The 221,540-nt window shown below is 70.0% G+C and carries 225 protein-coding genes, 7 tRNA genes and 2 pseudogenes (2 of these 234 running past the window's edge); 119 read left to right on the top strand and 115 right to left on the bottom strand.

The annotated features are described in order from the left end of the window. A protein-coding gene (locus OHS58_RS39780; RefSeq protein WP_326956189.1) for a DoxX family protein crosses the window boundary here: on the bottom strand, nt 1-108 show its beginning. Its footprint begins 249 nt before the window's first position; 108 of the gene's 357 nt are visible here — the first part of the coding sequence; the start codon lies at nt 106-108; its stop codon lies beyond the left edge, outside the window. 250 nt (nt 109-358) lie between these two features. Between OHS58_RS39780 and OHS58_RS39775 the strand changes: the two genes are divergently transcribed. Beyond that, nucleotides 359-1,582: an IS110 family transposase gene (locus OHS58_RS39775; protein ID WP_442875495.1), complete on the top strand. Its 1,224-nt coding sequence runs from the start codon at nt 359-361 to the stop codon at nt 1,580-1,582. A gap of 47 nt (nt 1,583-1,629) precedes the next feature. Here the strand turns inward: OHS58_RS39775 and OHS58_RS39770 are convergent, their stop codons facing one another. Both OHS58_RS39770 and OHS58_RS39765 read right to left on the bottom strand, forming a co-directional pair. Further along, on the bottom strand, nt 1,630-2,295 hold the full coding sequence (locus OHS58_RS39770) for an NAD(P)-dependent oxidoreductase (protein ID WP_326945852.1): 666 nt from the start codon (nt 2,293-2,295) through the stop codon (nt 1,630-1,632). Continuing rightward, complete coding sequence (locus OHS58_RS39765; RefSeq protein WP_328645806.1) at nt 2,292-3,149, bottom strand: NAD(P)H-binding protein; 858 nt, start codon at nt 3,147-3,149, stop codon at nt 2,292-2,294. Before OHS58_RS39765 ends, OHS58_RS39770 begins: the two co-directional genes overlap by 4 nt. 64 nt (nt 3,150-3,213) lie before the next feature. Here OHS58_RS39765 and OHS58_RS39760 point away from each other — a divergent pair, with 64 nt between their 5' ends. Both OHS58_RS39760 and OHS58_RS39755 read left to right on the top strand, forming a co-directional pair. Next, nucleotides 3,214-3,711 (top strand): MarR family transcriptional regulator, encoded by a 498-nt coding sequence (locus tag OHS58_RS39760; RefSeq protein WP_328645805.1) that lies wholly within the window; start codon nt 3,214-3,216, stop codon nt 3,709-3,711. Between the two features lie 29 nt (nt 3,712-3,740). Then, entirely contained in the window at nt 3,741-4,526 is a 786-nt protein-coding gene (locus tag OHS58_RS39755) for a class I SAM-dependent methyltransferase (RefSeq protein WP_328645804.1), read from the top strand. Nucleotides 4,527-4,565: 39 nt separating this feature from the next. Here the strand turns inward: OHS58_RS39755 and OHS58_RS39750 are convergent, their stop codons facing one another. Continuing rightward, a complete protein-coding gene (locus tag OHS58_RS39750) occupies nt 4,566-5,489 on the bottom strand; it encodes an ABC transporter substrate-binding protein (protein ID WP_326956193.1) in 924 nt (307 codons plus the stop codon). Nucleotides 5,490-5,627: 138 nt separating this feature from the next. Between OHS58_RS39750 and OHS58_RS39745 the strand changes: the two genes are divergently transcribed. Together OHS58_RS39745 and OHS58_RS39740 are read left to right on the top strand one after the other, a co-directional pair. Continuing rightward, nucleotides 5,628-6,326: an ABC transporter permease gene (locus OHS58_RS39745; protein ID WP_326956194.1), complete on the top strand. Its 699-nt coding sequence runs from the start codon at nt 5,628-5,630 to the stop codon at nt 6,324-6,326. Beyond that, a complete protein-coding gene (locus OHS58_RS39740) occupies nt 6,323-7,033 on the top strand; it encodes an ABC transporter permease (protein ID WP_247060229.1) in 711 nt (236 codons plus the stop codon). The genes OHS58_RS39745 and OHS58_RS39740 overlap by 4 nt, the downstream gene beginning before the upstream one ends. A gap of 462 nt (nt 7,034-7,495) precedes the next feature. Here the strand turns inward: OHS58_RS39740 and OHS58_RS39735 are convergent, their stop codons facing one another. Further along, complete coding sequence (locus tag OHS58_RS39735) at nt 7,496-8,059, bottom strand: cadmium resistance transporter (protein ID WP_328645803.1); 564 nt, start codon at nt 8,057-8,059, stop codon at nt 7,496-7,498. Nucleotides 8,060-8,118: 59 nt separating this feature from the next. Between OHS58_RS39735 and OHS58_RS39730 the strand changes: the two genes are divergently transcribed. After that, nucleotides 8,119-8,748 (top strand): hypothetical protein, encoded by a 630-nt coding sequence (locus tag OHS58_RS39730; RefSeq protein ID WP_328645802.1) that lies wholly within the window; start codon nt 8,119-8,121, stop codon nt 8,746-8,748. Next, complete coding sequence (locus tag OHS58_RS48845; protein ID WP_442875494.1) at nt 8,709-9,053, top strand: GNAT family N-acetyltransferase; 345 nt, start codon at nt 8,709-8,711, stop codon at nt 9,051-9,053. Before OHS58_RS39730 ends, OHS58_RS48845 begins: the two co-directional genes overlap by 40 nt. A 389-nt stretch (nt 9,054-9,442) precedes the next feature. Here OHS58_RS48845 and OHS58_RS39725 read toward each other — a convergent pair whose 3' ends face one another. From OHS58_RS39725 to OHS58_RS39700, 6 genes are all read right to left on the bottom strand, one after another. Beyond that, nucleotides 9,443-10,864 (bottom strand): aromatic amino acid lyase, encoded by a 1,422-nt coding sequence (locus OHS58_RS39725; protein ID WP_328645801.1) that lies wholly within the window; start codon nt 10,862-10,864, stop codon nt 9,443-9,445. Further along, nucleotides 10,861-11,868, bottom strand: coding sequence for an ornithine cyclodeaminase family protein (locus tag OHS58_RS39720; RefSeq protein ID WP_328645800.1), 1,008 nt, complete (start codon nt 11,866-11,868; stop codon nt 10,861-10,863). The genes OHS58_RS39725 and OHS58_RS39720 overlap by 4 nt, the downstream gene beginning before the upstream one ends. Continuing rightward, nucleotides 11,865-12,407, bottom strand: a complete 543-nt coding sequence (locus OHS58_RS39715; RefSeq protein WP_328645799.1) for a YbaK/EbsC family protein — start codon at nt 12,405-12,407, stop codon at nt 11,865-11,867. The genes OHS58_RS39720 and OHS58_RS39715 overlap by 4 nt, the downstream gene beginning before the upstream one ends. Nucleotides 12,408-12,457: 50 nt before the next feature. Continuing rightward, nucleotides 12,458-12,751 carry a DUF2516 family protein gene (locus OHS58_RS39710; RefSeq protein ID WP_247060222.1) on the bottom strand — a complete coding sequence of 98 codons (294 nt, stop codon included), beginning with the start codon at nt 12,749-12,751 and terminating at the stop codon, nt 12,458-12,460. 84 nt (nt 12,752-12,835) lie between these two features. Further along, nucleotides 12,836-13,522, bottom strand: a complete 687-nt coding sequence (locus OHS58_RS39705; RefSeq protein WP_328645798.1) for a hypothetical protein — start codon at nt 13,520-13,522, stop codon at nt 12,836-12,838. After that, nucleotides 13,519-13,944 (bottom strand): helix-turn-helix domain-containing protein, encoded by a 426-nt coding sequence (locus OHS58_RS39700; RefSeq protein ID WP_328645797.1) that lies wholly within the window; start codon nt 13,942-13,944, stop codon nt 13,519-13,521. The genes OHS58_RS39705 and OHS58_RS39700 overlap by 4 nt, the downstream gene beginning before the upstream one ends. A gap of 148 nt (nt 13,945-14,092) precedes the next feature. On the opposite strand from OHS58_RS39700, the gene OHS58_RS39695 reads away from it, so the two are divergent. Then, entirely contained in the window at nt 14,093-15,265 is a 1,173-nt protein-coding gene (locus tag OHS58_RS39695) for a methyltransferase domain-containing protein (protein WP_328645796.1), read from the top strand. A 455-nt stretch (nt 15,266-15,720) separates the two neighbouring features. Here the strand turns inward: OHS58_RS39695 and OHS58_RS39690 are convergent, their stop codons facing one another. From OHS58_RS39690 to OHS58_RS39680, 3 genes are read right to left on the bottom strand one after another with little or no spacing between them, the layout of a single operon-like run. After that, nucleotides 15,721-16,335, bottom strand: a complete 615-nt coding sequence (locus OHS58_RS39690) for a nucleoside kinase (protein ID WP_328645795.1) — start codon at nt 16,333-16,335, stop codon at nt 15,721-15,723. Between the two features lies 1 nt (nt 16,336). Then, the gene (locus OHS58_RS39685) at nt 16,337-16,702 is read right to left on the bottom strand and encodes a TFIIB-type zinc ribbon-containing protein (RefSeq protein WP_326945838.1); all 366 of its coding nucleotides are present in this window, start codon (nt 16,700-16,702) and stop codon (nt 16,337-16,339) included. A gap of 25 nt (nt 16,703-16,727) precedes the next feature. Then, nucleotides 16,728-17,096: a VOC family protein gene (locus OHS58_RS39680; protein WP_328645794.1), complete on the bottom strand. Its 369-nt coding sequence runs from the start codon at nt 17,094-17,096 to the stop codon at nt 16,728-16,730. A gap of 90 nt (nt 17,097-17,186) precedes the next feature. Between OHS58_RS39680 and OHS58_RS39675 the strand changes: the two genes are divergently transcribed. Beyond that, nucleotides 17,187-17,648 carry a CGNR zinc finger domain-containing protein gene (locus OHS58_RS39675; RefSeq protein WP_326945836.1) on the top strand — a complete coding sequence of 154 codons (462 nt, stop codon included), beginning with the start codon at nt 17,187-17,189 and terminating at the stop codon, nt 17,646-17,648. A gap of 120 nt (nt 17,649-17,768) precedes the next feature. Further along, a pseudogene (locus OHS58_RS39670) lies at nt 17,769-17,864 on the top strand (CGNR zinc finger domain-containing protein); the annotation flags it as partial. Between the two features lie 283 nt (nt 17,865-18,147). On the opposite strand, the gene OHS58_RS39665 reads toward OHS58_RS39670, so the two are convergent. Continuing rightward, the gene (locus tag OHS58_RS39665; protein WP_247060214.1) at nt 18,148-19,446 is read right to left on the bottom strand and encodes a DUF445 domain-containing protein; all 1,299 of its coding nucleotides are present in this window, start codon (nt 19,444-19,446) and stop codon (nt 18,148-18,150) included. A 29-nt stretch (nt 19,447-19,475) separates the two neighbouring features. Between OHS58_RS39665 and OHS58_RS39660 the strand changes: the two genes are divergently transcribed. Together OHS58_RS39660 and OHS58_RS39655 are read left to right on the top strand one after the other, a co-directional pair. Beyond that, the gene (locus tag OHS58_RS39660) at nt 19,476-20,642 is read left to right on the top strand and encodes a pyridoxal phosphate-dependent aminotransferase (protein ID WP_328645793.1); all 1,167 of its coding nucleotides are present in this window, start codon (nt 19,476-19,478) and stop codon (nt 20,640-20,642) included. A 598-nt stretch (nt 20,643-21,240) separates the two neighbouring features. Further along, on the top strand, nt 21,241-22,404 hold the full coding sequence (locus OHS58_RS39655; protein ID WP_328645792.1) for a hypothetical protein: 1,164 nt from the start codon (nt 21,241-21,243) through the stop codon (nt 22,402-22,404). A gap of 494 nt (nt 22,405-22,898) precedes the next feature. Here OHS58_RS39655 and yczR read toward each other — a convergent pair whose 3' ends face one another. Then, entirely contained in the window at nt 22,899-24,350 is a 1,452-nt protein-coding gene (gene yczR, locus OHS58_RS39650) for a MocR-like transcription factor YczR (protein WP_328645791.1), read from the bottom strand. A gap of 61 nt (nt 24,351-24,411) precedes the next feature. Here yczR and yczE point away from each other — a divergent pair, with 61 nt between their 5' ends. Further along, nucleotides 24,412-25,059, top strand: a complete 648-nt coding sequence (gene yczE, locus OHS58_RS39645) for a membrane protein YczE (RefSeq protein ID WP_326945831.1) — start codon at nt 24,412-24,414, stop codon at nt 25,057-25,059. On the opposite strand, the gene OHS58_RS39640 is transcribed toward yczE, so the two are convergent. Together OHS58_RS39640 and OHS58_RS39635 are read right to left on the bottom strand one after the other, a co-directional pair. Further along, a complete protein-coding gene (locus tag OHS58_RS39640) occupies nt 25,056-25,583 on the bottom strand; it encodes a Clp protease N-terminal domain-containing protein (RefSeq protein ID WP_328645790.1) in 528 nt (175 codons plus the stop codon). The two genes, yczE and OHS58_RS39640, sit on opposite strands and share 4 nt — an antisense overlap. Then, nucleotides 25,583-25,792 carry an ECF-type sigma factor gene (locus OHS58_RS39635; protein ID WP_326945829.1) on the bottom strand — a complete coding sequence of 70 codons (210 nt, stop codon included), beginning with the start codon at nt 25,790-25,792 and terminating at the stop codon, nt 25,583-25,585. The genes OHS58_RS39640 and OHS58_RS39635 overlap by 1 nt, the downstream gene beginning before the upstream one ends. A 90-nt stretch (nt 25,793-25,882) precedes the next feature. On the opposite strand from OHS58_RS39635, the gene OHS58_RS39630 reads away from it, so the two are divergent. Together OHS58_RS39630 and OHS58_RS39625 are read left to right on the top strand one after the other, a co-directional pair. Beyond that, nucleotides 25,883-26,677 (top strand): hypothetical protein, encoded by a 795-nt coding sequence (locus tag OHS58_RS39630; RefSeq protein WP_326956207.1) that lies wholly within the window; start codon nt 25,883-25,885, stop codon nt 26,675-26,677. A 128-nt stretch (nt 26,678-26,805) separates the two neighbouring features. Beyond that, nucleotides 26,806-27,369: pseudogene (locus tag OHS58_RS39625) on the top strand (DUF998 domain-containing protein); the annotation flags it as partial. A gap of 81 nt (nt 27,370-27,450) precedes the next feature. Here OHS58_RS39625 and OHS58_RS39620 read toward each other — a convergent pair. Next, nucleotides 27,451-28,479, bottom strand: a complete 1,029-nt coding sequence (locus OHS58_RS39620) for a D-cysteine desulfhydrase family protein (protein ID WP_328645789.1) — start codon at nt 28,477-28,479, stop codon at nt 27,451-27,453. 105 nt (nt 28,480-28,584) lie between these two features. Here OHS58_RS39620 and OHS58_RS39615 point away from each other — a divergent pair, with 105 nt between their 5' ends. The 3 genes from OHS58_RS39615 to OHS58_RS39605 are packed head-to-tail and all read left to right on the top strand — an operon-like array spanning nt 28,585 to nt 31,384. Beyond that, nucleotides 28,585-29,970 carry an amidase gene (locus OHS58_RS39615; protein WP_328645788.1) on the top strand — a complete coding sequence of 462 codons (1,386 nt, stop codon included), beginning with the start codon at nt 28,585-28,587 and terminating at the stop codon, nt 29,968-29,970. Continuing rightward, nucleotides 29,937-30,512, top strand: coding sequence for a TetR/AcrR family transcriptional regulator (locus OHS58_RS39610; protein WP_247060203.1), 576 nt, complete (start codon nt 29,937-29,939; stop codon nt 30,510-30,512). The genes OHS58_RS39615 and OHS58_RS39610 overlap by 34 nt, the downstream gene beginning before the upstream one ends. Next, nucleotides 30,512-31,384 carry an oxygenase MpaB family protein gene (locus OHS58_RS39605; RefSeq protein ID WP_328645787.1) on the top strand — a complete coding sequence of 291 codons (873 nt, stop codon included), beginning with the start codon at nt 30,512-30,514 and terminating at the stop codon, nt 31,382-31,384. The genes OHS58_RS39610 and OHS58_RS39605 overlap by 1 nt, the downstream gene beginning before the upstream one ends. Before the next feature lie 21 nt (nt 31,385-31,405). On the opposite strand, the gene OHS58_RS39600 is transcribed toward OHS58_RS39605, so the two are convergent. Next, the gene (locus OHS58_RS39600; protein ID WP_326956212.1) at nt 31,406-31,948 is read right to left on the bottom strand and encodes a CGNR zinc finger domain-containing protein; all 543 of its coding nucleotides are present in this window, start codon (nt 31,946-31,948) and stop codon (nt 31,406-31,408) included. 53 nt (nt 31,949-32,001) lie between these two features. On the opposite strand from OHS58_RS39600, the gene OHS58_RS39595 reads away from it, so the two are divergent. The 5 genes from OHS58_RS39595 (at nt 32,002) to OHS58_RS39575 (ending at nt 36,437) form a co-directional block, all read left to right on the top strand. Beyond that, the gene (locus OHS58_RS39595; RefSeq protein ID WP_328645786.1) at nt 32,002-32,856 is read left to right on the top strand and encodes an alpha/beta fold hydrolase; all 855 of its coding nucleotides are present in this window, start codon (nt 32,002-32,004) and stop codon (nt 32,854-32,856) included. A 95-nt stretch (nt 32,857-32,951) separates the two neighbouring features. Further along, nucleotides 32,952-34,352: a hypothetical protein gene (locus OHS58_RS39590; protein WP_328645785.1), complete on the top strand. Its 1,401-nt coding sequence runs from the start codon at nt 32,952-32,954 to the stop codon at nt 34,350-34,352. Then, a complete protein-coding gene (locus OHS58_RS39585) occupies nt 34,349-34,741 on the top strand; it encodes a FixH family protein (RefSeq protein ID WP_326945820.1) in 393 nt (130 codons plus the stop codon). The genes OHS58_RS39590 and OHS58_RS39585 overlap by 4 nt, the downstream gene beginning before the upstream one ends. Before the next feature lie 15 nt (nt 34,742-34,756). Then, a complete protein-coding gene (locus OHS58_RS39580; RefSeq protein WP_328645784.1) occupies nt 34,757-35,899 on the top strand; it encodes a hypothetical protein in 1,143 nt (380 codons plus the stop codon). Then, on the top strand, nt 35,892-36,437 hold the full coding sequence (locus tag OHS58_RS39575; protein ID WP_326945818.1) for a hypothetical protein: 546 nt from the start codon (nt 35,892-35,894) through the stop codon (nt 36,435-36,437). The genes OHS58_RS39580 and OHS58_RS39575 overlap by 8 nt, the downstream gene beginning before the upstream one ends. Before the next feature lie 131 nt (nt 36,438-36,568). On the opposite strand, the gene OHS58_RS39570 is transcribed toward OHS58_RS39575, so the two are convergent. Further along, nucleotides 36,569-36,823: a DUF397 domain-containing protein gene (locus OHS58_RS39570; protein WP_247060194.1), complete on the bottom strand. Its 255-nt coding sequence runs from the start codon at nt 36,821-36,823 to the stop codon at nt 36,569-36,571. A gap of 284 nt (nt 36,824-37,107) precedes the next feature. Here OHS58_RS39570 and OHS58_RS39565 point away from each other — a divergent pair, with 284 nt between their 5' ends. Next, on the top strand, nt 37,108-37,377 hold the full coding sequence (locus OHS58_RS39565) for a hypothetical protein (RefSeq protein ID WP_326956217.1): 270 nt from the start codon (nt 37,108-37,110) through the stop codon (nt 37,375-37,377). A gap of 3 nt (nt 37,378-37,380) precedes the next feature. Beyond that, nucleotides 37,381-37,632 carry a hypothetical protein gene (locus OHS58_RS39560; protein ID WP_326956218.1) on the top strand — a complete coding sequence of 84 codons (252 nt, stop codon included), beginning with the start codon at nt 37,381-37,383 and terminating at the stop codon, nt 37,630-37,632. 146 nt (nt 37,633-37,778) lie between these two features. Here OHS58_RS39560 and OHS58_RS39555 read toward each other — a convergent pair whose 3' ends face one another. The 4 genes from OHS58_RS39555 to OHS58_RS39540 all read right to left on the bottom strand — a co-directional run bounded on the left by OHS58_RS39555 (nt 37,779) and on the right by OHS58_RS39540 (nt 41,028). Beyond that, nucleotides 37,779-38,384 carry a class I SAM-dependent DNA methyltransferase gene (locus tag OHS58_RS39555; protein ID WP_328649931.1) on the bottom strand — a complete coding sequence of 202 codons (606 nt, stop codon included), beginning with the start codon at nt 38,382-38,384 and terminating at the stop codon, nt 37,779-37,781. A 2-nt stretch (nt 38,385-38,386) separates the two neighbouring features. Continuing rightward, a complete protein-coding gene (locus OHS58_RS39550) occupies nt 38,387-39,235 on the bottom strand; it encodes an SAM-dependent methyltransferase (protein ID WP_371827616.1) in 849 nt (282 codons plus the stop codon). Then, nucleotides 39,232-40,062, bottom strand: coding sequence for an SAM-dependent methyltransferase (locus OHS58_RS39545; RefSeq protein ID WP_442875493.1), 831 nt, complete (start codon nt 40,060-40,062; stop codon nt 39,232-39,234). The genes OHS58_RS39550 and OHS58_RS39545 overlap by 4 nt, the downstream gene beginning before the upstream one ends. Nucleotides 40,063-40,164: 102 nt before the next feature. Continuing rightward, nucleotides 40,165-41,028 (bottom strand): helix-turn-helix domain-containing protein, encoded by an 864-nt coding sequence (locus OHS58_RS39540; RefSeq protein ID WP_247060191.1) that lies wholly within the window; start codon nt 41,026-41,028, stop codon nt 40,165-40,167. A gap of 241 nt (nt 41,029-41,269) precedes the next feature. Here OHS58_RS39540 and OHS58_RS39535 point away from each other — a divergent pair, with 241 nt between their 5' ends. Next, on the top strand, nt 41,270-42,190 hold the full coding sequence (locus OHS58_RS39535) for an MBL fold metallo-hydrolase (RefSeq protein ID WP_328645783.1): 921 nt from the start codon (nt 41,270-41,272) through the stop codon (nt 42,188-42,190). An 85-nt stretch (nt 42,191-42,275) separates the two neighbouring features. Continuing rightward, a complete protein-coding gene (gene gndA, locus OHS58_RS39530) occupies nt 42,276-43,715 on the top strand; it encodes an NADP-dependent phosphogluconate dehydrogenase (RefSeq protein ID WP_247060189.1) in 1,440 nt (479 codons plus the stop codon). A 116-nt stretch (nt 43,716-43,831) separates the two neighbouring features. On the opposite strand, the gene OHS58_RS39525 is transcribed toward gndA, so the two are convergent. The 5 genes from OHS58_RS39525 to OHS58_RS39505 all read right to left on the bottom strand — a co-directional run bounded on the left by OHS58_RS39525 (nt 43,832) and on the right by OHS58_RS39505 (nt 48,348). Next, complete coding sequence (locus OHS58_RS39525; protein WP_326945811.1) at nt 43,832-44,572, bottom strand: Clp protease N-terminal domain-containing protein; 741 nt, start codon at nt 44,570-44,572, stop codon at nt 43,832-43,834. A gap of 52 nt (nt 44,573-44,624) precedes the next feature. Further along, the gene (locus tag OHS58_RS39520; protein WP_328649930.1) at nt 44,625-45,839 is read right to left on the bottom strand and encodes an NAD(P)/FAD-dependent oxidoreductase; all 1,215 of its coding nucleotides are present in this window, start codon (nt 45,837-45,839) and stop codon (nt 44,625-44,627) included. A gap of 58 nt (nt 45,840-45,897) precedes the next feature. Then, nucleotides 45,898-46,683 carry an IclR family transcriptional regulator gene (locus OHS58_RS39515; protein WP_328645782.1) on the bottom strand — a complete coding sequence of 262 codons (786 nt, stop codon included), beginning with the start codon at nt 46,681-46,683 and terminating at the stop codon, nt 45,898-45,900. A gap of 208 nt (nt 46,684-46,891) precedes the next feature. Then, nucleotides 46,892-47,209 (bottom strand): NIPSNAP family protein, encoded by a 318-nt coding sequence (locus OHS58_RS39510; protein ID WP_328645781.1) that lies wholly within the window; start codon nt 47,207-47,209, stop codon nt 46,892-46,894. After that, on the bottom strand, nt 47,209-48,348 hold the full coding sequence (locus tag OHS58_RS39505) for a 5-methyltetrahydropteroyltriglutamate--homocysteine S-methyltransferase (protein ID WP_326945809.1): 1,140 nt from the start codon (nt 48,346-48,348) through the stop codon (nt 47,209-47,211). Before OHS58_RS39505 ends, OHS58_RS39510 begins: the two co-directional genes overlap by 1 nt. A gap of 119 nt (nt 48,349-48,467) precedes the next feature. Between OHS58_RS39505 and OHS58_RS39500 the strand changes: the two genes are divergently transcribed. Genes OHS58_RS39500 through OHS58_RS39490 form a run of 3 tightly spaced genes read left to right on the top strand, consistent with a single transcriptional unit; the run spans nt 48,468 to nt 50,837 of the window. Beyond that, nucleotides 48,468-49,802, top strand: coding sequence for a nucleobase:cation symporter-2 family protein (locus tag OHS58_RS39500; RefSeq protein WP_326945808.1), 1,335 nt, complete (start codon nt 48,468-48,470; stop codon nt 49,800-49,802). A 25-nt stretch (nt 49,803-49,827) separates the two neighbouring features. Beyond that, nucleotides 49,828-50,211, top strand: coding sequence for a hypothetical protein (locus OHS58_RS39495; RefSeq protein ID WP_328645780.1), 384 nt, complete (start codon nt 49,828-49,830; stop codon nt 50,209-50,211). After that, complete coding sequence (locus OHS58_RS39490; protein ID WP_328645779.1) at nt 50,211-50,837, top strand: DUF3558 domain-containing protein; 627 nt, start codon at nt 50,211-50,213, stop codon at nt 50,835-50,837. The genes OHS58_RS39495 and OHS58_RS39490 overlap by 1 nt, the downstream gene beginning before the upstream one ends. A 7-nt stretch (nt 50,838-50,844) precedes the next feature. Here OHS58_RS39490 and OHS58_RS39485 read toward each other — a convergent pair whose 3' ends face one another. Further along, on the bottom strand, nt 50,845-51,384 hold the full coding sequence (locus OHS58_RS39485; RefSeq protein ID WP_326956222.1) for a TetR/AcrR family transcriptional regulator: 540 nt from the start codon (nt 51,382-51,384) through the stop codon (nt 50,845-50,847). An 88-nt stretch (nt 51,385-51,472) separates the two neighbouring features. Between OHS58_RS39485 and OHS58_RS39480 the strand changes: the two genes are divergently transcribed. Next, nucleotides 51,473-51,919 carry a pyridoxamine 5'-phosphate oxidase family protein gene (locus tag OHS58_RS39480; RefSeq protein ID WP_328645778.1) on the top strand — a complete coding sequence of 149 codons (447 nt, stop codon included), beginning with the start codon at nt 51,473-51,475 and terminating at the stop codon, nt 51,917-51,919. Here OHS58_RS39480 and OHS58_RS39475 read toward each other — a convergent pair whose 3' ends face one another. After that, a complete protein-coding gene (locus tag OHS58_RS39475; RefSeq protein ID WP_328645777.1) occupies nt 51,920-52,447 on the bottom strand; it encodes a hypothetical protein in 528 nt (175 codons plus the stop codon). A gap of 130 nt (nt 52,448-52,577) precedes the next feature. On the opposite strand from OHS58_RS39475, the gene OHS58_RS39470 reads away from it, so the two are divergent. Beyond that, on the top strand, nt 52,578-53,330 hold the full coding sequence (locus OHS58_RS39470) for a rhomboid-like protein (protein WP_328645776.1): 753 nt from the start codon (nt 52,578-52,580) through the stop codon (nt 53,328-53,330). A 40-nt stretch (nt 53,331-53,370) separates the two neighbouring features. Then, the gene (locus OHS58_RS39465) at nt 53,371-55,686 is read left to right on the top strand and encodes a sensor domain-containing protein (protein ID WP_328645775.1); all 2,316 of its coding nucleotides are present in this window, start codon (nt 53,371-53,373) and stop codon (nt 55,684-55,686) included. A gap of 10 nt (nt 55,687-55,696) precedes the next feature. Here the strand turns inward: OHS58_RS39465 and OHS58_RS39460 are convergent, their stop codons facing one another. Beyond that, nucleotides 55,697-56,047, bottom strand: coding sequence for a YciI family protein (locus OHS58_RS39460; RefSeq protein ID WP_328645774.1), 351 nt, complete (start codon nt 56,045-56,047; stop codon nt 55,697-55,699). Between the two features lie 379 nt (nt 56,048-56,426). Here OHS58_RS39460 and OHS58_RS39455 point away from each other — a divergent pair, with 379 nt between their 5' ends. Further along, nucleotides 56,427-56,741 (top strand): hypothetical protein, encoded by a 315-nt coding sequence (locus OHS58_RS39455; RefSeq protein WP_326945798.1) that lies wholly within the window; start codon nt 56,427-56,429, stop codon nt 56,739-56,741. A gap of 44 nt (nt 56,742-56,785) precedes the next feature. Here OHS58_RS39455 and OHS58_RS39450 read toward each other — a convergent pair. The 5 genes from OHS58_RS39450 to OHS58_RS39430 form a co-directional block, all read right to left on the bottom strand. Further along, nucleotides 56,786-56,859: transfer RNA gene (locus tag OHS58_RS39450), tRNA-Phe, on the bottom strand. Nucleotides 56,860-56,890: 31 nt separating this feature from the next. Beyond that, nucleotides 56,891-56,964: transfer RNA gene (locus tag OHS58_RS39445), tRNA-Asp, on the bottom strand. Between the two features lie 37 nt (nt 56,965-57,001). After that, nucleotides 57,002-57,074: transfer RNA gene (locus tag OHS58_RS39440), tRNA-Glu, on the bottom strand. 101 nt (nt 57,075-57,175) lie between these two features. Further along, nucleotides 57,176-57,970: an SCO6745 family protein gene (locus OHS58_RS39435; protein WP_328645773.1), complete on the bottom strand. Its 795-nt coding sequence runs from the start codon at nt 57,968-57,970 to the stop codon at nt 57,176-57,178. A 163-nt stretch (nt 57,971-58,133) separates the two neighbouring features. Then, entirely contained in the window at nt 58,134-58,388 is a 255-nt protein-coding gene (locus tag OHS58_RS39430; protein ID WP_247060133.1) for a hypothetical protein, read from the bottom strand. 613 nt (nt 58,389-59,001) lie between these two features. Here OHS58_RS39430 and OHS58_RS39425 point away from each other — a divergent pair. Beyond that, the gene (locus tag OHS58_RS39425) at nt 59,002-59,439 is read left to right on the top strand and encodes a hypothetical protein (RefSeq protein WP_326945766.1); all 438 of its coding nucleotides are present in this window, start codon (nt 59,002-59,004) and stop codon (nt 59,437-59,439) included. Between the two features lie 180 nt (nt 59,440-59,619). Here the strand turns inward: OHS58_RS39425 and OHS58_RS39420 are convergent, their stop codons facing one another. Next, complete coding sequence (locus tag OHS58_RS39420; protein ID WP_003097368.1) at nt 59,620-59,823, bottom strand: cold-shock protein; 204 nt, start codon at nt 59,821-59,823, stop codon at nt 59,620-59,622. Nucleotides 59,824-60,293: 470 nt separating this feature from the next. Between OHS58_RS39420 and OHS58_RS39415 the strand changes: the two genes are divergently transcribed. From OHS58_RS39415 to OHS58_RS39400, 4 genes are all read left to right on the top strand, one after another. Next, a complete protein-coding gene (locus OHS58_RS39415; protein ID WP_328645772.1) occupies nt 60,294-61,493 on the top strand; it encodes a L,D-transpeptidase in 1,200 nt (399 codons plus the stop codon). Between the two features lie 173 nt (nt 61,494-61,666). After that, complete coding sequence (locus OHS58_RS39410; protein ID WP_328645771.1) at nt 61,667-61,969, top strand: hypothetical protein; 303 nt, start codon at nt 61,667-61,669, stop codon at nt 61,967-61,969. Between the two features lie 7 nt (nt 61,970-61,976). After that, the gene (locus tag OHS58_RS39405) at nt 61,977-62,525 is read left to right on the top strand and encodes a SigE family RNA polymerase sigma factor (protein WP_442875575.1); all 549 of its coding nucleotides are present in this window, start codon (nt 61,977-61,979) and stop codon (nt 62,523-62,525) included. Further along, nucleotides 62,522-63,016, top strand: a complete 495-nt coding sequence (locus OHS58_RS39400) for a hypothetical protein (protein WP_326945764.1) — start codon at nt 62,522-62,524, stop codon at nt 63,014-63,016. The genes OHS58_RS39405 and OHS58_RS39400 overlap by 4 nt, the downstream gene beginning before the upstream one ends. Before the next feature lie 68 nt (nt 63,017-63,084). Here the strand turns inward: OHS58_RS39400 and OHS58_RS39395 are convergent, their stop codons facing one another. Continuing rightward, entirely contained in the window at nt 63,085-64,461 is a 1,377-nt protein-coding gene (locus OHS58_RS39395) for an MFS transporter (protein ID WP_371827614.1), read from the bottom strand. 201 nt (nt 64,462-64,662) lie between these two features. Between OHS58_RS39395 and OHS58_RS39390 the strand changes: the two genes are divergently transcribed. Next, nucleotides 64,663-65,250 carry a PaaI family thioesterase gene (locus tag OHS58_RS39390; RefSeq protein WP_326945763.1) on the top strand — a complete coding sequence of 196 codons (588 nt, stop codon included), beginning with the start codon at nt 64,663-64,665 and terminating at the stop codon, nt 65,248-65,250. A gap of 58 nt (nt 65,251-65,308) precedes the next feature. Here the strand turns inward: OHS58_RS39390 and OHS58_RS39385 are convergent, their stop codons facing one another. The 14 genes from OHS58_RS39385 to OHS58_RS39320 form a co-directional block, all read right to left on the bottom strand. Further along, nucleotides 65,309-68,017, bottom strand: a complete 2,709-nt coding sequence (locus tag OHS58_RS39385) for a serine/threonine-protein kinase (RefSeq protein ID WP_328645769.1) — start codon at nt 68,015-68,017, stop codon at nt 65,309-65,311. A 55-nt stretch (nt 68,018-68,072) separates the two neighbouring features. Continuing rightward, entirely contained in the window at nt 68,073-68,993 is a 921-nt protein-coding gene (locus OHS58_RS39380; RefSeq protein WP_326951739.1) for a glutamate ABC transporter substrate-binding protein, read from the bottom strand. A 47-nt stretch (nt 68,994-69,040) separates the two neighbouring features. After that, a complete protein-coding gene (locus OHS58_RS39375) occupies nt 69,041-70,471 on the bottom strand; it encodes a hypothetical protein (RefSeq protein WP_326945761.1) in 1,431 nt (476 codons plus the stop codon). Between the two features lie 95 nt (nt 70,472-70,566). Beyond that, complete coding sequence (locus tag OHS58_RS39370; RefSeq protein ID WP_328645768.1) at nt 70,567-71,205, bottom strand: response regulator transcription factor; 639 nt, start codon at nt 71,203-71,205, stop codon at nt 70,567-70,569. Beyond that, on the bottom strand, nt 71,202-72,323 hold the full coding sequence (locus OHS58_RS39365; protein WP_328645767.1) for a sensor histidine kinase: 1,122 nt from the start codon (nt 72,321-72,323) through the stop codon (nt 71,202-71,204). Before OHS58_RS39365 ends, OHS58_RS39370 begins: the two co-directional genes overlap by 4 nt. A gap of 11 nt (nt 72,324-72,334) precedes the next feature. Continuing rightward, nucleotides 72,335-72,514: a hypothetical protein gene (locus OHS58_RS39360; protein WP_328645766.1), complete on the bottom strand. Its 180-nt coding sequence runs from the start codon at nt 72,512-72,514 to the stop codon at nt 72,335-72,337. Nucleotides 72,515-72,580: 66 nt separating this feature from the next. Further along, nucleotides 72,581-73,849, bottom strand: coding sequence for a GAF domain-containing protein (locus tag OHS58_RS39355; RefSeq protein WP_328645765.1), 1,269 nt, complete (start codon nt 73,847-73,849; stop codon nt 72,581-72,583). A gap of 112 nt (nt 73,850-73,961) precedes the next feature. Further along, nucleotides 73,962-74,960, bottom strand: coding sequence for an alpha-ketoacid dehydrogenase subunit beta (locus tag OHS58_RS39350; protein WP_328645764.1), 999 nt, complete (start codon nt 74,958-74,960; stop codon nt 73,962-73,964). Nucleotides 74,961-74,965: 5 nt separating this feature from the next. Next, on the bottom strand, nt 74,966-75,835 hold the full coding sequence (locus tag OHS58_RS39345) for a thiamine pyrophosphate-dependent dehydrogenase E1 component subunit alpha (RefSeq protein WP_328645763.1): 870 nt from the start codon (nt 75,833-75,835) through the stop codon (nt 74,966-74,968). 16 nt (nt 75,836-75,851) lie between these two features. Beyond that, nucleotides 75,852-76,865, bottom strand: a complete 1,014-nt coding sequence (locus OHS58_RS39340) for an ATP-NAD kinase family protein (RefSeq protein ID WP_326945754.1) — start codon at nt 76,863-76,865, stop codon at nt 75,852-75,854. A gap of 340 nt (nt 76,866-77,205) precedes the next feature. Next, the gene (locus tag OHS58_RS39335; RefSeq protein ID WP_328645762.1) at nt 77,206-77,430 is read right to left on the bottom strand and encodes a heavy-metal-associated domain-containing protein; all 225 of its coding nucleotides are present in this window, start codon (nt 77,428-77,430) and stop codon (nt 77,206-77,208) included. Between the two features lie 64 nt (nt 77,431-77,494). Further along, nucleotides 77,495-77,698 carry a cold-shock protein gene (locus OHS58_RS39330; protein WP_247060113.1) on the bottom strand — a complete coding sequence of 68 codons (204 nt, stop codon included), beginning with the start codon at nt 77,696-77,698 and terminating at the stop codon, nt 77,495-77,497. A gap of 204 nt (nt 77,699-77,902) precedes the next feature. Then, nucleotides 77,903-78,073, bottom strand: coding sequence for a hypothetical protein (locus OHS58_RS39325; RefSeq protein ID WP_247060111.1), 171 nt, complete (start codon nt 78,071-78,073; stop codon nt 77,903-77,905). Nucleotides 78,074-78,287: 214 nt separating this feature from the next. After that, nucleotides 78,288-79,946, bottom strand: coding sequence for a thiamine pyrophosphate-dependent enzyme (locus tag OHS58_RS39320; protein WP_247063879.1), 1,659 nt, complete (start codon nt 79,944-79,946; stop codon nt 78,288-78,290). Between the two features lie 183 nt (nt 79,947-80,129). On the opposite strand from OHS58_RS39320, the gene OHS58_RS39315 reads away from it, so the two are divergent. Both OHS58_RS39315 and OHS58_RS39310 read left to right on the top strand, forming a co-directional pair. Continuing rightward, a complete protein-coding gene (locus OHS58_RS39315; protein WP_442875492.1) occupies nt 80,130-81,362 on the top strand; it encodes a hydroxyacid-oxoacid transhydrogenase in 1,233 nt (410 codons plus the stop codon). Then, nucleotides 81,356-81,769, top strand: a complete 414-nt coding sequence (locus OHS58_RS39310; protein WP_328645760.1) for an acyl-CoA thioesterase — start codon at nt 81,356-81,358, stop codon at nt 81,767-81,769. The genes OHS58_RS39315 and OHS58_RS39310 overlap by 7 nt, the downstream gene beginning before the upstream one ends. A gap of 240 nt (nt 81,770-82,009) precedes the next feature. On the opposite strand, the gene OHS58_RS39305 is transcribed toward OHS58_RS39310, so the two are convergent. From OHS58_RS39305 to lanKC, 4 genes are all read right to left on the bottom strand, one after another. After that, nucleotides 82,010-84,505, bottom strand: a complete 2,496-nt coding sequence (locus OHS58_RS39305) for an ABC transporter ATP-binding protein (protein ID WP_328645759.1) — start codon at nt 84,503-84,505, stop codon at nt 82,010-82,012. Beyond that, the gene (locus OHS58_RS39300; protein WP_328645758.1) at nt 84,502-86,169 is read right to left on the bottom strand and encodes an ABC transporter ATP-binding protein; all 1,668 of its coding nucleotides are present in this window, start codon (nt 86,167-86,169) and stop codon (nt 84,502-84,504) included. Before OHS58_RS39300 ends, OHS58_RS39305 begins: the two co-directional genes overlap by 4 nt. A gap of 128 nt (nt 86,170-86,297) precedes the next feature. After that, a complete protein-coding gene (locus OHS58_RS39295) occupies nt 86,298-86,441 on the bottom strand; it encodes a SapB/AmfS family lanthipeptide (protein ID WP_155548626.1) in 144 nt (47 codons plus the stop codon). Between the two features lie 37 nt (nt 86,442-86,478). Continuing rightward, complete coding sequence (gene lanKC, locus OHS58_RS39290; RefSeq protein WP_247060101.1) at nt 86,479-89,043, bottom strand: class III lanthionine synthetase LanKC; 2,565 nt, start codon at nt 89,041-89,043, stop codon at nt 86,479-86,481. Nucleotides 89,044-89,488: 445 nt separating this feature from the next. Here lanKC and OHS58_RS39285 point away from each other — a divergent pair, with 445 nt between their 5' ends. The 3 genes from OHS58_RS39285 to OHS58_RS39275 all read left to right on the top strand — a co-directional run bounded on the left by OHS58_RS39285 (nt 89,489) and on the right by OHS58_RS39275 (nt 91,122). Then, entirely contained in the window at nt 89,489-89,854 is a 366-nt protein-coding gene (locus tag OHS58_RS39285) for a hypothetical protein (protein WP_328645757.1), read from the top strand. A 22-nt stretch (nt 89,855-89,876) separates the two neighbouring features. Further along, nucleotides 89,877-90,248: a hypothetical protein gene (locus OHS58_RS39280; RefSeq protein WP_247063877.1), complete on the top strand. Its 372-nt coding sequence runs from the start codon at nt 89,877-89,879 to the stop codon at nt 90,246-90,248. Nucleotides 90,249-90,417: 169 nt separating this feature from the next. Continuing rightward, entirely contained in the window at nt 90,418-91,122 is a 705-nt protein-coding gene (locus OHS58_RS39275) for a S1 family peptidase (protein ID WP_328645756.1), read from the top strand. On the opposite strand, the gene OHS58_RS39270 is transcribed toward OHS58_RS39275, so the two are convergent. Beyond that, on the bottom strand, nt 91,119-91,607 hold the full coding sequence (locus OHS58_RS39270; RefSeq protein ID WP_328645755.1) for a SixA phosphatase family protein: 489 nt from the start codon (nt 91,605-91,607) through the stop codon (nt 91,119-91,121). The genes OHS58_RS39275 and OHS58_RS39270 overlap by 4 nt on opposite strands. 1,015 nt (nt 91,608-92,622) lie before the next feature. On the opposite strand from OHS58_RS39270, the gene OHS58_RS39265 reads away from it, so the two are divergent. From OHS58_RS39265 to OHS58_RS39255, 3 genes are all read left to right on the top strand, one after another. After that, the gene (locus OHS58_RS39265) at nt 92,623-93,678 is read left to right on the top strand and encodes a DUF262 domain-containing protein (protein WP_328645754.1); all 1,056 of its coding nucleotides are present in this window, start codon (nt 92,623-92,625) and stop codon (nt 93,676-93,678) included. Further along, the gene (locus OHS58_RS39260) at nt 93,675-94,364 is read left to right on the top strand and encodes a hypothetical protein (protein ID WP_328645753.1); all 690 of its coding nucleotides are present in this window, start codon (nt 93,675-93,677) and stop codon (nt 94,362-94,364) included. Before OHS58_RS39265 ends, OHS58_RS39260 begins: the two co-directional genes overlap by 4 nt. Nucleotides 94,365-94,495: 131 nt before the next feature. Further along, a complete protein-coding gene (locus OHS58_RS39255; protein ID WP_328645752.1) occupies nt 94,496-95,731 on the top strand; it encodes a hypothetical protein in 1,236 nt (411 codons plus the stop codon). Between the two features lie 11 nt (nt 95,732-95,742). Here OHS58_RS39255 and OHS58_RS39250 read toward each other — a convergent pair whose 3' ends face one another. After that, on the bottom strand, nt 95,743-96,408 hold the full coding sequence (locus OHS58_RS39250; protein WP_328645751.1) for an HAD family hydrolase: 666 nt from the start codon (nt 96,406-96,408) through the stop codon (nt 95,743-95,745). Beyond that, complete coding sequence (locus OHS58_RS39245) at nt 96,405-97,247, bottom strand: GntR family transcriptional regulator (RefSeq protein WP_328645750.1); 843 nt, start codon at nt 97,245-97,247, stop codon at nt 96,405-96,407. Before OHS58_RS39245 ends, OHS58_RS39250 begins: the two co-directional genes overlap by 4 nt. 245 nt (nt 97,248-97,492) lie before the next feature. Between OHS58_RS39245 and OHS58_RS39240 the strand changes: the two genes are divergently transcribed. The 10 genes from OHS58_RS39240 (at nt 97,493) to OHS58_RS39195 (ending at nt 105,311) form a co-directional block, all read left to right on the top strand. Beyond that, nucleotides 97,493-97,966: a hypothetical protein gene (locus OHS58_RS39240; RefSeq protein ID WP_328446074.1), complete on the top strand. Its 474-nt coding sequence runs from the start codon at nt 97,493-97,495 to the stop codon at nt 97,964-97,966. A 512-nt stretch (nt 97,967-98,478) separates the two neighbouring features. Continuing rightward, nucleotides 98,479-98,757, top strand: coding sequence for a hypothetical protein (locus OHS58_RS39235; protein ID WP_328645749.1), 279 nt, complete (start codon nt 98,479-98,481; stop codon nt 98,755-98,757). Then, entirely contained in the window at nt 98,741-98,989 is a 249-nt protein-coding gene (locus tag OHS58_RS39230; RefSeq protein ID WP_328645748.1) for an AMED_5909 family protein, read from the top strand. The genes OHS58_RS39235 and OHS58_RS39230 overlap by 17 nt, the downstream gene beginning before the upstream one ends. 351 nt (nt 98,990-99,340) lie before the next feature. After that, complete coding sequence (locus OHS58_RS39225; protein WP_442875491.1) at nt 99,341-100,873, top strand: FtsK/SpoIIIE domain-containing protein; 1,533 nt, start codon at nt 99,341-99,343, stop codon at nt 100,871-100,873. Then, nucleotides 100,870-101,256 (top strand): hypothetical protein, encoded by a 387-nt coding sequence (locus tag OHS58_RS39220; protein WP_328645746.1) that lies wholly within the window; start codon nt 100,870-100,872, stop codon nt 101,254-101,256. The genes OHS58_RS39225 and OHS58_RS39220 overlap by 4 nt, the downstream gene beginning before the upstream one ends. Then, nucleotides 101,256-102,884 carry a replication initiator gene (locus OHS58_RS39215; RefSeq protein ID WP_328645745.1) on the top strand — a complete coding sequence of 543 codons (1,629 nt, stop codon included), beginning with the start codon at nt 101,256-101,258 and terminating at the stop codon, nt 102,882-102,884. The genes OHS58_RS39220 and OHS58_RS39215 overlap by 1 nt, the downstream gene beginning before the upstream one ends. Before the next feature lie 15 nt (nt 102,885-102,899). Then, nucleotides 102,900-103,097, top strand: coding sequence for a helix-turn-helix transcriptional regulator (locus OHS58_RS39210; RefSeq protein ID WP_328645744.1), 198 nt, complete (start codon nt 102,900-102,902; stop codon nt 103,095-103,097). Further along, complete coding sequence (locus OHS58_RS39205; RefSeq protein ID WP_328645743.1) at nt 103,097-104,149, top strand: site-specific integrase; 1,053 nt, start codon at nt 103,097-103,099, stop codon at nt 104,147-104,149. The genes OHS58_RS39210 and OHS58_RS39205 overlap by 1 nt, the downstream gene beginning before the upstream one ends. After that, nucleotides 104,046-104,285, top strand: a complete 240-nt coding sequence (locus tag OHS58_RS39200) for a tyrosine-type recombinase/integrase (protein ID WP_328649929.1) — start codon at nt 104,046-104,048, stop codon at nt 104,283-104,285. The genes OHS58_RS39205 and OHS58_RS39200 overlap by 104 nt, the downstream gene beginning before the upstream one ends. 681 nt (nt 104,286-104,966) lie before the next feature. Continuing rightward, nucleotides 104,967-105,311 carry a hypothetical protein gene (locus OHS58_RS39195; RefSeq protein WP_328645742.1) on the top strand — a complete coding sequence of 115 codons (345 nt, stop codon included), beginning with the start codon at nt 104,967-104,969 and terminating at the stop codon, nt 105,309-105,311. 404 nt (nt 105,312-105,715) lie between these two features. Here the strand turns inward: OHS58_RS39195 and OHS58_RS39190 are convergent. After that, nucleotides 105,716-105,788 (bottom strand) — tRNA-Lys (locus OHS58_RS39190). Between the two features lie 108 nt (nt 105,789-105,896). Between OHS58_RS39190 and OHS58_RS39185 the strand changes: the two genes are divergently transcribed. Beyond that, complete coding sequence (locus OHS58_RS39185; protein WP_328645741.1) at nt 105,897-106,442, top strand: AAA family ATPase; 546 nt, start codon at nt 105,897-105,899, stop codon at nt 106,440-106,442. An 18-nt stretch (nt 106,443-106,460) separates the two neighbouring features. Here OHS58_RS39185 and OHS58_RS39180 read toward each other — a convergent pair whose 3' ends face one another. Next, the gene (locus OHS58_RS39180; RefSeq protein WP_328645740.1) at nt 106,461-107,309 is read right to left on the bottom strand and encodes a hypothetical protein; all 849 of its coding nucleotides are present in this window, start codon (nt 107,307-107,309) and stop codon (nt 106,461-106,463) included. Between the two features lie 210 nt (nt 107,310-107,519). Between OHS58_RS39180 and OHS58_RS39175 the strand changes: the two genes are divergently transcribed. Next, a complete protein-coding gene (locus OHS58_RS39175) occupies nt 107,520-108,053 on the top strand; it encodes a DinB family protein (protein WP_328645739.1) in 534 nt (177 codons plus the stop codon). Here the strand turns inward: OHS58_RS39175 and OHS58_RS39170 are convergent, their stop codons facing one another. Then, nucleotides 108,054-108,686 carry a TMEM175 family protein gene (locus OHS58_RS39170; RefSeq protein WP_328645738.1) on the bottom strand — a complete coding sequence of 211 codons (633 nt, stop codon included), beginning with the start codon at nt 108,684-108,686 and terminating at the stop codon, nt 108,054-108,056. It abuts the gene before it with no gap. 551 nt (nt 108,687-109,237) lie between these two features. Between OHS58_RS39170 and OHS58_RS39165 the strand changes: the two genes are divergently transcribed. Both OHS58_RS39165 and OHS58_RS39160 read left to right on the top strand, forming a co-directional pair. Beyond that, on the top strand, nt 109,238-110,887 hold the full coding sequence (locus OHS58_RS39165) for a class-II fumarase/aspartase family protein (RefSeq protein ID WP_328645737.1): 1,650 nt from the start codon (nt 109,238-109,240) through the stop codon (nt 110,885-110,887). Between the two features lie 161 nt (nt 110,888-111,048). Next, nucleotides 111,049-112,038, top strand: a complete 990-nt coding sequence (locus OHS58_RS39160; RefSeq protein ID WP_328645736.1) for an SCO0930 family lipoprotein — start codon at nt 111,049-111,051, stop codon at nt 112,036-112,038. An 18-nt stretch (nt 112,039-112,056) separates the two neighbouring features. Here the strand turns inward: OHS58_RS39160 and OHS58_RS39155 are convergent, their stop codons facing one another. From OHS58_RS39155 to OHS58_RS39145, 3 genes are all read right to left on the bottom strand, one after another. After that, the gene (locus OHS58_RS39155; RefSeq protein ID WP_326956248.1) at nt 112,057-112,749 is read right to left on the bottom strand and encodes a DUF4383 domain-containing protein; all 693 of its coding nucleotides are present in this window, start codon (nt 112,747-112,749) and stop codon (nt 112,057-112,059) included. A 167-nt stretch (nt 112,750-112,916) separates the two neighbouring features. Then, a complete protein-coding gene (locus tag OHS58_RS39150) occupies nt 112,917-114,125 on the bottom strand; it encodes an alpha/beta hydrolase (RefSeq protein ID WP_326945717.1) in 1,209 nt (402 codons plus the stop codon). A gap of 147 nt (nt 114,126-114,272) precedes the next feature. Then, a complete protein-coding gene (locus OHS58_RS39145) occupies nt 114,273-115,235 on the bottom strand; it encodes an alpha/beta hydrolase (protein ID WP_328645735.1) in 963 nt (320 codons plus the stop codon). 159 nt (nt 115,236-115,394) lie between these two features. Here OHS58_RS39145 and OHS58_RS39140 point away from each other — a divergent pair, with 159 nt between their 5' ends. The 3 genes from OHS58_RS39140 (at nt 115,395) to OHS58_RS39130 (ending at nt 117,300) form a co-directional block, all read left to right on the top strand. Continuing rightward, nucleotides 115,395-115,853 carry a MarR family winged helix-turn-helix transcriptional regulator gene (locus OHS58_RS39140; RefSeq protein ID WP_328645734.1) on the top strand — a complete coding sequence of 153 codons (459 nt, stop codon included), beginning with the start codon at nt 115,395-115,397 and terminating at the stop codon, nt 115,851-115,853. A gap of 55 nt (nt 115,854-115,908) precedes the next feature. Next, nucleotides 115,909-116,751 (top strand): SAM-dependent methyltransferase, encoded by an 843-nt coding sequence (locus OHS58_RS39135; protein WP_328645733.1) that lies wholly within the window; start codon nt 115,909-115,911, stop codon nt 116,749-116,751. Between the two features lie 84 nt (nt 116,752-116,835). After that, the gene (locus OHS58_RS39130) at nt 116,836-117,300 is read left to right on the top strand and encodes a hypothetical protein (protein ID WP_326945713.1); all 465 of its coding nucleotides are present in this window, start codon (nt 116,836-116,838) and stop codon (nt 117,298-117,300) included. Here OHS58_RS39130 and OHS58_RS39125 read toward each other — a convergent pair. Further along, nucleotides 117,297-118,235 carry a patatin-like phospholipase family protein gene (locus OHS58_RS39125; RefSeq protein WP_328645732.1) on the bottom strand — a complete coding sequence of 313 codons (939 nt, stop codon included), beginning with the start codon at nt 118,233-118,235 and terminating at the stop codon, nt 117,297-117,299. The two genes, OHS58_RS39130 and OHS58_RS39125, sit on opposite strands and share 4 nt — an antisense overlap. Nucleotides 118,236-118,339: 104 nt before the next feature. Here OHS58_RS39125 and OHS58_RS39120 point away from each other — a divergent pair, with 104 nt between their 5' ends. From OHS58_RS39120 to OHS58_RS39110, 3 genes are read left to right on the top strand one after another with little or no spacing between them, the layout of a single operon-like run. Then, nucleotides 118,340-118,882, top strand: coding sequence for a PadR family transcriptional regulator (locus OHS58_RS39120; protein WP_328645731.1), 543 nt, complete (start codon nt 118,340-118,342; stop codon nt 118,880-118,882). Beyond that, nucleotides 118,882-120,894, top strand: a complete 2,013-nt coding sequence (locus tag OHS58_RS39115; RefSeq protein WP_328645730.1) for an NADPH-dependent 2,4-dienoyl-CoA reductase — start codon at nt 118,882-118,884, stop codon at nt 120,892-120,894. Before OHS58_RS39120 ends, OHS58_RS39115 begins: the two co-directional genes overlap by 1 nt. A 26-nt stretch (nt 120,895-120,920) precedes the next feature. Further along, nucleotides 120,921-121,898: a prephenate dehydrogenase gene (locus OHS58_RS39110; RefSeq protein ID WP_326945709.1), complete on the top strand. Its 978-nt coding sequence runs from the start codon at nt 120,921-120,923 to the stop codon at nt 121,896-121,898. 97 nt (nt 121,899-121,995) lie between these two features. On the opposite strand, the gene OHS58_RS39105 is transcribed toward OHS58_RS39110, so the two are convergent. Beyond that, the gene (locus tag OHS58_RS39105) at nt 121,996-122,229 is read right to left on the bottom strand and encodes an antitoxin (RefSeq protein ID WP_328645729.1); all 234 of its coding nucleotides are present in this window, start codon (nt 122,227-122,229) and stop codon (nt 121,996-121,998) included. Nucleotides 122,230-122,252: 23 nt separating this feature from the next. Then, nucleotides 122,253-124,220 (bottom strand): FUSC family protein, encoded by a 1,968-nt coding sequence (locus OHS58_RS39100; RefSeq protein ID WP_328645728.1) that lies wholly within the window; start codon nt 124,218-124,220, stop codon nt 122,253-122,255. Between the two features lie 68 nt (nt 124,221-124,288). Here OHS58_RS39100 and OHS58_RS39095 point away from each other — a divergent pair, with 68 nt between their 5' ends. Both OHS58_RS39095 and OHS58_RS39090 read left to right on the top strand, forming a co-directional pair. Beyond that, nucleotides 124,289-124,738 (top strand): SRPBCC family protein, encoded by a 450-nt coding sequence (locus OHS58_RS39095; protein ID WP_247060074.1) that lies wholly within the window; start codon nt 124,289-124,291, stop codon nt 124,736-124,738. 143 nt (nt 124,739-124,881) lie between these two features. Further along, nucleotides 124,882-125,622, top strand: a complete 741-nt coding sequence (locus OHS58_RS39090) for a polysaccharide deacetylase family protein (RefSeq protein ID WP_328649928.1) — start codon at nt 124,882-124,884, stop codon at nt 125,620-125,622. On the opposite strand, the gene OHS58_RS39085 is transcribed toward OHS58_RS39090, so the two are convergent. From OHS58_RS39085 to OHS58_RS39070, 4 genes are all read right to left on the bottom strand, one after another. Next, complete coding sequence (locus OHS58_RS39085) at nt 125,619-126,092, bottom strand: carboxypeptidase regulatory-like domain-containing protein (protein ID WP_328645727.1); 474 nt, start codon at nt 126,090-126,092, stop codon at nt 125,619-125,621. The two genes, OHS58_RS39090 and OHS58_RS39085, sit on opposite strands and share 4 nt — an antisense overlap. Further along, a complete protein-coding gene (locus OHS58_RS39080; protein WP_247060070.1) occupies nt 126,089-126,694 on the bottom strand; it encodes an RNA polymerase sigma factor in 606 nt (201 codons plus the stop codon). Before OHS58_RS39080 ends, OHS58_RS39085 begins: the two co-directional genes overlap by 4 nt. Nucleotides 126,695-127,116: 422 nt before the next feature. Beyond that, nucleotides 127,117-127,794: an SGNH/GDSL hydrolase family protein gene (locus OHS58_RS39075; RefSeq protein ID WP_326945705.1), complete on the bottom strand. Its 678-nt coding sequence runs from the start codon at nt 127,792-127,794 to the stop codon at nt 127,117-127,119. A 9-nt stretch (nt 127,795-127,803) separates the two neighbouring features. Then, complete coding sequence (locus OHS58_RS39070; protein ID WP_326945704.1) at nt 127,804-128,298, bottom strand: GbsR/MarR family transcriptional regulator; 495 nt, start codon at nt 128,296-128,298, stop codon at nt 127,804-127,806. Between the two features lie 93 nt (nt 128,299-128,391). Here OHS58_RS39070 and OHS58_RS39065 point away from each other — a divergent pair, with 93 nt between their 5' ends. Both OHS58_RS39065 and OHS58_RS39060 read left to right on the top strand, forming a co-directional pair. After that, a complete protein-coding gene (locus OHS58_RS39065; RefSeq protein WP_328645726.1) occupies nt 128,392-129,288 on the top strand; it encodes an ABC transporter ATP-binding protein in 897 nt (298 codons plus the stop codon). Beyond that, a complete protein-coding gene (locus tag OHS58_RS39060; RefSeq protein ID WP_328645725.1) occupies nt 129,285-130,919 on the top strand; it encodes an ABC transporter permease in 1,635 nt (544 codons plus the stop codon). Before OHS58_RS39065 ends, OHS58_RS39060 begins: the two co-directional genes overlap by 4 nt. A gap of 3 nt (nt 130,920-130,922) precedes the next feature. Here the strand turns inward: OHS58_RS39060 and OHS58_RS39055 are convergent, their stop codons facing one another. After that, nucleotides 130,923-131,249 carry a hypothetical protein gene (locus OHS58_RS39055; protein ID WP_328645724.1) on the bottom strand — a complete coding sequence of 109 codons (327 nt, stop codon included), beginning with the start codon at nt 131,247-131,249 and terminating at the stop codon, nt 130,923-130,925. Nucleotides 131,250-131,364: 115 nt separating this feature from the next. Further along, nucleotides 131,365-131,910, bottom strand: coding sequence for a TetR/AcrR family transcriptional regulator (locus tag OHS58_RS39050; RefSeq protein WP_328645723.1), 546 nt, complete (start codon nt 131,908-131,910; stop codon nt 131,365-131,367). A gap of 98 nt (nt 131,911-132,008) precedes the next feature. Between OHS58_RS39050 and OHS58_RS39045 the strand changes: the two genes are divergently transcribed. Next, nucleotides 132,009-132,791 carry a nuclear transport factor 2 family protein gene (locus OHS58_RS39045; protein ID WP_328645722.1) on the top strand — a complete coding sequence of 261 codons (783 nt, stop codon included), beginning with the start codon at nt 132,009-132,011 and terminating at the stop codon, nt 132,789-132,791. On the opposite strand, the gene OHS58_RS39040 is transcribed toward OHS58_RS39045, so the two are convergent. The 3 genes from OHS58_RS39040 to OHS58_RS39030 all read right to left on the bottom strand — a co-directional run bounded on the left by OHS58_RS39040 (nt 132,754) and on the right by OHS58_RS39030 (nt 134,492). Next, nucleotides 132,754-133,542 carry a metal-dependent hydrolase gene (locus tag OHS58_RS39040; RefSeq protein ID WP_326945698.1) on the bottom strand — a complete coding sequence of 263 codons (789 nt, stop codon included), beginning with the start codon at nt 133,540-133,542 and terminating at the stop codon, nt 132,754-132,756. The genes OHS58_RS39045 and OHS58_RS39040 overlap by 38 nt on opposite strands. Nucleotides 133,543-133,600: 58 nt before the next feature. Further along, nucleotides 133,601-133,954 (bottom strand): STAS domain-containing protein, encoded by a 354-nt coding sequence (locus OHS58_RS39035; RefSeq protein ID WP_247060053.1) that lies wholly within the window; start codon nt 133,952-133,954, stop codon nt 133,601-133,603. A gap of 229 nt (nt 133,955-134,183) precedes the next feature. Continuing rightward, nucleotides 134,184-134,492 (bottom strand): WhiB family transcriptional regulator, encoded by a 309-nt coding sequence (locus tag OHS58_RS39030; RefSeq protein ID WP_247060052.1) that lies wholly within the window; start codon nt 134,490-134,492, stop codon nt 134,184-134,186. A 162-nt stretch (nt 134,493-134,654) separates the two neighbouring features. Here OHS58_RS39030 and OHS58_RS39025 point away from each other — a divergent pair, with 162 nt between their 5' ends. The 3 genes from OHS58_RS39025 (at nt 134,655) to OHS58_RS39015 (ending at nt 136,330) form a co-directional block, all read left to right on the top strand. Beyond that, the gene (locus OHS58_RS39025) at nt 134,655-135,071 is read left to right on the top strand and encodes an anti-sigma factor (protein WP_247060051.1); all 417 of its coding nucleotides are present in this window, start codon (nt 134,655-134,657) and stop codon (nt 135,069-135,071) included. Continuing rightward, nucleotides 135,068-135,847: a SigB/SigF/SigG family RNA polymerase sigma factor gene (locus OHS58_RS39020; protein ID WP_326945697.1), complete on the top strand. Its 780-nt coding sequence runs from the start codon at nt 135,068-135,070 to the stop codon at nt 135,845-135,847. The genes OHS58_RS39025 and OHS58_RS39020 overlap by 4 nt, the downstream gene beginning before the upstream one ends. A gap of 63 nt (nt 135,848-135,910) precedes the next feature. Next, entirely contained in the window at nt 135,911-136,330 is a 420-nt protein-coding gene (locus tag OHS58_RS39015) for an ATP-binding protein (RefSeq protein WP_326945696.1), read from the top strand. Here OHS58_RS39015 and OHS58_RS39010 read toward each other — a convergent pair whose 3' ends face one another. Then, entirely contained in the window at nt 136,331-136,816 is a 486-nt protein-coding gene (locus tag OHS58_RS39010; RefSeq protein WP_247060048.1) for a MarR family winged helix-turn-helix transcriptional regulator, read from the bottom strand. A gap of 33 nt (nt 136,817-136,849) precedes the next feature. Between OHS58_RS39010 and OHS58_RS39005 the strand changes: the two genes are divergently transcribed. From OHS58_RS39005 to OHS58_RS38995, 3 genes are read left to right on the top strand one after another with little or no spacing between them, the layout of a single operon-like run. Further along, nucleotides 136,850-137,827 carry an aldo/keto reductase gene (locus OHS58_RS39005; protein ID WP_328645721.1) on the top strand — a complete coding sequence of 326 codons (978 nt, stop codon included), beginning with the start codon at nt 136,850-136,852 and terminating at the stop codon, nt 137,825-137,827. Between the two features lie 18 nt (nt 137,828-137,845). Beyond that, on the top strand, nt 137,846-138,484 hold the full coding sequence (locus OHS58_RS39000) for a nitroreductase family protein (RefSeq protein ID WP_326945693.1): 639 nt from the start codon (nt 137,846-137,848) through the stop codon (nt 138,482-138,484). Then, a complete protein-coding gene (locus tag OHS58_RS38995) occupies nt 138,481-139,035 on the top strand; it encodes an SMI1/KNR4 family protein (RefSeq protein ID WP_328645720.1) in 555 nt (184 codons plus the stop codon). Before OHS58_RS39000 ends, OHS58_RS38995 begins: the two co-directional genes overlap by 4 nt. A gap of 71 nt (nt 139,036-139,106) precedes the next feature. On the opposite strand, the gene OHS58_RS38990 is transcribed toward OHS58_RS38995, so the two are convergent. The 3 genes from OHS58_RS38990 to OHS58_RS38980 form a co-directional block, all read right to left on the bottom strand. Next, nucleotides 139,107-139,856: a 3D domain-containing protein gene (locus OHS58_RS38990; RefSeq protein ID WP_328645719.1), complete on the bottom strand. Its 750-nt coding sequence runs from the start codon at nt 139,854-139,856 to the stop codon at nt 139,107-139,109. Between the two features lie 133 nt (nt 139,857-139,989). Then, nucleotides 139,990-140,628: an alpha/beta fold hydrolase gene (locus OHS58_RS38985; protein ID WP_326956270.1), complete on the bottom strand. Its 639-nt coding sequence runs from the start codon at nt 140,626-140,628 to the stop codon at nt 139,990-139,992. A gap of 10 nt (nt 140,629-140,638) precedes the next feature. Continuing rightward, nucleotides 140,639-141,331 carry an HNH endonuclease family protein gene (locus tag OHS58_RS38980; protein ID WP_326945689.1) on the bottom strand — a complete coding sequence of 231 codons (693 nt, stop codon included), beginning with the start codon at nt 141,329-141,331 and terminating at the stop codon, nt 140,639-140,641. 179 nt (nt 141,332-141,510) lie between these two features. Here OHS58_RS38980 and OHS58_RS38975 point away from each other — a divergent pair, with 179 nt between their 5' ends. After that, nucleotides 141,511-142,566 (top strand): SEL1-like repeat protein, encoded by a 1,056-nt coding sequence (locus OHS58_RS38975; RefSeq protein WP_247060041.1) that lies wholly within the window; start codon nt 141,511-141,513, stop codon nt 142,564-142,566. A gap of 7 nt (nt 142,567-142,573) precedes the next feature. Here OHS58_RS38975 and OHS58_RS38970 read toward each other — a convergent pair whose 3' ends face one another. Together OHS58_RS38970 and OHS58_RS38965 are read right to left on the bottom strand one after the other, a co-directional pair. Continuing rightward, nucleotides 142,574-142,972, bottom strand: coding sequence for an Imm1 family immunity protein (locus tag OHS58_RS38970; protein WP_328645718.1), 399 nt, complete (start codon nt 142,970-142,972; stop codon nt 142,574-142,576). Then, nucleotides 142,969-143,706, bottom strand: coding sequence for a DddA-like double-stranded DNA deaminase toxin (locus OHS58_RS38965; RefSeq protein ID WP_328645717.1), 738 nt, complete (start codon nt 143,704-143,706; stop codon nt 142,969-142,971). Before OHS58_RS38965 ends, OHS58_RS38970 begins: the two co-directional genes overlap by 4 nt. 204 nt (nt 143,707-143,910) lie before the next feature. On the opposite strand from OHS58_RS38965, the gene OHS58_RS38960 reads away from it, so the two are divergent. From OHS58_RS38960 to hypB, 16 genes are read left to right on the top strand one after another with little or no spacing between them, the layout of a single operon-like run. Continuing rightward, the gene (locus OHS58_RS38960) at nt 143,911-144,531 is read left to right on the top strand and encodes a D-sedoheptulose-7-phosphate isomerase (protein WP_326945688.1); all 621 of its coding nucleotides are present in this window, start codon (nt 143,911-143,913) and stop codon (nt 144,529-144,531) included. Beyond that, nucleotides 144,528-144,764 (top strand): HypC/HybG/HupF family hydrogenase formation chaperone, encoded by a 237-nt coding sequence (locus OHS58_RS38955; protein WP_326945687.1) that lies wholly within the window; start codon nt 144,528-144,530, stop codon nt 144,762-144,764. The genes OHS58_RS38960 and OHS58_RS38955 overlap by 4 nt, the downstream gene beginning before the upstream one ends. An 18-nt stretch (nt 144,765-144,782) precedes the next feature. Further along, the gene (locus OHS58_RS38950) at nt 144,783-145,472 is read left to right on the top strand and encodes a D-sedoheptulose-7-phosphate isomerase (RefSeq protein ID WP_326956275.1); all 690 of its coding nucleotides are present in this window, start codon (nt 144,783-144,785) and stop codon (nt 145,470-145,472) included. Continuing rightward, entirely contained in the window at nt 145,469-146,518 is a 1,050-nt protein-coding gene (locus tag OHS58_RS38945) for a hydrogenase expression protein HypE (protein WP_326945685.1), read from the top strand. Before OHS58_RS38950 ends, OHS58_RS38945 begins: the two co-directional genes overlap by 4 nt. A gap of 13 nt (nt 146,519-146,531) precedes the next feature. Continuing rightward, nucleotides 146,532-148,316, top strand: a complete 1,785-nt coding sequence (locus OHS58_RS38940) for a nickel-dependent hydrogenase large subunit (RefSeq protein ID WP_328645716.1) — start codon at nt 146,532-146,534, stop codon at nt 148,314-148,316. Beyond that, nucleotides 148,316-148,849 (top strand): NifU family protein, encoded by a 534-nt coding sequence (locus tag OHS58_RS38935; RefSeq protein ID WP_326956276.1) that lies wholly within the window; start codon nt 148,316-148,318, stop codon nt 148,847-148,849. Before OHS58_RS38940 ends, OHS58_RS38935 begins: the two co-directional genes overlap by 1 nt. Further along, complete coding sequence (locus tag OHS58_RS38930; RefSeq protein WP_326945682.1) at nt 148,846-149,463, top strand: DUF5947 family protein; 618 nt, start codon at nt 148,846-148,848, stop codon at nt 149,461-149,463. The genes OHS58_RS38935 and OHS58_RS38930 overlap by 4 nt, the downstream gene beginning before the upstream one ends. Then, nucleotides 149,456-150,085, top strand: coding sequence for a DUF6084 family protein (locus OHS58_RS38925; RefSeq protein WP_326956277.1), 630 nt, complete (start codon nt 149,456-149,458; stop codon nt 150,083-150,085). Before OHS58_RS38930 ends, OHS58_RS38925 begins: the two co-directional genes overlap by 8 nt. Beyond that, nucleotides 150,082-151,257, top strand: a complete 1,176-nt coding sequence (locus tag OHS58_RS38920; protein WP_328645715.1) for a hypothetical protein — start codon at nt 150,082-150,084, stop codon at nt 151,255-151,257. Before OHS58_RS38925 ends, OHS58_RS38920 begins: the two co-directional genes overlap by 4 nt. Beyond that, nucleotides 151,254-151,766 (top strand): hydrogenase maturation protease, encoded by a 513-nt coding sequence (locus OHS58_RS38915; protein WP_326956279.1) that lies wholly within the window; start codon nt 151,254-151,256, stop codon nt 151,764-151,766. The genes OHS58_RS38920 and OHS58_RS38915 overlap by 4 nt, the downstream gene beginning before the upstream one ends. A gap of 3 nt (nt 151,767-151,769) precedes the next feature. Then, on the top strand, nt 151,770-151,874 hold the full coding sequence (locus tag OHS58_RS48840) for a DUF6893 family small protein (protein WP_410619149.1): 105 nt from the start codon (nt 151,770-151,772) through the stop codon (nt 151,872-151,874). 4 nt (nt 151,875-151,878) lie between these two features. Further along, the gene (locus OHS58_RS38910) at nt 151,879-152,151 is read left to right on the top strand and encodes a HypC/HybG/HupF family hydrogenase formation chaperone (RefSeq protein ID WP_323329030.1); all 273 of its coding nucleotides are present in this window, start codon (nt 151,879-151,881) and stop codon (nt 152,149-152,151) included. A gap of 8 nt (nt 152,152-152,159) precedes the next feature. Continuing rightward, a complete protein-coding gene (gene hypD, locus OHS58_RS38905; protein WP_326945678.1) occupies nt 152,160-153,296 on the top strand; it encodes a hydrogenase formation protein HypD in 1,137 nt (378 codons plus the stop codon). 25 nt (nt 153,297-153,321) lie between these two features. Continuing rightward, nucleotides 153,322-154,398, top strand: coding sequence for a hydrogenase expression/formation protein HypE (gene hypE / locus OHS58_RS38900; RefSeq protein ID WP_328649927.1), 1,077 nt, complete (start codon nt 153,322-153,324; stop codon nt 154,396-154,398). Next, the gene (locus OHS58_RS38895) at nt 154,399-154,728 is read left to right on the top strand and encodes a hydrogenase maturation nickel metallochaperone HypA/HybF (protein ID WP_326956281.1); all 330 of its coding nucleotides are present in this window, start codon (nt 154,399-154,401) and stop codon (nt 154,726-154,728) included. A 1-nt stretch (nt 154,729) separates the two neighbouring features. Beyond that, entirely contained in the window at nt 154,730-155,428 is a 699-nt protein-coding gene (hypB, locus tag OHS58_RS38890) for a hydrogenase nickel incorporation protein HypB (RefSeq protein ID WP_328645714.1), read from the top strand. On the opposite strand, the gene hypF is transcribed toward hypB, so the two are convergent. Both hypF and OHS58_RS38880 read right to left on the bottom strand, forming a co-directional pair. Beyond that, the gene (hypF, locus tag OHS58_RS38885; protein ID WP_328645713.1) at nt 155,385-157,535 is read right to left on the bottom strand and encodes a carbamoyltransferase HypF; all 2,151 of its coding nucleotides are present in this window, start codon (nt 157,533-157,535) and stop codon (nt 155,385-155,387) included. The two genes, hypB and hypF, sit on opposite strands and share 44 nt — an antisense overlap. 4 nt (nt 157,536-157,539) lie before the next feature. Continuing rightward, nucleotides 157,540-158,451, bottom strand: coding sequence for a LysR family transcriptional regulator (locus tag OHS58_RS38880; RefSeq protein WP_326956284.1), 912 nt, complete (start codon nt 158,449-158,451; stop codon nt 157,540-157,542). 87 nt (nt 158,452-158,538) lie between these two features. On the opposite strand from OHS58_RS38880, the gene OHS58_RS38875 reads away from it, so the two are divergent. Further along, entirely contained in the window at nt 158,539-159,867 is a 1,329-nt protein-coding gene (locus tag OHS58_RS38875) for an aspartate aminotransferase family protein (RefSeq protein WP_328645712.1), read from the top strand. On the opposite strand, the gene OHS58_RS38870 is transcribed toward OHS58_RS38875, so the two are convergent. The 3 genes from OHS58_RS38870 to OHS58_RS38860 form a co-directional block, all read right to left on the bottom strand. Beyond that, on the bottom strand, nt 159,854-160,237 hold the full coding sequence (locus OHS58_RS38870; protein ID WP_247060037.1) for a VOC family protein: 384 nt from the start codon (nt 160,235-160,237) through the stop codon (nt 159,854-159,856). The two genes, OHS58_RS38875 and OHS58_RS38870, sit on opposite strands and share 14 nt — an antisense overlap. A gap of 114 nt (nt 160,238-160,351) precedes the next feature. Next, a complete protein-coding gene (locus OHS58_RS38865; protein ID WP_247060034.1) occupies nt 160,352-161,707 on the bottom strand; it encodes a cellulose binding domain-containing protein in 1,356 nt (451 codons plus the stop codon). Next, nucleotides 161,704-163,371, bottom strand: a complete 1,668-nt coding sequence (locus OHS58_RS38860; protein ID WP_328645711.1) for a glycosyl hydrolase family 18 protein — start codon at nt 163,369-163,371, stop codon at nt 161,704-161,706. Before OHS58_RS38860 ends, OHS58_RS38865 begins: the two co-directional genes overlap by 4 nt. 403 nt (nt 163,372-163,774) lie before the next feature. On the opposite strand from OHS58_RS38860, the gene OHS58_RS38855 reads away from it, so the two are divergent. The 3 genes from OHS58_RS38855 to OHS58_RS38845 are packed head-to-tail and all read left to right on the top strand — an operon-like array spanning nt 163,775 to nt 169,274. Continuing rightward, nucleotides 163,775-164,401, top strand: coding sequence for a hypothetical protein (locus tag OHS58_RS38855; protein WP_328645710.1), 627 nt, complete (start codon nt 163,775-163,777; stop codon nt 164,399-164,401). Between the two features lie 6 nt (nt 164,402-164,407). Next, complete coding sequence (locus OHS58_RS38850; RefSeq protein WP_328645709.1) at nt 164,408-167,542, top strand: AAA family ATPase; 3,135 nt, start codon at nt 164,408-164,410, stop codon at nt 167,540-167,542. Between the two features lie 10 nt (nt 167,543-167,552). Then, complete coding sequence (locus OHS58_RS38845) at nt 167,553-169,274, top strand: AIPR family protein (protein ID WP_328645708.1); 1,722 nt, start codon at nt 167,553-167,555, stop codon at nt 169,272-169,274. 397 nt (nt 169,275-169,671) lie between these two features. Here the strand turns inward: OHS58_RS38845 and OHS58_RS38840 are convergent. The 5 genes from OHS58_RS38840 to OHS58_RS38820 all read right to left on the bottom strand — a co-directional run bounded on the left by OHS58_RS38840 (nt 169,672) and on the right by OHS58_RS38820 (nt 174,390). Then, nucleotides 169,672-169,745: transfer RNA gene (locus OHS58_RS38840), tRNA-Arg, on the bottom strand. 41 nt (nt 169,746-169,786) lie between these two features. Further along, a tRNA-Ser gene (locus OHS58_RS38835) sits at nt 169,787-169,876 on the bottom strand. A 66-nt stretch (nt 169,877-169,942) separates the two neighbouring features. Continuing rightward, nucleotides 169,943-171,658: a phosphatidylglycerol lysyltransferase domain-containing protein gene (locus OHS58_RS38830; protein WP_328645707.1), complete on the bottom strand. Its 1,716-nt coding sequence runs from the start codon at nt 171,656-171,658 to the stop codon at nt 169,943-169,945. A gap of 37 nt (nt 171,659-171,695) precedes the next feature. After that, nucleotides 171,696-173,675 (bottom strand): acetoacetate--CoA ligase, encoded by a 1,980-nt coding sequence (locus tag OHS58_RS38825; RefSeq protein WP_328645706.1) that lies wholly within the window; start codon nt 173,673-173,675, stop codon nt 171,696-171,698. 85 nt (nt 173,676-173,760) lie between these two features. Then, nucleotides 173,761-174,390 (bottom strand): dienelactone hydrolase family protein, encoded by a 630-nt coding sequence (locus OHS58_RS38820; protein ID WP_326945669.1) that lies wholly within the window; start codon nt 174,388-174,390, stop codon nt 173,761-173,763. Between the two features lie 127 nt (nt 174,391-174,517). On the opposite strand from OHS58_RS38820, the gene hisC reads away from it, so the two are divergent. Next, nucleotides 174,518-175,573, top strand: coding sequence for a histidinol-phosphate transaminase (hisC, locus tag OHS58_RS38815; protein ID WP_328645705.1), 1,056 nt, complete (start codon nt 174,518-174,520; stop codon nt 175,571-175,573). Here the strand turns inward: hisC and OHS58_RS38810 are convergent. From OHS58_RS38810 to OHS58_RS38800, 3 genes are all read right to left on the bottom strand, one after another. After that, complete coding sequence (locus tag OHS58_RS38810; RefSeq protein WP_326945667.1) at nt 175,563-176,336, bottom strand: sulfite exporter TauE/SafE family protein; 774 nt, start codon at nt 176,334-176,336, stop codon at nt 175,563-175,565. The two genes, hisC and OHS58_RS38810, sit on opposite strands and share 11 nt — an antisense overlap. Nucleotides 176,337-176,416: 80 nt before the next feature. After that, nucleotides 176,417-176,764: a VOC family protein gene (locus OHS58_RS38805; RefSeq protein WP_328645704.1), complete on the bottom strand. Its 348-nt coding sequence runs from the start codon at nt 176,762-176,764 to the stop codon at nt 176,417-176,419. Next, the gene (locus tag OHS58_RS38800) at nt 176,761-176,922 is read right to left on the bottom strand and encodes a hypothetical protein (RefSeq protein WP_328645703.1); all 162 of its coding nucleotides are present in this window, start codon (nt 176,920-176,922) and stop codon (nt 176,761-176,763) included. Before OHS58_RS38800 ends, OHS58_RS38805 begins: the two co-directional genes overlap by 4 nt. Nucleotides 176,923-176,966: 44 nt before the next feature. Between OHS58_RS38800 and OHS58_RS38795 the strand changes: the two genes are divergently transcribed. Then, entirely contained in the window at nt 176,967-177,662 is a 696-nt protein-coding gene (locus OHS58_RS38795) for a FadR/GntR family transcriptional regulator (RefSeq protein WP_328645702.1), read from the top strand. Between the two features lie 15 nt (nt 177,663-177,677). Beyond that, entirely contained in the window at nt 177,678-178,511 is an 834-nt protein-coding gene (locus OHS58_RS38790) for a class I SAM-dependent methyltransferase (RefSeq protein ID WP_328645701.1), read from the top strand. Here OHS58_RS38790 and OHS58_RS38785 read toward each other — a convergent pair. Beyond that, a complete protein-coding gene (locus OHS58_RS38785) occupies nt 178,508-178,993 on the bottom strand; it encodes an FBP domain-containing protein (protein WP_328645700.1) in 486 nt (161 codons plus the stop codon). The two genes, OHS58_RS38790 and OHS58_RS38785, sit on opposite strands and share 4 nt — an antisense overlap. Before the next feature lie 17 nt (nt 178,994-179,010). On the opposite strand from OHS58_RS38785, the gene OHS58_RS38780 reads away from it, so the two are divergent. Continuing rightward, on the top strand, nt 179,011-180,507 hold the full coding sequence (locus OHS58_RS38780) for an adenylate/guanylate cyclase domain-containing protein (protein WP_326945661.1): 1,497 nt from the start codon (nt 179,011-179,013) through the stop codon (nt 180,505-180,507). Here OHS58_RS38780 and OHS58_RS38775 read toward each other — a convergent pair. Beyond that, the gene (locus OHS58_RS38775; protein WP_326945660.1) at nt 180,495-181,490 is read right to left on the bottom strand and encodes a beta-ketoacyl-ACP synthase III; all 996 of its coding nucleotides are present in this window, start codon (nt 181,488-181,490) and stop codon (nt 180,495-180,497) included. The two genes, OHS58_RS38780 and OHS58_RS38775, sit on opposite strands and share 13 nt — an antisense overlap. A 213-nt stretch (nt 181,491-181,703) precedes the next feature. Here OHS58_RS38775 and OHS58_RS38770 point away from each other — a divergent pair, with 213 nt between their 5' ends. The 3 genes from OHS58_RS38770 (at nt 181,704) to OHS58_RS38760 (ending at nt 184,016) form a co-directional block, all read left to right on the top strand. Then, entirely contained in the window at nt 181,704-182,177 is a 474-nt protein-coding gene (locus tag OHS58_RS38770) for an Lrp/AsnC family transcriptional regulator (RefSeq protein ID WP_328645699.1), read from the top strand. A 50-nt stretch (nt 182,178-182,227) separates the two neighbouring features. Beyond that, nucleotides 182,228-183,457, top strand: coding sequence for an MFS transporter (locus OHS58_RS38765; protein WP_328645698.1), 1,230 nt, complete (start codon nt 182,228-182,230; stop codon nt 183,455-183,457). Between the two features lie 154 nt (nt 183,458-183,611). Then, nucleotides 183,612-184,016 carry an SsgA family sporulation/cell division regulator gene (locus tag OHS58_RS38760; RefSeq protein WP_247060013.1) on the top strand — a complete coding sequence of 135 codons (405 nt, stop codon included), beginning with the start codon at nt 183,612-183,614 and terminating at the stop codon, nt 184,014-184,016. Nucleotides 184,017-184,115: 99 nt separating this feature from the next. Here the strand turns inward: OHS58_RS38760 and OHS58_RS38755 are convergent, their stop codons facing one another. After that, the gene (locus OHS58_RS38755) at nt 184,116-185,219 is read right to left on the bottom strand and encodes a S1 family peptidase (protein ID WP_326945656.1); all 1,104 of its coding nucleotides are present in this window, start codon (nt 185,217-185,219) and stop codon (nt 184,116-184,118) included. A gap of 449 nt (nt 185,220-185,668) precedes the next feature. Between OHS58_RS38755 and OHS58_RS38750 the strand changes: the two genes are divergently transcribed. After that, complete coding sequence (locus OHS58_RS38750) at nt 185,669-188,569, top strand: ATP-binding protein (RefSeq protein ID WP_328645697.1); 2,901 nt, start codon at nt 185,669-185,671, stop codon at nt 188,567-188,569. 87 nt (nt 188,570-188,656) lie between these two features. Next, nucleotides 188,657-189,265 carry a hypothetical protein gene (locus OHS58_RS38745; protein ID WP_328649926.1) on the top strand — a complete coding sequence of 203 codons (609 nt, stop codon included), beginning with the start codon at nt 188,657-188,659 and terminating at the stop codon, nt 189,263-189,265. Between the two features lie 15 nt (nt 189,266-189,280). On the opposite strand, the gene OHS58_RS38740 is transcribed toward OHS58_RS38745, so the two are convergent. The 4 genes from OHS58_RS38740 to OHS58_RS38725 form a co-directional block, all read right to left on the bottom strand. Then, on the bottom strand, nt 189,281-189,991 hold the full coding sequence (locus OHS58_RS38740; protein WP_247060007.1) for a G1 family glutamic endopeptidase: 711 nt from the start codon (nt 189,989-189,991) through the stop codon (nt 189,281-189,283). 232 nt (nt 189,992-190,223) lie between these two features. Continuing rightward, the gene (locus OHS58_RS38735) at nt 190,224-191,279 is read right to left on the bottom strand and encodes an ABC transporter substrate-binding protein (protein WP_326945654.1); all 1,056 of its coding nucleotides are present in this window, start codon (nt 191,277-191,279) and stop codon (nt 190,224-190,226) included. A 1-nt stretch (nt 191,280) separates the two neighbouring features. Continuing rightward, nucleotides 191,281-192,189, bottom strand: coding sequence for an ABC transporter permease (locus tag OHS58_RS38730; RefSeq protein ID WP_442875490.1), 909 nt, complete (start codon nt 192,187-192,189; stop codon nt 191,281-191,283). Next, a complete protein-coding gene (locus OHS58_RS38725; RefSeq protein WP_326945652.1) occupies nt 192,179-192,985 on the bottom strand; it encodes an ABC transporter ATP-binding protein in 807 nt (268 codons plus the stop codon). Before OHS58_RS38725 ends, OHS58_RS38730 begins: the two co-directional genes overlap by 11 nt. Nucleotides 192,986-193,174: 189 nt before the next feature. Here OHS58_RS38725 and OHS58_RS38720 point away from each other — a divergent pair, with 189 nt between their 5' ends. Together OHS58_RS38720 and OHS58_RS38715 are read left to right on the top strand one after the other, a co-directional pair. Next, nucleotides 193,175-194,752, top strand: a complete 1,578-nt coding sequence (locus tag OHS58_RS38720; protein WP_326951734.1) for a sensor histidine kinase — start codon at nt 193,175-193,177, stop codon at nt 194,750-194,752. Further along, complete coding sequence (locus OHS58_RS38715; RefSeq protein ID WP_247059999.1) at nt 194,749-195,408, top strand: response regulator; 660 nt, start codon at nt 194,749-194,751, stop codon at nt 195,406-195,408. The genes OHS58_RS38720 and OHS58_RS38715 overlap by 4 nt, the downstream gene beginning before the upstream one ends. 1 nt (nt 195,409) lies before the next feature. On the opposite strand, the gene OHS58_RS38710 is transcribed toward OHS58_RS38715, so the two are convergent. After that, nucleotides 195,410-196,000 (bottom strand): hypothetical protein, encoded by a 591-nt coding sequence (locus tag OHS58_RS38710; protein ID WP_328645696.1) that lies wholly within the window; start codon nt 195,998-196,000, stop codon nt 195,410-195,412. Nucleotides 196,001-196,245: 245 nt separating this feature from the next. Then, the gene (locus OHS58_RS38705; RefSeq protein WP_328645695.1) at nt 196,246-197,064 is read right to left on the bottom strand and encodes an SDR family oxidoreductase; all 819 of its coding nucleotides are present in this window, start codon (nt 197,062-197,064) and stop codon (nt 196,246-196,248) included. Nucleotides 197,065-197,200: 136 nt separating this feature from the next. Here OHS58_RS38705 and OHS58_RS38700 point away from each other — a divergent pair, with 136 nt between their 5' ends. Together OHS58_RS38700 and OHS58_RS38695 are read left to right on the top strand one after the other, a co-directional pair. Further along, nucleotides 197,201-197,998: a trypsin-like serine peptidase gene (locus tag OHS58_RS38700; RefSeq protein WP_328649924.1), complete on the top strand. Its 798-nt coding sequence runs from the start codon at nt 197,201-197,203 to the stop codon at nt 197,996-197,998. Nucleotides 197,999-198,015: 17 nt separating this feature from the next. Next, complete coding sequence (locus OHS58_RS38695) at nt 198,016-198,240, top strand: RNA-binding S4 domain-containing protein (RefSeq protein ID WP_247059994.1); 225 nt, start codon at nt 198,016-198,018, stop codon at nt 198,238-198,240. On the opposite strand, the gene OHS58_RS38690 is transcribed toward OHS58_RS38695, so the two are convergent. Beyond that, nucleotides 198,237-199,178: an Ldh family oxidoreductase gene (locus OHS58_RS38690; protein ID WP_247059992.1), complete on the bottom strand. Its 942-nt coding sequence runs from the start codon at nt 199,176-199,178 to the stop codon at nt 198,237-198,239. The genes OHS58_RS38695 and OHS58_RS38690 overlap by 4 nt on opposite strands. A 102-nt stretch (nt 199,179-199,280) precedes the next feature. Between OHS58_RS38690 and OHS58_RS38685 the strand changes: the two genes are divergently transcribed. From OHS58_RS38685 to OHS58_RS38675, 3 genes are all read left to right on the top strand, one after another. Continuing rightward, entirely contained in the window at nt 199,281-199,562 is a 282-nt protein-coding gene (locus tag OHS58_RS38685; RefSeq protein WP_326945647.1) for a DUF2277 domain-containing protein, read from the top strand. A 41-nt stretch (nt 199,563-199,603) separates the two neighbouring features. Continuing rightward, the gene (locus tag OHS58_RS38680) at nt 199,604-200,443 is read left to right on the top strand and encodes a patatin-like phospholipase family protein (RefSeq protein ID WP_328645694.1); all 840 of its coding nucleotides are present in this window, start codon (nt 199,604-199,606) and stop codon (nt 200,441-200,443) included. Between the two features lie 93 nt (nt 200,444-200,536). After that, nucleotides 200,537-200,623 (top strand) — tRNA-Ser (locus OHS58_RS38675). Between the two features lie 36 nt (nt 200,624-200,659). Here OHS58_RS38675 and OHS58_RS38670 read toward each other — a convergent pair. Further along, nucleotides 200,660-201,133 carry a MarR family winged helix-turn-helix transcriptional regulator gene (locus tag OHS58_RS38670; RefSeq protein WP_328645693.1) on the bottom strand — a complete coding sequence of 158 codons (474 nt, stop codon included), beginning with the start codon at nt 201,131-201,133 and terminating at the stop codon, nt 200,660-200,662. A gap of 525 nt (nt 201,134-201,658) precedes the next feature. Between OHS58_RS38670 and ypfJ the strand changes: the two genes are divergently transcribed. Then, on the top strand, nt 201,659-202,591 hold the full coding sequence (gene ypfJ, locus OHS58_RS38665) for a KPN_02809 family neutral zinc metallopeptidase (protein WP_326945644.1): 933 nt from the start codon (nt 201,659-201,661) through the stop codon (nt 202,589-202,591). 51 nt (nt 202,592-202,642) lie between these two features. Here the strand turns inward: ypfJ and OHS58_RS38660 are convergent, their stop codons facing one another. Beyond that, nucleotides 202,643-204,184, bottom strand: a complete 1,542-nt coding sequence (locus tag OHS58_RS38660; RefSeq protein WP_326945643.1) for a M28 family metallopeptidase — start codon at nt 204,182-204,184, stop codon at nt 202,643-202,645. An 82-nt stretch (nt 204,185-204,266) separates the two neighbouring features. Here OHS58_RS38660 and OHS58_RS38655 point away from each other — a divergent pair, with 82 nt between their 5' ends. Then, on the top strand, nt 204,267-205,244 hold the full coding sequence (locus tag OHS58_RS38655; protein ID WP_328645692.1) for an NAD(P)H-quinone oxidoreductase: 978 nt from the start codon (nt 204,267-204,269) through the stop codon (nt 205,242-205,244). Here the strand turns inward: OHS58_RS38655 and OHS58_RS38650 are convergent. Further along, a complete protein-coding gene (locus OHS58_RS38650) occupies nt 205,241-206,440 on the bottom strand; it encodes a cysteine desulfurase-like protein (protein WP_326945641.1) in 1,200 nt (399 codons plus the stop codon). The genes OHS58_RS38655 and OHS58_RS38650 overlap by 4 nt on opposite strands. A gap of 134 nt (nt 206,441-206,574) precedes the next feature. Here OHS58_RS38650 and OHS58_RS38645 point away from each other — a divergent pair, with 134 nt between their 5' ends. Continuing rightward, a complete protein-coding gene (locus OHS58_RS38645; protein WP_326945640.1) occupies nt 206,575-207,156 on the top strand; it encodes a bacterial proteasome activator family protein in 582 nt (193 codons plus the stop codon). A 58-nt stretch (nt 207,157-207,214) separates the two neighbouring features. Here OHS58_RS38645 and OHS58_RS38640 read toward each other — a convergent pair whose 3' ends face one another. From OHS58_RS38640 to OHS58_RS38625, 4 genes are all read right to left on the bottom strand, one after another. Then, nucleotides 207,215-208,360, bottom strand: a complete 1,146-nt coding sequence (locus tag OHS58_RS38640; RefSeq protein ID WP_328645691.1) for an epoxide hydrolase family protein — start codon at nt 208,358-208,360, stop codon at nt 207,215-207,217. A gap of 61 nt (nt 208,361-208,421) precedes the next feature. Next, on the bottom strand, nt 208,422-212,735 hold the full coding sequence (locus tag OHS58_RS38635) for a ricin-type beta-trefoil lectin domain protein (RefSeq protein ID WP_328645690.1): 4,314 nt from the start codon (nt 212,733-212,735) through the stop codon (nt 208,422-208,424). 138 nt (nt 212,736-212,873) lie between these two features. After that, the gene (locus tag OHS58_RS38630) at nt 212,874-213,437 is read right to left on the bottom strand and encodes a hypothetical protein (protein WP_326945637.1); all 564 of its coding nucleotides are present in this window, start codon (nt 213,435-213,437) and stop codon (nt 212,874-212,876) included. Continuing rightward, nucleotides 213,415-221,540 carry the 3' portion of a LamG-like jellyroll fold domain-containing protein gene (locus tag OHS58_RS38625; protein ID WP_328645689.1) on the bottom strand. The gene runs 652 nt beyond the window's last position, so the window shows 8,126 of its 8,778 coding nt (coding positions 653-8,778); its start codon lies off the right edge, out of view; the stop codon is at nt 213,415-213,417. Before OHS58_RS38625 ends, OHS58_RS38630 begins: the two co-directional genes overlap by 23 nt.

The following is a 221,540-nucleotide window of genomic DNA, read 5'->3' as shown; positions in this document are numbered from 1 at the left end:
GGCGGCCATGCCCGGCAGGATCGGCTTGAAGTGCACCAGAGCCGCGACACCGGAGAAGCCGTTAAGCACCACGGCGACCAGCGAGACGACCAGGAACGCAGTGGTCATCGAACTCCTAATCAGTCTGGGAGCGAGCCATACGGCAAACTCCTGGTCGGTAGCCGACCGGCAGGTGAGCACTCAGGATTCCTGGACGACCGAGTCCTGCTGAAAGATCGTGCCCCTGCCGGTTGGACGGGAGAATTGATCGCTGCTGGGATGTCGTGCCCCGCGCGCTGGTCGCGCGTGAGCACTGCTTGATTAGGTCGCTGATAGTTCTCCCGCCGGCTGCTCACGGTGACCGAGATCGGGAGGACAATTGAGGCTGTTCGCAGGAGACGACTGGGCTGAAGACCACCACGACGTGGAGGTGATGGACGGCTCCGGTCGCAGGCTGGCCAAGGCCCGGCTGCCCGAAGGCGTCGCCGGGATGGCCAGGCTGCACGCAATGATCGGCGAGCTGACCGGGGACGAGACCGACGAGGCCGAGGTGCTGGTCGGGATCGAGACCGACCGAGGCCCCTGGGTCGCGGCGCTGGTCGCGGCCGGATACACGGTGCTGGCGGTCAACCCGTTGCAGTCCGCGAGGTTCCGTGACCGGCTGGGGGTCTCGGGCGCCAAAAGCGACCCCGGCGACGCCCACGTGCTGGCTGACATGGTCCGCACCCACAGCCACGAGCTGCGGCCGGTCGCCGGGGATTCCGCGCGGGCCGAGGCGGTCAAGGTCGTGACCCGCACCCATAAAACCCTGATCTGGGAACGAACCCGTCACACCCAGCGGTTGCGGCACGCGCTGCGGGACTACTTCCCCGCCGCGCTGGTCGCGTTCGACGACCTCGACGCCGCCGACACCCTGGAGTTGCTGGCCAAGGCCCCCACCCCGGCCCAGGCCGCCCGGTTGACCCTCGCCCAGATCAACGGCGCGCTGAAGCGGGCGCGCCGCAAGAACATCGCCGGGAAGGCGACGGTGATCCAGGCCGCGCTGCGCGCCGAGCATCTCGGCCAACCGGATGTCGTGGCTGCCGCCTACGCCGCCTCGGTCCAGGCGCTGATCGCTGTCCTGACCGTCTTGGACGCGCAGGTCAAAACTTTGCAGGGGCAGGTGGAGGCCTATTTTGGCCAGCACCCGGCCGCTGAGATCGTCCTGTCCCAGCCTGGTCTGGGGCCGGTTCTCGGCGCCCGGGTGCTCGCAGAGTTCGGTGACGACCCCGACCGCTACGCCACCGCCAAGGCCCGCAAGAACTACGCCGGGACCTCGCCGATCACCCGAGCCTCCGGCCGGAAAAGGGTCGCCCTGGCCCGGTTCGTGCACAACGACCGGCTCATCGACGCGCTTCTGACCCAGGCGTTCAGCGCGCTCAGTCGCTCGCCTGGCACCCGCGCCTGCTACGACCGGCAACGCGCTCGCGGCGTCAGCCACAACGCCGCGCTTCGCCAGGTCGCCAACCGACTCGTCGGCATCCTCCACGGCTGCCTCAAAACCGGCACCCTCTACGACGAGACGACCGCCTGGTCGCATCACGCCGAGAACGTTGCTGCTTGACATCTACGCTCCTGGGATGTCTTTCAGTAGGCGAATCAGTAGGCGAATCAGTAGGCGACCGCAACGGAGTGCCGCACGGTTTCGGGCATCCCGAGCGCACGAAGCGTGAAGTGCGCCGCATCCGCCCGCGCGATCCTGAAGCCACCGCGGACGCTCTGTTCGTACGCGATCCGGTAGTGCCCGGTGGGCGGCTTGTCGGTCAGCAGCGGGAGCTGCACCGACGTCCAGTCGAGACCGCTCACCCGCAGCTCGTGCTCCATCAGGGCGACGTCCTCGTAGTGCTTCCGCAACCGCAGGTTCGCCAGCGGCGAGAGCACGGTCCGCGTGAAGAACCCGATTCCCGGGTCCCGCTTCGGCGGGTCCGGCCGGCTCGGCGTCGGGATCGTCGAGATGCCGGCGACGCTCACGACGACCAGGCGCCGCACCCCCGCCGCACCCATCGCCTCGACGATGGCGCGGGTCCCGCTCGACACGACGCCGTACTCATCGTGGTGTCGCGGTCCCAAAGCCGAGACCACGGCGTCGCGACCGTCCACTGCGGACTTGAGCGCCACCGGATCCGGCGCGGTCAGGTCCGCCTGGACGATGCGGACGGGCGCGGTGACGGCGTCCGGATTCCGCACCACGGCCGTGACCTCGTGCCCGGCGGCGAGCGCCTGGCCGAGTACGTGCGCACCGGTCCGCCCGGACGCGGCGAAGAGCGTCAGCCTCATCTCGGCGCCCCGAAGTCGGTGGCGTGATCGGCCGCCCACTCGGCGAAGGTGCGCGCCGGGCGGCCCAGGATCTTCTCGACCTCCGGCGTCGGCGGGAACTGCGGCCGCGCGGCGTGGGCGGCGTAGCGGGCCATCATCGCCGTGACGAACGGTTCCGGCAATCCGTTGGCCAGCATGCCTTTCGCCGCATCAGGAGCCGGAATCTCCTGGAACCGCAAGGGTCTTCCGAGCACCACGCCGATCTGCCGGACCATTTCCCCGTGGGACAGCGATTCCGGGCCGGTGAGGTCAACGCGTCGGCCGAGCAGCTCGTCACCCAGGAGCGCTTGACTGAGGACGTCGACCAGGTCGCGTTCGTGGAGCGGCGATTCCTCGAAGCCGGCGTAGACGTAGCGGACGTCGTCACCGGCGCGGATCTGGCCGCCCCACGCGGTGAGGGCGTTGAGCGCGAAGGAGCTGGGCCGCAGGCTGACCCACTCCAGGCCGCTCGCCGCGGCCGCGTCGTCGACCTCCTTGTTGCGGTCACCGCGGAACCGCGACGGTTGCGCGTCGGGCCGGTCGTCCACATTGGCCGCGGCAAGTGCGACGACCCGGCGGACACCCAGCTCCCGAGCCAGCGCGACGACGTCGTACGCGGCGTCGCCGACCGCGCGCGAGTGCAGGAAGAGCGCATCGGCGCCGCGCAGCGCGTTCTCGAGGGTCGCCGGCTGTTGCGGGTCGCCTTCGACGACCTCGACGCCCGCGGGGAACCCCGCGTTGTGCGGCGTGCGCGTGACGACGCGGACGCCGTGGTCCTCGAGTTCGGTGGCGAGCAGGCGGCCGACCAGCCCGGTCGCCCCGGTGAGCACGATCATGGTGAATCCCTTCCCCCGGGTTACGCTTGTGCCTGAAGTCCAGATGATACGAGGAGCATATCATATGAGTTCCGTACCCGGTGACGGGGTCGACGCCGCCCGCCGTCGGCGGCGGTCGACCACGGCGGTGAAAGAGGCGCTACGCGAGCTTCGAAACCAGCTTTCGCTGCTGAACCACCAGGTCAGCGGCCGCCTGGCGATCAAGGACGTCGACCTGGACTGCCTCGAGCTGATCTCCCGCAACGGCCCGCTGAGCCCGAGCTCGCTCGCCCGCAGCGCGGGCCTGCACCCGGCGACGATGACCGGCATCCTCGACCGCCTCCAGAAGGGCGGCTGGATCGTCCGGGAACGCGACCCGGAGGCGACCGACCGGCGCGCGATCGCCGTGCGCGCTGTCCGCGGGCGCAACGTCGAGCTGTTCCGGCTGTATTCGGGCATGAACGGCGCGCTCGACGAGATCTGCGACGAGTACAGCGAAGCCGAACTGGACCTGATCAGCGATTTCCTCCGCCGCGCGAGGGCGGCGGGCAGCGCCGCGACGGATGATTTGTCCCACAGCTGACCTGGGCTTTTGTGTGTTCTACTCACACGGTGGCGGGAGACATGTGGGTGGCCGGGGACGCGTACGAGGCCTACATCGGACGCTGGAGCCGGCGGATCGCGGAGACGTTCGTCCGGCGGCTCGACGCCCCGGCGAGCGGCCGCTGGCTCGACGTGGGCTGCGGCACCGGCGCGCTGACGGCGGCCGTGCTGGCCGCGGCCGACCCCGCGGAAGTCGTCGGCGTCGATCCCTCCGAGCCGTTCCTGGAGACCGCCCGCGCCGGCGTCACCGACCCGCGCGCGACGTTCCAGATCGCCGACGCGGGTTCGCTGCCGTTCGAAGACGACCGCTTCGACGTCGTCGTGACCGGACTGGTCCTCAACTTCGTCCCCGAGCCGGCGCGGGCCGCCGCGGAGATCGCGCGGGTGACGGCGCCGGGCGGCGTGGCCGCCGCGTACGTCTGGGACCTCGCCGAGGGCATGCAGCTGATCCGGCACTTCTGGGAGGCCGCCGCCGAGCTCGACCCGGCGGTGCCCGACGAGGGCCGCCGCTTCCCGCTGTGCCGCCCGGAACCGCTCGGCCGCCTGTGGACCGAGGCGGGCTTCGACGCGGTGTCCGTCGAGGAGATCAAGGTCCCGACGGTGTTCACCGGCTTCGACGACTACTGGACGCCGTTCCTGGGCGCCCAGGGGCCGGCGCCGACGTACCTCATGACGTTGCCCGAAGCGCGCCGCTCGCAGGTCCGCGAGCTGCTGCGCAGCCGCCTGCCGACGAACCCGGACGGCTCGATCCCGCTGTCGGCCCGCGCCTGGGTCGTCAGCGGAGTCCCCGCATGACGAAGGCCGCCCCTTCCGGGACGGCCTTCGTGCGGTGGGTCAGAGACCGGCCTGTGACAGCCAGTCCTTCGCGACATCTTCGGCCTTCTCGCCGTCGGAGTCGACGCGCTTGTTCAGGTCCCGCATGACATCGGTCGTCAGCTTCGCGCTCACCGCGTTGACGGCGGTGGCGAAGTCGGCACCGCGCTCGTCGAGCACCTTCTTGTTCACCGCGGGCACGACGTTCTCGGTCGGCACGATGTTCAGGTCGTCCTTGAGCACGGTGTAGTTCGAGTCACCGGTCAGCGGGCTGACCGAGTCGACCGGGATCACCGTGACGGCCCCGGACTTGAGCTGCTCGACCCGCGGCCCGGCTTCCTGGATCGTCTGGAAGGTCGAGTTCGTCAGCTTGTAGACGTCCTTGAAGCCCTGGTAGCAAGGCAGGCGCTTCTCGCACTCGGGCGGGCCCGCCATGACGACCTTGTCCAGCTTCTTCAGGTCGCTGATCGAGGCGATGCCCTTTTCCTTGGCCAGGTCGGACTTGATGATGTAGGTGTTCTTGTCCTCGGCCGGGGCGAAGTTCAGCAGCGAGACGCCGCTGGGCTCGAACAGCTTCGCCAGCTGGTCGTGCTCCTCCTGCGCCGTCTTCCCGGCGTCCTTGCCGAAGCCGGTCGTGATCGCCGCGCCCTGGTACTCCGGGATGAACTGCAGCTCACCGGACTTCAGGGACGGGTAGATCAGCTCGCGCGAGCCCAGGTTCAGCTTGCGCGTCACCGGGTAGCCCTTGGCCTCCAGCGCCTGCGCGTAGATCTCGGCCAGGATCTGGCTGTCGGTGAAGTTGAAGGACGCGACGACGATCGGCGCCCCACCCTTGCCCGGCGCGGCGGGCTTGTCACTGCTGTCGCTGCCACCCCCACAGGCGGCCAAACCGAGCGTCGCCGCGACGGCCACCGCCATCACGGACGCGTTCCGGAACCAGCGCACGAATCCCCACTCCCTCGTCACTCGAACAGACGAAAGGACCCTAGCCCTGTCCACCGACAAGGATCCACATGTTGGGAGAAAAGCGCCAGAATTCCCAGCCTGCGGAATTTCACTGCCCGATCGGGGTAGGGTTGGCCGGTGCACGTGACCGCGGTGACCCCGTTGGCCGCCGACAGCGGACCGCCGATCTTCCAGTGGCGCTGGGTCGATCGCAACGCCGACGACATCGCCCAGCGCTTCGTCGAGCACATCTCGCTCACGGGCGCCGCGCTCGGCATCGGCCTGGTCGTCTCGATCGGGCTGGCGGTGCTGTCCTTGCGGTTCCGCTGGTCGTACGGCGTCATCCTGAGCACCGCGGGCGCGTTGTACGTGATCCCGAGCCTGGGCGCGTTCGCCGTGCTGGTGCCGTTCTTCGGGCTGACGTTCGTGACCGCGATGATCCCGCTCGCGACGTACACGCTGCTCATCCTGATCAGGAACATCGTCACCGGCGTCGACCAGGTGCCCAACGAGGTCCGCGAGGCCGCGATCGGCATGGGCTACACACGCGGCCGGCTGTTGTGGCAGATCGAGCTGCCGCTGGCGCTCCCGGTGGTGATCGCCGGCCTGCGCGTCGCCGCCGTGACGACCATCGGCCTGGTCACGGTCACCTCGATGCTCGGACTGGGTGGTCTGGGCTACTTCATCCGCGCGGGCATCCAGACGGCGACCCCCAACCCGACGGAGATCATCGTCGGCGTCGGGCTGTCGGTGGTCCTCGCGGTGGTCGTGGATCTGCTGCTGTGGTTCAGCGAACGCCTGCTGGCACCCTGGACCCGGAAGGTGCGGGCGCGATGAGCTTCCTCGACCAGGTGAACGCCTGGCTGTCCGACCCGAACCGCTGGAGCTGGACGGACAAGGCGGGCATCCCCTACCGGACGCTCGAGCACCTCAGGTTCTCCCTCCTCGCGCTGGTGATCGCGGCGGTGCTGACGATCCCCGCGGCCCTGTGGCTGGCCCACTACCGCCGGGGCGCGTTCCTCGCGAGCAGCGCGGTCAACATCGGCCGCGCGATCCCGAGCTTCGGCTTGATCATCCTGTTCTGGTTCCTGGCCAGCCGCTGGGAGCTGGACACGACGTTCTGGCCACTGCTGCTGGCCCTGGTCGCCCTGGCGATGCCGCCGTTGTTCACCAACACGTACGCGGGCGTGGTGTCCCTAGAGCAGGAGACGGTCGACGCGGCCCGTGGCACGGGCTACCGCGAGTGGCAGATCATGCTCAAGCTGGAGCTCCCGCTGGCGTCCCCGGTGATCCTGGCGGGCGCCCGAGTGTCGTTCCTCCAGCTGATCGCCACGGTCGCAATCGGCGCCATCGTCAACGACGGCGGCGGCCTGGGCCGCTACATAGTCGACGGCTTCGCACTGGGAGCGCAGGGCTACGGCGAGATCTTCGCCGGCGGCCTGGCCGCGGTGGTCCTGGCCCTGGTGTGCGACGGCGTGTTCGCGTTGCTCACCCGCTTGGCGACACCGCGAGGCTTGGCCCTGCAGAACGCCCGCCGCGACTAGCACTCGGCCCGCCGGGGCACCCCTGCCGCCAGGTTGGTCCGCCCATGGCCGGTTTGACTCCCGTCTGGGCTGCAGGCCTTCCGCTGTGCGACACCCCTTCCGCCGTACGGCACCCTCTTCCGCTGTGCGGCAACCCCGCCGTACCCGGCTCCCGGCTCCCGGCCGCCGGGCGCCAACTCCGCCGTCGGGTGGCCCTCCTGCCAGCTGGTCCCCAACCGCCGAGTGCCGCCACCTCCCACCCGGGTGGCCCCTTTCCCGACAGCCTCTCCTTCGTCCTACTGACTTTCTCTTCAGCCAGGTGACGACCCCTTCGCCCGATCGGCTCCCTCGGCCGAGTGACAGTCCTTCTTCCGACCGCTCATCGTCCGCCGGGTGGCGCTCCTCCCAGCCGAGTGGGGCCCTCCCCCTCCCCTCCCACCAACGCCTGTGCCGGAAGCAGACCTCGCCCTGGCGTCGCGTCGGCTAGAACGCGCCGGTCAGGATCAGCACGCCGAGCGCGATCAGCACCGCCGGCAGCACCACGTGCCCCCAGCGGGCGAGGGCTCGGGCGACGGTCGGCCGGGTCGCGAGGAAGCGGCCGATCACGCACCACACCGCCACTCCCGCCAGGAACACCGCGCCGTAGCCGGCCAGGCCCGCGGGGCCGGTCGCCGCGAATGCGGGGACGTACACGCCGATGTTGTCGCCGCCGTTGGCGAAGCACACCGCCGCGACCGCGAGCACGCCACTCGCCGGTACCGGTTCGTCGTCGTCCCGGCGCCACGCCTGCCAAGCCGCGCGGATCCCGAGCAGCACCGGCAGCACGCCCAGCCACCGGACGGCACCGTCGGGCAGCAGCCCCGCCCCGAGCGCGCCCGCGACCGACGCGGCCAAGATCGCCGCGAAGCCGAGGAACTGCCCGGCCACGACCTTGAGCTCACCGCGACGTCCGGCCGCCTGGCCGAAGAACACCGCGAGCAGCACCAAGTCGTCGACGTTCGTCACGGCGAACATCGCGACCGCGCGCCCGATCAACCCGACGTCCACTCCGACCCCTCCGGAAATCCGCTTGGCAGGAGCCGCCGCGGCACAGGACGATTCTGCCCATGCCCGCCGTCACGCGCCGCGACTACACCGGTCCGGAGGACCTGCGGGCCATGCAGAGCCTGGCCCAGCGGATCTGGTCGCGGTCGAGTTCGGTGCACGTCGGGGATCTCGCGTGGCAGCGGTTCCAGCACGTGGGCCGCGAAGCCGAGTGGCCGACCGTACTGTGGGAAGCGGGTCGCGAAGTCGTCGCCTGGGGCTGGGTTTCGCTACCCGGTGGGCTGGCGCTGCTCGTCGATCCGGCGCGCCCCGAACTCGCGTCCGAGGTGCTCGGCTGGTTCGAGGACACCGCCACCGCCGCCGAGCTCACTGTCACGGTGCTCGACGCCGAGAAGCATGTCATCGCCGCGTTGAAGCGAAGCGGTTACGTGCTTCCGAAGAGTTCCGTTCACCAGTCGTATATGTCTCGCCTCCTCGAAGATCTGCCGGAACCGGTGGTGCCCGGCGGGTTCACCGTCCGCCCGGTCGGTGCGGACGATCTGGCCCGGCGCGTGGCCGTGCATCGTGCGGTGTGGCACCCGTCGCGGGTGACCGAACCGAGCTACCGCAACGTCATGCGAGCCTGGCCGTACGCGACCGGCTGGACTGGGTCGTGGAAGCACCCGACGGCCGGTTCGCCGCCCAGTGCCTGATCTGGCTCGACGACCGCAACGCCGTCGGCGAGCTGGAGCCCGTCGGAACTTTGCCGGAGTTCCGACGGCTGGGTCTGGCCCGCGCGGTGTGCCTCGCCGCGCTGCACGCGACGCGTGACGCCGGCGCTCGCGAAGCCGTGGTGTATCCCGTGATCGGTGTTCCGAAGTTCCCAGCTGCCCTCCCGTTGTATCGCGATCTCGGCTTCCGCCCTTATGCGCGCACCCTCACCTGCACCCGGACCCGCTGTCGTATCCCTCCTTCCTCGGGGCCCGCGTCCCCGGAGGGCGCACACCAACGAACGTAGCGGCCGCGATGCGCGGCCTGTCCGATTCGGGGCCGGATTCGGGGCGGTTATCCACATCGGGATCAACCTGTGGACAACTCGGTGGATTTCCCTTGCGCGGCCCGAAAACGTCGGCGCTGGCCGATAGAGTTGAGACCGGGGGCGTCCCCACGCGCGGGGAGCAGAAGAGGACAAGCCTTGTGTGGCAAGGATGTTCGGCGCGTTGAAACGGGGCGAGCAGCGGCAATCGACGGGATTGCGTCCGGCCGATTAACCGGCAGGACAGGCCCGCCTTCTCGTCCGGACGATCAATCGGTCCACAGGGCTGACCCACGGACGGGCGACCAGCCGCTGCGGCAAGGTGACCTCCGGCAGCGCGACCAACGCAAGCCCGGCAACCAGCCGGATGATCAGCTAGCCCGGCAGGCGGCGATCAGGCGCTCGACCTCGGGCCCGAGCGGACGATCCTCGTCCAGCGGTGGCACCACCGATCGCACCCATTCGTACGACTCGCAGAGCCCGGCGGCCCCCTCGCCCTCAGTCAGATACCGCGCCTGGGAGCCCGTGATCAGCTCGCACGCCGTGATCGCGAACAGGTGCGCCGCGGCCGAACGCAGCTGCTCACCCGCCGCCCACGCAAACGCTTGCACGTCCTCTTGGCCGGCCGAGGTGTCGATCGAGCCGAGGGTCGCGGGAGTCGCGAGGCGGCGCAGCGCGTGCAGCTCACCGACCGCGCGCTTGTGCAGCGGCACCAGTCCCGCTCGCGGGCCCGGATCGGCCGTGAGCTGCGCCGGGAGACCGCTGAAGCGCTCGTCCAGCAGCCGGTGCATCCGCTGCACCGACACCTCGCCGACGTGCACCAGCGCCGCCGTCAGCGCGTCCATCCGCAGTCCGAGGTCCACCGCGTGGTAGCCGGTGCCCGGCACGAACTCGCCGTCGACGAACGACGGTGAATCCCCTGGCATCGACTCCCAGCGCAGCCACGTCTCGCGCAGGTCCGTGGCGACGCGGTCCGCGTGCGCCAGGGCCCGCGGCGCGACCCGCACCGAGAGCGGCGACTGGACGACGTCCGAACGCACAAAACCGCCGCTGACCAGGTCGTTCAGTTCTTCCAGCAGACGCCGCAGGTGGTCGTCGCCGCCGGCCATGACCGGTGCGAACACCGCGCGGGGCGCGCCGAGGACGTCGATCGCGAAGGCCGCTGTCAGCGTCTGCAGGCGGATCAGTCGCCGCGCCTCCGCCCAGCCGCGCTGGGCGTGCGTCACGGCCAGCGGAGATCCCTGGATCAGCGACGCGCCTTCCTTAGGGCCAAGGACATAAGGCGTGGCGCCACGCGCGGCGAGCGCCTCGGCCGCGGGCGTCTCGACGCCGTCTTCGAGGACCGTGCCGATGCCGAGGAATGTCTGGAAAGCGTGCGACAGCGGGATGATCTCGCCCGAACTGCCGAGTCCGGTACGCGGCACCGCCGGGGTGAAACCGTCGTTCAGGCGGTCGACCAGGAACTGCACCAGGTCCGGGCTCACGCCCGACCACGGGCGCAGGAAGTCGCGCAGCCGCACCACAAGCAGCGCGCGGACGTCTTCCGGCGGCAACCACGGCGGGCCTCCGACGGCGCGACCGATCAGCAGGTTGCGCTGGTGTTCGGCCTGTTGCCGCGCGTCGAGCGCGACGCCCGCGAGGCGGCCCATCCCGGTGTTGACGCCGTACACCGGGTTTTCACCCTTTCGGAGGGCCGCCAAGACCTCGTCCCGACGCGCTTTCAGGGCTTCTACCAGCGGTTTGGTCAGAACCAACCGTTCACCGTCGGCGAAATCGCTTCCGGTGACGATCATCGGTACGGCAGCATGGTGCCGACGCCGGAAGCCTCGGCACGGGCCAGGATCATGTTCGCCACCGCGACGTCCGTTGTGGACAGTCCGCGGTGCCAGAACAGGATCCGCTCAGCGTCGTGCTCGCGGCCGGGCTTCTTGCCCGCCACGATGTCGCCGATCTCGGCGTGGACCCCGTCCGCGGTGAGGAGGCCGGCGTTGAGCTGCGGGCGCAGGGCGCCGAATCGCGGGTTGCCGGACTGCGATTCGCGCCAGTCGTCGACGACGACCTTGTCGATGTCGTCGAGCAGCGTGAGCTCCAGCGCGCTGATCGTGCCGTAGGGCACCAGGAAGGTGCCCGGCCGGAGGTACTCGCGGCGCACCAGCGCCTCGGGTTCGACCAGCCGGGAGGCCTCGACCTGGATGTCTGCGCCGTCCAGGGTCTCCTCGGCCGTGGCGCAGACGCGGACGTCCTTGCCGAGCCGCTCGGACAGCCGGCGGCCGAAGTCCTCACGTGACTCCGGGCGCTTGCTGGTCACGCGGATCTCGGCGAAGTCGAACAACGAGTCGAGGAGCACGACGTTCCACCAAGCGGTACCGCGGGCGCCGATGTGCCCGAGCACCCGCGAGTCCGGGCGGGCGAGGTACTTCGCGCCGACGGCGGTCATCGCGCCGGTGCGGGCTTCGGTGATCATCGTGCCGTCGACGATCGCCCGCGGCATGCCGGTGTCCGGGTCCAGCAGCAGGATCAACGCCATTTCCGAAGGGAGGCCCCGTTCGAAGTTCCCCACGAAGTCACCGACGACCTTGACGCCACTGACCTGCTTCGCCGACAGGTGGCCACGAAGGATGTTGAAGTGGCCCTTGCCGCCGTTGTCCGGCACGAGGTGCATACGCGGCTCGAAGACGACCTGGCCGCGGCCGTGGTCGGCGAGCACGTCCTCGACCGCGCCGACGATGTCCGCGTCCGTGACACCGAGCGAATCGATGTCGGCGCCGGTCAGGTACCGGAGCCAGACCGACGTCACTGCGCGAGACCCTCGATGACCTCGGCCCCGGGCAGCGCGGCCAGCGCGGCGCCGGAGATCAGCAGCTTGCTGCCGCGGATCCCGCTGCCGATGACCAGCTCGGGCGCGTCGGCGACGGCCTTGTCGATCAGGATCGGCCACTCGGCGGGCAGGCCGACGGGCGTGATGCCGCCGTACTCCATCCCGGTGAGTGAGACGGCTTCGTCCATCGGCGCGAACGACGCCTTGCGGACGTCGAGGCGGCGCTTGATCACGCCGTTGACGTCGGCGCGGGTCGTCGCGAGCACGAGCGCGGCAGCGAAGCGGACTTCGCCGGAGCGCCTGCCTGCGACGACGACGCAGTTCGCGGACGCCGTCAGCGGCGAGCCGTAGACCTCGCAGAAGGCGGCCGTGTCGGCCAGCGACGGGTCGATTTCCGTGACGCCGATGGCATCCGGCTCGGCTAGCGCGGCCAGCGCCTTGGCGACGGGCTCGGCGAGGAGGTCAGTACGCGTGGGGGCGGGAACGACAGTCAAGCTCCCGGCGATGGTCCAGGTCACGACCCCATTAAACAGCGCCCCCGCCGAGTGCGACGGGGGCGGGAAGGAGCTCACCAGTTGGAGCCACCGCGCTGGACCTCGATGAGCTTGGGGCGGACGTCCACGATGTAGACGAGCGCCGCGGCCATCGCGGGCACCCAGAAGATCATCCCCGGGCCCATCACGCTGAACAGCGCCATGGCGAGCGTCGAGCCGCCGGTGATCAGCATCCAGATGGGCTTGGTCTTGCGGTCGGCGGCCGAATAGGCGTCGGCACGCTGCAGCAACGCGTGCACGAAGGCGAAGAGCCCGACCAGCGCGCTGCCCCAGTGGATGACTTCGAGGATCCAGTAGGCAACTAGCACAGCCACAGCTTACGGCAAACCGCCCGAACGACCCCGGCCCCGCCACCGGAGGTCCGATGGCGGGGCCGGGTGTTCACGGCGTTTTTACTTGTCGGTCTTCGGCGCGACCGGCTTCTTCGCGGCGGTGCCGGTGGTCGTCGTGGTGGTCCGGCGGGCCGGGGCGGCGGTCTTCGGGGCCGTCTTGTTCGCGACCTTGCGGGACACCGAGCGGGTCTCGTGGGCGACGTCGTCACCCAGCTCCTCGACGGCCTCGGCGGCTTCGCCGGCGACCTCGGTCACCTTGCGCGCGGTCTTCTCGCCGACCGAGCGGGTGCGCTTGGTGAAGGTCGACAGCACACCGTCGACGCGCTCGCGGACGTCGGTGGTGACGTCCTCGACCTGGCCCTGCGCGGTGGTGAGGGCCTCTTCGAGCTGCTCGATGGCCTTCTTGACCTGCGGCTGCGCGGAGAACTTGTCCCACGCCTGCTCGCCCGACTCGGCCAGCTTGTTGTACAGCTTCAGCGCGGCCTCGGTGTACTCGTCGATGACCTTGCGCAGCTCGGCCGGGTCCAGCTTCTCGCGGAGGCTCTCGACGTCGGTCGGCAGCTCCTGCAGGTTTTTGCGGGCGCTCTCGCTGCTCTTGGCCACGTTCTCGCGGGCCTTGGCCACGGCGTCGGTGACGGCCTGGCCGGCCAGGTTGCCGGCGCCGAGCGCGGCGAGCAGCGGGGTGCGGACCTGGTCAAGGGCGGTGTTGACGGCCTTCTTGACGTCTTCGGTCTTGGGGGTGGTCATGCTGACTCCTTCTTGGTGTCTGCGGCTGGCGAGGTGTCTGTGGTGTCTGCGGTGGGGGATTCGGCGGCCGGCCGTGCCGCGGAGTTCTCCCGTCGGAAGGACTCGAAGACGTCGAGCAGGACCTGCTTCTGCCGCTCGGTCAGCTCGGCGTCGGCGCGAATCGCGTCGCCCACCGGACCGCCCGTCGGCAGATCGAGGATCCCGGCCTGCACATACAGCGCTTCAGCTGAAATGCGCAGTCCCTTGGCGATCTGCTGCAGGATCTCGGCGCTGGGCTTGCGCACCCCGCGCTCGATCTGACTCAGGTACGGGTTGGACACTCCGGCGAGCTTCGACAGCTGGCGCAACGAGATCTTCGCGGTGTTGCGCTGCTGGCGGATGTACTCGCCGATGTCGGAAGCGAGGTCCGCGACCTTCTCCATGGGGCTGCCGGATCCTGGCTGCGTCCCACCGGTTTCTGTCATCCGGTCACCTCCTTGCGACACCAACGACGCTACACGCGCGTGCTAGCTATTGCAAGCACTCTGCTTGCACATCGGGTGTGGTGGTGCTCACCGCTAACGTGGTCGCATGACGAGCTCGGGCCGGCTGCGGCGACGGCTCGTCGAGCTGCTGCTCGACGAGGACGTCCTGCACGCCCCGGAATGGATCGCCGCGTTCCGCGCGGTGCCCCGCCACGTCTTCCTGCCGCGGTTCTTCACGCGGGCGGGCGGGCTGTGGGCGGCGGTCGACCGGGGCGACCCAGGGTGGCTGGAGGCCGTCTACTCACGCGACGTGCTGGTCACGCAGCTGGACGACGACCCCGGCCGCTGGGAGCTCGCCCGGACCACCGGCCCGGTGACGGGCACGCCCACGAGCTCGTCGAGCATGCCCGCGATCATGGCGATCATGCTCGAAGAGCTGCGAGTGCGAGACGGGCAGCGCGTGCTCGAGATCGGCACCGGCACCGGGTACAACGCCGCACTGCTCAGCCACCGCTGCGGTGCCGGACAGGTGTCCACAGTGGACATCGACCCGATGCTCGCCGCCGACGCGCGCGTGCGGCTGGCCGAGGCGGGCTACCGACCGTCCTGCGCGGTCGGCGACGGCGCGCTCGGTTTCCCGGCGGGGACCGTCTTCGACCGGGTGCTGTGCACGGCGTCGGTGACGTCGATCCCGCCGGCGTGGCTGGAGCAGACGGTGCCGGGCGGGCTGATCGTGACGACGCTGAACCGGCCGATCGGCGCCGGGCTGGTCCGGCTCGTCGTGGGTGAGGACGGCACCGGGCAGGGCCCGGTCCTCGCGCGCGATGGCCGTTTCATGCCGCTTCGCGCGCACCGACTGCCGGAGGCGGACCCGCTGCCGATGCCGTCGCGCGACGACTGGGAGCAGACGCGGCTGCCGATGTCGATGGTGCTCCAGCCGCGCAAGCAGTTCGAGTTCTTCGCCGGGCTGTCGCTGCCGGGCGTCCGGGCGGTGCGCGAGCACGACGGCCTCGACCCGAACACCGCGGGCGGCCCGGGCGAGGCCGGCCTCGCGCTGGTGCACCCGGACGGCTCCTGGGTCCGCCACCGCAAACGCGCCGGCGCGAACGAAGTCGCCCAAGGCGGCCCGCGAGCGCTGTGGGAGGTCGCCGAAGCGGCGTACGTGGAGTGGTGCGAGCTGGACAAGCCCGACCGCGACCGCTTCGGGGTCACGGTGACCAGCGAGCGCCAAGAGTTCTGGCTCGACGCCCCGGACGGCCCCACCTGGCCGCTGGCCTGACGCGCCACGCCGAAACCGCGGCTCACGCTGACGCAGGCCGCGCTCTCGACGGCCGCAGTTCACGCCAGCAGCAGTTCGCCCCGACCGGAGCAGCCCACCTCAAAGCCGCAGCCGGGCCGACCCGGCCGGCGGGGGTTCACGAGGCCGGGGCCAGCGGCGGGAACCGGCCGCGCCGGGCGTGGCGACGAGCCCGCGACCTCCACCGGCCCTAGCCCTGCTCACGCCAAAGCCCGATGGCCGCAGCCCGCCATCTGACGTTTCCCGCTCAGGCCGCACGAGAAAGAGCGACCCGCCGCAGGGCGGCCCCCACCCATCCCAGGGGGGCGTCCCCGATCCCAGCGTATCGCTACTGACCTGCGAAAACGGGGGGCGCGGGAATCTGTGGACAACTTTCGGCCTGTGGATGGCGGACTTGACAGTCGCGCTCAGTCGCGCTCAGTCGCGCTCAATCCGGCTTAACCCGGCAGGTGGAACCGGATCCACTTCTCCGCGTGGTCCGCCGTTGCTTCCGGTGGGACGTCTGTGGTGTCGAAGATGTCCACGCCCAGCTCCGGTGCCGACTTCTGGAGCCAGTTGTTGAACTCCAGCATCTCCTCGATCCGTGGCTCGTCCCACTCGCGCCATGCCGGGCGGGCGCGCAGCCTGCGGCGTAGGGACTCCGCCGAACCGACCAGGGCCAGGTAGTGGATCTCGCTGAAGAACACGCGTTCCGGCAGCGGCTCCAGCTCCGGTGGCGCGACCGTGCCGCACAGGACCACCGGGCGGCCGTTCTGGTGCAGCATCGCCGCCATCCGGAGCCAGGCCGCGCGGAACGCTCGGATGTCGCCGCGCAGGGCGTCCGCCCATAAGACGTCTTGCTCCAGCACCACCACTTCGCCCGCGAAGCGTGACGTCAGCAGCGGCCCTACCGTCGACTTGCCGGCGCCGCTGGGGCCCGTCAGCGCGAACAGCGGCAGCCTGCGAAACGGCCACTGGTGTCCGCACCGGACGCACGAAAGTTCCGCGCCGACGGCGACCGGGCGGTCTGCCCGGTCGCCGCACGACGGGCAGATCCGCAGGTCGAGCGCCACTTCAGTCGAAGAGGTTCTCGAGGAAGCCGCGCTTGCGGTGGCCGTGGCCGTGGGGCCTCGGCGAATCCGAATACCCGCCGCGGTGCGGCCGCGGCGAATCCGAGTAACCGCCGCCGCGGTACCCCTTCGGCGAGTCCGGGTAGCCGCCGCCCCGGTACGGGCGCGGCGAGTCGGACCGGCCGTACTGCGGGGCCGCCCCGCCGTACGGCGGTGGCTGCTGGCCGCCGTAGAAGGAGGTTTCCGCACCGGCGATGGCTTCGAGCTCACCGCGGTCCAGGAAGATCCCGCGGCAGCCCTCGCACTGGTCGATGTGGACGCCGTTCTTGTCCACGGTTCGCATCTGGTTCTGACACTTCGGACAAATCACTCATCCGAGACTACGCATATTCGGCTCAGCAGGCGCAGAGGCAGAACGGGTGGCCCACCGGATCGGCGTAGACGCGGAAACCCTTCGGCTTGTCGTCCAGGAGCTTCGCGCCCAGGTCCAGCACGCGCGCGTGCGCCGCTTCCATGTCCGTGACCTCGAGATCGAGGTGCATCTGCTGCGGGTTGTCCGCGGACGGCCACGCCGGCGGCCGGTAGTCGGGCACCCGCTGGAACGCGATGCCCGCGCCGCCGGCCGGGTTGGGCAGCGTCACCCAGTGCCCGTCGTCGGAGACGTCGGGTGCGCCCCAGTCCAGCACTGCCCGGTAGAACTCGGCCAGGGCCACCGGGTCGGGGCAGTCGATGGCCACCACACCCAGCGTCGGTACCGCACCCATCGTCGCTCCCTTCGATCACGGATAACCAGTGAACGAATTATGTGGGTTAGCGCACGAGGGTGCAACCACCTTCCGCCGTACACTGGTTCGGTGCACACCGACGCTTCCCTCGTGGTGGAGTTCCTCAACACGGTCAACGTCGAAGAGGGCGCGGACCTGCTCGAACATCCCGGGCCGTGGCGCGAGTGGGCGGCCGGGCACGCGCTGACGGCCAACCCGGCCGCCGAGGCCCGTGCGGCGCGGGACGCGCTGCGGGCCTCGATCGGCGATCCGCGGCTGCCCGGCGGCAGCGTCGACGTGGGCACCCGGATCTCCCTCACCGACGCCGGCCCGGCGCTGATGGCGGACGACGTCGTCGGCGCGGTGTTCGCCGCCTGCACCCGCTTGGTCGTGCGCGGGGACTGGATCCGGTTGAAGATCTGCCCCGCCGACACGTGCCTGTGGGCGTTCTACGACGAGTCGCGCAACCGGTCGCGGACCTGGTGCTCGATGCGCGTTTGCGGCAACCGCGAGAAGGCGCGCGGCTGGCGGGCGCGCGCGGCCACCGGCTGACGGCTGACGGCTGACGGCGGAACGATCCGCCTACACCACCGGCGGTGCGCGCAGGCAACCCTCGAAACCGGTATGAGCGGCCAACGACGACCTCAGCCGGCCGGGCCCGACCAACCGCCCGAGTCGCACAACCGGTCGCAGACGTGGTGCTCGATGCGCGTCTGCGGCAACCGCGAGAAGGCGCGTGGCCGGCGGGCCCGCGCGGCCACCGGCTGACGGCGGCTGCGCCTCGGCGGACGACACCGCGTACTCAGGTGGACGACATCGGCCCGCGCGGCCACTGGTTGAGACTCTCATCCGAGCGGTCGACACCCGACCAGCTGTGGACAACTCGCCACACCAGCACCACATATCCACGGCCCGGGCGGGGTTGCCCCCACACGTTGTGGACAGCCGTTAGGCCATCACCGTGAAAAGTTGTGGATAACCCGGGGGATAACTCAGCTTCCTGTGGACAACTGGTTTGAACCTCTCTCGGGTGTGGTATACGGAACGGCCGTCAGAACAGCAGCTCCGCCACGGCGTAGATGACGAGGCCGGCGAGCGCACCCACGACCGTGCCGTTGATGCGGATGAACTGCAGGTCACGGCCCACCTGGAGCTCGATCTTGCGGGACGTCTCCTCGGCGTCCCAGCGCTCCACCGTGTCCGTGATGATCGTGGTGATCTCCTGGGAGTAGTTCTTCACCAGGTACACCGCGCCGCCTTCGACCCAGCCGTCCACCTTGCCGCGCATCTGGTCGTCCTCGACCAGGCGCGTGCCCAGGGACATCAGGCCCAGGCGGACGCGCCGGCGCAGTTCGCTCGACGGGTCCTCCGCCGCGTTGAGGAGCATCTCCTTGGCCGTGCTCCAGGCCGAGCCGATCAGCCGCTGCACCTCTTCGTGGTGCACGATCTGGCCCTTGACCTGCTCGGCGCGGGCCATCACGTCCGGGTTGGTCTGCAGGTCCTGTGCGAACTCGCCGAGGAACTTGTCCAGCGCCAAGCGCATCGGGTGGTTGACGTCGGTCTTGACCGCCCACGCGAACGAGAGCACCTCGCCGTAGACCTTGTCCGCGAGCATCTCGTCGACGAACTTCGGCGACCAGCTCGGCGCCCGGTCGGACACCACGCGCAGCATCGTCGTGTGGTTCTCGCGCACCCACTCGTAGGCCTGGTCGCACATCAGGTCCACGAGCTTGTGGTGCGCGCCGTCGGCGAAGACGCCCTGCAGGATCTTGCCCAGCGGCGGGCCCCACGGCTTGTCGATGATCCGCCGCGCGACGGCCTGCTCCATGATCGCCTGGACGTCTTCGTCGCGGAGGACCCGGACCGCGGCCCGGACCATCGTGGCCAGCTCGGACGTCACGCGCTCGGCGTTGTCCTCCTGCGCGACCCACGCGCCCAGGCGGCGGGCGATCTCGACGCGCTTGAGCTTGTCGCGGATGACCTCCTCGGAGAGGAAGTTGGACCCGACGAACTCGCCGAGGCTGTTGCCCAGCGCGTCCTTCTTGTTCGGGATGATCGCCGTGTGCGGGATCTTCAGGCCGAGCGGGTGCCGGAAGAGCGCCGTGACGGCGAACCAGTCCGCCAGCGCGCCGACCATGCCGGCCTCGGCCGCGGCCCGCACGTAGCCGACCCAGCCCGCCCAGCCGCTGGACTGCGCCCAGCTCGCCAGCAGGAACACGACGGTGGCGCCGATCAGGAACGACAGCGCGACCAGCTTCATCTTGCGCAGCGCGCGCCGCTTTTCCGCTTCACCGGCTGCGCCGCCCGGCGGATCGGCCGGGGTCACCTTGGCGGGGGTCAGTTGCTCCACACCACCATTGTCCGCGAGGATCGCTGATCGTGCGCGAACCTGCTCTCGTCCCCCGGCTGCGGCCCTTCACGTCGACCATCTTCGCCGAGATGACGGCGCTGGCCGTCAAGCACGACGCGGTCAACCTCGGCCAGGGCTTCCCGGACACCGACGGACCCGCCGGCATGCTCGACGCGGCCAAGAACGCCCTGTTCGGCGGCGCGAACCAGTACCCGCCGGGGCCCGGCCGGCCCGAGCTGCGCGCGGCCATCGCGCGGCACCGGCTTCGCTACGGCACCGAGTACGACCCGGACACGGAGATCCTGGTCACCGCGGGCGCCACCGAGGCCATTGCGGCAGCGTTGATGGCGCTGACCGAGGCCGGCGACGAGGTCGTCGTCATCGAGCCGTACTACGACTCCTACGCCGCCGCGGTCGCGATGGCCGGCGCCCAGCGCCGGGTCGTCGGGCTGGTCGAGCGCGAGGACGGCCGGTTCGGCCTCGACGTCGACGGGCTGCGGGCCGCCGTCACGCCGCGGACCCGGGCGATCCTGGTCAACTCGCCGCACAACCCGACGGGCACGGTGTTCACCCGCGCCGAGCTCGAGGCGCTGGCCGCGCTCTGCGTCGAGCACGACCTGATCGCGATCACGGACGAGGTCTACGAGCACCTGGTGTTCGACGACGCGGAACACGTCCCGCTGGCCACGCTGCCCGGCATGCGGGAGCGGACCGTGAGCATCTCCAGTGCCGGCAAGACGTTCAACTGCACCGGCTGGAAGATCGGCTGGGTCTGCTCGACGCCCGAGCTGGTCGCCGCCGTCAAGGCGGCGAAGCAGTTCATCACCTTCGTCTCCGGCGGGCCGCTGCAGCCGGCCGTCGCGCACGCGCTCGACCACGAACTGCCGTGGGTCGACGGCCTGCGCGCGAGCCTGCAGGAGAAGCGCGACCGGCTTTCGGCCGGGCTCGACGACGCCGGGTTCACCGTGCGGCCGACGGCGGGCACCTACTTCGTCTGCGTCGACGTCCGGCCGCTCGGTTTCACCGACGCGGCCGATCTGGCGTGGGAGCTGCCCGGCCGGGTCGGGGTCGCCGCGGTGCCCGTCAAGGTGTTCACCGATCACCCGGACGAGTGGAAACATCTTTTGCGTTTCGCGTTCTGCAAGCGCAACGACGTCATCGACGAGGCCATCACCCGGTTGCGCAAACTGGTCTGACGTCCGACGGCGGCGCGTTCGCGGCGCTGCGGACGCGAGTCCCTCACATGCCGCAGCGCTTCGTGACGCTCTGCCACCGCCGGGAGCGCGCGAACGCCGCCGTCCGGCCGCCGATGGTCACGGACCGCAGCCTGCCGTCTCACAATTCGGAAACATGCTGATCGGTTCGTCGAAATCGGCGAACACGCACCCAGCGCGACCGCTCGGGCACGGTCCGCGACCCGGTCCGCGAAAACATCAGGTCAACGCCGAATGGGCCCCACTCCGGCACTCGTCCGAATGGCCGCAGAGAGGCGTCCGAACGGCACTGAGAGTGATCAACTCGTCGGCCGTAGATACCTTGCCCGGTAGGGCCGTTCCGCCTTACGGGCTGGATAGAACGCGGGAGAGATGAAAGACTCCCGAGCGGTGCTAGAAAGAGTGCAGCCCCGGGGGATCTGCGACCTGGCCGGAGAAAGACCCCAGCAAGATCAGACTCGAGCGGGCATCGCGAGAGCCTCAGGCGCGGATGGTGGTGGTGGCGGTGAGTGGCACGGTATTCGTGCACCCCGGCGCCCCGGCGCGGCCCGCGTTCACAGCCGGTGAAACCCCTTCGCGGATGCGCGCTCCGCGCCCGTGGGCGGCGGCGCTGCCCCGGCCCGCGGCCCGGATCCTGCTCGCCGGCGGGCTGACACTGGCCGGCTGGCTGCTCGGCGCCGCACTGGCCGGCAACACCGCTTCCGCCGCCGAGACGACGACGTCGTCCTGCCCGCACTCCTCGGTGTCCCGCTCTTCGGAGTCCACTGTGGAGTACGGCAAGCACGGCCACCACCGCACGAGCCACCGGGACAACGGCGCCGCCACCTGCGCGCAGCAGCCGAAGTCCGATGACGGCACGAAGACCGACGACACAACGCAGACGGACGAAACGCCGGCCGCGGAGACGAAGACCGTCGAGAAGCAGCCGGTTCAGCAGCAGTCGGTCGAGAAGCAGAGCCTGGCGAAGGTCAGCGCGAAGCAACAGTCCACGAAGGACGTCCAGACCGACGAAGCGCCTTCGGCCAAGAAGACCACGACGGCCACGTCGTCCGGTGGCCTGCTCGGCGGGCTCGTCGGCGGAGTCCTCAACGTCGTCGGCGGGACGCTCACCACCGTCACGGACACCGTCGGCGCGGTCACGCACACCGTCGCGGCCGTCACCGACACGCTCAGCCACACGGTGCTCGCGCCGCTCACCCAGCCGCCCGCGGACAACCCGGACGCGCCGGTGCTGCTCCCGCTCGACGACATCCTGGCCCCGGTCCTCAACGGCGGGTCGAACTCGGGTGGCGTCACGGCGACGGTGCCCGACGCCGTGAGCAGCGTCGTCACGCAGGTGACGACCCCTGTCACCGAGGCCACGTCCGTCGCGACGCCGACGTCGACGCCGGTCGCCGCGACGGAAGAAACCCAGACCCGCACCGCCGTGGTGCACCTGGTCGAGGTGCAGAACACGCTGCCCGCCGTCCACCAGGAGCAGCCGCGCGACTCCGGCGTCCACGCCACGGGCGGCGGCGACTCCACCCCCGGTCTTCCCGGCCTCCCCGGCGGGACGTCGGCGCCGAGCGCGCCGGCCAGCAGCGCCGCCCCGGGCCACGACGGCCCCGGCGGCGCCCGCCCGCAGTTCGCGGTGCACTCCGACGACGTGACCACCACGCAGCTGAAGCTCATCGGAGCCAGCCGCGACCACGACGTCGACGGCGCGGGGCGCGAAGCCGCCCTGCCCACCACCTCCCCCGACTGACCCGACCGGGTAACCGGGGAGAACTGCGTCCAAAACAAGATCATCTTGCCGGACGTCCACGCCGATAAAGCGTAGTGTTTTCCCTGCTCAAGTACGTAATCCGTGACTCTTTCACGTCTCGTGACGCTTAACCGCGTCCGACGTACCCCAGGGGCCTTCCATGCGCACCACCCACAGTCTTTCCGACCGGCCGACCGCGCCCGGCCGGGTCGGATCCCGGTCCCGGCGTCGCACTGCCCCTGCGACGCCGGGACCCACACCGGGCGTGCTCCGGGAGTTCCTGCTCACCGCGCCGAGCAGGGACTCGCTTTACCGAGAGCCCGCCTGAGCCGCCGGCTTCCCGGCACGTCGAGGGGCTGTGCCGGGAAGCCGCGGTACCCGCAGCGGAGTCACGTACCGCTGCGGGTGGTGGAAACAGACCGGTGCGCCGGATGCACACGAACGCCGCCCATCCCTGGGAGCAGGCTCGCATCCGGCGCACCGGTTTGTTCTTTCTAGGAGATCGGGACGTCCAGGGAACGCGGGGTGCCCTGGACCGCGGCCGCCGCGGCGCTCAGCCGCCGGACGGCTTCGCCGATCCGCTCCGGCGGCAGTGAGAACGGCAGCCGGATCCAGCGCTCCAGGCCGCCGTGGACGCCGAAGCGCGAGCCCGGCGCGATCTGGATGCCGTGCCCCGCGGCCGCCACCGCCAGCCGGGAGCTCACCGGCTCCGGCATCCGGCACCACAGCGAAAGTCCGCCCTCGGGCAGGCTGAACGTCCACTCCGGCAGGTGCGTGTGCACCGCCGAAACCAGGGCGTCGCGGTTGCCGCGCAGCTCCGTGCGACGGCGGCCCAGCGCGGCCCAGCCCTCGTCGCCCAGCAGCTCCGTGAACACCACCTGCTCGAACACCGGCGATCCCAGGTCCACCGCGTAGCGCGCCGAAACCAGGCGGCCGAGCAGGTCCTCCGACGCGCGGATCCAGCCGATCCGCAGCCCGCCCCAGTGCGACTTCGACGCCGAGCCGACGCAGATCGCCAGGTCGCCGGCGAACGCGCCCAGCGGCGGCGGGCCGTCCAGCGGATCACCCTCGAGGTCCAGTTCCACCAGCGTCTCGTCCACCACCACCGGCGTCCGCGCGCGGGTGAGGACGGCGCCGAGCCGTTCGCGCCCTTCGGCGTCCAGGCGCAGGCCGGTCGGGTTCTGGAAGTCGACGACGAGGTAGGCGAACCGCGGGGCCGCCTGGCGCAGCGCCGCGTCGACGCCGGCGATGTCCCAGCCGCGCGCGCCGGTCGGGTCGAGCGCCACCGGCACCGGGATCGCGTGCGCGGCGCGGATCGCCTCCAGCGCGTTCGGGTACGTCGGCTGCTCGACCAGCACCCGGTCGCCCGGGCCCGCGAGCATGCGCAGGGCCAGCACGAACGCGTGGTGCGCGCCGTTGGTGACCATGACCTGCGCGGCCGTCGTCGGCAGCCCGCGCTCGGTGTAGCGCTGGGCGATCTTCTCGCGCAGGCCGAGCAGGCCGCGCTCCTGGTAGCCGTGGTCCCCGAGGTGGCCGAGGAGCTCGCGGCGGGCCACGTCGACCGCGCCGATCATGCCCGGGATGGCCGGCGAGGACGCGTGGGTGAAGTCGATCAGGTCGTCGCCGGCCGCGGCGAGCGGCTCGCGGCGCCGCCGCCCCGGCGCGGCGATCCACGACCCCGCGCCCCGGCGGCTGGCGACGAACCCATTGTCCCGCAACCGGTCCAGCGCGCCGCCGATGAGCGTCCGGCTGGCGCCGAGCGCGTCGGCCAGCTCGCGCTCGGCTGGCAGCCGGGTGCCGAGCGGGAGCTGACCGTCGAGCACCTGCAGCTCGATGGCCGCGGCGAGGTCGGCCGCGCCCTGCCGGGAGCCTTGCCGCCACGAGCCCAGCATGACGGCCAGTCGCGGACCGGAGATGCGTCCACCCAGTGGGAGCGTGGGTTCCATCAGACCAATATCCTGGAATTGGCTATGGTTTACAAGGCCACTTGACGTCGATAGTGGTGACGTGGCTCAGATCGATCTCCGGCCCGTCCGGATCTCCCGTGACCCCGCCCGCCGCAGCTTCCAGCTGTTCGCGGGCCTCGCCCTCTACGGCGCCAGCGTCGCCCTGGTCACCCGGGCCCGCCTGGGCCTCGAACCGTGGAGCGTGCTGGCCGAAGGCGTCATGAAACGCACCGGTCTCACGTTCGGCACCGTGACCGGCGTGGTCTCGGTGGCCGTGCTCCTGCTGTGGATCCCGCTGCGCCAGCGGCCCGGGATCGGCACCATCGCGAACGTCGTGGTCATCTCGGTGGTGGTCGACCTGGTCCGGGCGGTGCTCCCGGACCAGCACGACCTCGGCTGGCAGATCGCGCTCCTGGTCGGCGGGGTCCTGCTGAACGCCGTCGCGACCGCCACCTACGTCGGCGCCCGGCTCGGCCCGGGCCCCCGCGACGGCCTGATGACCGGGCTCGCCGGGCGCACCGGCTGGTCGGTCCGGCTGGTCCGGACCGGCATCGAGATCACCGTGGTCGGCGCGGGGTTCCTGCTCGGCGGGACCGTCGGGGTCGGCACCGTGCTCTACGCCCTCGCGATCGGTCCGCTGACCCAGGTCCTGCTGCCCCTGGTCGTGTGGCGCGAACCGCAACGCGAAGAGCAGGAGCCCGTTCACTAGGCGCTCTTGCGCTGCTGCACGGTCCGCCGCAGCGTGATGTAGTCGGCGCCGCGGCGGGCGAGGACGTCGTCGGTGCCGCGCTGCTGGGCCAGCGCCAGCAGGATGTGCTCCTGCCCCAGGTGCTTGTCCCCCAGCCGGACGGCTTCCTTGAGACTCAGCTCGAGCGTCTTCTTCGACTGGGCGGTGAACGGGATGTGCCCGCGCCTGGCCTTGCCGAGCCGGCCGGCGAGGGCGCCCGCGCCGTGGGTCTGCTCGACGCGTTCCACGATCTGCTCGACGTCGATGCCGAACTCGGTGAGCGCTTCGGCGTCGGTGTCGCTGACCCCGCCGCGGCGCCGGGTGCGCTCCAGTTCCGCGGTGACGTCTTCGGTGGAGACGCCCAGCTCGGCGAGCAACGGGACGTCGGCCTTCAGCAGCCCGGCGAGCAGGTGCGGTGGCGCGATCTCCACCGACCCGGACTCCCGCGCCACGATCTGCGCCTCGATGACCGCCATCCGCGCGTCTTCGGTGAACCTCTCGAACATCAGTGCCTCCCGTACTTCTTGTGCACGGCCTGCCGGCTGACCCCCAGCTCGGCGGCGATCTCCTGCCACGACCAGCCGTGCATCCGCGCACTGCGGACCTGCACGGTCTCCAGTTGTTCCACCAGCCGCCGGAGCGCGGCGACCGCTCGCAGTCCCACTCGGGGATCGCGGTCGCCGGCCCGGGCGGCCAGGTCCGTCGCTTCCGTCATGATGTCAACCTACGTTGACGTCTCGACCTTGTCAACCTGAGTTGACGTCGTCAGCGCGAGGAACCCGCCCGGGAGCCGTACAGTCGGGTGATGCCCGAGATCGTGATCGCCGAGCGGGCCGGGGTGGGCGCCGACGGCCACCCCCGCCCGACCGAAGACCACGTCGTCGTGCTGGACAACGCGGTTCTGCTCCTCGACGGCGCCACCTCGTCGGACCCCTCGCTGCCCCCGGGCGGCTGGTACGCGGAACGGCTGGCCCGGCGGCTCGCCGACGACCTGCGCACGACCCCCGAAGCCGACCTCACCGACGTCCTGACCACCGCGATCGCCGTCGTCACGGCGGAGAACGAGCTGCGCCCCCAGCGCTCGCCGTCGAGCACCGTCGCGGCCGTGCGCTGGCTCGACGACCGCGTCGACGCGCTGGTACTGGCCGACAGCCCGGTGATCGGCTTCGGCGACTCCGAGGACTTCGGCACCCAGGGCGTCGACGTCGTCTCGGACGACCGGCTCGCGGGCCTGCGGCGACGCGGGATGCTGCAGACCGGCGCCGACGTCCGGCGCCGGCGCAACGCGCACGACGGCTTCTGGGTCGCCGAAGCCGATCCGGGCGCCGCCGCGCACTCGGTCCGGCGCAGCTGGCCGCGGGCCGACGTCGACGCCGTCCTGCTCGCGAGCGACGGCGTGTCCATCGGCGTCGACCAGTACACGCTGTTCGACTGGCGCGAAGTCCTGGCGACCACCCGCGCCAAGGGGCCGGACGCGGTCCTCGACGCCGTCCGCACAGCGGAGAAGCAGGACCCGGACGGCGACCGCTGGCCGCGCCCGAAACGCCACGACGACCAGGCGCTCGTCCTCGTCGACTTCGCGGCCTGTTCCAGAGTCTGATTCCGGGGTCTGATTCCGGGGTCTGATTCCGGGGTCTGATCCAGGGGTCTGATCCAGGGGTCTGATCCAGGGGTTATTCAGGGTCTTCCCGGATCACCGCCGTCCGGTTCTTCGGGACCCTGGACGGCATGGGGACGGAACAGGGGAAACGCACACGTCCGTGGCGGCTCGTCGCGGTGTGCGCGATCGGCTGGGGGCTGTTCACGGCCGTGGTGCTGCACATCATCAGCTCGCACGACCCGGTGTACGACACGCTGTCGAGCTACACCGTCACGGACCGGGGTGAGGGCATGCTCGCGGCGAGCGTGCTGTCGCTGGCCGTCGGCTCGCTGGCGGTGCTCGGCGCGCTGCACGTCGCGGGTGTGCCGCTGTCGCGGACGACGCGGCTGCTGCTCGCGCTCTGGTCGCTCGGGATGGCCGCCGCCGCGGTGTTCCCGGCGAGCTACCCGGAGGCGCCGAACCCGCTGAGCGGCGAGGTCCACCTCTACGCGTGCCTGGTCGCGTTCTGCAGCCTCCCGGGGGCGGCGTTCACGTTGCTGGAGCCGCTGAAAGGGCGGCCGGAGCGCGTCTTCGTCGTCCGCGCGCTCCGGCTGAGCGCGGTCGCGTTCGGCCTCTTCGCCCTGAGCTTCGTGTTCGTGCGGCTGAGCGAAGCCGGCGTCGAACCGTTCCACGCGGTTTCGGACGTGGTGCCGATCGGCGTCACGCAGCGGGTGTTGCTGCTCGCGGACGTCGTGCTGCTGTTCACCTTGCTACGGGTGGCGACCCGGCTGGAGTCAGCGTTCGACGGCCGCCGCGAATTCGGGCGCGTAGCCGTACAGGCCGGGCATGCCGCCGGTGTGCAGGAACACCACGTGGTCGTCCGGGGCGAAGTGCCCCGCCCACTCGATCAGCGCGGCGGCCACCTTGCCGGTGTAGACCGGGTCGAGCACGACGCCTTCCGTGCGCCCGAACAGCCTTAGCGCGTCCCAGACCGCGTCGGTCGGGATGCCGTAGCCGGGGCCGAGCGTGGAGTCGCCCAGCCGGACGTGGTCGAGCGACGGCGGATCGACGCCGAGCAGCTTCGCCGCACCGGCGGTGAGTTCGCGCAGGTTCTCGGTCGCCTCGTCGAGCGGGTGGCTGACGCAGGCGACGCCGACGCCGAGGCCGCCGAGCAGCCCGGCGGCCAGGGCCACCCCGGCCGCCGTGCCGCCGCTGGCGTGCGGGACGACGAGGTGAGCGCGCTCGATACCGCGTTCGGCGAGCTGGGTCGCGAGTTCGTGGGTGGCGCGGACGTAGCCGAGCGCGCCGAGGTCGTTCGAGCCGCCGACCGGGACCATGGCGATCTTCCGGCCTTCCTGCGCGGCTTCGGCGACGAGCCGGTCGTACGTCCGGCCGGTCTCCTCGCCGTCGGCGCAGACGTGGACGGTCGCGCCGAAGAGCCAGTCGAGCGGGATGTTGCCGGAGTGCTCGTACGCGTCGCCGTCGCGCGGGACCTTCGCGGTGAGGACGAGTTCGCAGCGCAGGCCGAGCTTCGCGCAGGCCGCGGCGGTCTGGCGGCCGTGGTTGGTCTGCAGGGCGCCGAAGGTGATGACGGTGTCCGCGCCGGCCTCGAGGGCCGCGCCGAGGTGGTACTCCAGCTTGCGGAGTTTGTTGCCGCCCGCGCCGAGCGGGTGGACGTCGTCGCGCTTGAGCAGGAGGTTCGGCAGGCCGAGGGCTTCGCCGAGCCGGGGCGCTTCGTGCAGCGGCGTCGGCCAACCACCCAGGTCGACGCGGGGCACGGCGTCCAGCGCGGCGGTCGGGAATCGGTCGAAGTCGAACGTCATCGGCCCTCCAGGCTCGGTTGTCCGCCAACAGTAAAGCGGGAGTGGCCGGAGACCGTCGGTATCCGGTAACGTTCGTTCGAACGAACGAGAACCCCGGGGGCAGCCATGACCGCGACACCGAAGACCGGGCTCGACTTCACCGGGCTCGCCGCGCAGGCCGCCCAGCTCGCCGCGGGCGAGGTCACCGCGGCGGAACTGACCGCGGCCGCGCTCGGCCGGGCGCACGCGAGCCAGCCCACGCTCAACGCCTTCCGCTACCTCCGCGACGACGACGCCCGGGCCGACGCCGCCGCGGCCGACCGGCGGCTCGCGGCCGGTGAACGCGGGCCGCTGCTCGGGGTGCCCGTCGCGATCAAGGACGACGTCGACCTCACCGGGCTGCCCACCGCGTTCGGCTGTCCCGGCACCTTTCCCGCCGCCACCCGGGACGCGCCCGCCGTCGCGCTCCTGCGCGAAGCCGGCGCCGTGATCATCGGCAAGACGAACACGCCCGAGCTGGGCCAATGGCCGTTCACCGAAGGGCCGGCCTTCGGGACCACACGCAACCCCTGGGACCTCGGGCACACGCCCGGCGGTTCCTCGGGCGGGAGCGCGGCCGCGGTGGCGTCGGGGGTCATCGCGGCCGCGCTCGGCTCGGACGGCGCCGGCTCGGTGCGGATCCCCGCCGCGTGGACCGGGCTCGTCGGCATCAAGCCCCAGCGCGGCCGCATCCCCACCGACGGCGAGCTGTTCCACGGCCTGACCGTGCTCGGCCCGCTCGCCCGCACCGTCGAAGACGCCGCCCTGCTGCTCGACACCACCGCGGGCACCGGGCGGACGTTCCAGGCGGCCGCGGCCCGCGAGCCCGGGCGGCTGCGGATCGGCCTGTCGACGCGGATCCCGTTCACCGCCACCAGGACCCGGCTCGACCCGGTCGTCGAAGCCGCCGTGCGCCGCCTCGCCGAATCGCTCGCCGGGCTGGGTCACGGGATCGTCGAGATCGAGCCGGACTACGGGCTGATCGGCCTGACGTTCCTGCCGCGCTCGCTCACCGGCGTCCGCGACTGGACGCTGCGGGTGCCCGACCGCGCCGGGCTCGACCCGCGCACCCGCAGCAACGCCGGTCAGGGCCGGCTGCTCGCCGGGCCCGCGCTGCGGCTCGCCCGCGCGCTCGAGCCGGGGCTGCACCGCCGGATCGGCTCGGTCTTCGGCCGCGTCGACGTCCTGCTGACGCCGACGACCGCCACCCCGCCACCGCCGATCGGCACCTTCGACGGCCTCTCCGCCTGGGAGACCGACCAGGCCATGATCGCCGCCTGCCCGTACGCTTGGCCGTGGAACGTGCTGGGCTGGCCGGGGGTCGGCGTCCCGGCCGGGCGCACGGCAGGCGGGCTCCCGCTCGGGGCCCAGCTGCTCGGCCCGTCGCACGCCGAGGAGCGGCTGATTTCGCTTGCCGCGCAACTGGAAGAGGTCGAGCGGTGGCCGGAGCGGCATCCCGAGACAAGCTGGTAAGCACCCGGGAAGCCATCCTGCGCGGCGCGCTGACCGTCGTCGGCGAACACGGCGTCGGCGGCCTCACGAACCGCCGGATCGTCGCCGCGGCCGGGGTTTCGCTCGGCACGCTCACCTACCACTTCCCCAGCCAGACGGCGCTCCTGCGCGAGGCGATGCTGCTGTTCGTCGAAGAGGAGACCACCAAGCTCGGCGCGATCGTCGACGGCCACCGCTCGGACGGCCTCAGCCTCGAGCAGGCGGCGACGATCGTCGAGCACGTGATCGCGCAGCTGCCGTTCGGCGCCGACGAGCTCGGCGCGCACGAGCTGTACCTCCAGTCCGCGCGCGACCCGGAGCTGCGCGAAGCGTCTTCGCGCTGCTTCGCGGCGTACGACGAACTCGCCGTGACGATTCTCGAAGCGTTGGCCGTGCCGGAGCCGCGCCGGCTGGCCGGGCCGGTCGTCGCGCTGATCGCCGGACTGCAGCTGCGCCGGCTGGCCACCGGCGACACCGCGACGCCGATCGCCGAGCCGTTGATGATGCTGATCCGCGGCGCTTGATGGCCCGGCCGATCGTGCGCGGGACAGCCGCGTGGAAGTACTTCGGCGACTTCCGCGACGGGCTGCTGGCCGGGCAGGTCCTGGTGCTGCAGGTGGCGCACCCGGTCGTCGCGGCCGGCGTGCGCGACCACTCGAACTACACAGAAGACCCGTGGACGCGGCTGATGCGCACCGTCGCGTCGCTCGCGATCTACGTCTACGGCGGCGACGCGGGCGCGCGCGTGGAAGCCGAGCGGTTGCGTTCCCTGCACCGCGGCTTCACCGGCGTCTCCGACGGACATCGGTACAGCGCGCTGAACCCGGCCGCGTACGCCTGGGTGCACGCCACGCTCGTGAAGGCTCCCGTTGACGCGCAACGGTTCTTCGGCCGTCCACTGTCCACTTCGGAGCTGGACGAGTACTACGCGCAGATGTGCGACATCGGCCGGCTGCTGGGCGTACGCGAGCAGGACCTGCCGCCGGACTGGGCCGCGTTCGAGCGTTACTACGACGGGATGGTCGCGGGTTTCGAGCCGAACGCGACGCTCGAGACGCTCTTCGAGACGTTCCGGACGGTCCGGAAGCCGGTCTCGTGGCTGCCGGACTCGTGGTGGCGGCGGCACGTCCGGGGCCAGCTGTTCCTGATCAGCGCGACGCTGCCGCCGGCGGTCCGGGCCCACCTCGGTCTACAGTGGACAGACCGCGACCAGCGACGGTTCACGTGGTTCGCAGGCCTCGTGCGGCTGGTCTGCACGCCGATCCCGGCCTGGCTGCGAACGGCGCCGATGCGCTGGGTCGGGAAGCTGAACGTCTGGTTCCGCGCCCACCCCCGCGCCTACCGGCTGCTGGTGCGCCACGACGACGGCCCCGGCGCGGTCGTGAGTGGTAATTAGGGTTCTAACCCTCTTTACCACTCACGACCCCTTGGTGACCCGGGCGTAGTGGGCGCGGGCTTTCGCGCGGTTGCCGCAGCGGGACATCGAGCACCACTGGCGGTTGCGTCGCGGCGAGGCGTCGCTGAAGCGCAGGCCGCAGTCGTCGGCCGCGCAGACGCGGACCGCGGCGTCGCCGGTCGCCAGGTCGATCGCGTCCGCCGCCAGTGCCGCGAACGCCGTGGCCACCGGGTCCTTCGGCGGCGGGACCTCGCGCCGCGCGCGACCGTCGACGAAAGCCAGCCGCGGCGGGGGCGCCGGAGCCGCGGCAGCCGCGTTGTTCACCAGGTCGACGTCCATCTCCGCGGGCACCTCGGCGAGCAGCACGCGGTCGATCGCCTCGCGCAACGCCTTCGCCGCCAGGACGTTCCCGGCCGTGACCGCGCCCGCTGTGAAGCCGGCCAGGCCGAGCCACTCGGCCAGCGCGTCCGGACCGGTCAGCAGCTCGACGCCCTCGGTGTGCCGGGAGCGTCGCGTGTTGACCAGGTCGAGGCACGCGCGGCCGCCGTCGAAGACCCATTCCATGCCGCCATCCTAACCCTTGAATGCGGTTAGAACCCCGCGTAGTCTCTAACCCCATGAACCGGTTAGAGAGCATGGCGACGGTGAACGACCTGCGGATGCACTACCTGCGCGCCGGCGACGGTCCGCCGCTGTTCCTGCTGCACGGCTGGCCGCAGACGTCGCACTGCTGGCACCAGGTCATGGCACCGCTGGCCGAGACGCACACCGTGATCGCCCCCGACCTGCGTGGTTACGGCCGCACCGACAAGCCGAAGTCGGGCTACGACAAGCGCACCATGGCCGCCGACGTCGCCGCGCTGGCCGAGCACCTCGGCTACGAGCGGGTAGCCGTCGCCGGGCACGACCGCGGCGGGCGCGTCGCGCACCGCTGGGCCCTCGACCGCCCGGACCAGGTCGAACGCCTCGCCGTGCTCGACATCGCGCCGACCCGCGCGATGTGGCAGCGCCTCGACACCGGCGTCGCGAAGGCCTACTGGCACTGGCTCTTCCACCTCCAGCCCGACCTGCCGGAGCTGCTGGCCGGCCAGAACATCGCCGGCTACCTCGGCTACTTCTACGAACGCTGGACCTACCAGCGCCACACCCTCGACCCGGACGCCGTCGCCGAGTACGTCCGCGCGTTCTCCCAGCCCGGCGCGCTGCGGGCCGGCTTCGACGACTACCGCGCGTCCTTCCCGGATGACGCCGGGCTCGACGACGCCGACTTCGCCGCCGGAAAGCGGCTCACCCAGCCGGTTCTCGCGCTGTGGGGCGCGAACGGCCTGCTCGGCACGCTGCCGACGCTGGAGATCTGGCGGGAGTACGCGACCGACGTCACCGGCGTCGCGCTCGCGGAGTGCGGCCACTTCCTGCCCGAGGAGCAGCCCGGCGAAGTCGTCTCCCACCTGCGGAAATTCCTGAACCCCTGAGACCCCCGGGGGTCCGGGTCCCCCGGGGAGGGGACCGGGGTTCCCTCGCCGCCGTGACGCCCGCCACCCCGCGGCGTCGCTAGGTTCAGACCACGATGGGGACCACACCTAAAGCGACTTTGCTGCTCCTGCTGGCCTTGCTGGGGATCACGCTCGGCACGGGGACCGCGCACGCCGACGGCGCGCCGACCGGCGCCGACGTCCAGGTGGCGCAGACGCTCGGCGCGCGCGAGCTGACCGTGATCATCCGGCGGGTCGACACGACGCCGTCGCCGCTGCGGGTCGACGTCGTGACGCACCGGGGCACCGCGCCCGGCACGCTGCACCTGGCCGTCGCGGCCGACGGCGTCGTGACGTCGCGGGGTGACGTCGTCCTCGGCGCCGAGCCGGGCGTGTACCCGGGGACGCTGCAGGTCGGCAAGCCCGGGCCGTGGCTGCTTTCGCTGAGCGACGGCACCGGGCCGGCCGCGACGATCCCGTTCCTCGTGCCCGCGCGCGTCGTGCCGCCGTGGGAGAGGGCGACCTACGGCGGGTTCGTCGCGGCGGGGGTGTTCCTGCTGCTCGCGCTGGTCGTCGGGGTCCGGGCGCGGCGGACGGCGTTCGCGCTGATCCCGGCCGGCGGCATGGTCGCCGCCCTCGCCGTCGCGGTCACCGGCGCGCTGCTGTCGGCGAGCACTCCCCCGCCACCCGCGCCCGGCAGCCAGCTCGACCCGACGTTCGACAACGTCACCGACCCGTACGCGAACGCCCAGTTGTCCACAGTGGACTACTCACGGCCGCCGGTGAACCTCGCGGTGCGCGTCGAAGCCGGTGACCTGCGGCTGGCCTTCACCGACGGCGCCACCGGGCTGCCGGTCGACGACCTGCTCGTCCACGACAACGCGCTGGTGCACCTGGTCGTCGTCTCGCCGTCGGGGCGGATGAGCCACCTGCACCCGGTGCGCGTCGGCCCCGGCGACTACCGCGTCCGGCTGGACGATCCGGAAGCGGGCACGTACGCCGTGGCCGCGGAACTCGTCCGGCGCGGCGGCGGTGTCCAGCTGGCCCGGTCCACAGTGGACGTTCGGGGCACCGCCGCGCCCACGCCCGAACCACCCGGCGCCGGCCCGCGCACGGTCGACGGCACCCCGGTCGACCTCACGATCTCCCCCGGCACGCCGACCACCGTGACCGCGCACTTCCCCACCGGCGACCTCCAGCCGTGGCTGGGCATGCTCGGCCACCTCATCGTCGCCGGGCCGATCACCGGGCCGGACGTCGCCGCGGCCGCCGCGAAAGCCCCGACGTGGGCACACGTCCACGCCATGATCCCGCCGGTCGCGGGCCGGCTCGACCGGCCCGACGAGACGGTCGCGGCGTACGGCCCGGACGTCAGCTTCACCTACACCTTCGCCACGCCGGGCCGGTACCGGATCTGGCTGCAGGCCGAACGCGGCTACCGCGTGCTCACCATCCCCGCGGTGGTCGACGTCCCGACGACAGGAGCCGCCCGATGAAACGCCCGACGTTGCTGATCACCGTGGTCGCACTGGTCGTCGCGGCCGGGGCCGCCTGGCTGCTGTGGGGTGGCAGCGGCGCGAAACCCACGACGCAGCAAGCGACTTCCGGCCCGTACACCGTGCAGTTCTCCGCGGACCAGCCGCGCATCGGCGGCAACACGTTCGCGGTGGCGGTGACCGGGCCGGCGCCCGAAGCCGTCACCGTCGCGCCGGTCATGGCGCAGATGGGGCACGCGCTCGCGCCCGTGGCCGCCGGGCCGGACGGGCCCGGCCGCTTCCGCGCCGCGGACGTCGGGCTGCCGATGTCCGGGCAGTGGGAGATCACCGTTTCGCTGCGCGGCCCCGGCGGGCCCGCGCAGGTCGTCTTTCCGTTGCTGGTCAAATAAGAAAGGTCGGGGGAAATGGATCTCACCGCATCCGGCGTGCACACCACGTCGGTGGCGAAACAGGCGCGAACGGGGTTGCTGCCGGCGAACGTCGTGCTCGGCGGTTCGCTGTTGTCGCTGGTCGGGCTGACCTGGGACATCCAGTGGCACAGCGACGTCGGGCCGGACACGTTCTTCACGCTGCCGCACCTGTTCCTGTACGCGGGCAGCGCGGTCGTCGGCCTGGCGAGCCTCGCCGTCGTGCTGCTGACGACGGCGGCCCGGCGCGCGGGCCGGCCGGTCGACCCGCGGGTCGGCGGGCGCGTGGTCAACGTGTTCGGCAGGACCTTCGCGGCCCCGATCGGCTACCTGGTCTCGGGCGTCGGCGCCGCGACGTTCCTGGTGTACGGCCTCTGGGACCAGTGGTGGCACGGCCTCTACGGCTTCGACGCGGTGATCGACTCGCCGCCGCACATCGGCCTGCTGCTGTCGATCACGGTCTCGCTGATCGGCACGACCGCGGTGTTCGCCGCGGCCCGCGAACACCGCTGGGGCCGGGTCGGCACGCTGGCGTCGCTCACCGTGCTGCTCACCTTCGGGCCGGTGCTGGCGCTCGGGTTGCAGCAGGTGCCGGACGACTACGCCGACGCCGTCTCGATCGGCTGCTCGATGATGACGGTGCTGCTGGTCGCCGTCGGCGCCGGATTCCTGCGGCGCCCGGGTGGGGCGCTCGGCACCGCGGCGATGGTCGCGGTCGTGCAGGCGGTCTTCTGGTGGTTTTCGCCGTGGGCGGCGCAGGCTTACGCCGACCTCGTCGGCCTGCCGATGCGGGACGCGATCTCCGGCGTGCCGGAGATGCCGGCGCTGACGCCGATGGCGTTGCTGCCGGTCGCCGCGCTGATGGAGCTGGGTTACCTGCTCGGCCGGCGTCGCGGCTGGCCCGTGGGCCGCGTTTCGGTGGTCGTCGGCGGGGTCGCCGGGCTGCTGATCGGCCTGAGCCTGCCGCTGCAGCGCGCGATGCTCTACACCGGCGCGCACGTGCCGCCGGTCTGGTACCTGACGACGACCGCCGTGCTCAGCGCGGCACTGGGGCTGCTCGGCGGGTTCGCCGGGTGGCGGTTCGGCGGGATGCTCTGCCTGCTGGCGCCCGCGAAGAAGGGGGAAACCGCTGATGCGTAAGGCACTTCTGGCGCTGGCCGCGGTCGCCGGCCTGCTGTTCGCCACCGAGGCGCCGGCGAACGCGTACGAGCCCGTCAACATCGTGCACACCGAGCACGTGCAGGCCGGCCCGTACGGGATGACGATCGGCTTCAGCACCTGGCCGCTGCGCGCGGAGCAGTCGCTGGACTTCACCTTCATCCCCGACGGCGGGATCGCGGACAAGTCCGGCACGCTCACGATGATCAACCCGGAGGGCGGGAAGAACCGGATCCAGGCGCTGGTCCGGCACCCGCGCAAGCGCGAGGTCTGGGGGCTCGACGTCCGCTCGATGCCGCGGCCGGGCGACTGGACGTTCCGCTTCGTGGTGAACGGGCCGGCCGGGCCCGGCACCGGCGACCTGCGCGCGCTGCCGGTGCTCGAACAGCCGGGGCCGCCGATGGGCCTGAGCTGGGCGATCAGCACGCTCCCGCTGATCGGGCTCGTGGTGATCGTCGTGCTGGCGTGGCGCCGGACCCGTGGCCGGTTGCGGGGAGGGGAACTCCCGGCAATCGGGTGAGATATCGGTCACATACGGCAGTCACCCGTATCCACGCCGTCGCGAAGGCCTCCTTCTCCGTAGAGGGGAAGGGGGCCTTCGTCACTTTCTTACACGGTCGGGTGATCATCATCACCCAGTCAAGGGATACGTCAGGCGGGCAGGTCGAACTGCCCCGCCTTCACGGCGACGAGGAACGCTTCCCACTCGGCGGAGTCGAACACGAAGACCGGACTGGTCGAGAGCTTGGTGTCCCGGACCCCGATCAGGCCTTCCCGACCCAGGTTGACCTCGACACAGCTGCCGCCGTTGGGCTCGCTGGCGAACGACTTCTCCCACGCGGCCTCTTCGAACAGGGACACGGCCGTGCTCGGATCGTAATCCGCGAACGACGGATAATCCGCCATGGGTCGTACCTCCGTGGATCGATGGGGGGCGCGGCCGCAACCTGGTCGAAGGTACCCGCTCCCGGCTACTCAGTGTCTCAATGGAGCAGAGTGCAGGGCCAAGCGGGTGATCAACTAGCTCCGGCCTCGACATGAAGATTATTCCAGGAGTAGGATTAATCGCATCGGCCGGGGGCGGCGCTGTCGGTGAACGACAACCCGCATGCGGCGGGCGGCACGATCGCCGCGCCGGCCGCGCACAGCACACCATCCACCAACGCAGTACCTCATGGGGGAGGACCAGCGTGATCGTCGAGGACAGTGCGCCACCAGGCGTCGTCGTCGTGGGCAGGCTCGCCAAGGGAACCGCCGGTGAAGCCCGCCGGGTGGTCCACGTCTTCGGCGTGGAGGCCACCGCGGCCACGAGTGCGCTGATCCGTACCAAGTGCGGGGAAGCGCTTTCCCGCACCGATGTCGAATGGCTGACCCCCGGGGTCGGCATGCCTTGTGAACCCTGTCTCGGACTGACCACCGGCGAACCCGCCAGGTCACCGCGACGAGAGCTGGGGGTGTAGACGATGGCCGTCCGGTTGAACTCGCTCTTACGACGTGAAGAAGAACACCGCGGCCGCCGCGGGATCGCGGCCGAACTGCGGAACCGCTTCGGTTTCAGCCTGATCCAGGCGCCGCTGCGCAAGACCACCACCTGGGCCACGGACCTCGACGTCCCGGCCCGGCACTCCGACGGCGTGCGCACGACGCGCCCGCTGGAGACCGCGATCGACCTGGCCCCGCTGCTGCGCGGCGGCCGGATCGGCTCGCGCGCCTGACTGCGTTCCACCACCACATCATGAAGGAGCCCCGGTTCACGACGAACCGGGGCTCTCGCCGTTCCCGGGTCTGAAAGCCGTGAAGGCCTCCTTCCCGGCCATAAGAGCCGGTAAGGAGGCCTTCACGGCTTTTCGCCGTTGCGGGCCTACGGTTTCCGCAGCAGAAGGGCGCCGCGGCGGAACCGCTCCCCCTCGCCGGGCACGCGGTAGACGCGACCCGTCTCGACGAGGCCCGCGTCCCGGGCCAGCCCGGCCAGCTCGTCGAGCGGCCAGCGGTAGGCCGGGGTGACCGCGTGGTCGAACACCGTCAGCGGCTCGCCGTCGGATTCGAAGCAGCCCAACAGAACGTGACCACCCGGCGCCAACGTCCGGGTGAATTCGGCGAAGTACCCCGGCACCTCTTCGGGCGGCGTGTGGATCATCGAGTACCACGTCAGGATCCCGGCGAGCGAGGCGTCCGAGACGTCCAGCGCCGCCATCGACCCGACCTCGAACCGCAGATCGGGCGCGGCCGCCCGGGCCAGCTCGATCATCGCCGGCGACAGGTCGACGCCGAAGACGTCCACGCCGCGGTCCCGGAGGTGCGCCGTGAGGTGGCCGGGCCCGCAGCCGAGGTCGGCGACGAGCCCGGCGCCCCGCACGTGGTCGGCGAACGCGGCCAGGGCGGCGTTGTCCAACGGCGAAGCGTCCCAGACCTCACGGACGAACTCGGCGTACCGGACGGCCATCGCGTCGTAGGCGGCGGCCGTCACGCTCACGGCTTGCGGCCGAGGCCGCAGATGTGACCGCTGAACGCCGGGTCGTTCGCGAGCTTCTTCGTCGCCCGGGACTCGATCTCCTCCGGGTGCCACTCCGGCAGGTAGACGATGCCCGGCTCGACGAGCTCCAAGCCGTCGAAGAACGTCGTGAACTCCGCCTTGCTGCGCAGGTACAGCGGGGTGCTCGACTTGTTGTACTGCTCCACGATCGACGCCCGGCTGTCCGAGTCGGCCAGCGCGTCGAGGCCTTCGGTGGTCAGGTGCGAGGACAGGAAGTACGAGCCGGACGGCAGCAGCGACAGGTACTTCTGGATGGTCTCGGCCACCGGCTCGTCCTTGCCGAGGAAGTACAGGACGCCGACGATGATCAGCCCGATCGGCCGGTTCGGGTCGAGGACGCCGGTGTCGAGCGCGCGCTTCCAGATGTCGGCCGGGTCGCGCAGGTCGCCCTGCAGCACCGCGTGCCGGCTCGCGACGCCTTCCTTCTCCAGCAGGATCTGCGAGTGGGCGACGGCGACCGGCTCGTTGTCGACGTACACGCACCGCGCGTCCGGGTTCACCTCGGCCGCGACCTCGTGCACGTTGCCGACCGTCGGGACGCCGGAGCCGAGGTCGAGGAACTGGTCGATCCCGTTGCGCGCCAGGTAGCGCACGCCGCGGCCGAGGAAGTCCCGGCCGACGCGGGCGACCGTCCGGATCATCGGGAAGGTCTTGACCGCCTGCTCACCGAACTGCCGGTCGATGGCCCAGTTGGCGTCGCCGCCGAGGAACCAGTCGTAGATCCGGGCCGCGTTCGGCCGGTCGAGGTCGACGCCTTCGGGGGCTTCGGGATCCTGCGTCGTCATGCGTTCCGTCCTCCAGGCTTGCGGCCGACACCGCCGACCACGCTCGCGAGGGGGACCGTGGCGGCGCCGGGGTCAGGGCGCCACTCTCCCACAGGCACGATTCCCGGCTCGACCACGTCGAAGGTACCGAAGAACGCGGCGATCTCGTCGAGCGAGCGGGAAACCGCGGGCGAGCTCGACCGCTCCGACAGCTTCACGAGCCGCCTGATCTGTTCCAGCTCCGTGCCGCCGACGCCGGATTCGGTCGCGTGCGACAGCACGTACGCCGATCCCGGCGCGAGCAGCTTCCGGTAGTCGCGGATCGCCTCGCGCACGCCGCCGGCGTCGGGCAGGAAGTGCAGCACGGCCACGCTGAGCAGGCAGATCGGCTCGTCCGGGTCGAGCACGCCGGTGGCCAGCGCGGCCGCCCAGACGTCCTGCGCGTCCCGCAGGTCGGCGTGCAGGACCGCGTGGCGGCCGACGTCACCGGCCTCCTCCAGCAGGATCCGCCCGTGCGCGACGGCCACCGGCTCGTTGTCGACGTACACGCACCGGCTGTCGTCGACGTGGTCGTCGGCCACCTCGTGCACGTTGCCCGCGGTCGGGATGCCGGAGCCGAGGTCCAGGAACTGCGTGATGCCCTGGGAAAGGCAGTAGCGGACGGCGCGGCCGAGGAAGTCGCGGTTGCCCCGCGCGAGGGCGCGCGCCAGCGGGAACGCCTGCAGGGCCAGCTCGCCGTACTGCCGGTCGACCGCCCAGTTCGCGGTGCCGCCGAGCGCCCAGTCGTAGATCCTCGCCACGTTCGGCCGTTCCAGGTCGACGGCGTCGGGGAGGAAGTCGGGGTCCACGATGTCCCCTTCGGATGACGCAGCCGGTGGTGGGTTCGGGCGCAACAGCAGCACTCTACCGAAAGTTGTTCACCACTTGGCCGCCTCGCGGGGCCGTTCGCCCTATTGGCTCTGCTGCATCTGCGCGCGGTAACCCTCAGCGAGCTCCTTGAGGAACTGCCGGGTCTCCTGCCGCTCCAGCGCGGCTCCGCGCAGCCTGTCCCACGAGTCGACGAAGATGTTGAAGTCCTTGACGTCGTCGAGGTACAGCCCGCCCGCGGAGTGCTCGATGTAGACGAAGTCCCGGGTGCGGTCCGGGAAGCGCATGATCGTGAAGTCGTTGGGCACCGCGGCCAGCCGCGCACCGAAGGGCAGCACGTGCACGTAGACCCGCGGGTGCCGCTCGAGCGAGAGCAGGTGCTCGACCTGGTCCAGCATCACCGCGGGCGCGGACCCGCCGGGCGCCCGGCGCAGCGCGCCCTCGCTGATGATGAACCGGTAGTACGGCGGCTGCTGCTGTTCGAACACGGCTTTGCGGTCGAGCCGGTTGCGCACCAGCGACGTCACGTCGGTGGCGCCGAACTCGGTGAACTGCTTGAGCATGTAGTGCTCGGACTGCAGCGGGCCGGGGATGCGCTCGCCGTGCCAGGTGAGGATCTCCGCGGCGGCGGGTTCCAGGTCCGTGAAGGTGCGGAACCAGTGCGGCACCACGGAGCGGTAGCCGGACCAGTGGCCGCGCTGCCCGGCGGCCGCACGCGCCAGGTTCATCAGCGTGTCGGCCTCTTCGCCGTTGATCCCGAACGCGTTCAGCATCGATCGCACATCCCCGAGCTTGACCCCGACGGCACCGGACTCGATCTTGTTGACCTTGCCCTGGGTGCAGCCGAGAACCTCGGCAACCTGCTGCTGTGTCATCCGCGCCGCGGTGCGGGCGTGCCGGAGCTCGTTCCCGAGCTGCTTCCGGCGCGAGGTGACGGTGCTGGCCATCGCCCTGCTCTCCCGGACCACTATCAAGCGATGACGGCCCGTATCCGGAGCCGTCATCACACGCGAACTATCGAACCCACCCAGGTTAGTGCTTGCCCTGCGGATCTCGATGATGACATCGCGCAGCGTTCCAGGAAATGTCGCGGAACGCCAGCCACCTGGGTTGTCACTCGCCTGGACCAGTGAAATTCCGAATTATTCCGCCAACCGGCGGAGCCGGGTCTCGGGCAGACTGGTGCGCGTGACCGATCGTTCTCCCGCCGCTGCCGCCGTCACCCGGCTGGCCGACCAGGTCCACGGGTACGTCCAGCCGGACGGCTCCTGGTACATCAACAACTGCGGGTTCGTCGCGGCCGGTGACCACACCGTGCTGATCGACACCTGCTCGACCGAACGCCGCACGCGCGCGCTGCTCGCCGCCGTCGAAGGCGCCACCGGCCGCCCGGTGACGACGCTGGTGAACACCCACCACCACGGCGACCACACCAACGGCAACTACCTGGTCGAGGGCGCCACGGTCATCGGGCACCGCAAGACCCGCGAGCTGATGGTCGCCGAGGGCATCCAGACGTTCGACGGCATCTTCACCGGCAACGACTGGGGTGAGCTGCGGTCGCGCCCGCCTGAGGTCGTCTTCGACGACCGGCTGACCGTCCACGCCGGCGACGTCACGATCGAGCTGATCCACCCCGGCCACGCGGCCCACACGACCAACGACGTGCTCGTCTGGCTGCCCGAGCAGCGTGTGCTCTACGCCGGTGACCTGGTGTTCAACGGCGGCAGCCCGTTCGCGCTGATGGGCTCGGTGGCCGGCTGGCGCAAGGCCCTCGACGTCATCCGCGAGCTGGAACCCGAAGTGATCCTGCCCGGCCACGGCCCGGCGTGCGGCCTGGACGTCGTGGACACAGTGGACGGCTACCTGGCCTTCGTCCAGCGGACGGCCGAGCGCGGGAAGGCCGCCGGGCTGGGGCCGCTGGAGCTGGCCAAGGACACCGACCTCGGCGAGTTCGCGTCGCTGACCGAGCAGGAGCGGCTGCCGGGCAACCTGCACCGGGCGTACGCCGAGCTGGACGGCGCCGAGTGGGGCGCGCAGATCGACCTGGTCGCGGCCGTGATGGACATGGTCGCGTTCAACGGCGAGCCGATCCGGTGTTTTTCCTGAACTGAGTGAGCTGCTCCTCCGTGGCCTTCCTTGAGCGCACGTTCGGACTAGGGTCTGAATCGAGAGAGTCTTCGGAAGGATGCGGATGAGCAAGAAGGCGAGCATCGGGGTCACCGGCCTGGCGGTCATGGGCCGCAACCTGGCCCGGAACCTGGCGCGGCACGGCCACACGGTGGCCCTGCACAACCGGTCCGAGGAGCGGACCCGCACGCTGGTGGACCAGTTCGGCGACGAAGGCGACTTCATCCCGGCGTACTCCGCGCAGGAGTTCGTCGACGCGCTGGAGCGGCCCCGGCAGGTCGTGATCATGGTCAAGGCGGGCGGCCCGACCGACGCCGTCATCGACGAGTTCGCGCCGCTACTGGAAGACGGCGACGTGATCATCGACGCCGGCAACGCGCACTTCGCCGACACCCGACGTCGTGAGAAGGCCCTGCGCGAGCGCGGGCTGCACTTCGTCGGCAGCGGCGTCTCCGGCGGCGAGGAAGGCGCGCTGCACGGGCCGAGCATCATGCCCGGCGGCTCGAAGGAGTCCTACGAGTCCCTCGGCCCGCTGTTCGAGGACATCTCGGCGAAGGTCGACGGCGAGCCGTGCTGCACGCACATCGGTGCCGACGGCGCCGGCCACTTCGTGAAGATGGTGCACAACGGCATCGAGTACGCCGACATGCAGCTCATCGCGGAGTCGTTCGACCTGCTGCGCGGCGCGGGCGGCTACTCCCCCGCGGAGATCGCCGACGTGTTCCGGACCTGGAACACCGGCCGGCTCGACTCGTACCTGATCGAGATCACCGCCCAGGTGCTGGCGCACGTCGACAAGTCGTCCGGCAAGCCGTTCGTGGACGTCGTCGCGGACGCCGCCGAGCAGAAGGGCACCGGCCGCTGGACCGTGCAGATCGGCCTCGACCTGGGCGTCCCGATCTCGGGCATCGCCGAAGCCGTCTTCGCGCGTTCGCTGTCCGGCTCGACGTCGCTGCGCTCGGCCGCTCGCGGCCTGGGCGGCCCGGCGCGGTCGCCGCTGACCGGCTCGTCGCTGGAGCGCTTCGCCGACGACGTCGAGCAGGCGCTGTACGCGTCGAAGGTCGTCGCGTACGCGCAGGGCTTCAACCAGATCCAGGCCGGCGCGACCGAGTACGGCTGGGACATCGACCTCGGCAAGGTCGCCTCGATCTGGCGCGGCGGCTGCATCATCCGCGCGAAGTTCCTCAACGACATCACCGCGGCCTACGCCGAAGAGCCGGGCCTGCCGACCCTGCTGACCTCCGGCGGCTTCCGCAAGGCCGTCGAGGACGCGCAGGACTCGTGGCGCTCGGTGATCTCGACGGCGGTCAAGCTGGGTATCCCGACGCCGGGCTTCTCGACGGCGCTGGCGTACTACGACGGCCTGCGCGCCGACCGCCTCCCGGCGGCCCTGGTGCAGGGCCAGCGCGACTTCTTCGGGGCGCACACGTACCGCCGCGTCGACCGCGACGGCTCGTTCCACACGGCGTGGGCTGAGGACGGCCGCCCGGAGTCCGACGCCTGACCGTCCAAAGCCGTGAAGGCCTCCTTACCGGCCATAAGAGCCGGTAAGGAGGCCTTCACGGCTTTCCGGGGTGCCTGAGCGGGAAGACCCCCTGGTCCATCCCGATCAGAGCAGCGTCACTGGCCTCGCGCGGCGAGGATCTCCGTCAGGACCGCGACGATCTTCGCCTCCGCCTTGTCCTTCTTGATCCCCAGGCCGTCGAGCACCTGGAAGCCGACGCCTTCGCCCTGCTCCAGCAGCGCCAGCAGGATGTGCTCGGTGCCGATGTAGTTGTGCCCCAGCCGCAGCCCCTCGCGCAGGGTCAGTTCCAGGGCCTTCTTCCCCCCGGGGCTGAACGGCATCGGGCTGGGCACCTCGCCGGCCGGCTCGGGCAGCTGGGCTTCGGCCGTCTCCTGGACGGTCTCCAGCGTGACGCCCTGGGCGAGGATCGCACCCGCCGCGAGCGCCGCGGGCTCGGTGAGCAGGCCCAGCACGAGGTGCACGGTGTCGATCGCCGGGCTGCGGTGGTCGATGGCCGCCTTCTGCGCGGCGACGATCACGTGCCGCGCGCGGTCGGTGTAGCGGCCGTAGACGCGTTCGATCGCGCCGGAGACGTCACCACCCGGGTCCACCTTCGGCACGAACCGCTTCTGCGCGGCCTGCTTGGTGACGCCCATGCTCTTGCCGATCTCGGTCCAGGACGCGCCGGAGCGGCGGGCCTGGTCGACGAAGTGGCCGATGAGGTGGTCGGCGACGTCGCCGAGGTGCTCGCCCATGTAGACGGCGTCGGAGAGCTGGGCGAGGGCGTCCTGGTCGTTGTTGCTCTTGATGGCGGTGATGAGGTCGTCGAGTTTGACCGAGTAGTCAGGCAGGTTCATATCGTCAACTGTAGGTTGACGCACTGAGTGCGTCAACCTACAGTTGACGATCTCAGGCGACGCGGGTCTTCAGGTGCGCCTTCAGGTCGAACCCGCTCGCTTCGAGGTCCGCGTACGCCGGGTGCGGGTCGGCGGTGAACAGCCGTCGCGCGGCGATGTGGTCGGCCGGGCGGTTCACCGACTCGACCGCGATGAGGACGTCGTCGCGGAACGACAGCACCGAGAACTTGCCCGCCTCGCGATCACCCGCGACCACCGTCCGGTCGGCGCGGTCGAGGATCCCGGCGATCTGCAGCTTCGCGCCCGACTGGTCGGTCCAGAACCACGGCAGGCTCGCGTACGGCTCGTCGGCGCCGGTCAGCGCCGCGGCCACGCACCGGGCCTGGTCGACGGCGTTCTGCACCGACTCCAGCCGGGTCGCCGCGCCCGCCTGCACGCACGGGAAGTTCGCGCAGTCGCCGATCGCGAAGATCCGCGGGTCGGACGTGCGCAGGTGCGCGTCGACGACCACGCCGTTCGCGATGTCCAGCCCGGCGGCCTCGGCGAGCGCGGTTTCCGGCACGACTCCGACGGCGATCACGACGAGGTCGGCGGGCAGCCGCGTGCCGTCGGACAGCTCGACCTCACGCACCCGCGAGTCGCCGTGCAGCGCGGAAACCCCTTGGCCGAGCAGGACCGTGTGCCCGGCCTCGCGGTGCAGTTCGGCGAAGTACCCGGAGATCTCGGACGACGCGACGCGGTTGAGCAGCCGGTCCTGCGCCTCGACGACCGTCACCGAACGGCCGGCGTGGGACGCGAACTCGAGCCCGATGAAGCCACCGCCGACCACGACGACGTCCCGCGCGTCGGACAGCGACGCGCGGAGCCGGTCGGCGTCGTCGCGCGTGCGCAAGGCCAGCACGCCCGGCAGGTCCGCGCCGGGCACCGGCAAGGCCCGGTTGCGCGCGCCGGTGGCCAGGACGAGGTGGTCGTAGGCCAGCTCCTCGTCGTCGTCGAAGTGGACGCGGTTCGCGGCCCGGTCGATCGACTTGACGCGCGCGTCGACGAGTTCGATGCCCTTCTCGGCGAAGAAGTCCTCGCCGCGCAGGTGCAGCTGCTCGAGCCCGGCGGTCCCGGCCAGGTAGGCCTTCGACAGCGGCGGCCGCTGGTACGGCACGCCGGGTTCGTCCCCGACCAGCACGACCCGGCCGTCGAAGCCCCGGTCGCGCAGCGACGCCGCGGCCTGGAACCCGCTCTGCCCGGCGCCGACGACCAGAACCGTGCCCACTCCCTGCTCACCCATGGTTTCATCTGAGCACAACCCGCTCGGCTCGTCGAGGAGTCGATCAGTGGGGTTCGCCGCTGGTCCGCAGCGCGCGGGGGGCGCCGAGGACCCGCGAGATCCCCCGCGCCGCCGCGCGCACCGCCGGGACCAGCGTTCTCGGGTCGGTGCCCTCCGCCGGCACGACCACCGAAATCGCCGCCGCCACCTCGTCGTCGGCGCCGAAGACCGGCGCTGCCACCGAGAGGGCGATCAGCTCGATCTGGCCGTCGCTGATGGCGTACCCGTTGCGCCGGACGTCCGCGAGCACGCGACGCAGCTCACCTTCCGAGCTGATCGTCTTGGGCGTGAACACCTTCAGCGGTCTCTCGACGACCTCCGCCTGGACGTCGGCCGGCGCGTGCGCGAGCAGCACCTGGCCGACGCCGGTCGCGTGCGCCGGCAGCCGCCCGCCGACCCGGGTCAGGACGTTGACCGCACCGCGGCCGGAGATGCGTTCGACGTAGACGACCTCCGGCCCGTCGAGCACCGCGAGCTGCACGTTCTGGTGCGTGGCCTCGTAAAGGTCCTCCAGGAACGGCATCGCACTCTCGCGGAGTTCGGCCCCGTGCGGCGCGAGGGAGGCGACCTCCCACAGCCAGAGCCCGACGCGGTACGCACCGGCGTCATCCCGGACGAGCGCACCACGCCGGGTCAGCTCACCGGCCAGCCGATGCGTGGTGGACAACGGCAGTCCGACGCGGCGGCTCAGCTCGGACAGCGTGAGTTGCGGCCGCTCGGCGGAGAACGCGCCGAGCAGATCGAGAACACGATCAACCACCGACGGCGGCCGCTGCGCGCTGTGTCGCATGGGGATCAGTCTTCGCACCGGAGCCAGGACCCGCAACCCGCGGCCAAACCGCCCAGGGTCCGGGGCGTGTGGGCGGTGCGGCCTGCGCCAACGACTTCGGCGGCAGTTGGCGACGCCGACCACGACCTTGGCGCAGGGTTCCCGCCACAGCTGGGGTAACTGCGGCTGATCCAGCGGTCGCCCCGGGACGAACCCGGGGCGACCCACCTCAGAGGTCGTCGTCCGGGAGCAGCGGTCGCATGAACGACCGGCGGTACCGGATCACGCAACCGCTTTCCTCGCGGATCTTGTCCGCCTCGATGAAGTCCGGGTCGACGCCGAACAAGGTCCGGTACTGCTCGTACGCGGCGAAGCTCTCGAAGCTGAACAACGCGCGCGCTTCGTCGCTCGCGCCTTCCGACGGCAGGAAGTAGCCGTGGTGGACGCCGCCTTCTCGCTGTACCAACCGCATCCAGGCGGCGGCGAACCGTTCGAAGTCGGGCAGCTTCGCGGGGTCGATGACGTAGTCGACGACGCAGGTGATCATCAGTGGCCACCCCAGACGCGGTCGGCCGTCTTCACGATCAGCTCCAGCTTCCGCAGCTGGTCGTCCACGGTGAGGTCGTTGCCTTCCTCCGTCGAAGAGAACCCGCACTGTCCCGACAGGCAGAGCCGGTCGACGTCGACGTACCGCGACGCCTCCTCGATCCGCCGCACCAGGACGTCCGGGTCCTCCAGCTCCGGCCGTTTGGTGGTGACCAGGCCGAGCACGACCTTCTTGTCCTTCGGCACGAACCGCAGCGGCTCGAAACCACCGGAGCGTTCGTCGTCGTACTCCAGGAAGAACCCGTCGACGGCCAGCTCGCCGAACACGGCTTCCGCGACGAACTCGTAGCTCCCGGAAGCGGCCCACGACGAGCGGAAGTTCCCGCGGCACAAGTGAGTCGTCACCGCCAGGTCGTCCGGCCGGCCCTCCAGCGCCGCGTTGATCGTCGCGATGTTGCGCAGGTGCTGGGTGTCCGGGTCGCCGCCCATCCGCTGGACGAGCTCGCGCTGCGCCGGGTCGTTCAGGTACGCGAGGCTCGTGTCGTCGAGCTGCAGGTAGCGGCAGCCGAGGCCGGCCATCGCGGTGACCTGCGCGGAGTACGCCGCGCTGAGGTCGGTGAAGAACTCTTCCAGCTCCGGGTAGACGGTCTCGCTGACCGCCGCCCGGCCGCCGCGGTAGTAGACCATGCTCGGCGACGGGATGGTCAGCTTCGGCGTCACGCCGGCGTCCACATGGGACTGCAGGAACCGGAAGTGGTCGGCGAAGATCGGCTCCTCGAGCCGGACCTTGCCGTCGACCTGCAGGCCCGGCGGGCTGAACTCGAGGTCGCCCGCCAGGTTGTGGAACTTGACGTGCAGCCGTTCGTCGCTCTTGGAGATGCCGCCGAGTGCGTAGATGAAGTCCATGTGCCACGAGGCCCGCCGGAACTCGCCGTCGGTGGCCGAGCTCAGCCCGGCCGCTCGCTGCATCTTGATCACGTCACGGATCGCGTCGTCTTCGACCGCGCGGAGCTGCTCCGCACCGATCTCACCGCTTTCGTGCCGCCGTCGCGCGTCGCGCAGCACCGGGGGCCGCAGGAGGCTCCCGACGTGATCGGCGCGAAACGGCGGGCCCACCTGGGAAATACCGCCCGATGTCATGCACCGATGGTCACACATCGCGGCCCGATCCGCCGCACCCCGGAAACACGATCATCACGGCGGCGTCTTGCTACCGTCATCCGCACGGCGTTGGCTGGCACGGCAAAAGGGGGCTGTTCATGACGAAACCCGAGGTCCACCCGGTAGACCAGGGCCTGCCCGCCGGCCGCTTGGCGCTGCTCGGCCTGCAGCACATGTCGATCATGTACGCCGGCGCCGTCGCGGTGCCGCTGATCGTCGGCAGCGCGCTCAAGCTCGACGCGGCGACGATCGGGCTGCTGGTGAACGCCGACCTCCTGGTCGCGGGCATCGCCACGCTGATCCAGTCGATCGGCATCGGGAAGCTCCTCGGCATCCGGCTGCCGGTGGTGGCGGGCGCGACGTTCAGCGTCGTCAACCCGATGATCCTCATCGCGTCGCAGTACGGCCTGCCCGCGGTCTACGGCGCGATGATGGCGTCCGGCGTGTTCGGACTGCTCATCGCGAAGCCGTTCGCGAAGCTGATCCGGTTCTTCCCGCCGCTGGTCACCGGGACGCTGCTGCTCGTCATCGGCGTCTCGCTGCTCGGCCCGGGCGCCGGGCTGATCGCGGGCAACGACCCGACCGCGCCGGACTACGCGGCCCTGTCGCACATCCTGCTCGCGTTCGGCGTGCTCGCGCTGCTCGTGCTGTTCACGCGCGTGCTGCGCGGCTTCGCCAACCAGATCGGGCCGCTGCTGGCCCTGGCGATCGGGCTGGTCGTCGCGATCCCGCTGGGGCTGGTGCACTGGGACGGGCTGAGCGCGGCCGGCTGGTTCGGGCTCGCGGCGCCGTTCCACTTCGGCGCGCCGACGTTCCCGGTCGCCGCGGTCCTGTCGATGTGCGTGGTCATGCTGGTGACGTTCACCGAGTCGACGGCCGACATGATCGCCGTCGGCGAGATCACCGGGCGCCCGCCGACGGACTCCGACCTCGCGCGCGGCCTGGCCACCGACGGCTTCTCGGCCGTGCTCGGCGGCGTGATGAACTCCTTCCCCGACACGGCTTTCGCGCAGAACGTCGGGCTGGTGCGGATGACCGGCGTGCGCAGCCGCTGGGTGGTCGCGGTGACCGGCGGGATCCTGGTGCTGATGGGCCTGGTCCCGAAGATCGGCGCGTTCATCGCGGCGATCCCGCAGCCGGTGGTCGGCGGGGTCGCGGTGGTGATGTTCGCGATGGTCGCCGCGGTCGGCGCGCAGAACCTCCGCACGGTGGAGTTCTCCGGCAACCACAACACTTTCGTCGTGGCGGTGGCGCTGGGCGTCGGCCTGCTGCCGGCGTTCGCGCCGAAGATCTTCCAGCACTTCCCGGCCTGGCTGCAGACGATCGGCGGCAGCTCGATCACGGTGACGGCGGTGCTGGCCTTCGTGTTGAACCTGCTCTTCAACCACCTCGGCCGGCGCGAGGAACCTGGTAACCTCCCCGACGTCGGATAACCCAGAGTGCCCGGTCGGAGACACTGTGAAGTCAGAGGAGCCTGACGCGGTCACGTACGGCGGCTTGCTCGAGGACCTCAACCCGCTCGGCACCGGCGGCGGGTTCGAGTACTCCGTCGAAACTCTTCATGAACTGGCCGGACAGTGGCGGCAGCTGGCCCAGGACTACCGGGACGACCGGCTCGACGCGGAGCGCATCGCGCAGACCGAGGGACCCGGGCTCGAATACGCGAGCCAGGGCAACGCCGAGCTGATCCAAGCGTCCGGCCAGGCTTTGATGCAGTCGCTTTCAGCGCGCGCGGACCACTGTGACGCGATGGCCGACAAGTTCCTCGCGGCTCTCGGCAAATACGCCACAACCGAAGAACAACATGCTGCAGAGCTCGAGAAACCGGAAGGCCTCGCCTGATGCGCCGCGTTCTGCCCATCGCCGGTGTCGCGGCACTCATCCTCACCGGATGCACCGGTACCACTCGCGGCAACCCGCGGCCGTCGAGCGAATCACCAGGTCAGACCGCGACCCCGGATACCGCGGATCAGGTGCCCGGTCCCGGAGTACCGAAGGTCGAGACGCCGGTCGACCTCACGCGATTCCGCCAGTCTCCCTGCGACGCACTCTCGGAGAGTCAAGCGGGAGAACTGATCGGACCCGAAGTGCAGACAAGGCCGGACCTCGAATCGCCGGCCGGGCCCGCTTGCTCGTGGAATCCGCCCGATGCCAGCCGTCCGCTGGTCCGCGTGATTTTCGACAGGGCCGCTACGGCCGGCCTGACCAGCTTCTACAAGGACAAAGGCGCCAGGTACGCGCTGTTCACGCCGCTGGAGCCCATCAACGGCTACCCCGTTGTCGCGTATGGCGTCTACGACGCGAGGGACACCGAAGGCGTTTGTTCTGTCGCCGTCGGAACCAGTGATCAGGAGGTGTTCGACGTCGGCTTGACGCTGTCGCAAGCCAATGTCGGCAAGAAAGACCCGTGCGATGTAGCTCGCGAAGGGGCGATCAGAGCGCTGACCACCATCCGAGGCACCAGCTGAGGCCTGCTCAAAGGGTCTTGAGCAACCGTTCGACGAATTCGGCGCCGACGCCCGGTTCGACCGGGAGCCGGAACAGGACGCGCAGGTACAGCGGGGCCAGGACGTGGTCGAGGACGTCCTGCACCGACGGCACCGCCTCGCCGCGTGCGGCGGCCGCGTCGAGGGCCTGCTGCAGGTCGTCGCCGCGGGCCCGGAGGTACTCGATCGGCTCGCGTTCCGGGGCCATCGTCGCGACGAGCGCGCGCAGCAGGATCTGGCCGTGCCGGTCGCGCATCGCGCGTTCGACCCCGGCCGCCCAGCCCGTCAGGTCGCCGCGCAGCGAGCCGGTGTCCGGGATCGGCGACGTCTCGCGCAGGCGCGTCACGGCGGCGTCGAGGAGCAGGTTGTCGAGGTTGCCCCAGCGGCGGTAGATGCTGGTCGGGTTGACGCCCGCCCGCTCGGCGATCTTCGGGACCGTGGCGTCGGTCTCCCCCGCGGCGAGCAGCTCGACGACGGCGTCGTGCACCGCGTCGCGGACGCGGGCGCTGCGGCCGCCGGGTCGGGTCATGAGGTGATCCTAAAGCAAAGGTACTTGCTTTAGCGAGTCGCGTCTGCGTACCTTTAAGGCAAATCGAATTGCCTTAAGGAGCGAGACCATGGCCCGCAAGATGACCCGTGAAGAGCGGGAAGCGTTCCTCGCCGAGCCGCGCGTCGGCGTGCTGAGCGTCGCCGCCGAACCCGGACGCGCGCCGCTGACCACGCCGATCTGGTACCGCTACGAGCCGGGCGGGGACGTCATGGTGATGACGTCGCCCGGGCTGCGCAAGACCCGGCTGATCGAGGAAGCCGGCCGGTTCGCGCTGTGCGTGCAGGAGCAGGACGGCGTCTACAAGTACGTCTCGGTCGAGGGCCCGGTCGTCAAGACGTGGCCGATGACCAAGGCGGAACGGCACGAAGTGGCGGCCCGCTACCTGCCGCCGGGCGTCAGCGAGGCCTACACCGACGCGACCGATGCCAGCCACGGCAACAACATCGCCATCGTGATGCGCCCGGAACGCTGGAACACGTCCGACTTCAGCGACCTCGGCGAGCAGCTCGCCTGATCACCAGCAGATGATCAAGATGCACGTGACCTGGTGCGGCGGCGAAGTCGACGTCGTGGGCGGTGGCGGCGGCTGCTGACCACCGGCCGGGGTCGTCGTCGTGGCCGGGGCGGTCGTGGAGCCCGGCGCGCCGGCGGTCGGCGCGGTGGTCGCCGTCGCGGATTCGGTGCTGCTCTCGGTGTCCGACGGCCGGCCCGGCACCTCGGTGACGGTGCCCTCGTGCGTGCCGGGGACGACGACGTCGCCGCCGGTGCCGCCGCCGACCCCGCCGTCGTTCGGCGAGTCCGTCGCCTGGCCCGCGCCGCCGAGGCCGGTGGTGCGCTGCGGCATCGGGACGACCTGGATCTGGTCGACCGGCGCGGCGTCCTGGCGCACCTGACCGCTGCTGAACGCGACCAGCACCGCGGCGGCCCCGCAGCCGATGACGACGGCGAGCATCACCGCGACCACCCGCCACCGAGACTGCACCGGCCGGTCGCCCCAGCCCTCGCGCACGAGCAGCTCGGCGACCGATACCTCGTCGTTCACGGCCGTATTTTTACCGCACAAAGCACCCGAACGGGTGAGGTACCGGCAAAAATTCGTTACGTGCTGTGTGATCTGACGGTCAGTGACTATCCACAGGGGTTTCACAGCTGCGGTTGGGGAGAATCCCAGCATGCCCGGCGAAGCTGAAACCATGCTGCTGAAAGCCGAACCGCGGGTCCTCGACCTCGCTGGTCCGGCACGGCGCAACTGGCGACAGTTCGTCCGGTTCATCCCGAACCCGCGAGCGACGCCGTTCACCTTCGGCTATCTCGTCCTCCTGCTCGGCACGACCCTGCTGCTGCGGTTCGCCGACACGGACCTGACCGACCGGCTCCTCCGGCTGTCCAGCACCGACGCACACAACCTGTGGCGGCGACCGCTGACCTCGCTGCTGACCAGCGCGCTCTGGCTGGCGGACGAAGGCTGGCTCGTCTACGTCCTCATCTTCGCGATCGCCGTCGCGCCACTGGAACGCCGGTTCGGCATCCGCCGCGTGGCCACCGTGTTCTTCTCCGGCCACGTGCTCGCCACGCTCGTCACCGAGCTGCCGGTGATGGCTTTGATCAGCGCGCACGTCCTGCCGAGCTCGGCCGGGCACTGGCTCGACATCGGCGTCAGCTACGGCTTCTTCACCACGGCCGGCGCCCTGGTGCTCCTGCTCCGCGGCCGCACCCGGCTCCTCGCGCTGGCCGCGATGGAGACGTTCGTCGCGGTGATCTACCTCAGCGACGACCCCACGACCCTCGACTCGGTCGTCACGCTGCTCGGCCACGCCGTCGCCGCGCACTTCGGGCTGCTGTTCTGGGGCCCGCGGTTACGCCGCGCATCCGCAGGCCGGACGCGTATTCCGGCGGGTATGCACGGGCCGGAGTCGGTGGTGTAATCGACGGGCCACAGCCGAGCAGCATGGGGGACGGACGCACATGGAGGCAGACTCCCTCGCCGAGCTGGTCGAGCTGAGTCCGGACGCGATCTGCGTCCATGAGAACGGAGTCGTCACCTACGCCAACCGTGCCGCCTTGGACGCGTTCGCCGCCTGCTCCGCCGCCGAGGTCGTCGGCCGCCCGTTCACGGACTTCGTCGCCGAGGACTCCCGGCCCGCGCTGCTGGAGAAACTCGCGCTGCTGGCCGGGCCCGGCGCCGCCACCGAGCCCGTCGAAGCCTTGATGTCCCGGCTGGACGGCAGCAAGTTCGCCGTCGAGGCGCAGACCGTGCGCACGGCCGGGCCCGGCTACCAGGTCGTCATGCGTGACATCACCGCGAAGAAGGCGGCCGCCGACGCCCTCCGCTACCAGGCCGCGCTCGTGTCGCACGTCAGCGACGCCTTGATCGCGACCACCGGCGAAGGTGTCGTGACCAGCTGGAACCCGGCCGCGGAAACGGTGTACGGGTGGACCGCGGCCGAAGCCGTCGGACGCCGGGCGAGCGAGCTGGTCGGCGCGCCGCTGGAGCTGCGCCGCGGTGGCGTCGCCGAAGCCGTCCACCGGCGACGGGACGGGGCACCGCTGACGGTCCGCGTTTCGGCAGCTGAGATGAACGACGGCTGGGTGCTCGTCTGTGCCGACGAAACCGCGCGGCGGCGGGCCGAGCAGAACTACCGCACGGTCGTCGCGTCGCTCGACGAAGGCGTGCTGCTCATGGGGCCGACCGGGCTCGTCGAAGCGGCGAACCCGGCGGCGTGCCGGATCCTCGGCGCCGCCGAAGCCGACCTCATCGGCGTCCCGTGCCACTCGCTGGTGCTGTTCACTGAATCCGGGCAGTGGATCCCGCCGGACGAGATGCCGTCGGTGCGGACCCGGCGGACCGGGGTCAGCTACAACGGCCTCGTCGTGCGCCTGCGCCGGCCGGACGGCCGCGACGTCTGGGTGTCGCTGACCTCCCGGCTGCTCGACCCGGACGACCCGACGGTGGCCGCGGTCGTCACGTCGTTCACCGACATCAGCGAGACCCGCGCGATCAGCGCCCGGCTCGCGCACGACGCCACCCACGACCCGCTGACCCGGCTGGCGAACCGGACGCTGGTGCTCGACCGCCTCGACGTCCGGGGCCGCCGCGGCCCGGCGACCGTGCTGTTCCTCGACCTGGACAAGTTCAAGGTCATCAACGACTCCCTCGGGCACTCGGTCGGCGACCAGGTGCTGCGGATCGTCGGCGAGCGGCTGCGGCGCTCGTCGGGCCGCGCCGACCTGGTCGGGCGGCTCGGCGGCGACGAGTTCGTCATCGTGACCGACGAGGTCACCGAACCCGGCGAGGTCCGCGCACTGGCCGAGCACCTGCGGGCCGCGCTGGCCGAGCCGATCGGCGTGCTCGGCCGGCAGCTGCACCTCGACGCCAGCATCGGCGTCGTGCTCGTCGACGGCGCCGACCAGCGCAGCGCCGAAGACCTGCTGCGCGACGCGGATGTCGCGATGTACCAAGCGAAAACGCTCGGACGGGGGCGGCACCACTTCTTCGACGTCGGCCTGCGCGAACGGATGCAGCGCCGGCTGCGGATGGAACAGGACCTGCGCGACGCGGTCCACGAAGGTCAGCTCTGGCCCGCTTATCAGCCGGTGGTCGACCTGAAGACCGGCGAAATGGTGGCGGTAGAAGCGTTGCTGCGCTGGACACATCCCCGGCTCGGCCCGATCTCCCCGGCGGAGTTCATCCCGCTGGCCGAGGAGAGCGACCTGATCAACGTGATCGGCAAGGAGATGCTGCGCGCCACCACCCGCGAGCTCGCCTGGCGCCGCGACAACCAGGGCTTGGACCTGACGCTGAAGGTGAACCTTTCGACGCGGCAGCTCGACGACCCGCACCTGGTGCCCGCGGTCCAGGACGCGCTCGCGAGCACCGGGCTGCCCGCGGGCGCGCTCTGCCTGGAGGTCACCGAAAGCGCGTTGATGCGCGACCAGGAAGCGGCCGGGGAAGTGTTGGCAGCACTGCGATCCCTGGGCGTGCTGCTGGCGATCGACGACTTCGGCACGGGCTATTCGTCGCTCGCGCAGCTGCGCCGGCTGACGCTGGACACGCTCAAGATCGACCGCTCGTTCATCACCGGCATCGCCGAGTCACACGACGCCGAAGCGATCGTCACGAGCATCATCGCGATGGCCCACGCGGTAGACCTGACCGTGATCGCCGAAGGCGTCGAGACGGCGGAGCAGCTGGAACTGCTCCGCCGGCTCGGCTGCGACCAGGCGCAGGGATTCCACCTGGGCCGGCCGATCCCGGCGGACGAACTGTTCGGCAGCCGGTAGCCACTCGAGATCAAGCCTCGTGGATCACCTCGCGCACCTCGACGGCGGTGTACTGCGCGTCCGGGATCTTCCCGGCCAGCTCGACGGCCCGCTCCTCACTCTCGACGTCGACGACGTAGTAGCCGCAGAGGAAGGAGGCGGACTCGACGAAGGTGCCGTTCTCGACGCGCGGCACACCGTTCTCGACCCGGACGGTCCTGGTACCGGCGGGATCGACGAGCGCCTTGGTCTCGACCATCTCGCCGGAGTCGGTGACGAGCTTGATGAAGTCGCCGTGGCCTGCGTAGACGCCGTTCTTCTGGTCGTCGGTCAGGGTGCCCCAGAGGGCGGGGTTCATGTGCAGCGTGAGCAGGTATCGCATATCGGCTCCCCGTAGTGGGCGGCGGCCCGTTCTCGGGCTGCCTTCGCCGATGGGTCGACGCCGTTTGCCGCGTCCGGACATGGCCGTCCGGGGTTCACTCGTTCGGCCTAACGGGCACACTGCTGGGGTGGCGTACATCAGGTTCCAGAGCGCAGAGCCCAACTCCGAAGGCCGCCATCCCGGGTTCTTCGGCTTGATCAACGACCTGAGCCGGCCCGGCAACTGGTCGATCGGGCCGCCGGCTACCTCGAAATCCTCGACACCCACGGCGTCCGGTGCGAACGACTGGTTTCCCGGCAACCGCCGGGGCGGATCGTCTACGAGGACGCTGATCAGATCGTGGTCGTGCCGCGCTGATCGTCTCCGGCAGAATCGGGCCGTGGACACTGCTCCGTTCCCGTTCCGCGGCCGCGTCGTGTGGCTGACGCCCGAGCAAGGCGGGCGCACCTCCGGCCCGCCGCGCGCCGATGGCCGGTACGCCGCGAACGCCTTCGTGCCGCCGGAAACCGCTGACACCGGGCTCGCGTCGTTCGTGGTGCGAGGCGTCCCCACCGGCGAACTGACCTGGGCGGCCGAGGGACGCTGGCTGATCGTCGAGAACACCGGGCCCCAGCGGATCCGGCCGGGCACGGTGGTCGTGATCACCGAAGGACCCAAGCCCGTCGGGTACTTCCACGTCGAGGAAGCCGGGTAACGAAAAAACCGCCTCGACTGAGTCGAGACGGTCTTCGTGAGCGGTGGCCAGGGCCGGGGTCGAACCGGCGACCTTCCGCTTTTCAGGCGGACGCTCGTACCAACTGAGCTACCTGGCCGGGAACGCCGGCCTGGAGCCGAACGATCTTGCGACCCTGACGGGACTCGAACCCGCGACCTTCGCCGTGACAGGGCGACGCGCTAACCAACTGCGCCACAGGGCCTTGCGTACTGCTTTCGTTCCTTTACTACTGTACTGCGTACTCCCAACGGGATTCGAACCCGCGTTGCCGCCTTGAAAGGGCGGAGTCCTAGGCCGCTGGACGATGGGAGCCCGATCAGTTTCGGCTAACCGACCGACCGCGCTCTCAGGTTGTCCCCCGGGAGCGATTACAAGCATAGGGCACGCCACCACCCCTTTGCACCGGGGGTTCCTTAACCCCTCGACAAAGCCGGGACCTGCGCAAACTCCGCCAGCTCCGCCAGGCGACGGCCGAACTCGGCGCGCTCGGGCTCCGTCAGTGCCGACGTCAGCAGCTCGCCGACGCGCTCGTCGGTCAACGCCTCGGCTCGGTGCCAGCGATCACGCAGGTCCGGCTTGCGTGCCGCGGACGCCACGAGCTCGTCGGCCGCCTCCGCGGGCCACGCCGTGCGCAGCAGGCGCTCGCGGCCGCCCTCGGGGTCGGCCACCACCGCTTCCGGCACCGACAGGCCCACGGCCCGCAGCGCCGCGAAGTGCAGGCCGCCGCGCAGCTCGCGGAAGACCATCAGGGCGAAGCCCAGCCGTTCCGCGTCGCCCTCCGGGCGCGAGGCGTTCTTCCAGCCGGCGAAGAGCGCGAGGCCGCTCGCGTCCGCCGTGTCGACCACGCGGAACAACAGCTCCGCCAGGCGACCCGGCTCCGGTGCGGCCGAAAGGCTGACGCGGGACCAGCGCGCCGATGACTCCGCGTAGGCGCGGACCGCGGCGGGTGCGTCCAGGGCCGCCGTCGCCGGCGGCAGGACGAAGTCGAACAGCCAGTGCGGGAAGATGCCGAACAGCTCCGCGGCCACCTTCGGCGGGACGTCGCCGAGCACCGCCGAGCGGCCTCGCACGTACAGCGAACGCGGCGGCAGGCCCACCTCGGCTTCGACCGCCGCCAGCTCCGGCGACGTCATGAACCTGCCGCCCAGCACCTGCACCACCGGGCGGATCCGGTTCGCCAACCCGGCCGCTCCCTCGATCGCCAGCATGTCCGGCCCCTTTCGACGCAGCAAACGTAACACTGTTACGAAACCAGCGTCAAGGAACCTGCGAAGACCTGGGAATCATTGCCCAAAACGGGCGGCAACCTGCACGAACATCACCGGAAAGGCCCGGCGGCGACCACCTGGGCCGCCGGACCCGCCGACCACCTCACCGCTGGACCGGCGCCTGCCCGTCCTCGTCCAAGTTCAAGCCGAGCATCTCCAGCAGCTGGACGCAGTCGTCGACCCCCAGCGCACCGTTCGCCACGGCCAGCCGCGCCCGCCGGACCTGGTCGTCCGACACCCGCTGCGTATCAGCGGCACCACTGCGCTGCGCCGGCAAACCCCCGGCGAGCGCGGCACCACCCCCATCGGCACCTTCGTACCGAAGGAGGAACTCCCGCACTTCGACAGACCCGCTCATAGCCCCTCCACACGGCTCACAACAACTTGGCCGCGAGGCTAACCAGCGCCGGGCGCCACACACAGCCCCCCGGAGAGTGAACCTGAGGCCACGCTCCGCTCAACGCAGCGCAATCAGCACGCCCGAAGAACAACACCACCCGAACGAACGTCACCCCAGCGCAAAGTGACACCCCACGCGGAAATTTCCCGCTGCGCACTCGCCCAACCACGCAACTCGTGCAACAATCGAGGTGCTGACACACCCCCGGTCAGCGCCTGTGGAGATCCCCTCCGACCCCCGCGTTCCTCCCCCTGGCGCGGGGGTCCTCCATTTCTCGGGGGGCTTCGGGCTTCGCCCTTCGCCCCCGATCATTTCGGCGTATCTCCCGGGGGCCGAGCCCCCGGACCCCCACGGTGCGGTCGCCAGACTTCCAGCGTTTACCCGGTCACCTTTGCCGTCTTTGTTGCGTTGTTTCTTTGGGTGATCGACTCGTACTGTTAGTGACTGGTTGCTTTGCGTTTAGCTTGCTTTGGGCTGTTCAGGTGGGGGTTGGGCTGATCGGGTAAATAAAGGGGCGTGTCGTGGCTCACAGTGGTTTGTGTGGTGAGACCCAACCGTTATCGTGTGGCTCGTGCCCCTTCCCTCACTCGGCCGCTTAGGCAGCCGCACGAACCTCAAGGCAGTGTCCTCCGGGCGTCACCGCGGTGCCGCCAAGACCGCCGACGACGGTGTTGTCGAGGACAAGGAACTCACGAGCTACCTGGCCGCCCTGGCGCCTGATGCGGACAATGAGAGCACCGGGACCGGCAAGCGCTTCGGTGAGGCGCAGGTGTTCCAGCTGCGCATGAGCCTCATCGCCAGCAAGCAGCTCACCGACGTCGCCGAGGCCCGCGGCATCTCGCCCCAGGCCCTCGCTCAGGAGTGGATCCTCGAGCGGCTCAACTGGGAGGGGCAGGCCGCCTCCCTCCAGGACCAGCGGCAGGTCGGGGCCGAAGAGGTCACCGACCTCACCGACGAGTTCCACTTCCCCGCCGACGCGTTCGACGCGCCGGCCGTCGGACGGCGCTGACCAGCCCCGCGGCTCATGAGAAAGGGCCCCCAGCGGAAGCCGGGGGCCCTTCACTCAGGCCTTGAGAGACGCAAAGGGCCTGCGAGACTTGTTCAGCCGTCGCCCGCCGCAAAGGGCGTGCGCACGAACCAGCGGGTCTGTGTGCGGGGCGCGGTGGGCTGACCGGAACAAGCCTCGGTCTCAGATCGCGCGGACCTTCTGGGCCTGCGGGCCCTTCTGGCCCTGGCCGACCTCGAACTCCACTCGCTGGTTCTCCTCGAGGGTGCGGAAGCCGCGGCCCTCGATCTCCGAGTAGTGCACGAACACGTCGCCTTCTCCGCCGTCCTGCGCGATGAAGCCGAAGCCCTTCTCCGCGTTGAACCACTTCACAGTGCCTTGCGCCACCGCTGTTCTCCTCGTTGCACAGATCCGCTTCGAATGCCACCGAAGCGGCACCCCGGCCGTCCCGGGCGGTTCCAACGAGTCGAGTCAAGAGCGTGTCGGCTCCATGGCTCGCGTCAGAAGTTCCGCGAGTGTGAAGCCACGAACACGCAAAACGACGGCCTCCGAGCAGAGTACCGGGATCTGGCCAAAGTTGAACCCCGTGATCGAGGCGAAAAACGCCTGCACGGGCCAAGGTCACCGGAACGTCGTAGGGCTCCGCACCCGGTTCTGTCGGACCCACCGGTTAGTCTTGCGCGGCACATCGGCTCCGTGATCACCGGATACGGCTCGGAGTCGGTCGTGCCCCCTCTGTATAAGCCTCTCCGGGCGACTGTGACGCTCGTCACTCGAACACCGCTCAACGTTCGAGGTCCGCGAGGCGTCTCGTAAGAGGGGAAGCACCAAAGGGGCAAAGGGGATTGGCAGTGACGGTGAAGACTTCCACGCGGCGTCGGGGCGCGGCTGTGGTACTGGGCTTGGTCGCCGTGCTGGCGCTGGGGGCGTGCAGCAGTGAACCCACGGTGTCGGCGAGCGGGACGTCGGGCGGGGGCCCGACACCGGCGCCGGCGCCCGCCGCGCAGCCCGCGAAGCTGGCGGTGACACCGGCCGCGGGCGCGCAGGACGTCGCGCCCGGCGAGCCGGTCGGCGTCAAGGTCGACAGCGGCACGATCCTGTCGGTCACGCTGACCAACCCGGAGGGCAAGCAGGTCCAGGGGCAGACGTCGGCGGACAAGAAGACCTGGAACACCACCGAGCAGCTCGGCTACGGCAAGACCTACACCTGGTCCGGCCAGGCCGCGGGCGCCGACGGCAAGAACGTGCCCATCGGCGGCACGTTCACCACCGTCAAGCCGAAGCGGCAGACCCAGGCCAGCCTGAACGTCGGTGACGGCCAGACGTACGGCATCGCGATGCCGATCGCCCTGAGCTTCCCGAGCCGCGTCACCGACAAGGCCTCCGTCGAGAAGGCGCTTTCCGTCGAGACGACGCCGAAGACCGAGGGCTCCTGGGCCTGGCTGGACGGCGACACCTCGGTGCACTGGCGGCCGAAGGAGTACTTCAAGCCCAACACGCAGGTGAAGGTCAACGCCAAGATCTACGGCGTCAAGATCGGCGAAGGCGTGTACGGCAAGCAGGACGTGTCGGCCAGCTTCGCGATCGGGCGCTCGCAGATCGTCAAGGGCAACACCACGCAGCACACCATGCAGGTCATCCGGGACGGCCAGCAGATCGCGGACTACCCGGTGAGCTACGGCCTCGACTCCGACCCGGGCCGCGTCACCCACAGCGGCACGCACGTCGTGATGGGCAAGCAGTCCACCTACGCGATGAGCAACCCGAAGTACCACTACGAAAACGTCGTGGTGCCGTGGGCGGTCCGGATCTCCAACAACGGAGAGTTCATCCACGGCCTGGCCGCGTCGGTCTGGGCCCAGGGCAAGAAGAACATCTCGCACGGCTGCCTGAACCTGTCGCCCGCGCGCGCCAAGGAGTACTACGACGGCGTGCTCACCGGCGACCCGGTGGAGATCACCGGCAGCACCCAGACGCTGTCCGCCAAGGACGGCGACTACAGCGACTGGACCTACGACTGGGCGAGCTGGCAGAAGCTGTCGGCGCTCGCCGGCTGAGAAAGACCTTCGAGGAACACCGGGCGGCCGGGAAGTCCAGTGCGGACTTCCCGGCCGTTCGTGCTTTCCGCGAAACCCGGGAAATCCGATGCAACCCCGGCGAGCACCCACCGCATGACTACGGGCAGAGGCGCGGCGATCGACAGCCGCGTCCGCGAGAATGAGGAGCTGTCTTGCGTATCCGCATCGCCCTGTCCCTCGGCGCGCTCGTGCTCGCCGGTGGCGCCCTGACCGGTGGCATCGCCATGGCCGCCCCGTCGCCGACGGCACCGCCCCAGGCGACGACCCGGCCGGCCGAGCCGCCGACCCAGGCTCCGGTCCCGCCCCAGTCCACCCGCAAGCCCCTGCCGGCGCCGAGCGCCGTCCCGGCGACGACTAAGGCCCCGCGCGCCGAGCAGGCTCCGCGCGTCCCCCGCGCCGTCCCGGCCGGCCCGACCGGTGATCTGCACCTGCCGGCCATCGGGGTGACCCGGTAGTCAGGTGATCACCCGCTCCCGTCCGTCGACCGGGCCGGGCTCGCCGTGGGACGGCGAGTTCGCCCGGTACTTCGGCGAGCGCGCGCACAGCCTCCGGTCCACGGCGTACCTGCTCTGCGGTGACTGGCACCAAGCCGAAGACCTCACGCAGGCGGCCCTGATCAAGCTGTACCTCGCCTGGCCGAGGCTGTCGCGCCACGACACCCTGGACGCCTACGCCCGCAAGGTCGTGCTGCGCACGTTCCTCGCCGAGCACCGGCGCAGCAGGTGGAAACGGGAGCGGCTCACCGACACCCTGCCGGAGCTCCCGGCGGAAGCCGGGAGCGAGCAGGACACGCTGGTCCGGCAGGCTTTGGCCGTGCTGGCCCCCAAGCAACGCGCCGTGCTGGTGCTGCGGTACTTCGAGGACCTGAGCGTCGAGGAGACGGCGAAGGCGCTCGGCTGCAGCACCGGCACGGTGAAGAGCCAGTCCTCCCGGGGCCTGGCCACCCTGCGCAACCGGCTCGGCCCGCACTACACCGCGCTGACGTTCAGCGCACCCACGGAGGGGAGGTGACGAACGTGGACCCCGAAGACGACGTCCGCGTGATCCTGACCGGCGCGACCGGTGACACGCCGCCGATGCGGCTGGAAGCCGCCGACGTGATCGAACGCGGCGGCCGGATCCGGCAGCGGCGCAAGCGCCTGGCGGTCGTGGGCACTTCGACCGCGACGGCGGTGATCCTCGCGGTGGCCGGTTTCCTGGCCGGCCACCGCCTCGGGCCGCCGGACCCGGTGCAGCCCGCCGACCCCGGCCTGTCCACGATCGGCACCACCGCTCCCCCGTCGCCGCGGCCGATACCGTCCCAGGAGGAGGTGCCGGCGACGTCCATCGCGCCGCCGGAGGCCCAGCCGGGCCGCTCGGTGCCGAGCACGCAGCGGCCGTCGAGCCCGCCGGTCGCCGCGACCACCCGGAAGTCGAAGCAGCCCTCGTCGGTCTCGCTGCCGCCGCCGTCCGCGAACCCGACCGAGACGGCCCCGGAAGCACCGCGGACGACGTCTCGCTGACCCACTACGCACGTGTGCCCCGCCCGGTGATCCGGACGGGGCACACGTATTTCGAGGCGCGGGACCGCTCAACGCTGAGCGGACGCGCCGGTCAGGGACTTGCCGCCCCCGCTGTCCTCGGTGTCGATCTGCTCGATCGGCACCTGTGACGTCTCCGGGATCTTGATGATCGGGATGATCGCGATCAGGGCCGCCGCCATCAGGTAGTACGCCGGCCAGTCCGGGTTGCCGGTGCTCTGGATCAACGCCGTCACGATGACACCGCAGGTACCACCGAACAGCGACGTCGAGATGTTGTAGCCGATCGCGAACGAGCCGTACCGGACGCGGGTCGGGAACATCGCCGGGAACGTCGAGCCGATCACCGCGAGCATCAGCACCAGCAGGATCGCCACGATCAGGAACCCGACGAAGAGCCACAGGATGCTGCCGGACTGCATCAGCTTGAGCGACGGCCAGCTCAGCACCAGGAACCCGATGGCCGCGGTGAGCAGCAGCGGCTTCCGGCCTATCTTGTCGGACAGCGCGCCGAGCGGCACGATGATCGCCATCTGCAGGACCTCGACCGCGATGATGATCAGCGTCGACGTGTTGTCGTTGATCTTCAGCGTTTCCGTGAAGTACGTCGGCATCGTGGTCAGCAGCAGGTAGTCCGCGACGTTCAGCAGCAGCACGATGCCGATCAGGTTGAGGATCATCCGCCAGTTGCGGGTGAAGATCTCCTTGAGCGGCGCCTTGCGCGGCTTCTCGCCCGAGGCCTCCAGCCGGCGGAACTCGGGGGTGTCCTCGAGCTTGTTCCGCAGGTAGAGCCCGACCAGGCCCAGCGGCAGCGCGACGAAGAACGGGATCCGCCAGCCCCAGGCGTCGACCTGGTCGGCCGACAGCGAGAGCGTCACGGCGAGCACCACGAGGTTGCCGAGCACGTACCCGGCGAGCGTCCCCAGTTCGAGGAAGCTGCCGAAGAAGCCCCGGCGTTTCGTCGGCGAGTACTCGGCGATGAACGTCGCCGCGCCGCCGTACTCACCGCCGGTGGAGAAGCCCTGGATGATGCGCAGGAGCAGGATGGCGATCGGGGCCGCGATGCCCATGCTGTAGCCGCCGGAGTACGTCGGCAGGACGCCCACCAGGAACGTGCAGCCCGACATCAGCAGGATCGTGATGGCCAGGACCTTCTGGCGGCCGATCTTGTCCCCGAGCGGGCCGAAGAACGCCCCGCCGAACGGCCGCACGATGAACCCGACCGCCAGCAGGGCCAGTGACTTGAGCACGGCGTTGCCGTCGCCGGGGAAGAACTCCGAGCCGATGCTGACGGCGATCGCGCCCGAGGTGAAGACGCCGTAGTCGTACCACTCGGTGGCGTTGCCCATCGCGGACGCCCACACGGCGCGCTTGACGGTTCTCTCGTCCACTTCCGGTTTGCCCGTCGTAGCTGCTGGTTCGCTCATGCCGGCGACGACCTCCTCCGTAGCGTGCCCGTTGGGCCGTTCGAGCTCATCCAGCCAGTCTCGACCGGTTGCCGCAGGTCGGCAGTCTGAGCCGGGGAATCTCTACAGTGGGGAACTTTCCGGCTACTGAGAGGTGTAGGTTGCCCGGTCACGTCGCGGGCCGGACGAAGCGGACGACTACCCGCGAGTTAACGTCAGCGCATGAGTCGTGTTTCTCAACCCTGGCCGCCGGTACCGGTGGAGCCGGCGGTCCCGCACCCCAAGGCGCCGGAACCCGGCACCGAGCTGGGCGTGCACTTCGGCGAGTGCTTCGGCTGCGGTGACGAGGCCGACGCCGGGCTGCACCTGCGCTCGACCGTCGGTGAGGGCCAGGTCGTGCACTCGCGGTTCACCGTCACCGCGGCCCACCAGGGCGCGCCCGGGCTCGCCCACGGCGGCCTCCTGGCCTGCGCGTTCGACGAGGCGCTCGGCTCGACGGTGGGCAACCTGATGCGCCGCCCGGCGGTCACCGGGAAGCTGGAGACGGACTTCCGCCGCCCGGTGCCGGTCGGCTCGACGCTGTTCATCACCGCGCACCTCGACGGCATCGCCGGCCGCAAGATCTACGTCAGCGCGGACGGCCGCCTCGACGCCGAGGACGGCCCGATCGCGGTGAGCGCCCGCGCGCTGTTCATCGTGGTGGGCTTCGACCACTTCTCCAACCACGGCGACCCGCAGGCGCTGGAGAAGCTGGCCGCGCAGCACGAGAAGAACCAGCGCGAACGCGGCGACTGGGAGATCAACCCCTGACGCGTCACTCTCCCGGAGAAAGTGCCCCGTACGTATCTTTCCCGGCGAAAGTGACGCGTCAGGTGAGGGTGCGGGGGCGGATGGCGTTCGCCTTGTCCACCAGCTCCACGCGCTGCTCGACCGTCGCCGCCAGGCGGGCCAGGGCCCGGTAGCAGCGCTCCAGGCCGAAGCGCAGCTCGCGCTCTTCCAGCGGGCAGCCCAGCACTCGCGCTCCCGGCGTCGGCGGGCCCTGGCGAGGGCCGCGAAGCCACTCGTACGCGGCTTCGAGCACGCCGGCCGAGAGGCTCGTGCGGCGCTCGGCGTCCAGGCGGAGGCGCTCCAGCCGGGCCGACGCGTCGAGCAGGTCGTGCTCGGCGACCAGCGCCTCCTTGCCCGCCGCCCGGGTCGCGGTCGTCTTGATCTTGATCGCCGCGACCTGCGCGTCGACGTAGTGCGTCGACGACGACGGCACCATCTCGAGCACCTCGACCGCGCTGGTCCGCGCGCCCTGCGCGAGGTACACCCGGGCCAGGCCGAACGCGGCGCTGACGTAGCTGCGGTCCGTGCGCCAGACCAGTTCGTAGAACCGCGCGGCCGCGAAGTAGTCGCCGACGCCTTCGGCGCTGACGCCCAGCGCCAGCTTCGGCGCGATCTCGCCCGGCAGGTCGTCGTACACCGCTTCGAACGCGACGTGCGCGACGCGCGAGCGGCCGCCCGCCAGCTCGATCAGGCCGCGGTACCAGTCGATCCGCCAGTCGTGCGGGAAACCGTTCTTGATGGCCAGGTACTGCGCCGCCTGCAGCTGCCGCTGCGCCTCCGACAGCTCGCCCAGCTCGATCCGGGCGCGGACGATCCGCAGGCGCACCTCGATCGACTCCCGGGGCGCGCCGGCCAGCGCTTCGATCGCGCCACGCGGCTCGAGCGACGTCGTCGTGGCGAGCACACCCGCCGCCGGGTCGTCCGTGTCGACCTGTGGGATCGGCAGGCCGGCGACGACCTCGGCCGCGCCGGGCAGCGGCACGCTCCCGCCGGCCTCCGGCACCACCAGCTGCACGCCGAACGTGCGGCTCTCCGGGCCGAACACCGTGGACGCGCCGGGTCGCGGCTTGCCGGTGCCGAGCGCCATGATCTCGCGCAGCACGCCGGTGAGCTGGTCGGCCATCTCCTCGGCGGAGAGGAACCGCCGGTCCGGGTCGGCGTGCGTCGCGCGCTTCAGGAACCGGTGGTACGAGCCGAACAACGCGAACAGCGGGACCGCGTCCGACCCGGGCAGCGTCGTCTTGAACTTGCTGGTGTAGCCGGTGAACTCGAAGCTCAGCACGGCGAGCGTGCGCCCGACGGTGAACAGGTCCGACGCGATCGACGCGCCCTGCGTCGCCAGTTCCGGTGCGCTGTAACCGGTCGTGAAGAACAGCGGGCTCTCGTAGTCGTCGAGCCGCCGGACCGCGCCCAGGTCGATCAGCTTCAGCTGCTCGTTGGTCTGGATCACGTTGTCCGGCTTGAGGTCGCAGTAGAGCAGGCCCTGGCTGTGCAGATAACCCATGGCGGGCAGGATCTCCAGCCCGTACGCCAGCACCTGGCCGATCGGCAGCGGCTCCGGGCGCCGGCTTTCCCGGTGGTGCGCCAGCGCGAGCTGCCGCAGCGACTGGCCGCCGATGTACTCCATCACGATGTAGCCGACGGTCGTGCCGCTCTGGCGGTCCGGGTGCTGCACGAAGTTGTGGATCTTGACGATGTTCGGGTGCTCGACCTCGGCCAGGAAGCGCTGTTCGTTGGCCGCGGCCGCCATCGCCGTCGCGTCGCCGGTGTCGATCAGTCCTTTGAGGACGACCCAGCGGTCGGACACGTTGTGGTCCTGTGCCAGGTAGATCCAGCCCAGGCCGCCGTACGCGATCGCGCCGAGGACCTCGTACTGCCCACCGACCAGCTCGTTCGGCTGCAGCTTCGGCACGAACGAGAACGACGTGCCGCAGTTCTCGCACTTTCCTTCCGCGGCACCGGGTTTGCCGTCCTTGCCGCGGCCGACCTTCGCGCTGCAGCTGCCGCAGAAGCGCTTTTCCTCCGACACCATCGGGTTCGTCAGCACGGCGGACGCCGGGTCGCGCGCCGGGACCGGCGGGACCTCGACCAGGCCGGCGCCGAGCCGGCCGCGGCGCGAACGGGACGTGCGCGACGACGTCCGCCGCGAAGTGCCGGGGAACGGCCCGGAGCCGGAAACCGCGGCGCTGCCACTGCCGGTACCCGTGCCCGTTCCGGTGCCCGTGTGCCGGCCGTCGCTGCTGCGCTCGGGCAGCACGCTCTCGGTGCCCGGGTCCGGCAGCGCGCCCGGTCCGGGCTCCGGCCGCGGGGCCGGCGGCATGATGCTCTGGGTCTCCGGGGTCGGCACCGCGAGCACGCTCGTCGGCTGCGGCGCGTTCGGATCCACCCGGACGGCCTGCGTCGGCTCCACCGAAGGCGCGACCGGCGGGAGCGGCGGCGTGCCGGGCGGCGGGGTCACCGGGCTCATCCGGCCCGGCGGCCGGGTCGGGTCGTCCGCGCCCGGGATCTGCCCGCGCACGAAGGAGGACGACTGGCCACGCGGCGGCGTCGGCGCTGTCGGCGGACGCCGGACCGGGGCGCGGAAGACGGTGCGCTCGGCGGCGGGCGGTTCGGTGTCGTCGAGGCGGCCGGAGATCGACGGCTCCGGCGTCTCCCACCGCACCGGTGGCGGCGGCTGCCAGCTCGGCGCGGCCACCTGCGGCTCGTCGTCCGGCGCGGCGTGCCGAGGACGGCGCGGCTCCTCAGACACTGCTACCTCCCAGATCCCCGACGACGTACGAGGACCGATCCTAGCCGCGAGCGGCTCACTGGTACTGCGGCGACGGCGGCGACGCCGGCCCCAGCGAGGGCTCCACCCATTTGCGGTAGCTGTCCTGCCAAGCGCCGCTGTTGCGGATGTTGTCGAGCACGGCGTTGACGTACTTGACCATGTCCGTGTTGTCCTTCGGCACGCCGATGCCGTAGTCCTCTTCGGTGAACTGGTCGCCCACGACCTGCAGCGTCGGGTCCTGCGCGGCCATCCCGGCGAGGATGGTGTCGTCGGTCGAGACGGCTTCGACCTGGCCCTGCTGGAGCATCACCAGGCAGTCCGACCAGTTGTCCACCGACACCGGCACCGGCTTCGCGGGGTCCGTCGCGATCTTCGCCAGCGACGTCGACTTCTTCGTCGCGCACACCCTCTTGCCACTCAGGTCGGCCAGCTTGGTCACCTTCGACTCCTTGGTGACGAGGATCCGCTGACCGGCCTTGTAGTACACGGAGGAGAACTGCACCTTCGCCTTGCGCGCGCAGGTGATGCTGTAGGTCCGAACCACGATGTCGACCTGGCCCTGCGTCAGGACGTCTTCGCGCTGCGACGACGGGATCGCGCGGAACTGCACGCGCCCTTCCGGCGCGCCGAAGATCGCCCGGGCGATCTCGTTGACCATGTCGATGTCGAAGCCCTCGATGTTGCCCGTGGTCGGGTTGCGGAACCCGAACAGGTACGTCGTCTGGTCGACGCCGGCGATCAGCTTCCCGCGTTCCTTGATCTTCGCCATGGTCGAGCCGTCGGCGATGGACGTCCCGCTCGGCGCGAGGCTGGCCTGCGGGTTGCAGCTGGTGTCGGTGCCGCCGCCGGCCGTCGAGTCCGGGCCGCCGACGTGCGCGGGCTGCGGCCAGGCCGCGTTGCTCACCGGCGCCGGGTCGACCGGTTTCCCGGGGCTCCCGCAGGCCGCCGTCAGCATCGCGACGACCGCCAGCGCGCCGATCCGGACCGTGTAACCCCGCCTGCTCACCGGTACTCCCTCAGTCGCTCCCGGATTCCCATGGTGGCCCCCGCCGCGGCGACGATCGCCAGCACGGCCAGGCCCGGCGCGAGGAGCGTCAGCGCGCTGTCGCCGCCGTGGGTGCTGTCGAGGAACTCCTGCCGCCCGACGTCGATCGCGTCCTGGAGGGCGTCGTCGAGCCGCCGGAACGCCGGGGCCGAGCCGTCGGTCTTGTCCTCCAGCACAGCGAAGTCGACGGCTTCCTGGTACTGCCCGGAGTCGTCCTGGGACCGGACCGTCTTGTGCGCCTTGAACCAGTCGTTCGCGGCCTTCGTCGCGTCGACGACCTTCGCGGCGCCGTCGCCGTCGGAGATCAGGCTGCGGGCTTCGCCGAGCAGGCCGCCTTGGCCGTCGGTCCCGGCCAGCTGGACGGCGTTGGTGCCGAAGTCCTTTTCGTAGGCCGCGCCGTCGCCGCGGGCGACCAGCGTCAGCGTCTCGTCCGCGCGGGCCTGCAGCGCGGCGATCCGCGCGCGCACGAGGACGTCGACGCGGTGCGAGCCGTCGTCCTGCCCGGCGCCGACCAGGCTGCCCTGCACGACCAGCGCGACCGCGCCCCACAGCAGCGACAGCACGACCGCGACCGTCGCGACGACGAGCCCGACGTTGAGCAGCCGGTTCGTCCGCCGCGTCAGGTAGATCTGGGCGACGACGAGCGCGGCGAGCAGCGCGACGACCAGGATCGTGGCGAGCCACGGGAAGCCGGTGGCGCTGTCCTGCTCCTCGATCAGCTTCTCGGTGTCGACGCGGTAGAGGTCCTGGGCGGCGGGCAGGATCTTCGCCCGCATCAGCTCGGACGCCTCGCGCAGGTAGGACGCGCCGACCGGGTAGCCGAGCCGGTTGTTCGACCGCGCCGTCTCGACCAGGCCGGTGTAGACGGGCAGCTGCTGGTTCAGGACGTCGACCGGACCGGCGGCGTCGGCGACGTCACCGGAGTCCGAAGCGGCCTTCGCGAGCGCCGCGCCGGCCTCGGCGATGTCACGCTCGTAGCGCTGGCGGAGTTCGGGCGGCTCGGTGCCGATGGAGAGGAACGCGCTCGCCGCGGTCGCGTCCGCGTCGGACAGCGAGCGGTAGACCTGCTGGGACGCGGCGGCGAGGGGTTCGCGGTGGTCGATGACGCCGGTGATCGTGTCGTCGCGGTTCTGCACCGACAGCGTCGCGACGAGCCCGGCGACCAGGGCCAGCAGCACCAGCCCGACGGCGATGACGGTGAGCCGGCCGGGTGTGGTCGCGGCGGACCGGATGATCGCGCGTATCCCCTGGCCAGGCAGGTCCAGCAGGCCCAGGAAGCCGCTGCGGCCCCCGGCCCGGTCGCGGCCCTCCGGCGCCGGCGGTGGCTTCGGCGGCGCGGGTCCGGACGCGGGCGCCGGGGGACCCGGCGCCGTCGCAGTGCTGGTCATCCCCGATTCCTCCCCATGAGCCGTACCCGCAGAAAGGTAGCCGAGTCGCCGTGCGCGCAGCCACCGGCACCGCCCGCTGTCATCAGCACGTGATCTCAGAGGTGATGGGCGAGCGCATAGCGGACGGCCTCCGCGCGGTGCCGGGCGCCGATCTTCGCGAAGGCGTTGTTGATGTGGGTTTTGACGGTCGTCTCGCCGATGAACAGCTCGCCCGCGATCTCCGCGTTCGTCAGGCCCCGCGCGATCAGCCCGAGGACTTCGCCTTCGCGGGCGGTCAGGCCGTCCGGCAGCTCGGCTTTGGCACGCGACGCGGGCCGGCCGTCGAGCGCGGCGACGAGCCGGTCGGAGACCGCCGCGGTGAAGATCGCCTGCCCGGCGGCCGCGGAGCGCAGCGCGGCGGCGATCTCGGTGCGGCCGGCGTCCTTGGTCAGGTAGCCGCGGGCCCCGGCACGCAGCGCGTCCGCGATCGACGTGTCGTCGGCGTAGGTCGTCAGCACGACGACGGCGGTGCCGGGGTGGTCGCGCCGGATCAGCCGGGTCGCGGCGACGCCGTCCAGCTCCGGCATCCGCAGGTCCATCAGCACGACGTCGGCGGGGTGCGTGGCCAGCGTTTCGACGGCTTCGCGGCCGTTGCCCGCCGAGGCCACGACCGTGATGTCGTCGAGCAGGCCGAGCAGCGCGACCAGGCCTTCGCGGACGGCTTGCTGGTCGTCCGCCACGACCACCCTGATCAACTCCGCACCTCCGCGAGCACACGCCACCGGCCGGCTTCCGGGCCCGACGCCAGGCTGCCACCGGCGAGCGCGAGCCGCTCGCGCATCCCGGCCAGCCCGAAACCTTCACCTGTTCGAGTGAAGTCGCTCGTCGTGTTGACGACGTCCAGCCGCACGACGTCTGGTTCGTACGTCAACCGCATCCGGACGTCCGCACCGGGCGCGTGCTTGCCCGCGTTCGTCAGCGCTTCGCGCGCGGTGCCGACCAGCGCGACGACGGCCGCCGACGGCAGCGGCCGGGAGGCGCCTTCGGCGGCGAAAGCCACGGAAACCCCGTGGTCACGGGCGTGCGCGGCCGCCACCGCGGCGAGCGCGTCGGCCAGCGGCAGGACGTCCCGGCGCAGCGCGGCGACGGCGTCGCGGGCCTCGGCCAGGCCGTCGTTGGCGAGCCGCCGGGACCGCCGGACGGTCGCGAGCGCACCGTCCACATCGGACTTCTCGGCCAGCAGCACCTCGGCCAGCTCGAGCTGGACACCCAGCGCCCCCAGCGAATGCGCGAGGACGTCGTGCAGCTCGCGCGCGATCCGGGTGCGTTCGTCGAGCGCGGCGGCGCGGGAGTGCTCGGCCTGCGCGAGCCGCGTCTGCTCCAGCAGCGCTTCCGCCTGTTTCGCCTGCACTTCGTACTGCCGCCGGTTGAGGCCGAGCAGCACGAGCAGGAGCATCACGCCCAGGTCGACGAGCCCGAGGCTCCTCCCGGCGACGGCGTACGACGTCACCGCCAGCGCGACGTCGGCCACGCCGACGGCGACGATCGCCGCGACACCCACCGTGACCAGCGTCGCGAGCCGGCCCAGCGCCACGACGGACAGGACGATCGCGGACGAGTCCCCCGCCCACCCGAGCACGGCCGCCGGCACCGCACTGGCCACCGCGAGCAGCACCGCCGCCGTCCGCGGCAGCCGGTACGCCAGGACGACGAACCCGAGCCAGCACGCGGCGGAGACGCCGTAACCGGCCCAGATCCGCGGGTCCGGCTCGCGCGCGGTCAGCAGGATCGCCGCGACGAAGAGCGTGCCGAGCGTCTGCACCACCAGCCAGCTGGGCGCGATGGTGTCCGGCAGCAGCGGCCGCTTCGGCAACGCTCCCCCCTCTACTTGTGGGACAGGCTGGTGATCAGCTCGACGAGGATCAGCCGGTAGGCGATGAACGCCACCAGCACGACGATGCCGATCACGGCCAGTGCGAGCACGGTCTTCCCGGTCATCTTTCCCCCACGGTTGTGTTCCGTCGCCTTGGCCAGCGCCAGGCGGATGAGATCCGACTTGTTCATGGCGCTGACGCTACGAACGAACCGGGGTGGACCGGGACCGTCGGCGGGTGGAGCCGGGGGTGGAGTTCAGCCGCGGATGGCCGGGGCGAGCGAGTGCGGCAGCACGGCTTCGGCGTTGTCCGGCCGCCGGACCAGCACCTCGACGTCGTCGGCGAAGCGGTAGGGCTTCGCGCCGAGGATGCCGCCGAAGTGCCGGCGCAACCGGGACATCTCGGCGCGGACGGTGACCGTGCGGCCGGCGTCGCCGAACAGGTCCAGCGACAGCTCGGACGCCGAGCGGCCGGCACGGCGGCTGGCCAGCACGTACAGCATCTCGGCGTGGCGCGGGCTGAGCCGGTGCGTCCAGGTCCCGGCGCCGCCCGAGACGGTCAGCTCGGGCTCGCGCGCCGACCGCACGTCCAGGACGACGCGGGTGGCCGGCGCGGTCTCGGCGTCGGACTCGGTGAGCCGGATCAGCCAGCCGCCCGGCACCGGTTCGACCGCGACGGTGCCGTAGGCAGGGAGCCACGCCCGGCCCGGCGCGAGGCCGGCCGGCAGGGCGATCCGGTCGACCGGCGCGAGCCCGGCGGCCGCGGCGACCCAGCCGTGCTCGTCGGCCACGACGGCCGGCTCGCCGACCTTCGCGAGCACCGGGACGGCGAAGCCGCGAAGCCGTTCCAGCTCGGTGAGGTGGGTGGTGCGCAGCTGCGTCTCCGCCAGCCGCGTCACGGCGTCGACCAGCGCCAACGTCGACGCGTGGACGGTCGGAGCCGGGCCGGAGAGGTCGACGACGCCGAGCAGCCGGCCGTCACGCGGGTCGTGCAGCGGCGCGGCGGCGCACGTCCAGAAGTGCTGGGACCGGACGTAGTGCTCGGCGGAGTACACCTGCATCGCGCGGCGCGCGACCAGCGCGGTGCCGATCGCGTTGGTGCCGACGGCCTCTTCCCGCCAGTCGGCGCCTTCGACGAACCCGAGCCGGTCGGCGTGGCGGCTGACCGCGGTGCTGCCGTCGCGCCAGAGCACCGCGCCGTCCGCGTCGACGATGACCATGATGTGCGCGGCCTGCTCGGCGAGGCTGATCAGCCCACCCCGCAGCGTCGGCATGGCCTGGACCAGGCCACTCGTGCGGCGACGGGCTTCGAGCTGCTCGAACGTCAGCACGGGCGCGGCGGCCCGGCCCTCCGGGTCGACGCCGAGCTTGCGCATCCGTTGCCAGGACGCGTGGATCACCGGCCGCAGCCGCGCGGGCAGCGCCCGGCCGGCCACCGCCGCTTCGTGCACCTGGGCGAGGGCGCGTGCGTGCTGCCGGGGGTCGGCCCCGGCCGGCAACGCTGCCTCGAGGTCCCGTTGACCCAAACCGCCGCTCCTCGCGCTCGACCGGCCCCAGTGTGCCGTTTCGATCCCGTGATCGGTAGGTGGGGACGATCTCGCCCTTCAGGTCTTGCTCTCGGCGGCCGTTGCCTCCCGGCTACCCCGCGCCCCCGCCGTCGAGTCCACTGTGGACGGCAGGCGAGCTGCGGCGGTACTCCACAACCGCCTTCGCGGCGTTGAGGACCTTCTGCGCGTCCGGGATGTAGAGGTCCTCGAGGGCGTCGGAGAACGGCACCGGTGTGTGCGGCGGCGTCACCATCTCGATCGGCGCCCGCAGCGCGCCGAACGCCTCCTTCGCGACCAGCGCGGAGATGTCCGTCGCGAGGTTGCAGCGCGGCGAGGCCTCGTCGACGACGACCAGCCGGCCGGTCTTCCGGACGCTCGCCAGGATCGTTCCGGTGTCGAGCGGGCTGGTGGTGCGCGGGTCGATGACCTCGGCTTCGATGCCGGTCGCGGCCAGCTCGCCCGCGGCCTGCCGGGCCATCGCGACCATCCGGCCGATCGCCACGATCGTCACGTCGCCGCCTTCGCGGACGACGTTCGCCCGGCCGAACGGGATCGTGTAGCTGTCCTCCGGCACCTCGCCGCTGGTCTCGTAGAGCGCCCGGTGCTCGCAGAAGACCACCGGGTCGTCGTCCCGGATCGACCGGATGAGCAGGCCTTTCGCCTCGTACGGGCTCGACGGCACGACGACCTTGAGGCCGGGGATGTGCGTGAAGATCGGGTACAGGCACTGGGAATGCTGGGCCGCGGCCCGCAGCCCGGCGCCGTACGCCGTGCGGATCACCACCGGCGTGCGCGCGTTGCCGCCGAACATGTACCGGAACTTCGCCGCCTGGTTGAAGATCTGGTCGATGCCGGCGCCCATGAAATCGATGGACACGAGCTCCGCGACCGGCCGCTGCCCGCGCGTCGCGGCACCGATGGCCGCGCCGACGAACGCCGACTCGGAGGCCGGTGTGTCCAGGACACGCCCCGGGAAGAGCCCCTGGACGGCACCGGGAGCGCCACCGAGCACGATGACCGACTCGTCGCGGGCCATCTCCTGCGCGAGCGCCTCGTCGATCGCCTCGCGGTAGCTGATCGTGCGGGCCACGGCGGTCAGTACGACGCGTAGACGTCGGTTTCGAGGTCCGCCCGGGTCGGTTTGGGCGCGGCCTTCGCCTCGGCGACGGCGTCTTCGACGAGCTTCGCGACTTCGGCGTCGATGTCGTCCAGGACGATTCCGGGCAGCTCGCCGCTCTCGGTGACGCGGGCGCGGAACCACGCGAGGCAGTCGAGTCCCCGCTGGTAGCGGGTGAACTTGACCTCGATCAGCGTCGGCCCGCCGCCTTCGCGGGCACGCTCGATCGCCTCGCCGGCGGCTTCGTGCACGGCGAAGAAGTCGAAGCCGTCCACGATCACGCCCGGCACGCCGAAGCCGGCGGCCCGGTCGGCGATGTTGTCCGACGCGACGGACCAGCTGCTCGACGTCACCTCGGCGTACCCGTTGTTCTCCGCGACGAAGATCGCCGGCAGGTTCCAGGCCGCCGCGAGGTTCAGCGCCTCCAGCGTCGTCCCCTGGTTGCTTTCACTGGAGAAGGACACTCCGACACCGCCGGTGTCCTGCTGTTTCGCGGCGAGCGCGGTGCCGCAGATGAGGGGCGGGCCGGCGCCGAGCACGCCCTTCGAGAGGTCGGCGATGTGCGTCGAACCGCCCTTGCCGTGGCAGGAGCCGGTCCGGCGGCCGTAGATCTCGGCCATCATGCCCTTGACGTCGACGCCCTTGGCGATGCTGTGCCCGCGGTGGCTGCCGGCGATCGCGTCGCGGTCCCCGAGGTGGGCGCAGACCCCGGCGACCGAGGCCTCCTCACCGGCGTGGAGCTGCATGGACCCGGGGATCTCGCCGGTCGCGAACTCCGCGCGCACCCGCTCTTCGAAGGCCCGGATGGTGCGCATCGTGCGATACGCCGCCCGCAGGGTGTCCGTCATCGTCGGAGCTCCTTCGCTAGTTCGGTTCGCTGCGCAACAGCCCTTTTCGTGCCGCTTCGGCCATCGTGGCCCGGACGTCGACGCACCACGGCCCGTCCGGCTTGAGCTCGACGAACGCGCTCTCCCCGAGCTTCAGTTCGAGTTCGCGCTCGCCGTCGAGCGCGATCACCCCACCCGCCGCGGCCAGCTCGACCCGCATGCCCGGCTGCAGGACGCCCCAGCCCCGCACCCCGACCGGGCGCACCAGCCCGGGCGCGATCGGCGCGTGCACGACGTACGGCGTCTCCCCGACCGGCCCGAGCTGCAGCGCGACGCCGTCCGGGCTCGAGCGCGGGCTCGGGCAGAGCTGGCCGGCCACGCTGGAGAGGCCGATGCCGTCGGGTTCGGCGAAGGTGCAGTACAGCTCGGTGAGCGACGCCGGATCCCACAGCGCCCGCGCGCCGATGTGCCTGCTCAGGGACACGCAGACGTCGACGAGCGCGATCTCGCGGCGGGCCTTGGTGACGACTTCGAGCACGCTGACCCGGTGCGTGACCAGGTCGGGGTCGATCTGCCCGGTGGCGATCAGCCCGGCGGCGAGCCCGGCGACGGTCGCCTCCCGCGTCTGCGGGAAGGCGTTGTTGGTGCCGGTCGAGAGGGCGAGCAGCGGGACGTCTTCGCAGGCCGCGGCCGCGACGCGCGCGGTCCCGTCACCTCCGAGCACGACGATGACCCCGGCACCGGCTTCGACCATCCGGCGCACGGCGTTGCTGGTGTCCTTGGCGGTGCCGCTGAGCGGGTCCTCGTCGAGGAAGTCGACGTGCGGCCAGGTCCCACCCCGCCCGAGCGCGCGCAGCACCGCGGCGGAGATGCCCCCGAGATCGGTCGAGACCATGGCCCGATCGACCCCGGCCACGGCGAACGCGGCCAGCAGCCGCTGGACCATGTTCGCCTTCTCCGCGGTGGGGAACACGGAAGCCTGCGCGACCAGCCGGCGGATGTCCCGCCCCGACGCCGGGTTCGCGACGATCCCCGCCACCGACTCGCCCAACCTGACCTCCCGATTCCCGCGTCGGGTACCAGGAGACTCCTTCGGGTGTGCCGGAGGGAAGGGTTGCAGGGCGTTGCATGTTGCGGGCTGCGTGTAACAAGGCGCGGCGAAGATCACAAAGTGAGCCGCGGGCCCGGGCGTGGCGGGGTGTGCCGAGGTCGTGCTTGATCGGCCGCGTGCCGGTCAGCGGGGCCGTGACCACGGGCCGCCGCCGTCCTCAGGCTCGACAGATCAGTGGATGCGGCCGATCAGCCCAACGGACGTCTGAAGTGAGCAGTGTGGACAGTCCAACCTGGAGCCACACCGCCGGAGAAGAACCAACCGGCCCTCGGCGTCGTGCTCACGACACCAGACTGGCCACACCGACGTAGGTGAAACCCGCTTCTTCGACCGCGGTCCGGACGTCGCCCTCCGCCAGCGCGGCGTCGGCGCGCACCACGACCCGGCCGGCCGGGACGTCGACGTCCACTTCGGTCACTCCGGGCAGAGCGGCGATTTCCTCGGTGACCGACTGCGCGCAGTGCCCGCAGCTCATCCCGGAGACGGTGTACCCGTGCTCGATCATGGGGCGGAGCATACGAAAAGGGCCGCCACCCCGAACGGGTGACGACCCTTTCCCAAGATCAAAGTCAGATCAGGTTGACCGACGTGGCCTGCGGGCCCTTCTGGCCCTGGCCGATCTCGAACTCGACGCGAGCGTTCTCTTCAAGGGTCTTGAAGCCGTTACCCTGGATCTCGCTGTAGTGAACGAAGACGTCGCCGCCACCGTTGTCGGGGGTGATGAAGCCGAACCCCTTCTCGGAGTTGAACCACTTCACAGTGCCCTGAGTCATAAAAAAGTCTCCATGTGTAACACAAAACAGGAAGCCACTTCGGCGACCCGGGTCAGCACCCGGACGGTTTGCTTCCTCGGCGAGGAGACACTACGCCCGCGGAATTCTGCGAGCGTGAGCTAACACGAACACAAAAATCGACCATCTGAAGTAAAGCACAAGTCGACCTGCGCGGACAACCCGTCTTCACCCGGGAGAGGTGAGCTATTCGCCACTCGCCGGGCGCAGGCCCTCGGCCGAGAACGGCGAACGCCAGGCCGTCTCGTGCTCGGCGACGACGACCGCGTCGTCGTGCGCCTCCGCGCTGGCGCTGAACAGCACCGGTACGACGCCGGACTTCCGCGCTGCTTCGGTCGCGTGCTGCTGATCGGCCACGTCGAAACTCCCCTCGTTCCCTGCCCGCTGCAATGCGGGTCATGACCGTGATGGTGCCATGCGGCACCGACAGAAACCGGTTGTCTCCCGCCGGGACCCGGCCGGGAAGGTTCAGCGGCGAACCACCACCGGAACACCGCCAGATTACCTCAGCCAGGGGCCTGCTACCACTGAACATTCCCGGCGTTTCCCGGAATGAAACAGTCCGAAACCGTTACTGGGCGGGAGGTTGCGGGCGCGCTTGACCCAGGAGCGCCGACAACCGCACGTCGGGCGTCACCACATCGGGGTCCGTCCGCACGTCGATGACGCACGGACGCTGCCGCACCAGCGCGCTGGCGATGATCGGCTCGAGCTCCTCACGATCGTCCACCGTGTACCCGGCCGCGCCCAGTCCACGCGCCCACGAAGCGAAGTCCGTCAACGGGATCGACACCCCGGACAACCGACCGTGGGTACGGGCCTGGTGCATGGCGAGCCCGCCGTGCAGGCCGTTCTGGAACACCACCACCATCACCGGCGCCCGGTAGCGGACGGCCGTCTCGATCTCCTGGCCGGTCATCAGGGTCCCGGCGTCCCCCACCATGGCTACCACGGTCCGCCGCGGTTCGGCCAGTTTCGCCGCCACGGCCGCCGGCACGGCGTAGCCCATCGCGGCGTTGGACGGGCCGAGCTGGCTGCGCGGCGCCGTGAAGCACCAGTACCGGTGCATGAACTGGGCGAAGTTGCCCGCGTCGCTGGTCACGATGGTGTCTTCCGGCGCCAGTTTACGCAGGGCCCGCACGACGTCCACTGGGTGGACGCGGGTGTTGCCGCTGGTGTCGGGCGGGGTCATGAAGGTGTGCACCGCGGCGTTGGCCGCCGAGGCCCGCCGCGTCCGGGGTGACGCCACGGCCCGCAGCTCCCGCAGGAACGGCTCGACCTCGGAGTCCACTCGGAACGTCAGCCCGCGCCGCCGCATGCTGACCTCGATGCCGGTGCCGACCATGACCAGCGTCTGCTGGGCCGTCGGGTAGCGGTAGGCCTGCGTCGTGACCTCGTCGAGCTGGGTGCCGAGCGCGAGCACCAAGTCAGCACGTTCCAAGGCGTCGAGCTGCCGGGCCGGGATGCCGAGCCCGAGGTGCCCGGCGTAGCGCGCGTGGTTCTCGGGGAAGGCGTCCTGCCGCCGGAAGGCGTTGTAGACGGGCAGCGCGAGCTCGTCGGCGACCGCGATCAGCTCGTCGCGCGCCGACCGCGCCCGCCCGCCGACGATGACGACCGGGTACTTCGCCTCGTCCACCAGCTGCGCCACGGCGTCCGCCGAACGGCCCAGCGTGCCGGACGCCGGCGGCCGCACCCGCGCCATCGGCTTCGCCGCGTCGTAGGGCATGCCCCAGATGTCGCAGGGCACGCCGAGCACGACCGGCCCCGGCCGCCCTTCCTGCGACGTCGTCAGCGCGTGCGCCAGCAGGCTGGGCAGGCTGTCCGGGTCGGTCACGCTCAGGGTCGACTTGGCGATCGACTCGAACATGGCCGTCAGGTCCGATGTCGGCAGCTCACCGGAGCTCCACACGGTCGGATCGGTCGCCGGCGTCTCCAGCAGCACGACCATCGGCGTCTCGTCCTGGTAGGCCGTCTGGACACCGATCGCCAGGCTCGCCGCGCTCGGCCCCCGGCTCGCCAGGAGCACGGCGGGCCGTTCGGTGAGCTTGCCCTCCGCCTCCGCCATGAACGCCGCGCCGGCGTCGTGGCGCGCCGAGACGAGCGTGATCTCCCGCTCGCGTTGCAGCGCGTCGAGCAGTTCCAGGAAGGACTCACCGACCACCGCGTAGACACGGCGGACACGCGCCTCGGTCAGGATCCGTACGGCCGTCTGGGCGACGGTCGCTCCCAGTTGGTATCTAATGAGGAGAGCTTATGCGGGCACCGTTCAGTGCAGTCAAGTGATCTTCGCCGAAACCCGGCAAGGTTGGACCTGAATGTCCGCTTTGACCGACTGGATCCGATCAAGGGAGCGAGGACCCCAGCCTTGGCCGCGACCGAACATGAATCCGTTTTTACTTACGGCGCACCGGCATTGAAGTACGGAACCGGCGCCAGCGACGAGATCGGCTACGACCTGACGCAGTACGGCGCCCGCCGGGTCCTGGTCGTGACCGACCCACAGGTCGCCGCGACCGGCTGGCCGCGCCGCATCGCCGACGGCATCACCGGTTACGGCATCGAGACCGAGGTCTTCGACGGCGTACACGTCGAACCCACCGATGTCAGCATGCAGAAGGCGGTTGACTTCGCCCGCGGAACCGGTCCGTACGACGCCTTCGTGGCCGTCGGCGGCGGCTCCTCGATCGACACCGCGAAGGCCGCGAACCTGCTGACCAGCAACGACGGCGACCTGATGGACTACGTCAACGCGCCGGTCGGCGGCGGCCGCGCGCCCGACCGCCCGCTGAAGCCGCTCGTCGCCGTGCCGACGACCACCGGCACCGGTTCGGAGAGCACCACCGTCTGCGTCCTGGACGTGCTGTCCCTGCGCGTCAAGAGCGGGATCAGCCACCTGCGGCTGCGCCCGACCCTCGCCGTCGTCGACCCGCGGCTCACCGTCAGCCAGCCCGCCGGCGTGACCGCCGCGAGTGGCATGGACATCCTGTGCCACGCCGCGGAGAGCTACACCGCCAAGCCGTACACCGAGTTCGACCGCAAGCGCCCGGAGCAGCGCGTGCCGTACTGCGGCGCGAACCCGCTGGCCGACATGTTCGCCGAGCAGTCGCTGCGGCTGCTGTCGTGGGCCCTGCCCGCCGCGGTGCGCGACGGCTCGGACCTCAAGGCACGCGAGGCCATGGCACTGGCCGCGACGTTCGCGGGCCTCGGGTTCGGCAACGCCGGCGTGCACATCCCGCACGCGAACGCGTACCCGATCGCCGGGCAGGTCAGGGATTTCCACCCGGACGGCTACCCGGGTGACGAACCCATGGTGCCGCACGGGATGGCCGTCTCGCTGACCGCGCCCGCCGCGTTCCGCTTCACCTTCGACGCGGCGCCGGACCGCCACCGGCAGGTCGCCCGCCTGCTGGCGCCCGACTTCGAGTGGTCCGGCGACGCCGCCGGCCACCTGCCCGCGGTGCTGATCGACCTGATGCGGAAGATCGGCATCCCGGACGGCATCGGTGCCGTCGGCTACACGGAGTCCGATGTGGACTCACTGGTCGAGGGAACCCTGAAGCAGCAGCGCTTGCTGGCCACCGCACCCCGCGAGGCGTCCGAGGAGGACCTCGCCGGCATCCTGCGCGACTCGGTGTCCCTGTGGTGAACGGCTACCCGCACTGGCAGACGATTCCGTTGCGCTGGAGGGACAACGACGTCTACGGGCACGTCAACAACGTGGTGCACTACTCGCTGATGGACACGGTGATCAACACGTGGCTGATCGAGCAGGGTGGTCTCGACATCGAGACCGGGGAGGTGATCGGGCTGTGCGTCGAGTCGCACTGCGGGTATCACTCATCGGTGTCCTTTCCTGGTTCGCTGCGGGTCGGTTTGCGCGTGGCACACCTGGGGAAGTCGAGCGTGCGCTACGAAATCGGGATGTACGCCGCGGATGAATCACTGGTCGCGGAGGGCCACTTCGTGCACGTGTTCGTGGACCGCGAGTCCCGCCGGCCGGTTCCGGTGTCCGGCAAGCTGCGTGGAGCGTTGGAAGCACTGCAACCCCAATGACGTGCCCCGCCGGCTGATCACCTCCCTTCTGGCGACGCGGTAGTCGGAGTCGCGTTTCTTCCGTGCTTCCGATCATGCACGACGACGCCGACAAGAGTCGGCGATCGGCGCGAGTTATCCACATGTGGTGACAAGACGGCGAAGTTATCCACAGATTCGCGGCGACGGGTTCCGCGGCGCTTCGTCGGCGGTAGCGTGGACGGCATTGAATATGTCCACAGTGGACGGGCGAGCAGGTGGTCAGCCGGCCCGTGCGGTACGCGGAACCGGCGACGGCCGCCACGGCGTTTCGGAACTGGCGGTTGCTTCGGAGGGTGCGCTCGCGGCAGCTGCCGCGCTACCACCGGCGAATTCTCCGGCGGTTGTCGCGGCACCCACGGCGGCAGCGGCAGTCGTGGCACCACGGACCGGGTTATCCGCAGCAGCTGGCGCGGCACCACTGATAGGGCCATCCGAGACAGCTGACGCGGCACCATCGGCGAGGTCACCGGTGAAAGCAGCGGCAGTCGCGGGACTACTGGCCGAACCACGGGCGGAAGCGGCAACCGCGTCTCCACCGGCGGCAGCTGGCGCAGCACCAACGGCGAGGTCACCCGTGAAAGCACCGGAAGTCGCGGAACTACTGCCCGAACCACGGGCAGAAGCGGCGATCGCGTTGCCACGGACGTGGCCACCTGCGGCGGCTGGCGCGGCACCACTGGCGAAGTCACCGGTGAAAGCAGCGGCAGTCGCAGGGCTACTGGCTGAACCACAGGTGGAAGCGGCAACCGTGCTGCTACCTGCGGCAGCTGATGCGGTGCCACTGGCTGAACCGCCAGCAACAGCTGTCGCGGCATCACGGGCGACGCCACCTGCGGCAACTGTCGCGGCACCACCGGCGAAGCCACCCGCGACAACAGCCGTCGCGACACCGCCAGCAGAACCGGCGGCGGTCACGGCAGCACCGGCCGGACCACCCGCGGCTGCAGCCGCGGGATCCGTGCCGGCGACCCGAACCGCCGCGGGCCCAGTGCCTCCGGTGGCTGCTCCCCCGGCCACCGGCGTCGCCCAGGCCTGCATCAGTTCCGCGTAGCGCGGCGACCTGGCCAGCAGGTCGGCGTGCTTGCCCACCGCGGTCTCGCGGCCGTCCATGACCAGGACGCGGTTCGCGCGCAGCGCGGACGACAACCGGTGCGCGATCACCACCAGCACACCACCCCGCGCGGCGAAGGCCCGCTCCGCGCGGGCTTCCGACACCGGGTCGAGATGGGAGGTTGCTTCATCGAGGATCACGAACCGCGCCGAACCGGCGTACACCCTGGCCAGCGCGAGCAACTGCGCTTCGCCCGCGGAGATGCCTTCGCCACCGTGGCCGATCTCGGCGTCGAGACCGCCCAGGCGCTTCAGCAGCGCGCCCGCGCCCACCGCGGTCGCGGCGGCGGCGAGCGCGTCGTCCGAGGCTGACGGTGCGAACAGGGCGACGTTGTCGCGGACCGTTCCCGCGAAGACGTACGCCTCCTGCGGGATCAGCGCGACGAGCTCGTGGCGCAGCGCCCTGGGCACGTCCCGGACCGGGACGCCACCGAGCAGGACCCGGCCTTCCTGCGGCGTGAGCATGCCGGTCAGCAAGCCGGCCAGTGTCGACTTGCCGATCCCGCTCGGGCCGACCACGGCGAGGTGCTCCCCCGGCTGCAGCCCCAGGTCGAGCCCGCGGACCACGGGTTCGGCCGTCGCGCCCCAGCCGAACGTCAGGGCGCGGACGCGGACCTCGATGCTGCGTGGGGTCGCCGTGCCGTCCGGACGTTCCGGCAGCTCGGCCGTCTCCGCGAGCCGGCGGAGTGCGACCAGCAGGCGGAGCACGACGGTGCCGGCCGTGGCCGCCAGGCCGCGCAGGGCCGGTTGCATCGTCGTGGCCAGGTAGACGAGCGCGCCCAGGGCCGCGCCCGCGGTCAGCTCACCGGTGGCCACCAAGCCCGGGGCCAACCACAAGGCGAGCAGCAGCGGCGCGAACCCGCCGAGCGAGATCACCAGCGACCGGAGGGCACTCGACCGCGCCACCCTTATCGCGGCCGTGGCCTGGGCGTCGACCGCGTGGTACATCGCCAGCGCGGCGATCGGCTCGGCGCCGCAGGCGACGACGTCGCGCATCCCGGCCAGGGATGCGCCGGCCGTCGCGGCCGTGTGCTCGTCGGCCAGGGCCAGCGCGCGCTGACGACGAGCCAGCGAAGGAAGGAGACAACCGAACACGACCAGGGAGGCGATCACCGGCACCGCGACCGGGAGCACCAGCGCGCCGGCGACGGTGACCAGGCCGGCGAGCGCCGAGGCCGTCGTCACCAGCATGGCCCGGGCCTGCACCAACAGGCCCGCGGTCGCGTCGCGGACCACCTCGACGTGCTGCGTGATCCGGGCGACGCCGCTCGAGTCGGGCTGGTTGCGCGGCGGGGACTCGTCGTGCAGCACGCCACGCACGACGGCCGTCACGAGCGCGTCGCGCAGGGGTTCCACGACCTTGCCGAGCTGGTGCCAGACCATCCGCGAGCCGAACGCGCCCAGCACCGCGGCCAGGCCGAACAGCGCCAGCCAGCCGAGCCCGGTGCGCGGGTCGCCGACGGCGAAGCCGCGGTCCACGGACAGCTCGACCAACCGACCCGAAAAGAAAGCAGGGAGCCCTTCGAGCACCGAACACACGAGCAGCACGACGCCGCCACGCCACTGCCCGGTGAGCGCGGACCAGTACAACCGGCGCAGGCTCACCCGTCGTCCTCCGTGAAGACGCCGCGGTACCCCGGCTCCTGCCAGAGGGCCGCGTGCGGGGCGACCGCGCGGACCCGGCCCTCCTCCAGCCAGACCACGAGGTCGGCGCGGGCGGCGGTGCCGGCCCGGTGGGTCACGACGACGCGCGTCCGGCCGGGCAGCGCGCTCGCGAGCGCGCGCTCGACCGCGGCCTCGGTGACGGTGTCGAGGCTGGCCGTCGCGTCGTCGAAGATCAGCACGCGCGGCTGGTGCACGATGGCCCGGGCCAGCCCGAGGCGCTGGGCTTCGCCGCCGGACAACGGCGTCTCCGCCAGCGGGGTGCGGTAGCCGTCGGGCAGGCGGACGACGACCTCGTCGACCTGCGCGGTCTCGCAGGCGTCGCGGATCGCGGACTCGCCGGCCCACGTGCCGTAGCCGACGGCGTCGGCGACCGTCGCGCCGAGCAGCGCGGGGCGTTCGAACGCGTAGCCGATCACCGCGCGCAGCTCCTCGCGGCGGACACGGGCGAGCGGACGTCCGTCGAGCAGGACCTGGCCCTCGTCGGGCGTGACCAGCCCGCCGAGCACGCCGGCGAGCACGGACTTCCCCGCGCCCGACCGGCCGACGACGGCGAGGCACGTCCCGCCGGCGATGGTCAGGTCGACCTCGGCCAGTGCGCCCGTGACGCCGACGTGGCGCAGGTCGAGGGTGCCGTCGCCGGGCAGCAGCGGGAGCTTGCCGTGCGCGGGTTCGGGCTCGTCGAGGACTTCGGCGAGCCGTTCGGCGCAGCCGCGCGCCCGCGACAGCATCGTGAGCAGCGGGATCTGGGTGACCAGGCCGAGGGCGAGCGCGACGTAGCCGAGCACCGCGACGACGTCGCCGACGCTGAGCCGGCCGGCGAGCACGCCGAACCCGGCGGCGGCCAGCACGGCCAGCTCGACCGCCGGCGTGAGCAGCCCGGCGCGCCAGACCATGCGGGCCTGCGTGCGCCAGATGCCCATCCCGGCCAGGGTCAGCTTCGGCAGCGGGCGCAGCACGCGTTCGGCTTCGCGGTCGGCGGTGCCGGACGCGGCGATCGTGCGCAGCCCGGCGACGGCGTCGACCATCCGGGCCGCGAGCTCGCCGGAAACCTGTTGGTAGGCAAGAACATCGTCGGCCGTGTGCTTGAGATGACTGCGAGCGAGCAGCAACGCGAACGGGATGCTGCCGAGGAACACGAGCGCGAGCCGCCAGTCCAGGAACGCGAGCAACACCACCGCGCCCGAGGAGATGACCAGCATCGAGCCGCACTGGACGACGATCGTGACGATGCCGCCGGCGCCGACGCAGTCGCCGGTGAGCCTGCTGATCGCGTCGCCCTCGGCGAACTTCGATCGCGTGCCGAGCGCGAAGAGCTTGTCCGACAGCGTGCGGCGCAGCCACGCGGACGCGGTCGCCGTCACGCGGGTGGTCAGGATCCCGCCGACGACGTCCGCGGCGATTTCCGCGCCGCCGACCAGCAACAACCAGGAGACTTCAGGCCAGCTGGGACGGCCCGCGACGACGGCGTCCACCGCGGCCGCGAGCGCACTGGGCAGGAGCAGCCCGGCCGCGGTGGCGACCAGGGCCGTGACGACGATGGCGGCCAATCTCGGTCGATCGAGGCCGGCCACCCGGGCCAGCAGCCGATCGGCGGAGCCGCGCATCTCACTCCTTCGGACGAGGTTCCGCGAAGGCGGAACCGGGGCCACAATGAACGTGCGGGAGCGGCGCACTTGGCCTGTGCCGCTCCCGCACTGTTCACCTAGGCACTACTTGCGTGCGATCCGCCAGGTCAGTGGCAGGTCAGCAGCGAGAGCGTGCTGTTGGTGCAGGAGGCCAGCAGGCTCAGGTTCGACGGCGCGCCGCCGCCGCCACCGTGACCACCGTTGAGCACCTCGGGGGTCTCCAGGGCCTGCAGCTCCAGAACGAGTTCCATGGTGTTCCTTTCGATTGTTCTTCGATTCCGCCGGTCCTCAGCGACCGGAGGTGTGGGGGGACGGCGTGCTGCCCAGGAAGGGCAGCACCTCCTTGCCGTCCAGGAGGCCGGCGAGCGAGAGGAGGATCCCCGCGCCGCCGGTGGTGACGTCCATCGACAACCGCAGCAGCTGGTTGCCGGGGAAGGCGAGCCCGCCGCGGAACGGCACCGCGTACCAGGCCAGCCGGGCCAGGTGCAGGTCGATCGCGTCGCGAACGCGTTGCTCGGGTTCGGCGCCCATGCCGAGCGCGACCGCGAGCCCGGACCGGCCGTAGAGCAGGCCGGGGTGGATGACGAACTCGCCGCGGCACGACTGGCGCAGCTCGGGCAGGCTCTCGCATGCGTCGGCTTCGGGCCGGTGCCGCGCCAGCTGCTCGGCGACCATCAGGATCCCCGCGCTGCCGATGCCGGCGTACGGGAGCGTGCGCGTGGCGCCGTCACGGACCTGCAGTGACGCGTCGTCGGCGAGCACGCATTCTTCGAGGTCACGGCTGAGTGCCTGGTCCGCGAACGCCAGCCAGGCGGGCTCGCCGGTGCGCTCGAACAGCCGGATGAACAACAGCGCCGGCCCGGACCAGCCGGACAGCAGGCCCGCACGGGCGAACTTCCCGGGCGGCGCCGCGGTTTCGAGCGCCTCGGCCAGCCGGACGGCGGTGGTGAGCGCCTGCCGGCCGAACTCGTTGTCCTGCCGGGCCGCGGCGAAGTGCAGCAGGGTCAGCCCGATGCCGGCCAGCCCGCCCTCGAGCGCGTGGTCGGTGGTCTGCTCGACGAGCCGCGCCGACGACGCCAGCAGCCGGCTCGCCTCGTCGTGGTGCCCGAGGTTCTCCAGCACGTAGGCGATGCCGTAGCTGCCGTCGTAGAACCCGGGCCGGGTCGGCGGGTCGCGGCGGACCGACTCGATCAGCCAGTGCTCGTGCTCGGGGAACCGTCCGACGCCGGTGACGTCGAGGGCGTGCAGCACGCCCGCGGCGCCGACGCCGAAGCAGGCGCCGCCGACCCGGAACTGCTCGATGTCGCCGGGGAAGAGCCGGTCCTGGCGCTGCGGTGTCGCGCTCGCGAGGATCGCCTCGGCGATCTGCTTGCGGACCAGCGGCCAGTCGGGTTTCTCCTGGTCGAGCTCGGTGTGGACCGGTGCCGGCTCCGTGGATTTCGCACGCGGAGCCAGCACCGCGACTGCGGCGTCGGCGTAGCCCTCGGGCAGGCCGAACCGGCGTTCGACGAAGTCGGCGATGCCGCGCAGCTTCGCCGGCGCCAGCTCCAGCAGCGCGGACAGCGGCAGGAAGAGCCACAGCCGCAGCGCCGCGAGGGCGTGCTCGTCGATCTCGAAACCGACCCGGTCGGCCGGCGCGCGGAAGCCCGGCGCGCCGAGCGCGGGACGTTCGCCGGACTCGACGTCGGCGGCCATCTCGAAGTCGATCAGTGAGACGCGGCTCTCGTCGTCTTCGTCGATCAGGATGTTCAACGCGTGCAGGTCACCGAAGACGAAGCCGCGGGCGTGGATCGCCTCGACTGTCTCCTCGACCTTCGCCAGCACGGCCAGCGCGCGTTCGGCGTAGGCGGTGAGGTCGGCTTCGGTGGTGTCGCGCCTGGTCAGCGGGTAGTTGCGAGCCAGCCAGTTGCCGAGCGACGTGCCGGGCATGTACTCCATGGCGAGGTAGTGGTGCTCCCAGACGGTGAACTGTTCGATGGTGCGGGGCACCCCGGGGATGCCGGTGAGCTTGTCGAGCACGTCGTGCTCGCGCCGCAGCCGTTCGACGGCGTCGATCTGGGCTCGGTCCAGCCCGGCGTGGGGCCGCGCCTCCTTGAGGACGACCTGGTCGCCGCCCGCTTTCGGGTCCGCCAGGTAGACGCCGCCACCGTTGGAGAAGTGCAGGGAACTCGTCACCTGGTACGGGAACTGGGACGGGTCGCCGGCCTTGCGCGCCGTGATGCTGCTCTGCAGACAGGCCGGAATCTTCACCCAGTCGGGGACCGAGAACGTGGGTTCCCGTTTGTCCGGGACGAGCCTGCCGTCCGGCTTGCGGATCGCCAGGACGCGGTTGCCGTCGTGTTCGACCCACTGCTCGGCGAATCCACCGTAGCGGACGTACAGCGGACCCGCACCGTAACGCAAGTCGCTCAGGATATAGGCCCCGTGCTCGCCTTCAAGGCGCACCGAAAGATCGTCGAGCACCCGCTTGAGCTCGTCTTCATTCGCGGGATAAATCGTGATCAGTTTCCCGCTGCCGTCACGGGGCGCGTATTTCGAGTTCCGGGCGAGCAGGATCAACGGGGAGCGCAAGTGCTTGTAGGCGACCCGGTACTCCAGACAGTACTCGTGCACCCGCAGGAGCACCCGCCGAGCGTTCCCCAGGCCGGCCGAAACGTGGATTTTCCAGCCCTGACCGGGAAGTTCCCGGCCTTCGGGGTGGAGGACCCGCCACACGCCGCGCTGGGCCTCGATCCAACCGGCGTCCGGTGCGGGCAGGGCCGTGGCGTACTCGTCGACCGACGCACCGATTTCCTGTTGTTCGTCGTAGAACAACGGATCGGCGAAGCAAAATGCTTCGTAGCGCAGGTCCATCGAGATTGCCCCTCTGTGCGTTCCCCGGTGCGGCGTGGCCCGGGACGAGGAATATTCCCCCATGCCGAGCGGTCCCGCGCCAATCCGCCAACCCGGGGGTTCAACTGGGCTATCCGAGGTAGGCAAAAGAGACACTTACCACGCAGTAGCTGAACACTGCGTGATTTCCACCAGGCAACCAACCACCCTGTCGGGGTGTAACACGAAGGTTTTTTCGTCATTCCTGCAGGTCCGAACAAGGGGCCGCCGGAATAAACCACCGAATTGGCAGAATGCCATCAAGGACACCTGGTGATCAATTTTCCCGGTATCGCGAGGTTAGGTTGGTTGTCCGGTCCACTGTGGATCACCCGGACGTGGCCCGCGCCACGCCCGCGGCCCTCGCTCGGCGGGCCGGCCGGTACCCCGGAGTAAGTTGACGCCCGCGGACCGGAAGGAGGAACTGGTGATCTTCGGATTCGCCGTGACGGTCGCCGTGGCGGCCACGCTCGTCGCGCTCTGGAGCTTCGTCCAGTCGGCCCGCAACCGGGAGCCGGACAACGCGCTCCTGATCGCGCTCGCGGTCATCGAGGTGCTGCTGGTCGTCCAGCTGGTGATCGGGATCGTGCTGCTCGCCGGCGGTGAGCGCCCCGGCAGCCTGGCGACGTTCCTCGCCTACCTGGTCGGCTGCCTGGTCGTGCTGCCCGCCGGCGCCGCCTGGGCACTGGCCGAGCGGAGCCGGTCGAGCACGGTCGTGCTCGGCATCGCCTGCCTGGCCATCCCGGTGATGGTGCTGCGACTGAACGAGGTGTGGAGTGGAGCAACAGCGTAGGACGGCCACCGGCCCCGGACGGGTGCTCGTCGCCGTGTACGCGATCTTCGCGCTGGCGGCGACGTCGCGAGCGGGCGTCCAGATCAGCACGAAGTTCCACGAAGCGCCGCTCGCGTACATCCTCTCGGCGTTCGCCGCGGTCGTCTACATCGTCGCGACGATCGCCCTGGCCCGCCGCGGTGACGGCTGGTGGCGCGTGGCCCTGACGGCCTGCTCGATCGAACTGCTGGGCGTCCTGACCATCGGCACGCTGAGCATCGTCGACGCGGCCGCGTTCCGGCACCCGACCGTCTGGTCGGTCTACGGCGAGGGTTACCTCTTCATCCCGCTGGTCCTGCCGGTCATCGGCCTGTACTGGCTGCGGAAGACGGCGCCGACGCGCGTCACGGCCTGACGACGCGGTCGAGCACGGGAACAATAGGTAGCCCTCCTCCCGGAAATAAATGAGGGTTCGCCGGACGACTTTCGTCGGTTCCGGAAATTACCCGAACAATCGGACAATCCTCACGTTCGGTCCCCACCGGCCTTTCCGTGCGGGTCTCCCGCACCCATGAGGAGTGAGCGTGAAAGTACGCTTCGGCAAATTGGTCCTGCTCGCCGCCAGTACGGCATTGGCGGTGGTCGGTCTCACCGGCCCCGCGACGGCCCAGACGTCGATCATCGGCGGCAGCAACGCGTCGAGCGGCCCCTGGGCGGCGCGGCTGTTCGTGAACGGCCAGCAGAACTGCACCGCGACGATCATCGCGCCGCAGTACATCCTGACGGCGAAGCACTGTGTCAGCAGCGCCGGCACGTACACGTTCCGGATCGGCAGCCTGGACCAGTCCAGCGGCGGCGCGACGGCCACCGGGTCGACGATCACCCGCTACAACGGCCCCGCTGACCTGGCGATCGTCCGCCTGACGACGTCGGTGAGCGCGACGTACTCGCCACTCGGCAACGTCGGCGACGTCTCGGTCGGCCAGAACGTCTCGGTCTACGGCTGGGGCGCGACGAGCCAGTGCGGCTCCGAGATCAACTGCCAGTCGCGGTACCTGAAGGTCGCGACGGTCCGGGTGAACTCCATCGGCTGCAGCGACTACACGGGCGGCGTGGCGGTGTGCGCCAACCGCGTCAACGGCATCACAGCAGGCGGCGATTCGGGCGGTCCGATGTTCGCTTCGGGCCGTCAGGTCGGCGTCGCCTCGACCAGTGACAGGTCGAACAACACGGCGTACACGAACATCACGCGTTACCGCAGCTGGATTTCCCAGGTGGCCGGAGTTTAGTTTCCCGGCAAATCCCGCGGCCGGAAGAATGCGGTCAGCTGGGCCCGGTCGAGCCGGGCCCAGCTTTCCGCGACTTCGAATACCGCGACGGCACCGGTCGGGAACGCGTCGATCGCAGTTCTTCCGGCGAGCTGGAAAGTCACTTCGCTGACACTGGGCTCGTGCCCGACGAGGGCGAGCCTGGTGACGTCGTCGGGTGTTCGACGCGCGATGTCCAGGTAGTCACCGCCGTAGAGCTCATCGTCGTACTCGACCGGCGGCTGCTGTTCGAACTCCCCGGAGACGAGCTGCCAGGTCTCACGCGCCCGGCGGGCGGTGGAGCAGCGGACGCGCTCTGGCAGGTAGCCGTGTTCTCTCAGCCAGCGCCCGGCCTTGGGAGCGTCCTTGAGCCCCCGCGGCCCGAGAGGACGTTCGTGGTCGTCGACACCTTCCGGCCAGGCCGACTTGGCGTGCCGGAGGACGAGAAGCAACCGGGTCTGATCCACGTCACGACCCTCCCACAGGCACCGGCCGCGCTCGACGGCTCGCGTAGAGACACCAGTGACGGACGGCGGAGACGCTGAGCAACCCGGCCCACAGCCATGAAGTCCACGCGCTGGTGAGCAGGCCGAGGGCGAGGAACATGATGGTCCCGGCCGTGGTCACGATCGCGGTGGCGAGAATCCACCCGCGCTGCCGCGAAGTCAGCTGAGCAGGCGAGTCGGCCACCAATCGATTCCGGTCCACGCGCGAAGCCTCCCACGCAACCGTGCCCGCCGGCGACGGGATAGCCGCCGACCAGGGAACTCGAGTGGGCCGCCTGGGGCTCGAACCCAGAACCTACGGAGAATAAGCCCAGGTCAGCGGCTAGTTCTCGTCATCTGTCGATACCAGTCTTCACCTGCGGGAGCGTCCGCGCCAAACGATCATGCTCGGTCGCTGGTTCTCGTCGTTCTGCGTCGTTTCCCGGGGGAAAACCGGGGAGATGATCATGCCCTCTTCGCGGCTCTTGCTGCCAGCTCGCGCGTCCCCACTCTACCGCCCACAGCTCCCCCGCCATCCCGATACGAAGCCAGCACACGGCCGGTGGCGTCGGGTCAAGGCACGCTTTCCAGCCTTGACGCGGCGTCACCGGCCGTTGTCACGATCAAGCTTCGGGATGGTGCTTACCGCCGAACGGGCGTAACACGGTGGCGTCTGACGGCGACCCGGGTTGTACGACTCATCGGCGAGGGAGGGCTCGACGTTGACTGGATGCTCAGACGCGCCGTCGGCGGGCGGCGCCGCGCAACTGCACCGAAGGCGGCCACGCCGCCCGGCCGGTCGGCAGAGCGGAGCGGAGTCGGCCGTGCCGGGCACGGGCGTGGTCGCCAGCGTGAGCAGCTATGCCGGGCGACTGACGCGCCGCCCAAGGGCGGCGCGCTTGATCCCATAGAGCTGAATTCGGCAACGCCCACCCACATTGCCGACTGGTAGTCTGAAACCCCAACTCAACGAACGACCGAGAGAGTATACGCTCAAATGCCGGATAATGAGCTAGATCTGCGGGATGAGCTCGACTCGCATCGACGGGCCGTCGATACCGAGTATTTCGACTTATCCATTCGCGAAATCGTACGAATGGTCGAAGATCTAGAAATCAACGTAGTTCCGAGTTACCAGCGTCAGTTTCGATGGGATGACGACACTCAGTCAGAACTGATCGAGTCACTGCTGCTCGGCCTTCCTATCCCGGCCATCTTCGTCGCAACGAACAGAGACGGAACTTGGGACGTTGTAGATGGCCTGCAACGGATCTCCACCATCCTGCGATTTCGCGGCGTCGACGTACCCGCTTCCAACATTAACCTCCAGTTCTCCCAAAGAAAGCTGTCACTGACAAATCTTAGCCAACTTAGTGGATTCATCGGCGTCACTTACGACGACCTACCTAAGTCGATCCAATTGATGCTCGACCGCCGCTACCTGCGAGTTCAAGTACTCAGCGACAAGTCGGACGTCGACGTAAGGTTTGAACTTTTTCGACGACTGAATGCTGGCGCGGTTGAACTGACACCCCAGGAGATCCGCACGGCCGTCTTCATGGGACCGTTCATGTACCTAATAGAAGAACTTTCACAAATGAAGCAGTACCAGTCACTACTAAAACTCAAAAAGGGCAACCTTTTCGACGGAACAGCCGCAGAGATAGTTCTCAAGTTCTTTGCCTACTTAGACCGCATGGATAACTTCGACGGCAAAGTCACTCGGTTCCTGAACGATTACATGAAGCATCGACTAGCAGATACCGACTTGGCGGCCGACCGGAATCTGTTTGTAGAAGTTACCGAATTTCTAAGCGAAGTAGTGGGGGGACCTTTCCTGCGCAATCGCGTGACCGTTACTCCGATCAACCAGCTTGAAGCAGTCTTAATTGGAATTGGTCGAGTTATTCGATCAGGCAAGAAGCTGGTCAAGCCCCCGAATGGATGGGAGAACGACGAGGTTCTCGTCGAGGCAAGCACCAAGGGAACCAACAGTCGCTCAATGCTCTTCAGGCGCATTGAGCGCGCAGAAGAATTGTTCTCCAAGAAATGAACCGCACTATCGATGAGGTATTCGATGATGCAGTAAGCCAGCTTGAAAGAGAAAATCGGCGACTTGAGTCCTTCGACAAGTCGGGGGAAGCCGGCAAATTTGATCACGACGGATTCGCTGCGACTAGCCGCGCCTTGTCATATGTCGTCATGGGGGGCGTACTCGAGGCACTTATGAGAGATCTTCCGACTGCGATCGCAGATGCAGTCGATGCGATGCAGATCGAGAGACGACATCTGCCAGTCTCATTTATCTCGATCATAGATTCGCGCGGTTTTAGACGCAGTGGAACTGACAACGTCGCATCTCTGATTGCTCGCGCAGAGATAGTCACTCAAGTAGGTCTCCACGAAATTGACTCGAGACCAGTTGATCGATTCGCCGACTTCTTCAAACTTGCCGACGGTACCACCATTGGTGAAAAGCATTTTAAGGCCCTATGGTTACTACTCGGCCTTCCCGACGACTGGAAGAATAGGCCGACAGACTCAATGCTGATAAGCGAGATTCAAGAGAAGAGAAACGACGTAGCTCACTGGAAAAAGGATCCGGTAGCAGTTGGTCGCAGTAAAGGAAATCGTGACCTTGGGGACATGCTCAGCAAGTTGATCGACCTACTGCAACACATCCAGTTGCACGTGATGGATTGGCTAGATGGCCGACAGACAGCTCGTGCTCAGGCCTGAGGTCGATAAGCAGCAGACCGGTTGCATCAGGTGGGCAGCTAGGCGTTATGATGACTTACGCGACCGACCTAGAGAGAGAAGTGCCAGTGGATCCCGTCAGGCCTGCAAGCGGCCCTGGGGAGACTCAGGGCATGTTGCCGTTGCAGGTTGACGCGCGGCGTCACGGTAAAGGCGCAATTTCACCGAAACGACCTCCAGTTGAGACCGCAGGGCTGGCCGATATATTTCCTTACTATGCTGGCTTTTCCTTTGACTGGGCTTGCTCGGAGCTTAAGCGCCATGCAGGTGAAGATAGACGAGTAGTTTTGGACCCATGGAATGGAAGCGGAACAACGACGCTTGCCGCCCAACACGACGGTCATGTTTCCGTGGGAGTAGACCTCAATCCAGTCGCTAATGTAATCGCACAAGCGCGGTGTCAGCTGAACGGAAGAGTGCTACCTTCCGTTCCTCCGGTAAAATTCTCGAGGAAAATAGTACGTTCTGACGACCCGCTTTTCAACTGGTTTGACCAGGACACTACGTCGCGTTTTCGCGACTGGACCAAGTCTCTTGGTCGCGCACCAAAGAGTCGATCAATACCTGGAATCTTGGCCATCTTTCGTGTGACACGTCGGCTCACAAAGACGTTCGAAGGCTCTAATCCAACTTGGATAAAAAGAGCCAAAGACGATGATTCGCGGCTAAGTATTCCGTTCGATATTCTAGACGAGCAGATTGTCCGCGAGATCGAGATCCTACTTCCTCGGCTTAGAAGTCTTCGCAAAGACTTGCCAGAAGCGTCTATTTTGACTGCTTCGGCGTCACAGTTGCCACTGGCTGACTCTTCTATCGATTTGATCCTGACATCTCCTCCATACCTAACCAGAATCGATTATGGCGTTGCTTATGCGCGCGAACTAGCCGTCCTTGGCATTGATGTATTCCGTGATCGAACCTTGCGATCCGGCCTGATGGGCACCACCCTGATTAGGCCCACCAGAGAATATGGACCAGGATTCGGGCGCGTTGCCAGCGATTTACTCGATGGAATTTCTAAGCATGAGAGTAAGGCATCCAGCGGGTACTATCTGAAGCAAGCGAAGCAGTACATGCTTGATCTCACCGCCGGATTTGACGAGCTAAGCCGTGTCGCGAAGATTGACGCATATGCCTGCTTAGTAGTACAAGATTCGTACTACAAAGATATCCCCGTCCCGCTAGCTGATATCTGCATCGACGAGGCTACGCGTCGTGGCTGGTCCCTGAAGACATTGGAACCATTTCCAGTCATTCGATCTCTGATGACAATGAACCGGTCAGCACGCGAGTACACCAAGGGTGAAGTGGCGGAGAGCGTAATCACCCTTCAAAGGGTCCGCGACTGACGCGTCGTTGACTACAACATCGACCGCAAACTCGTCATTTCTTCAATTAAAGCGTCCGCGGACGCGAGCTCGCTAACTTTCCTCGCCTTGTTGACGTAGGCGATAGAATAAACTCCTGCAGACCGCGCAGCGTCGATATCAGAGATCGAGTCGCCGATAAAGGAACACTCCTGCGGAGTAACCGCCAGAGTTCTGATTGCCTCATAAAGCAGGTGAGGATTAGGCTTCAGTAGGGTAACGTCCGCATTTCTGCGACCAGATACAAAGTCAACAGACGGCCGGAGTTCATACAAGTCGAGGTAACTCTCGATAGCCAATACGCTGTTGTTGCTGACAATTGCAATTGGTCGACTCAACTCATGCCAGTATTTTATCAGCTCATGAGCGCCCAAAGTCGGCCTCGCTGTCGATATAGCCTCCACTTCATGTGCCACAAAGGCCACCTCCACATCACGGCCCGCACTGCCTCCCAATGTCGACGCGTAGAAGAGTACATCGAATGGATCAGGGCTCGAGAGCACTCTATCTGGAAGGTCGATGTGACCGCTGTCAGTAAGCACGAGTCTTAACTGCGCAGCAACCACTGCCGCGGGAATACCTGCGAAGACATCACAAACCGGACCGTCAAAGTCAATTAGTAGCGCATGAGTTCGGTTAATGGAAGCTGCTAATTTCACCGCTGATAATCCTTGGCCACGCTGTTCCACAAGCTGTCGAACCAGATTTTCGCTTGGTCGACGTACTGAGAACCTGTAGACGTGTCGTCGTCGTTGATCGAGTGGTGGAAGAGGATCGCGTCCTTGCCCATCAGGTCGTACATCGCCTGGGTCTCGCCGCCGAAGTTGATGACGTGCTCGCGGACCGGGTAGAAGCCGAAGAACGTCTCCTCACTGTTGATCAAGTAAAGCTTGAACATCGGAGGCGAGGGATGCACGCGGACCTGCGCGGTCGCCTTGTTGACCAAACCCAGCTCGGCGAGTTCGGTCACCGAGTCGACGATGGCCAGGGTGTGTCGGCGCATGATCTCTTCAGCGCGCTTGCGAAACAGCGGGCTATCAGCGTGCTCGTCGACTGTGACTGGCAGGGACCACGGTTGCGTCGGGTCCGGGACCAACAGACGGACTGTGATCGACTCGGGCCGGAGCCGGCCGATTCGGATCTTGTCCAGCGGCTCAGCTATGACCCCGTGCAGAGTCTCACCGGAGAAGCCGGCGAAGTCGATCGTGACATCCTCGGCCTCGAAGGCGCGTTCGATGTGCGGGCGGAGACCCACCGGGCGCTCGGTGCGCTCGCGGACAAAGACACCGCTCCCCTGCCGCGACACAATCAGGCCCTCGTCGCGTAGCTCGCGCAGGGCGTTCTGAACGGTCATCGGCGCAACGTTGTAGTTCTTCGCCAGCTCGTTTCGCGACGGAAGCTTGTCGCCTGGCGAGAACTTCCGAGTCAGGATCGCGGCTCGCAGAGCGTTCGCCACCTGCACGTAAGGCGGCCTCGGATCATCGGGGTCCAGAGGCACGGCGCTTCCTCCATATCGCGGCTCGGGCTTGGTGCTGATATGTCGACATGTGTTCACATGTGTCGACCACGCGTCACATGTGACACATGTCGGCCAGTGTCCCGAGGTGCGCGCTTCTTGTCTAGACGGCCTAGCGGCCTAGACGGGTTCCCGCTTGGTTGACTTGTCTAGCCAACCTGGCTAAGCTGATCAAGTCAGCCAAGTTAGGCAGCGCCGAATGAGGCGCCTGACCAGGAGGTACCGACATGGCAGTAGCGCGCGGGACACGCTTCGAGATCGAGCACGACGTCGTGTTTCCGGCCGGAGCCGCGATCGTCGGTCCGGTCACACCGGACATGGAGTACGTCTCCAACGAAGACAAGGCCCGGGGCAAGCAGCCCAAGCAGAAGATCGACGAGCAGACCGGCCTGCCGCAGTGGAAGGTCACCGTCACCGACCCGTCGGCGGAGAAGGATCGCGACAAGTCGGCCACGGTCACGCTGCTCGACCGGGTCCAGCCCGTTCCGCCTCCGGCGGCGATGCAGGGGTTCGACTTCCGGCCGGTCGTGTTCGAGGGCCTGATGGTCGAGGCCCGGGTGATGGGCGAGAAGTTCAAGTACCAGGGCTGGGTCCTGCGGGCGACCGGTATGCGTGAGCCGGGGCGTGGTGCTGGCTCGAAGCAGGCTGCCGCGAAGACGCCGGCCGGTGAGGGCTCGGGCAGTCAGCAGAAGGCAGCGTGATGGCGGGGCGGCCGTCGCGTGAGGCGGTCGCTCGGTGGAACGAGGCATACGCGGAGCAGACGGCCGCACTGTTCGCCGCTATGAGATCGACTTCGGGTGATCTGGCGGCAGTGCGGCGTCTTGCTCTCGCCTACCACGCTGTGGCTGTGGCCTGGCGTGCCTTGTCCGCCGATCTGGCTGTGCCGCTCTGGGCGCGTCACGCGTCGGCGGTGGCGGCGGAGGAGTTCATGCGGCGCGCGCAGGTGGAGTTCAGTCGTGCCGATTCGGATCGTCGACCAGGGGAGCTGACATGAGCCGGTGGGAGCTAGTGAGGGCCTGGGAACTGGCCTATGCCCGGTACCCGGCCGCGTCTGAAGCTGAGCTGTCGTCGGTGTCGCGGGCAGTAGCAGCTGCTTGGCGTCATCTGGCGGCCGAGTTCGAGCTTCCCGCGTGGGCGCATACGGCGGTCATTTCTGCGGCCGAGGCGTTCGAGATCCAGGCCGACAAGTACAGCGTTCGAGGTGAGGAAGGGCATGTCGACCACCGGATGGGACGGGTTCGGCGTGACGTGGGTCGTCGGCCCGCACGCGGAACTGACGGTCGAGGAGACTGGTTCGGAGCCGACGAATCCGCCGATGCTGGTGCTCGCGGGGGCGCCGTGCGTGGTGACAGTCCGGCCGCCGGACGATCCGGCGATGTGGCCAGCGTGCGTGACGTTCCTTCGCCAGCTCCGCGACGGCGCGGAGGATCTGGCTGCGCTTCTCGAAGCCCGCGCGACGGCTCGGCTGGTGCGTGATGAAGACGCCGGATAAGCCGCGCACCCTGCGGGACGCGCACGAGATCGCGATGGATCGACGGCCTGCGCCGGACGCCAACCCGTCGGTCTGGTTGGCCTACCGCCAGGCGAACGCCCGGATGTACGAGTGGGTCGCCGACGTCGATCGGGGCCACCACCACGAATCCCTGTACTGGGCGGACTACGAACGACGTCAAGCCGGGGAGGTGTCAACGAAGATCCAGGGCTCAAACACCAAGCCTGAATAGTCCTATGTAGATACACGATAAGTGAATCACAGCAACAAAACCGTGCGCTATGACGTGCGGTGCTGAAACGCGTCCTCTTCCGGTGACGCGGAACCGTAAGGCGCAGAAGCGGAAACTCGGCTACCAACCACGCCGCTCCTGCGCTGTCCACAACCGCGAGGTGTGAACAATGCAGACGCTAGACGATGACAAGCAACCATCGCCAGTGGGGGTCACCCGCTCGCGATGCTCCGACTGCAAGCGCTTCGCTCGGCTGCTGCCTGGCGAAACCAAATGCGCCCCCTGCTTGGGCGCGTTGCCGCTGGATCTCTCGGCTGTGCTGGGTGGTGGTCGGCGATGACCTCTCCCGGAATGCTCGTGATCGCCCTGGCCGGCCTCGGACTCGGCGTATGGGTTCTGGCCAAGATCGGCCGCGCGCTGGCGTCCATGGCTGAGCTGCTGACCGCCATGGTTGTCGTGTTCGTGGCCCTGTGGTGGGCATGCAAGGTCGTGTTCTGGCTGTTCTCCCAGGTTGTGATCCACTGGCGCACCTCGTTGACCGTGATCGCGGTCTATCTGTGGTGCGTGTGGGTCGGCTGGGTCTGGCTCGTGGTCAACCTCGTCGGCCTGGCGCTGCTGCTCGGGGTGTGGCGGCTGTTCGACGTGACCTCGTTCGACCAGTGGTGCGGCCGGCCGTTGCGGTCGTGGTGGCTGCGCTGGGCCGTCTATCACCTCAAGCTCCCGGGCTGGTTGCACGCCTGTGGCCTGAGCGTCCGGGACGCGGCGCTGCCGGTTGAGGTCACCGTGAACCTGGTCGGTCGTCGCAAGGCGTCTCGTGCGACAGCTCGGCAGTCCGGGGTGCAGGTGCCCAAGGTTCTCGGCGTTCGCTCCGGGCCGTCCTGGGATGAGGTCCGGGTGCAGCTCGTGCCCGGCCAGAAGCCCGAGGACTTCGACGAGGCTGCCCGTGCCCTGGCCTCGGCGCGGAACGTCGCACGCTGCCAGGTACGGGAGCTGAAGCCGAACGTGGTCTCTGTCGACTTCCAACGCCGGGACCAGCTGGCAGCGCTCGTGCACTCCCCCGCGCTGTCTGAGGGGCAATCCGCGGTGGACCTCCGCAAGGTGTGGGCCGGTAGGACCGAGTACGGCCACGACTGGCGAGTCCCGCTGCTCGGCTCGGGCGCGCACTGCCTGACGGCCGGTGCATCTGGTGCGGGCAAGAACTCCGTGATGTGGTGCCCGCTCGTGTCGGTGGCCCCGGCGATCCGCTCCGGTCTGGTGCGCATGTCCGGGATCGACCCCAAGGGGATGGAGCTGGCTTACGGACGGGGGATCTTCGCTCGCTATGCGGTGTCGGGGAAGGACGCGCTCGAGGTGCTTGACGGGCTGGTGGAGGAGATGGAATCTCGCAAGCGTGAGTTCGCCGGCCGCGTCCGCACGATCCCGCTCTCGACCGAGTACCCTTTGGAGCTGCTGGAGTTCGACGAGATCGGTGCCCTGACCAAGTACACCGATCGCAAGACCCGTGAACAGATCGTCGAGCGCGTGGCGCTGCTCAACACGCAGGGCCGCGCGCTGAACATCTCGGTACGCGGGTACGTCCAGGAGCCGACCAAGGACACCGTCCCAGTCCGGGAGCTGTTCACCCGCCGCGTCTGCCTGCGGGTGACCTCGAAGACGCACGTCGGCATGGTCCTCGGCGACGGCGCGTACGAACGTGGCGCGTGGGCCAACCGCATCGGCGACTCCGAAGCCGGGGTCGGGTTCGTGTGGGGCGAAGGCATCCGCGAACCGCTGCGTATCCGCGCCGGGTGGGTGTCGGACGAGACCGTGAAGGCGCTGGAGCAGTACGTCACCAACGGCGGCGTCGCTCGGCCCGTCCTCGGCGGCGAGGGGGCGGCGGCGTGAACCGGCTGATGGTCTTCCTCGACACGATCCGCGATCACCTCGACCTGCACCAGCTCCCGCCCGTGGCGGCGCTGACTGTGCGGACCTGGTCCGATCCACTCACGGTCCAGCTCGACACTCATCGACTGCCTGACGTTGCCGGGGCTCTGTTGACCTGGGCGAACACGCTCGATGACGTGTCGGCCTCGCTCTGGCGGGTTCATGACGGCGACTCGGTGCATCTGTCGGTCGTCGGTCGGACGCCGTGCGGCATTCCGGTGCACGTCTACGGCGGCGTTGCGTACGACTCGGCGGTGTTCCCGGACCTGCCCGCAGGCCAGCGGCAGGACATGCCTGTGTTCCAGCTTCGGCAATGGACCCGCCCCGGGGAGGTGGCTGCCTGATGACGGACCAGGTACAGACCCAGCCGGCCGGGACCCGGGCCGAACGGATGCGGTCACCGCTGGCTGCCGACGTGATCCGGGCGACGGCGGAGAAGCACGGCGTCTGCGTCCGGCCCTTCACGATGGAGGTCGGCGACACCGAGACCGGCGAACTCCGGTATGTCCCCGTGCCCTGCGGCTCCACAGTGGAATCGGTCTGCCTACCCTGCGCCCGGAAAGCGAAAGCGCTTCGGCAGGCGCAGTGCCGCGAGGGCTGGCACATGACCGAAGAACCCAGCCTCGCCGCCGAGCCGCCGTCGGAGGATCACAAGGAGTTGCTGACCTACCGCGCCGACCTGGTCGCGGCCTATCGGGAGGTGGTCGAGCACGACCAGGCGGAGGCGGAGGAGCTGCGGGAGGAGGTCGCCGGGGTTGATGCGGAACTTCGGCAACTCGGGATGCGGGGCCGGCTGCCCGCCCTCGACGTCCCGACCAAGCGGGCGGTGAAGCGGTCGACCAAGCGGCGGCAGGACGCTCCGAACCTGCCTCGGCAGAAGGTCGCGAAGACGACGGTCGGACGGGAGTACGCGGGGAAGTTCCGACCGTCGATGTTCGTCACGCTGACCTGTGACACCTACGGCCCGGTCCGTGATGGGGCACCGGTCGACCCGGCCCGGTACGACTACCGGCGGGCCGCTCGGGACGCGGTGCACTTCTCGGCGCTGGTGGACCGGTGGTGGCAGAACCTCCGCCGGGTCGTGGGTTGGGATGCGCAGTACTTCGCGACGGTCGAGCCGCAGAAGCGGACGGCTCCGCACCTGCACGCGGCGATCCGCGGGGCGATCCCGCACGACGTCATCCGCCAGGTCACCGAAGCCACCTATCACCAGGTCTGGTGGCCCAACCACGACCAGGTCGTCTACGTCGACCGGCTGCCCGTGTGGGACGGGGACACGCGGATGTTCCTCGACCCGGACACCCGCGAGCCGCTGACCGCCTGGGATGACGCGGTGGACCAGGTCGAGGACCCGGCGCATGTCGTCACGTTCGGGCGGCAGGTGCATTCGAAGGGCATCCTCGGCGGCACGGAAGAGGCTGGCCGTCACATTGGCTACCTGACCAAGTACCTCACCAAGTCCACCGGCGAGGTCGTCGAGGCGGACACGGCCCGGCTGCGTGATCACCACGACCGGCTGCATGCCGAGCTGTCGGTGACGCCGTGCTCGCCGCGCTGTGCGGTCTGGCTGCTTTACGGGGTGCAGCCCAAGGGTGCGAGCGGCAAGACCACGCCGGGGCACTGCAAGGGACGGGCTCATCGGCGGACCACGCTCGGGCTGCCCGGGCGTCGGGTGCTGGTGTCGCGGAAGTGGTCGGGCAAGACCCTCGACGACCACAAAGCCGACCGCAAGGCGTTCGTGCAGCAGGCGTTGGCCGCGATCGGGATCGAGAAGCCACAACCCGACCAGGCCCGGCTGGTGTGGCGGAAGGTCGAGCCCGGAGACCCGCAGGTACCGCCCCGGCCGCATCTGGTCATGCGTGCGATCGCCGAGCGGATCACGTGGAAGGCCGAGTACGACCGCGCACTACTCGCCGCCGCCGGACCGCCAGGGGACGGTCCGGAAACTTCGGCAACTCAGCTCGCGGCTTGATCTGGAGGGGGAGACATGAACGACTACGTGGGGTTCAGTCGGTTGTGGACGGTCGAGGACGTCTCGAACTACCTCGGTGTACCGGTGTCGACGCTGTACCAGTGGCGGACCAAGGGCTACGGTCCGGCCGGCCGTCGGATCGGCAAGTACGTCCGGTACCGGCCGGAGGACGTCAGTTCGTGGGTGGACCAGCTGTCGGATGAGGTGGCGTGATGCCTCGTCCTCAGTTGGAGATCGGGACGTACGGGGAGATCCGCTATTCGGCAACTGCGAAGGGCTGGCGGGCTCGGGCGCTCTTCCGCGACTTCGACGGTCAGACGCGAGAGGTCGAGCGCTCGGGAAAGACGAAAGGTAAGGCGGCACAACGACTTCGAGACGCGTTCCTCGACTGGACGGGCTCGACGACCGGTGAGATCACCCGCGAGACCCGCCTCAAGGATCTCGCCGACGTGTGGATGGAACAGGTCCGGCAGGACGTCAGGGAGGGCATCAAGTCGCCGACGACCATCAACACGTACGAGTCCGTTCTCAAGCGGCACGTGATCCCGGGGACGGGTGAGCTGCGGGTGCGGGAGGCGACCGTGATGCGGCTGGATCGGTTCCTCGGCGCCCTTCAACGGACCGTCGGGGCGTCGACCGCCAAGACCGCGAGGACGGCGCTGTCGGGGATGCTCGGCCTGGCCGCGCGGTACGACGCGATCGACAGCAACCCGACGCGGGACACCCGGCGCATCCCGAAGAGCAAGAAGAAGCCTCGGGCCCTGGACGCGGAGGAGCGCACGAAGTGGTTGGCCCGCGTCGAGGCCAGCGAGAAGGCTCAGCGCTGGGACCTGCCGGACTTGTCGCGGTTCATGATGGCGGCGGGCGTCCGGGTCGGTGAGGCGCTGGCAACGTTCTGGGAGGACGTCGACTTCGTCGAGGGCACGATCGACATCACGCACACGGTGGTGCGGGTCAAGGGTGAGGGCCTGCTCCGCAAGCCTCGGCCGAAGACGGAGTCGAGCATGCGAGCGCTCCCCCTGCCCTCCTGGGCGCTGGCTCTGCTGGAGCGGCGGTGGGCTGAGGCGAAGGCGGACGGCCGGCCACTGTCTAGCCCGATCTTCGCCAGCACGACCGGCACCCTGCGGGACCCGAACAATGTCCTGCGGGTGCTCCGGGAAAATCCGGGGATCCGGCGACTTCCTGTGGCTGACGTCGCACAACTTCCGGAAGACCACGGCGACTGCCCTCGACGACGCGGGCGTCCCGACGCGGCTGATCGCTGATCACCTCGGCCACTCGCGGGTGTCGATGACACAGGACACCTACCTGGGCCGGAAGACGGTCGACCCGATCACGGCGCAGGCCCTCGAAGGGCTCCTAGATAACCCGTCTGACGCCAACCCTGGAACTCGATCTTGATCGGTGACGATTGATAGGCCGCCGACATGGGGAGTTGAGCGGGTCCCACCTGAGCTGGACACGTCTTCATGTCAACAGCCAGTCGAGCTGGTCGACACTTTGCCGCTGCTTGTTGATGAATTCCTGGGCACCTACACACCTACATGAGTGGGAGGTCGTCAAGAGTCAACACAAAATGTGAGACAAGTCACTCGAACGGGTGCACTTGCTTCTCCGTACTAGCCCATAGGGCTTCGAGTGCTAGTGGTCGATCTTCGTGACAACTAGACTACCGAGGGTAAGTTTCACAGCGCGACCGACAAGGGGAGGCAGTGTACCGCCAATGAGTCCAATCTCAAAGAGTGGACACATGCCTCGAATGAGTGAAGTTGTGCAACTGATACGTCCCTTTGGGTGATCTCAGGCATAATCGAAACAAGCCCTGTGCGTCCAGCGACCTGTCTGTCAACACCGAAGGGATGGCAGCTCGTTGGGTGGCATCAAGGACGAGATCAACAAACTCCTTGACGATCTACGAAGTCAAGGCTGGCGGACGACGAAGGGGAAGAAGTACTGGAAGTGCAGGTGTCCGTGCGAGAAAGAGCACTGGAAGACCGTGCATCTCAGCCCTTCCGACCCTAGATATATGAAGAACCTTCGGGGACAGTTGAAGCGAACGACCTGCTGGAAGGAGGGTGGAAGATGACGCGGTACTACGTTGAGATAGGATGCACGGTTCGAAGTGCGTCGGGGGACCTTGAAGATCACTTCAGTGAAGTGATGGATGCGCTCCTTGAGGAGCCAGGCGCGGTTGACCCCGACATCTCCGCTGAGCTAGCCACAGGAAATATCGCGCTGGCCATGAGCGTGGACGCAGAGACTGACCGTGACGCACTGAGCAGGGCTCTTGTCGTAGCACGGTCTGCAATCCACAAGGCTGGTGGTTTCACTCCAGACTGGACTGATCGCCCCCACGAGGGCAAGTTCTTCGTTACCGCCGACGGCTTCGATGCGCGAGTTCGACCGGTCGGCGCCAACGCTTGCTAAGGCCTGCAACGAACCCGCACCACCTTGGAACTGAGGTTGGGTGCGGGTTTGTTTGTATTGGGGAGGTTCTGGCCCCAAGTGCGAACCTTTGGCATCTCGGACGCAGTCTGTGCACTCAGTCAGCCATCCCGGAGAACCTATCGTCCGGCAAGGACATCCCTTGGTCGGCATGACATTCGCCCTGCCGGCGGGGTTGCTGGGTCGACCGCGGGCGACCGCGGGACCGGGCGCCTGCTCGCATGCCCCGAGCTGGCCCTCGACCACGGGTCAAGCGCCGTGCACGGCGGCCTGAGGCCGCCTTGAATGCACCTCTCGGATAAACCGTCCGCCCCAAGACCGGGGATAACCCGGGGAGCCGATCTTGACCGGCTGCGACCGATGGGCCGCTGACCAGGGAGTTTGAGTGGGCCGCCTGGGGCTCGAACCCAGAACCTACGGATTAAAAGTCCGCAGCTCTACCAATTGAGCTAACGGCCCGTGCTCCCAGCTTAGCCGGGGCCCGCTCAGCGCCCCTCCGCGGGTGGATCAGGCCGCCTGGAAGGTCAAGACTGGTCTTGGCCGGCGGTGGTGCTCATGATGGCGTCCATGCCTGACAACGCCGGTTCGCTGCTGATCCTCACCGGGCCGCCCGGGGCCGGGAAGTCCACCGTTGCCCAGTTCGTCGCCGCGGGGGCGGCGCGGGCGACCGTCCACCTGCACACCGACAGCTTCTACGTCTGGATCCGGACCGGGTTCGTGCCGCCGTACTTGCCCGAAGCCGCGCGGCAGAACGAGGTCGTGCTCGGTGTGCTCGCCGACGCCGCCTGTGGTTATGCCCGCGGGGGTTATGACGTCGTCCTCGATGGCATCGTCGGGCCGTGGGCTCTTCAGCCGTTCCGCGACGCCGTCGAGCGGGACGGTCTGGACCTGTTCTACGTCGTGCTGCGGCCGAGTCTGGAAGTGACCCTCGCGCGCGGGACCGCTCGTGAAGGCCGGGAGCTCACCGAGGTCGAGCCCATCAAGGGGATGCACGGCGCGTTCGTCGCGCTGGGTGAGCTCGAGCGGTTCGTGCTGGACACCTCCGGACAGAGCGTCGAGGAGACCGCGTCCGCCGTGCGGCACCGGGGCCGCACGGCGGACTTCGCGCTCTGACGCTCCCTTATGGACGGATCAGCACGTCACGTACAGGCCCGTGTACGCCGTGCACTTCTTCGCCGCCGTGTCGTTGGCCGTGTTCGGGTCGGCCGGGGTGCTCGCCGCGCGCTGGGCCGTGGCCGTGAACGCGCCCCAGGCGAGGATGCCGCCCTCCGACGTGAACTTGGCCGTCGCCGAGGCGCCCGGGGCGAGGGTGCCGATCGTGCAGCTCAGCGTCGCGCCGGTCTTGGTGCAGCCGGTCGTCGAGATGACCGAGCGGTTCGCACCCGGGTTGACCGTCACGCGGACGCCGGTCGCCGAGGCCGGGCCGGTGTTCGAGGCCGTGACCACGTAGTCGACGCGGGCGAACACGCCGATGCGCGGGGTGGCCGTCAGCGCGACCTTGACGTCGGCCTTCGGCGCCGCCGTGATCGTGACGGCCGGGCCGTCCTCGACGCCGAACGCGTAGTTGTCGCCCGCGAACTGGTGCTGCAGCGTGAACTGGCCGCCGGTGGCGTCGTCCTTGACCTTGAAGGTGAACGTCACCGACCCGCTCTCGCCCGGGCCCAGGTCGCCGACACCGCCGCGGTAGCTGCTGAAGTACGGCCCGCACGGCGCGATCGAACCGGTGCACGACACCAGGTCCACCAGGTCGACGATCGGCGTTTCCTTGGTGTAGACCGCCGCTTTCGCTCCGGTGACCGTGAAGTCGGTCGGGTTGTAGAGCTGCTCCGTGACCGTGAACGTGTCGCCGGCGTGGAGGCTCGTGTCGCTGACGTCGATCGCGCTGGCGGGCGGGGCCGCGGACGCGACCGCGGGTGCCGCCAGCATGACCGCCGCGGCCAGCGCGGCCAGAACGGCGGCTCTTCGACCGGTTCGCTCCATAGTTTGTTCTCCTGTTTCCGAACCGAAGGGTGCCGCTCCGACCGGTGGGGACTGGTACCGCGCAGCAGGTGACGAAGATCAGATCGCCGCTCCCGAAGATTCGTTACCGGGTCCGCGAAACCGTGTCTGAACTGGGCTTATCGGCCGTTGCCCGGTCACCGGCCGCCGCCGCGAACCGAAATTGTCGTACCCCTCTGGCACGCTCCGCACATGACCGAACACATCGTCTACGGGCCGCGGCTCACCGGTGAGCGCACCGAGCTGACCCAGGTCGCGGGCGAGCTGCAGGCTCTGACCGAGACCGTCGACTACTACCGGCGCACGTTCGAGCTGAAGTGCGCCGGCCTGGCTCCGGCGCAGCTGTCGGAGCGCTCGGTATCACCGTCGACGCTGTCGCTGCACGGGCTGCTGAGGCACCTCACCGGCGTCGAACGGTGGTGGTTCCGGATCCAGTTCGCGGGCGAGGACGTCCCGAACCTCTACACCTCCGATGACGACCCGGACTTCGAGTTCACCGTGCTGGATGGCGACGTCGAAGAGGCGTTCGCCCTGTGGCACGCCGAATGCGAGCGGTCACGGGCGATCGTCGCGGCGAGCACAGTGGACTCGACCGGCACCCGGATCAGCACCGGCACGCCGTTCACCTTGCGCTGGCTGATGTTGCGGATGGTCGGCGAGTACGCGCGCCACTGTGGACAAGCCGACTTGATCCGCGAACGGGTCGACGGCGTGACGGGCGAGTGATCAGGCTTTGCGAGACCGAAGGAGGAGACCGGACACGAGCGGAACGACGATCCAGCAGGCGTAGGCCCACTGCGTGAAGAAGGCGACCGGGATCGACACGGCGAAGGCGGCGATCATCACGCCGGACCCGCGGTAAGTCCTGCCGAAGAGCTCCGGCGGGGTGTCCGTGCGGTACAGGTGGTGACGCTGGATCTGCCAGACCATCAGGAGGAACGCGGACATAGCGATGACCTGCACGATGGCGTAGAAGACGAAGCGGAATTCGAACGCGCCGTCTCCGCCGATCACCTTCGTGGCGAAGGGCATGATCACCTGCATCAGCAGCCAGCTGAAGCTGATCCTGATCAGGCCGGCGTTCACCGTGGTGACGTGCTCGAACAGGCGGTGGTGGGCACGCCAGTGGCCGCCGATGACGGCGAAACTGATCAGGAAGGAGACGTATTCGGACTTGTGATCGCCGAGTGAGCGCAGCAGCTCGGTGCCGGTGATGCCCTCCGGCAGCGGCAGCTCGAGCGCGAGCAGGGTGATGGCGATGGCCACGACGGCGTCGGAGAAGAAGACGAGCCGCTCGGCGGCGAACAACCGTTCCTCGGATGCGGCGGCGGTGTCTTCGCCGGGTGTGGCGTCACTCATGGACGGAGAGCGTGCCAGACGCGACCGGACGACAGCGGCGGAGGTCGACTGACGCGGTCGGTAAGCCACCGTCGCGTCACCGGACGACCTGCCTGGGTGAGGCATGCCCACGCTCTTCGGCTGGGCCGCCTCGGTGAGCCCACTCGCCTCCGGCTGGGCCGCCTCGGTGAGCCCACTCGCCTCCGGCTGACGCGGCTCGGTGGCCCACGCTGACGGCGACTCGCCTTGGTGAGGCGCGCCCGCGGCTTCGGCTGGCTTTGCCCGGCGAGGCACGCTCCCGCCGACGGCTCACCGGCTGGCGAGGCACGCTCTGGCTCTCGGCTCACCGGCTTGGCGAGACATGGCCGCGCTCTCGGCGTACTGGCCTGGCGAGGCACGGCCGTGCCTCGGGCTTACCGGCTTGGCGAGCGACGCTCGCGTCTCGGCTGACCGGCTGGCGAGGCGAGGCACGCTCGCGTCTCGGCTGACCTGCCCAGCGAGGCGAGGCACGGTCGCGCCTTCGGGTGACTGCCCTGCCGGGCGGGAGGTCGGATGCGTGCGATGCTGGCGTTATGACCGTCGACCCCGATTCTGGGCTGTTGTCTCCGGTGCGGGCCGGGACTCCGGCTGAGACGTCGACCGGTGATGAAGCCTGGCTGCGCGCCATGCTCGACGCCGAAGCGGCGCTGGCGAGGGCGCAGGCTCGGCTCGGCACCGTGCCCTCGGCGGCCGCGGATGCGATCACCGAGGCTGCGGGCAACGCTCGGATCGACGTCGTCGAGCTGGCGCGGGGGTCGCGGGCGACTGCGAACCCGGTCGTCGGGCTGGTCAAGGCGCTGACGTCGGCTGTCGGCGCGATCGCGCCCGACGCCGCCGAGTACGTGCATCGCGGCTCGACCAGCCAGGACATCTTCGACACCGCGATGATGCTGGTCGCCGACCGGACGCTGCGTCCCCTCGCCGACGACCTCGACGCCACGGCTGAGGCACTGGCCGACCTGGCCCGTGCGCACCGGGACACGGTCATGGCCGGGCGGACGCTGACGGCGCACGCCGTGCCGACGACGTTCGGGCTCAAGGCCGCGGGCTGGCGCCGGCTGGTGCTGGATGCGGCGGCCCGAGTCCGGCGCGTGCTGGACGGTGGGCTGCCGGTCTCGCTGGGTGGCGCGGCCGGAACGCTGGCGGCGTACGTCGAGTACGCGCGTCTCGCCGACGCCGAGCGTGCTGACGGAGGGCTCGGCAACGGCGGGCATGCCGCTGACGTGCCCGCCGACGATGGACCTGCCGGTACCGGGACTGCCGCCGGTGCGGTGCCGGCCGCTGGCGTGCCTGCCGACGACGGACTCACTGACGCGAGCGTGGCCGGCGCCGGGACTGCAGGCACCAAGCCTGCGGGCGTCGGCGCGGCCGATGGTGGGTATGCGGAGCGGCTGACCGCCGCCTTCGCCGAGGAGACCGGGTTGGCCGCACCGTTGCTGCCGTGGCACTCGCTGCGGACGCCCGTCGTGGACCTTGCCGGTGCGCTGGCCTTCACGGCCGGTGCACTGGGGAAGCTGGCGGTCGACGTCGAGACGCTTACCCGGACCGAGCTGGGGGAAGTCGCTGAGCCGACCGCGGCTGGGCGGGGTGGATCTTCCGCGATGCCGCACAAGCGCAACCCGGTGCTGGCGACGTTGATCCGCTCTGCCGCGCTGCAGGTGCCCGTGCTCGCTGCTGGGGTCACGCAGTCAATGCTGGCTGAGGATGAGCGTTCGGCCGGGGTTTGGCATGCCGAGTGGCAGCTCGTCCGGGAGTGTCTGCGGCTGACCGGGGGTGCTGCTTACACGGCCGTCGAGTTGGCGCGGGGGTTGACCGTGCTGCCTGAGCGGATGCGGGACAACTTGGCGTCGACGCATGGGCTGATCGTTTCCGAGCGGTTGTCGGCTGTGCTCTCGCCGCTACTTGGGAAGGCGGCGGCCAAGGAGTTGCTCGGTGAGGCGTCCCTGCGCGCGGTTCGTGAGGACCGGCCGTTGCGTGAGGTGCTGGACGAGCTGCCCGCGATCACCGGTGTGCTCACCCCGGCGGCGCTCGACGGCCTTCTCGACCCGGCCGGCTACACCGGCGCGGCAGCCACGCTGGTCGACCGGGCAATGGGCGACGGCGAACCGGCGGGCGACGCAGCGGACGCGGGCGGCAAAGCTGCAGCCACGACGGCCGACAAAGCCGCGGGCAGCGACGCGTAATAGCGGACCGCACCTGGTCGCGCAGGCGGGCTCAGGGGCCCGACCTGCGTCGGAAGGTTCGTGAAAATACTTTGAACCGCCTCCGTGGAGTGTCCGTGTAGTGGGTATCAGGCAGCCGCACCGAGCGGCGGACAATCCCAACGGACACAAGGAGAACTTCCATGCTTCGCACGCGCATCGCCGTCTCCGTCGCCGCTGCGGCAGCCGGGCTGGCAGTGCTCACCGCTTGCTCGGGCGCCGAAACCGCACAGCCCGTCATCGCTCCGGCGGCGGCTGGTGGCACCGGCGGCGGCCAGCTGGGCAATGCGGCCCCGGCGTCGAACGAGTCGAAACTCGTCGTCGCCGATGTCGCCGCTGTGGGACAGGTACTGACCGACCAGAACGGCATGACCCTCTACCGCTTCGACAAGGACACGGCCAAGCCGCCGAAGTCCAATTGCGACGGTGACTGCGCCAAGGCCTGGCCGCCGATGCTGGCCACCGGGGACGTGCAGGTTCAAGGCGTCGACAAGAGCCTCGTCGGGAAGGTGACCCGGACCGACGGGACCGAGCAGATCACCGTCGGCGGGTGGGCGCTCTACCGCTACGCCAAGGATGCCAAGGCCGGCGACGCGACCGGCCAGGGTGTCGGTGGCGCCTGGTACGCCTCGAACGCCAAGGGTGGCAAGGCCGGCCAGCAGGCCGCGACCGGGACCGAAGCCGGCGTCGTGAAGCTCAGCGCCACCAAGATCGACGGCCTCGGCGACGCGATCACCGACCAGAACGGCATGACCCTCTACCTGTTCACCAAGGACACCAAGAAGGCCAAGACCTCCGCCTGCAACGGCGACTGCCAGAAGACCTGGCCGCCGGTGCTCTCCAACGGCAAGGTCGAACTGCAGGGCATCGACTCGAAGCTGCTCGGCAGCATCAAGCGCGCGGACGGCACCGAGCAGGTCACCATCGGCGGCTGGCCCGTCTACACCTTCTCGAAGGACCTGAAGCCGGGCGACGCGAACGGCATGGGCGTCAACGGCACCTGGTTCGTCATCGAGCCCGCCGGCTGCAAGCTCGGCACCAACCCCGCGACCGCCGCCACCAGCCAGGCTCCGGCCAGCAGCGGCGGTACGGGGAGCAGCAGCTCCAGCGACTCGGGTGGCTACAGCTACTGACCACCCGAACCCACTGATCTAGTGCGCGAGGCCCGGCGGACGCTCTTCACGAGCGACTTCCGGGCCTTGCTCGTTGCGGTCACGACGCAGGAACGGCCGGCGACGACGGGGCGCCTCGGTGTCCGCGACGGCGACGCGGTCGCGGTCGGCGGCGGAACCCTCGACGACCGGGACGCGTTCGGTCACGCGGTCGTTGTCGGCAACACGGTCGGTGCGCTGCTCGACGACGGTCGGCTCGTCGGCCACCTCGTCTTCCTCGGGCACGAGAATGGTGCGGCGGGCCGGCAGGACGGCGATCAGCAGACCGAGCGCGGCGACACCGAGGTGCAGCCAGGTGTCGGCGGGGCCGAGGTCCATCGGGTTGCCGGCGTTGGCGAAGGGGTTGTTCGAGATGAGGCCGTCGATCATCAGGCCCCACACGAACAGGGCGCCGTAACCGATGAACAGCAGCCAGCCGAACGTCCGGGCGCGGCCCGAACCGAACGCGAGCAGCAGGCCGACCACGCCGGTGACGACGCGGACGAGGCTGGTCAGGGGATTGCCGGAGAACCGCCACAACCCGGCGTCGTGGTGACCGGCGAAGTTCCCGACGCCCGTCCTGGTGAATCCGATGATGCCGACGATGATGAACGCGATCCCGGCCAGTCCGGCCAGTACCTGCGCCGGCTGCAGGCCGCGAACCCGGATGCGTGCGCCTTTCGCGTGAGCCATGACTCCAGTCCTTCCCAGCATGTGGTGACGACTGTCACCGCACCCAGGTACCCCGCGACCACTGTGCGCGAAACGAGGCGAAAACCCCCAGACGTCCGATCACTGGCACCACACCGATGACAACGATGTCGGAAATCGCCGGACCGTCCTCAGTGGACGGTGAACGGCTACTGGTCGGTGTCGGCCAGCGCGCCGCGCGCGCCCGAACGCGGCAACGGCCAGGGCTGCACGCCGCCGGTGGTCTCGACCTGTCGGCCGACCGGGCCGGGAGCCGTGCTGTGCGCGCCGATCCACGCGAGGACGTCGGGGATCTGCGACTTGAAGGTGTTCATGTTGTGGCCGGCATCCGGGATCTTCCACGACGAAAACCGCAGTGGCGGCCGGGCCGCGTTGCGGATCTGGTCGATCGCAAAGCTTTCGTAGCTCTCTTTGTCGCCCGCGATGGCCAGGATGTCCACCGGCGACGGGTGCAGGCGCACGTTCAGCCGGACGTTGTTGGCGTCGTTGATGTCCTGCCGGCCGTGGAAGAGGTCCTCGGTCTCGGAATCGACCTGCGCCTTGTCGTAGCCGCTGACACTGACCGCCTGTCCGTACCACTGCGGGTGCCGGGTCACGAGGTTCATCGCGCAGTACCCGCCGGACGACCAGCCCGCGATCGTCCAGGCCCGGCGGTCGGGCGCCGCGCCGAGCTTCTGCAGCGCCCAGTCCCGCAGGTCCGCGGTCAGGTAGGTGTCGTTCGCGGTGCCATTGACCTCGTCGACGCATTCGGTGTCGTGGCCGACCTTCGGGACGCCGGTCGGGTCCGGCACGATCACCACGGTCGGGGGCAGCACGCGCTTGCCGATCGCCGCGTCCAGCTGCTCCGGCAGGTGGTAGCCGGCGGTGACGACCTCGGGGCCGGACGGGTAGTTCGGGATCCACTCGACCACCGGGAACTTGAGCTCCTTGAAGCCCGCGTCGAAGTACTGCGGCGGCAGGTAGACGGTGACGTCGCGGGTGATCTTGGTCCGGCGCCCGGTCACCTTCATGTGGACGACCGTGCCCTTGCCCTCACGGGCGTGCGCCACCGCGGTGTCCCGCAGCTTCTCGAGGTCCTCGCCGTTCTGCGCCGCCTCGGCGTCGGTGCCCGGCGCGGAGTAGACGCCGGTGCCGAGCAACGAGCCGACCGTCGGGAAGAACCCGCCGATCATGTTGCCCGCCATGCCGGTCGAGACGACCAGGAGGACGACCGCGAGCAGGATCGTCGCGCTGCGCCAGAGCCGTTTGCGCTTCCAGCGGTCCCAGAACCACGGCACCGCGATGATCGCGAGCAGCGTCAGCACGACCACGATGATCATGTTGACCGGCGAGTCCAGCCGGATGCTGCTCAGGTGCATGGGACGGGTCCTTCCAGGCGGGCAAAACGCGCGCCCGGACAACGGGACTCGCGTATATAGCACGTTTGACCCACCACCTGCGTTGCGGCCCTGTGAGTTCCGTCATAGGGCCGCAACGCCTCGCGCACTCAGCGCTCTCTCAGGAATTCACTTCGCGAAAGCCCGCGACAGCACGGAGATCGCCTGCGTGATCGCACCTTCGGCGGCGTGCGTCTCGCGCATCGAGTTCACCATCACGAAGTCGTGGATGATCCCCTGGTACCGCACGGCCGTGACGGGCACGCCGGCCTGACGCAGCTTCGCCGCGTACGCCTCGCCTTCGTCGCGAAGGACGTCCGCCTCGCCGGTGATCACGAGGGCCGGCGGCAGCCCGGCGAGCTCCTCGATGGACGCGCGCAGCGGCGACGCGGTGATCTCCGCGCGCTGGGCCGGGTCCGTCGTGTACTGGTCCCAGAACCACTTCATGCCCTCGCGGGCGAGGAAGTAGCCCTCGGCGAACTCCGTGTACGACGCGGTGTCGAAGTTCGCGTCGGTGACCGGGTAGAAGAGCACCTGCTGCCGGAAGGTGACGTCACCGCGCTGCTTGGCGAGGATGGTGAGCGCCGCGGTCATGTTCCCGCCGACCGAGTCGCCGGCGACGGCGATGCGCGTGGTGTCGAGCCCCTTCTCGGCCCCGTGCTCGGCGACCCACTTCGCCACGGCGTAGCTCTGCTCGATGGCGACCGGGTAGCGCGCCTCCGGCGAGCGGTCGTACTCCGGGAAGACGACGGCCGCGCCGGTCCCGGCGGCCAGCTCGCGCACCAGGCGCTGGTGGGTGTGGAAGTCACCGAAGACCCAGCCCGCGCCGTGGACGTAGACGATCACCGGCAGCGGACCCTCGACACCCGCCGGGCGGACGATCCGGGTCTCGACCTCGCCGGTCGGCCCGCCGGGCACGGTCAGCACCTCGATCTCGGCGGCGGCCATGGCGATCTCGCCGTCCTGGACGCCGTCGACGGCCTTGCGGCCTTCCTCCGGCGGCAGCTGGAAGAGGTACGGCGGCTGGTCGGTGGCCTCGGCGAACGCCTGTGCGGCCGGTTCCAGAGCGATGTGGTGCGGGTTGGCGGTCATCTCTGCCTCCTCGGGGCGGGTGGAGCAAGCTGATGGCGTAAAGGTAGCTCTCAACTGAGTTGTGCACAACTTAATGACGCTCAATGAGATCAGGGGCACTTAAGTTGCCACGCACCACCCGATCGGGGACCATGGAGAGTTACGAGAGAGGAGGCCGCCATGACGGAGAACGGCTCACTGCGCCTGGACGACCAGCTCTGCTTCGGCCTGTACTCGGCGTCCCGCGCGGTGACGTCGCTGTACCGGGTCGTCCTCGCGGAGCTCGACCTGACCTACCCCCAGTACCTCGTGATGCTGGCGCTCTGGGAGCAGGACGACCGCCTGGTCAAGGAGCTCGGCGCCGAGCTGAACCTCGACTCCGGCACGCTGTCGCCGCTGCTCAAGCGGCTGCACGCGGCCGGTCTCGTGCTGCGCAACCGGCAGGTCGACGACGAGCGCGCGGTCATGGTCAGCCTCAGCGACGCCGGGAAGGCGCTGCGAAAGAAGGCCGTCGGCGTCCCGGACGCGATCGGCGACGCGATGGGCCTCGACGCAGCCGGACTCGCCCGGATGCGCGGCGAACTCGACCGTTTGACTGCGTCCGTGAACGCCTATCGGGAGGCGTTGTCCCCGGCGTGATCAAGGCGTCGGCCTGGGTGGTTAGCATGGGCCACGAAGCAGGCAGGGGACGCGAATGATCAACCACGACGACGCGCTCAAGGCCGTCGAGAGCAGTCTCGACCGGCCGTCCGCCGCCCGGATCTACGACTACTTCATCGGCGGGAACACGAACTACGCGATCGATCGCGCGTTCGCCGAGAAGGTCCGCGCCCGGCTGCCGCTGATGGGCGAGTACTGCCTGACCAGCCGCCAGTTCCTCGGCCGCGCCGTGCGCGAGTGCGTGCGCACCGGCATCCGCCAGTTCGTCGACATCGGCTCCGGGCTGCCGACGGCGGGCAACGTGCACGAGGTCGCCGACGAGACGCGCGACGAGCTCGACACCCGCGTGCTCTACATCGACAACGAGCCCATCGCGCTCGCGCACTCGACGCTGCTGCTCGCCGACACCGCCGACCCGGAGCGCCACCACGCGATCGCGGCGGACTTCCTGCAGCCCGAAGACCTCTGGGAGCGGGTGGCCGCCTCGGCCATCATCGACGTGCGGCAGCCGATCGCCCTGGTGATCAACGCCGTCATGCACTTCATCAAGGACGACCGGAACCCCGACCGGCTGCTCGCCTTCTACCGCCGGAAGCTCGCCCCCGGGTCGCTGCTGGTGCTGTCGCAGATGACCAACGAGAACCCGGTCAACGACGACGAGCGGCAGGCCCTGATCGACCTGCTCGAGTACTACGAGACCACGACCAACCCGGGGTTCCTGCGGCCGATGGCCGAGTTCGAGCGCTTCTTCGGCGGCTGGCCGATGCTGGAGCCCGGGCTCGTCTACGCGCCGGCGTGGCACCCGGACGACCAGACCGTGTTCGCCGGTTCGCCGTCCGAGTCGCGGGTGATCGGCGGCATCGCCCGCAAGCCCTGATCCACCCGGCTTCCACCCCCGGGTTGACGCTCCGGGGCGCCGGCGCGAGCACCGTGGTGTCCACGCACCGCGGAAGGGACGCTCGTGAACAGCTCGGTCAACATCCTCATCGGAATCGTCGTCGTGGCCTGGATCCTGTGGCGCCAGACGCAGAAGCGCCCGGTCCGGGAGGATCGCAAGCCGACCGTGCTGCTGATCCTGCTGGTGCTCGGGGTGCTCCAGCTGAGCTCGTTCTTCAAGTCCGCGTCGTCGACGGCCCTGGTGATCGGCCTGCTCGTCGGCAGCCTGGTGCTGGCCGCGGGGTTCGGCGTGGTCCGCGGGTACACCGTGCGGCTCTGGCGCCAGGACGGGCAGCTGTTCCGCCAGGGCACCTGGCTCACGATCGTGCTGTGGCTGGCCGGGATCGGCGTCCACATCGGACTCGACGCGCTGATCGACAGCAGCGCGAAGGGCCTGGGCAGCGCGTCGATCCTGCTCTACCTGGCCGTTTCGCTGGGCACGCAGCGGCTGGTCGTCCAGTCGCGCGCGAACCACGCCGTGCGCGTCTAGGACGCTTCGCGCAGGCCTTCCAGGACGTCGAGGACGGCGCTCTTGCCCAGGTCGACGGCCTTGTGCAGGACCTCGGGATCGCGTTCCAGCACGGCCACGTCCGGTGCGCCCATCGGCGGCCGGACGCTGAGGATGCGCGGGTCGGTCGCGAGGATCTCCTCGTCTTCGACGTCGCGGCGGTAGGTGTCGTGCCAGGCGGTGATCGTGCCCGGCGCCTGGCGGCGCAGGAACCGCGGCACGACGACGTCCTGCACCCGCGGCGGCCGCACCGGCAACTCGTCCATGCGGCGGGTGCGCAGCACCAGCACATCCGTGGCGTCCTGGGCGAGCGCGGTGCGGAACGGGATCGGCTCGGCCACCCCGGCGTCGACGAACCGGCGCCCGGCCATCGGGATCGGCGGCCCGGCCAGCACCGGCATGCAGGACGACGCCGCGAGCGCGACCTTGATCGCGTCGACGTCGTCGATGAAGGGGTGCAGGTCGGTGGACTCGCCGGTGTCGGCGTCGGTGGCCAGCGGGTGGAACGTCACCGGGTTGGCCAGGATCGCCGGGAAGTCCATCGGCTCCAGCACCGAATAGACCTGGTGGACGAGGTATTCGAGGTCGATCACGGCGCGGCCGCGCAGGGTGTGCAGCGGGTTGATGATCCGGCGCATGACCACCGGGTTCCACCAGGTCCGCACGCCGGTCGACGAGCGGCCGCAGAGCAGCCAGGCGCCGTTCAGCGCGCCGGCCGACGAGCCGTAGACGGCGTCGAACGCGGGCGTGACGCCCAGTTCGTCCAGCGCCAGGACCATCCCGCTCGAGTAGGTGCCGCGGCTGCTGCCGCCCTCGATGGCCAGCGCGAGGCGCCGGCCGTCCGTGCGTTCGCCCGGGACACTGCCGGTCGCCAGCCGTTCGGAGATCAGTTCGAGTACCGGGTGCACTCCTCCCATCCTGGTCTTTTACGGCGATTCGTCGACCCGATTTGCGTCACTCGCGCGGGTGAAGTGATGGGCGCCTCGTTGCACTGCAACTCGTTGCATAGGACCCTCTGAGCATGGCACTGGAGCACGCGATCCTCGTTTCGCTGTCCGAGCGCGCCGGCTCGGGCTACGAGCTGACGCGCCGGTTCGAGAAGTCGATCGGGCTCTTCTGGAGCGCCACCCACCAGCAGATCTACCGCGTGCTGAAGCGGATGGAAGAGGCCGGCTGGGTCGCCGTCGACGTCGTCGCGCAGTCGGGGCGGCCGGACAAGAAGGTCTACACGGTCGGCGAAGGCGGACGCGCCGAGCTCGTCCGCTGGCTGGGCGAACCGGACCCGTCGGCCGGGCCCGTCGAACTCGCGGTCAAGATCCGCGGCGCGAGCTTCGGGGATCCCGGCGCGGTCGCCGCGGAGATCGTCCGGCACCGCTCCGCGCACGCCGAATGCCTCGACGTCTACCGCCAGATCGAGAAACGCGACTTCCCCGCGCCCGGCGCCCTCCACGGCCGGCACCTGCACCAGTACCTGGTCCTGCGCGGCGGCATCCGCGTCGAGGAGGGCCAGGTCGAGTGGTTCGACGAAGTTCTCGCTGCTCTCCACCACGAGAAGGACGCCTGATGACCGACTACCCGAACTTGCTGGCCCCGCTGGACCTCGGCTTCACGACGCTGCGCAACCGCGTGATCATGGGGTCGATGCACACCGGCCTGGAGGACAAGGCCGCGCACTTCCCCGAGCTGGCCGAGTACTACGCCGAGCGCGCCCGCGGCGGGGTCGGGCTGATCGTCACCGGCGGCTTCGCGCCGAACCGCACCGGCTGGCTGCTGCCGCTGGCCTCGAAGCTGACGACGGCCGCCGAGGCGCGCGAGCACCGGCAGCTCACCGCGCCGGTGCACGAGGCCGGCGGCAAGATCGCGCTGCAGATCCTGCACGCGGGCCGCTACGCCTACCACCCGCTGAGCGTCTCCGCGTCGAGCCGCAAGGCGCCGATCAACCCGTTCCGGCCGCGCGCGCTGACCGGCTACGGCGTGCGTCAGCAGATCCGCGCCTTCGCCGACTGCGCCGCTCTCGCGCGCGAAGCGGGCTACGACGGCGTCGAGATCATGGGCTCCGAGGGCTACCTGATCAACCAGTTCCTGGCCGAGCGCACCAACAAGCGCACCGACGCCTGGGGCGGCACGGCCGAGAAGCGCCGCCGGTTCGCCGTCGAGATCGTGCGCCGGACGCGCGAGAAGGTCGGCGACGACTTCGTCATCATCTACCGGCTTTCGATGCTGGACCTGGTGCCCGGCGGCCAGCCGTGGGAGGACGTCGTCGCGCTCGCGAAGGACGTCGAAGCCGCCGGGGCGACGATCATCAACACCGGCATCGGCTGGCACGAGGCCCGCGTGCCGACGATCGTCACGTCGGTGCCGCGCGCCGCGTTCACCTGGGTCACCGGGAAGCTCAAGCCGCACGTCGGGATCCCGGTGGTGACGTCGAACCGGATCAACATGCCGCAGGTCGCCGAGGAGGCCCTGGCCCGTGGCGACGCCGATCTGGTGTCGATGGCCCGGCCGTTCCTCGCCGACCCGGAGTGGATCCGGAAGGCCGCGAGCGGCCGCGAAGACGAGATCAACACCTGTATCGCCTGCAACCAGGCCTGCCTCGACCACGCCTTCAAGCGCAAGCTCGTGTCCTGCATGGTGAACCCGCGCGCCGGTCACGAGACGACGTTGACGCTCACCCCGACGCGGCGCGTCAAGCACATCGCCGTCGTCGGCGCCGGGCCCGCCGGGCTGTCGTCCGCCACCGCGCTCGCCGAGCGCGGCCACCGCGTCGAGCTGTTCGAGGCGGACGACGAGATCGGCGGCCAGTTCGGCATCGCGCGGAAGATCCCCGGCAAGGAGGAGTTCGCCGAGACGATCCGCTACTACCAGCGGCGGCTCGAGGTGACCGGCGTGAAGCTGCACCTCGGCACGCGCGTCACCGCGGCGGACCTGACCGACTTCGACGAGGTCGTGGTGGCCACCGGTGTCGCGCCGCGGGTGCCGTCGCTGCCCGGCATCGAGCACCCGAAGGTGCTGTCCTACGTCGACGTCGTCCGGCACGGGAAGCCGGTCGGCGACCGGGTCGCGGTGATCGGCGCCGGCGGGATCGGCGTCGACGTCAGCGAGTTCCTCACGCACCTCGGCTCCCCCGCGCTCGACCTCGACGCGTGGATGACCGAATGGGGCGTCACCGATCCCGAGCACGCGCCCGGCGGCCTCGCCGAGCCGAAGCCCGAGCCGTCGCCGCGGCACGTCTACCTGCTGCAGCGCAAGAAGTCCGGGATCGGTGCCGGGCTCGGCAAGACGTCCGGCTGGGTGCACCGCGCCGCGCTGAAGGCGAAGGGTGTCGAACGGATCCCCGGCGTCACCTACGACCGCATCGACGACGCCGGTCTGCACATCACCGTGGCCGGCGAAGCACGGCTGCTGGAAGTCGACACGGTCGTCGTCTGCGCCGGTCAGGAGCCCGTGCGCGCGCTGGCCGACGAGCTGCGGGACCACGGTCGGCCGGTGCACGTGATCGGCGGCGCCGACGTCGCCGCCGAACTCGACGCGAAACGCGCGATCGACCAGGGCACGCGGCTCGCGGCCGCGCTGTAGCCCGGGAGGGGTCCGGCACTGGCAGGATGAACCCCGTGCGAGACGTATGCGTGATCGGGCTCGGGCTGATCGGCGGTTCGCTGCTGCGCGCGGCGGCCGCGAGCGGCCGCACGGCGTGGGGAGCGGCGGTTTCCGAAGTGGACGCCGACGCGGCCAGCAGAGCGGGGTTCGACGTCACGACCGACGTCGAGGCCGCGCTGCACCGGGCCGCCGCCGACGACGCGCTGGTCGTGCTGGCCGTGCCGCTGCCGGCCGTCGAAGACCTGCTGCGCCTGGTCGCCCAGCACGCGTCGCACTGCCTGCTCACCGACGTCACCAGCGTCAAGGCGCCGGTGCTGGACGCCGTCCGCCGCCGGGTGCCGTACACGCGCTACGTCGGCGGGCACCCGATGGCCGGGACGTCCCACTCGGGCTGGCTGGCCAGCGACGCCGCGCTGTTCCGGGGCGCCGCGTGGGTGGTCGGCGTCGAGGACGACACCGACCTCGAAGCCTGGGCCGAGGTGGCGCAGCTGGTGCTCGACCTCGGCGCGCACGTCGTGCCGCTGCCCGCGGAGTCGCACGACGAAGCCGTCGCGCGGATCTCCCACCTGCCGCACCTGCTCGCCGCGATCCTCGCCACCATCGGCGCCGAAGGCGGCCCGCTGGCGATGTCGCTCGCCGCCGGCTCCTACCGCGACGGGACGCGCGTCGCCGGGTCGAACCCGCACCTGGTGCGCGCGATGACCGAGGGCAACCGGGACGCGCTGCTCCCGATCGTCGACGAAGCCCTCGGCCGGCTCGGCGCCGCGCGCGGTTCGCTGGCCTCGACCGGCGGCCTGGCGGCGACGATCAACGCCGGACACGAAGGCGCGCAAGCGCTTGCGGCCGGCCTGGACGCCGAGCGGGCGGGCGTGCGGATCAGCCTGGCCGCCCCGGACGCGCGGGACGGCCTGATCGCACTCGGCGAGCGCGGCGGCCGGATCACCGGCCTCGCGGACGGCGTCGCGACCGGCGAGGTCCAGTAGGAACGTCCGTGAATGCCACATTCAGGGACGCTGAGTCCGTGAATCCCACATTCACGGACACTAAGGCCCTCAATGTGGCATTCACGGACTTGGGAACCTACTGAGCGGGCGGGGGCGGCGGGGCAGCCGGGGGCGGGTTGTCCGGGGTGTTGTCGAACTTGTTGAGGAAGTCCTTCGCCTTCTCGACGCCGCCGTCGATCTGCGAGTCGTGGCCGGCGAACTTCGACTTCGCGAAGTCGGCCGCCTTGTCGAGGCCCTGCTCGATCTTGTCGTTGTGCTCCCGCAAGGCGTCTTCGGCCTTGCCCTTCAACGCGTCGAAGTCGATTCCCATGAGTGCATTGAACAGCACTCGTGTCACGTACGCCTGTGGTAGGGCAAAAACCGCCTGACCAGCCGCAACGGCGTGTGTTCGACCAGGTCCGGCCCGCGGACGGCGTCGAACGCCGACTCCAGCTGGTCGACCACGCCGGCCAGCTGCTCGCTGTCGGGCAGCGGCACCGATTCCGGCGTCCGCTGCTCGCGGATCGACGCCGCCAGCTCCTCGATCGCGGTGGTCAGCAGCTCGACGTCCGACGGCGACGGCGGCGCCACCCCACGCCCGATCGTCACGCCGACCTCGGTGACGGCGTCCGCGACGCGTTCCTGCGCGGCGATCACCGGCCACCACGCCACCGCCTGGCGGCCGTTGGCCGACGGCTCGACGACGACCTGCTGGAACGCCGTCCGCAGGTCGGCCAGGGCCCGGTAGGCGCCGCGCCGGGCCCGGGACCGCGCCAGCCGCGCGTCGCCCGACGAGGCCTCGACCAGCGCGTACTCGACGTACTTCGCGACGGCGTCCAGCCCGTCGGCCAGCCGGCCGCCGACCTGCGGACGACGGCTGCCGGGCCACAGCAGGTAGCCGAAGACGAGCACGATCACGCAGCCCAGCGCCGTGTCGACCAGCCGGGCCACGACGACGTCCCAGCTCGCGGTGTTCGCCAGGTCCATCTGCAGGATGATCAACGGCGTCACGAACGCGCTGAGGATGCCGTAGTTGCGCACCTTCCCGACCGCGACACCGCCGGCGAAGATCGCGATCAGCGCCACCAGGATCCAGCCGCGCCCGCCCGCGACCAGCACGGCGGCGCCGATCCCGACGCCGACGACCGTGCCGATGCCACGCAGCACCGCGCGGCCGAAGACCGACCCGAAGTCCGGCTTCAGCACGATGCCGACGGTCAGGGTGAGCCAGTAGGACCGCTCCAGCGGCACGAGCAGGCCGACGACCTCGGCGATCGCGACGCACAGCGTCAGCCGCAGGGCGGCGATCCAGGTCAGCGGGCCGGACGCGAGCGAGCGCACCCAGTCCCGCAGGCGCCGATACCAGGGCGCCTGCTCCCGGCGCTTCCGGTCGTCGCCCTTCCCGATCCGGACCAGCCCGGCGTAGAGCGCGGCCCGCAGCGGGTCGGCGTCGTCGGCCGGTTCCGGCGGGGGTTCGGGCAGCGGCTGGCTGGCCAGCACCGCGGCCGACAGCGCGACGAAGTGGTCGATGACGTCGCCGGACACCCGGCGGCCGGCGTTGACCAGCGCCACCGACGCCTCGACCGCAGGGGTCGTCGCCGAGAGCAGGTTGAGCAGCTGCCGGTAGGCGGCGTCGCGGCCGGAGAGCCACGAGCGCGCGGTGAGCAACTGGTCGTAGGCGGTGTTCATGGCCGTGGTCAGCCGGTGGCGGGCCACCCGCGAGACGGCTTCGTCGGTCGCCGAGAGCATCGCGGCCAGCTCGACGTAGACGTGCGCGACGGCGCTGCGTTCGGCGCTGGTCGCGCGGACCGTCCAGGTGACGAGCGCGACCAGCAGGCTCCACGCGGCGCCGACGCAGAAGTAGCCGAGCAGGATCTCGACGCGGACGCCGGTCGCGTGCTGGCCGGTGCCGAGCACGCAGAACACGAACATCTGCAGCCCGGCCACCGAGGCGTTGCTGCCGGCCGCGCTGATCAGCGCGGACACCGCGGCGACCAGGATCACCGCGGGCACGGACAGCGCCGGCGTGCCGCCGGTCAGCAGGCCGACGACGTACCCGGCGGTGGCGGCGAGCGTCGCGCCGCCCAGGCGTCGCGCGCGGTAGCGGTACGGCCCGGCGGACTCGGACAGCACGGCGGGCAGCGCGCCGGTCGAGATCAGGGCGCCGACGGCGATGTCGCCCGCCGCGAAGCCCACGGCCAGCGGGACGGCGAGGGCGAGCACGGCCCGGGCGACCATGTTCCAGGGCACCGGGACCGGCTTGCTCCGCAGCAGCTGGACGAGCCAGTGCGGCGCGGCGATGTCGGGACGCGGCGTGCTCACGCCCCCATCTTGACCTACGCTGCCGGGAACGCTTAATTATCAACCTGTCAACAACGCGGGAGGTTCCGGTGGGCCGCAAGTACTCCTTCGAGGTCAACCGCACGAGCACGGCGCCGCCGGCGGCGCTGTTCGCGCGCGAAGCGGACGGCCCGCGCTGGGCGGAGTGGGGAAAACCACTGATCATCCAGGCGAGCTGGGCCCGGCAGGGCACCGACGAGCCGAACGGCGTGGGCGCCGTCCGCGCGGTCGGCCTGTGGCCGGTGCTGATCAAGGAGGAGACCGTCGAGTACGAGCAGGACCGCCGGCACGTCTACACGTTCTTCGGGAACAACCCGATCAAGGACTACCGGGCCGAGGTGTTCTTCACCCCGACCGTCGACGGCGGCACGCACCTGCGCTGGACCGGCTCGTTCACCGAGCCCGTGCGCGGCAGCGGCCCGATCCTGGCCGCCGGCCTGAAGAACGTCATCCGGCTGTTCTCGGCGAAGCTGGTCAAGGCGGCCGAAACCGGGCACTGACCTGGGTGCGTCAGGCCACACAAGATCGTTTGACGCAACTTCGCGCCTCACCCCCGCGTCACCCTTTCGGGTAGTCCTCGACTACCGCGTGAAAGGGGGACGTGGGGATGTTCAGCAAGAAGCGACACGGACGAGTGACAGCAGTGGTGGCCGCGGCGGTGTTGACACTCGCAGCGTGTTCGAGCGCCCAGCCGGCGCCGCCCGAGCCCAGCCAGCCGAACCCGGCGCCCGGCGGCGGCCCCGGCTCGACGCCGGCCGGGCCCTACGCGTTCGGCACCGTGCAGCAGAAGGCGCCCGCCGCGGCGAACGGCGAAGTCCAGGTCGTCCGCAAGATCACCACCGACAAGCCGTACGTCTTCCTCACGATGGACGACGGCGCGGTCAAGGACCCGGACGCGCTCAAGCTGATGCAGCAGTCCGGCACGCACCCGGTGCTGTTCCTGAACCAGAAGTACGTGAAGGGCCACGAGGCCTACTTCAAGCAGATCCTCGACGCGACCGGCGCGACGCTCGGCGACCACACGGTCGACCACCCGAACCTCAAGGGCAAGCCGTTCGAGTTCCAGCGCAAGGAGATCTGCGACGACGCCGACGACTTCCAGAAGGGCCTCGGCGTCCGGCCGGTGCTGTTCCGGCCGCCGTTCGGCAACTACGACCACAACACCCTGCGCGCGGCGGCCGCGTGCGGGATGCGCGTCGCGGTGCTGTGGACGGCCGCGGTCAACGACGGGCACGTCCAGTTCCAGGCCGGCGACAAGCTCAAGCCGGGCGACATCGTGCTGATGCACTTCCGGAAGACGTTCAAAGAGGACTACACGGCGTTCGTCGAGCAGGCGAAGAAGGACGGGCTCACACCCGTCCCCCTCGCCGACTTCCTCGGTTAGAGCACCACGGTCGGCGTGACGACGGTCCGGCGGCACGTCACGTCACCCAGGTGCACCAGGATCTGCGTGGTCCCGCGCGGCACGTTGTCGAGCACGAACCGGCCGCCTTCGTCGGCGGTCGTGGACGTCGTCCCGTGCTCGGCCACCCGCACCTCGACGCCGTACTGGCCGGCCGGCACCAGCCAGCCGTCGATGCGGTGCTGCTTGCCGATCTTGGTCAGGTTGATCATCACGGTGAGGTCGCTGACGGTGAAGGTGATCGTGCCGGTGCCGCTGCCGCGCACGCCGGCGAGCGTGTCGAGCCGCTCCCAGCGGGCGACCTCGACGTCGAGGTCCTCCAGCGCGAGCGCGAACTGGACCCGTTGCACGAGGTCGTCCGGCGGCGGGTCCAGCTCGTCGAGGAAGCGGCCGATGTCGGCCAGCAGGATTTCGTCGGAAAAGGCCTCGCCCGGCGTCCCGAGGTCGTTCATCGGCTTCCCCCTTCACTGGCGAGGAGATCGCGCATCTGGTCGAGGCAGCGCCCTCTGGTCGGTCCGACGCTGCCGCGCGGCATACGCAGCGCTTCGGCGACGAGCTGGTACTCCGCGCGGCCCGCGAGGACGGTCAGCCGGAGCAACTCCTGACAGCGGTGGGGCAGCCGGACGAAGGCGCGCCAGACCCGGCGGTCGCGGTCGGCGCGGACGGCTTCGTCTTCGGGAGCCGGTTGGGTGCTGGGCATGGCTTCGGCCACCTCGTCGCTCAGCGGGACGGGCTGGATGCGGCGGCCGTGCGGGTGGGTCGCTTCGCGCCGGGTCGTGGTGATCAACCAGGCGGCGAGCGCCTTGGGATCACGCAGCTTCCCGAGCTGGCTGAAGAGGGCGAGCCACACGGTCTGGACCACGTCCTCGGCGACCGAGCGGTCGAGCCCGTTGGCCCGGGCCACGTGCCAGACGAGCGGGGTGAGCTCGTCGACCAGGCGGGCCATCGCCTGGCGGTCGCCTTCTCTCGCCGCGTGCATGCAGGCGGCATGCAGCTCGGCGCCGGTCAGGCCCTCCCAAGGAGGATCAACCTCTGCGGTTTGCACGTCGGTCACCGTATCTGCCCCTCTTCGGAAACGTCTTCGAGTCGGCTTCGGCAGTATCGCGGGTCCTTCGGGGGGAAGGAGCGTGCAGGTGGATCTCGGATACATCAAGTCTCTTAGTTCGTCGGTCACGCTCGCGGTCAACGGCTGCGGGGGAGGTACCGGCCGACGCAGGCGTGTGGACTCGCGCCGACCGGTACTCCCCTCCCTCACGGGCCCGCTCCCCAACGGGCCCCGCCGGATGACCCCTCCCCCGAAGGGCACCCGGCCGACGGCGTCCGGGGGCCCCCTCGGCTCCCGGCCACCGCGTTTTCCTCCGAACCCGGCACCCCCTGCCCGATCCGATCTCCGTGCTTGGCTGCTCCACAGGACGCAGTGGCGGGACCGTCAGATACACGAATGCCCGAGAATTTCCGAAGATCGACGGAATGCGGCTACTTGATCACCGAGAGTGCACCGGCAAGCGTTTGCGCCCACCGCGCGTAGCCCGCCGGGCCCGGGTGGAAGCGATCCGGCGCGAAGGCCTCGGGGTCGAGCAGGCCGGGCGCCATCGGCACGTGCGTGACGCCGGGAACGCGTGCCACGGCGGCGGCCGCCGCGTCGAGCGCACTCGACCGGGCGGCGAGGACGTCCCGCAGCGGCCGCGGCAGCGACGGGAAGCGCGCCATCGGCGGGACACCGGCGAGGACGACGTCGACCGGGCCGAGGCGGCGGCGCAGGTCGACGACGAGGGCCAGCAGGTCACGCCGGTAGCCGGCGGCCGTCCGCAGCTCGATCGTGTCGTTGACGCCGAGGGCGATCACCACGAGATCGGCGGGCTCCACGAGCGGCGCCAGCTCGGCGCGGACGGTCCGGGCGTTGGCCCCGGTCCGCCCGACGGCCTGCCAGCGCACGGCCCGGCCGCCCTGCGCGAGCTCACGGGCGAGGCAGCCGGTCAGCGCCTCTTCGTGGGTGGCCGCGCCGACGCCGTCCACTGTGGACTCCCCGAGCACGGCCAGCCGGAAGGGCTCCCCCGCGCCCGCGACGACGCCGTCGGCAGGCCCGGCGGCCCCGGGCAGCCGCGGCGTCGTCCGCTTGACGTACACCGCTTGGGCGGCGAGGAGGAGGATCACGCCTCGACGTTAGCTGGCGCGGTTCTTCTCTTCGCGCATCTTGTGCCAGCGCTCGTACATCCCGTTGAGCTCTTCGAGCATGAACGACAGGAAGTCCCGCATCTCGGCGAGCCGGTCGCCGGCGGGTGACCCCTCGCCCAGCGCGTCGATGCCGTTCTCGGCCGCGTCGCGCCACATGATGATCATGCGGTCGCGCTTGAGGAACGTGGCGTACCAGAGGTCGTCGAAGAGGCGGTAGTGGTCGCGGCGCTCGCCGGGCTCGCGTTCCTTGGCGACCAGGCCGATCTGCTCCAGGAAGCGCACGGCACCGGAGACGGCCGCGGGGCTGACCGACAGCTGGGAGGCCAGGTCGGCCGCGGTCAGGCGGCCCGCGTCGGTGGTCATCAGGGCCGCGAACACCCGCGCGGACATGCGTTGCATCCCGATCTGCGAGAGCACCAGGGCCAGGCTTTCGACGTACCGGCGGACGGCGTCTTCATCTCGCTTCGTGTCAGGCGTCGTCATCCGGCCATCCTCTCGCACCACCCAGTCAAGATCACTCAGTCTAGACATTTTCTTAACTTCACAACTTCGTGAAATCAGTGTAGCTTCCGAAGCATGGAAAATGCCATCGCGATCTCCGGCTTGCACAAGTCGTTCGGCCGGACGAAGGCCCTGGACGGCCTCGATCTGCAGGTACCTACTGGGGAAGTACACGGATTCCTGGGCCCGAACGGCGCCGGGAAGTCGACCACCGTCCGGGTCCTGCTCGGCCTGCTCCACGCGGATTCGGGGGACGTCCGGCTGCTCGCCGGCGACCCCTGGAAGGACGCGGCGAGCCTGCACCGCCGCCTGGCCTACGTGCCCGGCGACGTCAACCTCTGGCCCAACCTCTCCGGCGGCGAGGTGATCGACCTGCTCGGCCGGCTGCGCGGCGGCCTCGACGAGAAGCGGCGCGCCGACCTGCTCGAGCGGTTCGACCTCGACCCGAAGAAGAAGGGGCGGACGTACTCGAAGGGCAACCGGCAGAAGGTCGCCATCGTCGCAGCGCTGGCGTCCCGGGTGGACCTGCTGATCCTCGACGAGCCGACGTCCGGGCTCGACCCGCTGATGGAGGCGACGTTCCAGTACGCCATCCAGGAGGAGCGCGAGCAGGGCCGCACGGTGCTGCTCTCCAGCCACATCCTCGCCGAGGTCGAGGCGCTCTGCGACAAGGTGAGCATCATCCGCAACGGCCGGACGGTCGAGTCGGGCACGCTAGCCGAGCTGCGCCACCTGACGCGGACGTCGATCACCGCCGAGCTCGCCGGACCGCCCAACGGCCTGGCGACGCTGGCGAACGTCCACGACCTCAAGGTCGACGGCAACCGCGTCCGGTTCGACGTCGAGACGCGCTCGCTCGACGAGGCGCTGCGTCAGCTGACCCAGGTCGGCGTGCGGAGCCTGGTCAGCCAGCCGCCGACGCTGGAAGAGCTGTTCCTGCGGCACTACACGACCGAGGCGAGCGCGAAGTGACCGCGACCCTCTCCCGCGAAACCGAGGTTGCGCCGGCGCACGAACTGGCCGGCACCTGGCACCTGACGCGCCTCGCGCTGCGCCGCGACCGCGTGACCCTGCCGATCTGGATCGTGCTGCTCAGCGTCATCCCGGCGAGCACCGTCAAGACGTTCGCGCAGTTCTACCCGACCGACGCCGACCGCCTCGCGCTGCAAGCGGGCGCGACCGCGAACCCGTCGTACGCGCTGCTCTACGGGCCGCCGTTCGACCTGACCAGCGCGGGCGGGTTCATCGCCTGGCGCATGTGCGGGTTCCTGGCGCTGCTGATCGGGCTGATGGCGGTCTTCACCGTCACGCGGCACACGCGTGCCGAGGAGGACACCGGGCGCGCCGAGCTGCTCGCGTCCGCGGTCGTCGGCCGGTACGCGGCGCTGACCGCCGGGGTGCTGGTGGCCGGCGCGGCGAGCGTGCTGATCGGGCTGATCCAGGTCGGCTCGATGATCGGCGCGGGCCTGCCCGCGGCCGGCTCGCTCGCCTTCGGCGCGTCGATCGCGTTGGCCGGGCTGGCGTTCACCGCCGTCGCCGCGGTCGCCGTCCAGCTCGCCGAGTACTCCCGCACGGCCAACGGGATCGGCACGGCCGTGGTCGGCGCCGCGTTCCTGCTGCGCGGCGCGGGTGACTCCACTGTGGACGCTCGCTGGCTGTCGTGGCTGTCGCCGATCGGCTGGGTGCAGCAGATCCGCGCGTTCGCCGGCGAACGCTGGTGGGTGCTGCTGCTGCCGGTGGTGTTGGCCTTGGTGATCGGCGCGACCGCGTACTGGCTGCTCCCCCGCCGCGACGTCGGCGTCGGTTTCCTGCCGCCGCGGCCGGGCCCGGCGCGGGCGGCCGCGAGCCTGCGGTCCCCGCTCGCGCTGGCCTGGCGGCTGCACCGCGGCCCGCTGCTCGGCTGGACGATCGGGATGGCCGTCGTCGGCGCGGTGTTCGGCTCGATCGCCAGCGGCATCGGCGGTCTCGTCGGCTCGAGCCCGCAGGCGCAGCAGATCATGGAACGGCTCGGCGGCGCGCACGGCCTCACGCAGGCGTTCCTCGCCACGATGGCCGGTATGTTCGCGATGGTCGCGTCGCTCTACGGCATCCAGGCCGTGCTGCGGATGCGCGGCGAGGAGACGGCGATCCGGCTCGAACCGGTGCTGGCGACCAGCGTCGGCAAGCTGCGCTGGGCGGGCGGGCACCTGGTGTTCGCGTTCCTCGGCACGGCGTTGCTGCTGCTGACCGGCGGCCTGTTCCTGGGCCTGGCCAACGGGTTGCGCACCCACGACGTCGGCGGCTCGGTCGGTGACGTGCTGAGCGGGATGCTGGTCCAGCTGCCCGCGACGTGGGTGGTGATCGCGCTGGCGGTGACGCTCTTCGGCCTGCGGCCGGCCTACTCGGCCGCGGCCTGGGGCGTCGGGGCGCTGGCGCTGCTGATCAGCCTGCTCGGCCCGATCGTCAACGCACCGCAGGGCGTGCTGGACGTCTCGCCGTTCCAGCACCCGCCGAAGCTCCCGAGCCAGCCGTTCGTGGCGACGCCGCTGGTCTGGCTCCTGGTGGTCACGGCGGTGGCGCTGGGCGCGGGGCTGATCGGCTGGCGCCGCCGCGACGTCGGTTAGCGCTCAGTCCTGGCTGGTGGTGGCGACCAGCGAGGTCGACGTCGGGGTCGGGGTGGTCGTCGGCGGCGTCGGCGAGACCGTCACCTGCACGAGGGTGGTCGACGTCGTCGGCGGCACGGTTTCGACGGCCGTGACCGTGGCCGCGGGCGGGGCGGGGGCCGTGACCGTGACGGGCTGGATCGGCGCGGACGACGTCGGCGCCGGCTGGGTGGACTCGACGGGAGGCGGGGTCGGACGGCCCGCGACGAGCAGTGCGGCCACCAGCAATCCGGTGGCGAAGCCCGCCAGCCCGATCACCACGGCGGAGCCCCAGCTGGGTCGGGTGGACATCCGGGCACCCCCTCGCCACGCGCAGCGCAGATACGAGGAAACTCGCGTCGATCTTAACTCTCGTTACACACCTCCGGCGGCTGCCGAACCGGTGACCCGGCCCGGCAACTGCCGGTCACGGCGTCTTGAGCCCGTCGACGACCACGCGGACCAGGTGCTCGCTGCCCGGCGCGTACCGCTCGACGGCCAGGCAGCCGACCATCAGCGCCCGCAGGTCGTCGCCGTCGATGTCGGTGCGGACGGCGCCGACGGCCTGCGCGCGTTCGAGCAGCACGCTGAAGGCGCCGCGGAAGTCGTCACCCGCGTCGGCCTTGAAGCCGATGCCGCCGGCCTCGGTGAGGGCGTCGCAGATGGCGCGGTTGAGCGAAGCCTGCTTGATGACGCGGACGAAGTAGCCGAAGAAGACTTCGCCGGGGTCGGCCGCGTCGGCGAGACCGCGGGCCTCTTCGGTGAACTGGGTGATGCGCTCGAGGACGACGGCCTGGAACAGCGCTTCCTTGCTGGGAAAGTGCCGGTAGACGGTGCCGGCCCCGACGCCGGCCAGCCGCGCGATGTCGTCGAGCGGCACGGCCAGCCCGTCGGCGGCGAACGCCTCTTCGGCGGCAGCCAGGACCTTCGCCCGGTTGCGCCGCGCGTCCGCCCGCAGGCCGGTCTTCTCCATCGAGTTTCCTCCTCGTTGACAACCGGAACGGTGGCTCCGTATTGTCGTAAGCGGGTGCACCGTTCCGATTCAACACACATCTTCTCAGGAGAATTCCGATGCCACGCACCGTGTCCGAGATAGCCGACCTCGTCCGCACCGGGATGACCGCGCTGGACGCCTCCGGGTTCGCTTCGCTGTTCGCCGAAGACGCGGTCTACGAGAAGCCGTTCCTGGGGCAGCGCACAGAAGGCCGCTCCGCCGTCACCGCCGAACTCACCGCCGCCGGCGCACGAGGCCGCGCGCTCGGCGTGGCGAAGACCGAGGTCGAGGTGACCTTGACGGAAACGGGCTTCGTGCTCGAACTGGTCGCCGTCGGCGAGACGTTCGCGTTCCCGTCGTCGGTGGGGATCGTGACGGTCACCGACGGGTCGATCACCTCGTACCGCGACTACCCGAACGGCTCGGGCGCGTCCGCCGCCGCGCGCGAGGTGTTCGACCGGTTCCTGGCGGCGTCGGTGGAGAACCGCTGGGACGACCTCGCCGACCTGTACGCCGAGGACGTGGTGATCGAGATGCCCTTCACCCCGGCCGGCGTGCCTCGGCTGACGAAGGGCCGCGAGGAGCTCCGCCGCCGCTTCCGTGCGGCGGGCGGCGTCCGGCGGCTGGTCAAGGCGGAGAACGTCGTCGTGCACGAGACGGCGGACCCGGCGGTGCTGGTGGCGGAGTTCGACCTGCACGGGGAGATGGCGGGCGAGGCGTTCGCCTCGACGTACGTGATGGTCATGACGATCGCCGACGGCCGGATCACGCACTCCCGCGACTACAGCGACACGGCCGCGGCGGCGGAGCGGATCCGCCGGTTCACGGCGTCGTCGCCTGCTGGCTCGACGGCGGGATGAACAGGCGCTGGAACGTGCTCACCGAGTAGTCCCAGACCCCCGGCACCAGCAGGACCGCCAGCACCGCGAACACCGGGAAGATGAGCCGCTTCTCCACCTTCTTGCCGGTGCGGAAGCGCAACGCCCGCGGCGGCCGGATCTCGTACCAGGTCTCGCCCGCGATGGGCACCGGGAACAGGAACGGGCAGCCGGCTTCGGTCAGCGCGTCACCGAGGCAGTGCGTCAAGCAGCCCGCCGCGACCGCGACGCCGAGCCAGCCCGTGATCGAGGCCAGCTCGCCCGCGCGGTCCGGCGGGGCGGTGAAGAACCACCACGCGACCGCCGCGCCGCTCACCGGCAGCAGCCAGTCGCCCAGCGCGCCTTCCGCCAGCATCAAGCCGAAGACCACCACGCCGACCACGGCCCAGGGGCCGCCCGTTTCGGTGCCCCAGGACGTCAGCGCGCCCAGGCCGGCCGCGAACAGGACCGTGTGGGAGAGATGGCGGTGCTTGCCCGTGACGTTCTCGTCGCGGGGGCCCTTGGTGAGGGCGTAGATGCCCGCCGAGACGCGGCGCAGCAGCCAGGACAGGGCGCCGGTGAGCCAGCCGAGGAGGCGGGACGCGCTCGCGCCGGGGTGGTCCAGGTCGGGCAGCAAGGCGAAGCCCGCTGTCGTCGCGGCGAAGACCACCGCTTGGTGCACCGAGCCCGCGCCGACCGCGGGCGCGATGGCCAAGCCTGCGCACCACCCGGTCAGGGCATGCGTGCGCCCCATCATCGTGCCGCCCCCAGAGTCCGCGAACCGAATCAGTCCGCAGGACCGTAGCGGGGGATCAGGCTTGCGGGTCCTCCGACACGCTCAGGTGTTCGGCCACGCCGGTGAGCTCGATCACCCGGCTGACGGCCGGGCTCGGGACGACCGCGAGCTGGACGTCCTGCTCGCCGGCCTGGCGTTGGGCGCGCAGCACCACGTTCAGCGCGGAAGAGTCGAAGAAGGTCACCCCGGTCAGATCGGCGACGACCCGCTGCGCGCGCTTGTCCGCGATCAGGCCGGCCAAGGCCTCCTGCAGCTGCGGGCTGGTGAGCAGATCGAGCTCACCCGTGACCACCACCCGGGGCTCCGTCGCTTCGGTGTCCAGCGTGATGCCGAACCCGGGCGGGGTGGCGTTCTGGTCGGCTGCGGGCATGCAGTTTCTCCTCGTCAGGCGCTGCTCCTGCGCCGGGTACGCGCCTGTTGTCTCAAGCGGCAACCGTGTCACCGTGCCTTTCACAGCCCGGGCAGGACCCCGCGCCGGACACGGTCAAGGCAACTCCGGGACCAACCCTAACCCAGCAGGCGACCGAGCCCGCCACGGCCGCCGCCCTTTCGCGTGGAGTGGTCACGTGCGATCGGATCCTGCCTGCTCACGGTGCTGTTCAGTGCGCACTGACGGCCTTGCGCTCGGCTCGGCGCTGCCGGAGGAACAGCTGCCGCCGTTCGATCTCGCCGAGGCCGCCCCAGATGCCGTAGGGCTCCTGCACGGTCAGCGCGTGCGCGCGGCACTGGGCGAGCACCGGGCAGGCCTGGCAGATGGCCTTCGCCCGCGTCTCGCGCCGCTCGCGCGCCGAACCCCGCTCGTTGTCGGTGTGGAAGAAGAGACTGCTGTCCGCACCCCGGCACGAGCCGCGCAGTTGCCATTCCCACTCTTCAGCAACCACAGTGGGCAGCCGGCTCACGTCAGCCATCTCGTTCCTGCCTTTCCCCGGATCAGCACGTCGACCGCTATGTGCCCGCCGGTGCAGCGGATCAAACGCGGGTTTGGTTTGCTCACACCACGGGCATCTCGCTGACCGGGCGTCGAGGGACACCGCAAGTCACCCAGCGCGAGTGCGGAGAAAGGAACAAACGTGGAGGACAACGCCCCGCTCGTGCCGGGAGGCGCGCAGGTCATCGAGGTGCGGACGGCCGCGATCCCGCACGTGGTGCCGACGTTGCGCACCATCGTGGCCGACATCGCGATGCGTCAGGACTTCGACCTCGACGCCGTCGAGGACCTCCGGATGGCGGTGGACGAGGCGTGCTCGCTGCTGCTGCCCGCCGCCTCGGACGGCAAGCTCACCTGTGTCTTCTCCTGGAGCGGGCCGCGCATCGAGGTTTCGGTGTCCGTTCTGTCGGACTCGCCCGACCACGGGGACGACACCGGCCTCTCCTGGCAGCTGCTGACCGCGCTCGCGACGTCGGCCGAGCGGACCGTGACCCCCGAGGACGGGCGCTACCTGTCCCGGGTCGACCTCGTCCGGGAGAGCCAGGCGGCCGGCTCGTGACCGATGCCGCCGGGAGCAGCGGGACGGGCCTCGACGTCAGCGCGCTGTTCACCCACCTCGCCGCGCTGCCGGCGGACTCCCCGGAACGGGAGCGCATCCGCGACACCCTGGTCCGCAACCACCTCGAACTGGCGCGCAACCTGGCGCGGAAGTTCCGCAACCGCGACGAGGCGATGGAGGACCTGGTCCAGATCGCCACGGTCGGGCTGATCCACGCCGTCGACCGGTTCGACCCGACGCAGGGCACGGACTTCCTGGCGTTCGCGGTGCCCACCATCTCCGGCGAGCTGCGCCACCACTTCCGCGACAACAGCTGGTCGGTGCGGGTGCCGCGGCGGCTGAAAGAGCTGAACGCGAACATCTCCGGCGCCCGCGAAGAGCTCACTGTGCAGCTCTCGCGCGCACCGCGCCCGAGTGAGATCGCCGCGCGGCTCGGCGTGCCCATCGAAGACGTCTACGAAGGCCTTCGCGCCGGTCAGGGCCGCTACGGCGCGTCGCTCGACCACCTGCTGGAGAACGCCGCACACACGCGGTTCGGGGCGCCGGACGCCGAGCTCGGCCAGGCCGAGCTGCGGGAGGCGCTGCGCCCGATGCTGGACAGCCTGCCGGATCGGGAGCGCAAGATCGTGGCGCTGCGGTTCGGCTCCGGGATGAGCCAGTCGGACATCGCGCGCCGCGTCGGGGTCTCCCAGATGCAGGTGTCGCGGTTGCTGGCTGCGACACTGAAGAAGCTGCGTTCGGGCCTGGACGAATCCGAGCTGGCCGACGGCACCTGATTAGCTGCGCAAAGCCGTGGGTACTTCGCGGACAGTACCGAAAGCACAGGGAGGGGGACCCCGATGACGACGTCGAAGATGCCGCAGCGCATCGCCGCGGCCGCACCACTGACGGTGCTTCTCCCGTCGGACGTCACCGCCCCGGCGCTGGCCCGCCGGGAGGTCCGCGCGGCCATGGCCGCCTTCGGCCTGGACGAGGCGCAGCTGGAGGACGTCCTGCTGGCGACCTCGGAGCTGGTCACGAACGCCTTCGAGCACGGTGAACGCCCGCAGCGCTTCCAGATGGAGTACGCCGACGGCCACCTGACGCTGCGGGTGTACGACACCGGCCGGATGCTGCCCGAGCTGCGGGCGCCGTCCCCGGCCGAGGCACGCAGCCGCGGGCTCGTGCTGGTCCAGGCGCTGTCCGAGGACTGGGGCTTCGAGCGCTGCCCCGGCGGCAAGTACGTCTGGGCGATCTTCCGCGTCTCGGACCCGGCCTAGTCACAGCAGTTCGCGGGCGGCTTCCGTCTCCCCGATCCGCTCGCGGAACGGCTTGCGGTCCAGCGCCTCGACGATCGCGTCCAGCAGAGCGCGCAGCGAGTGCGGCAGCTCGGCCTCCAGCGCGTCCCACGCCTCGTTCGTCGCCGCCCACTCGGCCTCCACCAGGGGCAGCACGTCACGCGCCCGGTCCGTGAGCGAGATGATCCGCTGCCGCGCGTCGGCGCCGGGTTCGAGCGTCACCAGGCCGGCCCGGCTCATCTGGGCGACCGTCTGGCTGGCGGCCGAGTGCGTCACGCGCAGCTCCGCGGCCAGGTCCCGGATGGCCAGCGGTCCCTTCGCCAGCAGCGCGCGCACGACCGGTGAGTACCGCGGCCGGTAGCCGTCGAGGCCGATGTCGCCGAGGAACTTCGCGACGTCGCCGTCGAGCAGTTCGAGGACGTGCCGCAGCCGGGTCCCCAGCCCGTCCGGACCCGAAGTCATGGCCATGACGGCCGATCATAGGTGTGCTTGGATCGCGGCATGGAGAACCGGAAGATCACCCGCCTCGGCCGCGAGGTCTCGGTCGTCGGGCTCGGCTGCTGGCAGCTCGGCGCGGACTGGGGCGAGGTCGGCGAGAACGACGCCCTCGCCGTGCTGCACGCGGCGGCCGACGCGGGCGTCACCTTCTTCGACACCGCGGACGTCTACGGCGACGGCCGCAGCGAGCGGCTGGTCGGCCGGTTCCGCGCCGACCACCCCGATGTCTTCGTGGCGACCAAGATGGGCCGCCGGGTCGACCAGGTGCCCGAGAACTACGTCGCCGCGCACTTCCGCGAGTGGAACGACCGGTCGCGTCGTTACCTCGGGATGGACACGCTCGACCTGGTCCAGCTGCACTGCCCGCCGACGCCGGTGTACTCCACGGACGCCGTCTACGACGCCCTGGACGCGATGGTCGAGGAAGGCCGGATCAAGGCGTACGGCGTGAGCGTCGAGACCTGCGACGAGGCGCTGGCGGCGCTGGCGCGGCCGAACGTCGCGTCGGTGCAGATCATCCTCAACTGCCTGCGGCTCAAGCCGCTGGAGCGGGTGCTGCCGGCGGCGTCGGACGCGGGCGCGGGGGTCATCGCGCGGGTGCCGCTGGCGTCGGGCCTGCTGTCCGGGCGCTACACGGCGAGCACCACCTTCGCCGACGACGACCACCGGAACTTCAACCGGGGCGGCGACGCGTTCGACGTCGGCGAGACGTTCTCCGGCGTGCCGTACGAGGTCGGCCTGGAGGCCGTCGAGCGGCTGCGCGGGCTCGTTCCCGAGGGGCAGGCCCTCGCGCAGTTCGCCCTGCGCTGGATCCTCGACCAGCCGGGCCTGAGCACGGTGATCCCGGGCGCCCGCAACGCTTCGCAGGTGGCGGCGAACACCGCGGCGGCCGCGCTCCCGCCGCTGCCGGAGGAGGCGGCGGCCGGCGTCCGCGCGACGTACGAGGAGCTGATCCGCCCGCTGGTGCACGATCGCTGGTAGGCCCGGCATGATGGGCCGATGATGACGCCCGAAGAGCTCCTGACGACCACCAGGACGGTCCGCAAGCGGCTGGACTTCGACCGGCCGGTGCCGATCGACCTGGTGAAGCACTGCATCCAGGTGGCGCTGCAGGCGCCGAGCGGTTCGAACACCCAGCGCTGGCAGTGGCTGGTCGTCACCGACGACGCCCAGCGCGCGGCGCTGGGCGCGATCTACGGCCGGGCGTGCCACGAGTACCTGGAGTCGGGCAACGCGGCGGGCAAGCTGTTCGCGGACGACCCGACGCGGGCCCCGGTGCAGCAGCGGATCGGGTCGAGCGTGGAGTTCCTGGCCGACCGGATGGGTGACGTCCCGGTCCTGGTGATCCCGTGCCTGGAGACGCCGTCGGACGAGCTCCCGGCGGGCAACCAGGCGGGCCTGTGGGCGTCGCTGCTGCCGGCGGTGTGGAGCTTCATGCTGGCGGCCCGCTCGGTGACCCTGGGCACGGCGTGGACGACGCTGCACCTGAAGTACGAGCAGGAAGCGGCGGAGGTCCTGGGGCTGCCGAAGAACGTCCACCAGGCGGCGATGATCCCGACGGCGTTCTACACGGGCGAGACGTTCAAGCCGGCATCACGCCAGCCCCTGGACGACGTGCTGCACATCGACCGCTGGTGACGTGGGCCGGAGTCCGGGGCCGGCCGGCCGAACTGTCGGCGGCCGACCCGGACTTCACCCGCTTCGGCGCCGGGAAGCATCGGTACCGGCTCGAACCGCCGGTGCCGGCGGCGGAGATCGCGGACTTCGAGGCGCGCCACGGGGTGACGCTGCCCGAGGAGTACCGCGGCTTCCTGCTGACCGTGGGCGGACACGGCGCCGGGCCGTACTACGGCCTGTACCGGCTGAGCGCGCCGGAATGCCCCGGCGAAGACGGCTGGCGGCCCGGGTTCCTCTCGACGCCGTTCCCGTTCACGGAGGCGTGGAACCGCGCCGAGCACCACCCGACCGACAACGAGATCCCCGACGACCTGTACTTCGACCAGCGGTGGATCACCGGCTCACTGAAAGTGGCCCACTTCGGGTGCGGCGCCTACTTCCGGCTGGTGGTCACCGGCCCGGAACGCGGGCGGCTGTGGTTCGACGACCGCGCGTCGGACGGAGGCGTTTCCCCGTGCGGCACGGGCTTTCGGGAGTGGTACCTGAAGTGGCTCGACGGCCGCGAGCCATGAAGGCCTCCTTGCCGGAGCGAAGGGGGGACGTCGGCAAGGAGGCTTCACGGCCTTTCGGCGGCCAGGTGGCTCTAGCGCACCGTCAGCGTCAGCCGCTGGATGCCCCACGCGTCGGCCTGGGAGCCCGGTAGCCAGACGTCGACGATGTCGTCCTTGATCCAGCTGCCGATGTCCGCGGCGTAGCACTCGCCGTAGCCCGGGACCGAGAACCTGGTGCCCCACGGGACGTTCCGGGCGTCGACCGCGCAGAAGCCCGGGCCCGCGCTGTAGCCCAGCGCCGTCTGGGCGACGTCGTTGTACGACGTGACGCGGTAGCTCAGCGTCGTGCCGGCCGGGATGCGGTAGGCCGCGAGGTGGTTGCCCGTGTCGAGGCGGTACGCCGTGGAGATCTGGCCGAGCGAGCCGGGTGAGTTGTCCTCCGCCGTCATCGCGTAGAGCTGGTAGTTCGCGTTCTGGCACGGGCTCGCGTCGGTCACCGTCAGGGTCGGCTGGCCCCAGTCGGAAATCCACTGCAGCGCCTGGCCGTTGCGGAACGCGCGGTACGCCTTCGCGCCGCTGACGCGGGCGAACGTGAACGTCACCTTGCCGTCCGCGCCGAGGCCGCCACTGACGGAACCCGGTGCGGGCAAGCGGTTCGACACGTTCGCCGCGCCGACGAGCGTGCCGGGGCCGTGGCCGCCGGTGACCGGGCGGTCCGGGATCGTACCGGTGTAGAAGTGCTGGCACGCGGGCAAAGCCGCGGCGGACGCCGGGGCCGCGGGAGCCACGAGGAGGCTGCCGGCGGCGAAGGCCGTCAAGGCGATGATCCTGGCGAAGCGCATGACGGGGGAACCTCCATGGCGGGGACCGGAGCGGAGGTGAAACAGGTGGGAGGTGCGGGTTCGCCGCGCACCAGACGTTAAGTGGCCTGGACCACACAGTCAATAGGTCTAGACCTTTAAGTAACCAAAGCGACTAGAGGTAGCTGACCAGCTTCTCGGCGATGGCGGCCGGGTGGCTCAGCGGCGCGCAGTGCGGGCCGTCGGCTTCGTCCGGTTCGACGCCCAGCCGCGAGCGGGCCACGCGGCGCTGGAAGTCCGGCGTGAAGAACCGGTCGTCGCGGAAGAGCAGCGCGCGGGTCGGGACGTCCGGGTGGGCCGGCAGCGGCCACGGCTCGTCCCACTCCTTGCTCACCTGATCGCGCCCGTGCGCCTGGCACTCGTCGGCCAGCGACGGATCGACGCCGTTGAAGAACTGCTCGGCCTCGCTCAGCCCGGTCGGCGCCGCGAACCCCGTGTTCCCCCACCACTGCCCGGGCTGCTCCCCCGGCGCCGGGATCATCCCGGCCAGGTACACCAGCACCCGCGCGCGGACCTTCGCCGCGACCAGCGGCGCGGTGAAGCCGCCGTAGGAATGCCCGACGACGGCGACGTCCGTGCGGTCGCCCAACGCGGCCAGCACCGTCTCGGTGAACTCCGCGAGCCCGGCCGCCGGGTCGGTGATCGGCAGGTCCGGGGTGACCGCGTCGTGGCCGCGGGCCGCGAGCTCGGGCACCAGCCGGTGGAAGTCCCAGCCGCTGCCACCGCCGCCGTGGATCAACGCGAACGTCGTCATGGCGGTCAGCTCAGCAGCGGCGCAGCATGTCCGTCAAGGCGGTCTTCTCGCCCTCGGTCACGGTCAGCCCGTAGTAGTGCTTCACGACGATCCAGTCGGTCGCGTAGGTGCACCAGAACGCCACGAGCGGCGGCTTCCACTGGTCGGGCGCCTTGTCGCTCTTCTGCTGGTTGAGGTTGTCGGTGACGGCGAACAGCTGCGGCCGCGTCAGGTCGTTGGCGAACTGGCCGCGCTTCTCGGTCGTCCACGCCTTCGCGCCGCTCGCCCAGGCCTGGCCGAGCGGGACCATGTGGTCGATGTCGAGGTCGGTCGGCTTGGTCCACGTCTCGCTGTCGTAGACGCTCGTCCAGGTCCCGGACGTCGCCCGGCACTCCTTGTCCGTCTTGACGTCCTTGCCGTCGCGCTTCAGCACGACTTCCCGCGTGTCACAGCTCGACCCCTGGCTCGCCCAGTGCGGGAACTTCTCACGGGAGTAGCCGTCCATGGACGTCCGCGCCGCGACGGTCAGCTCGCCGAGCTGCTTCTGCGCGTCGGCGGCGTTGACCGGGACGGGCCCGGAGGGGGCAGCGGAAGATGTCGACGGACCGGCCGGGGTCGCGCCCGCGCCTCTCGTCGCCCAGTAGCCGAAGAGGGCGATCGCGAGGATCGCGACTACCAGCAGGGTTCGCTGCGTCACGCTGAGCCGAAAGCCGCGGGCCGCCAAGATTTTCTCCTCTCACCCAGGGGTGCGCGCGGCGTAGTCTTCCTGCTGTCGACGTGGGAAAACCGCGTCGACACGACCGCCTGGCGCGAATGTGATCTCGCCCACCCCTAGCTGAGATGTCACATCGGGCCCATGAACTGCGACTACCGGAGCAAGGACCAGCCGGAGGGAGCAGGCCGATGCCCGGTCGGCTAAAGAAGTGGAACTCGAGCTTCGACGACTACGTGCAGCGCAAAGCCGCCGAGGGCGGCAACGTCGTCGCCATGGCCCGGATGGGTGCGGCGATGCGCGAGCGCGGGGAGCTCATCGAGGCCGAGTCGTGGTACCGCAGGGCCGCCATGGGCGGTGACCGCACGTCGATGACGGCGCTGGCGCACCTGCTCAACGAGCGCGGCCTCCTGGAGGAGGCCGAGCGCTGGTGGCACGAGGCAGCGCTGGCCGGCGACCCGCACGGGATGCTGAACCTCGCCCGCTCCTACGAACGGCGGGGCAAGCGCGACGACGCCCAGCACTGGTTCGGCGCGGCCGCGCGCACCGGCGACCTGTCCTCGATGGCCGCGCTGGGGCACCTCCTGCGTGAACAGGGCAAGACCGAAGAAGCCGAGTCGTGGCTGCGGCAGGCCTCCGACGCGGGCTACACCGGCGCGATGATCGACCTGGGCATCCTGCTGCGCGACCGCGGCCAGGCGGCGGAGGCCGCCCGGTGGTGGCGCGCGGCCGTACTGGCCGGCGACCTCGGGGGCGCGTGCCAGCTGGGCAGGCAGGCCGAGCGGCTGGGCCGGCCCAGCGACGCCGAGACGTGGTACCGGCAGGGCGCGACCGGCGGCAACGTCGAGGCGATCGTCCGGCTCGGGCTGCTGCTGCACCGCCGCGGCGACCTCGAAGAGGCCGAGAACTGGTACCTCGACGCCGCCGAGCGCGGCGACCCGGCGGCGATGACGAACCTCGGCGTCCTGGCCCGCAACCGCGGCGACGAGGGTGAGGCCGCCGCTTGGTACCGCAAGGCCGCCGAGCACGGCAGCGTCCCGGCCCTGACCAACCTCGGGCACCTCGCCGAGCACCGCGAAGACCTCTCGGAAGCCGAGCAGTGGTTCCGCCGCGCCGCCGAAACGGGAGACGTCCAGGGCATGCTCAGCCTGGCCCGGATGCTCCGGTCGCGAGGGGCCGCCCATGAGGCCGAACTGTGGCTGGCCCGGGCGGAGCACGCCCAGGGCGACCACGAGCACCAACACTGATGCCGGCCTACTCCTCAGCCCACGCGACGCCCGCGGGACGCGCACCACCCGAGACGAGGAAAGCGAACGCCGCGCTCCGGACGTCCTCGTCCGGCAGCTCGGCGTCATCGGGGAACTCGAACTCGCCGGTGGCGAGGTAGTAAATGACCTCGCCCCACTCCGGCAACGAAAATTCCCCACCCGAGCTGCAAAACGCCTGATCGGCATCCGCGTAGCGGAGGATCCCGCGGTCACCGTGGAGTCCCACCATCAGGTTGGGCTTCGTCTTGTCGCCGTCCACCCACAGCTGGACGATCTGCGGCCCCTCCAGCGCCGCGACCGCATCCAGCGCCGCGGCCAGTTCGGCAGCGGTCGCCACCACGGCCGGGCGGTCCGCGTGCCCGGCGTAGTACGCCTCGAGTATCACTTGGATCTCCCCGTATAACGCTTGAAGAATCTCTTACCGTCCCCCGATTCGCCGTAGACGCTCAGGCTGAACCCATTCGGCAAGATGTTCTCCAGCTCTTCGTCACAGCCACCCTTACCGGGGCACGGAACGTGATTCAGGGTAACCGTGACATCACGAAGCCCGGTCTTCGCCATCCGGACCGCGAGCTTGGCCTCGACGTGTGATGCGATCGCGTACGGCGGCAAGCCGATCTTGCGGAAATATGCCTGCACCTCGGCGAAACTCGGCTCGTCGGGATCTTCTTCGTCGGTCTTTCGCTTGCCGCTGATCAGTAACCTGGGCTGTTCCCCGGAACCGGCGGCGGACCAGAGTCCGTGGGTCTTGTCCCCTTTGCCGACCCGCACAGGCGGCGGCAACTCGGCGCGGGACGCCGTGACCGTCGCCGGCTCGACGGGCGGTTTCGCCGGAATGGGTGCGACGACCGGCGGTCCGGCCAGATCCACACGATATGCGGCCAGATTTCGCGAAACCGTGTCGAGCCGAGCGGACAGGGCGGAAATGCCTCGACGGGCTTCGACAGCGAATGCCTGGGCTTGTTCCACCGACAGCGCCTTCGTTCCCTGCGTCACCTTCGCGAGATCCGTCGCAGCCTCGTCAAGGCCGGCACCGGCCTTCGCCATCGCCGCGACCGCGCGTTCGATCCTTTCCACGACCACGTCGAGTTCGGCTGCGAATTTCTCGACGTCGGACACCCGGCCTCCCCGCCTCGGTCCTTCGAGGTTGGCACGCATACCTGCTGGCAGGGGAGGGCATGCACCCGGGCGGAGCAGGCTCGAAACGACCACGAGCACCAGCACGGACCACGAATCACCCGAGTAGATCTATTGTGTGATCCAACTCACACCTCTAGCCTGGGGAAGCTCCCACCACCGAGCAGCTCCCGAGGAAGTGCCGCGATGCCGTGGTCACCGAATCACCCCGACTCCGTCGACGCGCTGTTCGCGCGCCGCGAGGCGCCGGTCCTCGCGCTGGCCGACGATGCGCGCAAGGTCGCGCTGGCGTGCCACGGCATGGCCCGGCGCTTCCACCGCGGCGGCAAGCTCGTCGTCTTCGGGAACGGCGGCCCGAGCACCGACGCCCAGCACGTGGCCGTGGAGTTCGTGCACCCGGTGATCGTCGGGAAGCGCGCGCTGCCCGCCCTCTCGCTGACCGCCGACGTCGCGACGGTCACCGGCGTCGCCAGCCGCGCGGGGCTCGACGACGTCTTCGCCCACCAGCTGCGGATCCTCGGCGAGCCGGCCGACATCGCGCTGGGCATCTCCACCGACGGCGAGTGCGGCAACGTCCGGCGCGCCCTCGAGACGGCCCGTGACCTCGGCATGCTCACCGTCGCCCTGACCGGTGGTAACGGCGGCGCGATTGCCGCGACTACTGGGCTGGACCACGTCTTCACCGCTCACTCGGACGACCCGCGCGTCGTCAAGGAGGTACACGTGACGACCTACCACGTTCTGTGGGAGCTCGTGCACGTCTTCTTCGAACAACCGGGCGTGCTCACCCCGGAGGTGGCGTCATGAGCGCCAGTGACGCGGACAGAGCGGCTACCCCCGTCTGCCACGACGGGGTGTGCATCACCTGCTCGGACACCGCGGTCGAGGTGACCGTAGTCGAACTCCTGGACCTCGGGTTCGCAGTCGTGGAAACCGGCTCCGGCCGGGAAGAGGTGAGCGTGGCGCTGGTTTCGGCCGGCGTCGGCGACCGAATCCTGGTGCACGCCGGAGAAGCCATCGCTCGCCTGGAGAATTCCTAGCCGAGGAGTTGACGCGCCATGTCGCGGGAACACACCCCCGTGGGCGCGGACGGTCTCGAAGCGCTGTACCCGTTCCTCTACGCGGGTGCCGGTGATGTCGACGCCGTCCTCGATCAGGTCGAAAAGTCCACTGTGGACAAGGTGCACGAGATCGTCGCGCTGCGCGCCCGGGTGCTGGCGGCCGATCGCGAGCGCCTGTTCGCCTGCGTGCAGGACGTCGCCCGCGCGTTCGCCGGCGGCGGCCGGCTGCTCGCGTTCGGCAACGGTGGCAGCTCGACCGACGCGCAGGACCTCGCCAGCCTGTTCCTGAGCCCGGCGGGTGCGGCGAAACCGTTGCCCGCCTTCGGGTTGACGAACGACATCGCGGTGGTGACCGCCCTCTCCAACGACATCGGGTTCGACGTCGTGTTCGCCCGCCAGCTGGCCGCGTTCGGCCGGGCCGGCGACATCGCGGTGGGCCTGTCCACCAGCGGGAACTCCGCGAACCTGTTGCGCGCTTTCGACGAGGCCGCCCGGCGCGGCATGGTGACGGTCGGCATCGCCGGCTACGACGGCGGGAAGATGGCCGAGCTGGACAGCATCGACCACCTCTTCGTCGTCCCGTCGCCGTCCGTGCACCGCATCCAGGAAGCCCAGACGACCCTTTACCACGCGCTGTGGGAACTGACCCTCGGCGCGCTCGACGACTTCGGGGTTGATCAGCCGTGACGCATGCCCAGCAAGAAGAGAAGCCCATCCACATCCTCTGGATCAACGCCGGCCTGTCGTGCGACGGCGACTCCGTCGCGCTGACCGCCGCGACGCAACCGAGCATCGAGGAGATCGTCCTCGGCGCGTTGCCCGGCCTGCCGAAGATCGCGGTCCACTGGCCGTTGATCGACTTCGAATGCGGCCCCGAGACGGGGGCCGACACGTTCATCGAGTGGTTCCACAAGGCCGACCGCGGTGAGCTGGACCCGTTCGTTCTGGTCGTCGAGGGGTCGATCCCGAACGAAGCGATCAAGGAAGAGGGCTACTGGTGCGGCTTCGGGAACAACCCCGAGACCGGCCAGCCGATGACGACCAGCGAGTGGCTGGACCGGCTGACGCCCAAGGCGCTGGCGGTGCTGGCCGTCGGCACCTGCGCCACCTACGGCGGCATCCACGCGATGGAGGGCAACCCGACCGGGGCCATGGGCGTGCCCGACTACCTGGGCTGGGACTGGAAGTCCGGTGCCGGCATCCCGATCGTCTGCGTGCCCGGTTGCCCGACGCACCCGGACAACCTGTCCGAGACGATCGTCTACCTGCTGTACCAGGCCGCCGGCCAGGCGCCGATGATCCCGCTCGACGACCACCTGCGGCCGCAGTGGCTCTTCGGCGCGACCGTGCACGAGGGCTGCGACCGCGGCGGCTACTACGAGCAGGGCGAGTTCGCCGACGAGTACGGCTCCCCGAAGTGCCTGGTCAAGCTGGGCTGCTGGGGCCCGGTCGTGAAGTGCAACGTGCCCAAGCGCGGCTGGATCAACGGCGTCGGCGGCTGCCCGAACGTCGGCGGCATCTGCATCGGCTGCACCATGCCCGGCTTCCCGGACAAGTTCATGCCGTTCATGGACGAGCCCCCGGGCGCGCACGTGTCGTCGCTGGCCAGCGGCGCGTACGGCTCGGTGATCCGGCGGCTGCGGAAGATCACCGAACGCAAGATCGACAACGAGCCCAAGTGGCGGCACAAGGGAAAGAAGCTCGACACCGGCTACAAGTCTTCTTGGCGCTGAAAGGGATCGGCAGATGACGGACAAGGGCATCAGCACCAAGGGCCGGACCGACCTCGTCGAGATGGCGTGGGACCCGATCACCCGGATCGTCGGCAGCCTCGGGATCTACACGAAGATCGACTGGTCGGCCAAGCGCGTCGTCGAGTGCCACAGCACGTCGTCGGTCTTCCGCGGCTACAGCATCTTCATGAAGGGCAAGGACCCGCGCGACGCGCACTTCATCACCAGCCGGATCTGCGGGATCTGCGGCGACAACCACGCGACGTGCTCGGTCTACGCGCAGAACATGGCCTACGGCGTCCGCCCGCCGCACCTTGGCGAGTGGATCCTCAACCTCGGCGAGGCCGCCGAGTACATGTTCGACCACAACATCTTCCAGGAGAACCTGGTCGGGGTCGACTACTGCGAGAAGATGGTCGCCGAGACCAACCCCGGCGTCCTGGAGCAGGCCAACCGCACCGAAGCGCCGCATGCGCGTGACCACGGCTTCAAGACCATCGGCGACATCATGCGCTCGCTGAACCCGCTGGAGGGCGAGTTCTACCGCGAGGCCCTGCAGGTCTCCCGGAGCACGCGCGAGATGTTCTGCCTGATGGAGGGCAGGCACGTCCACCCGTCGACGTTGTACCCGGGCGGCGTCGGCACGGTCGCCACCGTGCAGCTGTTCACCGACTACCTGACCCGGCTGATGCGCTACGTCGAGTTCATGAAGCGCTGCCTGCCGATGCACGACGACCTGTTCGACTTCTTCTACGAAGCCATCCCCGGCTACGAAGAGGTCGGCCGGCGCCGCGTCCTGCTCGGCTGCTGGGGCAGCCTGAACAACCCGGAGTACTGCGACTTCAGCTACGAGAACATGGAGTCCTGGGGCCGGAAGATGTACGTGACGCCCGGGATCGTCGTCGACGGCAAGCTCGTCACCACCAGCCTGCTCGACATCAACCTCGGCATCCGGATCCTGCTCGGCAGCTCGTTCTACGAGGACTGGGCCGACCAGCCGATGTTCGTCACGCAGGACCCGCTCGGCAACCCCGTCGACCAGCGCCACCCGTGGAACCAGCACACCATCCCGCGCCCGGCCAAGCGCGACTTCGACAGCAAGTACTCGTGGACGATGTCGCCGCGCTGGTTCGACGGCAAGGACCACCTCGCCCTCGACACCGGCGGCGGCCCGATCGCACGCCTGTGGGTGACGGCGCTCGCCGGGCTCGTCGACACGCCGTACGTCAAGTCGACCGGGCACAGCGTGACGATCGACCTGCCGCGCACGGCGACCAAGCCCGCGGTCAGCTTCGAGTGGAAGATCCCGCAGTGGAGCAACGCGCTCGAGCGCAACCGCGCGCGGACGTACTTCCAGGCGTACTCGGCCGCGATGGCCCTGCACTTCGCCGAGCAGGCCCTCGGTGAGGTCCGCAAGGGCAACACGAAGACGTGGGAGCCGTTCAAGGTCCCGGACGAGGGTGTGAGCTGCGGCTTCACCGAGGCGGTGCGCGGCGTGCTGTCGCACCACATGGTGATCAAGGGCGGCAAGATCGCGAACTACCACCCGTACCCGCCGACGCCGTGGAACGGCAGCGTCCGCGACAGCTTCGGCACGCCGGGGCCGTACGAGGACGCCGTGCAGAACACGCCGATCTTCGAGGAGAACACGCAGGAGAACTTCAAGGGCATCGACATCATGCGCGCGGTCCGCAGCTTCGACCCGTGCCTGCCATGCGGCGTCCACATGTACACCGGCAAGGGCAAGGTCGTCGAGCGGCTGCACACCCCGCACGCGTTCGGCGGGGAGATCGCCTGATGACCGACGTCGGCCAGGTCGGGGAGCGGATCGAGCGGCTGCTGGGCGAGTTCTCCGGCCCGGACGCCGAGGTCGCCGAGGACCTCGTCCACACGCTGCTCGAGTTCTACGGCGCGGGGCTGGAACGGATCGTGGAGATCGTCGACCGTCCCCTGCTGGACCGGCTCGCCGAGGACGAGCACGTCCGGGGCCTGCTCGTCCTGCACGACCTGCACCCGAAGTCGACGCACGAGCGGGTCGCCGAGGCGCTCGACAAGGTCCGGCCCTACCTGGGCTCGCACGCCGGCGACGTCGAGCTGGTCGGGATCGACGCCGACGGCGTGCTCAGCCTGCAGCTGCAGGGCACCTGCGACGGCTGCCCGTCGTCGACCGTCACCGCGAAGTACGCCATCGAGAAGGTGGTGCGGGAGGCGGCGCCGGAGATCTCCGACGTCCACGTCGCCGGCGTGGTGCCCGAGCAGACCGGCCCTGGCGGACGTCCGCTGCTGCCGCTGGAAGCGCTCGAGTGCCCGGTCCCCGCGGAGCCGGTGTGACGGGCGGACTGCGCAGGTTCCGCAACCCCGTCCAGCGGACGGCGCCCGGCGAGCGGTGCGAGCTGTGCGCCGAGCCGATCGGCGCGGAGCACGGGCACGTCATCGACCTGGAGTCCCGGGCGATCATGTGCTCTTGCCGGGGCTGCTACCTGCTCTTCACCCACCGCGGCGCGGGCGGGAAGCGGCACCGCGCGGTGCCGCAGCGGTTCCGGCACGCGCCGCGGTTCTCCCCCGGCGCCGCGTTGTGGGAGACGGCGGGGATCCCGGTGAAGACGGCGTTCCTGTTCCGCAACTCGGTGCAGGACCGGACGGTCGCGTTCTACCCGAGCCCGGCGGGGGCGACCGAGTCGCTCCTGCCGCTCGGCACCTGGGACGAGCTGCTGGCCGACACCCCGGCGTTCGCCGATGTCGCCGAGGACGTGGAAGCGTTGCTGCTGAACCAGCTCGACCTGGGTTTCGAGTGTTTCCTGGTGCCGATCGACGTCTGCTACGAGCTGGTCGGCATCGTCCGGACGACGTGGCGCGGCTTCGACGGCGGCACCGAGGCGCACGAGGCCATCGACGGTTTCTTCGCGAGTCTGCGGGAACGCAGTGAGGTCGTGGCGGATGGCTGAGCTGACTTTCGACTGCGTCGACGTCCAGCCGCTGAAGTACGCGGCGTCGCCGACACTGGCGTTCAAGCTGCGGATCAGCGAGCTGTCCGGGCAGCCGATCCACGCGATGGTGCTGCGCGTCCAGATCCGCATCGAGCCGCAGCGGCGCCGTTACGCCGACGACGAGTCCGAGCTGCTCACCCACCTCTTCGGCGACCGCTCCCGGTGGGGCGAGACGCTGAAGCCGTTCCAGTTCACGACGGTGTCGGTGGCGGTGCCCGGCTTCACCGGCGCCACCGAGATCGACGCCGAGGTCCCGTGCACCTACGACCTGGAAGTGGCCGCCGGCAAGTACTTCCACGCGCTGACCGAGGGTGTCGTACCGATGGTGCTGCTGTTCAGCGGCACGGTCTTCGGCAAGGGCGGGCCCGGGTTCTGGGTGGAGCAGGTGCCGTGGCACGCCCAGGCCGAGTACCGGATGCCGGTGAAGGTGTGGGACGAGCTGGTCGAGCGCTACTTCCCGAACGTCGCGTGGATCAAGCTGCCCAAGGAGACGGTGGACGCGCTGCTCAAGTACAAGGCGCGGCACGCCATCCCGACCTGGGAAGCGGCGATGGAACGACTGCTGGCCGGTGAGCCGTGAACGTCCTCGAACAGGCCCGCGCGGTCGGTGACGCCGTCCTCTACGAGGGCTACCTGCTCTACCCGTACCGCGCGTCGGCCGGGAAGAACAAGGTGCGCTGGCAGTGGGGTGTGCTGATGCCGCCGTCGTACGCCTCGGCCGACATCGGCGAGCACGCGTCGGCGCGCGTCGAGTGCCTGCTGGAGCCGCTCGCGCACACGATCCTGCACGTCAAGCTGCGGTTCCTGCAGGCGCGGACGCGGATCGCCCCCGACAGCACGTGGGACGAAGCCGTCGAGCAGGAGATCGACTTCGAGCTGCCGCTTTCGGAGCTCCCGGTCGAGACGCCGTTCCGGGTGCCCGGCGACGTGCCGGGCTCGAACGAGCTGTCCGGCACCCTCACCGCCCGGGCCGACCCGCTCGACGGGCCGTTCGGCGGCACCCGGCTGCACGTCGAGCTGCGCAACACGACGTCGTGGCCCTCCGACGGCGTCCGCGAGCACGCTCTCCGGCACGCGCTGCTCGCCGCCCACCTCGTGCTCGGCGTCGACACCGGGCACTTCCTGTCGATGCTGGACCCGCCGGAGTGGGCGAAACCCGCCGTCGAAGCCTGCAAGCAGGAACGGCTCTGGCCGGTGCTGATCGGCGACACGTCGCGCAGCACGGTGGTGCTGGCGTCGCCGATCATCCTCTACGACGACCCGGCGATCGCGCCGGAAAGCCCAGGTGACCTCTTCGACGGCACCGAGATCGACGAGATCCTCACGCTGCGCACGATGACCCTGACCGACGAGGAGAAACGCCAGGCCCGGGCCACCGACCCGCGCGCGGCGGCGATCGTCGACCGGGTCGACGCGATGCCGCCGGAGCTGCTCGAACGGCTGCACGGCGCGGTCCGGTCCGTGCGGCCGGCCACCAGGGAGCCCGAGCCCGAGACGGTGACCGTCGCGGGCGTCGACGTCACCGCCGGGTCGAAGGTGCGGCTGCGGCCGAACCTGCGCGGGACCGACGCCCAGGACATGTTCCTCGCCGGGCTGACCGCCACGGTCCGGAACGTGCTGTCCGATGTGGACGGTGTGCGGTACGTCGCCGTCACCCTCGACGACGACCCGGCCGCCGACCTGCAGACCACGCACGGCCGGTTCCGGTACTTCTCCCCCGACGAGATCGAGCCATTGGAGGTCGCGGAATGAGGCCACGAGTGCTGGTGGCGGGCATCGGCAACATCTTCCTGAGCGACGACGGCTTCGGCGTCGAGGTGATCAAGGAACTGGAAGGCACCGAACTGCCGGAATGGGTGCAGATCGCCGACTACGGCATCGCGGGTTTGCACCTGGCCTACGACCTGCTGGGCGGCTACGACACGACCATCCTGCTCGACGCCACCCCGCACGGGAAGCCGCCCGGCACGCTCTCGCTCATCGAAGCCGACGTCGACGACCTGGCGGCGTCGGCCTCGATAGACGCGCACGGCATGCAGCCCGAGGCGGTGTTCCGGCTGCTGCGGCTGCTCGGCGGCGACGCCGGGCGGGTGCTGATCGTCGGCTGCGAACCCGCGTGCCTCGAAGAGGGCATCGGGCTGTCGCCCGAAGTAACAGGGGCTATTCCGGCCGCGGTCCGCGCCGTCACCGAACTCGCCTGGGGCACCAGCCCGGCTCTGCCTGCCAAAACGCCGCCCGCCAAGGAGACCACGGAGGTCTGACGCATGAAACGTCTGTTGTTGCTGCTCGTGCTGATCGGCGGGGCGGCCTTCGTCGTCAAGCTGGTCGAGCCCGACGTCCGGCGGTACCTCGAGATGAGCCGGATGTAAGGCCGTGTGCCTCGGGATTCCGGGCGAAATCATCGAGATCAGCGAGGATCGACCGGACCTCGCGAAAGTCTCGGTCAGCGGCGTCAAGCGGCTCATCAACATCGGCCTGCTCGACGACGACCCGCCGAAGCCGGGCGACTGGATCCTCATCCACGTCGGCTTCGCACTGTCCAAAATAGACGAAGCGGAGGCCGCGGCCGCGCTGGACTTCCTCGAAAGCATCGGCAAGGCGTACGAGGACGAAATGGCCGCGTTGCTGGAATCGCAGATCGAATAGGAGACGTCATGCGTTTCGTCGACGAGTTCCGCGACGCGGAGAAGGCGCGGGCGCTGTCCGCGAAGATCACGTCGCTGTGCGAGCCGGGCCGCCAGTACAAGTTCATGGAGGTCTGCGGCGGGCACACGCACACCATCTACAAGCACGGCCTGGAGGACTACCTGCCCGAGAGCGTCACGCTGGTGCACGGGCCCGGCTGTCCGGTGTGCGTGATCCCGATGGGGCGGGTCGACGACGCCATCCACATCGCGCGGCAGCCCGGCGTGCTCATGACGTCGTTCGGCGACATGATGCGCGTGCCTGGGTCCGGCGGGAACTTCTTCGACTCGAACGCCGAGGGCACCAACATCCGGATGGTGTACTCGCCGCTGGACTCGCTGAAGATCGCCCGGCAGAACCCGGACCTGCGCGTCGTGTTCATGGCCATCGGCTTCGAGACGACCACGCCGTCCACCGCGATGACGCTGCTGCGCGCGGCCGCCGAGGGCATCGGGAACTTCTCGGTCTTCGCCAACCACGTCACGATCATCCCGGCGATCAAGGCCATCCTCGACTCCCCCGACCTGCGGCTCGACGGCTTCATCGGCCCGGGCCACGTCTCGACGGTGATCGGCTGCCGGCCGTACGAGTTCATCGCGCGCGACTACGGCAAGCCCGTGGTCGTCGCCGGCTTCGAGCCACTGGACATCCTGCAGTCGATCTACATGCTGATGGTGCAGCTGTCCGAGAAGCGGTCGGAAGTCGAGAACCAGTACTCGCGCGTGGTGCCGTGGAACGGGAACATGGTCGCGCTCAAGGCGATCAACGAGGTCATGGAGCTGCGGCCGTACTTCGAGTGGCGCGGCCTCGGGTTCATCTCGCACTCGGCGATGGCCGTCCGCGAGAAGTACGCGTCCTTCGACGCCGAGCGGATCTTCGAGATCCCCGGCCTGCGCGTCGCCGACCCGAAGGCGTGCCAGTGCGGCGAGGTGCTCAAGGGCGTGCTGAAACCGTGGGAGTGCAAGGTTTTCGGCACCGCGTGCACCCCGGAGACGCCGATCGGGACGTGCATGGTCTCGCCGGAAGGCGCCTGCGCGGCGTACTACAACTTCGGGCGGTTCAGCCGTACGCGCGTCCGGGAGGCGAGCCGGCATGAGCACGTCTGAGCGGCGCTCGACGATCCCGGTGCCGATGACGACGTCCGACCGCGAACAGCAGGTGCTCGACCGGATCGACCGCGCCCGCCGCCGGCGCGCGAAGGTCCGCGAAGAGCGCATCACGCTGTCGCACGGCGCGGGCGGCAAGGCCACGCAGACGCTGATCGAGGCCGTCTTCCTCGACGCGTTCCGCAACCCGCTGCTGGAGCCCCTGGAAGACGCGGCGACGCTGGCCATCGGCGACGCCCGCCTCGCCCTGACGACGGATTCGTACGTCGTCTCGCCGCTGTTCTTCCCCGGCGGCAACATCGGTGACCTGGCGATCAACGGCACGGTGAACGACCTGGCCGTGTCCGGCGCGCGGCCGCTGTACCTGACCGCGGGGTTCATCCTCGAGGAGGGTTTCCCGGTCGAGGACCTGCTGAAGATCGTCGAGTCGATGAAGGCGGCGGCCGCCGCGGCCGACGTCCAGATCGTCACCGGTGACACCAAAGTCGTCCAACGCGGGAAGGCCGACGGCGTTTACATCAACACAGCGGGGGTCGGCGTGCTCACGCGCACCGGCCTCGGGGTGGCCACCGTGAGGCCCGGAGACGCCGTCCTCGTCTCCGGGCCGATCGGCGACCACGGCGTCACGATCATGCTGGCCCGCGGCGAACTGGACATCGACGCCGACCTGGAGTCCGACACCGCGCCGGTGCACGACCTGGTCGCCGGCCTGCTGGCCGCGGTGCCGGGCGTGCGCGCGATGCGGGACGCGACCCGCGGCGGCGTCGCGACGATCCTCAACGAGATCGCCAAGGCGGCGGACGTCGCGGTGGTCGTCGACGAGAAGGCCGTCCCGGTCCGGACCGAGGTGCGCGGCGCGTCCGAGCTGCTCGGCATCGACCCGCTGTACGTCGCGTGCGAAGGCCGGATCGTGGTCGTCGTCGACGGCGCGCAGGCGTCGGACGCGCTGGCCGCGTTGCGCGCCCACCCGCTGGGCGCGGACGCGGCGATCATCGGGCGCGTCGCCGACGACCCGCCGGGCCTGGTGCTGCTGAACACGGCGTTCGGCGGCACCCGGATCGTGGACCTGCTGGTCGGGGACCCGCTGCCGAGGATCTGCTGAATGCACGAGATGTCGATCACGCAGTCGGTCGTCGACGCGATCGTCGCCAAGCTGGGCGACGCGACGGTGACCGGCGTGCGGCTGGAGATCGGGCGGCTGTCCGGCGTGGTGCCGGACAGCGTCCGCTTCTGCTTCGACGTCCTGTGCAGCGGCACCTCGCTGGACGGCGCCCGCCTGGAGATCGACGAGCCGTCCGGGCGGGCGCGCTGCCGCGACTGCGGCGCCGAGTTCACCCTGGACGACTTCATCCTGCTCTGCCCGTGCACCAGCGCGAACGTCGAAGTGCTGGCCGGGCGGGAACTGCGCATCACATCGGTAGAGGTGGTCTGAAATGTGCGACACCTGCGGCTGTTCCGACACCACTGACGTCCGGCTCACCGACCAGAGCCACACCGTGGTGCTGGAGCAGGACATCCTGGCGAAGAACGACGACCTCGCGGCCCACAACCGCATGCACCTGCGGGCGTCGGACGTCTTCGCGATCAACCTGATGAGTTCGCCGGGCGCCGGGAAGACGACGCTGCTGGAGCGCACCATCTCCGTTCTGGACACGCCGTGCGCGGTGATCGAAGGCGATCAGGAGACGCTGCTCGACGCCGAGCGCATCAAGGCCACGGGCGCGCCGGTCGTCCAGATCAACACCGGCGCCGGCTGCCACCTGGACGCGTCGATGCTGCACCGGGCCCTGCACTCGCTGTCGCCCGCGCGCGGGTCGATGCTGTTCATCGAGAACGTCGGCAACCTGGTCTGCCCGGCGTTGTTCGACCTCGGCGAGGCGGCGCGCGTGGTGATCCTCTCGGTGACCGAGGGGCCGGGCAAGCCGCTGAAGTACCCGCACATGTTCGCCGCGACGGACCTGGTGCTGCTGAACAAGGTCGACCTGCTGCCGTACGTCGACTTCGACGTCGACGAGTTCACGCGGGACACCCGCCGGGTGAACCCCACCGCTGAGATCTTGCCGGTCAGCGCGACCCGCGGCGACGGTCTCACCGCATGGTACGACTGGCTACGGCGACCTGGCCGAGGCTGATCCCGCCGTCGTTGGCCGGCACCCGCCGGTGGGTCAGCACGCGGAAACCCCGCTGTTCCAGCTGTTCCACGGTCCGATCGAGCAGCAGGACGTTCTGGAACACCCCACCGGACAACGCGACGGTGGTGCTGTGCTCGCGGAACCGGTCGCAGGTCCGGGCGATGGCGTCGGCGACGCCGTTGTGGAACCGCGCGGCCCTCACCGCCTTGGTGCCGGGATCGTCCAGCAGAGCGGCGATGAGGTCTTCACCGTGGACGACGTCGTCGATGCGCGCCCGGTAGGCGGACGTTTCGGCCGGATCGGCCAGCTGTTCCAGCTCGATGGCGGCCTGGCCCTCGTAGTTGACGGTGTCCCGGACGCCGAGCAACGCGGCGGCGGCGTCGAAGAGCCGTCCCGCGCTGGACGTCAGCGGTGAGTTGAGGCCGCTGCGGATGAGCTTGACGACGTCTTCTCGCGCCGGCCGCCCAAGCGCGTCCACATAGGACGCGGCCATCCGCCAGGGCTGCCGGATGGCTTGCGCCCCACCGGGCATCGCCACCGGTCGGAGATGCGTCAGTCGCTGGTAACTGCTCAGATCAGCGAGGAGGAACTCACCGCCCCAGATGGTGCCGTCGGGCCCGAACCCGGTCCCGTCGAAGGCGACGCCGAGCACCGGGCCGTCCTCGCCGTTGTCGGCCAGGCAGGAAGCGATGTGGGCGTGGTGGTGCTGGACGCCCAGCAGCTCGACGTCCTGTTCGAGCGCGTACTTCGTGGACAGGTACTCGGGGTGCAGATCGTGCGCGACGAGCACGGGATCGACGGCGAAGAGCCGTTCGAAGTGGGTGATGCCTTCGGTGAAGGACTTGAGCGTCTCGTAGTTCTCGAGGTCGCCGATGTGGTGCGAGACGAAAGCGTGGCGGCCTTTGGCCAGGCAGAAGGTGTTCTTGAGTTCGGCGCCACAGCCGAGAAGGTGCTGTTTCGTAGTGTGTTTCAGGCTGACAGGCTCGGGCGCATAACCGCGTGAACGCCGTTGCAGCTGCTCCCGGTTGCGCACGATCCGCACCACGGAATCGTCGGTCCGGATGTGAATGGGCCGATCATGGATGAGAAAGGCGTCGGCGATTTTATCGAGCCGCCCGAGTTCTTCATCCCGGTAGACGATGGGCTCATCGGAGACGTTGGCGCTGGTCAGCACGATCGGCCCGGTCTCTTGGAGCAGGAGATGGTGCAGCGGGGTATAGGGCAGCATGACCCCGATCCGCCGATTCCCCGGCGCGACAGCCTGTGCCAGCTCCCCCCGCTTGGGCAGCAGGACAATAGGCCTTTGCCGACCAGTCAACGCCGTTTCCGCGGCCTCGCTCACCTCGGCGAGCTCCCTGGCCTGCCCCAAATCGGCGACCATCACGGCAAAGGGCTTGTCCTCCCGATGTTTCCTCGCACGCAGCTTCCGAGCCGCCTCTTCATGCCGAGCGCCGACAGCGAGGTGATAACCCCCAAGCCCCTTCACAGCCAGAACGGCACCTTGCGCCAGTGCCGCGGCAGCTTTCTGGATCGCGTCACCGCCCCCGGGCTCGAACCGCAAAATGGGCCCACAAACCGGACAACAGACGGGCTGGGCGTGAAACCGCCGGTCGCCGGGGTCTTCGTACTCCCGCTTGCACTCGGCGCACATCTCGAACCCGGCCATGGTCGTGAACGGCCGGTCGTAGGGAACCCCGGTGACGATGGTGAACCGGGGTCCGCAGTTGGTGCAGTTGATGAACGGGTACCGGTAGCGCCGATCAGCCGGATCCCCCACCTCACGCAGGCAGTCTTCGCAGGTGGCAGAGTCGGCGGAGATCAGCGTGTCGGCAACACCCCCACCCGGGCTCTCGACGATGACGAACCCGACGTCACCCTTCGTCGCGATTTCCCGGACCTGCACCTCGTCGACAACAGCAAGTGGCGGCGCTTCGGCCTTGAGCGCCGCCAGAAAAGCCTCGACGGCCTCCCCTTCGACCTCGGCGAAAACCCCGCGAACGTCGTTTCCCACAAAGCCGGAAAGCTCGAGCCGCGAGGCGAGCTGGTGCACGAAGGGCCGAAACCCCACCCCCTGCACAACCCCGAACACCCGGACGGCCACCCGCACGCGCTCAGTCTGCGCCTGCACCGGACCATTCGGCCAGGGCTGGGAGGTCCGGCTGCTGTCGCAACGCTTCCAGCACCACGTTCACCGCCGCTCGCAGCGGCGACCCGCGGCGCACCGCCGCCACGATCGTGCGGTTCACCGGGGTCGTCAGCTCCCGCGTCGCCACCCGATACCGCCGGTCCACCGCCAGGCCCGGGAGCAGCGCGATCGACAGGCCGGCCTCCACGTGTTGCAGCGTCATCAGGTAGTTGGCGAAGCGGCACACCACCCGCGGCTCGAAACCGGACTCGCGGCACAGGCGCAGCGTCAGGTTCGCCATGTACGACTGCGGGACGTCCAGCGCCCACGGCTCGTCCGCGAACGCCGCCAGGGAGACGGGCGGGCCTCCCGAAGCCGTCACCAGCACGATCGGGTCGGTGGCCAGCGGGACGATGTCCAGGTCCGGGCCCAGGGGCAGCTCGACGAAGTCCGTCGTCGTGATGATCACGTCCGCGTCGCCGCCGCGCAGGGCGGGGATGCTCTCGTGCGGTTCCAGCTCCAGGAGCTCGACGTCCAGGTGCGGGTACGTCGCCGCGAGCCGAGTCACCGCCGGGACCGCCATCGTGTGGATCGCGCTCTGGAACGCGCCCAGCCGCACCAGGCCGACCGGCTCGTCGCCGAGGCCGCGCAGCTCCGCCTCGACCGTGTCCATGTGGTCGAGGATCGCCCGCGCGCGCCGCGCCAGCATCAGGCCCGCGGGCGTCAGCCGGACCCGGCGGCCGGTGCGTTCCAGCAGCTGGGTGCGGGTTTCCGCTTCGAGCACGGCCAGCTGCTGCGACACGCTCGACGCGCTCAGGTTCGCGTCCTGCGCGACCGCGCGGACCGTGCCCAGGGTGTCGAGGCGGCTCAGCAGCCGCAGGCGCCACGGGTTCAACATCCGTCCATTGTTGTTCGGATCAACCGAACAGGACAGCCGGAATTGTGAGATGGACGTGACGCTCGGACCGGACCTACCGTCGAAGGCATGGCTGCTCCGACTTACGAGACCACCTCCGCAGACGCCTTCTGGGCCGACGCCGACAAGCACCTGGTCCGCTACGGCGGCGCCTTCACCCACGAGATCATCGACCACGCCGAAGGCAGCTTCGTCTTCACCGAAGACGGCCGCCGGATCCTCGACTTCACCTCCGGCCAGATGAGCGCGATCCTCGGGCACTCGCACCCGGAGATCGTCGACACCGTCCGGCGGCAGGTCGGGAAGCTCGATCACCTGTTCAGCGGCATGCTGAGCCGCCCGGTCGTCGACCTCGCGCGCCGTCTCGCCGAGACGCTCCCGGCGCCGCTGGAGAAGGCGCTGCTGCTGACGACCGGGGCCGAGTCCAACGAGGCCGCGATCCGGCTGGCGAAACTCGTCACCGGCAAGCACGAGATCGTCTCGTTCGCCCGGTCGTGGCACGGCATGACGCAGGCCGCGGCGAGCGCCACCTACAGCGCCGGCCGCAAGGGGTACGGCCCGGCCGCGCCCGGCAACTTCGCCATCCCGGCGCCCAACCGCTACCGGCCGGACTTCACCGGCGCCGACGGCGAACTGGACTGGCGGCGGCAGCTCGACTTCGGCTTCGAGATGATCGACGCGCAGTCGGTCGGCAGCCTGGCCGCGTGCCTCGTCGAGCCGATCCTCAGCTCCGGCGGCATCATCGAGCCACCGCCGGGCTACTTCGCCGCGCTGCGGGAAAAGTGCCGCGAGCGCGGCATGCTGCTGATCGTCGACGAGGCCCAGACCGGCCTCTGCCGCACCGGCAACTGGTACGCCTTCGAGCGCGACGGCGTCGTCCCCGACATCCTCACACTCTCCAAGACGCTCGGCGCCGGCCTGCCGCTCGCCGCGGTGCTGACCAGCGCCGAGATCGAGCAGGAGGCGCACGACCGCGGGTTCCTGTTCTTCACCACGCACGTCGCCGACCCGCTGCCGGCCGCCGTCGGCAACACCGTGCTCGACGTCCTGACCCGCGACCGCCTCGACGAGCGCGCGCTGCAGCTGGGCGGCCTGCTCCGGCACGGCCTCGAGCGCATCGCGCACCGGCACGAGGTCGTCGGCGACATCCGTGGCCGCGGGCTGCTGGCCGGGCTGGAACTGGTCGTGGACCGCGAAACCAAGCGCAGCTCGGACGAACTGGGCGCACGCGTCACCAGCCGCTGCCTCGAACTGGGGCTGCACATGAACATCGTGCAGCTGCCCGGCATGGGCGGGGTGTTCCGGATCGCCCCGCCGCTGACGGCGTCCGAAGAGGAGATCTCCCTCGGCCTGGCCATCCTCGACGAGGCGATCGGAGACGCCGTCAAGACGCTTTGACCGGCCTGAAGAGGTTGACCAGCGTGCCGTCCGGGTCGCGGAGGAGCAGCGACCGGTTGCCCCAGGGCATCGTCGTGGGCTCGGTGACGAACTCGATCTCGCCCTGCTTGAGCCGGGCGTACTCGGCGTCGACGTCGTCGACGAGGAACTCGATGATCGCGCTGTGGTTGTCGGCCGGCCGCGCCGAGCCCGGGCTGAAGATCCCGACCGTCCGCGTGCTGCCGATGGCGAGGGTGAACGCCGGCGTCGCGACCTCGGCGAAGTCCGGCGTGGCCCAGGTCGCCGGCAGGCCGGTGACGTGCTCGTAGAAGCCGACGAGCCGGGCGACGTCGTCGGTGATGATGCGCAGCGAGGCGATCTGTGTGGTCATGCCGACGACGTTAGAACCGATACCGGACAGGATCCGCCCGGTATAAGACGCGGTATGAGAAAGGCCTCCTTGCCGGCCCGGGGAGCCGGCAAGGAGGCCTTTTTCAGGACAGCGTCAGAAGCCCGCCGTCACCCTGGTGAAGTCCCAGTCGTTCTGCGCGATGCCACTGCACGCCGCCTGCACACCGCCGCCGGGGCAACCGCGGTCGCGGTTGACCGACCAGAACGCCAGGCGGCCGATCTTGTTCGTCTTGGCCCAGTTCGTGATCTGGGTCCACGTCGAAAGATCGGTCAGCTCCTGCTGGTCGGACAGGCCGTTCATGCCCGAGATGCCGAGGTGGTTGTACGCCGTGGCGTCGTTCCACCCGAACGTCGACTTCAGCTTGTCCCGCAAGCCGTTCGCCGCGCCGGTCGTGCTGGCGTACATGTTGGCGCCGCCGCCGAAGTCGAACGGCATGATCGTGTAGATGTCGACCCCGGCGCCCAGCGCCTTCGACTGGTCGATGAGCCGGTTGCCGTAGTAGTTCGGGCCGGTCGTCGAGGTGCCGAAGGTCAGGATCGTCTGGATCCCGGGGTTGTTCTGCTTCACGATCTTCAGCGCGTTCAGGATGCGGTCCTGCACGGCCTCGTTCTCGAACTCGTCGGAGTTCTCGATGTCGATGTCGATCGCCTTGAGGCCGTACGCGTTGATGACCTGCTGGTAGGCGCCGGCCAGCGCGGCCGGCGTCGAGCAGTTCGGCCCGAGCTTGTTGCCGCTCCAGCCGCCGAACGACGGCACGACCTGGCCACCCGCCGCCTTGATCTGCGCGATCGCGGTCGCGTCCGCGCTGCCGCTCAGCGGACGGCTGCTGTCCCACGCCGGGTTGCAGCCACCGGAGGCGTTGACGAACGCCATGGTGAACCACTTGACGCCGGTCGCGTTCATCACCGTCTGCGGGTTCGGCGGGTTGCCCCAGCCCATGTAGAGGTACGGCGCGCCGCGGCCACCCGGCTGGTTCGGGGGCGTGGTGGTCGGCGGCGGTGTCGTCGTGGGCGGGGTGGTGGGCGTGGTCGTCGGGGTGGTGCCCCCGGCCGTGCACGCGCCGCCGTTGAGCTTGCAGTTCGCCGGAGCGGAGTACGCGCCCGAGTACGTCACGTTGAACCCGAAGCTCGCGCTACCGCCGTTGCCGACGTTGCCGTTCCACGTGTTCTTGACCGTGACGTGCTGGCCGGCCGCCGTGTAGCTGCCGTCCCAGAGCGACGCGATCTTCGCGCCGCCCGGCAGGTCGAACTCCACCGTCCAGGTCGGCAGCGTCGAGCCCGAGCCGTTGGCGATCGTGTACTTGCCCTCGTAGCCGGTGCCCCAGTCGGAGCCCTTCGCGAAGGTCGCGGAGACGCCGCCCGCCGCGTTCGCCGGAGCGATCACGAACACGGCACCGACCGTGGCGGCCGCGGCCGCCAGCCCGAGTGCGGACAACCAGCGGCTTCTCACGAGAGGCCGTTCTTCATGGCGGTGATCAGCTCGCCGTTGCCGGTGTCACCGGTCAGCTCCCAGAAGAAGGCGCCGCCGAGGCCCTGCTGCTTGGCGTAGGACATCTTGCCGCCGATGGTCGCCGGGGTGTCGTAGCTCCACCAGTTGCTGCCGCACTTGGCGTACGCGGTGCCGGCGAACGTGCCGGTCGACGGGCAGCTGTTCTTCAGGACCTTGTAGTCCTCGATGCCCGCCTCGTACGTGCCGGGCGCGGCGCCGGTCGCGGTGCCACCCGGGGTGCTCTGCGTGACGCCGGTCCAGCCGCGGCCGTAGAACCCGATGCCCAGCAACAGCTTGCTCGACGGGACGCCCTTGCTCTTCAGCTTCTGGATCGCGGCGTCGGAGTAGAAGCCCTGCGTCGGGATGCCCGTGAAGTTGGTGAGCGGCGAGTGCGGCGCCGTCGGACCCTGCGGCGCCCAGGCGCCGAAGTAGTCGTAGGTCATGACGTTGAACCAGTCGACGGACGCCGCGGCACCGGCGTAGTCGGCGACGTCGAGCTTGCCGCCGTTGCTGCCGTCCGCCGAGATGGCCGAGGTGACCAGGAACGACGAGCCGAACTTCGACCGCAGCGCGGACAGCAGGTTCTTGTAGGCCGCGGCACCGCTGGTGTCACAGCTCAGGCCGCAGGCGTTGGGGTACTCCCAGTCGATGTCGATGCCGTCCCAGATGTCGGCCCAGCGCGGGTCCTTCAGCAGGTTGTAGCAGGACTGCGCGAACGCGGCCGGGTTCTGCGCGGCCTGGCCGAAGCCACCGGAGTACGTCCAGCCGCCGAACGACCAGATCACCTTGAGCCCGGGGTGCAGCTTCTTCAGCTTGCGCAGCTGGTTGAAGTTGCCGGCCACCGGCTGGTCCCAGGTGTCGGCGACGCCGTCGACACTGCCCGCGGCGTCGTAGGTCTTCTGGTAGTCGGCGTACGGGTCGTCGTTGGCCGTGCACTGGCCGTTCTTGACGTTGCCGAACGAGTAGTTGATGTGGGTCAGCTTGCTCGCCGAACCCGAGGTCTCGATGTTCTTGACGTGGTAGTTGCGCCCGTAGACGCCCCACTGCACGAAGTAGCCGACGTTCTTCAGGCCACCGGGCGGAGGCGGCGTGGTCGTCGTCGGCGGGGTCGTCGTCGGCGGGGTCGTCGTCGGCGGGGTCGTCGTCGGCGGCGTGGTCGGCGTGGTCGGCGTCGTGGTCGGCTGCGTCGGGGTCGTCGGCGTGGTGGTCGGGGTGCCACCGCCGGCGTCACAGGAGCCGCCGTTCAGCTTGCAGTTCGCCGGCGCCGAGTAGGTGCCGGAGTAGCTGACGTTGAAGCCGAAGCTGACGCTCGCGCCGTTGCCGACGTTGCCGTTCCAGGTGTTCTTGACGGTGACGTGCTGGCCGGCCGCGGTGTAGCTGCCGTCCCAGAGCGACGCGATCTTCGCGCCGGACGGGAGGTCGAACTCGACCGTCCACGCGGCCAGCGTCGAGCCGGAGCCGTTGGCGATCGTGTACTTGCCTTCGTAGCCGGTGCTCCAGTCGGAGCCCTTGGTGAAACTGGCGCCGACACCGCCGGCCGCGCTGGCCGGCACGGTGACCAGGCCGACCGCGATCGCGCCGACCGCGGTGAACAGACCGAGGAGGTGCCATCTCTTTCTGGACATTCGTCTCCCTTGACGCAGGTGCTTTGTGCGACGTTCCGGGCACGGCGTTCACGAACACCACCGACGGGGACCAGTTGGTGTTTTTGTGCCGTTTGCGAAGACGGTACGTGGTCCAGACCAATTAGGGAAGCACGAGTACGGAGAGTGCCGAAGGGCGGCTGAACGGCTTAAACCTGTGATCGGCGTTGCCGGTTCGGTGGTCCAGTCCAGTTACGCAAAGCAGCCGAGCTCGACGATCGTCTCGCATGTCGAACTACTACTCAAAGCATCACTAAGACTACATTCCGTGATCACTGGAGGCTGGTGGCGAACCCTGGAGCGGCGGTAGACGTGCTCCGTCGACCGCTGCTCCGGTCGAGCGAAAGGCGTGGCGCCAACGGTGGACGTCACTAAGGTGAATCGCATGGAACCGCTCAGCCTCCCCGCGCGAGCCGCTTTGCTGGTCCTCATGACACTCGGCGATGCCGCCTCGAACTCACAAATTCGTGAAACCTGCGGTTTCGTGATCAAAAAACCGGTGCGTGACGAGCTGGTCGAACACGAATACGTCACGCTCAGACCTGGGCCGCACAACAGCATCATCCACGAGCTCACCGAGGACGGGTGGGCGGCCTGCCGCGACGAACTGCGCGCTGCCGCCCCGACGGGAGCAGACCGGGGCTACCGCGTGCTCTACTCGGTCGTGAACCTGTTCGAACGGCACCTCACGACAACCAAGACCACCCTGGCCGACGTGCTTTTGGCGAACGTCGAACCGCCCGCACCAAAAATCGATGTCGATGCCGAAATACGTGCTGCTTACCAGGCGTTGACAGGTGAACCGGGCAGCTGGCTGAAACTCGCCAAGCTGCGTGACAAGCTGGCACTACCACAGGCGGCTGTTGACGAGGCATTACTACGACTTGACCTGCTTCCGGAGGTCCAATTGATCTCCGAAGTCAGCCAGAAGAACATATCGGACGCGGACAGAAAAGCTGCGGTTCACATCGGCAACCAGGACAAACACCTGATCGCAATCAAACAGAGCTGAGGGGGCATGGACGAGGGTGTCCGCCGCGCACTACAGCAACTGCGATTCGACTGGGCAGCAAGTACCGAAGACGTCTGGCAGCCATCCGACGCACACGTACCCGAGCTGAACGAACACGCGCTACGAGCCATCATGGCAGCGTTCGACGACGCTGACGCAAGCTCCGGAAGCAGCCCCCTGAGCGTCGCGGTGGTCGGCGAGCACGGCTCCGGCAAGACACACGTGCTCGGTGCCGCCTACCAGAACGTCTGCCGTCGCGGCTATTTCTTCCCCGTTATTTTGCACATCAGTGACTTCTGGTCCGGTATCGCGAAGACCTACCTAGAAGGTCTGCGCCAGCCTGGCCCCGACGGCCGCAGCCAGTTGACCAGGTGGCTGAATCGTCTGACCAAGAGGCTGGAGCTGTCGCAGGAACAAGAAGAACGGCTGACGAACCGCCACACCCTGGCCAAACCGCTCCTCGACGAAATCATCGAGCGGCTGGAGCTGGTCGCACCCCGATGGGGCCAGGAAAGCAGACACGCTGCAAGAGCGCTGATCCTGCTGGGCGCCGGCGACGCCGAGGCCCGTGACATCGCCGACAGCTATTTGACCGGAGACGAAGAATCCGTCCCCGGTGAACGCATCCAATGGGGCATTCTGCCTACGGTCAGGCCTGCTAAGCAGCGGGTCCAGGCGATCTCCCGGCTCCTCGCGCTGACTGGCCCAACGCTGCTCACCATTGATCAGATCGACGAGCTGACCGCCAGGTCCGCACGGGGCACGGGCGATGTCGAGCCGGAGGCGATCCAGGTGCTCGACCAGTTCATGGTCGGCCTGATGGACCTCCGGGACACCACAGCACGAACCGCGACGGTAGTGGCCTGTCAGCCGCACTCGTGGGAACGGATCCGCCGCTTCGCCATCGGCTCGGCGCTCGATCGATTCGAGCAACCGGAAGTCCGACTGGACCGGATCCCTTCGCCGGAGGTCGGCCGTGCCCTGATCGCCGCGTGGTTCGCGCCGCGTTACGAGAAGGCAGGCTTTCACCCGCCCTACCCCACCTGGCCGGTTCTTCCGGACGCCTTCGACGAGGTGGTCCGCGTCAACGCGCGGCAACTCCTCCAGACCGTTCGGCGGCACGTCCAGAGCTGCCTGGATTCCGGGCAGCTGCGTGAGATGACGGCTCTGTCGGAGGACCGTGCGCCCGCTTCCACGGTACCTGCCATGTCCACCCTGTCGGCGCTGGACGAAAAGTACGCCACTCTGGTCGCGACTGCAGACATCCGCGACGCAGTACAGCCGGAAACCGAAAACAGCCGCATGGCCGAGATCCTCGAAGGTACCCTGAACTGTTACGCGATCGAGCAGGCCCGTCCCTTCGAGGTCGCCCCTCGGCCGGGCGGAAACCCGTGGTTCCACGCCCAGCTTCGGCTGCCCCCGGACGGATCGGACGTCGAACAGAGCTGGAGTTTCCGAGCGATAGCCACTTCGAGTCCGCCGGCGTCCCAGCGGGTGTTGAAGCGACTCCAGGACAGCGCAGGGCTCGATCCGGAGTTCCCGCATCGACGGGCGTACGTACTGCGCACCGGAAACTGGCCGACCAACACGCCGAAGGCCGGCCAACGGCTCGCCGCATTCCGTAAGGCCGGTGGCGTGGTGATCGATCGCGTTTCGCCGGAAGACCTCAAGGTGTTCGCAGCGCTGACACAGCTGCGCAACGCCATGGACCCCGAGTTCGACCGGTGGCTGCGTGCGCGGCGCCCAGCGGGCAAGACCACGCTGTTCCGCACCGTTTTCGGGAATCCCAGCTCACCAGTCGACGGTCCCGCACCCGAGCCCGAACCACCGCCCGATGCGGTCCAGCCGCTCTTCGGCTGGCCACCCGTCGATCCGGATTCGGAACCGCTCGACGATCTCGAAACGGATGAGCCACCGACGCTTCCACTCGGCACGACAGAGCATGGGACGGAGGTGCACGGTTCACTGCTCTCGTTGCGCAAGCACACCGCTGTGTTCGCCGGGTCCGGCTCCGGTAAGACCGTGCTCCTTCGCCGGTTGATCGAGGAGTGCGCGCTGCAAGGTGTGTCGTCGATCGTGCTGGACCCGAACAACGACCTGGCCCGACTGGGTGACCCCTGGCCGGCCCCGCCGCCCGGCTGGCGACCGGGTGACGAGACGCGGGCGGAGCGCTACCTCCGCGACACCGAGGTGGTGGTGTGGACACCGCGGATCGAAGGTGGCCGTCCACTCAGCTTCCGACCGCTGCCAGACCTCGCTGCGCTCGTCGACGACCCGGACGAGTTCGGGCAAGCACTCGAAACCGCCGTCGCCGCACTGGCCCCGCGTGCCCGGGTGGACAGCGCCACCGCCAAGGCTGATCGAGCGCAAGCTCTTCTTCGCGAAGTGCTCACCGAGTTCGCACACCGCGGGGGTGGCGACCTCGAGGCCTTTCTAGACCTGCTGGCCGACCTGCCTGAAGGCATCACGTCGTTCTCTCGGGCCGGCACCGTAGCCACGGAACTGGCCGAGACACTGCGCGCTGCCGTGATCAACGACCCGCTCTTCGGTGGCCGTGGAACCATGTTCGACCCGGCCACACTGCTCACGCCGACCGCAGGCAAACGAGCGCGGGTCTCGGTCATCAGCCTGGTCGGGTTGCCGGGCGAGCACCAGCGGCAAGGGTTCGTCAACCAACTGCAAATGGCGTTGTTCGCCTGGATAAAGAACAACCCGGCAGGTGACCGTCCCCTCGGTGGTTTGTTCGTGATGGACGAAGCGCAGACGCTCGCACCGTCAGGCGCGATGACAGCGTGCACCGCCAGCACGCTCGCGCTGGTCTCACAGGCACGCAAGTACGGGCTGGGATTGGTCTTTGCGACACAGGCGCCGAAAGGCATCCACAACCGCATCGTGGGCAACACCGCGACGCAGTACTTCGGGTTCATCAATAGCCCGGTCCAGGTCGCCGCGGCGAAAGAGATGGCCGCCCGGCGAGGCAGTTCGGTGATGGACATCTCGCGGCTCAACGCCGGCGAGTTCTACTTGGTGACCGAAGGTGAACCGTTCCGCCGGGTCAGCTCTCCGATGAGCCTGAGTCACCACCCGTCCAGTGCCCTGACGCCCGAGGAAGTCGTGACAAGAGCCCGGCTCGGTCGGTGAAGGAGCTCCCGTGGACGTGGTGATTAGCGGGCTGACCCGCGAGTTCCAGAAGACCCACGACTTGACTGCCCTGCCGGAAAGCGAGGCTTTCGAGGCCTTCGCCGCCTACTGCGTGCTGAGCTCGTTCTACGAGAACGAGTTCGCTCCGGACAGCTTCCGCACCGGCGGCGGCAACGATCTCGGCATCGACGCGTTCGCCGTGCTGGTCGACGGGGACTTGCTGCACGACGCCGATGACGTCGTGCGCGTGATGGACAACCGCATCCGGCCTGCGGTGGACATCGTCTTCATCCAAGCCAAAACGAGCAGCCGGTTCGACAGCCGGGTGATCTCCGACCTCGCGGACAACCTCCTCCACCTGATTCGTCCGCAGGATCTCCCCTACCCGGCATCGGACGACGTCCAGAACATCCGCCGCTGCCTCCACGAGGCGGTCTACGCCAACATCGGCAAACTCGCCGGCAGGCTGCCACGGCTACACGTGTTCTACGTCAGTACAGGCAGTGAGGTAGCTGCCATGATCACAGAGAAGGCCACCAGCGCGCAACAGAAGCTGATCGCGACCGGGATGTTCGACGAGGTCTCCTTCGAATGCCGGACCCAGCACCACCTGCGCACGCTCTACCGGCGAGCGACCAGCTCCGTGACGGTGACGTTTCCGATGCCCCGGCGGGTCGTCGTACCGAGCACTTCTGCCGTGGAGCAAGCGGTGACAGGACTCATCACAGCTCCCGAGCTGGTCGACCTCGTGCTCACCGACGACGCAGGCCGGCTGCGCCGCACCCTTTTCCACGAAAACTTCCGCGACTTCCAGGGCTACAACGAGGTGAACTCGAAGATCCGGGACACCCTGTGCGATCCGGCAGAGCGTGGCTTGTTCTCCTTGTACAACCTGGGGATCACGATCGTGACCCGCGGGTTGCACCCGATCGGCGACAACGTGGTCCTGACGGACTTCCAGATCGTGAACGGGTGTCAGACCTGCCACGTGCTCTTCGACCAGCGCCAGGAGCTCACCGACGCGGTCCACGTGAAGCTGCTGGTCGTGCACACGCAGGACGAAGACGTGATCAGCGGGATCGCTGCGGCGACCAACCGGCAGACAGTGATCAGCGAAGAGGACCTCAGTGTCCGAGACGACTTTCACCGCTTGCTCGAGGAGTACTTCGAGCACAGCCGCGACAAGCAACGGCGCCTCTACTACGAGCGACGCTCAAAGCAGTACAGCGAGCGCAAGGACGTCGAGAAGGTACGCGTGATCGGGCGGCCCCAACTGACGCGTGCATACCTCGCAATGTTCCTCGACGAGCCGGCAGGCGTCGGTCACTTCAAGTCGCTGTTGCAGGAACGTGGCCGAGAACTGTTCCGACCGGGGCAGCAGCCGGTGTACTACTACCTGGCAGCCGCCACGCTGTACCGCGTCGAATGGTTGCTGCGGAACAAACGCATCGACAAGAAGTACGCGCCGGCGCGGTACCACCTCCTCTCCGCGGTCAGGCTCCAGTCGTTGGGCGACGGGGCGGTGGACCACAGCCCCCGCACCGCCGAGAAGAAGTGCGCGCAGCTGCTGCACGATATTTGGGATCCCAATGCCTCGGAACGGCTCTTCACCCGGTTTCTACGTCCGCTCCAACGAGCCATGGACGCCGAGCCACCGTCGGTTCCCGTCGGGGAAATGGTGCGGACGCAGCGCTTCGCCGACCGATTCCACCAAGAGTTGCTTCAAGACTGAATCGCCGTTTCGGGCGGAGCGCCTCCCACGAGAGGTGCCCCGGTACCACTCATCACCATCGCAACGGGACACGGCTCGGGTACCGGTACGATGGCCGGTGCGTGAGGCTGGTCGGGTGCAGCGGCATTCGTCCGGTTCCAGTGCGTCCAGGCAGACGTTCGCTTATGCGATCGGTACTCACGAACCGGTTTCGGGCGGCGTGGCGCCCGACGCTGAGAAGCCCGGCGGACATCCGGGTCCGCCGTGGTCCGCCGAACCACCACCGCCGGCGCGATAGCCATGAGAGCAGGGTGATTGGCGATCGACACACTCAGCGAGCCCTCAACCCCTCGAGGTCAGCGCATACACAAAAGAGCCCCCTCTTGCGAGGGGGCTCTAGTGCTGTCTCAACCAGACGTGCGCCCGAAGGGATTCGAACCCCTGACCTTCTGATCCGTAGTCAGATGCTCTATCCAGCTGAGCTACGGGCGCGTGTTCAGTTGTAACCTAGCACCCGGCGAACCGAGTACCAGCGGAGGCTCCGGGATTTGAACCCGGGAGGGGGGGTTACCCCCAACCGCATTAGCAGTGCGGCGCCATAGACCAGACTAGGCGAAGCCTCCTGGGCCCAACGACCACTGCTCAGATAGGTTACACACCCCCCGAACCCCCTCGGTAACCACCCCCCGTCACGCCCGACGCAACAGCCTGAGCAGGCGTGGAGATCGTCCGCCGAGGCCTTCCGCCTCGAACGTCGCGATGCCGACGCGCGGGAGTTCGCGGACGCCCGGGTACACCAGGTAGCGCGGGACCCAGCGCGGCTGGAACTTGGCGTTGAACTTGTAGAGCGTCTCGATCTGGATCCAGCGCGAGAAGAAGTGCAGCACCTTCGCCGCCGTCTTGGCGACCGGGCCGGCGCCGATGCGCTGGCCCTGCTCCATCAACGCCCGGAACGCCGCGAAGTTCAGCGACACCTGCCCGACGCCGTGGCGGGCCGCAGACAGCAGCAGCTCCGAGATCATCAGCTCGTTGACGCCGTTGTCGGCCGTGCGGTCGCGGCGCATGACGTCCAGCGACAGGCCCGTCGGTCCCCACGGGACGAACTGGAGGACGCCGCGCACCCGGCCGCCCTGCTCGGCCGTCACCAGGACCGATCCCTTGTCGCCCATGCGACCCAGCGCCATCGAGAAGCCGCGCTCGGTGTCCGTGCCGCGCCAGTTGGCGGCCAGCACCTCCAGCTCGGCCAGCTCGCCGGGGCGCAGGTCTTCCGTGCGTCGGACCAGGACCTTGTAGCCCGCGCGCTTCGTGCGGGCCGCCGCCTGGCGGACGCCGCGCATGACGCGGCCGTCCAGTGTGAAGCCGTCGACGTCGACGACCGCCTCGTCGCCGATCTCCAGGACCTCCAGGCCGAAGCGGGCCCAGACGGTCGCGCCCAGCTCCGAGACGCCCATCGCCGCCGGGACCCAGCCGCCCGTGCGGCAGACTTCCAGGTACTCCTCGATCGCGCCCGGCCACGCCTCGTGGTCTCCCAGCGGGTCGGCCGAGCAGAGCGCGACGCCGGCGATCACGCGGTAGGTGACCGCCGCCTTGCCCGTGCGGGAGAACACCGCGAACTTGTCGCGGCGCAGCGCGAAGTAGCCCAGCGAGTCACGCTCGCCGTGCTCGTCGAGCAGCTTGCGCAGGCGCTCGACCTCGTCGTCGCTCAGCCGCGGCGCGGGCTCGGCCGAGCGCAGCAGGAAGTACGCCGACACCAGGACGGCGGCGATGCCGAACAGCAGGCCGACGGCCGCCGTCAGGTCCTCCAGCCACATGCCGTGGAACACCGCCGGCCCGCTGACGCCGACCAGCGCCAGCGCCGACTCCGCCAGCCGGTCCGGGAAGCTCATCGGCTCCAGCACCGCGCGCGAAGCGACCGACAGCAGGATGAGGTTGAGCACGAACCCGGCCAGCGCGAGCTCGACGAAGCTCCGCACCGCGCGCCAGCGCCCGACCACCGGATCCGGCTTCGCGACGAAGTACTTCCTGGTCGCGATCAGGCCGACCAGCAGCACCACCGCCACCAGGCCGGCGCCGAAGACGTGCTTGAGCCCGATGTGCGACACCGTGAGCAGCACCGTCGCGCCGACCGCCAGCTGCCACGCGCGCCGCTTGCGACGTCGCAGCCCGGCGGCGAGCAGCACCAGCAGGACCCCCGTGACCAGCGCGACGGTCGCCGCGGCGACCGTCGCCTCCTGCGGCAGCTCCAGCCACTCCGACAGGTGCCCGCGCAGGTTCCGGCGCCCGGCCGGGACCAGGACCGCGACGAGCGTCATCAGTCCGGCCAACCGGGTCACCCAGGTGATCACCCCCACGGAAGTGGCCCCCGCCACCCGCCAGGTGGTCTGCGCGCGAGTCCCCGTCACCACCTGTACAACCCGTTGTGGACGATCATGCTTCCCCCATCTACCCCCCGGCGAGCTCCACGAACGGCGCCAGCGCCGCCGGGTTGGCCAGCGCGTCGCGGCTGACCGCCCGGTCAGGGGCCACACCGGCGAGGATCTTCTTGACCGGTACCTCACACTTCTTACCGTTCAAGGTACGAGGTATCTCGGAAACCACTACGAACCGATCGGGTACATGGCGCGGTGACAAGGCGCTACGGAGTTCTTTCCGCAGCGTGGGCTCGATGTCGTCGATCTCGACGCCGCTGGAGAGCACGACGAAGCAGAGCAGCTGCCCGTCCTCGTTCCCGGCCGCCGAGGTGTCCACGACCAGCGAGTCCGCGATCTCGTCGTAGCCCTCGACGACCCGGTAGAACTCCGCCGTGCCCATCCGGACGCCGCCGCGGTTGAGCGTCGAGTCGCTGCGGCCGTAGATGACCGCCGAGCCCCGGTTCGTGATCCGGATCCAGTCGCCGTGGCGCCACAACCCCGGGTACATCTCGAAGTACGCCTCACGCAGCCGCGAGCCGTCCGGGTCGTTCCAGAAGAACACCGGCATCGACGGCATCGGCTTGGTGATGACCAGCTCGCCGACCTCTTCGACGACGGCGTTGCCGGCCTCGTCGAAGGCGTTGACCGCGGCTCCGAGCGCCGGGCAGGACAGCTCCCCCAGCCAGACCGGGACGTCGGGCGCCGACGCGACGAACGCCGCGCACAGGTCGGTGCCGCCGGAGACCGAGCAGATCTGCACCCGCCCGCCGACCTCGTTCACGATCCACCGGAAGCCCTCGACGCTCAGCGGCGCGCCGGTGGAGCCGAGTGCGCGCAACGCCGTGAGGTCGTAGCGCTCGGCGGGCTTGACGCCGGCCTTCAGGCAGCTCTGGATGAACGGCGCCGACGTGCCGAAGTACGTGACGCGGTGCTGCTCGGCCAGGTGCCAGAGCGCGTTGAGGTCCGGGTAGCCGGGGTTGCCGTCGTAGAGCACGATCGTCGTGCCGACGAGCAGGCCGGAGACGAGGAAGTTCCACATCATCCAGCCGGTGGTGCTGAACCAGAAAAACCGGTCGCCGGGGCCGAGGTCGGTCTGCAGGGCGAGGGCCTTGAGGTGCTCCAGCGTGATGCCGCCGTGGCCGTGGACGATGCCCTTCGGCAGCCCGGTGGTGCCCGACGAGTAGAGCACCCACAGCGGGTGCGCGAACTCGACCGGCTCGAACACCAGCGGCGCGCCCTCGTGCTTCGCGAGCAGCTCAGCCCAGTCGTGCGTGCCTTCCAGCCGGCCGTCGCCGACGTACTCGACGAGCACGGTCGCGGCCAGCGAGGGCAGCTTCTCCCGCAGGTCGGCCACGGTGGTGCGGATGTCGAACTGGCGGCCGCCGTACGCGTAGGCGTTGACGGCGAAGAACAGCTTCGGCTCGATCTGCACGAACCGGTCCGCGACGGCGCGGACGCCGAAGTCGGGCGAGCACGACGACCAGATCGCGCCGATGCTCGCCGCGGCGAGGAACGCGACCAGCGTCTGCGGGCAGTTCGGCGCCAGCGCGACGACGCGGTCGCCCTTGCCGACACCCAGTTCGACGAACGCCGCCCGCGCCGCGGCGACCTGCGCGCGAAGGTCGCCGTACGTCAGCTGATCCGCGAAGCCGTCTTCGCGGTGGAAGATCACCGCGGTCTCTTCGTCGCCCTTCGCGGCGCCGGCGACGCCGGGGGTGAGCGCGTGCTCGGCGTAGTTCAGCGTGCCGCCCGCGAACCAGACGGCGTCCGGCATCCCGCCGGAGAGCACCTCACCCGGCCGGCCGTGCCAGCGGACGCCGAGGAAGTCCGCGACCGCGGCCCAGAAGTCCGGTCCGCGCTCGACGGAGAACTCCCAGAGCGACTGGTAGTCGTCCACCTCGACGCCGCGTTCGGCGCCCAGCCACCGGCGGAACGCCTCGATCTTGGTGTCGGCAACGTGGCCCGGCTCGGGGCGCCACAGGACTTCGGGAGCGTCGGCGGTGTGCGTCACGCCCCGAGCCTAATCCCTCTGATCAGGAAGTCACCGTGGTCGGAACCGACACGGGTCGGGCACCGGGGGTGGTGCCGGCCCACACCTACCGCAGGTGGGCGTCGAACCAGTTGAGCGTGCGCTGCCAGGCCTCCGCGGCGGCGCCGGGATCGGCGTCGAAGCGGTGGTTGGCGCCCGGGTAGTGGACGACGTTGGTGGCGACCTTCGCCGACGCGGCCGCGTCACGCAGGCGCTCGACCTCCGCGCCGCCCGCCTCGTCGCCGGAGTCGCCGTACATGCCGAGCCACGGGCTGGTGAGCTTGCCGGCGATCTCGACCAGCGCGGGCAGCTCCACGGCCTGCTGGCCGCCGACGCTGACCGCGGCGCCCAGCTTCCGGTGCGAGGCGACGACGAGCGCCGCCGTGCCGCCGAGGTCGAAGCCCATCACGCCGAGGAGGTCCCCCTGGACGCCGCGTTCGACGAGCCAGGCGAGTGTGATGTCCGTCGCGTCGAGCAGGTCCTGCTGGGTGAGGGGCTGCCCGTCGAGGTGGGGCGTGACGGTCAGCCAGCCCTCCGTGGCCAGGCTGGCCAGCAGCAGCTTCACGCCGTCGGTGACGCCGTCCGCTTCGTGCAGCACGACCAGGCCGCCGCGTAGCGCGCCTTCGGGTTCCGCGAAGGTGAGGCGGCGGCTGGGGCCGTCGGTGCGCTGGTAGTCCACGGTGCTGGTCGACGTCATTGCGTAACTCAATCACCTCGGGGTGAACAGAAGGAACCCCGAGGTCCCGCCAGAAGGGAGTCGCGGGACGGCGGCCGGGAAAGATACGGTGGACGGGCCGTCCCGCCGATTACCAGGAGCGCCGAAGATGTCGTCCGTGTCCCCGCGTGCCGATCTCGAATCGTTGCCGAAATACGTCCCTGGCCGGACGATCCAAGGCGCGATCAAGCTGGCGAGCAACGAGGTGCCCGGCGGCGCGCTGCCGAGCGTCGCGGCGGCGATCGCCGAGGCCGCGGCCGGTATCAACCGTTACCCGGACACCGGCTCGCAGCTGCTGCGCGAGCGGCTGGCGCGCGACCTGGGCGTGCCGATCGAGCGCGTCGCCATCGGCTGCGGCTCGGTTTCGCTGTGCCAGCAGACGATCCAGGCCCTCTGCGCGCCCGGCGACGAGGTCATCTTCCCCTGGCGCTCGTTCGAGGCGTACCCGATCGTCACGCAGGTCGCGAACGCCGTCTCGGTGAAGGTGCCGATCACCGAGGGCCAGGAGGTCGACCTCGACGCGATGCGCGCGGCGATCACCGACCGGACGCGCGTGGTCTTCGTCTGCAACCCGAACAACCCCACCGGGACGGCCATCCGCCGCGCCGAGCTGGAGCGGTTCATGGACGCCGTCCCCGAGCGCGTGCTGATCGTGCTCGACGAGGCGTACAAGGAGTTCGTCACCGACCACGAGGTCCCCGACGGCGTCGAGTACACGCACAACCGGCCGAACGTCATGGTGCTGCGCACGTTCTCGAAGGCGTACGGCCTCGCCGGCCTCCGCGTCGGTTACGCCGTCGCGCCGGAGGCGATCGCGGACGCGCTGCGGCAGGTGTACGTGGCGTTCTCGGTGAACATGCTGGCCCAGGTGGCGGCGCTGGCGTCGCTCGACGCGGCGGACGAGCTGCTGGACCGGTGCAAGGACATCGTCGCCGAGCGCGGCCGGGTCCGGGACGCGCTGATCGCGGCCGGCTACCAGGTGCCCGAGACGCAGGCGAACTTCGTCTGGCTGCCGCTGGGTGCGCAGGCGGTGCCGTTCGCCGAGCACGCGCTGGACCGCAAGCTGATCGTGCGGCCGTTCGCGGGTGACGGCGTGCGCGTGACGATCGGGACGCCCGAGGAGAACGACCTGTTCCTGGCGGCGGCGCGCGAGTTCAGCCGCTGAGCTGCTTGACGACCAGCTGGATCACGGCCGCCGTGCCGACCACGACGATCACGCCGCGCAGCACCGCCGGCGGCAGCTTCCGGCCGATCTTCGCGCCGAGGAAGCCGCCGGCGGTGGAGCCGATCGCCAGCCAGAGCACGACGGGCCAGCTGATCGGCGCGACGAACGCGTAGATCAGCCCGGCGATGACGTTGACCACGGCGGCCAGGACGTTCTTCACGCCGTTGAGCTTCTGCAGCGGTTCCGACAGCAGCATCCCCATGACGGCCATCAGCATCACGCCCTGCGCGGCGGTGAAGTAACCGCCGTAGATGCCGATCAGGAAGATGAAGAACATCAGCAGCGGGCCGGGTTTGTGCTCGGCGCCGTTCTCCTCGCGGCGCTTCGCGACCCACTTCGAGACGCGCGGCTGCACGATCACGAGGACCACGGCCAGCCCGACGAGGATCGGGACGACGGCCTCGAAGGCGTCCTTCGGCAGCGACAGCAGCAGGATGGTGCCGCCGATCGCGCCGAGGAACGACGCGACGGCGAACTTCGCGGTCTGCCGCCAGTAGCCCTTGAGCTCGTGCCGGTAACCCCAGGCACCGCTGAGGGTGCCGGGGGCGAGCCCGATCGCGTTGGAGGTCGTCGCCGTCACCGGCGGGTACCCCAGCGCGACCAGCACCGGGAACGTCACGAGCGTCCCCGACCCGACCACGGCGTTGATGGTCCCGGCCCAGATCCCGGCGACCAGGACGATCGCCGCGTGCCACCACGTCATGAAGCACTCACGTGCGGAGCCTAAGCAAGGTGGCCGGGTCCCGCGACGCAGATGTGTCTGGTCAGACAGTCACGGCGTGGTCACTCAGGCGCGAAGACGCAGAACTCGTTGCCCTCCGGGTCGGCCAGGATGTCCCACCGGATGTCGTCGTCCTCCTCTCGCACCATGGTCGCGCCCAGGGCCAGCAGCTCCGCGCGGTCGCCCACGACGTCCAGGTGCATGCGGTTCTTGACCGTCTTCGGCTCGGTCACCGGGTTGAGCCAGATCAACGGCCCCTTGCCGGCGGGGTCGGCGATCGGGATCGGGTCAGTCGGCGGCCGCTCCGCCGCGGAGGCGTGGCGGACGTAGCCGATCGCCGAGCACCACCAGTCCGCCAGAGCCTGGTGGTCGTTCGCGTCGAGCGCGAGGTCCTTGAACCGTGCGGTCATGCCGCTTCCTCTTCCGGTACGTGAGCGGGGCCGACCGAGGAGACCACGCGCCGGCCCAGCGCGCCGTACAGGCCGCGCCCGGCTTCGCCGGCCGGCAGCCACGCTCGACCGCGCGCCCACGCTTCCCACGTCTCGATGACGGACATGTCCGTGATCATGGCAGCCACCCCCGACAATTCCCGGCGTGCGGCAGGATGGGCCCGTGGGCGAGGACACCGAGCAGGTCTGGAGCGCGACCGTCGACCACCTGCGGGCGATGATCGACTCCGGCGAGCTGGCGCCGGGGTCGCGGCTGCCCGCCGAGCGCGTGCTGTGCGAGGAGCTGGGCATCAGCCGCGGGTCGTTGCGGCAGGCGCTGCGCGTGCTCGACTCCATCGGGTACGTCCAGATCCGCGCCGGTTCCGGCACCTACGTCGCCGAGGCGCGGGACCAGCCGCTGAGCACCTGGTTCACCGAGCACGACCAGCTCGTCGAGAAGCTGTTCGACCTGCGCGCGACCGTCGAGCCGACGCTGGCCGACCGGCTCGCGCGCCACGCCACGGCGAAGGTCGTGAGCCGGCTCGAGGACAACGTCGCCGAGATGGCGAAGGCCGCCGAAGACGGCGACATGCTGCGCGTGATCGCCACCGACGCCGAGTTCCACCGGGTCATCGCGCAGAACGCGGGCAACGACGACGTCGCCGGGCTGCTGCGGTCGGTCCTGGCGCTGGTCGGCGAGGAGCGGCGGGCGGCGCTGCGGCTGCCGGGGCAGATCCGCAAGGCCGTCGACGACCACCGCGCGATCCTCGACGCGATCCGCCGCGCGGACCCGGCCGAGGCCCGCGAGCGCACCCTCAAGCACCTGGTCGACGCGAAAACCTACGCGCACGACTACGCCGCGCACCCCGAAGAGCGCTAGCCTTTTCACAATATTGTGAAACTTCTGGGGGTCGTGATGGAGAAGGTCCACTTCACCGAAGAAAAGGCCACCATGCTGGCCACCCTCTACGGCCGCGCGCTCGACAGCCGCGAGGCCGACCCGGTGCTCGGCGACCACGCCGCCGATGAAGCCGTCCGTCAGATCGACTACGACTTCACCAAGCTCGGCATGACCCGCGACGCCGCCGTGTCCGTCGTGCTGCGGGCGAAGCCGATCGACGAATGGGCCGCGGAGTACCTGGCCGCGCACCCGGACGCGATCGTGCTGCACCTCGGCTGCGGCATGGACACGCGGTTCCAGCGCCTGGCCCCGCCGGAGACCGTGCACTGGTACGACGTCGACTACCCCGAGGTCGTCGCCCTGCGCGAGAAGCTCTACGCGGCGGCAACCAACCACACGAACATCGGCACGTCGGTCGTCGACTTCGGCTGGCTCGACCAGGTGCCGTCGGACCGGCCGGCGCTGATCGTCGCCGAGGGCCTGACCATGTACCTGACGGCCGACGAGGGCACGGAGCTGGTCCGGCGGCTGGTCGCGAAGTTCCCGTCCGGCCAGCTGATCTGCGACCTGTTCAGCAAGCTGGGGATCAAGGCGCAGAAGCTCAACACGCCGGTCCGCAAGTCGGGCGCGACGCTGATCTGGGGCGTCGACAACCCACGCGAGCTGGAGCGCTACGGCCTGACGTACGTGTCCTCTTTGGACGCCGGACACTGGACGACGCCGGCGGTCATGGCGCGGGTGCGACCGGTCACGCGGTTGCAGCTGCGGATGCTGAAGTTCGTCCCGCCACTGGCGAAGATGGCGCACATCGCGCGGTACCGCTTCTAACGCGACTCGAGCACCCGCGCGACGAACTTGTGCACCTTCTCCTCGAGCCGCGCGAGACGTTCGTCCAGCGTGAGCGTCTCGACCGGCTGGGGCACGTCGGACTTCAGCTCGCCGCGCACGTACTGGCAGCACCCGAGGTTGCCGCAGGCGTAGATGCCCAGCGTGTTGCCCTCGCGGCCGAGCTTCCCGGCGCGCTTGCCGGAGAACAGCGTGACGTCGGCCAGGCCGTGGGTCGTGGTGCAGAAGCCGCAGGTGTTGCTGCGCAGCCGTGACTTCGGCGACGGCGCGGCCCGCAGCGCGAGGCCGACGACCTCGCCGTCGTACGGCAGCACGAGGTAGGCGCGGCCGGGCGCCTTCGGGTCACGCCAGCCGAGGAACTCGCGCCGGTCCCACGGGATCTCCTCGGGCCGGGCGGGCAGCGTGACGCCCTTGGCACGGTAACCGGCCGCCGAGGGGCGTGGCCACGCCTTTTCCCGGCGCACGCCATACGATCAACGCCGTGCGCGAGAACGCCGGGAGGTTTCGGGTCGTCCTGCGCACCAGCCTGGGCTTCGCCGGGCTGGGGCTCGGCTCCAGTGTCGCCGGCTCCGGTGTGGTCGCGTTGCTCCTGCTGCTGCAGGGCCTGCCCAACGACGTCGGCGACCGCGGCTGGATCCTCGGGATCGTCGCGGCCGGGATCGTCGCCGTTTCGCTGCTCGTCGGGACACTGTGGACGGCCTGGCTGCAGCGGCGCACCGCGATCTGGTTCGTGCTCGGCCGCCCGCCCGCCGAAAGCGAGGCCCGGCGGGCGCTGCGGCTGCCCGTCGACATGGCCGTGGTCAGCGGCACACTCTGGCTGATCGGCACCACCGTCCTCGGGGTGCTCGCCGGGGTGCTCGGCTCGGCGGCGGACGCCGCCGCGATGGCCACCACGATCGGGCTTGGTGGCCTCACCACCGTCGGGCTCACCTACCTGGCCGCCGAGTGGGTGGCGCGGCCGGTGATGACGATCGCGCTGCACGTCGTCCCGCCGCGCGGGTCGCTGCCGGTGACCGTGCTGACGCGGCTGATCGTCACGTGGGCGCTGACCTGCGGGGTGCCGCTCGTGGGCGTGCTGCTCGTCGCCACGCCGCCGGACTTCGGCTCGGGCGACCACACCGCCAGCCTGATCATGCTGTCGGTGATCGGCCTGGTCGTCGGCGCGCTCGGCACGGCGCTGCTGGCCCGGGCCGTCGCCGCGCCGTTGCACCGGCTGCGCGTGGCGCTCGACAAGATCGCCCGCGGGGACAACGAGGTCGTCGTCGACGTCGACGACTCGAGCGAAATCGGCCTGCTCCAGACGTCGGTGAACCAGCTCGCTTCCGGGCTGCGGGAGCAGGCGCGGATGCGGGACCTGTTCGGCAGGCACGTCGGCGCCGAGGTCGCCCGGCACGCGCTGGAGTACGGCGCCTCGCTGTCGGGCGACGTCCGCGAGGTGACGGCGTTGTTCGTCGACGTCGTCGACTCGACCGCGCTGGCCTACCGGACGCCGCCGGAGGAGCTGGTCGGGAAGCTGAACCGGCTGTTCGCCGCCGTCGTCACCGCGGTGAACGCCCGTGGCGGGCTGGTCAACAAGTTCCAGGGGGACGCCGCGCTGTGCGTCTTCGGCGCGCCGACGCGGCTCTCGGACGCGCCGACCGCCGCCCTGGCCGCGGCCCGGGCGATCCGCGACGCGGTGCGCGAGACGGGCGAGCTCGACCTCGGCATCGGCGTCTCCAGCGGCCCGGTGTTCGCCGGGCAGCTCGGCAGCAGCAGCCGGTTCGAGTACACCGTGATCGGCGACGCCGTGAACGAGGCCGCGCGGCTCACCGAGCTGGCCAAGGCGGTGCCGTCACGGATCCTCGCGAGCGACGCCGCCGTGTCCGGCGCGCTGCGGGGCGAGCGCGCGTTCTGGACCGAGCACGGCGCGCTCGAGCTGCGCGGCCGCCAGGAGCCGACGCCGACCTGGACAGCCGGCCCGGAACCTCAGGACGGCTGACCCAGCTCCGGCCAGCGCAGCACCGTCGAACCCCAGGTCAGGCCCGCGCCGAACGCACTGAGCAGGACGCGGTTGCCGGGCGCGAGGGTGCCGTCGCGCCGGGCGTCGTCCAGCGCGAGCGGGATGGACGCGGCGCTGGTGTTGCCGACGCGGTCGATGTTGGCCACCACGGCGTCGGCCGGCATGCCGAGCTGCTTCGCCGTCGCCTGGAGGATCCGGATGTTGGCCTGGTGCCCGACGAAGCGGTCGACGTCGCCGACCATCCAGCCCGCGCGCTCCAGGACCGTCCGCGACGACTCGGCCATCCGCGCGCAGGCGTGCCGGAACACCGCGGTGCCCTGCATGGCGAGGAAGCGGTCGCCCGGGTCGTCCGACAGCCGGCGTCGCGAGCCGCCGGCCTCGACCCACAGCAGGTCGGCGTGCTCACCCTCGCTGTGCAGGTCGAACGGCCCGAACGCGCCGGGCTCGTCGGCGTCACCGGCGCGCAGGACGACCGCGCCGGCGCCGTCGCCGAAGATCGGGACGGTGGTGCGGTCCTCCGGGTCGATGAGCGTGGTGAAGGTGTCGGCGCCGATCACGAGCACGCGCTCGGCGATGCCGCCCGCGATGAACCCGGCCGCGGTGGCCAGCGCGTAGACGAAACCGCTGCACACGGCGTTGACGTCGAAGGCCGCGGCGGTGCCGAGCCCGAGCCGGGCGGCCACCTGCGGCGCGCTGGCCGGACAGGGCTGGTCGGGCGTGGCGGTGGCGAGCACGACCACGTCGGCGCCGCCGTCGGTGGAGGCCAGCGCCTTGCGGCCCGCGCCGACGGCGAGATCCACAGTGGACTCACCGGGTCCGGCGACGCGGCGCTCGCGGATTCCCGTGCGAGTGCGGATCCACTCGTCCGAGGTGTCGAGCCGGGCGGCGATCTCGTGGTTGGCCAGGACTTTCGTCGGCAGCCACGAGCCGAGTCCGGTCAACACGGCGGCAGGTGCGGGCACGGGAGAGCCTCCCCACGCCGGCGGGTTGGCGGAGAATCCGGCTGGTCTTCCACTTGTATGGGCTACCCCCTGGTAGACCGGTCAGTTGTGTTCGATGTCACTGAAAAAGTTGTTTCATCTTACCTGTGTACGGAGTAGTGAGCACGGTCACGAGCGAGTGAGGCGCCCGATAACTCCAGGCGGATCGTCGGTGCTCCCGGTTAGCCTGCTGGAGTGCAGACACCCGACCTCGACCAGCTGGACATCGCCATCCTCGCCTGCCTGCAGGCGGACGCCCGCACCATCGCCGAGACGATCGGCGCGAAGGTCGGCCTCTCGGCCGCGGCGGTGCAACGGCGGATCAAGCGGCTGCGCGAGGCGGGCGTCATCGAGCGCGAGGTGGCGGTGCTCTCGCCGCGGGCGCTCGGGCTCAGCATGACGTTCGTGGTCATGGTCGAGATGGAACGGGAGAACCTCGCGGTCCTGGACGCCTTCCGCCGCCAGGTCCTCGGCGACGACTGCGTCCAGCAGTGCTACTACGTCACCGGCAACGCCGACTTCGTGCTGATCGTGACGTGCCCGGACATGGTGGGCTTCGAGGCCTTCACCCGGCGGATGTTCTTCGACAACCCGAACGTCCGGCACTTCACCACGAGCGTGGCGATGGACCGCGTGAAAGTGGGCCTCAACCTGCCGCTCGGCCCGTAGGCGGGCGCCGCGGGCCGATAGCCTGGAGCGCTGTCCACCTGGGGGGAAGCATGCTTCGGAACCGTCGGATCTTCCTGGTCGCGACCCTGATCGACGCGCTCGGCAGCGGGCTCTGGGGTCCGTTCGCCCTGCTCTTCCTGGTGCACGCCCAGGGCCTCACCCTGCTCGACGCGGGCACGTCGCTCAGCACCGGCGCCCTGCTCGCGCTCGTCACCGGGCCGGCCGCCGGCGCCGCCATGGACCGGTTCGGCCCGCGCGCCCTGCTCATCACCGGCAACGTGGTGCGCATCGGTGCCTTCTGCGCCTACCCCCTCGTGCACAGCAGCTGGCAGGTGATCGTCGTGACGGTCGTCGCCGGGGTCGGCGACCGGCTCTTCTGGACGTGCAACGCGCCGATGACCGCCCGGCTCACCGAGGGCCGGGACACCGACCGCGTGCTCGCCACCCAGACCGCCGGCCGGTTCGCCGGCGCGGGGATCGGCGCCGGCGCGATCGCCGTGCTGCCCGCGATCACCAGCCCGTGGACCTTCCACCTGCTCGCCTACGTCAACGCGGCCAGCTTCGCCGTCGCCGCTGTGCTGATCCGGCTGCTCCCGGCACTTTCACGTGAAAGCGACCACCTGGGCGCGGCACTTTCACGTGAAAGTGCCGCTTCGGGCAGCTGGCGCGCGGTGCTCGGCGACCGGCCGTTCACGGGCTTCTGCGTCACCCACATGGCTTTCACGCTCGCCAGCGCGAGCAAGTTCGCGGTGCTGCCGCTCGTCGTCCACGACCTGCTGCACGGTCCACAGTGGATCGCCGGGACGGCCATCGCGCTCGGCACCGTGGTCGTGGTGGCGGGGCAGCGCCCGATCGTCGCGCTGCTGGCCGGCCACAGCCGGACGGCCGGGCTGATCGGCGCCGCGACGATCTTCGCGGCCTGCTTCGGGTTGCTGATTCCCCTGGAGGCCGTTTCCCTGCCGGTGGCCACCGGCTTGATCCTCTTCACGAGCCTCGGCTTCTCGATCGCGGAGGCGATGTTCGGCCCGACCGGGACCGCGGCGGCGGCCGCGGCCGCTCCCCCGGGCGCCGAGGGACGCGCGAGTTCGATCTTCCAGCTGTCCTGGGGCCTGCCGGTGGCGCTCGCGCCCGGCCTGCTGTCCGCTCTGCTCAGCATCGGCAACGCGCTGACGTGGTCGGTACTGGCCCTGACCTGCGCGGCAGCCGTCCCGGCCCTGCTCGTGCTGCGGAAGAAGCTGCCGATCGCGCTGCGCGAACCGTCACCATCCGTTGCCGCCTGAGCGCAAGGGGTATGTGCCCGGCGTTACACCACAATGGACGGATGCAACCGATCAAGTGAACGTGAAGGTTTCTTCGTCATGACCGTCGGCCCTGGTCATCTCCTTGGCGAACAGTTCGCGCCGCGCGAACCGAAGCGAGACTCCAGGAGGGCCCGTGCACACCGAAGCCGTACACCAGAGCCAGTTCGTGGTGCTGAACGAGAGCACCACGCCCGTCCTGTCGCGCCTCTCCTACCACGCCGAGGAGCCGTTCGCGGTCACCGTGGCGTTCCGGACCGAGCGCGGCCGGTGGATCGAGTGGACGTTCGCCCGTGAGCTGCTCGTCGAAGGCCTGGACGAGCCGGCCGGCCTGGGCGACGTCCGCGTCCGCCCGGACCTGTCCGCGGACGAAGACTTCCTGACCCTCGAAATCGAGTCACCGGACGGCTATGCGTCGTTCGAGCTGGAGATCGAGGACGTCCGCACGTTCCTCGACGCGTCCTACGAGCTGGTGCCGCTCGGCGAAGAGGCCGCGTACTTCGACGTCGACGGGCTGATCGAGGAGATCAGCAACGTCTGACCCGCAAACCTCCCATTCCCGCGGCGAGGAACGGAAGGGCGGGTTTCGGGCGCGCTGGAGGCGCCCGAAACCCGCCCTTTCGCCGTTACCGGGGGAGGATCAGCCGAGGCGGAGCGTGGTGCCGGTCGCCGAGAGCGCGGCACCGATGGGGAAGAAGTACGTCACGGTCGTGTTGCCGCCGGACAGGATGCCCTGCGCCGAGTTGCCGGCGATGAAGCCGCCGCCCGAGTCACCCGCGGCCGAGCGGACGTTGGTCGCGGTCATGCCGTTGACCGTGCCTTCGGCGTAGCGGACGCTCTGGTTCTTGGCGCCGACCGTGCCGCAGGTCCAGCCGGTGGTCGAGCCGGCCTTGCAGACCGAGGTGCCGGTCGCCGCGTTCGACGAGCCGCGCACCGCGGTGCCGTTGTTCATCTGGCCGACCGGGGTCCAGCTGCTGTTCGTCCGGACCGAGGCGTAGTCGCTGCCCGGGAACCGGTAGGTGCCCCACGAGCCGAGCGCGGCGCCGTTGGACCCGGTCAGGGCGCCGCCGCCGGTGAGCGCGGCGCAGTGCCCGGCGGTGAGGAAGCCGGTGGTCGTCGAGAACCCGACCGAGCAGCGCGACGAGCCGCCGATGTAGTAGGCGTCACCACCCCGGATGTTGGCGTACAGCGACGGCTTCGCGGCCGTCTGGAGGACCGTCACCGCCGCTTTGTCCACACCGGACCGCGTGAGGAACGCGTCGGCCGCGCTCGTGTGGCCCTGCAGCACGGTCAGCGTGACGCGGTTGGTGGTGGAGTCCACGCCCCAGCCGGTGATCGACGCGGGCGCCGCCTTGTCGGCCGCGTTCAGGGTGTCCACAGTGGAGTCGAGCTGCCGGGAGCTGAACTTCACGAGCTCGGCCTCGGCACCGGCTTCGCGGATCTTGCCGAGCAGCGCGGCGTTCGTCGTCTCGACGTGCGCCTTGCCCGTGGTGGCGTTGTAGGTGACGCCGCCGAGCGCGTCGCCGAGGGTCGCGGAAACGGCCGCGGAGACCTTGTTCGCGACGTCCTCGCTCTTCAGCCGGGCCACCGCCTGGTCGTGGGTCAGGCCGAGGTCGCGCTGCATCGCGGGCACGATGTCGGGGTTCAGCAGGTCCTGGCCGGACGCGGGGACGGCGATCGCGGCGAGCGCGCCCGTCGTCATCACGGCAACGGCAGCGGCACCGAAGAGTCTGGCGATCTTCATGCTTCTCCCTAGAGGTGGTTACGCGCGGCTCCCCACCGGCCACGCAGCGGAACTCCCCGGCAGAGCGTCCCCGTTATGGGCGTTACGGTGCAATCCGGGCACCCGGCGAATGGGTATACGCATTCCCCGCGGCCGTATCCGCTGCTCCAAGCGGCCTCAAGTGCGGAGCGTCACCCGGTCGGACAGGTCCGTAAGTAGGGTTTCCGTGCACTACTTTCCGTAGCCGACGCGATTCACCGAACGTGGTAAGCGCTGCCGGAACGGCTGAGACGCCGACGTTTCGCTCGCGCGGCGCCCGAGGAGCGGCGTTTCCCCCGGAAACCCGGTGACAGCCAGTAGGCGGACGTGCGTGCCCGGTGTCGGCCACCTATTCGGTGAAAGGTTTACGGACGGGTTGAGCGCTGCTTAGGCTCCCGCGCACAGCCCCCGGTGTGCGTCGAGGAGGTCAAATGTGGCTGACCGCGCCCCGCCCCACCTCCGTCTCCGTCCGGTCCGGACGGGCGCGGCTGACCGGCCGTGACACCGAGCTCGACGCCATCGTCGACGTCCTCCGGCTGCGCCCGGCCGCCGTGTTGATCGAAGGCGAGCCCGGGATGGGCCGCACCCGGCTGCTCGCCGAGATCGCGCGGCGCCCCGAGTTCGACGGCGGCCGCGTGCTCACCGGGACCTGCCAGCCGCTGCGCGAACCCTTTCCCTACGGCCCGATCCTGGAGGCGCTGCGCTCCGCGGGCGACGCGCCGCTCGGCCCGCTCAGCCCGGTCGCCGGCGTGCTGCGGCCGTTGCTGCCCGAACTCGCGGAAGCGCTTCCTCCGCAGCCAGAGCCACTGGCCGACCCGGTCGCCGAACGCCACCGCGTGTTCCGCGCGGTGCGGGAGCTGCTGACCGCGTGCGGGCCCGCGCTCGTGCTGCTCGACGACCTGCAGTGGGCCGACGAGGACACCCTCGACCTGCTGCGGTTCCTCGCCGCGTCGATGCCGCCGGAGCTGGCCGTGGTCGCCGCGTCCCGCACCGGACCCGGCGCCCGCCCCGGCGCGCCGCTCCGGACCGGGGCGGCGGTGCACTCCGCGCGCGTCGCGCTGGGCGCGCTCGACGTCCCCGCGGTGCGCGCGCTCGCCGTCGAAATCCTCGACCTCCCGCGCGTCACCGACGACTTCGCCGCGAAGCTGCACGAGTGCACGGCCGGGATCCCGTTCGTCGTCGAGGAAACCCTGCGGGCCCTGCGCGACGCGGCCGAACGGTTGCCGGTCGGCGAAGTCCTCTCCGATCGGTTGCTGGAGAACCTCGAAGTGCCGGTGCTGCTGCGGGAAGCCGTCACCGAACGGCTTTCCGGGCTGCCCGGGCCGGCGGTGCGGCTGGCCGGCGCGGCCGCGGTGCTCGGCGTCGGCGCCGAAGCCGGGGTGCTCGGCGAGCTGGCCGGGCTGGCCGGCGACGACCTGCGCGCGGCGTTGCTCGCCACGCTGTCCGCCGGGGTGCTCGGCGAGGTCGGCGACAGCAAGTACGGCTTCCGGCACCCCTTGGCGCGCAAGGCCGTCTACGACACGGTGAGCGGACCCGAGCGCGCGCTGCTGCACGCGCAGGCGATCCGCGTGCTCGCCGCGCAGCCGGCACCCCCGCTCACCCTGCTGGCGCGGCACTCCCGCGCGGCGGGGCGCGTCGACCAGTGGCGCCACTACGCCGAAGCCGCGGCCGACGAGGCGATCGCCCGCGGCGAGACGTCGCGCGCGATCGACCTCCTGCAGTCGGTGCTCGCCGAGCCCGGCCCGGCGCAGTCCGACGTCGGGCGGGTGGCGGGCAAGCTGAGCCAGGTGGCGCTGCGCGGGTTCCGCCCGGACGTCATCGGCACGCTGGAGCACGTCCTCGAAGAGGTGACGCTGCCGCCGTCGGTGCGCGGGTCGATCCGGCTGAGCCTCGGCATGCTGCTGGTCCGCACGATCGGGCAGCTGGGCCGCGGCCGGCTGGAGGTCGAGCGCGCGGTCGGCGAGCTCGTCGACCGGCCCGACCTCGCCGCGCGCGGGATCACCCTGCTCGCCCAGCCGATCGACGGGCTGACGCCGCTGTCCTGGCACGAGGCCTGGCGCGCTCGCGCGGGTGAGGTCTACGACCGGCTCGACGACCCCGAGCTGCGGCTGGCGCTGACCGCCGACCGGATCGCGGCCGCGTCCCACGTCGGCGATCCTGCGTCGTGGGCGGAGTTCGAGGCGCTGTCGGACACCGTCGGCACGGTCGCCGAGCGCGTCCAGCTGGCCCGGCTGTGGTGCAACCTCGCCGACGGGCAGGCCTGGGCCGGTTACCTCGACCGCGCGCAGCGGCTGGTGACCGAAGGCGTCCGGCGCGCGACCGACGCGGGCGCGTTGTACGCGATCGGCCTGATCCAGGGCACCCGCGTCCGGCTGGACTGGGTGCGCGGGCAGTGGAGCGGGCTCGCCGAGACCGCCGAGCAGCTGCGCGACAGCTACCCGGAGCTGGGCCCGATCGTGATGGAGTCGTCGCTGGTGCTGGGCGGGCTCGCCGCCGTGCGCGGGGAGTTCGCGACCGCGGCGCGGCACCTGACCGCGGCGAGCGTGCACGCGCCGGACCAGGGCCCGATCCCGGTGGTGCTGTCCGCCGCCGGCGTGCTGATCAGCGTCCGGCTGGCGACCGACGACGTCGACGGCGCGTGCGCGGTGGCCGATACCGCCGTCGCCGCGGCCGGACGCAAGGGCGTCTGGATCTGGGCGGCCGCGCTGGTCCCGGCGGCGGCACAGGCGTACGCGCGGGCCGGGCGCTGGCCCGAGGCCGACAGCGTGGTGGAAGCGTTTGCGCGCGGCATCGAGGGCCGGGACGCGCCGGTGGCGACGGCCGCGCTGGTGGCCGGCCGGGCCGTGCTGCTCGAAGCACGCGGCAAGCACCTGGCCGCGGCGACGCTGTTCGACGAAGCCACCTCGGGCTACGGGGCGTTGCCGATGCCCTACCCGGCGACGGCCATGCGCGAGCGGGCCGCGCTGTGCCGGCTCGCCGCGGGCAACCGCGACGCCGTCGACGAGCTGTCCGCCGCGGCCGAGGCGTACGAGCACCTCGGCGCCACCCGCGACGCCGGCCGCTGCCGCCACCAGCTGCGCGAGCACGGCGCGTGGGCGCCTTCACAGCGTGGACGTCGTGGTTACGGCAGCGAGCTGTCGCCGCGGGAACGCGAGGTCGCGCGGATGCTCGCCGAAGGCCGGACGAACCGGGAGATCGCGGACGGGCTGTTCCTGTCGCCGCGGACGGTCGAGCAGCACGTCGCGAAGGTGCTGCGGAAGCTCGGCGCGCGGTCCCGGACCGACGTCGCGAACAAGATGCCGGCCGACGTCACGACCGCACCTGCGGGGTGATCGCCGCGGACGTACCGTGACCCGGTGACAGAAGAGGCACTTCCCGCGTGGCGCCGCCGGACCGCCGGTGAGACGCGCTGGCCCGCGATGGGCGTCGTCGTGGCCACGCTCGTGCTGCAGGTCGCCCTGCCCGACGACATGGCGCTGCACCCGCAGTGGCTCCTGCCCGCCGTCTCCGCGCTGCTCGTCGTCGCGCTGCTGCTGGTCAACCCGGGCCGGATGACGGAGTTCAGCGCGGTCGAACGGGTCATCTCGCTGCTGCTCGTCGGCGCCGTGACGGCGGTGAACGCCGGGTCCGCGATCACGCTCGTCTACAGCATCGCGACCGGCACCATCGGCGACCGCGCCGGTGCCGTGCTCGTCACCGGCGGGATCGTCTACTGGACGAACATCGTCGCCTTCTCCCTCTGGTACTGGGAGTTCGACCGCGGCGGCCCCGGCAAGCGGGCTGCAGGCCGGGCGCCGTACCCCGACCTGCAGTTCCCGCAGATGGCCGACCCGAACCTGGCGCACCAGGACTGGGAACCGTCCTACCTGGACTACCTCTACTTCTCGTTCACCAACGCGGCCGCCTTCAGCCCCACCGACGTCATGCCCCTGCGGATCTGGGCGAAGATGACGATGATGCTGCAGGCCGCCATCTCGCTTGTCCTCGCGGTGATGGTCGTCGCGTGGGCGATCAACAACCTGAAGTGACCGCTCGGTACCGGCTCAGTGGCGCGAGATGGTGAAGCTCTGGCCGTCCGAGCCGATGGCGCCCGGGGTCCAGGTGTTCGTGCCGCGGTCGTCGGCGCTCAGGCCGGACGGGCTGGTCGAGGCCAGGTTCGTCCCGTTGAACTTGACGCCGGTGAACTTGATGCCGCCGGAGATCGTCGGGTAGGAGTCGGTCGGCGACTCGATGATCGCCTCCGCCGACGCGTGCTTCGAGGTCAGCGACTTCGTGGTGGTCTTGGTCCAGCCCTTGGTGGAGTCGGTGAGGTCCAGCTTGTAGGTGTTGGTCGCGGTCCGCGTCACCGTCGCGGTGATCTTGTCGCCCGCGCCGACCGACACCGAGTAGTAGACCGGCGCGGCCGGGTACATCTCGTACCAGGCCGAGTACACCGGGCGGCCGCTGGAGCAGTCCGTCTCGACGCCGGTCTGTTCCACTGTGGACGATCCGTCGCCGTCGATGCCGACCCACGGGGCGAACAGGTCGTTGCCGGAGCGGCAGGTCACGGTCGGTTCGGTCCAGCTCGCCGTGGCCGTGGTGAAGCTGCCGAAGCTGACGTAGCCGCCCCAGTTGCCCCCGGCGAACTGGTGCCCGTGGAAGTGAGACCCGTACTCGACCGCCGCGTGTGCCGGGCCGGCCATCGCCAGGCCGGCGGCCGCGGCGGCGGCGACCGTGAGCACGCGGACGGCACGAGAAGAAGCGATTCTGGTCATGACGGAGACTCCGTTCACAGGGTGGGGACCCGGGAAAACCGTGTGACCAGTGTTGAATCCGCGACAACCGGAAGGTAGCTACTTTCGAAGGGTCTTCACATTCCGGGAACGAATCACGATATTTGCCGTATTTGCTCCCGAATGGACGAAAAGACCCGTGAAGGCCTCCGCGGGGGAAGAGGCCTTCACGGGTCCCATGCTGCTCACCAACCGCCCGGTCAGGTGAGCGGGGTCACTGGACCGCCTGCGCCTTCGCCGCGTCGACGAACTTCGTCGTGTACGTCTTCGACAGGTCGATCTTGTCCTTCTTCGGCTTGACGTTGCTGGACGAATCACCCAGCACCTTCAGCACGTTCTGCGCGCCCGCCGGGTCCATCCGGCCGTCCGCGGTGAACATCGGCAGACTGTCCTCGAGCGACTTCACGTAGAGCGCCTTGTCCCCGCCGGCGAACGACGGCGGCATGATCGCCGCCACCTCTTCCGGCGAGTGCTTCGAAAGCCAATTCAGCGACGCGACGTACGCGTTGGCGAGTTTCTGCACGACGTCGGGATAACGCTCGACAATGGTGCAGCTCATGTACAACGAGCTCGCCGGGTACAAACCGCCCAAAGCGGCTTTGGTGCCCTCGATCGTGCGCATGTCGTAAAGCACCTTGGCCTGGCCCGTGTTCGTGAGCTGCGCGATCGTCGGGTCGGTCGTCATCCCGGCGTCGATCGTGCCCTGGTTCAGCGCGGTGATGAACGTCTGCCCGGCGCCCGCCTTGTACGGCGTGTAGTCCTTCGAGCTGACGCCGCCGCGCTGCGCGAGGGCCTTGGTGAGGAAGTCCGTCGACGAACCGAGCGACGTCACGCCCAGGGTGCGTCCCTTGAAGTCCTTGCCCGACTTGATCTCGCCCGCCTTGGCCGCGGCGACCATCTCCGCCTCACCCGGCACGTTGGCGAACTGCACCACGCTCTGCATGCACTGCTCCTTGGCCTGCAGGTCGATCGTGTGGTCGTAGAACCCGACCACCCCCTGCACCTCACCGGCCAGCAGCGACGTCTCCGCGTTGGCGCCCGACGGCTGGTCGAACAGCTCGACGTCGATGCCCTGCTTCTTGTACTCCCCCAGCTGTTGCGCGAGCTGGGCCGGCAGGTAGATCACCTTGGACAGGCCGCCGACCATGATCTTGATGTGCGGCTGCCCGCCGTCGCCGAAGTCGATCGAGCGCGAGTCGCGGCACGCCGTGACCCCGCCGACGGTGACGGCCAGCGCGGCCGTGATCGCGAGTGTCCTCTTGAGACGCATGTCAGATCCCCTGCGCCGCGGAGCTGACGTTCGGCCGCCAGCGCAGCAAGCGGCCTTCCAGGGTGCCGATGCCCCATTCGGCCAGCAGCGCGACGACGGTGATGATCAGCATCCCGGCGTAGACCCCGGCGGTGTCGAACGTGCCCTGCGCGTTGCTGATCAGGAAGCCCATGCCGGCCTTGGCGCCGGTGTACTCGCCGACGACCGCGCCGATCAGCGCGAACCCGAAGGCGACGTGCAGCGAGGAGAGGATCCAGGACGTCGCGCTCGGCAGCACGATCGACTTCAGCACCTGGCCGCGCGTCGCACCGAGGATGCGGGCGTTGTCGATCAGGTTGCGGTCCACCTCGCGGGCGCCGGTGAAGGCGTTGAAGAACACCGCGAAGAACACCAGCACGACGACGGTCGCGACCTTCGACGACAGCCCGAGGCCGAACCAGATCACGAACAGCGCCGCGAGCACGATGCGGGGCAGGGCGTTGGCCGCCTTGATGAACGGCGCGAGCACCTGCGCGAGGTACTCACTGCGGCCCAGGACGACGCCGAGCACGACCCCGGCGATCGCACCGATCACGAAGCCCAGCAAGGCTTCCTCGACGGTGGTGAAGATGTTGTACCAGATGGAACCGAAGTCGGTGCCGGTGCTGAACCACTCGACCAGCCGCTGCCAGATGTTCGACGGCTTCGAGTAGAAGAACGGGTCGATCCAGTACGTCGCCGTCAGCTCCCAGCTGCCCAGCCAGACGACGACGATCGCCAAGCGCAGCAGCCAGATGTTGCGCTTGCGGCGCGCGGAGGCCTGCTTCGCGCGGGCCATGATGTCCTGCTCGGTCTCCAGAACCGGCAGTGCTGTTTCCGGCCCACCCGCCCCACCCGATGCGGCCTTGGCCGCCGGCGTCTCAAGCGACACTGGTCGCTCCCTTCTCGCGGGCCTTGTCGACCTCGCTGCGCAGCGATTCCCAGATGTCGGCGTAGAGCTTGCGGAAGTCCTCGGTGAGGCGCAGGTCCTCGACCTTCCGCGGCCGCTCCAGGGGGATCTCGAAGACGTCCTTGACGGTGGCCGGCGAGGACGTCAGCACGACGACCTTGTCCGACAGCGCGATCGCCTCGTCGAGGTCGTGCGTCACGAAGATCACCGCGGCGCCGGAACCGGACCACAGCCGCAGCAGCTCGTCCTGCATGAGCGCGCGGGTCTGCACGTCCAGCGCCGAGAACGGCTCGTCCATCAGCAGGATCTTCGGCTTGGTGACGAGCGTCTGAGCCAGCGCGACGCGCTTGCGCATGCCGCCGGAGAGCTGGTGCGGGTAGTACTTCTCGAACCCGGCGAGCCCGACGCGGCCGATCCAGTCGACGGCCTGCGCGCGGGCCTCGGCCTTCGGCACGCCCCGGAAGCGCGGCCCCGACGCGACGTTGTCCAGCACCGAGCGCCACGGCATCACGGCGTCGGTCTGGAACATGTAGCCGACACCGTCCGGAATGGACTTCACGTCGGTGCCGTTCACCTGCACCCGCCCGGCGGACGGCGGCTGGAGCCCGGACACCAGCGAGAGCGTCGTCGACTTGCCGCAGCCGGTGGGGCCGACGACGGCGACGAACTCACCGGGCTGGACGGTCATGGTCAGGTCGCGGACGGCCGTGTGCACGGAACCGGACCCGCTCGGGAACCGCTTGGTGGCTCCGGTGAGTTCGATCAGTGGGGGAACCATGGGGAGTGACTCCTTCGTCACGTGGTGCCTGTCACGTTGGAAGGCACGTTAAATACGCGTGGCGCCCAGGTGAAGCTTGTCGACGTTCTGCGTGCGAGCTGCGCGTTATGCATGTTTTGCTCATTTAGCGCACCCCCGTGAGCTGGGGGTATGTTCCCAGCCATGCCAAAGTGGGCGCTCTTCCCGCGGATGCGGTTCAGCAGGCAGGTGCTGCTGCTGCAGATCGGCGTGGTCGTCCTCGTCGTCGGGCTGGGCGTCGCGCTGGTCAGCGTCCTGCTGAGCCGCACGCTCACCGACCAGTACGGCCGCCGCGCGCTGGCCATCGCGAAGTCCGTGGCCGCCGACCCGGTGGTCGTCGCGAACGCGGCCGCGAAGCTCCCCGGCGGCCCGCTCGAGGACCGCGTCCTGGCGGTGACCGAGGTCAACGACGCGCTGTTCGTGGTGATCACCGACGACCAGGGCATCCGGCTCGCCCACCCGACGACGAGCCTGATCGGCCAGCGGGTGAGCACGTCCCCGGAGCTGGCGCTGGCCGGGCAGGACGAGATCAGCGCGGTGCAGAGCGGCACGCTCGGGCTGTCGGTGCGCAGCAAGACCCCGATCTGGCAGGGGCGGCGCGTGGTCGGCGAGGTGAGCGTCGGCTTCGAGGTCGGCGACCCGACCGGCGACTTCAACCGGCTGCTCGTCATCACGCTGCTGTTCGCCGGCGGCGCGCTGCTGCTCGGCGCGGGCGCGTCCGCGCTGCTCAACCGGCGCCTGCGGCGCGTCACCCACGGCCTCGAGCCGCACGAACTCACCGAATTGCTCTACGAACGCGAAGCCGTGCTGCACGGGATCGGCGAAGGCGTGCTGGCCGTCGACGACGCGAACCGCGTCTCCGTCCGCAACGACGAGGCCGAACGCCTGCTCGGCACGCAGCTCCCGATCGGCGCGGCGCTGGCCGAGCTGGAGCTGTCGCCGCGGCTGCACAAGGCCGTCGGTGAGGGCCGGCCGGTAGACAACCTGCTGGCCGTGGCCGGGAACCGCGTGCTGGTGATCAACTCCCGCGCGGTGCGGCTGGACGACCGGCCGATCGGCACCGTGCTGACCTTCCGCGACCGCACCGACCTCGACACGCTCACCCGCGAGCTGGACGGCATCCGCGCCCTGTCCGACGGCCTGCGCGCGCAACGCCACGAGTTCGCGAACCGGCTGCACACGCTCTACGGGCTGCTCCAGCTCGGCCACCACACCGAAGCCGTCGAGTACCTGCAGACGCTCACGGACTCGCCGTCGGCGCACCCGACCGAGCTGGGCGACGCCGTCGCCGACCCGTACCTGCAGGCGCTGCTGGTCGCGAAAACCGAGCAGGCGCAGGAAAAGGGCCTCACGCTCAAGCTCGCCGACGACACCTGGGTTCCGACGACGGTGACCGACCCGATCGCCGCGAACACCGTGATCGGCAACCTCGTGGACAACGCGCTGCACGCCGCGCGGATGGGACCGCGACGCCCGGCGACCGTCGAGATCGGCCTGCTCACCGACGGCGCGACGCTGCACGTGTCCGTTGTGGACAGTGGCCCCGGCGTGCCGGCCGACCTGCGCCGGACGTTGTTCGACGAAGGCGTCTCGACGAAGATCGCGCCCGGGCACGGACTCGGGCTGGCGCTGGCCCGCCAGGCCGCGCGGGCCCGCGGCGGCGACGTCTGGCTGGCCGACCCCGGCGAAGGCGAGACCGGCGCCCTGTTCGTCGCCAAACTGCCCGGAATGCTGACGGAGGACGGATGATCCGCACGCTCATCGTGGACGACGACTTCCGGGTCGCCGGCGTGCACGCCGGGTTCGTCGAGGAGGTCGCGGGCTTCGCGGTGGTCGGCACCGCGCACACCGCGGCCGAGGCGCGGGCCCGGGTGCGCGAGCTGACGCCGGACCTGGTGCTGCTCGACGTCTACCTGCCCGACGAGTCCGGCCTCGCCGTGCTGCCGGAGCTGCAGACCGACACGATCGTCCTGTCCGCGGCGACCGACAGTGCGTCGGTGGCCGCGGCGATCCGGGCCGGCGCGCTGAACTACCTGATCAAGCCGTTCACCACGCGGCAGCTGGCCGAGCGGCTGACGTCGTACGCGCGCTTTCGCGGCCTGCTCACCGACGGGCGCACCCTGGCCCAGGACGACGTCGACCGCGCGTACCGGGTGCTGCACGACCAGGACCGGACGTCCGCGCCGAAGGGCCAGTCGACGGCGACGTCCCGGCTGGTATCGGAGCAGCTGCGGCGCGCGGGACGTCCGCTGTCGGCGGCGGAAGTCGCCGGTGAGCTGGGCATGGCGCGCGCGACGGCGCAGCGGTACCTGACGGCGCTGGCGGAGTCGGGCACGGTCCAGATGCGGCTGCGCTACGGCGCCACCGGGCGCCCGGAGCACGAATACCGCTGGTCCGGCGCCTGACTCAGCGCCCGGAGCGGTACTGGTACTGCTGCATCACGCTTTCCGCCGCGTCGACCCACTCCTGGACCGCGTTGGTGGACGGCGGCGGGGTCGTCGCCGACGGCAGGTCGACGCGCGGCACGTCGGTGTCGTCCGCCGACGGCTTCTTCGGCTGGGCCTTCGCCTGCACCTGAACCTGCTTCGACGCCGGCTTCGACGCGGGCACCGGCACGTAGACGGTCGTCGGCGCCGGGACGACGACCGGGGGCTGGGGCAACGGCTGGGGCTGGGGCTGGGGCAGCGGCGCCGGGGCGGCCGCGACGGCGGGCCTCGGGTCGACCTGGGCGACGTCGTCCGCCGGTGCCGGCGCGAAGAGCCCGCCGCTCAGCAGGCCGCCGGCGACCCAGCCGGCCGCGACGAGCAGCACCGCGGCGCCGCCGCCGAGCCACGTGCGGGCGCGGCGGCGGATCACCACGGACTTCGGGCGCAGGTCCTGGTCGCACACCGGCGGCCGGGTGTAGATCGGCTCGGTGAGCTCGGGCAGCTCGTCGTCGGTGCGGCGGCGCCGGGGCAGGCTGGCCGCGACGATGCCGGTGCGATCCGGCAGTTCCACCGCGGCGCGGTCACTGGACGGACGGGTCGCAACGCTCGGTGCGGTGCGCGGCATCGGGGACCTCCGGTACGGGGCTCACGGACCCCACGCATTCTGGACCATTTCGGACGGCCTTGTCAGAAACGCAACTCCATTGAGTGAAGCGTTCCGGAGCGGAGCAGGCCGGGAAGAGTGATCCACAGTGGCGCAGGTCCGCCGTCCCGGACCAGAGGGTTCGCCCGAAAGGCGCAGTAGCGAAAAGAGTTTCAGCTTTTCAGCTGTTTCAGGCCGAGTCGCGCGAGGACGGCGAGCGGCCGCTGGTAAGCGGAGCCGAGGACACGCGGGATGGCGTCGATCACGTAGGCGTCCGGTCCAATGAGGATCCGCGCCGACTTCCGCTCGATGCCCCGCAGGATCGTCAGCGCGGCCTTCTCCGGTGTGGTCTGCGCGATCCGGTCGAAGCCCACCGCGGCCTTCTCCTGGTCGCCGTCGCCGCCTCGCGAGTTGCGCACGATGTTGGTTTTGATCCCACCCGGGTGCACGCAGCTGACCGCGACCGGGTGCCGCGCGATCAGCATTTCTTCGCGCAGTGCTTCGGTGAATCCGCGGACCGCGAACTTCGCCGCGTTGTACGCGCTCTGCGTCGGCACGCCGACGAAGCCGAACACGCTGGAAATGTTCACGACGTGCCCCTCGCCGGAGGCGATCAGGTGCGGCAGGAACGCCTTCGTGCCATTCACGACGCCGCCGAGGTTGACGCCCATCAGCCAGTCGTAGTCCTCGAACGCCATCTCCTCGACGGTCGCGCCGAGCGCGACACCGGCGTTGTTCACGACGACGTTCACGCGCCCGAAGTCGCGCACGACCTCGTCGGCGTGCGAGAGCACAGCGGCCCGGTCGGCGACGTCGAGCGGGTAGGCCCGCGCGTGCTCCCCGGCCAGCTTCGCCGTCTCCTCCGCGATCGCGGCGTCGACGTCGGAGAGGGCCACCCGCGCGCCCCGCCGCGCGAACTCCAGCGCCGTCGCCCGGCCGATCCCCGACCCCGCCCCGGTGATCACCACGACCTTGTCCGCGAACTGCTTCATCGGCCCTCCCGCCCGTTAGGTGTTACTCCCGAGTTACGGATACTAGCGGCTGTGAGCTTGCTGTGGGTGTGCTGAAAGTGTCGGTGCGACGTCCTAAGGTGATCTGGTCGTGCCGGGGGCGACGGACGAGGAGGCGATGCACGTGCGGCGGCCCGCCGTTCTGCTGTCCCTCGCCGCCGTCCTGCTGCTCGGCGCGGTTTTCGTCGTGGCCGGCGTCGCCCGGCGGCCGCAGTCCGCGGACGCGACGACCCCGGCTCTCGACGCCACGCCGGCGTCGACGGCCGACCTGCCCGCCGTGTCCAGCCCGGCCGTCGGCGCGTTGTTCGTCGACGGCGCGCACTACTGCACCGCGAGCGTCATCCACAGCCGGCAGGGTGACGTGCTGCTGACCGCGGCCCACTGCATCCACGACGGCGAAGGCGGCGACTACGTCACCGGCGTCACCTTCGCGCCCGCCTACCACGACGGCCTCGCGCCGTTCGGCTACTGGACGGTGTCCGACGAACTCGTCGCCCCGGGCTGGACCGAGTCGTCGGACCCGGACCTCGACGTCGGCTTCGCCACCGCGCACCAAGAGGGCACCACGAAAACCCTGGAGAGCCTGGTCGGCGCGAACACCCTGGCCACCGGCAGCGCGTTCGAGCAGCCGATCACCCTGACCGGCTACCCGGACGACTCCGAGACCCCGGCCGTCTGCCGGAACACCACCAGCCGCCAGGACACCTTCCAGCTCAAGGTGGACTGCGCGGGCTTCCCGACCGGCACCAGCGGCGGGCCGTGGGTGGTCGGCGAGGACCCGAAAACCCGGCTGGGCACGGTCATCGGCGTCATCGGCGGTTTCGAGTACGGCGGCGACGACCCGGACACGTCGTACTCGAGCTACTTCGACACGGACGTCCAAGGGCTCTACCGGCAGACGGACGCCCGCGCCTGACCCGGCATGATGCGCGTATGAGCGACCCCGTCGACGTACCCATCACCGGCGAGCCGATCCGGCTCGGCCAGTTCCTCAAACTCGCCGGCCTCGCCGAGGACGGCTCCCACGCGAAGGACCTGATCGACGCCGAGGAGGTCACGGTCAACGGCGAAGTGGAGACCCGCCGCGGCCGCCAGCTGACGAACGGCGACGTCGTGGCCGTCGGCCCCGACCGCGGCAAGGTCATCCTGGTCCACTAACCGACGTTGGTCAGCGGCGGCAGCCCGAGCGATGCGGCGAGGCCGTCCAGTTCGCGCCGCACCGGGCCGGCCAGCGGGACGCCCAGCGCCCGGCACTGCTCGAGGTGCTGGGCCTCGCGCCAGCCGGGGTAGCGGATCGGGGCGCCGCCCTCCCAGCCGAGCATGCTGCCGAACAACGCGCTCGCCGCGCGGTAGAAGCCGTCGGCGCTGCGCAGCGTCGTCGGCGCGATGGCCATCACCAGCAGGCCGGTGTCGTGTTCGTGGTCGGCGACGCCGGAGAGCACCCCGGCGAGGACCTCGACGAGCAGCGTGAACCCGGCGGCGGCCTCCTGCCCGGGGTGGTCCATGTCGAAGACGAACTCGGGGTACGCGCCACCCGGCGCGGCCATCCCCAGCGGGTTCATCGGCTGGCCGGGCTCGCCGCCCGCCGCCAGCACCAGCCCGATCATCGCGTGCGGCAACGCCCGTGCGGCGTGGTGCCCGGCCCGGCCGAACGGCCCGACCCCGCGCAGCGAGACGAGCCCGACGCCGAAGCGCCCGGCCCGCGTCACCGCGCGGTCCATCGCGTCGCCGACGGCCCAGAGGCCGGACGCGCGCCGGTAGTCGAGCAGCGCGGCGGCCCCGCGGTCGGCGATCATCAACGGCTCGGCGCGCGGCACGACGTGGCCGTTCTTCAGCAACGGCAGGTGGGTCCGGGTCAGCTCGGCGACGCCGGTGGCCGGCGATCCGGTCAGATCGCCGTGGCAGAGCGCTTCGGCCGCGATGCGGGCCCGCGCTTCGGGGAAACCGTGGGCGGCGAAGACGTGTGCCACGAGGGTGACCAGCTCGTCGGCCCGCACGCGGGGCCAAGCCTGTTCCGGGATCGGGGTTTCGGGTCGTTCTTCGAGAATGCCGGATTCGGGGCGGGTGGAGCGGAAGGGACGCGGTCTGAGGGGCACTACCCCGACATTGCCCAAGCGCAGGCAGCAGCGTCAACGAGGTCGGCGACAGCCAACCCGACCGTGTGATCCGGACCTCCGCAGCGTCGTACCCTGGACGGCATGTGCCGAAACATCACCACCCTGCGGGGACTCCAGCCGTCCGCGACGGACGAGGAGATCGAGGCCGCGGCCCGCCAGTACGTCCGCAAGGTGACGGGCGTGCAGTCCTTGTCGGACGCCACGCGCGAGCCGTTCGAGGCGGCCGTCGCGGAGATCACCGAGATCACCACGAGGCTGCTGGAGCAGCTGCCCGAACGCCGTCAGCCGCCGGCGACCGTGCCGCCGCTGCGCCGCCCCGAGGTGCGCGCCCGGATCGCCGCGAAGCAGCTGCGCCAGCCCTGAGCCGTACCGGAACTGTCGGTGGGGGCCGTTAGGGTGCCCGCATGAGCGGACAGGCGTTGGTGCTGGGTGGCGGCGGGGTCGCCGGGATCGCGTGGACGACGGGGTTGCTGGCCGGGCTCGCGGGTCACGGGCAGGACCTCACCGGCGCGGACCTGATCGTCGGCACGTCGGCGGGCGCGACGGTCGCCGCGCAGGTCACCAGCGGCGTCGCGCTGGCGGACCTCCTCGCGCGCCAGGCCGACCCGGCGCGGCAGACCCCGGAGATCCCGGCCGAGATCGACATGGAGAAGTTCGTCGCGGACTTCGGCGCCGCGTTCGAGGACGCCGGCTCACCCGCCGAGGTGCGGCAGCGCGTCGGTGAGCTGGCGCTGAGCGCCGAAACGGTGCCCGAAGCGGACCGCCGCGCGGTGATCGCCGCCCGCCTGCCGTCCCACGACTGGCCGGAGCAGCGCATCGTCCTGGTGGCGGTCGACGCGGAAACGGGCGAGCCACGGCAGTTCGACCGCGAGTCGGGCGTCAGCCTGGTGGACGCGGTGGCGGCAAGCTGCGCGGTCCCGGGCATCTGGCCCCCGACCACGATCGACGGCCGCCGCTACATCGACGGCGGCGTCCGTTCCGGCGAGAACGCGGACTACGCGGCGGGCGCCACCCGCGTCACGGTGGTCGCGCCGATGGGCCTGGAATCGCCGCTGCCCGGCGAGAAGGCCCTGCTCACCGTGCTGGAGGACCTGCGAAAGGCGGGCGCGGAGATCGCGGTGATCAGCCCGGACGAAGCCTCGGTCGCGGCGATCGGCCAGAACCCCCTGGACCCGTCGACCCGCACCCCGGCCGCGGAGGCGGGCCACGCCCAGGGCGCGGCTTTGACGCTCACCTGGAGCTAGGCCGCGGACGACGCCCATGACCCATGACCCCGAGCACGTCCGGGACACGGCTGAGGTTGCCGCGAAAGCCGGTCGGCTACCCTCGTGACCAGAGGTAGCGTGTCCGAGCGGCCGAAGGATCATGTCTTGAAAACATGCGAGGGGGCAACCTCTCCGTGGGTTCGAATCCCACCGCTACCGCAAGCAGACCGGGTGCGCGGCTGACGCGAAACCGCGTCAGCCCTCCACCTGGGTCAGGTGGTCCAGCACCCGGCCGAACGCCGAGGCGATCGTCGCCTGCTCTTCCGGGCTCAGCAGGTCGATCAGGTGCTCGCGCACGCCCTCGACGTGTGTCGGGGCCGCGGACTCCAGCAGCCGCACGCCGTCGTCGGTCAGCTCCGTGATGACGCCGCGCTTGTCCTCCGGGTCGCGGACCCGGCGGACCATCCCCGCGTCCTCGAGGCGGCCGACCTGGTGGGACAGCCGGCTCTTCGTCGAGCCCATCAAGACGGCCAGCTCGGACATCCGCATCCGGCGTTCCGGCTGGATCTCCAGGCAGACGAGCACCTCGTAATCCGTCAGCGAGACGTCGTGCCGGTCGGCCAGCTCGCGGTGCAGCCGCTGCCGCAACCGCAACGTCGCGACGATGTAGGAGCGCCACGCATCAGACTCGGCTTCGTCCAACCACCGCACAGGCCGCTCCTCGGTCATAAGGCAGCGTAGAACGTTGATCAAGGGACCGCGCGGTCCGAGTCCGAGTTGTCTGCGGGTAAAAATACCGTTGCAACATCGCCCGAAGGTGGGGTTACGAAAAGGTTGAGACTCGGCCGAAAAAGGCGCATTCTGCTTGTCGGCGGATGGTTGGCCGAGGTATAGGCGCGACGACGGCGACGTGCCGGCCCGGCTCCCCGCCAGAGAGGTCAGGTGGTTGCGTGACGGGTGATTCTCGCGGTTGACCGCCAGCTGCGTCCCCGCGACCGGAACGGACACCTACCGGGTCGGTCGTGACCGAGGCGAACCAGCCTCACTGCGAACAGCACCGTGCGGGCTTCCCTGCGTTCACGCATTCGGCGTCGATCGGGCCTGTGTCAGGCCGCGATCTCAGCAATCGTGGCGACAGCGCCTGAACGCCGGTCCGTTCGCGGCCAACCGCTCTGTAGAGACAAACCTCGGTACAAGTCCTGGGCGTGGCCGCGAAGGCCGCGCCCAGGACCATGTCCGGCTACGATCTGCCGCGTGAGATTCGACGACGACGCGGGCTTGGACGCTTCCGAGGTCCAGGACATGCGCGGCAGCGGTGGTGGCGGCGGCGGGATCGGTGGCCGCGTGGCGCTCGGCGGTGGTGGGCTCGGCGTGGTCGGGCTGATCATCTACTTCGTGATCTCGCAGCTCGGCGGGATCAGCCCGGGGGCGGTGAACCTGGGCAGCGGCGGCGGGCTCGGCAGCGTCGGCTCCGGGCAGCAGGTCGACAACTCCCAGCTCGCGAGCACCTGCAAGACCGGCGCGGACGCGAACAAGAACCACGACTGCGCCATCGTCGCGATCGTCAACTCCGTCCAGGACTACTGGGCGCAGCAGTTCGCGCGCTCCGGCTCGACCTACCGGAAGGCGCCGACGAACTTCTTCAACGGCGGCGTCCGCACCGGGTGCGGCAGCGCCACCTCGGACACCGGGCCGTTCTACTGCCCGGCCGACTCCAAGGTTTACATCGACCTGAGCTTCTTCAACGAGCTGAAGACGCGCTTCGGCGCGCAGGGCGGCCAGTTCACCGAGGCGTACGTGCTCGCCCACGAGTACGGCCACCACGTGCAGAACCTGCTCGGCACGTCGAAGAAGGGCACCGGCACCGGCCCGACGTCGGGCTCGGTCCGGCTCGAGCTGCAGGCCGACTGCTACGCCGGCGTCTGGGGCAACCACGCGACGACGACGCCGACCGACACCGGCAAGCCGCTGATCCTCGACATCACGCAGGACGACATCGCGTCGGCGCTGGACACGGCGTCCCGGATCGGCGACGACTACATCCAGACCAAGCTCGGCGGCGGCCAGGTGGACAGCTCGCAGTTCACCCACGGCACGTCCGCGCAGCGCAAGAAGTGGTTCACCACCGGCTTCCAGACCGGTGACCCGGCCCGCTGCGACACCTTCGGCGCCAGCAACCTGGGCTAAGACACGACGAAGGGGCCGTCCCGACTTCGGGACGGCCCCTTCTGTCTGTCCTCAGGCGGTCAGCGCGTGCGGGTCACCGGCGACGGCGTGCGCGGAGAAGTTCCGCTGCCCGCTGCGTTCGGCGGCCTTCTGCTTGACGTTCTTCGCCTTGCCCGGCTTGACGCCGTTGATGCTCTCGGTGCTCGTCGCGTAGACGCCGAGGGCCCAGGCGACGCCGTCCGCGTTGCGGTCCAGCGCGACGCGGTCGATGTTGCCCAGGTTGTCGCAGGCCTGGTGGTAGCACGGGTCGAACGCGATGCCCGCCGTGCCGCCCCACTTCGCCGCCTGCGCCGGGGTCTTCAGGACCTCGGCGCCGGTGTCCAGGCCACCGGCCGGGATGCCGACGGCGATGAACTCGCCGTAGTCCGAGCGGCCGGTGAAGTCGGTGCCCTCGAGGGACACGCCCCGCGCGGCCTGCAGGTAGTCGACGAGGGTCTTCTCGATCTGCGCCGAGCCGTACGGGCCGGGGCCCGCGCCGACGCCGTCGGAGTCGTCACCGTCGTAGGCGAAGTACCCGGCGTTCGGCGAGCCGATCATGTCGAAGTTCAGGTATAGCGCGATGTCGAGCTGCTGCTCGAAGCTCAGCGAGTCGACGTAGTAGGTCGAGCCGATCAGGCCGAACTCCTCCGCGCTCCAGAAGCCGAAGCGGACGGCGTTGTTGACCTTCGGGCTGCTCCCCAGCTGCAGCGCCGTCTCGAGCAGGGTCGCCGAGCCGGAGCCGTTGTCGTTGATGCCGGGGCCGGCCGGGACGCTGTCGAGGTGCGACCCGAGCATCACGACGTTGTCCTTGCGCCCGGACTTGGTCTCGGCGATGACGTTGTAGCTGGTCCGCGCCTCCTGGAAGGCGCGCAGCTCCAGCGTCACGGGCTGGCCGGCCAGCGTGGCCAGCTGCGCGCCCGCGGCCGCGGTCACGCCGCCGGTCGGGATCTTCGCGCCGGCCGGGTCCCCGAGCGTCCCGTTGAGGTCGCCGTCGGTGTTGTTGTAGACGATGGCGCCGATCGCGCCCGCCGCCGCGGCGGTGGCCTGCTTCTGCGCGAACGAGCAGCCGCCGCGCTTGATCAGCGCGATCTTGCCGGCGACGTCGGCGGTGTAGTCGGTCGCCTCGCAGCCGCTGGTGTCGTCGACCGCGACGACCGAGAGGGGCGCGGTGATGCCGCCGACCGGGGTCGACGGGGTGTACTCCATCGCGATGACCGGCACGTTCGCGCCGCCGGCGGTGAGCTTCTCGGCCAGCGTTTGCGAGAACGTGAAGGGGAACTCCTGGCGGGTCACCTGGAAGCCGGCCGCCTCGAGCTTGGTGGCGATGTACTCGGCGGACTTCTTGTGGCCGTCGGTGCTCGCCGCCCGGTTCCCGCCGTTGGTGTCGGCGATGCGCTGCAGCGCGATCAGGTGGCGGTTGACGCCGTCGACGCCGACCTTCTTGACGAGCTGTTTCGCCAGGGCAGGGCCGTCGGGGACCGTGTTCGCGGCGGCGGCCGGGGTGAGGCCGAGCGCGAGTGTCGCGCAGGCGGCCAGGGCCACCGGCGGGACGAATCTCTTTCGGAAGAGTGACATGGTTGCTCACTTTTGTGCGATATGGGAGGTACGTCAATGCGTCATTCGGCGGGACTCTCACCCACCGGTATACGGTCGACGCATGTACGCGATCACCATCCGTGAACCAGGTGACCCGGACGTCCTCGAGTGGACGGAGATCGCGGATCCGCGGCCCGGACCCGGCGAAGTCCTCCTCGACGTCGCCGCGAGCGCGGTCAACCGGGCCGATCTGCTGCAGCGGCAGGGGCACTATCCCCCGCCGCCCGGCGCCAGCGAGACGATCGGCCTGGAGTGCTCGGGCACGATCGCCGAACTCGGCGCAGACGTCGAGGGGTGGAACATCGGCGACGAGGTCTGCGCGTTGCTCGCCGGTGGCGGTTACGCGCAGAAGGTCGTCGTCCCGGCCGGGCAGCTGCTGCCGGTGCCGGGCGAGGTCGACCTGATCGCCGCGGCCGGGCTGCCCGAGGTGGCCTGCACGGTGTGGGCGAACGTCGTGATGCACGCGAAGCTCACCGAGGGCGAGGTGCTGCTGGTCCACGGCGGCGCCGGCGGCATCGGCACGCACGCGATCCAGGTGGGCAAGGCGCTCGGCGCGACCGTCGTGGTCACCGCGGGCTCGGCGGAGCGGCTCGAAAGCTGCCGCCAGCTCGGCGCCGACCTCACGATCAACTACAAGGAAGAGGACTTCGTCGAGGTGCTCCGCAAGGAGACCGGCGGCGCCGACGTCATCCTCGACAACATGGGCGCGTCCTACCTGGGCCGCAACGTCGACGCCCTGAAGTCCGACGGGCGGCTCGTGATCATCGGCATGCAGGGCGGGGTGAAGGGCGAGCTGAACGTCGGCGCCATGCTCGGGAAGCGCGCCGAGGTGTTCGCCGCGGGGCTGCGGTTCCGGCCGCTGGACCAGAAGGCGGCGATCGTCGCCGACGTCCGGGAACGCCTGTGGCCGCTGGTTTCCGAAGGCGCCGTCAAGCCGATCGTCGGCCAGGTCATCCCGATGTCCGAAGCCGCGTCCGCGCACCGTGCCATGGAAGAGGGCAGCGTGTTCGGGAAGATCCTGCTGACCGCGACGTCTTAGCGCAGCTCTTCGAGGACCCGGACGAGCTGGTTGATCTCGAAGACGTTGGAGTAGTGGGCGAGCCCGATCCGCACGGCGCCGCCCACTTCTCCGACGCCGAGTGACGCGAAGACGCCGGCCGCGCCGTCGTCGGCGAACGCGCACAACCCTTGCGACGCAAGGTATTCGGCGACTTCGGGCGACTTCTTGCCGGCGACGGCGAAGGCCAGCGCGGGGATCCGGCGCATGGCGTTGCCGATGACCATGATGTGCCGCAGCGTCAGCAGTTCGGTGGACAGCTGCGCGAGCAGCCCGGCGTGGTAGGACTTCGCCGAGCCGAGCGAGGTGACGAGGCGCTCGCGCCGCGACCCGGAGGCCGCGTCGTCGAGGCCCGCGAGGTAGTCGATGGACGCGATCAGCCCGGCCAGCAGCGGGTAGGCGTGCGGGCCCAGTTCGAGCCGGGCCGCCCCGCGCGCGCCCGGGTCGAGCGAGACGGACGAGATGCGTTCGATCAGTTCGGGGTCGCGGAACACCAGCGCGCCCACCGAAGGGCCGCCCCAGGCCTGCGCGGACACGACCATGACGTCGGCGCCGAGGGCGTTGATGTCCAGCGGCAGGAACGGCGCGGCGTACGTGGCGTCGACGACGACGAGCGCGCCGACGCGCTTGGCGAACTCGATGATCGTCGGGACGTCCGGGCGGGTGCCGACCGAGCCGGACGCGAGCGTGACCGCGACGGCCTTGGTGCGCGCCGAAACGAGCTGCTCGTACTGCCACGCGGGCAGCTCGCACGTCTCGATGTCGATCTCGCCCCAGCGCACGACGGCGCCGACGCGCTTCGCGGCGCGCTGCCACGGCGCGAGGTTGGCCTGTTCGTCGAGCCGGGAGACGACGACCTCGTCGCCGATCGTCCAGCGTTCGGCGAGCGCGTCGCAGAGGCGGCGCAGCATCACCGGCGAACTGGGTCCGAGCACGACGGCGGCCGGGTCGGCACCGACCAGGTCGGCCACGGCCCTGCGGGCCGCGGTCACGATGCTTTCCGCGCGCTGTGAGGCCGGAAACGCTCCACCCGGCCCCGACACCGGGGCGCGCATCGCCGTCGAAACGGCCGAAGCGACCTGTTCCGGGACCAGCATTCCGGCGGCGCCGTCGAAGTGGATCCAGCCGTCACCCAGCGCGGGAAAGAGCCCACGGATACGAGCGACGTCGAACGCCATGGGGACACCGTACGGACGTGCGGTTTCGCCGTGCGTCCGGGGTTGGGTGGAGAGCCACCGGAACGCCGGAATGCCGCTACGCTCGGAGACGGACACCCCTCGGGTGTCGCAGAGCGTGTTGATGGCAAGCCAGGATGGAGCACATGACCGAGCCGAACTTCCGGGAATCGGGCACAGCGGGTGACGCCGGCCACGAATCTTCACCCCACGTGGTGGTAGTCGGACCGGACGGCTCTCCCCTCGAGGGCGCGGAGCACGCCGAGGCGGTGGGCGAGCTCATCGAAGAGCCGGCGAAGGTGATGCGGATCGGCACGATGATCAAGCAGCTCCTGGAGGAGGTCCGCGCCGCCCCGCTCGACGACGCGTCCCGCACGCGGGTGCGCGAGATCCACCAGACGTCGGTGAAGGAGCTGTCGAACTCGCTGGCGCCGGAGCTGCGCGACGAGCTGGAGCGCCTGGTCCACCCGTTCGCCGACGACTCGACGCCGTCGGACGCGGAGCTGCGGATCGCGCAGGCCCAGCTGGTCGGCTGGCTCGAGGGCTTGTTCAGCGGGATACAGACCGCGCTGTTCGCCCAGCAGATGGCGGCGCGGGTCCAGCTGGAGCAGATGCGCCGGGGCCTGCCGGCGGGTCCGTCGGCCACTGGCGGCAGCCTCGGTGTGCCGGGTGTCGAAGGGCACGGGCCCGGGATTTCTGGGACCGGGCAGTACCTCTAGGACTTGCGCCGGGGTTGTCCACAGTCTTGCAGCCCTGTGGACAACCCCTGTGGACAACTCAGCGCAAGCTGCGGAAGAACGCCCGGATGTCCCCGATCAGCGCGTCCGGCTCCTCCAGCCCGGGGAAGTGACCGCCACGCGGGAACTCCGTCCAGCGGACGATCTTGTCCGTTCGCTCCGCGAGCGTCCGGATCGGCAGGCCGATGTCGTCCGGGAAGACACCGAAGCCCGTCGGGACCGTGTTCGGCGGCGGCGGGGAGCCCCACGGTGCGGCCAAAGCCGCGTACAACCGCGCCGACGAGTTGGCCGTGCCCGTGAACCAGTAGATCGAGACGTCCGCCAGCAGGTCGTCGCGGTCGATGAGGTCTTCCGAAGTGTTCGAGAACGCGCGGAACTTCTCCGCGATCCACGCCAGCTGGCCCGCCGGCGAGTCGGTCAGGCCGTACGCCAGCGTTTGCGGCTTGGTCGACTGGATCATCGCGTAGCCCGTGCCCAGGTACGAGAACTTCAGCCCCTTCTCCAGCGAGCGCCGGGCCGCCGCGAGCTCGTCGCCGGTCAGGCCATCGAGGGCGGCCTCGCTCCGGACCACGGCCGACGGCAACGTCGTCACGTGGATCCCCACGACCCGCTCGGGGAACTGCACCGCCAGCTCGCGTGAGATGGACGCGCCCCAATCGCCGCCGTGGGCGCCGAAGTTCTCGTAACCGAGGCGGGTCATCAGCTCCGCGAACGCCCGCGCGATCCGGTCCGGCCCCCAGTCCGCCTCCGGCGTCGGGCCGGAGAAGCCGTAACCCGGGATCGACGGCACCACCACGTGCAACGCGTCCGCGGGGTCACCGCCGTACGCCCGCGGATCGGTCAGCGGCCCGATCACGTCGAGGAATTCGACGACCGAGCCCGGCCAGCCGTGCGTGAGCAACACCGGCGTCGCACCCGGTTCCGGCGACTCCACGTGCAGGAAGTGCACGGTCGTCCCGTCGATGGCCGTGGTGAACTGCGGGAAGCCGTTGAGCCGCTCCTCCTGCGCGCGCCAGTCGAACTCCAGCCGCCAGTACTCGGCCAGCTCACGCACGTAGTCGACGGGCGCCCCGAGCCGCCACCCGGTATCGGCGGGCTGGTCGGGCCAGCGGGTGTTCGCGAGCCGCGCCCGAAGGTCGTCGATCTCGGCTTGCGGGATGTCGATGCGGAACGGGGTGATCGTCATGCGGAAAACGCTAGGGGCGATCGAGGACAGTTACGGTCCTCGATCGCCCCTGGCTCGGAGATCAGTCGAACTCGACGCCCCACCGCTGGTTGGCGGCGTACTGGCAGTCCCAGAGGACGAGCCTGGTGCCGTCGTCACCGCCGCCACCGATGGTGCTCAGGCAGCGGCCCGAGCCGGTGTTCTCGATCTGCCCGTCCGGCCGCTGGAACCACCGCTGGGAGTTGTTGTTGTAGCAATCCCACAGCTGGATCGGGGTGTTCCCGGCGGTCGCGCCGTTGGTGACGTCCATGCACCGGCTCTTCATCCGGATCGTGCCGTCCGCCTGCAGCTGGACCTGCTGGGCTCCGCTCCCGCTGCAGGTGAACAGCTGGATCGCCGTGCCGTTCGCGTCGACGTTCTGGTTGACGTCCACGCACTTGCCGAGCACGCCGACCAGCCGGCCCTTGTGCGGGTACAGCCGCTGGACCGTCCACACCCGGTTCGGCGAACCCGTGCAGGGCTGGATCGCCACCGAAGTCGCGCCCTGGGTGGAGTCCAGGCACTTGCCGGACTTCGGGTTGACCAGGCTGCCGTCCGCCCGCAGCTGCCAGAACTGCGCGGGATCACCCGTGCACTGGTACGACCACACCGGCGTCCCGTCCGCGATGGCGCCGCCCTTGACGTCGAGGCAGCGGCCGAGCGCCCGGATGCTGCCGTCCTTCGCCAGCGTCCAGGTGTCGGAGAGGGAGATCACGCAGCCGACCGTCCCGACGGTCGCCTGGTCGGCCACGACACGGCCGGTGACGTTGAGGCAACTGCCGTTGCCGTCGGTCAGCTGGCCGAAAGCCGCGTTGCGTTCGCTGGGCGTCCAGATCTGCTGAGCCTGGCCGTTGCAGTCCTGGAGCGTGACCGCGGCGCCGTTGGTCGATCCGGCGGCCGAAGCGCACCGGCCCGCGCCCAGGTTGAAGATGCGGCCGTCGGCGAAGACCTGCCACTCCTGGGTCGCCGAGGCCACGCACGCGACCGCGACCACCGCGGTGCCGGCGGTGGTGCCGCTGTTCTGGGTGTCCGCGCACTGCCCGAGCACGTGCAGCGCCAGATCACCGGTGGTCCACTGCTGTCCCGGCCCCGACGTGCACGACGACATGTTGACGACCGTGTTGTTCGGTGTGCCGCCGTTGAGGTTCAGGCAGGCACCGCCGACGCCGGTGATCGGACCGCTGCCGGCGATCCGGTTCGACCGCACCCGCAGGTTCCGGAACTTGACCTGGTCACCCGTTCCCTGCCCGTCGAGGCTCACCATGGTGCGCCGGGCGAACCCGGCGGGCGCGGTGTACTCGTTGACCTTGGTGCCGTTGAGCAGCACCGTGATCTTGGGGCCGGAGAGCGTGACCTCGAACGTGTTCCATTCGCCGACGGGCTTCGCGGCGGTCGTGGTCGGCGCTTTGAGGCCCTTGACGGCACCGGTGGCGTCCGTGCCCGTCGCCGCGGTCGGACCGATCACGATCTTCGCGGCGGCCGGGGCCCCCGCGATGCGCGACAACCCGACGTTGATCGCCGACTGCGAGTTCGCGCCGACGGCCTTCCAGTCCAGCCGGAGCGAGTAGTCGTTGTCGAAGAGGTCCGCGGGGTTCCACGGACCACCCGCGCCGGCGACCGTGCCGAACTCACAGCCGTCCTGAACGGCGGAGGTCGTGCCCCACCGCGCCAGCGACGTCTCGGCGCGGCCGTCCAGCAGCGGGAGGAATCCCGGCTCGTCCGCGGGGGTGACGCAGTTGCCCGCGGCCGTGGCCGCCGCGCCGCCGACGAAGTAACCGGCGACGTCAGCCGTCAGTTCGACCTTGCCGTTCTCGGTCGTGGCGGTGAGCTTGCCGCTCGAGCCCAACGGCACGAGCGCGCTCGCCGCCGCGGTCTGTCCCTGATCGGCCTGCAACGCCGGGAAGTTGGCCCAGCCGGTTTCCGGGGCGAAGAACGAAACTCCCGTGGGCAGCACCTTGTCCGCGGCGGCCGCCGTGACGAGGACGCCCGTGGCGTTCGACGGCACCCCGGCGATCCCGCCGACCTGAGCGGTCACCGGGACCCCGCGGTCGACGGGCGCGACGGCGACGCCGGTCCCGGCGCGCGTGTCGAGAACCCGGGCGGTACCGGCGGCCGGGACGAACTTCGCCCCGGTACCCGACGCGAACCAGCCCTGCAGGTCGACCGCGAGGTGGGTGAGACCGGCCGAGTTCCGCACGCGGATCTTGCCGTCGTCACCGATCCGGACGATCGCCAGGTTGGACCGGCGCTGCCCGACGTTGAGGTACAGGCTGCTGGTGTCCGGGGTGTAGCTCTGCGGGTACGCCGCGATGCTCGCCGGCGCGGTCGCCGCCATCGCGGTCAGGTTGACGGCGACGGCTGTCGCGTTCGTCGGAACACCGGCGGTGCCCCGCACCTGGATCGCGTACTCCTCGGCGGCGCCCAGCGCGCGCGGGTGCGCGCTCGCCGAGTCGCGTGTGTCGAGGAGCCGCGCACCGCCGCTCTTCGCGGTGTACAGACCCGGACCGTCCGAGCTGAAGTAACCGGCGAAGTCGACCGTCACCCCCGGCGTGCCGACGGTGTTGCGGATCCGCACCGCGCCGTCACCACCCAGCGGGACGACGACCGTCAGCGCCGCCTGCCTGCTCGTGTAGACGGGGAACCGGATCGGCTGCGCGGCGCCGGGGTTCTCGGCGGTGAACTGCAGCTCGGTCGGGCCGTCGGTCAGCCCGGCGGTGACGGTGAGCACGACCGCTTTCGCCCCGGCGGGAGCGCCGGGGACGGTCAGGGCGAACGTCTCCCCCGCGGTGAAGCGGCGCTGGTGGCCGCCGACCGCGGTGTTCGTGTCCAGGATCCGGACGGGGTTCGTCAGCGGGTTGTAGCCGGTCTGGATCGGCGCGGCCGCGGCGCCCGGCGAGCCGAGCGCGAGGATCCCGGCTCCCCAGTCGTTGGCCGCACCGCCCGGCACGGCCTTCGCGTTGGTCTTCAGGAGATATTCGAGCTGCGAGGCATCCAGCTGGAGGTTGGCGCCCTTGAACAGCGCCGCCGCCCCGGCGACGTGCGCCGCGGCCGCGGACGTCCCGCCGAACCCGGCCGGGCCGGAAGTGAACGTCGAAACCTGGTCGAACCCGGTGATGTCCGGCTTCACCCGGCCGTCGACGGTCGGGCCGTGACTGCTGTAGTCCTCGAGCACGCCGGAGTTCGGCTTGGTCGCGCCGACCGCGATCGCGTAGGGCGAGCTGGCCGGTTCGGCGATGCTGCCGGCGGGCGTCGGCCACTGCAGCGCGCCCCCGCCCAGCTTGGTCACGTAGAGGTCGAACGGCGTCGTGAACGGGGCGTTGTTGTTCTTGATCCAGATGTAGAAGGTGCCCGCGGAGCCGGTGTTGTTGGTGAACGACGTCTCCTCGACCGGTGCGGCCCCGCCGGTCGTGTCCCGCTGCGAAATCGTCGACCGGGCCAGGACGTGGGGATCGTTCACCCCGGTCGGGGCGATCGCCTGGTCGGTGACGTAGACGTCGAGGTCCTTCGTCGTGAGCGGCCAAGCGTCCCAGCGGAGGGTGACCGTCGCGGACTGTCCCGCGGGCAGTGCGAAGTTGTTGACCTCGGAAGCCCCGCTGAACTCGACCCAGCCGTTGCCGCCGCTGCGGTCGGCCGCCTGGCCGGCGAAGTGGAGCTTGCCGTAGTTGCCGGCCGCCGTCGACCAGAGGATCCCGGCCTGCCGAGACCGCTGGACGACTTGAGCCGGGCTGTTCACATCCGGTCCGGTGCCATCACCGCGACCGGCACCCGGCACGGTGATCGCGGCGCTGATGACCTGGACCCCCTGCTGCTGCAACCAGTCGGCCGCAGGCGCGAAGCCCATGTCGTCCTGCACGCAGGACAGGTACAGCTGAGCGTCCGGCGCCATGTCGTGGACGACCTCGGCGACGTTGACGCCGTGGGTGTCGTCGACGGTCGCGTCGAGGCAGTTCGAACCGTTGGTGACCAGCTGGGTCCCGGTCGGCAGCTCACCGGCGGCCTGAGCGTCGGCGAGCCCGCCGAAACCGACGTCGAGAATGCCGATCTTGGTCCCGGCACCCTTGTAGCCGGCCTGGATCCAGGCGTCCGCACCGGACCGGCCGACGCCCTCGGAGGTGATGCTCGCGGGCAGGACGCGCGTCGGGCGTTTCACCTCGTGCACGCCGGGCTGATCGCCCAGGGCATCGATCTCGTCCTCCGGAACGGCGGCGCGAACCTGTCCTGTTTGGACAGCGGAGACGGTCCCGCCGACGTTCTTGACGGCCTGGCGCAACGCGGTCTCGCTGTCGCCGCGGACGTAGAGGAGCACGTGGCCGGCCTTGTCCTTGGCCACCCGCTCCTTCGGTCTCGCCTTGGCCACCGACTCCGCAACGGGCGCATCCCCCGGAGCCGCCGCGTCGGCTGGCAACGTGAGACAGCTCACCGCCAGGGCTGTGGTGGCGGCAATTACTGCCGCACGTCGCAAGATTTTCATTCGTTTCACACCAATCGAAAAAGGTCAGTTGCCCGGACGAGCGAATTCTTGGAATTCGGAGAAGAACTGACAGTCCACCCACTCGTCATAGAGAATTTCCGTCTCGAGTCGATCATTGAACAGCTCCACGAGAAACTCGGGGACACTTCCCGAGAATTCTCCCCATCCGGCACCATGCTTGTCGCAGTACAACACGACTTCGACATCCGGATCCGCGACGCCCGGCGCACGCCAAAAGTAGACGTGCTGGTCGCCGTGCCCCCAAGCGACGAGACCCGACTTCTCCGGGTGAAAATTATACGGAAATTCTTCGAAGTTCACCTGCCTCGCGTAGCGGAGAGTCTCTCCAACCGATTTGAGGGTACCCATGAACATGGTCGAGGTTTGAACACTCTGAACCGGGTTGTAGAAGTTAATCCAATCACCGAAGGATCCCGCCGGGAATCGACTCGAGATTGCTTTCACGCCTAGAGGCACCGCGACTCCCAACTGCCCTTCGACATGCTCCCAGGTCAGCGCCGGCACCACCAATTCCTTTCGCCACTTCAGCAGTTCAACGAGTTGCTCAACAGGTTGTCCTTGGATCATTTCCCTCTTTCACGTTGTAGATCTGCACGTAACACTCGAAGCCGCCACTGCCGTACGCGGCGGCGTCGATCCGCCAGGGCACCGGATCCGATCCCTTGTACAGCACGCGGACCATGTAGAAAACACTTTGCGGCGCGCCGCTCTGCCGACCCGACGAAGTGTTGTTGCCGACGGCGTCCCTGGTACCGGTTTCAATCGAGTGGAGCATGTCTCTGATGTTGACCAGCTCGAACTGCGGAACGATATTCTCCTGGCCGTTGCTACCCCAGAAAATGGAAGCAATGATGTGCCCGCGGTGCATGCCACGCTCCCAACCGAACGGCTTGGTCGGCCGTCCCGTCCGGTTCCGGGTCTCCGTGAGACAGACCGAGCCGCCAGTCGCCCGCATGCCCTTGGTGCCGTCACCCAATTCCGCAGGCTCCATCGGTAAGTACTCCGGCTTGTTCGGCTCCATGTCGAGGCTGTCGCAGAACGTCTGGAAGTCGGCGTTGTCGGCAACAGGCGGCCGCCCAGTGCCGGGGGAACCTTGCTCCTGGGGTGCCTCGGTTGTCTCGTTGGCGTCCTCGTAGTAGTCACCCGTGGGATCCTCGACCGTCGTTGCGGGAGTCGTCGCGTTCGTGGCGTCGACCAAGTCCGCGACAGTGGCGCCAGGTGGCAACTGGTGGGCAGGGCGGATGGCATTGACCAACCAGGGAGGTGGCGGGGGCGGACTCGGGCGGACCGGACGGTGCGTCGATGTACCTCCGCTGGGACGACCACCTGGGCGTCCTCCGAGTCGGGGTCCGACAACCGACGGCCCTCGACTCGAACCGTTCGAACCTCGGACTTCTTGATGATGCCAAGCGCTATCGGTGGCGTCGTAGTGCCCGCAGTTGTAACAAATGGCCGAACACCGGTCTTTGATGCAATCCCGTCCGTCCGACATGGAACCCGGACATGCACCTGCACCGAAGAGGTCACCCACGATGTCCCCGAAAATCCCGAAGAACCATCCTCCCGCGGCCCCACCGATGATCGAGCACACGGGATTGTGGCCGCTCGGGTCGGTGTTCCCGACCGCGTCGCCGTTGCCGTACGTGTAGCGGTTCGTCGCCGCCGATGGGTCCGGCGAAAGGTTCCAGTCGTCGCGGCTGACGAAGCCGCCCCGGTTCGGGTCGTACCAGCGGGCCGTCATGTTGACCAAGCCCGTGTCCGGCGTTGTCCAGTCCCCCTGGTAGCCCAGGTTCGACGTCTCACCCGACGACGACGTCACCGTGCCGAACGGGTCGTACGTGCGCTGGCCGTCGACCACCGCGCCCAGGTAGCGGCCCTCCACGTCTCCGTGGCGGTCGGCGAACAGTGTTTTCCCGCCGGCCGCTCCCTTGTCTCCCAGCGCCGTGCCGTCCGGGAGGCGGGAGACCTTTCGCGTGCCGTCGGTCACCGTCTCGTTCGAGAGGCCGTCGTACGTCAGTGCCGTGCCGTTGCGGTTCACCAGCCGGTCGTTGCTGTCGTACTGGTTCGTCGTCGTGCCCTCGCGGACCAAGCGATCGAAGGCGTCGAACCCGTTGGTCGTGGTCACGCTGCCGCGTGTGACCGACTGCAGCGTGCCGCGCTTCCGGTACGCGTACGTCGCGCCGCCGCCGGAGAGCAGCTGGTTGCGCTCGTTGTACGTGTATGCCGAGCCGTTGACCGACGTGCGGTTCCCGGCGTCGTCCCAGCCGTAGGTCGTGGTCTGGGACCCGGCCGTCCAGCTCGTCAGTCGGCCTGCTCCGTCGTAGCCGTAGCTGTTCGCCGTGGTGGCGCCCACCGAGCGCGTCGACGTCTTGGTCGTGACCTTGTCGTCGTTGTCGTACCCGTAGGTGTCGCCCAGCAAGACCCGCGAGCCGACGTCGGTGAGCTGGGTCAGGCTGTCGGATGACAACCGGCCCAGGTTGTCGTAGCCGCTGGTGCGCATGATCCGGCCCGCGACCGCGCGGTCCTGGGTGACGGACAACCGGCCCACGGCGTCGTACTTGTAGTCCGTCGTGCGGCCGGTGAGCGGGTCCGCGGCCGACGACAACCGGCCGGCGCCGTCGTAGGTGAACGCCGTGTTGCCGGCGGCATCCGACCGCGTGGCCAGCGTGCCGTCGCCGTTGTAGGTGTAGACGGCAGTTCCGGACGCACCCTGGGACGTCCGCAGGTTGCCGCGGTCGTCGTAGCGGTAGTTCGTGTCACCGCCCGGGCTGCCGATCTTCGCCAGCCGTCCGGCCGAGTCGTAGCCGTAGGTCCGGTCGGCGGTGGCGTTCTCCGCGCCGGCCCCGTGTTCCGCGGCCAGCCGGTCCTGCTCGTCGTAGTCGCGGGTGCGGGTGACCCCGCCCGGCGCGGTGAGCTTCGCCGCGCGGCCGGCCGCGTCGTACGACGTCGTCCAGGTGCGGTCCGCCGGTGCGGTCGCCCCGGCGACCGACGGCTCGACCACCGAATCCGGCATCCCCCACGGCGTGTAGGTGTAGTCGGTCGCGTGCCCGTTGCCGTCGATGAAGTGGCTCCGGTTGCCGAGCCGGTCGTAGCCCGTCCACGTCGTGATCGACTTGGCCGAGTCGACCTTTTCGACCTGCTTCACGAGCCGGTTGAGGAAGTCGTACCCGTAGTCGACGGTCCGCCCCTCGGGCGACTTCGTGTGCAGCACGTTGCCGTTGCCGTCGTAGTCGACGGTCGAGGCCCGCTGCTGCTGCCCGCCGAAGACCTGCGCCGACCCCGTCATCCGACCGGCGAGGTCGTACGTGTTCGTGCTGGTCAGGCCAGTCGCGTCGGTCGTACTCGCCTCGCGGCCGGCGTTGTCGTACCCGTACGTGACGGTCCGGTTCGTCGCGTCGGTCGAGCTGACCGGTTCGTCGGCGCCGTTGTACGCGGCGGTGCTGACGAAGTTCTGCGGCGACGTCGTCGACGTGACGTTCCCGGCGTCGTCGTACCCGGTCTTGGCCGTGTAGTAGACCGGCTGCCCGTCGTAGCGCTCGACCTGCGTGGAGGTGACCTGCCGGCCGAAGTCGTCGTAGGTGAACTCCTGCCGCGCGCCGGCCGGATCGGTCGTGCTCGTCAGTTCGCCGTTGCCGTCGTAGCTGTTCTTCGCCACCGACGGCGTGTCGCCGACCTGCGGCAACGTCGTGGTCAGCACGTTGCCGTACGGGTCGTAGGTGCTGGCCGTCACGTGGTTGAGCGGGTCCGTGACGGTCAGGGCGTTGCCCGCGTAGTCGTACTCGGTGCGGGTGGTGGGCACGATCGGCGTCGTGGTGCCCGGCGGCGTGTACGCCGGGAGCGTGCCCGACGTCGCCCGGCCCATGCTGTCGCGTTCGGTCGTGGTGACGTTGCCGGACGCGTCCTTCGACTGTGTCACCTCACCGAAGGTGTTGCGTCCCAGCACCGAGCTCGTCGTCACCCCGGTGGTCTGGACACCGTTGACCCAGACGTCCACCGCGGGGTTGATCACCGAGACCTGCTGGCCCGTGGCGTCGTAGGTGTACTGCGTCTCGACCTGGCGCCGGTCCGACGTCTTGATCGCGAGACCGCGTTCGTCGTACGTGGTCGTCGACGAGAGGATCAGCCCGGACGCCGCGGTGGTGTCCTCTCGGCTGACCTGCCCGTCCGGGGCGTAGGTGTAGTCGGTCGTTTCCACCCGGGACGGGTCGGCCGCACCGGTCGCGGACATCCGGGTGACGTTCCCGGCGCCGTCCCGGACGAACGTCGCCTTCCGCTTCAACGCGTCCGGGTCCACTGTGGACTCGCTGACGTAACCCGCGGCGTCGTAGCTGCTGGCCGTCTTCCGGCCGCCCGCCGTGACGTCCAGGCTCACGTTGCCGGCCGGGTCGTACGTCCGCTCGTCGAGGACGACGTCCCGGGCCGGGCCGGTCGGCGGCCGGTAGTTCTCCAGCGTGGCCTTCCACAGCAGGCCGTCGCCGTAGTAGCTGTAGCGGGTGGAGCGGTCCATCGCGTCCTGGACGCGCTCGAGCCGTCCGGCCGAGTCGTAGCTGCGGTTCTCGACCCGCAGGATCCCGGGCTGCCCCGGCTTCGACGGATCGGCGCCGATCCCGTCGGCGACGCGCGACAGGAGCCGGTGCTGGTCGTCGTACTGGTCGGTCCACTTGACCCCGAGCACGTCGGTGGTGACGAGCTTCAGCAGGTCGGCGGAGTACTCGTAGGTCACCACCCCGCCGTCGGGGTACGAGACGCCGACCTGGTGGTCGAACTTGTCGTAGCTGAACACCGACTTCCGCGCGACGTCACCGCCGGTCGCATCGGTGACCTCGATCTGCAGGAGGTTGCCGTCGCCGTCGTAGGTGTTCGCCGTCACCGGCGTGTGCGTGACACCGGTGACCGGGTTGACGACGCCCGGCGCGGTCACCTTGGCGATCCGGGACTGCGGGGTGTACTCGAACGAAGTCGTGCCGTAGTTCGCACCGCCGGCGTTCCCCAGTCTCTGGGACGTCTTCCGGCCGATGCCGTCGTAAGCGAACGTCGTGACCAGGCCCTTGACGTCCGTGCCGGAATAAAGGTCGCCGTTCGCGAGGTAGCTGTTGCGCGCGACCTGCCCGCGGCGATCGGTCACCTGGAGCAGCACCCCGGCCGGCACCTTGCCGTTGTTGTCCGCCGCGGCCTCGTTGCCCTGCGCGTAGACGCTGACCTCGGTCGGCGCGACCGTCTGCCCCGCCGGGATCGGGAACGTCGTGGTGGTCAGCCGGCCGGCCGTGTCGTAGGCGTAGGACGTCCGGTAGCGGGTGTCGGTCGCGCTCGACGACCGCGCGTCAGAGCTGGTCGCCGGTTTGTCCGCCCGTGGATCGAGCGGAGACGTCCCGGAGATGTAGGTGAAGTACGCGGTGTTGCAGCTGTCCACGGCCCGGCACGTCTTGCGGCTGAGCACGTTGCCGCGGTCGTCGGTCGTCTGCTCGACCCGGCCACCGGCCTCGTCCACGGTGGCTCGGACGAAGCCCTTTTCGTTGTACTCCCAGGACTTCGAGAATCCACTGTGGAGCGTCGAGGTGAGGCGGCCGCCCTGGTCGGCGTCGAACTTGTACGTCCAGTCGGGGTAGGGGCCGTGCAGCGTGACCGTCCGGTCCGCGTTGACGCGCACCGGCGCGTCGAGCGTCCAGTTGCGGCCGTCGTGGTCGGTCAGCGTCTTGACCCGGTCCGCGCGGTCGTCGTAGGTGAGCTTCGCGAAGCTGCGGCTGTCCTGCGGGAGGGTGATGCCGGTCAGCTCGTCGACCGCCTGCGCGGCGTCGAAGTGCTGCTTGACCGCGAACGGGCTCAGCGTGTGCTGGTAGAGCGCGACTTCGTCGATCGCACCGGCGAAGTAGAAGTCGCCGCCGTTGGTGGACGGGTAGTTCTTGCCGACCCCGCCACCGACCGACAGTTTGCCGAGGGATCCGTGGTCGACGATGCCCGCGATCGTGCCGACGGCGGCGCCGTCGAGGTACAGGGTCTGGGTGTTCACTTCGGACGTCAGGACGGCGTGGTGCCAGGTGTTGTCGTTGACCTTGGCCGCGCTGACGACCTGGCTCGGACCCGTCACGTTCCGCGCGGTGAAGCCCCCGTAGAGGGAACCGTCGACGCCGACGTACAGCACCGGCCGCGCCTTGGAGGAGGAGGTACCTGGGAAGGCCTCGTCGGCGTAACCGAGCAGCGTGCCGCTCGCGCTCGTCTTGAACCAGAGCTCCGCCGACGCGGACATGTTCTGCGACAGCAGGTCGTCCGGCAGCTTGAGGTAGCTGGCCATCCCGTCGAACACCGCGGCGGTGTCGCCGGTCCCGGCGAGCGCGCCGCCGGCACCGAAGCCCAGGCCGTTCTGGGGCGCCGCGTCCGCGCCCGGCGTCCGCGCCGCGACGTTCGCCGCGCTCGCACCGCTTTCCTCGTCGAGCCGCCAGTAACCGCGCGGGCCGTCGTCGAGCACCGAGCTCCGGTAGTGCGAACCCATGGCCCGCCCGTAGTTCGTGCAGTTCGGCGCGGGTCCTGGAGCGCAGACGCTGGTCAGCGCGTCGCCGACGTAGGTGTAGGTCCAGCTCAGCGGCGCGTCCCCGGTCTTCGGCGCCGGCGTCTGCACCTGGGTCACGTGCGCCCCGGTCCAGGTGACGGTCAGCTTCCGGTGGGAGACGTCGTTGACGATCCCGTCGACCCGCCCGTTCGCGTCGTGCGTGAGGGTCTCGGTCAGGCCCGCCGGGTCGGTGATCGTGATCAGCTTGCCGGCGTTGTCGAACAGCCACCTGGTGCCGCTGACGTCGCGCAGGGTGTAGTAGCCCGTGCCGCTGTCGTAGACCAGGTCGACGTTCTGCCCCATCGGCGGCGCGAACGTGCCGTCCGGGTTGCGGCCGAAGCGGGCCTGCCTGCCGTTCGGGTAGGTCAGCAGGACATCGGTGACGACGTTCTGCGCGGAGCGGTTCGGCACCAGCCGCGTGTCGAGCCGGGACGCCCAGCCGACGCCGAACGCGGTGTCGCGCCGCGGGTCGAGACTGTTGTACGTCCGGGTGATGGTGAGATCCGGTCCCACGGTGGCGACGCTCGCGTCGGTCACGACCGTGGAGTAGTTCCCGATCTGCGGGTCGAGGCCGGGGCCGTTCACCGTGTCCGGGCTGCCGGCCAGGTGTGACGTGATCTCCGGCTGCGGCACCCGCGTGGTCAGGGCGAGCTTGGCCGCCCAGTCCGGTGACGGGCTGACCGTGTCGTGCGTCTTGATGCCCCAGTAGTAGGTCTTGCTCCAGGCCAGCGTGCCCGGCGGCGGCGTCCAGCTTTCGGGGCCCCAGCCCGATTCGGTGCAGTTCTGGGTCAGCGCGACGTCGGTGCAGATCCGGAAGAGGAACTTGAAGCCCTTGTTGGGCCAGCCGTCGTCGTCGACCGCGCGCGCGAACAGCGTCGGGGTAAGGGATTCGACGATGCCGCCGTTCCCCGGTTGCTGGTAGTTCGACCCCGGTGGCACGTTTTCGACCTTCAGCGGCGCCTGGCCGTAGGGGACGCCGTACACCGCGTTGAAGTCCTGGTTGGCCGGTGTCCACATGGTCAGGTTCAGGTCGTACGCGCCCGGCGTCAACGCGGTCAACGGCACCGTGATCGTGGTCTGCGCGCCTGGCGGCACCGCGGCCGCGGGTGCGACGCCCTGCGACGTCTTGACGACCGTGCCGCCCTGCTTGACGACGTAGCCCAGGCGGTACCCGCCCCCGGCCGGCCAGGTCGAAGACCCCATGTTCGTCACGCGGGCGGTGAACGTGCCCTCGCGGTTGTTGGTGGGCAGCAGGACGTCGGTCAGCTCGTAGGTGGCGCCTTCGGGCGAGTAGCTGACGTCGATGTAGGGCTGGTTGACCGTGTCCGCCGAGGCGAAGCGCTTGAAGGCCGCGCTGTCACCTTCGTTGGTCGCCCGCAACGTGAAGCCGTTGCCGAGGGTCTGGCCGTGCGACCATTGCGCCGGCACCTCCTGCGGCAGCTGGAACCCGGCCCAGTACTGCCCGGAGCAACTCGAGCCCGTCAACGCGGGGATCTGCGTGGTGGCCAGGGCCCGGCCCGCGGCCGCGCCGGGCCAGGTCGTCTCGCGCCCCCACCCCTGGGTGGCCTCGAACAGCGTCGCCGGCCTGGCCTGGCACGAGTACGTGGCGAGCACGTTCACCGTCGCGCCGAGGATGTACTGGTTGCGCAGGCGGTTCAGTGCGTCGGTGAAGTGCAGGTAGGAGCGGGAAATCGTGGCGCCACCGTTCGGCGAGCCCACCTCCAGCAGGTCTTCCGTGGAGTGGTTCGCCGTGGTGCCGGAACGCACGTAGGTGTCGTCGGTGTCGCTGGAGAACTTGCCCAGGGTCGGGTCGACGACCACGGGGAAGACGCGCGCGGAGTCGTGGAGCCAAGCCGGATCGACGTCGACCTGCAGGGTCCACGTCCGCGCGTCGACCTGGGAAAGCCCGTAGCCCACGCCGTCGCTGCGCACACCTTGGCCGGTGGCCGGGTCGATCTTCGCGTCGGTCATGAACCCGGCGGGGACGGTCGCGCGGATCGCGCCGGCGGCGTCGGTCAGTTCGACCGCCCGTCCCGCGAGCCGGGGCTGCAGGCCGCCGGTGTGCAGGGTGAACGAGTAGCGCGTCTGCGCCCGTGCCGAGTGCAGGACGAGCTCTTCCTCGAGGC

The organism is Amycolatopsis sp. NBC_00348 (assembly GCF_036114655.1).
Taxonomy (GTDB): domain Bacteria; phylum Actinomycetota; class Actinomycetes; order Mycobacteriales; family Pseudonocardiaceae; genus Amycolatopsis.
This window is presented reverse-complemented; position numbering and strand designations above follow the sequence as displayed.

What these genes read in the sequence shown, in the direction of transcription:
- OHS58_RS39120 (WP_328645731.1), top strand. Translation starts at nt 118,340, where the DNA reads ATGGCACTGGAGCACGCGATCCTCGTTTCGCTGTCCGAGCGCGCCGGC.
- OHS58_RS38700 (WP_328649924.1), top strand. Translation starts at nt 197,201, where the DNA reads ATGCACGTGCGGCGGCCCGCCGTTCTGCTGTCCCTCGCCGCCGTCCTG.
- OHS58_RS39575 (WP_326945818.1), top strand. Translation starts at nt 35,892, where the DNA reads ATGCGTAAGGCACTTCTGGCGCTGGCCGCGGTCGCCGGCCTGCTGTTC.
- OHS58_RS39635 (WP_326945829.1), bottom strand. Translation starts at nt 25,792, where the DNA reads ATGACGGAAGCGACGGACCTGGCCGCCCGGGCCGGCGACCGCGATCCC.
- OHS58_RS38960 (WP_326945688.1), top strand. Translation starts at nt 143,911, where the DNA reads ATGCCGTGGTCACCGAATCACCCCGACTCCGTCGACGCGCTGTTCGCG.
- OHS58_RS39615 (WP_328645788.1), top strand. Translation starts at nt 28,585, where the DNA reads ATGACCGCGACACCGAAGACCGGGCTCGACTTCACCGGGCTCGCCGCG.
- OHS58_RS38820 (WP_326945669.1), bottom strand. Translation starts at nt 174,390, where the DNA reads ATGACGTCGACCAGCACCGTGGACTACCAGCGCACCGACGGCCCCAGC.
- OHS58_RS39345 (WP_328645763.1), bottom strand. Translation starts at nt 75,835, where the DNA reads ATGACGGACACCCTGCGGGCGGCGTATCGCACGATGCGCACCATCCGG.
- OHS58_RS39590 (WP_328645785.1), top strand. Translation starts at nt 32,952, where the DNA reads ATGGGGACCACACCTAAAGCGACTTTGCTGCTCCTGCTGGCCTTGCTG.
- OHS58_RS39045 (WP_328645722.1), top strand. Translation starts at nt 132,009, where the DNA reads ATGCCACGCACCGTGTCCGAGATAGCCGACCTCGTCCGCACCGGGATG.
- OHS58_RS39630 (WP_326956207.1), top strand. Translation starts at nt 25,883, where the DNA reads ATGCCCGAGATCGTGATCGCCGAGCGGGCCGGGGTGGGCGCCGACGGC.
- OHS58_RS39500 (WP_326945808.1), top strand. Translation starts at nt 48,468, where the DNA reads ATGACGAAACCCGAGGTCCACCCGGTAGACCAGGGCCTGCCCGCCGGC.
- OHS58_RS39680 (WP_328645794.1), bottom strand. Translation starts at nt 17,096, where the DNA reads ATGGGTGCGGTACCGACGCTGGGTGTGGTGGCCATCGACTGCCCCGAC.
- OHS58_RS39205 (WP_328645743.1), top strand. Translation starts at nt 103,097, where the DNA reads ATGCCTCGTCCTCAGTTGGAGATCGGGACGTACGGGGAGATCCGCTAT.
- gndA (WP_247060189.1), top strand. Translation starts at nt 42,276, where the DNA reads ATGAGCAAGAAGGCGAGCATCGGGGTCACCGGCCTGGCGGTCATGGGC.
- OHS58_RS39265 (WP_328645754.1), top strand. Translation starts at nt 92,623, where the DNA reads ATGCCGGATAATGAGCTAGATCTGCGGGATGAGCTCGACTCGCATCGA.
- OHS58_RS39730 (WP_328645802.1), top strand. Translation starts at nt 8,119, where the DNA reads ATGCCCGCCGTCACGCGCCGCGACTACACCGGTCCGGAGGACCTGCGG.
- OHS58_RS39170 (WP_328645738.1), bottom strand. Translation starts at nt 108,686, where the DNA reads ATGAGTGACGCCACACCCGGCGAAGACACCGCCGCCGCATCCGAGGAA.
- OHS58_RS39180 (WP_328645740.1), bottom strand. Translation starts at nt 107,309, where the DNA reads ATGGAGCGAACCGGTCGAAGAGCCGCCGTTCTGGCCGCGCTGGCCGCG.
- OHS58_RS38660 (WP_326945643.1), bottom strand. Translation starts at nt 204,184, where the DNA reads ATGTCACTCTTCCGAAAGAGATTCGTCCCGCCGGTGGCCCTGGCCGCC.
- OHS58_RS38720 (WP_326951734.1), top strand. Translation starts at nt 193,175, where the DNA reads ATGCGGTTCAGCAGGCAGGTGCTGCTGCTGCAGATCGGCGTGGTCGTC.
- OHS58_RS39430 (WP_247060133.1), bottom strand. Translation starts at nt 58,388, where the DNA reads ATGAGCGGGTCTGTCGAAGTGCGGGAGTTCCTCCTTCGGTACGAAGGT.
- OHS58_RS39465 (WP_328645775.1), top strand. Translation starts at nt 53,371, where the DNA reads ATGGAGGCAGACTCCCTCGCCGAGCTGGTCGAGCTGAGTCCGGACGCG.
- OHS58_RS38985 (WP_326956270.1), bottom strand. Translation starts at nt 140,628, where the DNA reads ATGACGACGTTCGCGTTGATCCACGGCGGCGGTGGCAGCGGCTGGGAC.
- OHS58_RS39155 (WP_326956248.1), bottom strand. Translation starts at nt 112,749, where the DNA reads ATGGCTCACGCGAAAGGCGCACGCATCCGGGTTCGCGGCCTGCAGCCG.
- OHS58_RS39540 (WP_247060191.1), bottom strand. Translation starts at nt 41,028, where the DNA reads ATGGCCAGCACCGTCACCTCGCGCCGGAAGCAGCTCGGGAACGAGCTC.
- OHS58_RS38670 (WP_328645693.1), bottom strand. Translation starts at nt 201,133, where the DNA reads ATGACCGAGGAGCGGCCTGTGCGGTGGTTGGACGAAGCCGAGTCTGAT.
- OHS58_RS39515 (WP_328645782.1), bottom strand. Translation starts at nt 46,683, where the DNA reads ATGCGACACAGCGCGCAGCGGCCGCCGTCGGTGGTTGATCGTGTTCTC.
- OHS58_RS38655 (WP_328645692.1), top strand. Translation starts at nt 204,267, where the DNA reads ATGTACGCGATCACCATCCGTGAACCAGGTGACCCGGACGTCCTCGAG.
- OHS58_RS39655 (WP_328645792.1), top strand. Translation starts at nt 21,241, where the DNA reads ATGCGCGCTCCGCGCCCGTGGGCGGCGGCGCTGCCCCGGCCCGCGGCC.
- OHS58_RS39770 (WP_326945852.1), bottom strand. Translation starts at nt 2,295, where the DNA reads ATGAGGCTGACGCTCTTCGCCGCGTCCGGGCGGACCGGTGCGCACGTA.
- OHS58_RS39215 (WP_328645745.1), top strand. Translation starts at nt 101,256, where the DNA reads ATGACGGACCAGGTACAGACCCAGCCGGCCGGGACCCGGGCCGAACGG.
- OHS58_RS39035 (WP_247060053.1), bottom strand. Translation starts at nt 133,954, where the DNA reads ATGCCCGCAGCCGACCAGAACGCCACCCCGCCCGGGTTCGGCATCACG.
- OHS58_RS39260 (WP_328645753.1), top strand. Translation starts at nt 93,675, where the DNA reads ATGAACCGCACTATCGATGAGGTATTCGATGATGCAGTAAGCCAGCTT.
- OHS58_RS39055 (WP_328645724.1), bottom strand. Translation starts at nt 131,249, where the DNA reads ATGTCCACCCGACCCAGCTGGGGCTCCGCCGTGGTGATCGGGCTGGCG.
- OHS58_RS39760 (WP_328645805.1), top strand. Translation starts at nt 3,214, where the DNA reads ATGAGTTCCGTACCCGGTGACGGGGTCGACGCCGCCCGCCGTCGGCGG.
- hisC (WP_328645705.1), top strand. Translation starts at nt 174,518, where the DNA reads ATGTCGTCCGTGTCCCCGCGTGCCGATCTCGAATCGTTGCCGAAATAC.
- OHS58_RS38935 (WP_326956276.1), top strand. Translation starts at nt 148,316, where the DNA reads ATGACCGACGTCGGCCAGGTCGGGGAGCGGATCGAGCGGCTGCTGGGC.
- OHS58_RS39110 (WP_326945709.1), top strand. Translation starts at nt 120,921, where the DNA reads ATGAACCCCGTGCGAGACGTATGCGTGATCGGGCTCGGGCTGATCGGC.
- OHS58_RS38630 (WP_326945637.1), bottom strand. Translation starts at nt 213,437, where the DNA reads ATGATCCAAGGACAACCTGTTGAGCAACTCGTTGAACTGCTGAAGTGG.
- OHS58_RS39050 (WP_328645723.1), bottom strand. Translation starts at nt 131,910, where the DNA reads ATGGAGAAGACCGGCCTGCGGGCGGACGCGCGGCGCAACCGGGCGAAG.
- OHS58_RS39395 (WP_371827614.1), bottom strand. Translation starts at nt 64,461, where the DNA reads ATGAGCGAACCAGCAGCTACGACGGGCAAACCGGAAGTGGACGAGAGA.
- lanKC (WP_247060101.1), bottom strand. Translation starts at nt 89,043, where the DNA reads ATGGACCTGCGCTACGAAGCATTTTGCTTCGCCGATCCGTTGTTCTAC.
- OHS58_RS39235 (WP_328645749.1), top strand. Translation starts at nt 98,479, where the DNA reads ATGTCGACCACCGGATGGGACGGGTTCGGCGTGACGTGGGTCGTCGGC.
- OHS58_RS38810 (WP_326945667.1), bottom strand. Translation starts at nt 176,336, where the DNA reads ATGACGTGGTGGCACGCGGCGATCGTCCTGGTCGCCGGGATCTGGGCC.
- OHS58_RS38950 (WP_326956275.1), top strand. Translation starts at nt 144,783, where the DNA reads ATGTCGCGGGAACACACCCCCGTGGGCGCGGACGGTCTCGAAGCGCTG.
- OHS58_RS39145 (WP_328645735.1), bottom strand. Translation starts at nt 115,235, where the DNA reads ATGACCGCCAACCCGCACCACATCGCTCTGGAACCGGCCGCACAGGCG.
- OHS58_RS39605 (WP_328645787.1), top strand. Translation starts at nt 30,512, where the DNA reads ATGGCCCGGCCGATCGTGCGCGGGACAGCCGCGTGGAAGTACTTCGGC.
- OHS58_RS39085 (WP_328645727.1), bottom strand. Translation starts at nt 126,092, where the DNA reads ATGAACGACCTCGGGACGCCGGGCGAGGCCTTTTCCGACGAAATCCTG.
- OHS58_RS38990 (WP_328645719.1), bottom strand. Translation starts at nt 139,856, where the DNA reads ATGCGCTTCGCCAGGATCATCGCCTTGACGGCCTTCGCCGCCGGCAGC.
- OHS58_RS39585 (WP_326945820.1), top strand. Translation starts at nt 34,349, where the DNA reads ATGAAACGCCCGACGTTGCTGATCACCGTGGTCGCACTGGTCGTCGCG.
- OHS58_RS39010 (WP_247060048.1), bottom strand. Translation starts at nt 136,816, where the DNA reads ATGGCCATGACTTCGGGTCCGGACGGGCTGGGGACCCGGCTGCGGCAC.
- OHS58_RS39030 (WP_247060052.1), bottom strand. Translation starts at nt 134,492, where the DNA reads ATGGCTGACGTGAGCCGGCTGCCCACTGTGGTTGCTGAAGAGTGGGAA.
- OHS58_RS39390 (WP_326945763.1), top strand. Translation starts at nt 64,663, where the DNA reads ATGAGTCGTGTTTCTCAACCCTGGCCGCCGGTACCGGTGGAGCCGGCG.
- OHS58_RS39105 (WP_328645729.1), bottom strand. Translation starts at nt 122,229, where the DNA reads ATGGGAATCGACTTCGACGCGTTGAAGGGCAAGGCCGAAGACGCCTTG.
- OHS58_RS39480 (WP_328645778.1), top strand. Translation starts at nt 51,473, where the DNA reads ATGGCCCGCAAGATGACCCGTGAAGAGCGGGAAGCGTTCCTCGCCGAG.
- OHS58_RS38860 (WP_328645711.1), bottom strand. Translation starts at nt 163,371, where the DNA reads ATGTCCAGAAAGAGATGGCACCTCCTCGGTCTGTTCACCGCGGTCGGC.
- OHS58_RS39485 (WP_326956222.1), bottom strand. Translation starts at nt 51,384, where the DNA reads ATGACCCGACCCGGCGGCCGCAGCGCCCGCGTCCGCGACGCGGTGCAC.
- OHS58_RS39150 (WP_326945717.1), bottom strand. Translation starts at nt 114,125, where the DNA reads ATGCACCTGAGCAGCATCCGGCTGGACTCGCCGGTCAACATGATCATC.
- OHS58_RS39765 (WP_328645806.1), bottom strand. Translation starts at nt 3,149, where the DNA reads ATGATCGTGCTCACCGGGGCGACCGGGCTGGTCGGCCGCCTGCTCGCC.
- OHS58_RS39700 (WP_328645797.1), bottom strand. Translation starts at nt 13,944, where the DNA reads ATGGAGAAGGTCGCGGACCTCGCTTCCGACATCGGCGAGTACATCCGC.
- OHS58_RS39165 (WP_328645737.1), top strand. Translation starts at nt 109,238, where the DNA reads ATGACCGTCGACCCCGATTCTGGGCTGTTGTCTCCGGTGCGGGCCGGG.
- OHS58_RS38640 (WP_328645691.1), bottom strand. Translation starts at nt 208,360, where the DNA reads ATGACGATCACCCCGTTCCGCATCGACATCCCGCAAGCCGAGATCGAC.
- OHS58_RS39195 (WP_328645742.1), top strand. Translation starts at nt 104,967, where the DNA reads ATGACGCGGTACTACGTTGAGATAGGATGCACGGTTCGAAGTGCGTCG.
- OHS58_RS38650 (WP_326945641.1), bottom strand. Translation starts at nt 206,440, where the DNA reads ATGGCGTTCGACGTCGCTCGTATCCGTGGGCTCTTTCCCGCGCTGGGT.
- OHS58_RS39470 (WP_328645776.1), top strand. Translation starts at nt 52,578, where the DNA reads ATGCCCGGCGAAGCTGAAACCATGCTGCTGAAAGCCGAACCGCGGGTC.
- OHS58_RS39725 (WP_328645801.1), bottom strand. Translation starts at nt 10,864, where the DNA reads ATGATCGTCACCGGAAGCGATTTCGCCGACGGTGAACGGTTGGTTCTG.
- OHS58_RS39595 (WP_328645786.1), top strand. Translation starts at nt 32,002, where the DNA reads ATGAACCGGTTAGAGAGCATGGCGACGGTGAACGACCTGCGGATGCAC.
- OHS58_RS38895 (WP_326956281.1), top strand. Translation starts at nt 154,399, where the DNA reads ATGCACGAGATGTCGATCACGCAGTCGGTCGTCGACGCGATCGTCGCC.
- OHS58_RS38800 (WP_328645703.1), bottom strand. Translation starts at nt 176,922, where the DNA reads ATGATCACGGACATGTCCGTCATCGAGACGTGGGAAGCGTGGGCGCGC.
- OHS58_RS38680 (WP_328645694.1), top strand. Translation starts at nt 199,604, where the DNA reads ATGAGCGGACAGGCGTTGGTGCTGGGTGGCGGCGGGGTCGCCGGGATC.
- OHS58_RS38870 (WP_247060037.1), bottom strand. Translation starts at nt 160,237, where the DNA reads ATGACCACACAGATCGCCTCGCTGCGCATCATCACCGACGACGTCGCC.
- hypD (WP_326945678.1), top strand. Translation starts at nt 152,160, where the DNA reads ATGCGTTTCGTCGACGAGTTCCGCGACGCGGAGAAGGCGCGGGCGCTG.
- OHS58_RS38685 (WP_326945647.1), top strand. Translation starts at nt 199,281, where the DNA reads ATGTGCCGAAACATCACCACCCTGCGGGGACTCCAGCCGTCCGCGACG.
- OHS58_RS39125 (WP_328645732.1), bottom strand. Translation starts at nt 118,235, where the DNA reads ATGGGAGGAGTGCACCCGGTACTCGAACTGATCTCCGAACGGCTGGCG.
- OHS58_RS39460 (WP_328645774.1), bottom strand. Translation starts at nt 56,047, where the DNA reads ATGCGATACCTGCTCACGCTGCACATGAACCCCGCCCTCTGGGGCACC.
- OHS58_RS38765 (WP_328645698.1), top strand. Translation starts at nt 182,228, where the DNA reads ATGCTTCGGAACCGTCGGATCTTCCTGGTCGCGACCCTGATCGACGCG.
- OHS58_RS39380 (WP_326951739.1), bottom strand. Translation starts at nt 68,993, where the DNA reads ATGCTGACGGCGGCCTGCGGGAGCCCCGGGAAACCGGTCGACCCGGCG.
- OHS58_RS39435 (WP_328645773.1), bottom strand. Translation starts at nt 57,970, where the DNA reads ATGCTGGCGATCGAGGGAGCGGCCGGGTTGGCGAACCGGATCCGCCCG.
- OHS58_RS38850 (WP_328645709.1), top strand. Translation starts at nt 164,408, where the DNA reads ATGGACGAGGGTGTCCGCCGCGCACTACAGCAACTGCGATTCGACTGG.
- OHS58_RS38725 (WP_326945652.1), bottom strand. Translation starts at nt 192,985, where the DNA reads ATGGTTCCCCCACTGATCGAACTCACCGGAGCCACCAAGCGGTTCCCG.
- OHS58_RS39015 (WP_326945696.1), top strand. Translation starts at nt 135,911, where the DNA reads ATGACGACGTCGAAGATGCCGCAGCGCATCGCCGCGGCCGCACCACTG.
- OHS58_RS39140 (WP_328645734.1), top strand. Translation starts at nt 115,395, where the DNA reads ATGACGGAGAACGGCTCACTGCGCCTGGACGACCAGCTCTGCTTCGGC.
- OHS58_RS39230 (WP_328645748.1), top strand. Translation starts at nt 98,741, where the DNA reads ATGAAGACGCCGGATAAGCCGCGCACCCTGCGGGACGCGCACGAGATC.
- OHS58_RS39330 (WP_247060113.1), bottom strand. Translation starts at nt 77,698, where the DNA reads ATGACTCAGGGCACTGTGAAGTGGTTCAACTCCGAGAAGGGGTTCGGC.
- OHS58_RS39160 (WP_328645736.1), top strand. Translation starts at nt 111,049, where the DNA reads ATGCTTCGCACGCGCATCGCCGTCTCCGTCGCCGCTGCGGCAGCCGGG.
- OHS58_RS38940 (WP_328645716.1), top strand. Translation starts at nt 146,532, where the DNA reads ATGACGGACAAGGGCATCAGCACCAAGGGCCGGACCGACCTCGTCGAG.
- OHS58_RS38745 (WP_328649926.1), top strand. Translation starts at nt 188,657, where the DNA reads ATGGGCGTCGTCGTGGCCACGCTCGTGCTGCAGGTCGCCCTGCCCGAC.
- OHS58_RS38925 (WP_326956277.1), top strand. Translation starts at nt 149,456, where the DNA reads ATGGCTGAGCTGACTTTCGACTGCGTCGACGTCCAGCCGCTGAAGTAC.
- OHS58_RS39740 (WP_247060229.1), top strand. Translation starts at nt 6,323, where the DNA reads ATGAGCTTCCTCGACCAGGTGAACGCCTGGCTGTCCGACCCGAACCGC.
- OHS58_RS39505 (WP_326945809.1), bottom strand. Translation starts at nt 48,348, where the DNA reads ATGACATCGGGCGGTATTTCCCAGGTGGGCCCGCCGTTTCGCGCCGAT.
- OHS58_RS39300 (WP_328645758.1), bottom strand. Translation starts at nt 86,169, where the DNA reads ATGCGCGGCTCCGCCGATCGGCTGCTGGCCCGGGTGGCCGGCCTCGAT.
- OHS58_RS38955 (WP_326945687.1), top strand. Translation starts at nt 144,528, where the DNA reads ATGAGCGCCAGTGACGCGGACAGAGCGGCTACCCCCGTCTGCCACGAC.
- hypB (WP_328645714.1), top strand. Translation starts at nt 154,730, where the DNA reads ATGTGCGACACCTGCGGCTGTTCCGACACCACTGACGTCCGGCTCACC.
- OHS58_RS39510 (WP_328645781.1), bottom strand. Translation starts at nt 47,209, where the DNA reads ATGATCACCTGCGTCGTCGACTACGTCATCGACCCCGCGAAGCTGCCC.
- OHS58_RS38715 (WP_247059999.1), top strand. Translation starts at nt 194,749, where the DNA reads ATGATCCGCACGCTCATCGTGGACGACGACTTCCGGGTCGCCGGCGTG.
- OHS58_RS39620 (WP_328645789.1), bottom strand. Translation starts at nt 28,479, where the DNA reads ATGACGTTCGACTTCGACCGATTCCCGACCGCCGCGCTGGACGCCGTG.
- OHS58_RS39600 (WP_326956212.1), bottom strand. Translation starts at nt 31,948, where the DNA reads ATGGAATGGGTCTTCGACGGCGGCCGCGCGTGCCTCGACCTGGTCAAC.
- OHS58_RS39040 (WP_326945698.1), bottom strand. Translation starts at nt 133,542, where the DNA reads ATGGGGCGCACGCATGCCCTGACCGGGTGGTGCGCAGGCTTGGCCATC.
- OHS58_RS39295 (WP_155548626.1), bottom strand. Translation starts at nt 86,441, where the DNA reads ATGGAACTCGTTCTGGAGCTGCAGGCCCTGGAGACCCCCGAGGTGCTC.
- OHS58_RS39560 (WP_326956218.1), top strand. Translation starts at nt 37,381, where the DNA reads ATGGCCGTCCGGTTGAACTCGCTCTTACGACGTGAAGAAGAACACCGC.
- OHS58_RS39185 (WP_328645741.1), top strand. Translation starts at nt 105,897, where the DNA reads ATGCCTGACAACGCCGGTTCGCTGCTGATCCTCACCGGGCCGCCCGGG.
- OHS58_RS38855 (WP_328645710.1), top strand. Translation starts at nt 163,775, where the DNA reads ATGGAACCGCTCAGCCTCCCCGCGCGAGCCGCTTTGCTGGTCCTCATG.
- hypE (WP_328649927.1), top strand. Translation starts at nt 153,322, where the DNA reads ATGACGACGTCCGACCGCGAACAGCAGGTGCTCGACCGGATCGACCGC.
- OHS58_RS38880 (WP_326956284.1), bottom strand. Translation starts at nt 158,451, where the DNA reads ATGTTGAACCCGTGGCGCCTGCGGCTGCTGAGCCGCCTCGACACCCTG.
- OHS58_RS39225 (WP_442875491.1), top strand. Translation starts at nt 99,341, where the DNA reads ATGCTCGTGATCGCCCTGGCCGGCCTCGGACTCGGCGTATGGGTTCTG.
- OHS58_RS38750 (WP_328645697.1), top strand. Translation starts at nt 185,669, where the DNA reads ATGTGGCTGACCGCGCCCCGCCCCACCTCCGTCTCCGTCCGGTCCGGA.
- OHS58_RS39550 (WP_371827616.1), bottom strand. Translation starts at nt 39,235, where the DNA reads ATGACGACGCAGGATCCCGAAGCCCCCGAAGGCGTCGACCTCGACCGG.
- OHS58_RS48840 (WP_410619149.1), top strand. Translation starts at nt 151,770, where the DNA reads ATGAAACGTCTGTTGTTGCTGCTCGTGCTGATCGGCGGGGCGGCCTTC.
- OHS58_RS38755 (WP_326945656.1), bottom strand. Translation starts at nt 185,219, where the DNA reads ATGAAGATCGCCAGACTCTTCGGTGCCGCTGCCGTTGCCGTGATGACG.
- OHS58_RS38805 (WP_328645704.1), bottom strand. Translation starts at nt 176,764, where the DNA reads ATGACCGCACGGTTCAAGGACCTCGCGCTCGACGCGAACGACCACCAG.
- OHS58_RS38975 (WP_247060041.1), top strand. Translation starts at nt 141,511, where the DNA reads ATGCCCGGTCGGCTAAAGAAGTGGAACTCGAGCTTCGACGACTACGTG.
- OHS58_RS39210 (WP_328645744.1), top strand. Translation starts at nt 102,900, where the DNA reads ATGAACGACTACGTGGGGTTCAGTCGGTTGTGGACGGTCGAGGACGTC.
- OHS58_RS38875 (WP_328645712.1), top strand. Translation starts at nt 158,539, where the DNA reads ATGGCTGCTCCGACTTACGAGACCACCTCCGCAGACGCCTTCTGGGCC.
- OHS58_RS38695 (WP_247059994.1), top strand. Translation starts at nt 198,016, where the DNA reads ATGAGCGACCCCGTCGACGTACCCATCACCGGCGAGCCGATCCGGCTC.
- yczR (WP_328645791.1), bottom strand. Translation starts at nt 24,350, where the DNA reads ATGGAACCCACGCTCCCACTGGGTGGACGCATCTCCGGTCCGCGACTG.
- OHS58_RS38645 (WP_326945640.1), top strand. Translation starts at nt 206,575, where the DNA reads ATGGAGCACATGACCGAGCCGAACTTCCGGGAATCGGGCACAGCGGGT.
- OHS58_RS39525 (WP_326945811.1), bottom strand. Translation starts at nt 44,572, where the DNA reads ATGAACCTGCCTGACTACTCGGTCAAACTCGACGACCTCATCACCGCC.
- OHS58_RS39065 (WP_328645726.1), top strand. Translation starts at nt 128,392, where the DNA reads ATGGAAAATGCCATCGCGATCTCCGGCTTGCACAAGTCGTTCGGCCGG.
- OHS58_RS39005 (WP_328645721.1), top strand. Translation starts at nt 136,850, where the DNA reads ATGGAGAACCGGAAGATCACCCGCCTCGGCCGCGAGGTCTCGGTCGTC.
- OHS58_RS38915 (WP_326956279.1), top strand. Translation starts at nt 151,254, where the DNA reads ATGAGGCCACGAGTGCTGGTGGCGGGCATCGGCAACATCTTCCTGAGC.
- OHS58_RS39490 (WP_328645779.1), top strand. Translation starts at nt 50,211, where the DNA reads ATGCGCCGCGTTCTGCCCATCGCCGGTGTCGCGGCACTCATCCTCACC.
- OHS58_RS39135 (WP_328645733.1), top strand. Translation starts at nt 115,909, where the DNA reads ATGATCAACCACGACGACGCGCTCAAGGCCGTCGAGAGCAGTCTCGAC.
- OHS58_RS39695 (WP_328645796.1), top strand. Translation starts at nt 14,093, where the DNA reads ATGACGAGCTCGGGCCGGCTGCGGCGACGGCTCGTCGAGCTGCTGCTC.
- OHS58_RS39705 (WP_328645798.1), bottom strand. Translation starts at nt 13,522, where the DNA reads ATGACCACCCCCAAGACCGAAGACGTCAAGAAGGCCGTCAACACCGCC.
- OHS58_RS39360 (WP_328645766.1), bottom strand. Translation starts at nt 72,514, where the DNA reads ATGAACAAGTCGGATCTCATCCGCCTGGCGCTGGCCAAGGCGACGGAA.
- OHS58_RS39640 (WP_328645790.1), bottom strand. Translation starts at nt 25,583, where the DNA reads ATGTTCGAGAGGTTCACCGAAGACGCGCGGATGGCGGTCATCGAGGCG.
- OHS58_RS39000 (WP_326945693.1), top strand. Translation starts at nt 137,846, where the DNA reads ATGATGACGCCCGAAGAGCTCCTGACGACCACCAGGACGGTCCGCAAG.
- OHS58_RS39175 (WP_328645739.1), top strand. Translation starts at nt 107,520, where the DNA reads ATGACCGAACACATCGTCTACGGGCCGCGGCTCACCGGTGAGCGCACC.
- OHS58_RS39115 (WP_328645730.1), top strand. Translation starts at nt 118,882, where the DNA reads ATGACCGACTACCCGAACTTGCTGGCCCCGCTGGACCTCGGCTTCACG.
- OHS58_RS39240 (WP_328446074.1), top strand. Translation starts at nt 97,493, where the DNA reads ATGGCAGTAGCGCGCGGGACACGCTTCGAGATCGAGCACGACGTCGTG.
- OHS58_RS39570 (WP_247060194.1), bottom strand. Translation starts at nt 36,823, where the DNA reads ATGGCGGATTATCCGTCGTTCGCGGATTACGATCCGAGCACGGCCGTG.
- OHS58_RS39580 (WP_328645784.1), top strand. Translation starts at nt 34,757, where the DNA reads ATGGATCTCACCGCATCCGGCGTGCACACCACGTCGGTGGCGAAACAG.
- OHS58_RS39070 (WP_326945704.1), bottom strand. Translation starts at nt 128,298, where the DNA reads ATGACGACGCCTGACACGAAGCGAGATGAAGACGCCGTCCGCCGGTAC.
- OHS58_RS39255 (WP_328645752.1), top strand. Translation starts at nt 94,496, where the DNA reads ATGTTGCCGTTGCAGGTTGACGCGCGGCGTCACGGTAAAGGCGCAATT.
- OHS58_RS38705 (WP_328645695.1), bottom strand. Translation starts at nt 197,064, where the DNA reads ATGAAGCAGTTCGCGGACAAGGTCGTGGTGATCACCGGGGCGGGGTCG.
- OHS58_RS39375 (WP_326945761.1), bottom strand. Translation starts at nt 70,471, where the DNA reads ATGACCAGCACTGCGACGGCGCCGGGTCCCCCGGCGCCCGCGTCCGGA.
- OHS58_RS38740 (WP_247060007.1), bottom strand. Translation starts at nt 189,991, where the DNA reads ATGACCAGAATCGCTTCTTCTCGTGCCGTCCGCGTGCTCACGGTCGCC.
- OHS58_RS39335 (WP_328645762.1), bottom strand. Translation starts at nt 77,430, where the DNA reads ATGATCGAGCACGGGTACACCGTCTCCGGGATGAGCTGCGGGCACTGC.
- OHS58_RS38735 (WP_326945654.1), bottom strand. Translation starts at nt 191,279, where the DNA reads ATGCGTCTCAAGAGGACACTCGCGATCACGGCCGCGCTGGCCGTCACC.